The sequence below is a fragment of the Sorangium sp. So ce117 genome, assembly GCF_051524395.1.
Lineage (GTDB): Bacteria > Myxococcota_A > Polyangia > Polyangiales > Polyangiaceae > Sorangium > Sorangium cellulosum_B.
Map to the genome: position 1 here is coordinate 6,898,761 of NZ_CP150309.1, position 230,686 is coordinate 7,129,446.

At 71.7% G+C, this 230,686-nt stretch carries 164 protein-coding genes (2 of these 164 only partly in view); 64 read left to right on the forward strand and 100 right to left on the reverse strand.

The features are described from left to right. Nucleotides 1-80, forward strand: partial view of a hypothetical protein gene (locus WMF46_RS25840; RefSeq protein ID WP_437979635.1) — the 3' end only. Its footprint begins 373 nt before the window's first position; the window shows 80 of its 453 coding nt (coding positions 374-453); its start codon lies beyond the left edge, outside the window; the stop codon is at nt 78-80. A gap of 135 nt (nt 81-215) precedes the next feature. Here the strand turns inward: WMF46_RS25840 and WMF46_RS25845 are convergent, their stop codons facing one another. Further along, the gene (locus WMF46_RS25845) at nt 216-611 is read right to left on the reverse strand and encodes a hypothetical protein (protein ID WP_437979636.1); all 396 of its coding nucleotides are present in this window, start codon (nt 609-611) and stop codon (nt 216-218) included. Between the two features lie 356 nt (nt 612-967). Continuing rightward, nucleotides 968-1,822, reverse strand: a complete 855-nt coding sequence (mazG, locus tag WMF46_RS25850) for a nucleoside triphosphate pyrophosphohydrolase (protein ID WP_437979637.1) — start codon at nt 1,820-1,822, stop codon at nt 968-970. A gap of 157 nt (nt 1,823-1,979) precedes the next feature. Between mazG and WMF46_RS25855 the strand changes: the two genes are divergently transcribed. Next, nucleotides 1,980-3,227 (forward strand): hypothetical protein, encoded by a 1,248-nt coding sequence (locus WMF46_RS25855; protein ID WP_437979638.1) that lies wholly within the window; start codon nt 1,980-1,982, stop codon nt 3,225-3,227. 314 nt (nt 3,228-3,541) lie between these two features. Here the strand turns inward: WMF46_RS25855 and WMF46_RS25860 are convergent, their stop codons facing one another. The 3 genes from WMF46_RS25860 to WMF46_RS25870 all read right to left on the reverse strand — a co-directional run bounded on the left by WMF46_RS25860 (nt 3,542) and on the right by WMF46_RS25870 (nt 8,055). Next, nucleotides 3,542-4,462, reverse strand: a complete 921-nt coding sequence (locus tag WMF46_RS25860; RefSeq protein ID WP_437979639.1) for a transposase — start codon at nt 4,460-4,462, stop codon at nt 3,542-3,544. Nucleotides 4,463-4,763: 301 nt separating this feature from the next. After that, entirely contained in the window at nt 4,764-5,942 is a 1,179-nt protein-coding gene (locus tag WMF46_RS25865) for a cytochrome P450 (protein WP_437979640.1), read from the reverse strand. An 814-nt stretch (nt 5,943-6,756) separates the two neighbouring features. Next, nucleotides 6,757-8,055 carry a flavin-dependent oxidoreductase gene (locus WMF46_RS25870; RefSeq protein ID WP_437979641.1) on the reverse strand — a complete coding sequence of 433 codons (1,299 nt, stop codon included), beginning with the start codon at nt 8,053-8,055 and terminating at the stop codon, nt 6,757-6,759. 101 nt (nt 8,056-8,156) lie between these two features. Between WMF46_RS25870 and WMF46_RS25875 the strand changes: the two genes are divergently transcribed. Beyond that, complete coding sequence (locus WMF46_RS25875; RefSeq protein ID WP_437979642.1) at nt 8,157-9,779, forward strand: ferritin-like domain-containing protein; 1,623 nt, start codon at nt 8,157-8,159, stop codon at nt 9,777-9,779. On the opposite strand, the gene WMF46_RS25880 is transcribed toward WMF46_RS25875, so the two are convergent. After that, nucleotides 9,740-11,200, reverse strand: a complete 1,461-nt coding sequence (locus WMF46_RS25880) for a hypothetical protein (RefSeq protein ID WP_437979643.1) — start codon at nt 11,198-11,200, stop codon at nt 9,740-9,742. The genes WMF46_RS25875 and WMF46_RS25880 overlap by 40 nt on opposite strands. Before the next feature lie 5 nt (nt 11,201-11,205). Further along, nucleotides 11,206-11,892, reverse strand: a complete 687-nt coding sequence (locus WMF46_RS25885) for a hypothetical protein (RefSeq protein ID WP_437979644.1) — start codon at nt 11,890-11,892, stop codon at nt 11,206-11,208. 481 nt (nt 11,893-12,373) lie between these two features. Between WMF46_RS25885 and WMF46_RS25890 the strand changes: the two genes are divergently transcribed. Further along, complete coding sequence (locus tag WMF46_RS25890; RefSeq protein ID WP_437979645.1) at nt 12,374-13,417, forward strand: hypothetical protein; 1,044 nt, start codon at nt 12,374-12,376, stop codon at nt 13,415-13,417. Between the two features lie 81 nt (nt 13,418-13,498). On the opposite strand, the gene WMF46_RS25895 is transcribed toward WMF46_RS25890, so the two are convergent. Beyond that, nucleotides 13,499-13,987 (reverse strand): FHA domain-containing protein, encoded by a 489-nt coding sequence (locus tag WMF46_RS25895; RefSeq protein WP_437707369.1) that lies wholly within the window; start codon nt 13,985-13,987, stop codon nt 13,499-13,501. 397 nt (nt 13,988-14,384) lie between these two features. Between WMF46_RS25895 and WMF46_RS25900 the strand changes: the two genes are divergently transcribed. Then, on the forward strand, nt 14,385-15,005 hold the full coding sequence (locus WMF46_RS25900; RefSeq protein ID WP_437979646.1) for an RNA polymerase sigma factor: 621 nt from the start codon (nt 14,385-14,387) through the stop codon (nt 15,003-15,005). A 7-nt stretch (nt 15,006-15,012) separates the two neighbouring features. On the opposite strand, the gene WMF46_RS25905 is transcribed toward WMF46_RS25900, so the two are convergent. From WMF46_RS25905 to WMF46_RS25965, 13 genes are all read right to left on the reverse strand, one after another. After that, entirely contained in the window at nt 15,013-16,239 is a 1,227-nt protein-coding gene (locus WMF46_RS25905; RefSeq protein WP_437979647.1) for an RCC1 domain-containing protein, read from the reverse strand. A gap of 53 nt (nt 16,240-16,292) precedes the next feature. Further along, nucleotides 16,293-17,333, reverse strand: a complete 1,041-nt coding sequence (locus WMF46_RS25910; RefSeq protein ID WP_437979648.1) for a hypothetical protein — start codon at nt 17,331-17,333, stop codon at nt 16,293-16,295. Then, nucleotides 17,333-18,406, reverse strand: a complete 1,074-nt coding sequence (locus WMF46_RS25915) for a FecR domain-containing protein (protein WP_437979649.1) — start codon at nt 18,404-18,406, stop codon at nt 17,333-17,335. Before WMF46_RS25915 ends, WMF46_RS25910 begins: the two co-directional genes overlap by 1 nt. Before the next feature lie 104 nt (nt 18,407-18,510). After that, on the reverse strand, nt 18,511-19,782 hold the full coding sequence (locus WMF46_RS25920) for a pectate lyase family protein (RefSeq protein WP_437979650.1): 1,272 nt from the start codon (nt 19,780-19,782) through the stop codon (nt 18,511-18,513). 359 nt (nt 19,783-20,141) lie between these two features. Then, a complete protein-coding gene (locus tag WMF46_RS25925; protein WP_437541047.1) occupies nt 20,142-20,789 on the reverse strand; it encodes a hypothetical protein in 648 nt (215 codons plus the stop codon). Between the two features lie 104 nt (nt 20,790-20,893). After that, complete coding sequence (locus WMF46_RS25930; protein WP_437541049.1) at nt 20,894-21,601, reverse strand: SDR family NAD(P)-dependent oxidoreductase; 708 nt, start codon at nt 21,599-21,601, stop codon at nt 20,894-20,896. A gap of 107 nt (nt 21,602-21,708) precedes the next feature. Continuing rightward, nucleotides 21,709-22,857 (reverse strand): PAS domain-containing protein, encoded by a 1,149-nt coding sequence (locus WMF46_RS25935; protein ID WP_437979651.1) that lies wholly within the window; start codon nt 22,855-22,857, stop codon nt 21,709-21,711. Nucleotides 22,858-22,944: 87 nt separating this feature from the next. Next, nucleotides 22,945-23,670 (reverse strand): zf-TFIIB domain-containing protein, encoded by a 726-nt coding sequence (locus WMF46_RS25940; protein WP_437979652.1) that lies wholly within the window; start codon nt 23,668-23,670, stop codon nt 22,945-22,947. Between the two features lie 103 nt (nt 23,671-23,773). Continuing rightward, nucleotides 23,774-24,262 (reverse strand): hypothetical protein, encoded by a 489-nt coding sequence (locus tag WMF46_RS25945; protein WP_437902235.1) that lies wholly within the window; start codon nt 24,260-24,262, stop codon nt 23,774-23,776. 327 nt (nt 24,263-24,589) lie between these two features. Further along, nucleotides 24,590-25,792: an ABC transporter permease gene (locus WMF46_RS25950; protein ID WP_437979653.1), complete on the reverse strand. Its 1,203-nt coding sequence runs from the start codon at nt 25,790-25,792 to the stop codon at nt 24,590-24,592. Then, entirely contained in the window at nt 25,786-26,517 is a 732-nt protein-coding gene (locus tag WMF46_RS25955; protein ID WP_437979654.1) for an ABC transporter ATP-binding protein, read from the reverse strand. The genes WMF46_RS25950 and WMF46_RS25955 overlap by 7 nt, the downstream gene beginning before the upstream one ends. A gap of 1 nt (nt 26,518) precedes the next feature. Next, the gene (locus WMF46_RS25960) at nt 26,519-27,775 is read right to left on the reverse strand and encodes an efflux RND transporter periplasmic adaptor subunit (protein WP_437979655.1); all 1,257 of its coding nucleotides are present in this window, start codon (nt 27,773-27,775) and stop codon (nt 26,519-26,521) included. Beyond that, complete coding sequence (locus WMF46_RS25965; protein ID WP_437979656.1) at nt 27,772-29,289, reverse strand: TolC family protein; 1,518 nt, start codon at nt 29,287-29,289, stop codon at nt 27,772-27,774. Before WMF46_RS25965 ends, WMF46_RS25960 begins: the two co-directional genes overlap by 4 nt. A gap of 116 nt (nt 29,290-29,405) precedes the next feature. Between WMF46_RS25965 and WMF46_RS25970 the strand changes: the two genes are divergently transcribed. From WMF46_RS25970 to WMF46_RS25990, 5 genes are all read left to right on the forward strand, one after another. Next, nucleotides 29,406-30,188, forward strand: a complete 783-nt coding sequence (locus WMF46_RS25970; RefSeq protein WP_437979657.1) for a response regulator transcription factor — start codon at nt 29,406-29,408, stop codon at nt 30,186-30,188. 25 nt (nt 30,189-30,213) lie between these two features. Beyond that, a complete protein-coding gene (locus WMF46_RS25975; RefSeq protein WP_437979658.1) occupies nt 30,214-31,572 on the forward strand; it encodes an ATP-binding protein in 1,359 nt (452 codons plus the stop codon). 429 nt (nt 31,573-32,001) lie between these two features. Next, nucleotides 32,002-36,393 (forward strand): hypothetical protein, encoded by a 4,392-nt coding sequence (locus WMF46_RS25980; protein WP_437979659.1) that lies wholly within the window; start codon nt 32,002-32,004, stop codon nt 36,391-36,393. Nucleotides 36,394-36,568: 175 nt separating this feature from the next. Then, entirely contained in the window at nt 36,569-42,304 is a 5,736-nt protein-coding gene (locus WMF46_RS25985) for an RHS repeat-associated core domain-containing protein (protein WP_437979660.1), read from the forward strand. A 68-nt stretch (nt 42,305-42,372) separates the two neighbouring features. Next, entirely contained in the window at nt 42,373-42,654 is a 282-nt protein-coding gene (locus WMF46_RS25990) for a pyrimidine/purine nucleoside phosphorylase (protein WP_437979661.1), read from the forward strand. A 23-nt stretch (nt 42,655-42,677) separates the two neighbouring features. Here the strand turns inward: WMF46_RS25990 and WMF46_RS25995 are convergent, their stop codons facing one another. Continuing rightward, nucleotides 42,678-46,535: a serine/threonine-protein kinase gene (locus WMF46_RS25995; protein WP_437979662.1), complete on the reverse strand. Its 3,858-nt coding sequence runs from the start codon at nt 46,533-46,535 to the stop codon at nt 42,678-42,680. A gap of 588 nt (nt 46,536-47,123) precedes the next feature. On the opposite strand from WMF46_RS25995, the gene WMF46_RS26000 reads away from it, so the two are divergent. The 5 genes from WMF46_RS26000 to WMF46_RS26020 all read left to right on the forward strand — a co-directional run bounded on the left by WMF46_RS26000 (nt 47,124) and on the right by WMF46_RS26020 (nt 54,697). Then, nucleotides 47,124-48,014 carry a serine/threonine-protein kinase gene (locus WMF46_RS26000; RefSeq protein WP_437987936.1) on the forward strand — a complete coding sequence of 297 codons (891 nt, stop codon included), beginning with the start codon at nt 47,124-47,126 and terminating at the stop codon, nt 48,012-48,014. An 857-nt stretch (nt 48,015-48,871) separates the two neighbouring features. Continuing rightward, nucleotides 48,872-50,023 (forward strand): CgeB family protein, encoded by a 1,152-nt coding sequence (locus WMF46_RS26005; protein WP_437979663.1) that lies wholly within the window; start codon nt 48,872-48,874, stop codon nt 50,021-50,023. 65 nt (nt 50,024-50,088) lie between these two features. Beyond that, complete coding sequence (gene rlmN / locus WMF46_RS26010) at nt 50,089-51,252, forward strand: 23S rRNA (adenine(2503)-C(2))-methyltransferase RlmN (RefSeq protein ID WP_437979664.1); 1,164 nt, start codon at nt 50,089-50,091, stop codon at nt 51,250-51,252. A 92-nt stretch (nt 51,253-51,344) separates the two neighbouring features. After that, nucleotides 51,345-52,745 (forward strand): acetyl-CoA carboxylase biotin carboxylase subunit, encoded by a 1,401-nt coding sequence (locus WMF46_RS26015; protein WP_437541081.1) that lies wholly within the window; start codon nt 51,345-51,347, stop codon nt 52,743-52,745. 176 nt (nt 52,746-52,921) lie between these two features. Beyond that, entirely contained in the window at nt 52,922-54,697 is a 1,776-nt protein-coding gene (locus tag WMF46_RS26020) for a phospho-sugar mutase (RefSeq protein WP_437979665.1), read from the forward strand. 15 nt (nt 54,698-54,712) lie between these two features. Here WMF46_RS26020 and WMF46_RS26025 read toward each other — a convergent pair whose 3' ends face one another. Further along, nucleotides 54,713-55,489, reverse strand: a complete 777-nt coding sequence (locus WMF46_RS26025) for a chlorite dismutase family protein (RefSeq protein WP_437739244.1) — start codon at nt 55,487-55,489, stop codon at nt 54,713-54,715. 484 nt (nt 55,490-55,973) lie between these two features. Between WMF46_RS26025 and WMF46_RS26030 the strand changes: the two genes are divergently transcribed. Next, the gene (locus WMF46_RS26030; RefSeq protein ID WP_437541087.1) at nt 55,974-56,579 is read left to right on the forward strand and encodes a hypothetical protein; all 606 of its coding nucleotides are present in this window, start codon (nt 55,974-55,976) and stop codon (nt 56,577-56,579) included. A gap of 295 nt (nt 56,580-56,874) precedes the next feature. Then, nucleotides 56,875-57,621, forward strand: coding sequence for a TenA family transcriptional regulator (locus WMF46_RS26035; RefSeq protein ID WP_437979666.1), 747 nt, complete (start codon nt 56,875-56,877; stop codon nt 57,619-57,621). Between the two features lie 518 nt (nt 57,622-58,139). Here the strand turns inward: WMF46_RS26035 and WMF46_RS26040 are convergent. The 5 genes from WMF46_RS26040 to WMF46_RS26060 form a co-directional block, all read right to left on the reverse strand. Next, a complete protein-coding gene (locus WMF46_RS26040; protein ID WP_437902248.1) occupies nt 58,140-58,601 on the reverse strand; it encodes a response regulator transcription factor in 462 nt (153 codons plus the stop codon). 131 nt (nt 58,602-58,732) lie between these two features. After that, on the reverse strand, nt 58,733-60,343 hold the full coding sequence (aroB, locus tag WMF46_RS26045) for a 3-dehydroquinate synthase (protein ID WP_437979667.1): 1,611 nt from the start codon (nt 60,341-60,343) through the stop codon (nt 58,733-58,735). 5 nt (nt 60,344-60,348) lie between these two features. After that, nucleotides 60,349-61,533, reverse strand: a complete 1,185-nt coding sequence (gene aroC / locus WMF46_RS26050; RefSeq protein WP_012237475.1) for a chorismate synthase — start codon at nt 61,531-61,533, stop codon at nt 60,349-60,351. A gap of 52 nt (nt 61,534-61,585) precedes the next feature. Next, nucleotides 61,586-62,515 carry a glutamate racemase gene (gene murI, locus WMF46_RS26055; RefSeq protein ID WP_437979668.1) on the reverse strand — a complete coding sequence of 310 codons (930 nt, stop codon included), beginning with the start codon at nt 62,513-62,515 and terminating at the stop codon, nt 61,586-61,588. Further along, entirely contained in the window at nt 62,512-63,888 is a 1,377-nt protein-coding gene (locus tag WMF46_RS26060) for a homoserine dehydrogenase (protein WP_437979669.1), read from the reverse strand. The genes murI and WMF46_RS26060 overlap by 4 nt, the downstream gene beginning before the upstream one ends. A gap of 86 nt (nt 63,889-63,974) precedes the next feature. Here WMF46_RS26060 and WMF46_RS26065 point away from each other — a divergent pair, with 86 nt between their 5' ends. From WMF46_RS26065 to ribA, 4 genes are all read left to right on the forward strand, one after another. Then, the gene (locus WMF46_RS26065; protein ID WP_437979670.1) at nt 63,975-65,900 is read left to right on the forward strand and encodes a type VI secretion system contractile sheath domain-containing protein; all 1,926 of its coding nucleotides are present in this window, start codon (nt 63,975-63,977) and stop codon (nt 65,898-65,900) included. Nucleotides 65,901-66,482: 582 nt separating this feature from the next. Continuing rightward, entirely contained in the window at nt 66,483-67,928 is a 1,446-nt protein-coding gene (locus WMF46_RS26070) for an NAD(P)/FAD-dependent oxidoreductase (protein ID WP_437979671.1), read from the forward strand. A 394-nt stretch (nt 67,929-68,322) separates the two neighbouring features. Further along, nucleotides 68,323-69,807, forward strand: coding sequence for an IS4 family transposase (locus WMF46_RS26075; RefSeq protein ID WP_437979672.1), 1,485 nt, complete (start codon nt 68,323-68,325; stop codon nt 69,805-69,807). A gap of 13 nt (nt 69,808-69,820) precedes the next feature. Continuing rightward, nucleotides 69,821-70,492 (forward strand): GTP cyclohydrolase II, encoded by a 672-nt coding sequence (gene ribA, locus WMF46_RS26080; protein ID WP_437979673.1) that lies wholly within the window; start codon nt 69,821-69,823, stop codon nt 70,490-70,492. Nucleotides 70,493-70,600: 108 nt separating this feature from the next. Here the strand turns inward: ribA and WMF46_RS26085 are convergent, their stop codons facing one another. The 3 genes from WMF46_RS26085 to WMF46_RS26095 form a co-directional block, all read right to left on the reverse strand. Continuing rightward, the gene (locus WMF46_RS26085) at nt 70,601-71,110 is read right to left on the reverse strand and encodes a hypothetical protein (protein WP_437541105.1); all 510 of its coding nucleotides are present in this window, start codon (nt 71,108-71,110) and stop codon (nt 70,601-70,603) included. A gap of 287 nt (nt 71,111-71,397) precedes the next feature. Next, entirely contained in the window at nt 71,398-72,261 is an 864-nt protein-coding gene (locus WMF46_RS26090; protein ID WP_437979674.1) for a phosphatase PAP2 family protein, read from the reverse strand. A 52-nt stretch (nt 72,262-72,313) separates the two neighbouring features. Then, nucleotides 72,314-72,892 (reverse strand): TetR/AcrR family transcriptional regulator, encoded by a 579-nt coding sequence (locus WMF46_RS26095; protein WP_437979675.1) that lies wholly within the window; start codon nt 72,890-72,892, stop codon nt 72,314-72,316. 358 nt (nt 72,893-73,250) lie between these two features. On the opposite strand from WMF46_RS26095, the gene WMF46_RS26100 reads away from it, so the two are divergent. Next, entirely contained in the window at nt 73,251-74,471 is a 1,221-nt protein-coding gene (locus tag WMF46_RS26100) for an acyl-CoA dehydrogenase family protein (protein WP_437979676.1), read from the forward strand. Between the two features lie 11 nt (nt 74,472-74,482). Here the strand turns inward: WMF46_RS26100 and WMF46_RS26105 are convergent, their stop codons facing one another. The 4 genes from WMF46_RS26105 to WMF46_RS26120 form a co-directional block, all read right to left on the reverse strand. Continuing rightward, entirely contained in the window at nt 74,483-75,508 is a 1,026-nt protein-coding gene (locus WMF46_RS26105; protein WP_437979677.1) for a phosphotransferase enzyme family protein, read from the reverse strand. Next, nucleotides 75,481-75,969, reverse strand: coding sequence for a hypothetical protein (locus tag WMF46_RS26110; RefSeq protein ID WP_437979678.1), 489 nt, complete (start codon nt 75,967-75,969; stop codon nt 75,481-75,483). Before WMF46_RS26110 ends, WMF46_RS26105 begins: the two co-directional genes overlap by 28 nt. Nucleotides 75,970-76,078: 109 nt before the next feature. Beyond that, a complete protein-coding gene (locus WMF46_RS26115) occupies nt 76,079-76,750 on the reverse strand; it encodes a class I SAM-dependent methyltransferase (RefSeq protein WP_437979679.1) in 672 nt (223 codons plus the stop codon). 17 nt (nt 76,751-76,767) lie between these two features. Beyond that, on the reverse strand, nt 76,768-77,232 hold the full coding sequence (locus WMF46_RS26120; RefSeq protein WP_437707409.1) for a DUF1348 family protein: 465 nt from the start codon (nt 77,230-77,232) through the stop codon (nt 76,768-76,770). Nucleotides 77,233-77,519: 287 nt separating this feature from the next. On the opposite strand from WMF46_RS26120, the gene WMF46_RS26125 reads away from it, so the two are divergent. After that, on the forward strand, nt 77,520-77,912 hold the full coding sequence (locus WMF46_RS26125) for an MAPEG family protein (protein ID WP_437979680.1): 393 nt from the start codon (nt 77,520-77,522) through the stop codon (nt 77,910-77,912). A gap of 39 nt (nt 77,913-77,951) precedes the next feature. Here WMF46_RS26125 and WMF46_RS26130 read toward each other — a convergent pair whose 3' ends face one another. From WMF46_RS26130 to WMF46_RS26150, 5 genes are all read right to left on the reverse strand, one after another. Beyond that, complete coding sequence (locus tag WMF46_RS26130; RefSeq protein WP_437979681.1) at nt 77,952-79,028, reverse strand: MBL fold metallo-hydrolase; 1,077 nt, start codon at nt 79,026-79,028, stop codon at nt 77,952-77,954. Further along, the gene (locus tag WMF46_RS26135) at nt 79,025-79,600 is read right to left on the reverse strand and encodes a TetR/AcrR family transcriptional regulator (RefSeq protein WP_437979682.1); all 576 of its coding nucleotides are present in this window, start codon (nt 79,598-79,600) and stop codon (nt 79,025-79,027) included. Before WMF46_RS26135 ends, WMF46_RS26130 begins: the two co-directional genes overlap by 4 nt. A 162-nt stretch (nt 79,601-79,762) precedes the next feature. After that, nucleotides 79,763-80,860, reverse strand: a complete 1,098-nt coding sequence (locus WMF46_RS26140; RefSeq protein ID WP_437979683.1) for a tryptophan 7-halogenase — start codon at nt 80,858-80,860, stop codon at nt 79,763-79,765. Continuing rightward, nucleotides 80,857-83,748, reverse strand: coding sequence for a LodA/GoxA family CTQ-dependent oxidase (locus WMF46_RS26145; RefSeq protein WP_437987937.1), 2,892 nt, complete (start codon nt 83,746-83,748; stop codon nt 80,857-80,859). The genes WMF46_RS26140 and WMF46_RS26145 overlap by 4 nt, the downstream gene beginning before the upstream one ends. 540 nt (nt 83,749-84,288) lie before the next feature. Beyond that, nucleotides 84,289-85,833, reverse strand: a complete 1,545-nt coding sequence (locus WMF46_RS26150) for a dockerin (RefSeq protein WP_437979684.1) — start codon at nt 85,831-85,833, stop codon at nt 84,289-84,291. 317 nt (nt 85,834-86,150) lie between these two features. Between WMF46_RS26150 and WMF46_RS26155 the strand changes: the two genes are divergently transcribed. From WMF46_RS26155 to WMF46_RS26165, 3 genes are all read left to right on the forward strand, one after another. Continuing rightward, nucleotides 86,151-88,502 (forward strand): hypothetical protein, encoded by a 2,352-nt coding sequence (locus WMF46_RS26155; protein WP_437979685.1) that lies wholly within the window; start codon nt 86,151-86,153, stop codon nt 88,500-88,502. An 84-nt stretch (nt 88,503-88,586) separates the two neighbouring features. Continuing rightward, nucleotides 88,587-88,802, forward strand: coding sequence for a hypothetical protein (locus WMF46_RS26160; RefSeq protein ID WP_437979686.1), 216 nt, complete (start codon nt 88,587-88,589; stop codon nt 88,800-88,802). Between the two features lie 3 nt (nt 88,803-88,805). Further along, entirely contained in the window at nt 88,806-89,783 is a 978-nt protein-coding gene (locus tag WMF46_RS26165; RefSeq protein WP_437979687.1) for a hypothetical protein, read from the forward strand. A 17-nt stretch (nt 89,784-89,800) separates the two neighbouring features. On the opposite strand, the gene WMF46_RS26170 is transcribed toward WMF46_RS26165, so the two are convergent. The 3 genes from WMF46_RS26170 to WMF46_RS26180 form a co-directional block, all read right to left on the reverse strand. Then, the gene (locus tag WMF46_RS26170; RefSeq protein ID WP_437979688.1) at nt 89,801-90,682 is read right to left on the reverse strand and encodes an RHS repeat-associated core domain-containing protein; all 882 of its coding nucleotides are present in this window, start codon (nt 90,680-90,682) and stop codon (nt 89,801-89,803) included. Continuing rightward, nucleotides 90,663-91,190 (reverse strand): DUF4150 domain-containing protein, encoded by a 528-nt coding sequence (locus WMF46_RS26175; RefSeq protein ID WP_437979689.1) that lies wholly within the window; start codon nt 91,188-91,190, stop codon nt 90,663-90,665. The genes WMF46_RS26170 and WMF46_RS26175 overlap by 20 nt, the downstream gene beginning before the upstream one ends. A 98-nt stretch (nt 91,191-91,288) precedes the next feature. Continuing rightward, the gene (locus WMF46_RS26180) at nt 91,289-91,693 is read right to left on the reverse strand and encodes a VOC family protein (protein WP_437979690.1); all 405 of its coding nucleotides are present in this window, start codon (nt 91,691-91,693) and stop codon (nt 91,289-91,291) included. Nucleotides 91,694-91,847: 154 nt separating this feature from the next. Between WMF46_RS26180 and WMF46_RS26185 the strand changes: the two genes are divergently transcribed. From WMF46_RS26185 to WMF46_RS26195, 3 genes are all read left to right on the forward strand, one after another. Further along, nucleotides 91,848-92,489, forward strand: a complete 642-nt coding sequence (locus tag WMF46_RS26185; protein WP_437979691.1) for a DUF6968 family protein — start codon at nt 91,848-91,850, stop codon at nt 92,487-92,489. 420 nt (nt 92,490-92,909) lie between these two features. After that, nucleotides 92,910-93,341 carry a hypothetical protein gene (locus tag WMF46_RS26190; RefSeq protein ID WP_437979692.1) on the forward strand — a complete coding sequence of 144 codons (432 nt, stop codon included), beginning with the start codon at nt 92,910-92,912 and terminating at the stop codon, nt 93,339-93,341. 137 nt (nt 93,342-93,478) lie between these two features. Continuing rightward, nucleotides 93,479-93,655, forward strand: a complete 177-nt coding sequence (locus WMF46_RS26195; protein ID WP_437979693.1) for a hypothetical protein — start codon at nt 93,479-93,481, stop codon at nt 93,653-93,655. Between the two features lie 22 nt (nt 93,656-93,677). Here WMF46_RS26195 and WMF46_RS26200 read toward each other — a convergent pair whose 3' ends face one another. The 8 genes from WMF46_RS26200 to WMF46_RS26235 all read right to left on the reverse strand — a co-directional run bounded on the left by WMF46_RS26200 (nt 93,678) and on the right by WMF46_RS26235 (nt 101,300). Next, nucleotides 93,678-95,582, reverse strand: a complete 1,905-nt coding sequence (locus WMF46_RS26200) for a hypothetical protein (protein WP_437979694.1) — start codon at nt 95,580-95,582, stop codon at nt 93,678-93,680. Between the two features lie 303 nt (nt 95,583-95,885). Beyond that, the gene (locus tag WMF46_RS26205; protein ID WP_437979695.1) at nt 95,886-96,128 is read right to left on the reverse strand and encodes a hypothetical protein; all 243 of its coding nucleotides are present in this window, start codon (nt 96,126-96,128) and stop codon (nt 95,886-95,888) included. Then, on the reverse strand, nt 96,125-96,604 hold the full coding sequence (locus WMF46_RS26210) for a type II toxin-antitoxin system VapC family toxin (protein ID WP_437979696.1): 480 nt from the start codon (nt 96,602-96,604) through the stop codon (nt 96,125-96,127). The genes WMF46_RS26205 and WMF46_RS26210 overlap by 4 nt, the downstream gene beginning before the upstream one ends. 336 nt (nt 96,605-96,940) lie before the next feature. Continuing rightward, entirely contained in the window at nt 96,941-98,491 is a 1,551-nt protein-coding gene (locus tag WMF46_RS26215) for a sensor histidine kinase (protein WP_437979697.1), read from the reverse strand. A gap of 10 nt (nt 98,492-98,501) precedes the next feature. After that, complete coding sequence (locus tag WMF46_RS26220) at nt 98,502-99,197, reverse strand: response regulator (RefSeq protein ID WP_437979698.1); 696 nt, start codon at nt 99,195-99,197, stop codon at nt 98,502-98,504. After that, a complete protein-coding gene (locus WMF46_RS26225) occupies nt 99,194-99,898 on the reverse strand; it encodes a hypothetical protein (protein WP_437979699.1) in 705 nt (234 codons plus the stop codon). Before WMF46_RS26225 ends, WMF46_RS26220 begins: the two co-directional genes overlap by 4 nt. Next, nucleotides 99,895-100,659 carry a hypothetical protein gene (locus tag WMF46_RS26230; protein WP_437979700.1) on the reverse strand — a complete coding sequence of 255 codons (765 nt, stop codon included), beginning with the start codon at nt 100,657-100,659 and terminating at the stop codon, nt 99,895-99,897. The genes WMF46_RS26225 and WMF46_RS26230 overlap by 4 nt, the downstream gene beginning before the upstream one ends. Further along, nucleotides 100,656-101,300 carry a hypothetical protein gene (locus WMF46_RS26235; protein ID WP_437979701.1) on the reverse strand — a complete coding sequence of 215 codons (645 nt, stop codon included), beginning with the start codon at nt 101,298-101,300 and terminating at the stop codon, nt 100,656-100,658. Before WMF46_RS26235 ends, WMF46_RS26230 begins: the two co-directional genes overlap by 4 nt. A gap of 433 nt (nt 101,301-101,733) precedes the next feature. On the opposite strand from WMF46_RS26235, the gene WMF46_RS26240 reads away from it, so the two are divergent. The 3 genes from WMF46_RS26240 (at nt 101,734) to WMF46_RS26250 (ending at nt 106,840) form a co-directional block, all read left to right on the forward strand. Then, nucleotides 101,734-102,915 (forward strand): LLM class flavin-dependent oxidoreductase, encoded by a 1,182-nt coding sequence (locus WMF46_RS26240; protein WP_437979702.1) that lies wholly within the window; start codon nt 101,734-101,736, stop codon nt 102,913-102,915. Nucleotides 102,916-103,185: 270 nt separating this feature from the next. Beyond that, entirely contained in the window at nt 103,186-104,877 is a 1,692-nt protein-coding gene (leuA, locus tag WMF46_RS26245) for a 2-isopropylmalate synthase (RefSeq protein ID WP_437979703.1), read from the forward strand. Nucleotides 104,878-105,268: 391 nt separating this feature from the next. Then, entirely contained in the window at nt 105,269-106,840 is a 1,572-nt protein-coding gene (locus tag WMF46_RS26250) for a glycoside hydrolase family 43 protein (protein ID WP_437979704.1), read from the forward strand. Nucleotides 106,841-106,978: 138 nt separating this feature from the next. Here WMF46_RS26250 and WMF46_RS26255 read toward each other — a convergent pair whose 3' ends face one another. Further along, on the reverse strand, nt 106,979-107,650 hold the full coding sequence (locus tag WMF46_RS26255; protein ID WP_437979705.1) for a hypothetical protein: 672 nt from the start codon (nt 107,648-107,650) through the stop codon (nt 106,979-106,981). Beyond that, the gene (locus WMF46_RS26260) at nt 107,547-108,980 is read right to left on the reverse strand and encodes a TonB-dependent receptor plug domain-containing protein (RefSeq protein ID WP_437979706.1); all 1,434 of its coding nucleotides are present in this window, start codon (nt 108,978-108,980) and stop codon (nt 107,547-107,549) included. The genes WMF46_RS26255 and WMF46_RS26260 overlap by 104 nt, the downstream gene beginning before the upstream one ends. Before the next feature lie 376 nt (nt 108,981-109,356). Here WMF46_RS26260 and WMF46_RS26265 point away from each other — a divergent pair, with 376 nt between their 5' ends. Further along, nucleotides 109,357-110,103 (forward strand): RNA polymerase sigma factor, encoded by a 747-nt coding sequence (locus WMF46_RS26265; RefSeq protein ID WP_437979707.1) that lies wholly within the window; start codon nt 109,357-109,359, stop codon nt 110,101-110,103. After that, entirely contained in the window at nt 110,100-111,143 is a 1,044-nt protein-coding gene (locus WMF46_RS26270; protein ID WP_437979708.1) for a hypothetical protein, read from the forward strand. Before WMF46_RS26265 ends, WMF46_RS26270 begins: the two co-directional genes overlap by 4 nt. Before the next feature lie 457 nt (nt 111,144-111,600). On the opposite strand, the gene WMF46_RS26275 is transcribed toward WMF46_RS26270, so the two are convergent. The 3 genes from WMF46_RS26275 to WMF46_RS26285 all read right to left on the reverse strand — a co-directional run bounded on the left by WMF46_RS26275 (nt 111,601) and on the right by WMF46_RS26285 (nt 115,002). Further along, nucleotides 111,601-111,861, reverse strand: coding sequence for a hypothetical protein (locus tag WMF46_RS26275; protein ID WP_437979709.1), 261 nt, complete (start codon nt 111,859-111,861; stop codon nt 111,601-111,603). Nucleotides 111,862-112,281: 420 nt separating this feature from the next. After that, nucleotides 112,282-113,643 carry a hybrid sensor histidine kinase/response regulator gene (locus tag WMF46_RS26280; RefSeq protein WP_437979710.1) on the reverse strand — a complete coding sequence of 454 codons (1,362 nt, stop codon included), beginning with the start codon at nt 113,641-113,643 and terminating at the stop codon, nt 112,282-112,284. Nucleotides 113,644-113,727: 84 nt separating this feature from the next. Next, nucleotides 113,728-115,002 (reverse strand): hybrid sensor histidine kinase/response regulator, encoded by a 1,275-nt coding sequence (locus tag WMF46_RS26285; RefSeq protein ID WP_437979711.1) that lies wholly within the window; start codon nt 115,000-115,002, stop codon nt 113,728-113,730. Nucleotides 115,003-115,121: 119 nt separating this feature from the next. On the opposite strand from WMF46_RS26285, the gene WMF46_RS26290 reads away from it, so the two are divergent. After that, nucleotides 115,122-115,736 (forward strand): response regulator transcription factor, encoded by a 615-nt coding sequence (locus tag WMF46_RS26290; protein ID WP_437979712.1) that lies wholly within the window; start codon nt 115,122-115,124, stop codon nt 115,734-115,736. Between the two features lie 136 nt (nt 115,737-115,872). On the opposite strand, the gene WMF46_RS26295 is transcribed toward WMF46_RS26290, so the two are convergent. The 9 genes from WMF46_RS26295 to WMF46_RS26335 all read right to left on the reverse strand — a co-directional run bounded on the left by WMF46_RS26295 (nt 115,873) and on the right by WMF46_RS26335 (nt 140,245). Further along, nucleotides 115,873-117,861, reverse strand: a complete 1,989-nt coding sequence (locus WMF46_RS26295; protein ID WP_437979713.1) for a hypothetical protein — start codon at nt 117,859-117,861, stop codon at nt 115,873-115,875. A 33-nt stretch (nt 117,862-117,894) separates the two neighbouring features. Then, nucleotides 117,895-120,960, reverse strand: a complete 3,066-nt coding sequence (locus WMF46_RS26300; protein WP_437979714.1) for a DUF6603 domain-containing protein — start codon at nt 120,958-120,960, stop codon at nt 117,895-117,897. 29 nt (nt 120,961-120,989) lie between these two features. Beyond that, entirely contained in the window at nt 120,990-123,056 is a 2,067-nt protein-coding gene (locus WMF46_RS26305; RefSeq protein WP_437979715.1) for a phage tail protein, read from the reverse strand. A gap of 34 nt (nt 123,057-123,090) precedes the next feature. Then, nucleotides 123,091-124,794, reverse strand: coding sequence for a phage tail protein (locus WMF46_RS26310; protein ID WP_437979716.1), 1,704 nt, complete (start codon nt 124,792-124,794; stop codon nt 123,091-123,093). 35 nt (nt 124,795-124,829) lie between these two features. Next, complete coding sequence (locus tag WMF46_RS26315) at nt 124,830-128,798, reverse strand: hypothetical protein (RefSeq protein ID WP_437979717.1); 3,969 nt, start codon at nt 128,796-128,798, stop codon at nt 124,830-124,832. Nucleotides 128,799-129,673: 875 nt separating this feature from the next. Further along, the gene (locus WMF46_RS26320) at nt 129,674-131,152 is read right to left on the reverse strand and encodes a cytochrome P450 (protein WP_437979718.1); all 1,479 of its coding nucleotides are present in this window, start codon (nt 131,150-131,152) and stop codon (nt 129,674-129,676) included. A 94-nt stretch (nt 131,153-131,246) separates the two neighbouring features. Continuing rightward, nucleotides 131,247-132,764, reverse strand: a complete 1,518-nt coding sequence (locus WMF46_RS26325) for an SDR family oxidoreductase (RefSeq protein WP_437979719.1) — start codon at nt 132,762-132,764, stop codon at nt 131,247-131,249. Between the two features lie 30 nt (nt 132,765-132,794). After that, nucleotides 132,795-133,529: a 4'-phosphopantetheinyl transferase superfamily protein gene (locus WMF46_RS26330; protein WP_437979720.1), complete on the reverse strand. Its 735-nt coding sequence runs from the start codon at nt 133,527-133,529 to the stop codon at nt 132,795-132,797. Next, entirely contained in the window at nt 133,526-140,245 is a 6,720-nt protein-coding gene (locus WMF46_RS26335; protein WP_437979721.1) for an SDR family NAD(P)-dependent oxidoreductase, read from the reverse strand. Before WMF46_RS26335 ends, WMF46_RS26330 begins: the two co-directional genes overlap by 4 nt. 412 nt (nt 140,246-140,657) lie before the next feature. On the opposite strand from WMF46_RS26335, the gene WMF46_RS26340 reads away from it, so the two are divergent. The 3 genes from WMF46_RS26340 (at nt 140,658) to WMF46_RS26350 (ending at nt 143,572) form a co-directional block, all read left to right on the forward strand. Beyond that, the gene (locus tag WMF46_RS26340) at nt 140,658-141,197 is read left to right on the forward strand and encodes a MarR family winged helix-turn-helix transcriptional regulator (RefSeq protein ID WP_437979722.1); all 540 of its coding nucleotides are present in this window, start codon (nt 140,658-140,660) and stop codon (nt 141,195-141,197) included. Nucleotides 141,198-141,378: 181 nt separating this feature from the next. Next, complete coding sequence (locus WMF46_RS26345) at nt 141,379-141,996, forward strand: ECF-type sigma factor (RefSeq protein WP_437979723.1); 618 nt, start codon at nt 141,379-141,381, stop codon at nt 141,994-141,996. After that, entirely contained in the window at nt 141,980-143,572 is a 1,593-nt protein-coding gene (locus tag WMF46_RS26350) for a serine/threonine-protein kinase (protein WP_437979724.1), read from the forward strand. The genes WMF46_RS26345 and WMF46_RS26350 overlap by 17 nt, the downstream gene beginning before the upstream one ends. Before the next feature lie 89 nt (nt 143,573-143,661). Here the strand turns inward: WMF46_RS26350 and WMF46_RS26355 are convergent, their stop codons facing one another. The 7 genes from WMF46_RS26355 to WMF46_RS26385 form a co-directional block, all read right to left on the reverse strand. Next, nucleotides 143,662-144,822, reverse strand: a complete 1,161-nt coding sequence (locus tag WMF46_RS26355; protein WP_437979725.1) for a homogentisate 1,2-dioxygenase — start codon at nt 144,820-144,822, stop codon at nt 143,662-143,664. Next, complete coding sequence (locus WMF46_RS26360; protein WP_437979726.1) at nt 144,822-145,973, reverse strand: 4-hydroxyphenylpyruvate dioxygenase family protein; 1,152 nt, start codon at nt 145,971-145,973, stop codon at nt 144,822-144,824. Before WMF46_RS26360 ends, WMF46_RS26355 begins: the two co-directional genes overlap by 1 nt. Next, entirely contained in the window at nt 145,970-146,947 is a 978-nt protein-coding gene (locus WMF46_RS26365) for a fumarylacetoacetate hydrolase family protein (RefSeq protein ID WP_437979727.1), read from the reverse strand. The genes WMF46_RS26360 and WMF46_RS26365 overlap by 4 nt, the downstream gene beginning before the upstream one ends. Nucleotides 146,948-147,238: 291 nt before the next feature. Next, a complete protein-coding gene (locus tag WMF46_RS26370; protein WP_437979728.1) occupies nt 147,239-148,552 on the reverse strand; it encodes a hypothetical protein in 1,314 nt (437 codons plus the stop codon). 57 nt (nt 148,553-148,609) lie between these two features. Beyond that, nucleotides 148,610-149,056 (reverse strand): DUF3237 domain-containing protein, encoded by a 447-nt coding sequence (locus WMF46_RS26375; RefSeq protein WP_437979729.1) that lies wholly within the window; start codon nt 149,054-149,056, stop codon nt 148,610-148,612. Further along, complete coding sequence (locus tag WMF46_RS26380) at nt 149,053-150,279, reverse strand: flavin-dependent oxidoreductase (protein ID WP_437979730.1); 1,227 nt, start codon at nt 150,277-150,279, stop codon at nt 149,053-149,055. Before WMF46_RS26380 ends, WMF46_RS26375 begins: the two co-directional genes overlap by 4 nt. Nucleotides 150,280-150,495: 216 nt before the next feature. Then, nucleotides 150,496-151,695 (reverse strand): MFS transporter, encoded by a 1,200-nt coding sequence (locus WMF46_RS26385; protein ID WP_437979731.1) that lies wholly within the window; start codon nt 151,693-151,695, stop codon nt 150,496-150,498. 640 nt (nt 151,696-152,335) lie between these two features. Here WMF46_RS26385 and WMF46_RS26390 point away from each other — a divergent pair. Continuing rightward, nucleotides 152,336-153,937 (forward strand): PAS domain-containing protein, encoded by a 1,602-nt coding sequence (locus WMF46_RS26390; protein WP_437979732.1) that lies wholly within the window; start codon nt 152,336-152,338, stop codon nt 153,935-153,937. Nucleotides 153,938-154,007: 70 nt separating this feature from the next. Here WMF46_RS26390 and WMF46_RS26395 read toward each other — a convergent pair whose 3' ends face one another. After that, entirely contained in the window at nt 154,008-154,190 is a 183-nt protein-coding gene (locus WMF46_RS26395; RefSeq protein WP_437979733.1) for a hypothetical protein, read from the reverse strand. 232 nt (nt 154,191-154,422) lie between these two features. Then, nucleotides 154,423-154,896, reverse strand: coding sequence for an alcohol dehydrogenase catalytic domain-containing protein (locus WMF46_RS26400; RefSeq protein WP_437987938.1), 474 nt, complete (start codon nt 154,894-154,896; stop codon nt 154,423-154,425). 485 nt (nt 154,897-155,381) lie between these two features. Here WMF46_RS26400 and WMF46_RS26405 point away from each other — a divergent pair, with 485 nt between their 5' ends. The 3 genes from WMF46_RS26405 (at nt 155,382) to WMF46_RS26415 (ending at nt 159,481) form a co-directional block, all read left to right on the forward strand. After that, nucleotides 155,382-156,059: an RNA polymerase sigma factor gene (locus WMF46_RS26405; protein ID WP_437979734.1), complete on the forward strand. Its 678-nt coding sequence runs from the start codon at nt 155,382-155,384 to the stop codon at nt 156,057-156,059. 343 nt (nt 156,060-156,402) lie between these two features. Next, entirely contained in the window at nt 156,403-157,854 is a 1,452-nt protein-coding gene (locus tag WMF46_RS26410) for a DUF1592 domain-containing protein (protein WP_437979735.1), read from the forward strand. 64 nt (nt 157,855-157,918) lie between these two features. Then, on the forward strand, nt 157,919-159,481 hold the full coding sequence (locus tag WMF46_RS26415; protein ID WP_437979736.1) for a DUF1552 domain-containing protein: 1,563 nt from the start codon (nt 157,919-157,921) through the stop codon (nt 159,479-159,481). A 60-nt stretch (nt 159,482-159,541) separates the two neighbouring features. Here the strand turns inward: WMF46_RS26415 and WMF46_RS26420 are convergent, their stop codons facing one another. Next, nucleotides 159,542-160,330 (reverse strand): SDR family NAD(P)-dependent oxidoreductase, encoded by a 789-nt coding sequence (locus WMF46_RS26420; RefSeq protein WP_437979737.1) that lies wholly within the window; start codon nt 160,328-160,330, stop codon nt 159,542-159,544. Between the two features lie 341 nt (nt 160,331-160,671). Here WMF46_RS26420 and WMF46_RS26425 point away from each other — a divergent pair, with 341 nt between their 5' ends. Together WMF46_RS26425 and WMF46_RS26430 are read left to right on the forward strand one after the other, a co-directional pair. Next, nucleotides 160,672-161,622, forward strand: a complete 951-nt coding sequence (locus tag WMF46_RS26425; RefSeq protein WP_437979738.1) for an STAS domain-containing protein — start codon at nt 160,672-160,674, stop codon at nt 161,620-161,622. Between the two features lie 341 nt (nt 161,623-161,963). Continuing rightward, nucleotides 161,964-163,283, forward strand: coding sequence for a pectate lyase (locus WMF46_RS26430; RefSeq protein WP_437979739.1), 1,320 nt, complete (start codon nt 161,964-161,966; stop codon nt 163,281-163,283). A 36-nt stretch (nt 163,284-163,319) separates the two neighbouring features. On the opposite strand, the gene WMF46_RS26435 is transcribed toward WMF46_RS26430, so the two are convergent. The 3 genes from WMF46_RS26435 to WMF46_RS26445 are packed head-to-tail and all read right to left on the reverse strand — an operon-like array spanning nt 163,320 to nt 166,273. After that, nucleotides 163,320-164,339: a hypothetical protein gene (locus tag WMF46_RS26435; protein ID WP_437979740.1), complete on the reverse strand. Its 1,020-nt coding sequence runs from the start codon at nt 164,337-164,339 to the stop codon at nt 163,320-163,322. Between the two features lie 3 nt (nt 164,340-164,342). After that, entirely contained in the window at nt 164,343-165,641 is a 1,299-nt protein-coding gene (locus WMF46_RS26440; RefSeq protein ID WP_437979741.1) for a FecR domain-containing protein, read from the reverse strand. After that, nucleotides 165,638-166,273: an RNA polymerase sigma factor gene (locus tag WMF46_RS26445; protein WP_437902312.1), complete on the reverse strand. Its 636-nt coding sequence runs from the start codon at nt 166,271-166,273 to the stop codon at nt 165,638-165,640. Before WMF46_RS26445 ends, WMF46_RS26440 begins: the two co-directional genes overlap by 4 nt. A gap of 136 nt (nt 166,274-166,409) precedes the next feature. Between WMF46_RS26445 and WMF46_RS26450 the strand changes: the two genes are divergently transcribed. From WMF46_RS26450 to WMF46_RS26470, 5 genes are all read left to right on the forward strand, one after another. Then, nucleotides 166,410-168,143: a pectate lyase family protein gene (locus WMF46_RS26450; protein WP_437979742.1), complete on the forward strand. Its 1,734-nt coding sequence runs from the start codon at nt 166,410-166,412 to the stop codon at nt 168,141-168,143. A 242-nt stretch (nt 168,144-168,385) separates the two neighbouring features. Further along, a complete protein-coding gene (locus tag WMF46_RS26455; protein ID WP_437979743.1) occupies nt 168,386-169,360 on the forward strand; it encodes a GAF domain-containing protein in 975 nt (324 codons plus the stop codon). Next, nucleotides 169,357-169,554 carry a hypothetical protein gene (locus tag WMF46_RS26460; RefSeq protein ID WP_437541247.1) on the forward strand — a complete coding sequence of 66 codons (198 nt, stop codon included), beginning with the start codon at nt 169,357-169,359 and terminating at the stop codon, nt 169,552-169,554. The genes WMF46_RS26455 and WMF46_RS26460 overlap by 4 nt, the downstream gene beginning before the upstream one ends. A gap of 278 nt (nt 169,555-169,832) precedes the next feature. Continuing rightward, nucleotides 169,833-171,542, forward strand: coding sequence for a glycoside hydrolase family 5 protein (locus WMF46_RS26465; protein WP_437979744.1), 1,710 nt, complete (start codon nt 169,833-169,835; stop codon nt 171,540-171,542). Between the two features lie 655 nt (nt 171,543-172,197). Next, nucleotides 172,198-174,360 carry a cytochrome-c peroxidase gene (locus WMF46_RS26470; RefSeq protein ID WP_437979745.1) on the forward strand — a complete coding sequence of 721 codons (2,163 nt, stop codon included), beginning with the start codon at nt 172,198-172,200 and terminating at the stop codon, nt 174,358-174,360. 275 nt (nt 174,361-174,635) lie between these two features. Here the strand turns inward: WMF46_RS26470 and WMF46_RS26475 are convergent, their stop codons facing one another. After that, the gene (locus WMF46_RS26475; RefSeq protein ID WP_437979746.1) at nt 174,636-175,454 is read right to left on the reverse strand and encodes a TetR/AcrR family transcriptional regulator; all 819 of its coding nucleotides are present in this window, start codon (nt 175,452-175,454) and stop codon (nt 174,636-174,638) included. Between the two features lie 262 nt (nt 175,455-175,716). On the opposite strand from WMF46_RS26475, the gene WMF46_RS26480 reads away from it, so the two are divergent. Together WMF46_RS26480 and WMF46_RS26485 are read left to right on the forward strand one after the other, a co-directional pair. Further along, on the forward strand, nt 175,717-176,049 hold the full coding sequence (locus tag WMF46_RS26480; RefSeq protein ID WP_437979747.1) for a DUF1989 domain-containing protein: 333 nt from the start codon (nt 175,717-175,719) through the stop codon (nt 176,047-176,049). Then, nucleotides 176,025-176,216, forward strand: a complete 192-nt coding sequence (locus tag WMF46_RS26485) for a hypothetical protein (protein WP_437979748.1) — start codon at nt 176,025-176,027, stop codon at nt 176,214-176,216. The genes WMF46_RS26480 and WMF46_RS26485 overlap by 25 nt, the downstream gene beginning before the upstream one ends. 362 nt (nt 176,217-176,578) lie before the next feature. On the opposite strand, the gene WMF46_RS26490 is transcribed toward WMF46_RS26485, so the two are convergent. Together WMF46_RS26490 and ssuD are read right to left on the reverse strand one after the other, a co-directional pair. Beyond that, nucleotides 176,579-178,153, reverse strand: a complete 1,575-nt coding sequence (locus tag WMF46_RS26490) for a hypothetical protein (protein WP_437979749.1) — start codon at nt 178,151-178,153, stop codon at nt 176,579-176,581. A 504-nt stretch (nt 178,154-178,657) separates the two neighbouring features. Further along, the gene (ssuD, locus tag WMF46_RS26495; protein ID WP_437979750.1) at nt 178,658-179,797 is read right to left on the reverse strand and encodes an FMNH2-dependent alkanesulfonate monooxygenase; all 1,140 of its coding nucleotides are present in this window, start codon (nt 179,795-179,797) and stop codon (nt 178,658-178,660) included. Nucleotides 179,798-179,799: 2 nt separating this feature from the next. On the opposite strand from ssuD, the gene WMF46_RS26500 reads away from it, so the two are divergent. The 4 genes from WMF46_RS26500 (at nt 179,800) to WMF46_RS26515 (ending at nt 182,838) form a co-directional block, all read left to right on the forward strand. After that, the gene (locus tag WMF46_RS26500) at nt 179,800-180,072 is read left to right on the forward strand and encodes a hypothetical protein (RefSeq protein ID WP_437979751.1); all 273 of its coding nucleotides are present in this window, start codon (nt 179,800-179,802) and stop codon (nt 180,070-180,072) included. A gap of 69 nt (nt 180,073-180,141) precedes the next feature. Beyond that, nucleotides 180,142-181,185 carry a sulfonate ABC transporter substrate-binding protein gene (locus WMF46_RS26505; RefSeq protein WP_437979752.1) on the forward strand — a complete coding sequence of 348 codons (1,044 nt, stop codon included), beginning with the start codon at nt 180,142-180,144 and terminating at the stop codon, nt 181,183-181,185. Further along, nucleotides 181,182-181,994, forward strand: coding sequence for an ABC transporter permease subunit (locus WMF46_RS26510; RefSeq protein WP_437979753.1), 813 nt, complete (start codon nt 181,182-181,184; stop codon nt 181,992-181,994). The genes WMF46_RS26505 and WMF46_RS26510 overlap by 4 nt, the downstream gene beginning before the upstream one ends. A gap of 4 nt (nt 181,995-181,998) precedes the next feature. Beyond that, nucleotides 181,999-182,838 (forward strand): ABC transporter ATP-binding protein, encoded by an 840-nt coding sequence (locus WMF46_RS26515; protein WP_437979754.1) that lies wholly within the window; start codon nt 181,999-182,001, stop codon nt 182,836-182,838. An 84-nt stretch (nt 182,839-182,922) separates the two neighbouring features. On the opposite strand, the gene WMF46_RS26520 is transcribed toward WMF46_RS26515, so the two are convergent. Beyond that, nucleotides 182,923-183,615, reverse strand: a complete 693-nt coding sequence (locus tag WMF46_RS26520) for a hypothetical protein (RefSeq protein WP_437979755.1) — start codon at nt 183,613-183,615, stop codon at nt 182,923-182,925. Nucleotides 183,616-183,863: 248 nt separating this feature from the next. Here WMF46_RS26520 and WMF46_RS26525 point away from each other — a divergent pair, with 248 nt between their 5' ends. After that, nucleotides 183,864-185,864 carry a hypothetical protein gene (locus tag WMF46_RS26525; protein ID WP_437979756.1) on the forward strand — a complete coding sequence of 667 codons (2,001 nt, stop codon included), beginning with the start codon at nt 183,864-183,866 and terminating at the stop codon, nt 185,862-185,864. Nucleotides 185,865-186,050: 186 nt separating this feature from the next. On the opposite strand, the gene WMF46_RS26530 is transcribed toward WMF46_RS26525, so the two are convergent. Continuing rightward, a complete protein-coding gene (locus WMF46_RS26530; protein ID WP_437979757.1) occupies nt 186,051-187,310 on the reverse strand; it encodes a hypothetical protein in 1,260 nt (419 codons plus the stop codon). A 289-nt stretch (nt 187,311-187,599) separates the two neighbouring features. On the opposite strand from WMF46_RS26530, the gene WMF46_RS26535 reads away from it, so the two are divergent. Continuing rightward, on the forward strand, nt 187,600-189,009 hold the full coding sequence (locus WMF46_RS26535) for a DUF6688 family protein (protein WP_437979758.1): 1,410 nt from the start codon (nt 187,600-187,602) through the stop codon (nt 189,007-189,009). Between the two features lie 127 nt (nt 189,010-189,136). On the opposite strand, the gene WMF46_RS26540 is transcribed toward WMF46_RS26535, so the two are convergent. Beyond that, on the reverse strand, nt 189,137-190,057 hold the full coding sequence (locus tag WMF46_RS26540; protein ID WP_437987939.1) for a transposase: 921 nt from the start codon (nt 190,055-190,057) through the stop codon (nt 189,137-189,139). Nucleotides 190,058-190,495: 438 nt separating this feature from the next. Here WMF46_RS26540 and WMF46_RS26545 point away from each other — a divergent pair, with 438 nt between their 5' ends. Then, nucleotides 190,496-192,664: a DUF6055 domain-containing protein gene (locus WMF46_RS26545; RefSeq protein WP_437979759.1), complete on the forward strand. Its 2,169-nt coding sequence runs from the start codon at nt 190,496-190,498 to the stop codon at nt 192,662-192,664. A 7-nt stretch (nt 192,665-192,671) separates the two neighbouring features. Beyond that, on the forward strand, nt 192,672-193,376 hold the full coding sequence (locus WMF46_RS26550; protein ID WP_437979760.1) for a CTP synthase C-terminal region-related (seleno)protein: 705 nt from the start codon (nt 192,672-192,674) through the stop codon (nt 193,374-193,376). Between the two features lie 185 nt (nt 193,377-193,561). Here the strand turns inward: WMF46_RS26550 and WMF46_RS26555 are convergent, their stop codons facing one another. From WMF46_RS26555 to WMF46_RS26580, 6 genes are all read right to left on the reverse strand, one after another. Next, a complete protein-coding gene (locus WMF46_RS26555) occupies nt 193,562-195,268 on the reverse strand; it encodes a hypothetical protein (RefSeq protein WP_437979761.1) in 1,707 nt (568 codons plus the stop codon). Beyond that, nucleotides 195,265-195,657, reverse strand: coding sequence for a DUF4150 domain-containing protein (locus WMF46_RS26560; RefSeq protein ID WP_012237562.1), 393 nt, complete (start codon nt 195,655-195,657; stop codon nt 195,265-195,267). Before WMF46_RS26560 ends, WMF46_RS26555 begins: the two co-directional genes overlap by 4 nt. 52 nt (nt 195,658-195,709) lie before the next feature. Next, on the reverse strand, nt 195,710-196,435 hold the full coding sequence (locus WMF46_RS26565) for a DUF3540 domain-containing protein (protein ID WP_437979762.1): 726 nt from the start codon (nt 196,433-196,435) through the stop codon (nt 195,710-195,712). 179 nt (nt 196,436-196,614) lie between these two features. Beyond that, nucleotides 196,615-197,688, reverse strand: a complete 1,074-nt coding sequence (locus WMF46_RS26570) for a pentapeptide repeat-containing protein (RefSeq protein ID WP_437979763.1) — start codon at nt 197,686-197,688, stop codon at nt 196,615-196,617. Continuing rightward, the gene (locus WMF46_RS26575; RefSeq protein WP_437979764.1) at nt 197,685-200,357 is read right to left on the reverse strand and encodes a DUF2169 family type VI secretion system accessory protein; all 2,673 of its coding nucleotides are present in this window, start codon (nt 200,355-200,357) and stop codon (nt 197,685-197,687) included. The genes WMF46_RS26570 and WMF46_RS26575 overlap by 4 nt, the downstream gene beginning before the upstream one ends. A gap of 6 nt (nt 200,358-200,363) precedes the next feature. Beyond that, nucleotides 200,364-202,799, reverse strand: coding sequence for a type VI secretion system Vgr family protein (locus tag WMF46_RS26580; RefSeq protein ID WP_437979765.1), 2,436 nt, complete (start codon nt 202,797-202,799; stop codon nt 200,364-200,366). A 303-nt stretch (nt 202,800-203,102) separates the two neighbouring features. On the opposite strand from WMF46_RS26580, the gene WMF46_RS26585 reads away from it, so the two are divergent. Further along, nucleotides 203,103-204,248: a hypothetical protein gene (locus WMF46_RS26585; protein WP_437979766.1), complete on the forward strand. Its 1,146-nt coding sequence runs from the start codon at nt 203,103-203,105 to the stop codon at nt 204,246-204,248. A gap of 251 nt (nt 204,249-204,499) precedes the next feature. Here WMF46_RS26585 and WMF46_RS26590 read toward each other — a convergent pair whose 3' ends face one another. From WMF46_RS26590 to WMF46_RS26600, 3 genes are all read right to left on the reverse strand, one after another. Continuing rightward, nucleotides 204,500-205,261, reverse strand: coding sequence for a YbhB/YbcL family Raf kinase inhibitor-like protein (locus WMF46_RS26590; protein ID WP_437979767.1), 762 nt, complete (start codon nt 205,259-205,261; stop codon nt 204,500-204,502). Nucleotides 205,262-205,615: 354 nt separating this feature from the next. Next, nucleotides 205,616-206,281, reverse strand: a complete 666-nt coding sequence (locus tag WMF46_RS26595; protein ID WP_437987940.1) for a pectate lyase — start codon at nt 206,279-206,281, stop codon at nt 205,616-205,618. Nucleotides 206,282-207,227: 946 nt separating this feature from the next. Next, entirely contained in the window at nt 207,228-210,041 is a 2,814-nt protein-coding gene (locus WMF46_RS26600) for a DNRLRE domain-containing protein (RefSeq protein WP_437979768.1), read from the reverse strand. Between the two features lie 904 nt (nt 210,042-210,945). Between WMF46_RS26600 and WMF46_RS26605 the strand changes: the two genes are divergently transcribed. Both WMF46_RS26605 and WMF46_RS26610 read left to right on the forward strand, forming a co-directional pair. Next, nucleotides 210,946-212,853, forward strand: a complete 1,908-nt coding sequence (locus WMF46_RS26605) for a c-type cytochrome (RefSeq protein WP_437979769.1) — start codon at nt 210,946-210,948, stop codon at nt 212,851-212,853. A gap of 458 nt (nt 212,854-213,311) precedes the next feature. Beyond that, complete coding sequence (locus WMF46_RS26610) at nt 213,312-214,295, forward strand: hypothetical protein (RefSeq protein ID WP_437979770.1); 984 nt, start codon at nt 213,312-213,314, stop codon at nt 214,293-214,295. Here the strand turns inward: WMF46_RS26610 and cobT are convergent. From cobT to WMF46_RS26640, 6 genes are all read right to left on the reverse strand, one after another. Beyond that, nucleotides 214,247-216,094, reverse strand: coding sequence for a nicotinate-nucleotide--dimethylbenzimidazole phosphoribosyltransferase (cobT, locus tag WMF46_RS26615; protein WP_437979771.1), 1,848 nt, complete (start codon nt 216,092-216,094; stop codon nt 214,247-214,249). The two genes, WMF46_RS26610 and cobT, sit on opposite strands and share 49 nt — an antisense overlap. Before the next feature lie 186 nt (nt 216,095-216,280). Beyond that, nucleotides 216,281-217,924 (reverse strand): flavin-containing monooxygenase, encoded by a 1,644-nt coding sequence (locus WMF46_RS26620; RefSeq protein WP_437979772.1) that lies wholly within the window; start codon nt 217,922-217,924, stop codon nt 216,281-216,283. A gap of 64 nt (nt 217,925-217,988) precedes the next feature. Further along, nucleotides 217,989-219,212, reverse strand: a complete 1,224-nt coding sequence (locus tag WMF46_RS26625; protein WP_437979773.1) for an MFS transporter — start codon at nt 219,210-219,212, stop codon at nt 217,989-217,991. Next, nucleotides 219,209-219,754: a glycine-rich domain-containing protein gene (locus WMF46_RS26630; protein ID WP_437979774.1), complete on the reverse strand. Its 546-nt coding sequence runs from the start codon at nt 219,752-219,754 to the stop codon at nt 219,209-219,211. Before WMF46_RS26630 ends, WMF46_RS26625 begins: the two co-directional genes overlap by 4 nt. Continuing rightward, the gene (locus WMF46_RS26635) at nt 219,751-221,022 is read right to left on the reverse strand and encodes a hypothetical protein (protein WP_437979775.1); all 1,272 of its coding nucleotides are present in this window, start codon (nt 221,020-221,022) and stop codon (nt 219,751-219,753) included. Before WMF46_RS26635 ends, WMF46_RS26630 begins: the two co-directional genes overlap by 4 nt. Before the next feature lie 137 nt (nt 221,023-221,159). Then, on the reverse strand, nt 221,160-221,390 hold the full coding sequence (locus tag WMF46_RS26640; RefSeq protein WP_437979776.1) for a hypothetical protein: 231 nt from the start codon (nt 221,388-221,390) through the stop codon (nt 221,160-221,162). A 420-nt stretch (nt 221,391-221,810) separates the two neighbouring features. Between WMF46_RS26640 and WMF46_RS26645 the strand changes: the two genes are divergently transcribed. Beyond that, nucleotides 221,811-222,707, forward strand: a complete 897-nt coding sequence (locus tag WMF46_RS26645) for an SDR family oxidoreductase (RefSeq protein ID WP_437979777.1) — start codon at nt 221,811-221,813, stop codon at nt 222,705-222,707. Nucleotides 222,708-223,142: 435 nt separating this feature from the next. Further along, nucleotides 223,143-229,499 (forward strand): DUF4215 domain-containing protein, encoded by a 6,357-nt coding sequence (locus WMF46_RS26650; RefSeq protein ID WP_437979778.1) that lies wholly within the window; start codon nt 223,143-223,145, stop codon nt 229,497-229,499. A gap of 171 nt (nt 229,500-229,670) precedes the next feature. Here WMF46_RS26650 and WMF46_RS26655 read toward each other — a convergent pair whose 3' ends face one another. Then, a protein-coding gene (locus WMF46_RS26655; RefSeq protein WP_437979779.1) for a PEGA domain-containing protein crosses the window boundary here: on the reverse strand, nt 229,671-230,686 show its 3' portion. The gene runs 235 nt beyond the window's last position; the window shows 1,016 of its 1,251 coding nt (coding positions 236-1,251); the start codon falls outside the window, past its right edge; the stop codon is at nt 229,671-229,673.

The window sequence follows — 230,686 nt, forward strand, 5'->3', positions numbered from 1 at the left end:
AGCTCCCAAACGTCCTGCGGATGTGGCGAAAGGCGCGCCTCGTGGCTGCCGGTCCGGGTCTACGCGCGGATGAGCTCTGATCACCACGACGGCGCGTGACGCATCGTTGCGCATCACGCGATCCCGAGCCGATCGAGGATCGCGTTCACGAAGGTGAGCGGGCGCGGTGGACATTGCGCCATCAGGAGGTGAATCCCGGCGAATTATCGAAGCAGTCATCGGGGCTCCGAATGAGCGTGCGCACGAAGAGCGTCGAGGATGGTCCAGCCAAACGCCGGCTTCGGCAGCACCATGGGTGGCAAGGAGTGGCCGTCCGGTCCCAGCGCGGAGCGAAAGGACTGTGGTGTGCCCGTCACGAGGAGAATGAGGAGCATCGGTCGCGCGCTCCGCAGCGACGTGATGAACGTCACGATGTCGCCAGGATCGAAGTCGTCGGGAAACAGAACCAGGGCGGTCGCCGCGGGCGCCATCCTGGTCGCGTCGTTCAATGTCCTCTTGCCGTTCGACGCGACCCCGGCCTGGCTGAAGTAGGCATGAAGCGCGTCGATCGTCTCTGGATTGTCCGCGACGACGGCGACGTGGAGCAACCTGGCGGAAGAGCGGTTTGCCATGGCTGCCCGGGCGTCTAGCAAGCCGTGGGCCGCCTGGTGAAAGGCGCAAGAACCTTGAGGACGCGCCTATCGGGATGGAAGAGCTGACGACCCTTTCGGAGATCAGCGGCTCAAAACGACAGATTGACGCGACAAATGGGAAAGAATTACATGAATTTCGTCTTGATCAGACCGCATTTTGACGCGACGGCGCCTACTTGACCGCTCCGAAGGCCGGCCAGCGGAGGCAGCGTCGCGTCGGTCGCGACGCCGCCGGAGCGCAGCTCGCCCGAGGTTGGCCGCTCGCTGAGAGGCCGCGTACATGACGCCGGATGCTCCCCGGCGCGCATCTCGCCAAGACCGTGCGCGCGCCGCGGTCAGGTCTGTCGCTCCGCGCGCTTGGCCTCGTCCCAGTAGCCGTCGAGCTCCTCCAGCGTGAGCGTGTCGTGGGACGCCTTGACAGGCCAGCCCCCGTGCCGCTCCATGACCCGCCGTTCGACGTGATCGAAGCGCCGGGTGAACTTGTCGATCGTCCGACGCAGGGCCCCCTCTGCGTCGACGCCGGCGTGGCGCGCCAGGTTCCCGAGCGCGAAGAGCACGTCCCCGAGCTCCTCCTCGATCGCGGCGAAATCGCCGCTATCGAGGGCCCGATCGAGCTCCCCGAGCTCCTCGTCCACCTTCGCGCGCGAGCCCCGCGCGTCCGGCCAGTCGAAACCCACGCGCGCGACCTTCTCGCCTACGCGCTGCGCCCGGGTCAGCGCCGGCAGGCTGCGGGGAACGCCGCCGAGCACGCCGCGGTCCTTCCCCTGGCTCGCCCGCTCGTCCGCCTTGATGCGCTCCCAGTTCTGAAGCACCTCGTCGGCGTTCTCGGCGCTCTCGTCCGCGAACACGTGCGGGTGGCGCCGCACGAGCTTCTCGCAGATCGCAGCGATCACATCGTCCGGCCCGAACGCCCCCTCGGCACGGGCGAGCTCGGCCTGGAAGACGACCTGGAGCAAGAGATCGCCGAGCTCGGCGCACAGCTCCTTGCGGTCGCCGCCGTCGATGGCGTCGATGACCTCGCACGCCTCCTCGAGCACGTAGCGCCTGAGCGTCGCGAAGCTCTGCTCGCGATCCCAAGGACATCCGTCCGGTGCGAGGAGCCGCTGCATCAGCTCGACCATGCGCGGAAACGTACGACCGACCTGCTCGGGGAGCGGCGGTGCCTGCACGGGCTCGAAGGAACGAGGCATGCAGTGCTACTAGCGCAAACCGCCCCCGCTCCGGAAGCAGACGAAGAGGAAGAGGAGACGATGCAGGGCGCGCTATCGCAGAGCGTCATCCTGGCTTCCGAGGCCGTAGCATGAGAAAAGTACGGAGGGCATCGCGGCTCCGACGACGAGGACGACCATGAAGAGCGCAGGCTATGTGGTGCTGTTCGCGATCGCCGGCTGCTCGCAGGGGGTGTGTCGGAGCATCGGGAGCGCGCCGGGTGCGGCGCCGAACCCGGGAGCAGCGGCGGAGGAGCCCGTGACGGCGGCCCTGGTCAACAGCGGCGAGCAGGAGGTGCTGGACGAGGAGATCACCCCGCTGCGCAAGGGCGGGCGCCACCTCATCGCAGAGCCGCCGGACGACGCGGAGGAGGTGACGTACGCCGCATGGATCGCGGCGGCAGGGCTCGCCGCGCAGAACAGGCAGCCGCCGCCGGCCGCACCACCGGGGTTCGCGCTGCGGGCGGTCCGCGGGCGCGACCTGTGGGTGTTGTCCGAGGACGGCACGCGCCGCCGCGGGGCAGCCGCGGTCGTGCTGCGCGTAGGAGCGGCCGTGCCGCTGATCGTCGAGGCGCCGCACACGTTCTTCGATCAGGGAACGCTGCCCGTCGCGCTGGCCATCTTCGAGGCGCAACGGGCGCGCGCGCTGATCGTGAATACGTCGCACCGGTACGGCGGGGGTCCCAACCCACGCAACGCCAGCGCGGACGATGAAGAAGGCGGGCGCCCCAACCTGGGTGCCGCTGTCGGGGGCGGGCGCCCCAACCTGGGTGCCGCTGTCGGGGGCGGGCGCAACCCGGGTCACACCGCGGATGGTGACGAGAGCACGGAAGGCGCTGGTGGCGAGGACGGCGGTGATGAAGCCGTCGACGGCAACACCACGCAAGGCGGCGCCCAGGGCACCGGCGGCAGCGCTCGTGAAGATAACCGTGCTTCCCGAGAGCGGCTGATTGCGTCGCTCGCCTTCGCAGACGTCGCCCACGCCGAGCGTTCGTTCTTCCTGTCCGTGCACCGGGCGCTGCTCCAGAGCTTCCCCGGCACGCCCACCGTGCAGCTGCACGGCTTTCAAGACCGTTCGGCTCCGAATGCCGCCATTATCGCCAGCGCGGTGGGGCACGGCGCCGCGCTGGACCGGCTGCTCGCCCCTCTACGGGCGTTCATCAACGATGGAAAGGTCCTCGCCTACCCCACGGAGATCGATAGGTTGGGCGGTGCCACGAACGTGCAAGCACGCTGGTCGCGCCAGATGGGCGCACCGTTCTACCATGTTGAGATGTCCCGAACCCTGCGCGACAAGCTGATCGTGGATACGGATCTCCGGCGCCGCTTCGCGGAAGCCTTCTCGGGGCTCACAGTCGGAACAAGTCGGATGCGCGACCCAGGTTGACCGCGACAGTATTGTCCGCAACGGCTCGGCTCAACGGATGCCAAGCATGCGTTCTGCACGGCGAGCCGCTCCAGATCGTCCCAACAACTGGTAAACTATCGGCGTCCGCTGATCAAACGCAATCAGCGGCACCCGGGGCCGATCCATCCGCGATCGACACCGCATCCCCCGTTCGTAGGCGTGCGCGCAGCGCCCTATGACCACTTCGCCCGCCCGCGTCAGCTCCTCCAAACGGATGTTCCCACGAGACGGCAACGACCCGTCGGAGCCGCCCCTTCCTGTTCTGCGCCGCTGTGAAGCTCGCCACCCGATATCTACACGGTAAGCCCGAAATCGCTCGTGCTGGCGCCGTGGAACGTGCACATCCACCAGGTCCCCGCCGGAAATACCACACTGCGCACCCCGGCGCGCCACCGTTCGAGCGCCGCGCGGTACGACGCGCGAAACGCCCGCACAGCGGCGCCAGCGATTCGTCGTGCGTCCCCCTGCTCGCGGCCGACTGCAAAGGTCGGATTGCGTTCACCCAGCGCCTCAAAGCTCGTTACGCGCTCGTACGGAGAGATCTTGGTGACTCGCTCAGCACCAAGAAAACGACGCCCCTGCTGCTGCAGCGCCGAATGGGCCTGCGCCTCTTGTACGTTGAGTTCGACGGCGACCTCGTGGCGAAAGTCATCGACGCTGTCCTGCTCTACCGCCGGCGGCAACGCGAGAGGTAACGTCACTTCCTCGGGCCACTGTGGATTTTCCGGGTCAAGATACGCCACGGGACGCGCCGCTCGCAGCACGCCGCAGCCGAGCTCTCCCACATCGACTTTCGCCCCCGGCCACTCACGCGCATGCCGGACGAGGCCAGCGGCTACAGGGTTTGCGAGTACATAGGCTATTTTCTCCACCACGGCAGCGCGCGTCAGGAGTCGCACGACGCTCGTGGCCTCGTGATCCCATACCGGTCCTTCCCACGCGCGAAGCACCTTGGTCCCGAGCGCCACAATACGATGAAAGAACTGCAAGAAGCGCGGCAGGACTCCATTCACGTCCGTCACGACCAGGTGCAGATGCGTCGACATCGCGCAGAACGCGTGAACCTCGATCCCGAAGCGCGGGGCCGAGACCGCGAGGGCGTAGACCAGGAGCTGGGTGATGGCTGCGTCGGGGCGAAAGAGCAGGTGCCGACGCAAGACGCGACGGGTGATCATATAGGTAGCGCCGGGCGCGATCTCGCGGGGGTGGCTCATGGCCCGTCCACATCAACAAACGCTGTGCCAGAGATCGCAGTCAATCATTTCAAGAAATTGCCGTGCCCCGAAGGTGGCGGCTCCCACGCCAGGGGTGGCGGCCGCCATGCCACTCGGATCGCCCGACCCGGGTAGAGTCGGTAAAGTCCACAACGTGGGTCGGGTCGCCGCCGCCGTCCCGCCTCGCAACCTGGGTCGGATCGCGGGGTCGGATCGCGCCAGAGTCGGGCCGCCGCCAACCTGGGTCGGGTCGTGTGCGTGTGGGGTCGTGGCGGGTCGCGAAGGTCGCGGGTCGCGAAAATTACACGAGAAGCGCCGGAATCTGGTCAGGTCCGAACGCGGCCGCGCCGCGCGGCACCGTTGAGAACGTCGGTTGCACGGTCGGATCGGCCCGCAGCGCCGGAAAGCGATCGAGCAGGAGCGACACGCCGATCCTCGCCTCCATCCGCGCAAGCGGCGCCCCGACACAGTAGTGCGGACCGCCGCCGAAGTTCAGCATCCCCACGGGTCGTCGATGGATGTCGAAGGTCTCCGGTCGCGGGTAGATCTCCTCGTCGTAATGGCGAGCGATCAGCGACAGGTAGAGGATCGTCCCCGCAGCCAGCGTCTCGCCGCCGATCGTCGCCTCACGCTCGACGAACCGCACGATGCCCGCCGCGCTGTTGCACCAGCGGGTCGACTCCTCGATGGCTTGCGGCAGGAGCGAAGGTTGCTGACGCAGCTGGTTCATCGCGTCGGGGTGGGCGAGCAGCGCCACGAGCAGGTTGGCCAGCATCCAGCTGGTCGTCTCGTAGCTGGCGAGGATCAACGTGAGCACGACCCCCTCGCACGCATCCACTCCGCCCAGGCCCTCCGCGACGATCGCCCGCGCGATCTCGCCGAGCAGCGTATCGCTCGGGTGCGCCACCTCGCGCTCGGCGATCTCCCGGAGCTGCGCTTCCATCGCGGCGTGGGCGCTCCGCCCTTCGGCCACGACGACGGGATCCTGCGGCATCACGACGCTGCGGATCATCTTGCGAATCAGCACGTCATTCTCGGCGATCCGCTCCTCCGGGAGCCCGAAGAGGGCGCTCGTCACGCCCATGGGCATCGACATCGCAAAATCATCAAAAAGATCCGCCCGCTCCTTCCGCACGAGCCGTTCCACGACCCTGCGCGCCACCGGGGTCACGGTCGCCTCCTCGTAGCGGGAGATCACGCGTGGGGAGAGGACCGCGTTGAAGAGCCGCCGCATGCGCGTGTGCGACTCACCGTTAAGCGTCACGAGCGTCCCTTTCATGATCCCGGTGTCGTAGGCCCGGGTGCTGAAGGTCTCGCTGTCGCGCAGCACCGCGGCCACATCGGCCCCGCGGAGTACGACCGGCACGCCGAGTCCCTCGTCGAAATAGACGGAGTGCTCCCTCGCCGCAGCGGCGAGATGGATCCCGAACGCCGAAGGGTCTTTCGAGGTGAAAGAAAATAGATTCTTACGAGGCAGCATACATAAAACCTAGTATTCCATATCGAAACGCGGATCAAGCCGCTTTGCCATGACTTCGGCTGGAACGTAGGTGTGGAAGAGCGGTTATTGCGGACGCTTCTCCCACGTCGGCTTCGCGTGCGGGCCCTGTAGGTGCTCCCCGCCTGGTCTTGGTCACGACGACGACGCCCGACGCCCGCACCGTGGTTGTGTCGCTGTCGCTGTCGCTGTTGTCGCTGCCGGCGATCTGCGGCGATCGACGCCGATGACGGTCGACCTTCGCACGCCATAGACCGGCGCCTTCATGGCGCTCGATCAGACGGTGACACGCCACGGACGCGCCGAGATCCGTCCATGGTGGTTCGTAGAATCCCTGACGACGAAAAGCTGCTCAACTCGGGAGTTTTGCTCGACCCGGGTTGAGGGCGGCGCGGGAGTTCTGCTCGACCCGGGTTGAGGGCGGCGGCTCGACCCGGGTTGAGGGCGGCGGCGGATATCGCGGACGGAGGCGCCGACGAAGCGGCCAGCAGGCGCGAGCACATCCGCCATGGACGGTCGCCAGGCCCCATGAACCGAGCCAGAGACTCATCGTGCCCCGCACCGGCGCCGATGGCAGGAGCGCAAAACAACAGAGCGCCCATTCGACGGTGGGGGAAACCGTCACGGGCGCTCTGCTTGCGTCTCTTGCAGGAGGTGAGCCAAGGACGTCCTTCCTGATTTCAGATGCTTTCCCTACAGCGACAGGCGTGCACCTGTCGGTTATGGCGTCGTAGCTTGCAGCGCTGCCAGCGGAGCGTGGCGGCCTTCGGCCACCGGGTCGCCGGAACCGCGCCGATCAGCTGGAGCCGTTCCGCTCTCCCGGCGCCTCCCGTCCCCCGCCGACGCCCCACGACGGCCGGGCGTTGAGCTCCTCAACGTCGGTTCCAATCATCTCCGTGTAGCTGCGACCCATCTCCTCGAGCTCGTCGCTGCTCAGCACGTCCTCGATCCGGGCGAAGCCCGCCGGCGCTCGCTGCTCCACCATCGAGAGGACCCGGTCGGCGCCCATCGCTCGGTTCGCGAGGACGAGGGAGCTCGTCGGCGGACGGCGCGCTGCTTCATAGGCGGCGAGCGCCTCTTCAGGGGTGCTCGTCTGGGCGAGGTGCCAGGCCAGCACGCGAGCATCGAGGATCGCCTGGGAGGCCCCGTTGGAACCGACAGGGTACATGGGATGTGCAGCGTCACCGAGCAGGGTGACCCGGCCAGCGCCCCACCACGGCAGCGGATCGCGATCGATCATGGGATACTCGAAGATGACGGGCGCCGCGGCGATGAGCGCCGGAATGTCGAGCCAGGAGAAGCGCCACGCCGCGAAGTGGGGCAGCACGTCCTCCAGGCGTCCTTGCCGGTTCCAGCTCCCCGGCGCGACCGCCGCCCCCTCGTGCAGGCGCACCTCCGCCACCCAGTTGATCGCGGCCCGGCCGCGGAGCTCCGCGCGGTGGGAGATGGGATAAGCGACGAACTTGGCGGCCAGGTTGCTGCCGGCCATGATCATGCTGCGCCCCCCCAGGAACGGCTCGCCCTCGGTCACGCCGCGCCACATGTGAATGCCGTTCCACCTGGGCGGCCCCTCCGCCGGGTGGAGCTGCGCGCGAACCACGGAGTGGATGCCGTCGGCCCCGACAAGCACGTCCGCAGGGACCACGTCGCGCTCACCGGTCCGCCGATCCCGCACCGTGACCTGCACCTCGGACGTCGTCTGCTCGAACCCCTCCACCGCCAGCCCGACGCGCACGCTGGAGGCCCCCAGGCGCCGCTGCACCGCCGCGAGCAACATCAACTGGAGCTCACCACGGTGGATCGACACCTGTGGCCAGCGATACCCGGCGGAGATACCCCGCGGATGGCCCCAGATCCGACCCCCGAACCGATCGTGGTGCACGAGCTCGGCGGTCGGGATCCCTGTCGCCACCAGCGCATCTTCGAGGCCAAGCTCCGTCAGCTCTCGCACGGCGTGAGGGAGGAGGTTGATGCCGACACCGAGCGGCCTGATCTCTCGCGCGGCCTCCACGACACACGCATCGATGCCGGCCGCGTGCAGGCTCAGGGCCGCCGTCAGCCCGCCGATCCCCCCGCCCGCGATCAACGCCCGCATCACGCGACGCTCGCACGGCGCGCCGGACGCGGCAACGAGGCTCGTGGCGCCCGCGACCGCGGCGCCGAATCCAGGTAAGATCCTGGAACGAGGGACATACCATGCGATTGCTCGTCTCGATGGACTCTTGGGGTGCGAGGTTGCTCTCGGTGCTGGCGATCGCGCCTGCGCTGAGCTGCGGTGGAAACATCACGTCCGGTGAAGGCTCGGGCGGCGGCACAGGCGAAGGCGCCTCCAGCAGCACAGGCGAAGGCACCTCCAGCAGCACAGGTGAAGGCACCTCCAGCAGCACAGGTGAAGGCACCTCCAGCAGCACAGGTGAAGGCACCTCCAGCAGCACAGGAGGCCTGCCGCCCGAAGAGTTTCCGTTCGCTTGCGACGATCCGGAGCCCATCGTCGTCGCGGACCAGGACACCGGGTACGTGCGCTGCGCCGACGGCTGGATCCACCGCGCGGAGGTCGTCACCTGTCCCAGCCCGCTCCCGCGCGCCAAGGCCTGCGCGGACCCGAGCGGCGCGACGGGGAACTGCAAATCTGACGCCGACTGCACCGAGCAGCCCCACGGCTACTGCGACGTCATGACCGGAGGCGAGGTGGCGCCGGGGTGCTTCTGCCAGTACGGGTGCACGACCGACGCCGACTGCGGCGAGGGGCAGATCTGCCTGTGCGGCGATCCGGTCGGGCAGTGCGTGCCCTCGCGGTGCACCAGCGACCAGGACTGTGGAAAGCTGCTCTGCTCCAGCTATGTCCTGCACCCCGGATGCGGCGGGACCGCCTTCGCGTGCCAGACGCCCGCCGACGAGTGCGCCAGCGACCAGGACTGCTCAGGGGACGAGCAATGCTCGCTCGAGGCCCTGCGGCACACCTGCACGGCGGAGATCTGCGCGATCGGCCGGCCGTTCCTCGTGGAAGGCGTCGTGCGCACCGCGCAGCCCGCCGCGCGCGACGACTGGCGGACCGCCGCTCCGGACGCGGCGCCTCGCCTGGCAGAGCTGTCCGTCGACCAACGGGCGGCCCTCGCCGAGCACTGGACCCGCGCCGCCCTGCTCGAGCACGCGTCGATCGCCGCGTTCGCGCGCTTCGCGCTGCAGCTCCTGTCGCTCAGCGCGCCGCCGGAGCTCGTCGGTGCCGCGCAGGCGGCCATGGGCGACGAGGCCGACCACGCGCGCACGTGCTTCGAGCTGGCCAGCGCGTTCGCCGGCCGCGGCGTCGGCCCAGGGCCGCTCGCCATCGACGGCGCCCTCGGCGGCGAAGGCGCCCGCGAGATCCTCGTGACGACCCTCCGCGAGGGGTGCATCGGCGAGACCATCGCCGCGATCGAGGCGGCAGAGGCCGCCCTCCACGCGACCGATCCCGCGGTACGGCGCGCGCTCGAGAAGATCGCCGAGGACGAGACGCGGCACGCCGAGCTCGCCTTCCGGTTCGCGGCCTGGGCCCTCGACCGCGATCCTTCCCTCGCGAGCGCCGTCATCGACGAGCTCGCCGCGGCCTCCTCGGAGCTCCCCTCCCCGAGCGAGCCCAGCCACGGCGGCCCGCTGCTCGGCTTCGGTGTGCTCTCCCCGCAGCACCGGCGCGCGATCCGGGAGCGCGCGCTCGCTCAGGTCATCGCGCCCTGCGCGCGGGCGCTGCTCTCGCGCGGCGGCGGCAGCATCGAGCGCAGCCGCCCGCGCCCGGCGGACGGCCGTCAGCGCGAGGAGACCGACAGCTTGGCGACGAACAGCTGACCGTCCTCGGCCTCGACAGGGCAGTTCAGGAGCGCGAAGTCGGCGCCGGACGTGCCTGCGAGGAACACGTCCGTTCCGGAGACGGCGAGCGCCAGGATCCGCTGGAGCGCAGGGCCGCCGAGCGCGCCCAGCCACTCGACCTCGCCGTCCGTGGCCCGGAGCCGCGCGAGGAAGGCGTCCCCCTCGCCCGCCTCCCCGCCGATCTCGACGTCATCGATTTTCAGCTGCTGATCGAAACGCCCCGCCACGACGATCTTTCCGAGCTCGTCGACGCCGACGACCTGCGCCGATTGAGCCCCGCTGCCCCCGAGCTGCTTGGCCCACGTGGCGGCGCCGCTCCGGTCGAGGTGCGCGGCGAAGCCGTCCTCTCCGGTGGAGATGCTCTCTCCGGCGAGATCGATCTGCCCCTCGAAAGAGCCCGTCAAGACGACGCCCGCCTCGAGCATCGCCACGGCGCTGGTGCGCTGATCGCCGCGGAGAGCGGAGTAGTGTCGATACCAGACGTCCGCCCCCTCGGCGCTCCATCCATCGCAGATCCACGACGCCGGAAACGACGCCAGGAGCGCGTCGATCCCGTCCGAGGCCGCGCCGCCGGGCGGCAGCGCGCTCTCGGAGCCGGGGAAGCCCACGTTCACCCGGCCCTCGAAATCGGCGATCACGAAGGCGTCGCCGGAGGCCACACGGAGATCGCGAGGCCAGAAACGCGCGCCCTCACGGCCCGCAAAGACGCCGCTGCACGGATTCAGGAGGGTCTGTGCATCGTAGCTGGAGAATCCGATGTCCAGCCCGCCCTGGAGCGACGTCAGGACGAAGACGCGGTCGCCCTCCGCCGCGACCGCCTTCGCCTCGTCAAGACCGCTGGACCCGTGCGTCACGCACGCCGCGACCCCGCCGGGATCGCTCTTGTCGAGCCGCGCCACGAACGCGTCGCCGGCGCCCTCGGGCAGCCCGCAGTCCGCGCCGAACGACAGGCTGCCCGTGAAGTCGCCCGCCACGTAGACGCTGCCGCCGTCCAGCGCGATCGCGGTCGCCTGATGGACGTGCGTCGCGGTGTCGTTCTCCGCGTTCCCGAAGCGCCCGCTCCACACGTGGTTCCCGTCCGGCTCGAGGTGCGCCACGAAGACGTCCTTGCCGGCGCCGCCCGCCGTGAGCGGGGCGCCGCCGGCAACGGTCAGGTCCCCCTTGAAGCCGCCCGCCAGCCACAGGGTGCCGTCCTTGTCGGCCGCGATCCCGCCGAGCGTGGTCTCGGCGTCACCGAAAGACATCACCCACTGGCACGTATAGCCGGGCTCGCTGAACGAGCCGCCGCCGACGCCCTGCTCGTCGATGAGCTGAATGCCCACGATCTCCGCGCAGCCCGCGCTGCTCGCCGCGACGAGAGAGCTCGCCAGCCACAGCCGAGCGCGCCTTTCGAGCCTCATCGTCATCAGAACGCCCCGACGACGGAGCCACCGACGACGCCCGGCGCGAGCTGGACGCGGGCGGTCGCGCGCGGCCCGTCCGAGGGCAGCGTCAGCCAGAGGACGGCCGTGCCGGCGAGCGCCACGCTCGCGGCGATGAAGGAGAAATCGGACACTGTCGCATACGACATCGCCTTGCTGGCCAGATCGGGCACCGGCTGTGCGCAGTCCCGGTAACGCCTCGGATTCGCGCACGCCGTCTTCGCCGCGTCGTCGACCTTGTCCCACGTGGAGATCGCCAGGCCACCGAAGGTGCTTCCGAGCGCGATGCCCGCCAGCGTGAGCCCGCCCGTCACCCACATCAGGCTCCGGTGGATCGGATCCGGCCTTACGCCGTAAGGAGTCGGCCTGCGCGGCTCGATGTCGCCGGTGGAAGGCGCGGGATCCTGCGCTGCCGCGCTGGGCGCGACAGCCTTCACGGGGACCTCGACGACCTCTCCCGGCCGCGTCACCTCGACGTCGCGCGCGAGGGCGTACCTCGCGGGCGCAGCCGCGATGACCTTGCGCTTCCCCGGCTCGACAGGGCGCGCCGCGCCGGCGCCTTTCGCGGCCACGCCGTCGAGCGTCACCGCGAGCCCCGGGAGCGCCTTCACCTCATCGGCGCTCGGCTCGGCCTGGGCCGCGCCCGCCTGCGCCCAGGCGGCCAGCGTCACGAGGAGACCGAGCGCGGGCCGACCAAGCCCCCTTCGCCCCGCGCGCCCCACACCCTTTGCGGAGCGCCGGGAGCCTCTGCTGATCGCTTCAGGCATCGAGTCCCCTGGAAGGTCGGCGAGCGACACCTGCTTCAGGTCCCCGCGCTGGACCACGACGACCGATAACAGGGCACCGCGACGAGCGCCAGACGAAAGACCCCCGCGCCAGCCGCCACGCCGCGCGCCTTGCGTGCGCCTTCGCGCGCCTTCGCGCGCCTTCGCGCCCGTTACGCGCCCCTTGCACCGTTTGCGCCGTGTTCCCGCTTCGACGCACGCGGCCTTTGCGCTAGCGTTCCGCTCTCGGTTCCTCTCGTTCCTCGCGGTTCCTCTGGTTCCTCGCGGTTCCTCTCGTTCCTCTCGGTTCCTCTCGGTTCCGGTCTCGCCCCTCGCTCCCAGGTCGTCGAGCGTACCGGCTGGAGCGCCCTCGCGAACAGGTGCCCTGATGTCCTCCGTGCCAGCCCCCAAGAAGAAGCGGTCCAAGAAGAGCGCGCGCTCGCTGCCTCGCAGGGACGAGGAGTGGATCGGCGGCTTCTTCTCCCTGCGCGCGTTCGTGCACGAGGGCGACGACGCGTACCGCCCCGAGGCGGTCGTCTGGATGACCGAGCGCGGCTTCGTCCTGAGCTGCGCCGCGCTGCGCCCCGGCGACGTCCTGACGGGCGCGGTCGACAGCTTCGAGGCCGCCGCCAACGGTCCCCTGGAAGGCAAGCCGCGGCTGCCCAAGCGCGTGCGCGTGGCCTCGCCGGCGCTCGCGGAGGCCCTGCGGGCGCGGCTCGGCCCGGAGGTCGAGGTCCGCGTCGCGCCCACGCCGGAGATCGACGTCGTGGCCGAGGACCTGGAGGCCCACCTCGGCGCGCGGGACGGCCACCTGACGCCGAGCTTCCTCGGGGGCGGCATCGAGGCGCCGGCGATGGCCTCGTTCTTCCGCGCGGCGGCCGCGCTCTACCGCGCTACGCCCTGGAAGGCGGTGCCCAGCGACGCCGACATCATGGCGCTGTCGATCCCGTCGCTCGGCGCGCGCGATCTCGCGCTGTGCGTCGTCGGGCAGGCTGGCCAGAGCCACGGCGTGCTCCTGTTCGAGAGCGCGCGCGGGTTCGAGCTCTACCTGGCCGAGACCGCCAAGCTCCCGGACGCGCCGCCCGCGTCGCTGCCGGCGAGCTTCTTCTCGCTGAGCTTCGATCGCGCGAGCGACCTGCACCCCGCGCTGCGCGCCGAGGTCGCAGAGCAGCGCTGGGAGCTGGCCGACCCGGACGCCTACCCCACGCTCGCGATGGTCGACGAGGACCTCATCGGCCGCAAGCCGACGCCGAAGGAGCTCACGGCCTCCGAGGCGCTCGCGCTCGGCCTTGTCGAGCTGATGAAGCGGCGCAAGGAGATCACGAAGGCGTTCCGCGACGGCGCCCCCCCGGTGGAGGCGAGCTACGTCGTGGAGACGCACGCGGGCCCGGTGGAGGTGCTCTTCCGCGCGCCCCACCCGGAGCGGAGCTGATCCCGGCGGCGGCGCCGGCGAATCCGTCATCAGGGCTCGGGCGATCCGACGGGCGAGCGCAGCAGCGGGGAGGCCCCGCCCTCAGCGAGCGACGAGCCGGTAGAGATCGGCGTTCACGATGAACTCGCAGAGGACGTTGCCGAGCTGGAGCATGTCGCCGCTGCGGAGAGGCACGCCGTCCCCGGACGGCGCCATGAGCCGGTCGTTCAGGAAGGTCCCGTTGGTGCTCTTTCTCGCGTGGAGCATCGGGGTGTCCGCGACCAGCACCGAGATGTGGGCGTGGACCTTGGAGACGGACGCGTCGCGGAGCACGATATCGCTGTTCAGCGCCCGCCCGATGAGGATGCGATCCTGCCAGGGGCTCTCGGGGCGCTTCGCCACCGGCAGGAGCTCGCAGCCGTGCGACGTGGCGATCATCCCCGACGAGATCCGGTGACGGGACGAGGTCGGCTGGCCGCTCATGCCAGGCGCGGTCCCGGCGACGAGGGTCTTGAACGACGGAGGAGGCTGGTCATCGGGGCCGAGCTCCCGGAGCAGCCAGGCGTGCGGGTACTTCCGATCGAACGCCATCCGTGAAATCGCCCGGCTCTGAGCACAAAGCGCCGCGAAGGTCAACATGACGAGATCTTCCCCCAGGTTCCGGGCCGTTCGAGAGAGCCGAGCTCCCCGAGCGGCGCATCGCCCAATTCAGCGGGGCCCGATAGGCCCTTATACATCAGGAGACGACGGAATCACTGGACGCCACGAGACACCGTCGAGACGACCTCCGGCGCTGAACGGACTACATCGTCGGCGCTCGCCACACTCGGCTCCCGCGCGGGCAGCTCCGCCGTGCGGCGCGCCGCTCCCCATGCCGACGTGACCTCCCGGAGCCCCCCCGGATCGGGAAGCGTCAGGCGGCGCACCTCGCCCCTCCCCTGAGCTCACAGTTCGTCCGGCGACGATCCCCTATTGTATATCGTCCCTCGTGAGCCAGAGTCCGCCCAGCGCACGCGGGAGCCCGCCGGCACCGCCCGCGCCCGGGCCCAAGGCGGGCCCCTCCGACGCGGAGCTCGTCCTGGCCGCGCGCGCGGGGGAGCGCTGGGCGCAGGAGGCGCTCTTCCTGCGGCACGTGCCGTACGTCTCGGGGATCCTCTGGCGCCTGATCCCGAACCGCGCGGACCTCGACGACGTGGTGCAGGACGTGTTCTTCACGGCGTTCGTCTCCCTCCACAAGCTCGAGAACCCGCAGGCATTCGCCTCGTGGATCGCCTCGATGGCGGTGCGGCTCACGCACAAGCAGCTGCGGCGCCAGCGCATCGCCGAGCGGCTCGGGCTCGCGCGCCGCGGGGAGGTGTCGTTCGACGACGTCGTCGGCGCGGACTGCCCGCAGGACGTCGCCGTCGAGGTGCGGCAGCTCTACGCGCAGGTCGAGGCGCTCCCGGTCGCCGAGCGGGTCGCGCTCCTGCTCCGGCGCGTCGAGGGCATGTCGCTGGAAGAGGTCGCCGAGGCGACGGGCGCGTCGCTCGCGACCGTCAAGCGGCGCATCGCGGCCGCCGAAGAGCGCCTCTCGGCGCAGGCCGAGCGCCCGCGCAAGCCGGGCGCGTGACGACAGCTCACGGCGCGCCCGCGACCGGCGTGAAGACGAGGCGCCGATCGAGGTCCCCGGCGCCGAGCTGGCCGCGATCGTTGAGCCCGGCGCACAGGACCGCGCCGTCGCGCTTCCGCGCGCAGGTGTGGTGCCGCCCGGCCGCGACCGACGCCCAGTCGGAGGCGTCGCTGACGCGCACCGGCGTCGTGTGATCGCTCATGTCGCCCAGGCCGAGCTGGCCCTCCAGGTTGTAGCCCCAGCAGTAGAGCTCGCCGTTCGCGCGCACGCCGCACGTGTGAAAGGTGTCGATCGAGAAGCTCACCCAGTCGTCGAGCGCGCCGACGCGCGCCGGCGCCCGGAGGATCTCCTCGTGCCCGACGCCCGCCTCGCCGAACGAGTTCTCGCCCCAGCAGTACAGCGCGCCCTCGTGGCCTCCGCGGCCTGCGTCGCGCAGCCCGCAGGCCCCGTTCTGGCCGGTGCGGACGTCGATCCAGTCCGCGGCGTCGCCGACGCGGCGCGGATCGCGCAGCTGCTGCTCGGCGTCGTCGCCGAGGCCGAGCTCGCCCCGGGTGTTGCGCCCCCAGCAGTAGAGGTGGCCCGGCGCGCGGATACCGCAGCTGTGGCCCTGGCCGCCGTCGACGAGCGTCCAGTCGTTCGCCGACCCGACGCGCGTGGGCAGGTCGCGGTCGACGCCATCCTCCGGGAAGGGATCGTCGAGGCCGAGCTGGCCCTCCTCGTTGTCGCCCCAGCACCAGAGCGCCGCATCGACGTCCACCCCGCACGTGTGCAGGTACGTGCTCCCGAGCTGCGCCATCGGCGCCGCGCTGCTGACCAACGCCGGCGTGACCTCGGAGGCGGCGGACCCGATCCCGAGCTGCCCCTCGCCGTTCGCGCCCCAGCACCACAGGCTGCCGTCGAGCCGCCTCGCGCAGCTGTGCAGCTCGCCGATGGCGCTCTCGGCCCAGCCGTCGCCCTCGACCGCGGCCGGGGTGGTCCGGTCCTCCGTGTCGCCGACGCCGAGCTGCCCCTCGTCGTTGGCCCCCCAGCAGGAGAGCCGCCCGCCCTGGATGACGCACGTGTGGTACGGGCCCGCGGCGAGGCCGTCGACGCGCCAGACGGTGTCCTGGGCAGCGCCGCCCGCGCCGGCACCCCCTGCACCGGCGCCGCCCGCACCCGCTGTTCCGGCGCCACCTGCGCCGGCTCCGCCCGGCCCCGCCTCGAGGACGACGCCGCTCTGGGTGCACGCCCCCACGGCGACGGCGGCGGCGATCGCGCGCCACGCCAGCGGCCGCGTCGAGCGCCGTGTCAGAACACCACCCCCGCGCCCAGCGCGGCGAGCACGCCTGGGCCGCCCATGCTCGTGACGACCGCGTCGCCCGCGAGCGCCTCCACCATCATGAAGGGCGCGAGCGCGCCGACGCTCGCGCCGAAGCGCACGGGCCGCACGTCGACGTCCGCGGTCACGCCGAGCGCGCCGAACGCGGTCGGCCCTCCGAAGCGCGACGCCGACGCGCCCTCCTCGGCGCGCCCCTCGAACAGCACGTAGCCCGCCTCGACGGCCGCCTCGACGCCGAGCCGGGCGCGCCCCGTCCGCGCGACGTACGCCGACAGCGAGGCGCCGCCGCCCGCGGCGTGCCCGAGCACCGTCCCGAGCGCGGCGGACGCGGGCAGCGCCTCGCGCGCGTACACGAACACCGAGCCAGCAAGCCAGGGCAGCACGTCCCGCCGGAGGAGGAGCGCGCCCCCGAGCTGCACCTGGCCGCCGCCGTACGCGGCCACGGTCGCGCGCACGCCGATCTCGGTCGCGCGCCGATCCGCTCCGCCGCCCGCGCCCGGCGCCTCGCGGACCCCGCCCGCGGGCGCCCGCGCCGGCGCTGGCGGCGGCGCGGCGCTCGCCATCGCGGCCCGCCGCCTCAGCGTGGGCTCGACCCAGCTCGCCCGGAGGAGCTCGTCGGCGGCGATCGCGAGCGCGAGCGCGCGGCCGTCGTCCTTCAGCCCCGACACGTCCACCGCGCGCTCGAGGCGCTTCCGGGTCATGGCGTCGTCGATGTGGACCGCGGCGACGCCTTCCGGCGAGATGCGGATGGTCACGCGCGCGATCGCCCGCTCGCGCCCCGCCCCGCGCGCGTCGGGCGAGGCGCCCGCCTCGAGCCGCGCGCAGAGGTCGGTGCGGGCGAGCTCGGCGGCCAGGTCCACGAAGATCGCGCGCTCGAGCTCCGGCGTCGCGCCCTCGACGAGCACGGCGATCGGCGGCGCATCGCCGCCGCACGCGTCTCCCTCAGCGCGCGCGACCCCGGCGGTGGCGGCGAGGAGGGCCGGGAGCACGAGCCCGCGCCCCGCCGCCATCACCGCGGCGCGCAGGCGACCTTCACCGCGGCGACGTGGACGCCGCTCGGGTAGGTCGTGAGGTAGCGACGTCGGGCCTCTTCGCACGCGGCTCGTTTCCCCTGGCCATCGTAGAGCCGTACGAGGCGGGCGAGCGCATCTTCGTGGACCGACGAGCCTGCCGCCGACGAGGCGGCGGTCTTGAGCGCGTCCTCGGCGTTCGTGCCCTGGCCTCGCTCCATCTCGATGCGGCCGAGCTCGAGCGCCGCGATCTGCGCGCGCGCGTCGCCGGGGTGCCTCGCAACGAGCTGCCGGTACAGCGTCGCGGCGCGCGCGAGATCCCCTGCCCGCCGCGCCTGGTTGGCCGCCTCGAAGAGCCTCTGCGCGGCGTCGACGCTCGGCGCGGAGGGCGCGGCCGCTGCGTTCCCCAGCGCCGGCGGCGCGGCAGGGGCGCCCGTGGCGAGCGGCTGGGCGGGCGGGGGCTGGGCAGGCACCGCATCCGCGGGCGGCTCCACCTTCGCGGGCTCGGGCCTCGCCGACCACGACTCGCCCGCGTGCAGCCGCTTCACGTCGTCGGGCCGCGCGGGGTGACGGACCTCGACGATCCCCTTCGTCACCGAGACGGTGACCTCCTCCGTCGCCCCGTCGACGGCCACGCGGAACTCGGTGCCGACGACACGGACCTCCACGCCACGCGCCACGACGGTGAACGACCGCGCGGCGTCGGGGACGACCTCGAAGCGGGCCGCGCCCGAGCGCAGCGCGGTCGCGACGTGGCGCGGCTCGTCGCGCTGCACCTCGAGCTCCGCGCCCTGGTCGAGCGAGATCGTCGAGCCGTCCGACAGGGACAGCACCGAGCCCGTCGCCGCGACCGCGGCCGGCGGCGCGCTGGACGAGCCGCCGCGCGCCCCCACCCACAGCGCGGCCGCCCCCAGGGCGAGCGCTCCTGCGAGCGAGCCGGCCCAGAGCCACCGGCGGCCAGGGTGAGCGCCCCGGGCCTCGAGCCGCTCCTCGATGCGCTGCCACTGGCGCGCCACGCTCCCCTGGGTGAGGGGCGGTCGCACCCAGGCGCGGAGGGGCGGCTCGGGGTTCATCCTCACTATGTACCCCGACGGGCCGGGAATGGCTCAGCCGGCGGACGCGAGCTCGGGCGCGCTCCCACGTGGAGCCGCCGGGACGAGGAGCGCGGCGGCGGCGCTCAGGGCAGGTTCGCCAGCGGGTCCGTCTTGCCGACGCCCGCGTGCTCCAGGACGAGCGCCTTGACGGCGGCCGCGCGGTCGAGCGGGTACTCGTACGGCGCGGTCCAGGAGCAGTCTTGACCCGACTCCTGCGTCCCGGTGGTCTGCTCGAACACGTTGTCGATGCGGTGCGTACCGCCGGCCGGGCTGTCCAGGGTGGTGATGGGGTTCTGCACCTTGTAAAAGTGATTGCCCTCCACCCTCAGGCAGGCGCCGACCCGCGAGTTCACCCCCGACGTGGAGACGTCCTCGAAGTAGTTGTTGAAGACGTGCCCGTTGCCGCCGCGATAGCTCGGGATGCGGGAGTTCACGTTGCGGAAGCGGTTGTGATGGAAGGTGATGCGGCGGTCGCTGTTGTCCTTGTCCGACGAGCCGACCAGCATGCCCTTCCAGTGGTCGTGCAGGTAGCTCCACGAGATCGTGATGTTCGAGGACTCGTGGGTCGCGTCGATGAGGCCATCGTACTTGTCCTTGTCGGAGTTCACGGCGGGAGACTCGGCCCAGAGCTCGCAGTGGTCGATCCAGACGTTGTGGCTCTCGTCCATGTGGATGCCGTCGCCGTTGCCGCTGCTGGCCAGCACGTGGTGGATCTTCAGGTTGCGGACGATGATGTTGGAGGCTCTCCTCAGATTGAGCCCGATCCCCTCCAGCTCTCCGCTCGACCCGACCCCCACGAGGGTCTTGTCGGAGGTGACGTCCACGTCGTCGCCGCTGCCGCTGATCTTGCCGGTGATCTGGATGATCAAGGCGCCGTTCCTCGCGGCCTCCCTCCTCAGGGCGTCGAGCGAGCTCACCGAGACGACCTGTCCGCCCTTGCCGCCGGTTGTGCCGTCGCCGGTCGTGGCGTAGCCGTAGAGCCTGAAGTCGACAGCGCCGGGGTCGCCGCCGCCGGCGCCGCTGCCCGAGCCGCCCGCGCCGCTGCTGGAGCCGCCGGCGCCTTCGTCCGAGCCGCCCGCGCCGCTGCCGGAGCCGCCGGTGCCTTCGTCCGAGCCGCCCTCGCCGCTGCCGGAGCCCCCGGTCCCGCCGCTGGAGCTGCCAGTGCCGCTGCCCGCGCCGGTCCCACCGGTCCCGGCGGCGCCGACGCTCGCCGTGGAGCCTGCGCTCCCGCTGCTCGTCGGCTGCCCCGCGTCGTCTTCCGGCTCTGACGTCTCCGAGCCGCACCCGACCACCGAAACGCCGAGGATGCCGAGCGCGATCAGCGCAGCCCAAGCGACTCGAGATTCGCACTTCATGAGCAAGTCACCTTTCCGTGATGAGCCAAGGCCAAGCAGCTCGCGCGACGCGGGCGGAGACGCCGGACAGCACACAAGCCGTTCGCTGGAGCTTCACAGCAACGCACATGCCATCAAGTTCAGGACGGACCAGCCCTGTCTGGATCGCTCCGTTCCACCGCATTTCCCGCAGGGATCTCTGCAGCGCCGCTCCTCTCCCCCGGAGCTCCCGGGCAGGCGCCGCGACCGAGGCTGTCAACCACCGGTTGACACGGTGGACACGTGCAACACCGCGTCATCCGCCCTGGCGCTGTACGATGCCCGCGATATCGAGCGCCGCGGCCTGGTCCCGTGCTCGGCTCCGCGGCGCCTCCCGGGGATCAGGGGCCGATTCGAACGAGCTCGACCCAGTCGAGCCTCGCCGCGTCCTCGCGGCACCCGAACGAGACGATGTGCATCCCGGGATCGAGCGCGAACTTGAGCAGCAGCCCTGTCGCGTCCTTCGAGTCGTGAACGTAATCCTCGTGGAACTCGGTCCCGTTGAAGTCGTACCTGGTTCCGAGCTCCGGCTCATGGTCCACGCGGACCAGGAACGAGTTGTCCGTGCTCTCGTCGGGCCCCGTGGCGACCCTGGCCCTGATCTGGAACGTGCCGGCCTCGCCGACCTCGAACGAGCAGTCGACCCGATCGCTCTCGCAATTCGCCTCCTCGGGGACCGCCACGTACGTCCCGCCGCTCGCCAGCGGGTCGTCCACGCGCTCGAAGCGGCCGGAGAGCTCGCAGTCCTCGGCCTCGATCCTGATCCTGAACGAGCTGCTCCCCCCTCCCGCGGCCGCCGGCGAGGCGTCCCACGCGGCGGACAACCCCTCCAGCGAGCACGCGCAGGCCAGCACCGGCAGGAGCGCCCCCCAGCGCCCCCATCGCGCTGCACGCGCGACGGCCGCCGTCGCGAGCGCCGTGGGAGCCTCCCCCGCGCCGCAGCCCGCGCGAGGTCCCGTGTCCGCCCCAGGTCCCGAGCTCTCGTTCATCTCCCACGACGCTAGCAAGGCGCGCACCGGCGGCGCGGCACAACTTGTCGAGCCGGCGCGATTCACGCGGGGCGCGCGGTCGTCAGGAGCACGCCCCGCGCGTGTCAGCGCGCGGCGGGACGCGCGTAGTCCTGCGCGCGGAAGAGCACCCCGTGGACCTCGCCGTCGACAAGCGCCGGGACGAGCGCCCCAGGCAGCACCGACTCGACGTCGTTCGGCGCCTTCGGCCCGCCGAGATCGGTCCGCAGCCACCCCGGGTCGAGGAGGTTCATCAGCACGCCCGTGCCGCGGAGCGAAGGCGCCATGTCGCGCACGAACTTGTCGAGCGCGGCCTTCGACGCCGCATAGGCCATCAGCTCGGGCTGATCCTGGATCCCGGAGGTCACCTGCACGATTCGCCCGAAGCGCCGCTCCAGCATCGTCGGCAGCAGCCGGTACGTGATCCGTATCGGGCTGATGACGTTCACCTCGAAGCTGAGCCGGTAATCGTCCGCCGGCGTCTGCAGGTGCGAGGCGCGGAACGGCGTCATGATGGCGGCGTTGTTGAACAGGAGGTCGATCCCGCCCGACGCCGCGATGGCGTCGTCCAGCATGCGGTCGACCGCCGCCTGATCCGACAGCTCGCCCGAGACGGCGCTCACCCGGATCCCCTTGCCGGCGAGCTCCCCTTCGAGCTCGCGCGTGTGCGCCGCGTCGCGGCTGTGCAGGACGACGTTGCAGCCGAGGTCCGCGAGGCCGCGCGCGATCCGCTTTCCGATACCCCGGCTCGCGCCGGTGACAAGCGCCCACTTTCCGTTAATTTCAAGCGTCATGGCGGCCTCTTATGGCAGAGGCCGTCCGGCCTGGCAGCTCGAAAGCGCTGCGGCGGGCGCCGGCGCCGCGGGGACGCCGCTCCGGGCGGCGCCACGCGCGCCGGCGCCTACGCCCGGCGCCGCGCCGCAGCGCGCTTCCGGCTGACCTCCAGGCCGCGGCCGAGGCTGCGCAGAACGAGCAGCTCCTCGCCGAGGTCGACGTCGACGAGCGCGCGCGCGACCTCCGGGCGGACGCCGGTGAGGATCGGCCTGGAGCCGAGCAGCTGGATCGCGTGCGCCAGCCGCTCCAGGGCCGCGGCGCCGTCCGGATCGAGCGCCTCCGCGCCGGTGACGTCGAGGACCACGTGGGACGCCCGCTGCGCCACGATCGCCGGGAGGAGCCGCTCTCCGAGCTCGCCGCCGCGCTCCGCGTCGAGGCGCCCGATGAGCGGCACCGCGAGCGTGCCCCGGCCGACGTCGAGGATCGGCGCGGAGAGGTTGAGGATCTGCCGCCGTTGCTCCTCGACGAGGGCGAGCGAGCGGTTCAGTCGGTCGATGAGCCGGCCCTGCTCCTCGACCTGCCCCTCGGCGCGCCGCTGCGCCGTGACGTCGAGCTGCTGCACGAGCACCGCGCGCGCGCCGGTCACGGGATCGGTCGTGGGGCGCGCCTCCACCTGGTGCCACCGCTCGCCGTCGGTCGTGACGACCCGCACTTCCCCTGCCCACGCCGCCTCGACGTCGATCGCGCCGCGGACCGCCGCGCTCACGCCCTCGTCCGGGAACGCTGCGTCGATCGTCGGCGCGTCGCCGAGGGCGCGCAGGGCCGCGGGGTTGTGGAAGAGCACCGTCCCCTCCCGGTCGACGAGGCTGACCAGCACCGACGAGTGGCGGACCGCCTCCACGCCGCGCACCATCGAGGCGCCGACGCTGGCGGCCTGGGGGAGCGCCTGGAACAGGATCGCGAGCCGCCCGTCATCGAGGTCGATCGGCTGCCCGTGGAGCGTCACGGTCGCGGGCGTCCCGCGCGGGTAGAGCGTCCAGTCCTCCAGGACCGTCCCCCCTTCCGCGAGGACGCGGAGGTAGCCGTCGAGCCGCGCGCGGACGGCCGGCGACAGGTCCGAGAGGTCGCGGGAGAGCAGCTCGGCGCGATCCGTCGCGTGCCAGAACTGGATGGCCTTCGCGTTCACCCAGGGGAACCGGTGCCGGCCGTGGTCGTAGACCCAGGTCGGCAGCACGGACAGATCGAGCGCCGACAGGCGCTGGTCGAGGGACGTCATGTCGTGGCGGCACGTCATACGACGCCCCCGTCCGTCCTGCACGCCCCTTAACGTCTCTTCACGGGCGCGGCCGGCGTGCGCGGACGCTCAGCGGGTGATCTGCCATAAGAGCTCGAGCAGCTCCTGCACGGCGGCCCGCCGGCCGTTCCAGCGGGATTCCCAGGACGAGGCAGCCACGACGGCGCTCGCCCGACGCGCCGCCTCCCTGGCGATCTCGGCCTCCCGGCGCGACCGCGCCTCATCGTCGATCTGCTGCTGCCGCGCCCTCGCGGTGCCGCCCGACGCGGCGAAGGCGAGGAGCTGCGGGAGCTCGCCCCGGTCGAACCAGGTGCCGTGTTCCCTGCAGATATCGACGATGATGCCGCTCTTGCCGGCGAAGTTCTTGCGGTTCATCGGCTGGCCGCACGCCGGGCACCGGACGTAGCGCACGCGGACGTCGACGTGCTCCGGCCGCCGCGGCGGCCTCGGCGCGCTCGTCCCATAGCTCTCGCGGCGCTCCAGGAGGTCCCGCAAGAGCGCGTTGTCGACGAGCTGGCCGCCGCACCGGCCGCAGTCGCGCAGGAGGCCCGCCGCGGCGCGGAACGCCGCGAATGGCACGCCGCAATCGGAGCAGAGGAGCGCGTCGGGCTCGGGGATGGGCTCCAGGCCGAGCTCGTGCCCGCACCCGTCGCAGCGCTCCGCGTCGGGGAGGTTCAGCAAGTAGCAGCCGCCGCAGCGCACGGTGGCGAGCGGCCCCTGACACCCGGGGTAACAGCGCCCCTCGGCGTTGATCAGGAGGCCGCATCGGGGGCATGTGCTGCGATCGGCGCGCACCCTGGGAGTCTAGACGCCCAGCGCGCTCACGAGAAGCGCCGCGACAGGCGCCCTCGCTCCTGGCGCCGGCGCCGCCTTCAAAGCGCCGGACGGATGATCGGGCTCAGCGCTGCCTGGCGGGGCGCATCCAGGGATGGGGATGGGAGCTCCGGGGGCGGCTGTGCGGCGGCGCGCTGGACCGGCGCACCTGCTTTCCGAGCTCCTCGAGCAGAACTCCCACGGCGGTGTCATCGTCCTGAAGCACGACGACATGGTCGTTGTTCTCCTCACGCAGGAGCCGGTTCACCTGGAGGGCGCCGACCGCCGTCCGCACGACGATGGCGACGCAGGCGAACTCGCTGACGAGCATGCTGCGCGTGCGCATCGTCGCGGCCTCGAACGCCGGATCGTTGTTCATCGGAGCCCGGCGGAGGTCGAGCAGGTGGCCGAGACACCAGCGATCCAGCGACTCGTAGACCTTGAGCGCTTCGGAGTGGACCCGGATGAAATCGTCGGGAGACGGATAGGGGACCTCGGAGCGGGTGCTGCGGACGATCGACATCTCCTGATCGAGGGTGACCGTCAGGTGGTCGTTCTGCAGCAGGACATCCATCCCACCACAGGATAGCGAGCCGGCGGCGCGCCGGCACTGAAAAGCATTGGCGAGCTCAGCGCTGCGCCGGCAAATGCTGCGATATCGGCCAGAACGGACCGCCGCACCGAGGCGTGGGTTCGGGTGTGCGTGAAGCGATGCGCGGCCCAGAACCAGCGGCGCCTGCATTCCCTCGCGATGGGCGCGGGCGGCGGGAACGAGCCTCCTTCAGGCCAGCGAGTTCGGTTCTCGGGACGACTACCGGCGGTCATGTGGTTTGGTCATGTTGGTTGATCGTCCAGCACGCCCTGGACTCGCCCCTTCAACCCGTCCCGCCCACAGCCCGGCTCACTCGAACCGAAGCGCCTCCACCGGATCGAGCCTCGACGCGCGCCTCGCCGGCCCCACGCCGAACGTGATCCCGATGAGGATCGATACCCCGAGCGCCAGCCCGACCGCGTACGTCGGCACGATGGTGGCCCACTCCCCGAACCGCGACAGCAGCACCGCCGCCCCGTACCCGAGGCCCACCCCGGCCACGCCGCCCGCGAGCGACACAACGACCGCCTCGACAAGGAACTGCCGCAGGATGTCCCCGCGCCGCGCCCCCACCGCCATCCGCACGCCGATCTCGCGCGTCCGCTCCCGCACCGAGACCAGCATGATGTTCATGATCCCTATTCCACCCACGATGAGCGACACCGCCGCCACGCTGCCGAGCAGCATCGTGAAGGTGCCCGTGATCTGCCCCATCGTCGCCAGCATCTCGGCCTGCGACCGCACCTCGAAATCGCTCGGCTGATCCGCGCGCAGCCGGTGGCGCAGGCGCAGCAGCTGCTCGAGCTGCGCGATCACCATGTCGGACCGATCCTCGCTCGCCAGCTGCAGCGAGATCGTCGACAGGTGATCCTGCCCGAACAGCACCGACCGGTGCGTCGACAGCGGCACGAACACCCCGTCGTCCGGCGACCCCATGCCCGACCCCTTCTCCGCCAGCACCCCGACCACCCGGAACGCGTTCCCGTTGATCTGGAGCCGCGTCCCGAGCGGCGAGGCCCCCGGATAGAGCTGCCGCGCAACATTTGCCCCGAGCACGACAACGCGCGCCCGCTGCTGCTCGTCCAGGTCGGAGAACGAGACGCCGGTCGCCACCGAGAGAGAGCGGACCTCGAGGTACGCCGGCGTGATCCCCGTCACGGACGCGTTCAGGTTGCTCGCCATGTACCGCAGCTGCGCGCTACCGCTCCGCTCCGGCGCGACCGCCGCCACGCCGTCGAGCCCCTTGAGCGCCTCGGCGTCGCCCTCGGTCAGCGTCTTCACCGTACCCGACCGGACCCCGCTCGCCGACGCGGACCCCGGGCGCACCATCAGCAGGTTCGCGCCGAGCGACCGGATCCGCCCCTCGACGCTGCTGCGCGCGCCCTCCCCGATCCCGAGCACCGCCACGACCGCCGCGGTACCGATGATCATGCCGAGCATCGTCAGCAGCGTCCGCAGGCGGTTCGAGGCGAGCGAGCGCCACGCGCTCTTCGCCGTCTCCTTGATCAGCATGCCGCCTCCATCTCGCCCGCGTGGAACGCCGACACCACGTCGGCCGAAGGCCCGTCGGCCACGATGTGCCCGTCCCTCATGTGGATGGCGCGCGAGAGCGACCGCGCCACGCCGAGGTCGTGGGTCACCATGATCAGCGTCGTCCCGTCCGCGTTCAGCGACAGGAGCAGCTCCAGCACGTCGCGCCCCGTCTTGCTGTCGAGCGCGCCCGTCGGCTCGTCGCACAGCAGGATCGACGGCCGCGTCACGATCGCCCGCGCGATCGCCACGCGCTGTCGCTGCCCGCCGGAGAGCTCCGTCGGCAGGTGCCGCGCGCGCGCCGCGAGCCCCACGCGATCGAGCGCGCCCTCCGCGAGCGCGCGGCTGTTCTTCACCGCCCCGTAGAGCAGCGGCAGCTCGACGTTCTCCGCCGCCGTCATCCGCGGCAGCAGGTTGAAGCTCTGGAACACGAACCCGATGTGGCGATTCCTGAGCGCCGCGAGCTCGTCGTCGTCGAGCTCCGCCACGTTGCGCCCCCCGAGCCGGTACGTGCCCTCCGTCGGCCTATCCAGGCACCCGAGGATGTTCAGCAGGCTCGACTTCCCGCAGCCGGAGGGCCCGATGATCGCCACCGACTCGCCCCGGCGCACCTCGAAGCCGATCCGGTCGACCGCCCGCACCGCGAGATCCTCGCGATCGGCGTGGTACACCTTCGAAAGCCCACTCACGAGGACCGGGACGTCCATCTCAGCGCCCTCCTCGGCCGGCGCCGGCGCCCATCCCCATGCCCATCCCCCGCATCGGGTTCTGGCCGCCGCCCTGCCGCTGCCCCTGCCCCTGCGGCCCCGCCGCGCTCGCGGCGGGAGCGCTCGCGAGCACGTCGTCGCCCTCGCTCAGCCCCGCGGTCACGACCATCTGCGAGCCGTCCGTCGCCCCGGTCTGGATCGGCCGCTCCTCGCCGTTCGCGAGCCGCACGAACCGCCGCTTGCCCTGCGACTGCACGGCCAGGAGCGGCACGAGCAGCACGTCCTTCTGCTCCGCGGTCACGATCTCCACGTCCGCGCTCATCCCCGACCGGAGCAGCGACGCCTCCTTGTCGTTGACGACGATCTCGACGTCGAACGTCACGACGCTCGACACCTCCTTGCCGAGCGGGCTCACCCGGTCGACAACGCCCTGGAACACCCGGTCCCCGTAGGCGTCGACGCGGATGTCGACCCGCTGCCCCGGCGCGACGCGCCCGATCTGCGCCTCGTCGATCGCGCCGACGATGCGCAGGTTCGACAGATCGGCGAGCGTCATCACGGCGCTGCCGCCGCTCACGTTGGTGAGCGCCGACGAGACGAGCGTCCCCTTCTCCACGGCCACGTCGAGCACCGTCCCGGCGATCGGGGCGTAGATCTGCGTCTCCTTCAGCCGCGTCTCGGCGTCCTGCACCGCCAGCTCGGCCGCCTTGAGCTGCGCCTGGGTCGAGCTCAGCTGCGCCCGCCGCAGCGTGATGTTGGCGCCCGCGACCTTCGTCGAGTGCGCCGCCGTGCGGGCCGCGTCGGTCGGCCCGAGGCCCATCTCGGCGCTCTTCTCGGCGACCTCCTGGCTCGTCTGGCTGTTCTTGCGCTCGAGCTCGGCGACCGCGACCGACGCGTTCGCCGCGGCGAGATCGGCCTTCACGCGGTCGCGCGCCACGCGCGCCGCGGCGAGATCGCGCTCCGCGTCCATCGGGTCCAGGCGCACGAGGAGCTGCCCCGCCTCGACCGTATCGCCCTCCTTCACGAGCACCTCGATGACCTGCCCCGGGGCGCGCGACTTCACCTCGACCTGGACGTCGGGCTCGATCTTCCCGGACGCGGCGGCGGTCTCGGTCAGGCTCCCGCGGCGGATCTCGACGGTGGGGCCGGCGGGGGTCTTCTCGGGCTGCTTGTACCAGGCGTACCCGCCGATCGCGAAGCTCGCCACGGCCAACGCGGCCACGCCGGACATCAGGTAACGCTTCTTGTTCCTGTTCATGACGACCTCCTGGGCAGCACCGACGCGAAGCGGACGAGCAGCGCGCCCGTCTCGTGATCGAGCTGGAGGCGCGACGTCAGCTCCGTCACCGCGGCCCGCAGCCTGCGGAGCTCCGCCTCTCTGCGCGTCTGCTCCGCCTGCACCACGTCGGCCGACGTCGCGGTCCCGAGCGAGAGCCGCTGGCGCTCGGCCTCGGCCAGCTCACCCGCCATGCGCGCCGTCTCGGTGGCCAGCGCGACCTGCTCGGCCGCGGCCTCGAGGCTCGCGCGCAGCGAGCTCACGTCGGCCGCGAGCGCCTCGGCGCGCGCCTGGTACCGCGCCTCCGCGGCCGCGAGCTGCGTGCGCGCGCGGGCCGCGTCCGCGGACGCCCGCCCGCCGCCGAGCGGCAGCTCGACCTCGATCCCGCCCAGCACCCCGAACGCGGGCCGGCCGCCCGGCAGCGAGAGCCCCGGCAGGCCGTCGCGCACCCACTGCCCGTCCATCGAGGCCGTCGCGAACAGGTCGAGGCGGATCTGGTCCGCGTCCTCCGCCGCGCCCACCCGCGCGCGCTGCGCGTCGAGGTCGGCGCGCAGCGCCGCGAGCTCCAGCGACCGCTCGCTCGCCGCGCGCACGAGCGCGTCGGCCGGCGGCAGGGCCCCGGGCGACGGCGGCGCGCCGGTCGGGGCGAGCGACGCCGCGCTCGCCGGGGCCATGCCGAGCGCGCGTCCGAGCGCGATGGCCCGCGCCGCGCGCGTCGCCCGCGCCTGCGACAGCGCGTCCGCGATCGACGCGGCCGAGGTCGAGAAGCGCAGGACGTCCACCTTCGTGCCGGTGCCGAGGGTCTCGGCGCGCGCCTTCGCGTCCGCTCGCAGCCGCTCTGCGGCCGCGAGCGCCTGCTCCTGCACGAGGATCGCCTGCTCCGCGTACCAGAGCTCCCAGTACGCCCCGAGCACGTCGAGCGCGGTCTGGCTCGCGGCGAGCTCGCGCTCCTGCTCCGCGGCGACGGCCGACGCCTGCGCCTGCGCGTACGGCGCGAGGACCGCGTCGGTCCCGGCCCCCCGCAGGAGCGGCTGCCGCGCCGAGACGTACGCCTGCGCGCCGTAGTTCGGCCCCGGGGTCCCGTCCGCGGGCGAGCGCGCCGACGCGCCCACCTCGAGGCTCGTCCCGACGTCGGTCGTGTACCGCAGCGCCGCGTTCGACGCGACGGACGTGCCGCCAGAGCGCTGGAGCGCGCCGGATCCATTGCCCGGCGCGCCTCCGTTGGCGTCGGCGACCCTGCCGTAGGACTCCTGGTACTGTCCGGTCACCGAGGCCGAGAGCGTGGGCCTGCGGGCGCCCTCCTCGGCGGCGACGGCCTGCCGCGCCGCGGTGGCCTCGAGCAGCGCCGCGCGGAGGGACGGGTTCTGGGAGGCCGCGCGGCGGACCGCCTCCTCGGCGGTGAGCGTCTCGGCGCGCGCCGCGACGCTCAGCGAGCACATGGCGGCGAGGGCGAGAGCCGCCAGCCACGGCAAGGGAACGGAGCGAGTGAACGTCATGCACCGCAAGCTAAAGGGCAATGTCTCAAGAGGTGTCCTGGTCGTGTAAAGATTCGTCAAGACGCCTCTTGACCAGGCCTTACACGGCGGTGCGACAGCCGCGCTACAGTCGCGACATGACGGATCCGCCCCAGATCCTGGTCATCGACGACGACGCCGAGCTCTGCGAGCTCCTGGCGGAGCTGCTCGGTCAGGAAGGTTACGCGGTGGAGAGCGCGCGCGACGCGATCTCCGGCCTCGCGCGCGCGCAGGAGGAGAGGGAGAAGCCGTTCACGCTCGTGGTGCTCGACGTGATGCTGCCCGGGCTCAACGGGTTCGAGGTCCTCACGCGGCTGCGGCAGAGCTCGCGCGTCCCTGTCCTGATGCTCACCGCGCGGGGCGAGGACGTCGACCGCATCGTCGGCCTCGAGATGGGCGCCGACGACTACCTGCCGAAGCCGTTCAACCCGCGCGAGCTGGTCGCCCGCGTGCGGGCGCTCCACCGGCGCGCCTCTCACGCCGGCGCGGCGGCCGGGCCGGGCGCGGCGGCCGGGCCGGGCGCGGCGGCCGGGCCGGGCGCGGCGGCCGGTCCTTCCGCCGCGGAGGCGCAGGGCGCGCTGACGGTCGACGATCTCGAGGTGCTCCCCGCCGCGCGGCGCGTCCGTGTCCGCGGCGAGGAGATCCGGCTCACCACGGCCGAGTTCGACCTGCTCGAGGTCCTGGCGCGGCAGGCGGGGACGGTGGTGTCGCGCGAGGATCTCGCGCGGCGCGTCCTCGGACGCCGGCTCGCGGCGTACGACCGAGGCATCGACATGCACGTCTCGAACCTCCGCCGCAAGCTCGGGCCTGGGCCGGGCGGCGGCGAGCGCATCAAGACGGTCCGCAACGCGGGCTACATCCTCGCGCGGGAGCGCGCGTGAAGCGCTTTCTCCCCGGAGGGCGGCCGTGAAGAGCCTCTTTTTGCGCCTCCTCGTCTCGCTGTGGCTCGCCATGGCGCTGCTCGTCGGCCTGCTCGCGGTGATCCACGGCTGGGCGTTCTCCGCCGAGCCGAGCGGGCTGCGCCGCCGCCTGAACACGCGCAGCGTCGAGCTCCGGGCCGAGGGCGCGCTCGCCTGCGCGCGGGACGGGCTCCCCGGGTGCGAGCAGCGCCTCGCGCCGCTCGATCCGCGGGATCAGCGCGTCGCGGTCTACCGGGCCGGCGCGCTCGTGATGGGCGAGCCCATCGACGGCGCGCCGCTCGCCGAGGACAGGGCGAGGCGCTCGGCCGACGGCATCGCCATCGAGGTCGGCGAGGAGCGGGAGCTCGTCGCGGTCGTCCTGCGCCGCGACCCTGCCCTCGCCGCGGTCGCGGCCGGCCCTGTCCGGTCGCCGTGGATGTTCTTCATCGTGCCGGAGACGTTGCCCCAGCGGCTCCTCGCGATCGTCGCCGTCACCGGGCTCGTCGCGGTGCTCCTCGCGCGGTACCTGTCCCGTCCGATCCGCATCCTGCGCGGCGCCACGCAGCGGATGGCCGCGGGGGATCTCTCGGTGCGCGTCGCGCAGAAGCTCGCGGGCGCGGACGGCGAGACGCTGGCGCTCGGGCGCGACATGGACCGGATGGCCGAGCGCATCGACGAGCTCCTGGAGACGCAGCGCCGGCTCCTGCGCGACGTCTCTCACGAGCTCCGGTCGCCGCTCGCGCGGCTCAACATCGCGCTCGAGCTCGTCCGCCGGCGCTCGCCGCCGGACGTGGAGCCGGCGTTCGACCGGATCGAGCGGGAGACCGAGCGGCTCAACGGGATGATCGGCGAGCTGCTCACGCTGAGCCGCCTGGAGTCGGGCCGGGGCATGGAGCGCACCGAGCGGGTCGATCTCGCGGCGCTCCTGGAGCAGCTGGTCGAGGACGCCGCGTTCGAGGCCGAGCAGCGGGGTTGCTCGGTCGAGCTCGGGGCGCGCGACGCGTGCTCGCTGGACGGGAACGAGGAGCTCCTCCGGCGCGCCATCGAGAACGTCGTCCGCAACGCGGTGCGCTTCACCGAGCCGGGCACCGCGGTCCGCGTCGATCTCGAGTGCTCCGGCGGGACGGCCGAGGTGCGCGTCCGCGATCGCGGCCCGGGCGTCCCGGAGGGCACACTCGGGGACATCTGGAAGCCGTTCTACCGGGTCGACGACCACAGGGCGCGCGGCGCGGGCGGCACGGGGATCGGGCTGGCCATCACGCAGCGGGCGGTGCGGATCCACGGCGGCGAGGTCGAGGCGAGGAACGCGGACGGCGGCGGGCTCGAGGTCGCGCTGCGGCTGCCGGTCGGCGCGGGAGGCGCATGACGCGCCGGCTGCGTTATCGGGCGCGACTCGCCGCTTCGCGCCCGATGCGGGTCACGCCCTGGCCGTTCGAGTGAGCGCGCTGTTCCCCGGCAGGAACAGGTGTCTCCTCCAGAGAGACAGGGCGCTCGATAGCCTCCCCGCAGGCCGTCGAGCGAAGATCGCTCCTTCGAGCCGCGCCTTCGCTCCTTTGCGCCAGGTCTGCGCAATCTGTCGGGCCGCGCCTTCGCTCCTTTGCGCGAGGTCTGCGCAACAGCCGTCGCCGGCTCGGCCGGCCCCGGCCAACAGCGCTCCGAGCTCGCGCGCCGCGCGGCGACTCGTCCCACGAAAGCGCGGCGCGGCCGAGACAGCCATCGATGGCTTGGGGATTGCAGCGTGGCGCACATCATGCACTTGCGCCTGCAACCGCGACTGCGACCCAGACCGAGCAGGGTGATCGCCACCTCGCCCCCACCCCGCCTGCGCCGGACAATCCTCCTGGCGCTGGCCTTCACGACACTCCTCTTCAGCAACGCCGCCTGGGCGCAGGCCCCATGGGCGAGCCCGGAGTGCGCCGACGCCGGCCTCGAGTCGCCCGCGGGCACGTGTGATGGCCCGTGGCGCTACAGCTGGCGGCGCCTCTGCCAGGATCCGGCGATCTGCGGCTACTCGGGCGTCTGCGCGAATTACAACAGCTGCACGACCTACGGCGCCGGGATCAACGAGTCGAACATCGTCGAGCGCCCGAGCACCCAATACACCTCGACCTGCCAGACGACGTACGGAGGTCCCAATGACGGTCTGACGACCTGCCCCCCGGACACGACGACGATCTGCAGCAACCTCGCCACGAACCGAAAGAACGCGATCAGGAGCTCCGTCGTACCGACGACCGGCCCCAATTACAGCACGTGGCTCTCACGGCTCGACGTGCAGCCGCGGACCGTCATCCTCAGCGACAGGACCACCCAGAGCGGAGGCTTTCCGCTGGAGAGGATACGGACGATCACCTACAGGTGCGAGCTCAACATCACGAGCTTCCCGCAGCCCAACACCGGGCCAGCCCCCGAATGCGGCTGTCATGACTACAGGCCCAACGAGTGCGCCTGCGAGACGGGCACCACGCTGACCACGCCTTCACCCAACGCGCTGGCGCCGACCGCGCCGAGCGGCCCCGGCCAGACGTTCCCTCCGAGCTCGGCGCCGGTCTGCCTCACCTGCGATGACCCCGACTTCGTCGCCGACAGCGACGCTCGCGCGATGGCCGCCTGCCTCGTCGACAAGATGGCGGGCGCGCCCGCCCACGTGGCACAGGCTCAAGCCGCCCGGCTCAAGCTGGTCCTCGAGCTCGCCGCCCACCGGCTCAGCGCGTCGGAGCGCGCTCCGATCGAGCTCCTCTACAGCTCCTTCGCGGGCGCGCCCGCGTGCCAGCTCCCGCTCGCGATCGATCCGGCGTGCGCCGCGTCGGCCGTGAGCCCGAGCGGCGTGAACATCGCCAGCCAGCTCCAGCTGTGCGCCGACCTCGACGCCGCCCACGTCCCCGTGGAGGCCGTTCGCGCCGAGCTCCCCCATTGCCTCGACGTGCTCGCCGAGCTGCCCGAGCTGCCCGAGAGCGCCTGCCGCGGGACGTTGCTCGCCCTCGGCGCGGAGATCGTCGCGACCCTGATCGAGCGCACGACATCGACGTACAGCGCGGCGGGCGGGCTGGAGGACGATCTGCTCGAGAGCCTCCGCCACCTCGACGCCTGGTACAACGCCGTCGCCCCGATCGGGGATCCCGGCTGGGTGCGCGCGCAGAGCGGCGCCCTCGCCGGCCGCATCTGGGAGCGAGCCCACGAGGCGGCCGAGCCCTTGCCCGCGAACGCCGGCAGCGACGCCGCCGCGGCCGCGCTCCTCGCCGACGTCGCCGCCTCGGGCCTCGCCGTCGACTGGGCGATGCTCCGCGCCGCGTTCCACCCCTCGAAGCCGATCGCCTCGCCGCCGCTCCTGTTCATCGTCGGCGACGCGCTGCGCGGCACGCTCGATCGCCTCCAGCAGGTGAGCCCGATCCACGACGTCGCCTGCAGGTTCGCCGGGTGCGCGCCCACAGCGCCGGGCGGCGCGCCGCTCGCGACGCCGGCCTCCGAGGCGTGGCGCGCCCTCGCCGCCATCGACGACGCGGGGGCGCTCGCCGACGTGCTCGGCCACGCCGGCGCGCTCGGCAGCCAGCAGCCCGCGCTCGTCGCCGCCCTCGCGGCCCTGGTCCAGCAGCACGCGGCGCTCGCCGAGGCCTGGAGCAGGGCCGGCGGCTCGTCCCTGGCCGCGCTCGCCGACCCGAACGCCGAGGTGCCGATCGAGGCCGAGGGCCTGGCCGCGCTCGTGCGCGCCGCGCGCGGCGCCGCCACGAGCTACGCCGCCACCGGCCTGATCGCCGCGTCGCCCGCGCGCCTCAGCTCGGCCGTGCTCAAGCGCGAGCAGCTCGTCGGGTACATCGACTACGGCGTCAGCGCGGTCGACGGCGCGGCCGACGACTTCGCCGCCGCCCGGCTCGCCACGACGAACGACCTGCTCGCGCAGACGCGCGCGGCGGGCGAGACCCGGAGCGTCCTCGACCGCGTGGCGTCGCAGGTGCACGAGGCCCGCGCGCTCCTCGGCCGGCTCGACGGCCTGCGCTCCCGCGAGGCGTCAGAGCACGCCGCGATCGGCGACTTCATGAGCGCGTTCGAGGCCGTGATCGCGTCGGGCGCCTTCGACGCCGACGCCGCCTACCAGGTCGACACGCTGCCGCCCGTCGAGATCAGCCCGGACGACGCGCGCTTCCCCGTCGGCGGCGAGCTCGACCTGCCCTCGATGCACGCGGCCGTGGTGACCCTCTTGCCGGGCGAGATCCTCGACGTCGACATGCCCGACCGGACGTGGACGCCCACGTGCGCGCTCGACCTCTCCCAGATCGCCTCGCCCACCGGCGCCGCCGCGGACATCGACGTGCTCGGCGCCGTCGCCGGCCCCGAGGGCTACTACATCACGTGGTCGAACACGCGCTACGAGGCTGACGGCGTGAACCAGAGCCACACGCAGATCGAATCGAGCCTGGAGATGTTCGAGCGGTGCACCGGCTTCAGCGCCTCCTGGCCGCCGAGCATCCCGGAGCTGCCCAGCTCGCCCCTCGTGGCCTCGTACACCGAGCGGCGCTGCACAAGCGAGAGCTGGGGTACGACCGATTCGTACGGGACCTCGCACACGCTCGGCACCGACGCGCGCATGAGCGCCAGCTTCAACGGCGGGCTGCGGCTGCCCATCGTGCCGGTGCCCGCGGCGCCGGTCGGGAGCCTCCTTGCCGTGCTGACCCTGCACGACCAGCCGGACGTCATCCTCGACGTGCGCGTCGTCAACCCGCGCGACGCGATCCAGGCGCCGGCGGTCGACCCGGCCATGGAGACGGAGATCGACGTCCACTTCCTCGTCAACGACGTCACGGGCGGCTGCGCGCGCCCCACCGCCGACTCCCTCCTGCTGAGCATGCGGGTGATCACGCCCATCGGGCTCGTCGCGCGCTCGCTGGGCGCAGGGATGGCCAAGACGATCGACGCGATCGAGGCGCAGGCCTCGGACATCCTCGCCCAGGGCGGCATGACGAGCCAGGACGCGGGCGCGCTGCGCGCGGACGCGTGGTCCCGGCTCACCCTCCTGCTCGCCGCGCAGGGCAACGGCCTGCAAGGCCTGCCGGTCGAGCTGAAGAACCTCTACGAAGCGTGGATCGAGAAGGAGATCGCGAGCCTCGGCCGGCGCGGCGAGATCCACCGCGTCCAGCACGACATCGCGCGCATCGGCCTCGACCTGCTCGCGCTCGAGCACGAGCTGAGCAACACGGAGGCCGAGTCGCGCCTCTTGCGCCTCATCCCGCGCTGGCGCCTGCGCGACCTCGCCGGCGTAGAGCTGCGCCCCGCGATCGAGTCGCTCCGGGAGATCCTCTCGGACTACGCGGCGCCGATCTTCCAGCTGCGCGATCCCGCGGGCCTCGGCGGCCTCCGCGCCTCCGCGGCCGGGCAGCTCGCGGCGCTGCTCGGCGTGAGCTTCGCCGCCCCGCTCGACGAGGTCGCGGACGATCTGCGCCGCTTCGCTGTCCGCGCCCGCAACAGCCTGGTGGCGGCGCAGTTCGAGCTGCCGAGCGACGCGCGCCGGACGGTCGTGGTGGCGTTTCCGCGCGATCCCGAGGCGTGCGAGGGCCTGTGCGACGAGTTCCGGAGCGCCTCGGAGCAGGCGTCGGAGCGGGCGTGGCGCGGCATCGAGCAGGACGGCCACGTCGCCGAGCTCGCGGTGCAGGCCGCTGACCTCTACGCGTTCTCGGGCGGCAACGCGCGCCTGTCGTGCCACGACGTCGCGCCGGTCGTGCGCCGGGCGTCGGTCTACATGCTGAACCCCGTGAACACGTCGATCGACTTCACGGCGCTCGGCCGCGAGCTGCCCGCCGTCGCAGGCGCGGGCGCCGCGCGCTTCTCGTTCCCGCGCGTCGGCGGCGTCCTCGAGCTCACGGCCGACACCGAGGCGGGCGTCCCGCTCAGCCTGCCTGTCATCAACGGGCCAGGCGGCGACGTGCTCAGCGACTTCGGGGCCAGCAACGAGCTCGGCGCGGGCGCGGGCATCTCGCCGTTCACGACCTTCTCGGTCGACTTCACGAGCTTCTACACCGATCCCCCGGCGACCTTCATCGACCAGACGCTCGCGGTGCTGCTGGTGCTCGAGGTCGAGCGCCGCGTGAACACCGGCCTCAGCTTCGTGCCCGCCGTCTGCCAGAACAGCGTGAACCTCGCCGGAGGCGGCCTGATCGAAGAGCTGCCGCCACAGCTGCCGCCGGAAGAGCTCTAGACACGAGCGCAGAGGGGGCGCGGGCGCGAGCGGACCGCGCGGTGGCTGGGTCGCCCAGGGCGACCCCCTCGCGCGAGCTGCGCCCGCGCCCCCCTCGACCGGTCCTCCTTTGCGCCCGTCTCCGGCGGGGACGCATTGCTCGTTAACACCCTTTCCATCTCACCTTCAGGAGCCCATGATGAACTGGTTACGTCATGCTTTGCCTGCGACAGCCGGCCTCGCCGCCGCTCTCGGGGCCCACGAGGACGCGGCCGCGGGGCCGTTCAAGGACCAGCTGGTGCAGCCGCCCAGCATCGCACAGCCCGAGCGCGGCTCGATCGCCGGCAGCCTCTCGCGGCTGGCGTTCGGACCGTCGGCGCTCGCGCGAGGCGCGTATTCGCTGCCGTTGCCGATCGACGCGCCGGCGGAGAGAGGCGGCCTCCTCGCCTCGGTCGTGCCCTCGTATTCCGCCGAGGGCGGGGTCGGCGAGTGGGGCGTCGGCTGGCAGACCGACCTGACCATCCGGCGGCACCGGGTCGTCGGCGAGATCGATTTCACGGCGGGCGACTCCTTCACGAGCCCGTGGGGCCGGCTGGTCGAGGGCGACGACGGCGCCTACTACCCGGCCGGCCTGCGCAGCATGGTGCGCCTCCGCCTCAGCGACGAGGGGTGGGTGGCGACGACCTCGGACGGCACGCGTCATCGCTTCGACGCCGCGGACGCCAGCGTCACGCCGGACGGCACCTACTCCTGGAACCTGAGCCGCGTGGAGACCCTCTTCGGCGACTCGACGACCTTGACCTGGACTCACAACGATACGGGGCGGGCGTTCCTCTCCGAGGTCCGCTGGGGCGGCCGCTTCGACGGGAACCAGTACCGGATGACGTTCACCTACGAGCCGCTGTCCACGCCGTTCGCCACCTTCGTCTCGGGCGCGAAGACGCTGCTCGATCGGCGCGTCACCCGCGTCGCGGTGTCGGCCTGGAACGGCGCGTACCTCGAGCGCTATCGCCACGACCTGACGTATCAGACCTCGCCGACCGGCCCGGCGTTCTACCTGGCGAGCGTGACCAAGCGCTACGCCTCGGGCGCGACCGAGCCGCCCGTCACCTACCGCTACGACTTCTCGACCGACCAGCTGGCGAACGCGACGTTCCAGCCGGCCCCAGCGCTCGACGGGTACCTCGCCACGTACGGCTCAGGCGCCATTCAGCCCGACAAGGCGGCCATGACCGACCTCGAGCGCAATGGCCTCACCGACATGGAGGTGCACCTCGACCAGACGCTCGTTCGGCAGACCGAGACAGGCTATGTCTTCGAGGCGCTGCCCGCCCCCACGGGCGCCGAGAACCCGCTCTGCCGGCCGGCCCCGTCGGCGACGAACAAACCGCGCTTCCTGGCGCGCATGCACGGCGACGCCACCGAGCCCAACGTGGTCGTGACGGCCGCGAGCTCGACGGGGGCGCAGACGCGCGTGATCGTCTGCGATCGCGCCGGCTTCACGCAGCTCGATCAGTGGATCACGGGCTCCTGGGCCACCGGGCCGAACACCCGCCTCGCCGACCTCGATCTCGACCAGCGGCCGGACATCGTGCGGGTCTCGTACGGCAGCGCGCAGGTGCTGCGGAACACCTCGAGCTCGCCCGCTCAGGCGTCGTTCGCGCCGGGCGCGACCTCATCGCTCTTGCCGAGGGTGACGCCCACGGCGAGCTGGGTCCTCGACGTCAACGGCGACGGGCGGCCCGACCTCATGGTGCGCCACAGCGGCGGCGTGGCGGTCTGGCGCGGCGTCGGCTCCGGCCGCTTCGAGCAGACCGGGACCTCGTACCTGTTCACCACGGCGTCTGGACTGCCTCTCTCGGGGCTCTCCACCTACGAGTTCAGCCACGGCGACTTCAACAACGACGGCCTGTCCGACCTCATCCTGACCAAGGGCCAGACGGTCCTCCTCTTCACGAACCGCGGCAGCTCCTTCGTCGAGACCCCGGTGTCCGCCTTCGCGTCGATCCCCTGGTCCGTCTCCTTTCCTGTGGTCGTCGATCTGTCGGGCTCGGGCAACGAGCAGATCGTCATGGCGAACGGCGCGCACGCCGAGGTGCTGCAGCTGTCGCGGCCGTCCACCGGCCTCTTGCTCTCGTCCGACGACGGCAAGGGCACCGTCGTCCACTTCGGCTACGGCCGGGTGCGCCCGGCGCCCGGGGTGAACCAGCTCTATTCGATCCTCACGTCGATGCGCGTCGAGTCCTCGGGCTACGACCCTGTCACGTACACCTACGAGTATGGCTCGCCCGTATGGCACACGGCGGGCAAGTACCTTGTCGGGTTCGAAGAGGCGCGCAAGGCGTCTCCCTACCTGCACGAGACGGTCGCTTTCCATAACGACAACGACATCGCGGGCGTCGTCACTGGCACGCGCGACGAGGACGACCGCATCCCCGGCCTCGTGCGCTTCTCGGAGCGAGGCCTGGAGCCGGCCGCCTTCCACGGCGTCCCGTGGCTCCGGGTGCTGTGGGAGGAGCGCGGATGGCAGGCGGAGGACGGCAGCGCAGCGGTGACGACGCGCACCGACTTCCGCGAGTACCACGACGGGATCTGCCCGACCGTGGTCGAGACCACGGGGCCGGACGGCATCGGCCGGCAGGAGACGACGTTGATGGAGGTGGCCGAGCTCGATCCCGAGCTCGTCTGCCTCACCGGCTCGCAGCGCGTCATCGGCACACACGACGACGCGACCCTCGACTACGACTACCGCGTCGACATCGAGCGGGACGACTTCGGCCGTGTCACCCGCGCCTCGCAGGCCGGGCCGACAGGCCCGGTCGTGCTTCAGGAGGTGGCCTACGACGACGACCATCGGGTCGCGTCCATCGGCTCGCCGGGCGCCGGCACCTCGCTCTACACCTACGATCCCGTGACCGGGCAGCTCAGCACGGTGACGTCGCCCGACGGCGTGGTGGAGAGCGTGGTTGGCCGCGATCCGATCACCGACGCGCTCGTCCACTCGCGGATCACCCGCGGCGGCGCCGCCTGGAACAACTTCGCCGACTATGACGGACTGGAGCGCCTGCGCGCCACCTGGGACGACCTCTCCGGCGCCACGCCCGCCCGTCCGCTCAACCAGATCGACTATGTCTGGGCGACGGCCACGGCGCCGGGTCAGATCCTCGAGCGCCACCTCGTCGACGCCGCGACCGGCGCGGCCACCGAGATGGCGGACCTCCTCGCCGCGGACGGCGCGGTGCTGGCCAAGGCCGCGCTGCAGCCCGGCGGCTACAGCCTGTCTCGAGTGACGCAGGTGAGCCGCTCGTCCGCGGAGGTGCGGGAGTTCGCGCGCGATCCCATGCCCTCGCTGGGCGGCTTGACGCACGCGTCCTTGCTCGCAGGCGCGACGCTGCTCGGCGTGTCCACGAAGACGGGCGCCGGCAGCGACCTCTCGTCGTGGTCGACGGTGCAGAGCGGCGTCATCGGCGAGAACGAGGTGCTCCGCGAGATCGTGGGCGACGAGCTGGTGGTGACCGCGATCGAGAACGGCGCCTACGCGACGAGGACCGGCGCGGGGGCCGACGGCCGGCCGCGCTGGTTCGCAGACCAGAGCGGGGCGGTGACCTCCTACGCCCACGACGCCATGGGCCGGCTCCGCCGGGTCTACACGGCGGCCGGCGTCCACAGCCTCGACTTCGACGCGTACGGCCGCCCCTCGGTCGTCCAGCGCGAGGACGTGCAGCGCGTCGAGTGGTCGTACGCCGCGGAGACAGGGCGGATGACCGAGCGGCGCGAGCTGTCGACGGCCGGCGTGCTCGACCGGAGGACGAGGTACGAGCACGACGCGATCGGGCGCATCACCCGCACCGTCGAGACGAAGTCGTCGAGCGGCGAGACCCGCACGGTCGAGACGGGCTGGGATGGCGCGCTGCCTGGCGGCCTCACCCTCCCTGGCCAGCTCGGCTTCGCGACCACGGTGACGACCGGCGAGATCACGAAGGTCACGACGCGCCGAGCGGACGGAAAGGTCTCGGCGACACGCTGGGATCTCGACGGGTGGCGCAAGCTCGATCAGGACATCTCGCTCTACGCGAACGGCGCGACGAAGAGCGTGACGCTCCGCGTGTCGGACCGCAACGACGCGCCCCTCCTCGTGACGACGAGGGCGTACGACTACGACGCTTACGGCCGACTGGCCAGCTGCCGGCTGGACGGCGCGCTCCTTTTCACGATGACGTACGACGGCGAGGGCCGGCCCGAGACAGTGTACTTCGAGGACGGCGCGCTCGACCTGAGCTACGACCCCATGACGCGGGCGCGGCGAGGTTATGAGATGAGCGGGAGCGTCTCCGGCGCGGTGAGCTGGGAGAAGAACGCGCGTGGCCTGATGGCGGCGGAGATCTTCGAGCTCGGCGACGACACGTTGCGCCGCGGCTATCAGTACGACGCGCGCGGCTTCCTCGTCGGCTCGTCCGACGGCGCAGGCTCGGCGAGCTACAGCTACGACGCGTCCGGGATGATCGCGTCGGCGAGCGACGAGCTCGGCGACCGGCCCATCGCGCGCAGCGCCGCGGCCATCACGGCGGGCGGCGAGAGCTACCAGGTCGACGCCATGGGCCGCGTGACCGCGCACGACGACCTCACGGTCGAGTATGGTCCGAGCGGCGACGTCGAGCGTGCCTATCGCGGCGCCGACGAGCTCCGCTTCGCGTACGACGAGGCAGGGCAGCGGGTGCTCAAGTACAGGAACGGCGTGCCCGTGGCGGGGTACGTGGCGGGCGCCTACCTCAGCGAGGACGGGCTCGTCGAGCCGGTGAACGTCGCGGGCATCACGGTCGGCGTGATCGAGAACGGCGTGTTCGAGCGCTTGCCGTTCGACCCGCGCGGCACGAGCATCTCCGACGAGGCCGGCGCGCTCTCGCTCGCCTCGGCCTACGGGGCGCGGATCGAGTACGGCCCCCTCGCCGAGGCGATCGACTATGTGCAGAAGGGCTATGACCGCGATCTCGGCCTCGTGCGCATGGGCGTCCGCGACTACGACCCGCTCCTCGGGCAGTTCTGGACGCCGGATCCCCTGTTCTTGACCAGCATCGACAAGTGCGTCGCGTCGCCGGCCGAGTGCAACCTCTACGGCTACGCCAAGAACAACCCGGTCAGCTACGTCGATCCGACGGGCACCGACGCGGACAACCGGAGGACGCCTCCGGAGCTCGAGGGAGGGGACGACAAGCGCGTGACGGAGATGAGGGCCAATACCGGGCTCCGCTACGAGAACAGCCACGCGCTCGCGGCGGGCGACAGGGTGATCTCCGGCATCGATTACGCCGTCACGCTCGATAGCATCAAGCAGCGCTGGGACGCCACGAACGGGGAGATCTACTACCGCGACTGGGGTCTCTGGACGAGCAGCAGGTGGCTCGAGGGCAGCATCCCGCAGCGGGATTTGAGCGAGATCGACAAGCAGCTCCGGACGTTTCCGACCGGCGTCGGCGACTGGACGTTCACGACCTCGAACGGCTACGAGGTGCGCATCATGGTCATCACGCCGATCGCCGGCACGCTGAGCGAGGCATCGATGACGTCCGGAACGTCGGAGAAGATCACGCTCGGCATGACGTTCAAGGAGTATACCGAGACCGCGACGAAGAGCGGCGCCAACCTCGGCCTCTCGGCCGGAGACTCCAAGTCCGCGAGCGCGAATTTCGGGACCTCCTACGAGGAGGCGACGAAATCCGGCACCGAGCGCACCAGCCAATCGACCAGCGAGACGGGACGGAGCGCCAACGTCACGTACAAGTTCAGCCATCAGGCGGAGTCGGCGAAGATCCTGGTCGGCGTATGGAAGAGCGGCAAGCAAGGCGTCTGGACCACGCTGGCGACGAGCCACGAGGGCTCAGACAACCACCTCATCCAGCACGCCTACGTGCCGATCCCGGGCGGGAAGCCGTAGCTCGCCGGGCGGACCTCTCCCGTCCGTCCGGGCTGGTCTCTCGCGGCGGGACGCGGTAGGAGGGCGCCATGCTCAAGCACAACAGCTACTTCAACGGCAACGTCCAGAGCGTCGGCTTCGAGCGCCACGGGCGCCGGCAGACGGTGGGTGTCATCGACACCGGCGAGTTCCACTTCTCGACCGACGCGCCGGAGCGGATGACGGTCGTCGCCGGCGAGCTCGCGATCCGCATCGACGGCTCCACGGAGTGGCGCGCCTATCCGGCAGGGACGTCGTTCGAGGTGGCAGGCAAGAGCGGCTTCGACGTCAGGGCCACCCAGCCCACCGGCTACCTCTGCGAGTTCCTCTGAGCGCGCCGGCGGCGTAGAGCGGCCTAGGCGTCCAGCCAGCGCCGCTCTAGCTCCAGCGTGGCCACGTTGTCCGGCACATTGCCGAGGAACTTCGCGCGCCACACCGGATCGCCGATCTTCCGCGCCCGCTCGAGCAGGCGCTCCCGCGCCGAGGCGATCGCCATCATCGCCTCCCGCCCGTGGCCGCAGGCCGAGAGCGCCTCGGCGTGCGCGAGGCGCACAAGCGACTCGCCCACCTCGGCCCCCATCGACTCCAGCAGGCAGAGCGCCTCGGTCGTCGCCGCGAGCGCGTCCACCGCCTGCCCCGCGTCGAGCAGCGCCCGCCCGAGCACCGCGTACGCGAAGGCCCGCAAGGGCGGCGCGCCGTACAGGATCGCGACCGCGGCGCGCGCCTCGCGCTCGGCCCCCCCGAGCTCGCCCGCCTGGAGCACGATCCTCGCGAGGCATGCCCGCCCGGCGCCCTCCCCGCGCGCATCGCCGAGGCGCTGGGACGTCGCGATCGCCTCCTCCGCCGTCCGCCGCGCTTCCTCGACGAGGCCCTGCTGCGCGAGCACCGGACCGAGGTTGAGGAGCGCGCCGAGCCGGACGTCCGACAGGCCCATCCGCTCCGCGTCCGCGAGCGACGCGCGCAGCGCCGCGTCGGCGCCCTCGAAATCGCCGAGCTCCGCGTAGCAGGAGCCCAGGTTGTTCCTCGCCCAGCAGGCGTTGCGGCGGTCGCCCGCGTGCTCGAACGCCGCGAGCGCCGCCTCGAAGCCCGCGAGGCACGCGCCGGGATCGCCGACCGCCATCGCCCGGTACGCGCGCGCCTCGTGGAGCCGCGCCAGCACCTCGACCTCCTGCTCGGTCTCCTCGGCGTCCTGCTCGATCCCGTCGAGCAGCTCGTCCGCGAGCTGGTACCGCCCTCCGAACACGAGCCGCCCGGCGCCCGCGCACAGGCACACGCTGCGCGCGGGGCGCGCCGACCGCCGCGCCTCGGTGCCCTGCGCCAGGCGCAGCAGGCCCTCGACCTGGTCGTGGTTGCCGCGCTTCGAGGCCGCGAGGATCACCTGCGTGAGCGCCGAGAACCACGGCGCCGACCCGGGCGCGAGCCGCTCCAGGGCCTCGGTCCCCCGCCGCTCCGCCAGCGCGAACTCGCCCCGCCAGAGGTGCGCCTCCGCCTGGCAGAGCCGCAGCGCCCCGGCCGTCGCCTTCGAGGCGCCGCGCGCGATGCCGCGCTCGACGCGCTCGATCGCCGCGCCCAGGTCGCTCCCCAGCAGCGCCTGCTCGGCCGCGCGCAGGGTCGCCGCCGCGGCCCGCGCCGGCTCGCCGCCGCGCTCGAAATGCTCGGCCAGGGCCATCGGATCCGCCACGCCCGTCCGCTCGAGCCACTCGCCGGCGAGCCGGTGGCCGAGGCGGCGATCGTGATCGGTCAGCATCCCGTACGCCGCCTCGCGCACGAGCGCGTGCCTGAACCGGTACTCGGCCGCCTCCGGCGCGCCTTCCACGGAACGCCGGACGATGAGCTCCCGCACCTCGAGCTCGGCGAGCAGCGGCTCGACCTCCGCCCGGCCGACCAGCGCGGCGACCCCGCTCCGCGAGAAGGTCTCGCCGAAGATCGCCCCGGCCCGCAGCGCCCGCCGCGCGCCCACGTCGAGCGCGTCGAGCTCCGCCTGCACCATCGCCAGCACCGTCTCCGGCAGGTCCACGCCCTTGCCCGCCGCCGCCGCGCGGATCTGCTCCTCGAGGTAGAAGGCGTTGCCGTCCGCGCGCTCGACAAGCGTCGCCACGAGCGCCGGACTCTCGCGCTCGCCGAGCACCTGGCGCACGAGCCGCTCGCTCGACCGGCGCGAGATCCCCGCGAGGCGGAGCTTGTGCCCGCGCCGCTCGTCCCACAGCTTCGGGAAGAGCTCGTGCACCTCGGGCCGGCCGAGCGCCATGACCATGAACGGCCGGTCCTTCAGGTTCCGGAGCGCGGCGTCGACCATCGTGACCGTGGGCAGGTCGCCCCAGTGCAGGTCCTCGAGCACGAGGAGGACCGGCTGCACCGCGCACTCGGCGCGCAGGAAGTCCTCCCAGGCGAGGCGCAGCTGATCGCCCATGAGCATCGGGTTGCGCCGCGCCGCCCGGAGCTGCACGTCGTCGTCCGGGAACGGCGCGCCGACGAGCTCGCCGAGGAACGTCGCGACCCGCCCGGCGTCGAGCGCCGCGTGCCGCTCGACCCGCGCGCGCACCTTGCGCCGCCGCTCCTCGACGGGATCGGCGTCCGTGAGGCCGATCGCCCGGCGGAGCGCGTGCGCGAGCAGGCCGAAGGCCGACCCGGCGCTCATCGGATCCACCTGGCCGAGCCACACCTCGACCGGCTCGCCGTCCTCCCGGATCGCGCGGACGAGCTCGTGGCGGAGCCGCGACTTGCCGATGCCCGCCGGCCCCGTGACGAGCACGACGCTCGGGGTCGACTCCTCGATGCAGCGGGCGAGCTCGTCCCGGATCAGCGCGAGCTCCCGCTCGCGCCCGACGCACGACGTCGCCTTGCCGAGCACGTGGGGCGGCGCCTCTGGCTCCTCGCGCGCGCCGTGGAGCCAGGGGCGGCCCCCGTCGGACGTGATCTCGAACCGCGCGCCCAGCAGGCCCGCCGTCACCTCGTCGATGCGGATCGCCGGCGCGCGGGACGTCGCTCGGCCCTCGGGGAGCAGCTGGACCACGCGGTCGATGAGGTCGCCGATCGGCATGCGCGAGGCGATCTCCGCCCTGCCCGTGACGACCGCGACCGGCGCGCCGCCGAGGAGCGCCTGGACGGCGAGCGCGCAGCGGGCGGCCCGGGCCGCGAGGTCGGTCGTCGCGCCGGCGCCGGACAGCACGACGAGCGGCAGCCGCGCGTCGACGAGCTCGAGCTGGCCCTTGTAGCGCGCCGCCGTGGTCGAGAGCGCCTGCGCGCGCGCCTGCTCGTCGACCTCGGGGAGCGACGGTTCGGCGGCGGAGAGGCCGTCGCGCGCGAGGACGAGGCACATCACCTTGCGCTCGCCGGTCGTGAGCTCCGGCGGGCGGACGGACATCGAGGGCGGGCGGACGGAGATCGCCGCGGGATCCATGAGCCCGGCGAGCTCGATCGCGACCGCGTTGCCGTCGCTCGGCCGCCCCTCGGGCGACTTCGACAGCATCCGCTGGACCAGGGCGTCGAGCGCCTCGGGCACGTCGTCGCGGATCCACCGGAGCGACGGCGGCTCCTCGATCAGCACCTTGACGAGCACGGCGAGCCCGCGCGCGCCGCGGAACGGGGCGCGCCCCGAGATGCACTTGTAGAGCAGGCAGCCGAGCGCGAAGACGTCGGCGCGCGCGTCGACGTGCGCCTCGCCGCGGGCCTGCTCCGGCGCCATGTAGCCCGGGGTGCCGAGGATGGCGCCGGGCATGGTGAGCTGCTGGTCGATGCCGGACATCCGGACGACGCCGAAATCGATGAGCGTGATGCGGTCGATGGTGCCGCCGACGAGGAGCAGGTTGCTCGGCTTGAGATCGCGGTGGACGACGCCGAGCCGGTGCACGGAGCCGAGGGTGGTCGCGACGCGCCGGGCGAGCTTGAGGCTCTCCTCCAGGGTGAACGCCTGCCGGGCAAGGCGCTGGGAGAGGGTCTCGCCGGTGAGCCACTCCATGGCGAGGTAGGGGTGGCCGTGCTCCGTGCGGCCGTGCGAGATGTACCGCACCACCCCCGGCACCCGCAGCGTGGCGAGCGCCTGCGCCTCGCGCGCGAGGCGGTTCGAGTCCTGGGAAGCGGCGTTCTGGAGGACCTTGAGGGCGATGGTCTCGCCGGTCTTGAGGTCGCGCGAGCGGAAGACGTGGCCCATGCCGCCGGCGCCCGCGAGCTCCATGATCTCGAACCGGCCGTCGATGACGTCTCCCGCTCGCATTGCCTGCCGTCGCTCCGGATCGTCCGCCCTGTGTGGGAGCTACGCGAAGTTCACCTGAATGGCCAGCGGTTCGGGGTGACGGGCGTGTCCCCGGATGCGGGCGCCGAGAGGCGCCGCCGCTGTCATGCAATCACCACCGATTGCCGCGCTCCGGTGCGCATCGTCACCAGAGAGCGCGGCGAGGGGCAACTCTGCAGCGTCGAAGCGCCGGCGGCCCCGCTGAGACCGGCGCGGCCGTGGTGGCCCAGACGCTGGCCGCTCCCGCCGCCGCGACGCGCGTTGGCCGGCCACCCGCGCTCCGGCTCCCCGGACCGCATTCGCCCTGTTGTCCCGCGGGCCGCGCCCCATTTTCCCCGTCCCATGCCCCCGCGGCTTTTTCGTCCAGGCGACCTCGGGTGCGACGGGCGGCCGATGTGAAGCGGCGCGCCCCGGAAAACAAGGCGCGGGGGCCCTTCGTCGTGTGACGCTGCGCGCGGCGCTTCCTCTGTCGCGTCTGCGTGATAAATGAGCTTGTCTGGGGAGAGGGGGGAGGCGACCGGAACGCGCTGGACCCCCTTTGTCAAGCGAAGGAGGCCGCTCTTGTCAATCGTGCCCGGAACCGTTCTGCTCCAGCGCTACCGCGTGGTACGTCATCTCCGCCGCGAAGGCCTCGGTGAGGTGTTCAGCGCCGAGGACGCGAGCGCCGGCCGGCGCGTCGCGGTCAAGGTGCTCGGGGAGCCCCCGGTACGCCAGGAGCCGGGAGGCGTGCTCAACACGCCAGAGCGTATGCCCCAGCAGGAGGCCGAGGCGCGCTTCCGGCGAGAGGCGGTGGCGTGCGAGCGGCTGCGGGGCCCGCACACACTGCCCTCGCTCGACGGCGGCAAGGACCCGGCGCACGGTCCTCTCCTCGTCTTCGAGCTGCGCGAGGGGGAGCTCCTCAGCGAGCGCATCTCCCAGCAGGGGCCGCTCCCGTTCAGCGCCGTTCACGCGCTGGGCGGGCAGCTCTGGGCGGCGATCGCCGAGCTGCACGAGATTGGCATCATCCACCGCGACATCAGCTCCGCGAACGTGCTCCTCGACCAGGGTCCTGACGGCGAGCGGCTGACGCTCCTGGATCTCGGCTCGTGCAAGCTCCCTCCCGGGCTCTCCGACGCGGCGCCGACGTTACCGAGCCGGTGTCTCGGCGATTTCAGGTTCGCGCCGCCCGAGCAGCTCACGAAGGGGAAGACGGTGGATCACCGGGCCGACCTCTATGCGGCCATGACGGTGATCTTTCACGCGCTCACCGGCGAGCTCCCGTACGCCGCGCGCAATCTGATGATGCTCGCCGATCTCAAGACGAGGACGCCTCCGCGCCGCCTGGGCAGCCTGATGCCTCCGCCGGTCGACCGGGAGATCGAGGTGTTCGTGAACAGGGGGCTGGCGCACAGCCCGGACCGCCGCTTCGCGAGCATCGCCGAGGTGATCCAGGGCTGGCAGGCGCTGAGCCCCGCCGCCTGAACGTCTCGACGGCTCTCGCGCGGCCCCAGCGCCGCTGAAGGCTGGACACCCGGCCTGCCGATTCCACCGCAGCGTCCCCGCGCCGACAGGAAGGCACCCGGACAGCGCCGCGCGCTTGCTGCCTTCCTGCTCCCCCGCCCGATTTCTCCGCGGGGCCAGGCGCCCCTGCCCGGCCGAGGCCGCCGGTTCGCCGGCGAGCTCAGCTGGACGGCGGAATCCCCTGCCGCCGGCCGCGCCCCCAGGCCCCGTCGCTCCGCGGCGTACGCGTCCGACAGCGCGCGCCGGCCTGGGCGGCGCCTCGCCAGCGCTGCCCCGGCGTTCCGGAGCAGGGCTCCCCCGTCGACGCTCCGTTCGACCAGCAGCCGTCACAGACCATTGCGACAACGTCCCTCTTTTTCTCACCATCATCGCTTCCGAACAGCGTTTACCGCACAGGCCGGTTCCTCTGCGATGCGAGGACGGTTGCCGTCGGGTGCTTTACCCGAACGAGCCGCGTTATCCCGGAGCAAGCGGCGATTTCGCGCGCTTCGTCGTCACGGGAAAAGGGCGGACCTTGCCGCCTGGCGTCTGACGAGGAATACGCACCTTCGATCAAGAAACTGCATCTCACAGCATTGCAGAGGGTGAGCACGCATGTTAATCCCGGGTGCGCTCGTCGCCGCGCCCTCTCGCGCGGCGCCAGGGCAACTGGATCGGCGTGCCGCTCGTTTTGCGCGCGTTACGCATGTTGCGCACGTCGCGCAGGTGTCCGCGAGGCGTCTTTCGCCTCTCCGGGGCCGCCGCGGTGTACCTCGGGACCGGCGCACTCCGGGCCGGCACGCCGTCTGGGATCTCTCAACCCTTGCCGCCACCACGCTATGACGACAACTACCTACCGCTATGTCTTCCTGGGGCTCTCCATCACGTCTTCGTGGGGCAACGGCCACGCCACGACGTACAGAGCGCTCCTCCGGGCGCTCGCGTCGCGCGGCCACCGGATGCTCTTTCTGGAGCGGAACCTCCCCATCTACGATCAGCACCGCGACCTGCCCAACCCGCCTTACGGCACGACCGAGCAGTACTCGAGCATTACCGAGCTCCGCGATAGATTCTCACGCGCCGTGCGCGAAGCCGATCTCGTGATCGTCGGCTCCTTTGTACCGGAAGGGGCGACGGTCGGGGCATGGATCACGGAAGAGGCCCGCGGAAAGGCCGCGTTCTACGATCTGGACACCCCCGTCACGCTGGGCCGGCTGGCACACGGGGATCACGCGTACCTGACGCCGGCGCTGATCCCGCGGTATGATCTCTATCTGTCGGCGACGGGGGGCCCGACGCTGGAGCGGCTGGAGCGCAGCCACGGCGCGGTGCGCGCGCGGGCGCTCTACTGCTCGGCGGACACGGACGTGTACCATCCCCAGCCGGCGCCGATGCGCTGGGATCTCGGCTACCTCGGGACCTACAGCGACGACCGGCAGGCGGCCGTCGAGCGGCTCCTCCTCGAGCCGGCGCGGCGCATGCGCCGGGGGCGCTTCGCCGTGGCGGGCGCGCAGTACCCGGCGTCGCTCGCGTGGCCGGAGAACGTCTCCCGGACGGAGCACCTCCCGCCGGACGAGCACCGCATCTTCTACAACTCGCAGCGCTTCACGCTGAACCTGACCCGCCGTGCGATGGTGGAGTCCGGATGGTCGCCGAGCGCGCGCCTGTTCGAGGCGGCCGCGTGCGGGACCCCTGTCCTGAGCGACACCTGGCCGGGAATCGAGACGTTCTTCCAGCCCGGCGAGGAGATCCTGCTCGTGCGCTCGCCGGAGGACGTGCTCCGGAAGCTCAGGGAGATGAAGGAGGACAAGCGCCTCACGGTGGGCCAGCGGGCGAGGCAGCGCGTCTTTGCCGAGCACACAGCGATGCACCGGGCCGAGGCGTTCGAGCGCTACACCCGCGAGGTGCTCGAGGCCGCCAGCCGGACGCGCGCGCGCCGCGAGCGCGACGGGCAGCTCACGACGTCACAGGTGGAGAGCCAGAGCGGCTGACGCTTTGGCCTGGCCGCCCGCCTGCTCCCCTTGCCGCTGGGGGCGGCGCGCAGTAGGCCAGGCAGGTGCGCTCCACGCCGCTCCACCCCGTCGCCCGGCTGCCTGAAGAGTGGTCGGCCTCGCTGGCTGCCCGCGGAGAGCGGTCGTTCACGGCGAAGCAGGTATTCCAGTGGATACATCGCCGCGGCGTCCTCGATCCGGCCGCGATGACGAACCTCCCGGCGCGGCTGCGCGAGCACCTCGCCGCGGAGGGGCTGGGCGAGGTGCTGGCGCCCGAGCGGGTTCATCGCTCCGAGGACGGCACGCGCAAGCTGCTCCTGCGCCTCCGCGACGGCGCGACCATCGAGTCCGTCCTGCTCCCGTCGGTGTCGGGCCCCGGCTCGCAGGCGCAGCTCGACGCCGACGCGGCGGCGGCTGACGACGAGGACGACGATGCGGCCGCGGAGGCGGGCGCCGCGCCGCGCGTCCGCGTCACCCAGTGCATCTCGACGCAGGTCGGCTGCGCCATGGGGTGCGGCTTCTGCGCGAGCGGCGTGGCGGGGCTCAAGCGCCACCTCGGGGCCGAGGAGATCGCGGGCCAGGTGCTCCTCGGGCGGGCGATGCTCGAGGAGGGCGAGGAGCTCCGCAACGTCGTGTACATGGGCATGGGCGAGCCGCTCCACAACTACGAAGCGACCGCTCGCTCGCTGCGCCTGCTCACGCACCCGGAAGGGATCAACCTCTCGACGCGGCGGGTCACCGTGTCCACGTCGGGCCTCGTGCCCGAGATCGCGCGGCTCGGAGCGGATTTTGGCGGGCAGATCGCGCTGGCGATCTCGCTGCACGCCGCGGACGACGAGACGCGCTCGGCGCTGATGCCCATCAACCGCAAGCACCCGCTCGACGAGCTGCTCGCGGCGCTGCGCGCTTACCCGCTGCCGCGGCGCCGGCGCATCACCATCGAATACACGCTCGTCGCCGGGCAGAACGACGATCCCGCCGAGGCGCGGCGGCTGGCGAAGCTCCTGCGCGGGCTCCCCGTGAAGATCAACCTCATCCCGATGAACCCGATCGAGGCCTCCTCGCTGGGTCCGCCGGCCCAGGAGCGCGTGGCGGCGTTCCAGGAGGTGCTCACCCAGGCGGGATACTCCTGCTTCGTTCGCCGCCGGCGCGGCGATGACGTCTCGGCGGCCTGCGGCCAGCTCGTGCTGCTCGGGGCCAAGCCGAAGGTGCGGCGGGCGCTCGGCTGAGCACGCCCGCTCGCCTCCCGGGAGCGCGCGGGCGAGCGCCGCCTGCAGCGGGCGTCTTGACGCGCCGCCGCGCGGGGGCGTAGCTGTCGGCCGTGTTGAAGAAGATCCTCGTCGCCAACCGTGGAGAGATCGCCTGCCGCGTCCTCCGGACCTGCAAACGGCTCGGGATCGCGACGGTCGCCGTGTACTCCGACGCGGACGCGAGCGCGCCTCACGTCGCGATGGCCGACGAGGCGGTGCGCATCGGGCCGCCGCCGGTCCGGGACAGCTACTTGGTCATCCATGCGATCGTCGAGGCGGCCCGCGCGACGGGCGCCGACGGCATCCACCCGGGGTACGGGCTGCTCAGCGAGAACCAGGCCTTCGCCGAGGCCGTCATCGAGGCCGGCGTCACGTTCATCGGCCCGCCGCCCGCGGTGCTCCACGCCTTCGGCGACAAGATCCTCGCGCGGGATCACGCGCGCGGGGCCGGCGTGTTCCCGCCGCCGGGCACGGGCGGTCCGGTCGACCCCGCCGACGTCGAGGCCGCCCAGCGCGCCGCCGAGAGCATCGGCTTTCCGCTGCTCGTCAAGGCCGCGGGCGGCGGCGGCGGCATCGGCATGCAGGTCGTCACCGATCCAGGCAAGCTGTCGCGCGCCCTCACCGCGTGCTCCGACCGCGGCCGCGCGGCGTTCGGGGACCCGCGCGTGTACATGGAGCGGTACATCGAGCGCCCGCGCCACATCGAGGTGCAGGTGCTCTGCGACGGGCAGGGCGGCGCCGTCGCGCTCGGCGAGCGCGAGTGCAGCGCGCAGCGCCGGCACCAGAAGATCGTCGAGGAGACCCCGTCGCCGGCCGCGTTCTTCCAGGGAGCGGCGGGCGAGCTCCGCCGGAAGGAGCTCCACGACAGCGCTCTCCGGGTCGTGACGGCCGCCGGGTACGTCGGCGCGGGTACCGTCGAGTTCGTCGCGGCGGAGAGCGGCGAGCTCTTCTTCCTGGAGGTCAACGCGCGGCTCCAGGTCGAGCACTGCGTCACGGAGATGTGCACCGGGCTCGACCTTGTCGAGCACCAGATCCGCATCGCGTCGGGCGAGCCGCTCGCGCCGGAGGTCCGGGGCCACACCTGCCGCGGCCACGCCGTCGAGGCGCGCCTCTACGCGGAGGATCCGGCGAAGAAGTTCGCCCCCCAGCCCGGCCGCATCACCGCGCTCCGCTGGCCGGCCGCCGGCGACGACCTGCGGATCGAGACCGGCGTCGCCGAGGGGCTCGAGGTGACGCCGTTCTACGACCCGCTGCTCGCCAAGATCGTCGCCCACGGCCCGACCCGCGACGAGGCGATCGCTCGCCTCGACCGGGCGCTCGCCGAGACGACGATCGAGCTCACCGGTCCGGCCGGGCCCGCCGCGACCAACCTCGCGTTCCTCCGCCAGATCCTGCAGGACGGTGATTTCCGCGGCGGGCAGTACGACACGCGCTTCGCCGAGGCGCTCGCCGCCGGCAAGAAGGCCGGATGACGCTCGGCCGAGCGGGCTGAGCGGGCTGAACGGTCCGAGCTGGCCGGGAGCCGCCGGCTACCTACGTCGGCTCCGGGCCGGCGGGCCGGCGCGCGGCGGTCGCCGCCCGCGCCGCCGCCGCGCTGAATCGCGCGCTCGTGGTGCAAACCACGGCCGGCATGAACTAAATATCAGGCGTGAGCCACGACTTCGTCCTCGAGCCCGCCGAACGCTGGCTTTCCCACGACCCCGATCCGGAGACCCAGAGCGAGCTGCGCCGGCTCATCGACGCGGCCAGGGCGGGCGAGGACGGCGTCCGCGCCGAGCTCGCCGAGCGCTTCGCCGGCCCGCTGGAGTTCGGCACCGCGGGCATCCGCGGCGTCCTCGGCGCCGGCGAGAGCCGGATGAACCGCGCCGTCATCCTCCGCACGACCGCGGGGCTCGCCCGTCACCTCCTCGAAGCGATCGGCGACAAGGCGCGGAGCGCGGGCGTCGTCATCGGCTACGACGGCCGCCGGATGAGCCGAGAGTTCGCGGAGGACACCGCCTGCGCCCTCGCCGCCGCCGGCATCCCGAGCCACCTCTCGCCCGTCCCCTGCCCCACGCCCGTCGCGGCGTTCGCGGTCGGCCACCTCGGCGCGGCCGCGGGCGTGATGGTGACGGCGAGCCACAACCCGCCCGAGTACAACGGCTTCAAGGTGTACTGGGACAACGGCGCGCAGATCATCCCACCCCACGACACCAGCATCGCGACGGCGATCGACGCCTCGCCGCCGGCGGATGAGGTCCCCCGCATGCCCCTCGACGAGGCGAGGAGGCTCGGGCTGGTGCGCGACTTCCCCGAGGAGCTGGAGCGGAGCTACCTCGGCGCGATCCGCGGCCTCGCGGTGCGGAGCGACGGGGATCGCGACCTCCGCATCGTGTACACGCCGCTTCACGGCGTCGGCAATCGCCTGGTCCGCCAGACGCTCGGCGAGGCCGGCTTCACGCGCGTGGCGAGCGTGCCCGAGCAGGCCGAGCCGGACGGCGCGTTCCCCACGGTCGCGTTCCCGAACCCCGAGGAGAAGGGCGCCATGGACCTGGCGTTCGCCCTCGCGAAGCGGGAGGGCGCCGACCTCGTCCTCGCCAACGATCCTGACGTCGACCGGCTCGCCGTGGCGGTGAGGCGCCCTGACGGCGAGTACGTGCAGCTCACGGGCAACCAGGTCGGCGTGCTCCTCGGCCATTACCTGCTCACCGAGGGGCGCGCGCAGGGCGCGGACGAGCGCCGGCTCGTGCTGGCCTCCTGCGTCTCGACCCCGATGCTCGGCGTCATCGCCGCGGCGCTCGGGGTTCACTACGAGGAGACCCTGACCGGGTTCAAGTGGATCGCCAACCGGGCGATGGATATCGAGCGCTCGACCGGGGCCCGCTTCGTGTTCGGCTTCGAGGAGGCGCTCGGCTACACCGTCGGCCCGGTCGTGCGCGACAAGGACGGCATCAGCGCCGCGGCGCTGGTCGCCGAGCTCGCGGCGGTGCGCAAGGCCGAGGGCAGGACCCTGCTCGACGAGCTCCAGGCGATCACCCGCAAGTACGGCCTCTACATGAGCGGGCAGCGCTCTTACACCCTGCGCGGCGTCGACGGCCTCGAGAAGATCGCGGCGATCATGGACGCGCTGAGGAAGAGGCCGCCGGCCGCGATCGGCGGCGTCCCCGTGGTGGCGTGGCGCGATTTCGAGGCGCGCACGCGCACCACGAGCGACGGCCTCGTCGAGCCGCTCGTGCTGCCTCCGAGCAACGTGCTCGTGTACGAGCTCGACGACGGGAGCCGGCTCATCGCCCGCCCGAGCGGGACGGAGCCGAAGATCAAGTTCTACTTCGACGTGCGCGAGGAGGTCGCCGCGGACGAGCCGCTGGGCGACGCCGAGGCCCGCGCGGCGGTGCGGCTCGACGCCCTGGCCCTGGCGTTCTCGGGCCTCGCCGGCATCGGCTGAGGGGGAGCGGCCCCGTCAGCCGCCCGGGCTGCGGAAGGCGGCGCGGCCCACGAAGAACGGGCCCATCTGGCTGATGAACTCCGAGGTCTGGCGGGTCTTCCGCATCGTCTGCACGATGTGGGAGAGCGGGTGGAGCTCCTTGCCGACGAGCCCGATCACGAACTCGTTGTCGCGGGCGTCGAGGCCGTGGCACGCGAGGCGGATGTCGTGGGCGAGGTCCTGGGCACCGTAGGCCCTGCCGATGGTGCCGTGCTCGCGCAGGATGCTCCCTTGCTCGCGCCCCTCGAGCTTGGAGAACGCGCCGCTGCGGCGGAGCGGATACCACACCGCCCACGGCCAGGCGGGGTTCAAGACGGTCTCCGCCGGGCGCCGGAGCAGCCAGAAGTCGAGATCCTGCTCGTAGCCGGTCGAGTACGTGCGCCCCAGCATGGTGAAATCGGGGCGTAGCTCCAGGGCCCGGAGCTCGCTGCGGTTGAGCGCCGGGCGGACGGTCTGGACGAAGACGGCAGGGTCCTCCGCCCACGTGAGCACGGCGATCCCGCGCGGATCGTTGATGTCCTCGTAGACGACCGCGCCGACGCGCTGCGACGCGAGCGCCTGGCCGGCTGCGCGGGTCAGCTCCGCCGGATCGGCGTCGCCGGGGCAACGGAACACGAGCAGCTGCATGAACAGCCGGCCGTCGATGACCTGCGGCCGGCCGTCGCGCGGCGCCCCCCGCTCGGCGACGTCGATGTGCGGCAGCTCGGGCTCCGCGTGGCCGGCGGCGGGCCGGCCCGTGGTGGGTTCGCTCATGGGCGTAGGGGTACCGAGGTTCGCGGAGGACGGCAACTGCCAGGCGCAGCACCTCCGCGGGCGACGCGCAGCCCCCGCCGCGAGCGCCCGTCGCCGCTGCGAGCCCCCGTCACCGCGACGAGCGCCCGTCGACGGCCACGACGACCGACGAGCGCCGCACGAAATCACGTAATGCGCATCACACCATTGCGCGCGCTGACGTCTGCGGCGGTCGCCGGGGGTCTGGCGTCTCGGGTCGAAAGGAGAGCTGGACAACCGGCGTGATCTTGCGCAGGGCCACGTCGGCTCGTGTCGTACGGCTGCTCCCACGTAATCATCTCTTGCCATCGAGCCCGACTCACGCTCCCCTGCAAGGTACAACCACGACTCCTGGAGTTGCCCCGACGATGTGCTCCCGGGCAGGGTTTCCCGCCCGAGGGTACGTGCGCCGCGCCCTCGATCGGGCTCAGCTTCGCCGGGGCCTTCCCGCCGTAGGTTCGCCGCGATGAAGACGCACGAGACGAAGACCAAGACCTCGATCCCCGCCGGTAGATGCAAAGGAACGTTGCTGGTCAACCTCCGGTCGTTCGTCACGACGACCCGCGACGCCGGTTCATGGGAGCGCCTGGTGACCTCGCTGCCCAAGTCAGACCGGGACGTACTCTCTCAGCCGCTGCTCGCGAGCAGCTGGTATCCGATCGGCGTCTGGAACCGCGCCTTGCGAACGCACGCGCGCACTGCGAGCGACCAAACCGCTGAGCTCAAGCGGTTTGCCCGCTACGTCGCGGATCGCGACCTCAATACGGTGTTGAAGTTCGCGCTCTCGATCGCCATGCCCGACACGATCGTCGCCCGGACTGGAATGTTCTGGTCGCGCTACTTCGACGCCGGGAAGGTCTTCCCGCGCATGGTGAAGCCGCGGGAGTGGGTGCTGACCATCACAGGCCCGACCGGGGACGACGAGGGGCCCTCCGCGATGAACTGCGGAGAAGGCGTCTGCGGCTGGGTCGAGCAGGCGCTCCTCCTGTGCGGTGCATCCACCCCCAAAGTAACCCACCAGCGGTGCCGGTTCCGCGGCGCGACGGAGTGCCTCTCCGAGGTCGTATGGTGAGCGACCTGAGCGAGATCGGCGCTCTTGTCGTTGCGGCGGCGCCCTCGTTTGTCTATTGACTTGCTCCTTCACCTTGATCCAGACTGGATGCAGGCAGGACACATGTACACGAAGCCTCCCATGGTGAGGTCCTCGCGCTGCCCCTCTCGTCCTTCGTGCTCGGGGTCAGCATCGTGCCTGCTTTGCGGATTGTCTCCTGACGGCCGCTGACCGGTCAGCCTGCGGGGGTTCGGTGGGGTAGAGGCCGGCGGGCAGCCACGAGGCGGATTGACCCAGCAACCCAACAGGTAATTTCATGCTGTCACCTCGCTCGCAGCGGCATAAGGAAGTCAAGGACAGCCTACAGGCGACGCCGCACCCGGTCTGGGTCGAGGACATGCTCGAATCTCTGGCCGACCAGTGGAAGGCCGCGGTCTACACGCCGCCGATCGCGCAGACGATGACGGCGCCGGTCGATCAGGAGATGTGGAAGGGGCTCCTCCGGGAGTTCTTCTGCGTGGTCGAGGCGTTCCCGAAGTACATGGGGCTCAGCCTCGCCAAGACGACCTATGGCCAGACGCCGCGCGACTCCCTGGTGCGAGACTGGCTCATCGGCAACATCCGGGTCGAGGCGCTGCACGTGCGCTGGTACCTCGACTGGGCGGCGTGGCACGGGCACAGCACCTCGGACATCACGAGCCACCGCCCGAGCCCGGAGATCGCGTCGCTCTTCGAGTGGCTCTGGTCGGTGTCCTACCGCGGCTCTCTCGCGGAGGCGGTCGGCGCGGTGAACTATGCGATCGAGGGGGTCATCGGCGAGTGTTCTCGCGTGGTGCTGCCGAGCTTTACGAAGCTCTATGGCGAGGGGAGCAAGTCGCTGACGTGGCTCGCCGCGCATGCGAACTACGATGATGCCCACCCGCGCGAGGCGCTCGAGATCGTGAAGCTCGCGACCACCTCCGCCGAGGAGATCCGCCGGGTGCATTCGAGCATCTCCCGCTCGCTCGAGCTGTTCGAGAAGGCGTTCAGGGCCTGCAGCGTCCCGCACCGCAGCGGCAGCTGACGCGGGCACCTCCTGCCAGCTCCGCGCAAGACCGGCGCCGAGCCCCAGCGGAGATACGGGCTCTCCGAACAAACCTCAAAGAACACAAGGCGAGCGCCCCGCGGTGCCGGCGCGTGACGGCGTCAGAAACCGCCGCGATTCCTGCCCTGCGGCACTACGCAGCACGCGAGAAACCTCGGAGATGCCAAGATCGCCAGTCGGCCTTCTCCCCTTCTCTTAACCTCTTCGCCATTCGACTCATTGACCAGCGCGTCCCCCACCGCGAACCGCCAGCCAGTCCCTCCCCCCGCTGCGGTTTCCCCCCTGCTGCGGTTGCCCCCCCGCTGCGGTTTCCCCCCCTGCTGCGGTTTCCCCCCGCTGCGGTTTCCCCCCCGCCCCGCTGTCCGCCGGGGCAGAGCGGCGGTCTCTCGCACAGGAGACGGGCCCAGATCGGCGTTTTCGGCGCGCAAGCGCACTCCTGTGCGCTGAGCACCGAAAACGCCGAGGTGGGCCCGTATCCGAAGCGAGTGACCGCCGCTCTAGCGGCCGTAGACGGCTTTGCGGACCTTTTTCTTGAGATCGTCGAGCACGAAGGGCTTCGTGATGTAATGGCGTGCGCCCGCCTGGATGCCGGCGATGACGTCCATCGGATCCGACTTGGCGGTCAGGAAGATGATGGGCACCCGGCGCATCGGCTCGTGCTCGCGGAGCCGCTTCGTCATGCTCACGCCGTCGAGCTTCGGCATCATGATGTCCACGATCACCAGATCGGGCAGCGGCTCTTGCTGGGCCAGCGCGAGCCCATCGACCCCGTTCGTCGCGACCACGGTGTCGAACTCGTCGCCGAGGAACCGGGCGATCATCGCCGCCGTGTCCTGCTCGTCTTCCACCACCAGGATTCTCTTCTTCGTCGCGGTCACCATCGGCGCCGGGAAAGATAGCGCGGAGCGGACGATGCGGGCGGTGTGCCGGAATTTTTTTCCGAAGAACGTTGGCAACACATCGATTTTATTCACTGACAGCGCAAGCGCCGTCTGCGCCGGAGGCGCTCAGCGAGGAGGGCGTGCGGCGCCGACGCAGGGGTTTCGCCCGGAGCAGGGCTGTCTCAGGCGCACCGCTCGGCGTCCGAGGATCAGGTCGCGCCGGCGGCCGCGCGCTCGAGGAGCGAGGCGAGGCGCTCGAGCGGCATCGGCTCCACGAACGTGCTGCCGATGTCCCGCATCAGCACCGTCCGGACCGACGAGCCCCGGCGCTTCTTGTCGAGCGACAGGAAGCGCAGCGCGGCGGAGACAGGCTCGTCCTCGATCCGGGTGGGCAGACCGAGCCGCGCGAGCAGGCGGGTCGTCCGGTCGGCCGCCGCGCGGTCGGTGACGCCGAGCGCGCAGCCGACGCGGAATATGGCCACCATTCCGAGCGCCACCGCCTCGCCGTGCGCCAGCCGGACGAACCCCCCCTCGGCCTCGAGGGCGTGCCCCAGCGTGTGGCCGAGGTTCAGGAGGGCGCGGTCGCCCGACTCGCGCTCATCGCGGGCGACGATGGCCGCCTTCACGGCGATCGAGCGGCGGATGATCTCGGCGAGCAGGCCGGGGTCGCGCGCGAGGACGCGGTCGGCCTCGCGCTCGAGCAGCGTGAGCAGCTCCGGATCGCCGATGCAGGCCGATTTCACCACCTCCGCGAGCCCGCTCCGGTAAGCGCGGTCGGTCTCGGTGGCGAGCGCCGCCGGGCTCGCCACGACCGCGGACGGCTGGTGGAACGTCCCGACGGCGTTCTTCGCGGGCCCGAGGTCGACCCCGGTCTTGCCGCCGACCGAGGCGTCGACCATCGAGAGGAGCGTGGTCGGCGCCGCGACCCAGCGGACGCCCCGCAGCAGCGTGGACGCGGCGAAGCCGCCGATGTCGGTCACCACACCCCCGCCCTGCGCGAGCACCACCGCGCCGCGGTCGGCGCCGCCGTCGATCATCGCCGTCAGCGCCGCCTCGACGGCCGCGAGCCGCTTGTGCTCCTCGCCGGGCTTGAGCACCGTGACGGCCGCGGCCGGCGTCCCCTGCGCCGCGAGCGCGGCGAGCAGCGGCGCGCCCCAGAGGCGGCTCACGTTCTCGTCCGTGACGACGAAGACGGACGTCGGCGCCAGCGCGGCGATGGCGTCCGCCGTGGACGCCGCCCCGTCGGAGGCGATGCGCACCGCGTAGCTCTTGTCGCCGAGCGGCACGAAGAGCGGGCGATCCGCGTAGGCGCGGAGGACCCGCGCCGCGACGTCCGCGGGGGAGACGCCATCGGTCACGACGCGCGCGTGGGCCTCGGCATAGACGGGGGCGCGCGCGGCCAGGAGCTCCCGGATGCGCGCCTCGCGATCCGGCGCGCCGTCGAGGAGCGGGCGGTTGCCGTTCGGCGTGCGCGCGGCAATCGTGCGCGAGGTGGCGGTGAGCGCGACGACGCAGCCGCGCTCGAGCGCCTCGGCGCGGAGCGCGGGATCGACCAGGGCGCCGCCGCCGAGGGCGATGATGCGCGGGCCGCGCGCCGCCAGGAGCCGGCGCAGGGTCGCCGCCTCCAGCGCGCGGAAGCCAGCCTCGCCGCGCTTCGCGAAGAGCGACGGGACGCTCTCGCCGGCCTCCTCGACGATGGCGTCGTCGAGATCGAGGAACGGGAGCCCCGTGCGCGCGGCGGCGATGCGGCCCACGGTGGACTTGCCTGCCCCCATGAAGCCGGTGAGCAGGAGCGGAGGTGCGTCGGGAAGGAATTCCATGGCCTTCAGTAAGAGCGGACCTGCTGGAGGTAGCTGTCGACGTTGCGCGAGAGCTCCGTGAGGCTGTCGCCGCCGAATTTCTCGAGCAGGGCGGCGGCGAGCGTGATCGCCACCATCGCCTCGCCGACGACCGAGGCGGCCGCGACGGCGCAGACGTCGCTGCGCTCGAAGGCGGCGTCGAACTGCTCCTTGGTGCGCACGTCGACCGACGGGAGCGCGCGCTTGAGCGTCGCGATCGGCTTCATGGCGGCGCGGCAGATGAGCGGCATGCCGTTCGTGATGCCGCCTTCGAGGCCGCCGGCGCGGTTCGACGGGCGGGTGAACGCGTGCGCCCCCTGATCGTAGGCGATGGGGTCGTGCACCTCGGAGCCCGAGATGCGCGCGGCCTCGAAGCCGATGCCGATCTCGACGCCCTTGATCGCCTGGATGCTCATCAGCGCCTGCGCGAGCCGTCCGTCGAGCTTGCGGTCCCACTGCACGTGGCTCCCGAGCCCGGGCGGCAGGCCCGTGGCGATCACCTCGAAGACGCCGCCGAGCGTGTCGCCCCGGTGCGCGGCCTCGCGGATGGCGTCGCGCATCGCCTGCGCGGCAACCGCGTCGACGCACGCGAGATCCGAGGCGCGGGCGCGCTCCCGGAGCTCGGTGAGCGGGAGCTCACCCCCGCCCGAGGCGGCGGAGGTCGGCGACGCCACCGGGCCGATCGACAGGACATGGGCGAAGACCTCGACGCCGACGGACCGGAGGAGCTTGCGGCAAACGCCGCCCACCGCGACCCGCGCCGCGGTCTCGCGCGCGCTCGCCCGCTCGAGCACGTCGCGCAGGTCCCGCCGGGCGTACTTCAGGCCGCCGGCCAGATCCGCGTGGCCAGGGCGCGGGCGGGTCAGCGCCTCGGGCGGCTCGGGGAACGGCTCGGGGCCCATCCGCCCGGCCCAGCTCGCGTGATCGCGGTTCTCGATCACCATGGCGATGGGGCCGCCGAGCGTCTCGCCGCCGCGCACGCCGGCGACGAGGCGGACGCGATCGGTCTCGATCTTCATCCGCCCGCCGCGCCCATAGCCGCGCTGGCGACGCGCCAGATCCTCGTCGATGTCCTCCGCGAGCAGCGGCATGCCCGCCGGAATACCCTCGACGGTCGCCACGAGCTCCGGCCCGTGCGACTCGCCGGCCGAAAGCCACCTGAGCTGCGTCATCGTGTGGAAAACCTCCTCCGCGCCCGGAGCCCCGGGCGAAGCTTGCTGCGTATTACAGGTCGATCTGCTCCACGTCGACGCCTTGGGCGGAAAATGGGGAAGAATGGCCAGCGGCGTCTTCGCCAACCTGGGTCGGAGAGCGGACAGCGGCGCCAGCCTGGGTCGAGGAGCGGACGGCTCCGTCCGCGACGACCGGCTCCCCGAGGAACCTGGCCGCCACGGTGGCGAAGCTCTTCGGTAGATCCGTGACGAGGAGCGAGAGGCCGCCCGGCGTGCTCCGGGAGGTCGCGAGCCCCCGCTCCGCGAGGAACGAGGCCACTTCCTCGGCGGTCGCCGAGGCGCTGTCCACGATCGGGAGGGGGCCGCCGGCGAGCGACGCCGTCTCGGCCTCGATCGCGGCGCGGAGGAGCGGGAAGTGCGTGCACCCGAGCACGATCGAGCGGGCGCCCGCGCCGATGAGCGGCTCCAGGTACCGCCGCGCGACGAGCCGCGGGACATCGCCCTCGATCCATCCCTCCTCCGCCAGCGAGACGAGCAGCGGGGCCGCCTGGCCGGCGACCTCGGTGCGGGTGCTGAGCGACGCCACGGCGCGGGGATAGGCGCCGGACGCGATGGTCCCGGCCGTCCCGAGCACGCCGATCGTCGCGCCGCGCGACGCGGCGACGGCGGCGCGGGCGCCGGGCAGGATGACCCCGAGGACGGGCAGATCCAGCTCGACCCGGAGCATGTCGATCGCGACGGCGCTCACCGTGTTGCACGCGACCACGATCGCCTTGACGCCGCGGCCGATGAGCACGCGCGCGCAGCCGAGCGCGTAGCGGACCACCGTCTCCGGCGACCGCGTGCCGTACGGGACCCGCGCCGTGTCGCCGAGGTAGACGATGTCCTCCGCCGGGCAGCGCCTGCGCAGCGCGCGCACGACCGTGAGGCCGCCGAGGCCCGAGTCGAACACGCCGAGCGGCGCGTCGCTGTGGGACGTCACGGCTCCTCGATGCGGAACAGGTGCACCGGCTCGCGGAGGAACTGCTCGCGCGCGATCGCGTCGAGCGCGTTCCGCACGAGCCCCTCCCGCGCGTCGTGCGTGATGAGCACGACGTCCACCGCGGGCTGACGAGCGGCCGCCCCGCCCGCGGGCGTCGCGCCCGAGCCCGTCGGCCCCTGCTGCACGATCTGCTCGATGCTGACGCCCGCGTCGCCGAGCGCGCCGGCGAGGCGCCCCATGACGCCGGGCCGGTCCTCGACCGCGAAGCGCAGGTAGTACCGGGAGACGATCTCGCTGAGCGGGCGCACCGCGCGGGGCTTGATCGACATGCCTCGGCCCTGCATGCCCGCGACGCCCGACGCGATCGAGCGCGCGACGTCGAGGATGTCGGAGACGACGCTGACCGCGGTCGGCAGGTCGCCGGCGCCGCGGCCGTAGACGAGCGACGGGCCGACGGCGCGCCCCTCGAGCAGCACGGCGTTGAGCACGCCGGACACGTTGGCGAGCACGCTCTGCTTCGGGATCAGCGTGGGGTGCACGCGCAGCTCGATGGAATCGCCTAGATCGCGGCCGATCGCCAGGTGCTTGATGGTGTAGCCGAACCGATCGGCGTAGCGGTGATCGGCCTCCTCGATGCTCCGGATCCCGGAGGTGTGCACGTCGGCGCTGTCGACCTGCGCCCCGAAGGCGAGCATCGCCAGGACGATCAGCTTGTGCGCGGCGTCATGGCCGTCGACGTCGAGCGACGGGTCGGCCTCGGCGTAGCCGAGCGCCTGCGCCTCGCGCAGCGCGGCGTCGAACGACGCGCCCGTGTCGCGCATGCGCGTGAGGATGTAGTTGCAGGTCCCGTTCAGGATCGCGGTGACGCGCTCGACCCAGTCGCTCGCGAACGCGTCCCGGAGCGTCCGGATGATCGGGATGCCGCCGCCGACCGCCCCCTCGAACGCGAGGTCGACCTGGCGCGCCGAGGCCCGCGCGAGGAGCGCGGGGCCGTGGGCGGCGAGCAGCAGCTTGTTCGCGGTGACCACGCCCTTACCGCGGTCGATGGCGCGCTCGATCAGCGCGCGCGCGGGCGTCTCGCCGCCCATCACCTCGACGACGACGTCGATCGAGGGGTCGTCGACGACCTCCTCGGGGTTCGTGGTGAGCAGGCCGCGATCCAGGGCGCCGACGCGCTCCTTCTCGAGGTCGCGCACGACCACGCGCTTCACGACGAGGGGGACGCCCGCGCGCTCCGCCAGGTAGCCGGAGTTCTCGGCCAGGAGGCGCAGGACGCCGCCGCCGACCGTCCCGCAGCCGAGGAGCCCGATCTGGATCGGGGCGCCCCCGCGGAGGCGCCTGCGATCGCTGGCGGCGTGAGGTTCAGGGTTCAAGTTCAAGGGCGGACCGCCTTCCGTCTTCATGCGCGCGGAGCTTAGCGCTTCTCGCGCCGATAGGTGACGCCTATGCTGCGCTGGCCATGACGGAAAAGGGCGTTCTGGGCGACGAGTTCAGGTTCCACGTGGGCGAGGACGAGGGCGCCGTGGAGCGGGGGCCGCTGCTCCCGCTGCGCGTGCTCGTCGTCGCCGATCTCACCCCGCGCGATCCGCACAACGCCGGCGCGAGCCCGCCCGCGGGCGCGATCCGCGTCGACGCGAGCCGCTTCGATAACCTCTTCACGATGCTCCGGCCACGGCTCGCGATCGAGGTGCCGAGCGTGCTCGCGGCGGGCCGGGCGGTGCGCGTCGACCTCGCGCCCGCCGGGCTGAAGAGCTTCCGGCCCGACGCGCTGTGCGCCGAGGTGCCGCTGCTGCGCTCGCTGCTCGACGGCCGCCGGGTCCTGGATCGGCTGCGCGACGGCTCGGCCACGCTCGACCAGGCGCGCGCCGAGCTCGATCGGCTCTGGGGCGGCTCCCCGCTGGTGCGCGACATCCTCGGCCTCCTCCCGGAGCGCCGGGACGCCTCGCCCGGCCGCTCCGCGCCCGCCGCGGAGCGGCCCGCGGCGCAGGCGCCCGCGCCCGGCTCGGACGTGGACGCGCTGCTCTCGATGGTCGACCTCGGCGGGAGCGAGGGCGCCGAGGCGGCGCCCCCACCCGGGGCGCCGGACAGCTTCGATCAGAAGCCGGCGGAGGCAGGGCGGTTCTCGGAGCTCATCGCGACCGTGGCGGCGAGCGCCCGCCCGCGCGCGGGCCAGCCCGCTCGGCCGGCGGAGGCGATCGCGCAGATCGAGCGCGCGATCGGCGCGCAGCTCGGCGCGATCCTGCAGCACCCCGAGGTGCGGCGCCTCGAGGAGGCGTGGCGCGGGCTGAGCCTGCTCGTGGAGCGCGCGAAGGCGGCGGAGGGCGTCCGGTTCGACGTCGTCAGCGCGCGCCCGGACGAGGCGGCCGGCGCGCTCGCGCGGGTGCTCGTGCAGACGGCGAGCTCCGAGCCGCCGGCGTCGGTCGCCATCGTGGACGTCGCGATCGACGGCAGCGCCGCGTCGCTCGCGCGGCTCGAGGAGATCGCGCGCGTCGCCGAGGCGCACGCGCTCCCCGCCGTCGTGAACGGCGACGCACGCCTGCTCGGGGTCGACGATCTCGGCGGCGTCGAGCGGCTCGACAACAAGGCCGCGCTGTTCCGGGCGCCGCACCGCGCGCCGTGGCGCTCCGCGGCAGCGCGGCATGGCGCGCGGTGGGTCGCGATCGCGATGAACCGCGTGCTCGGCCGGCTGCCGTACGACCGGTCGACCTCCCGGATCCGGGAAGCGACGATCGCCGAGCAGCCCGGCGATGAGGGCGGCCGCGTCTGGATCTCGCCGGCGTACGTCGTCGGCGCGCTGATCGCGGGGAGCTTCCGCGAGACGGCGTGGCCCTGCCGCGTCACGGGCGCGAAGGGCGGCGGCACGCTCGGGGACCTGCCGGTGCACGAGGTCAAGGGCGCGTACGAGGGCGACGAGGGCGTCGCGATCCCGACCGAGGCGTTCGTGTCCACGGACACCCAGCGCGAGCTCTCGAAGAGCGGCGTGCTCCTGCTCGCGTCGGCCCCGAACAGCGACGCGGTGTACGTCCTCGCCGCGCCGACGGCCTACGTCCCGCCGGAGAAGCTCACGTACGACAGCCCGACGGCCGAGCCGGACGAGCGCCTCGAGCGCGTCTCGCTCGTCGATCAGCTCTTCGTCGCGCGCGTCGTCCAGTTCCTGCGCGCGCTCTGCTCGAAGCTGCCCCCGGACAGCGACCCGGCGGAGGTCCAGCCGGTCGTCGAGGGTGCCCTCTGGGCGCTGTTCGAGAGCGCGCCGCCCGCCAGCATCGAGCTCACCGTCAAGGCGGGCCGCGGCGAGGGCGGCGCGCAGATCGCGGTCACGGTGCGCCCGCGCCGCTTCCTCGGCGTCGGGCTCGACGAGGTGTCGCTCGAGATGCCGCTCGGCTGAGCGCCCCGGATTGACGCCGCCCGGCGCGCGGGGGAGGATCGCCGGCATGCGGCTCCGCGTAGCGATCCTCCTCGCTGTCCTGAGCACCCTCGTGACCACGTGCCAGCGGCCTGCGGCGCCGCAAGCGCCGACGTCCGACTGCGGCTGCCGCAAGAAGTAGCCCGGCGCCCATCGCGGGACGACGGGTCACGTCGCGCGGTTCCGGGCGCGCGGCATTGCAAAGCACGTCGAGCGTCTCTCACGAAGACGCGAGGACCGGATCGTGAGCGGTGCTTTTTCTCACACCCGCCGCGGAGCGGCCACCTGCCAGCGGGGCGCGGCGCCTCGATACCGCCTCTCCGCGCCTGTCGCGCCGGAGGTCCATCTTTGATGGCGACGAAGAGCGCGGGAGTGATCGTCGCTTTCATCTCGACGGAGCGCGTGGAGTTGCGTAGTTGCGCAGCTGCTCAGTCGGGCCTCGGCGGGTCGCGCGCGATGTGCGCAGCGCGCGCAACGCGGGTTGAGCGCCTCATCACGAAGCGAGCATTGCGCCGGCCTTGCAGTCCTCAGGGGCGGCCCGAGGATTGCAATACTGGCGGCTTCATGAAGCCCTGCACCCAGGAGGACATCCGCTCCAATCGCCCGTTCGCCGGCCGCAGGGCGGTGGTGATCGGTGGGAGCATCGCGGGCCTGGTCGCAGCCCGCGTGCTCGCCGACCATTTTGGCGAGGTGGCCGTCGTCGAGCGTGACGCCATCCCGGATGACCTCCGCGAGGCCCGCAAGGGGGTACCCCAGGCTCGCCAGCTCCACGGGCTGCTCGCCCAGGGAGAGCGGATCCTGAACGACCTGTTCCCCGGCTTCACCGGGGATTTGCTCCAGGACGGAGCCATCGCGTACGACTTCGGGCTCGGCCTGGCGTGGCACCACCACGGCGCCTGGAAGCCGCGCTTCGAGACGGGGGTGCGGACCGTGTGCATGACCCGTCCGCTGCTCGAGGCGCACGTGCGCCGCCGCGCGTTCGCGCTGCCCCGGGTGCGGCGCCTGGACCAGCGCGAGGTGGTGGAGCTCTCGGCGTCTCGCGATCGCTCCCGGATCACGGGCGTCGTGCTCCGGCAACGCGACGAGGGCGGCCAGATCGAGCGGCTGCCGGCGGAGCTCGTGGTGGACGCCAGCGGGCGCGGCTCGCGCGCGCCGGCGTGGCTCGAGGCGCTCGGCTACCGGCGGCCCGACGAGTCGACAATCCAGGTCCGGGTGGGGTACGCCAGCCGGCAGTACCGGCCGCGGGATCCGGCAGAGCTCCCGTGGAAGTCGCTGTACGTCCTCGGCTCGCCGTCCGACAGCCGGCGGTTCGGCTGCATCGCGCCGATCGAGGGCGGGCGCTGGATCGTGGTGCTGGCGGGCCTGTTCGGCGATCACCCGCCCGCCGATCCCGAGGGCTTCCTGGAGTTCGCCCGGGGCCTGCCCAACGACGCGCTCTACCGGGCGCTGCTCGGGGCCGAGCCGGTGACGGACGTCGCGGTCTCCAAGTTCCCGGCGCACCTCCGGCGGCACTACGAGCGGATGGCGCGGATGCCCGAGGGGCTCGCCGTGCTGGGCGACGCGCTCGCCAGCTTCAACCCCGTTTACGGCCAGGGGATGACGTCGGCCTGCCTCCAGGCGCTGGCGCTCGACGCCGCGCTCAAGGAGCAGCGCCGCCGCGCGGGGCGCGGCGCGATCGCGGGCCTGACCCGCCGCTACCACGCGGCCGCGGCGAGGGCGGTCGACCTGCCGTGGCGGATGTCCACGGGGGAAGACCTCGCTTACCCCGAGACCAGGGGCCGGCGGCCGTTCCTCCAGCCGATCATGCGCTGGTACACCGGGATGCTGCACCGGGCCGCGCAGGTCGATCGCGAGGTCTACGTGCGCTTCGTGCGCGCGTTGCACATGCTCGACGGGCCGGAGGCGCTCCTGGATCCTCGCTTGATCCTGCGCGTGCTTCGCGCGGGGCGGTCAGGGTCGCTGCCGGAGGTGGCCGCGGCCGGCGCGACCCACCGAGGGCAGCCCGAGTGACGCCTGGATAGCTGAGCCCGCTGCCTCGCTCCTGTCGCGTGATGACGGCGACGGCTCCGCGCCGCGCGAGGCCCGTGTCGGCGGGACGAACGCGCCGTGGTGCCGTGTCGACAGGCATCCTCCGGCGGGGGGCCGCCCCGCGCGGCTGCAGAGCGTTGCCTGGCCGTCGTGTTCTGGTAAGACGTGCGCGCCTTTACCCACGACGGATCGGCTCGCGAGGCGGCTCCTCGCGGAGGCAGGACATGACCGACTCGATGAATGCGCTCCTGGAGCTCGTCGCCCGCGATCGAGCGCACGACTGCGATGGGGTTGGCCACGTGAACGTCTGCGTGCGGGTCTGAGGATCCCGCACATTTTTTGATCCGTTTCGGACGCGCCAAGCGTCTGAAATGTCATGGGAAATCCCGATGTGCCGGAAACGACGCCTTCGATCGTTCGCGAGTTCGAGACGGTGCAGCTGGGCGATGCGCGCCTGCATCAGCGGGTCCGGGCTGTGGTGGCGCGGCTGAGCGTCGCGCCGGGCGAGAGCTTCCCGGACTCGCTGAAGACAGAGGCAGAGCTGGAGGGCTTCTACCGGCTCCTTGGCAACAAGCGCGTGTCGTATGGTGCGCTGGTGCAAGCCCACAGCGAGCAGACCCTCGAGCGCATGGCCGGTCACGACACGGTTCGCGCGGTGCATGACACCACCGCGGTCGCCTTCGACGGCGACGGAGCACGCAAAGGGCTCGGTCCGCTCAACGGCAAGGACACGCAGGGCTTTTTGGCGCACGCGACGCTCGCCGTGGCCACCGACGCGATCAACCAGCCGCTCGGATTGCTGGGCCTTGCCTGCTGGGCCCGCAAAGCCTCCGCCCTCTCCAAGAGCCCACGCAAGAAGAACAGGACGGGCAGCGACTATGCGCGCGTGACCGACAAGGAGTCGACGCGCTGGCTGCGGCAGGTAGAGGCGGCCGAGCAGGCCGTGGGCGACCGCACGTCGCTGCTGCACGTCATGGACCGCGAGGCCGACGCCTACCCGCTTCTGTGCGCCATGGTCGAGCAGGGCCACCGCTTCGTCGTGCGCATGGCGCGCGATCGGAACGTGTCGGAGCTGGCCGAGGACGAAGAGGAATCGCTCGACGACAGCGCTCCGCTGCGGCTGAGCGAGGCGCTGGTCGAGCTGCCGATCCGGCTCAGTCGCGAGGTTGTGCTCACCCAACGCCGCGCCGGACCGGTACCTGCGAGCAAGCGCGCGCACCCCGCGCGCTCGGAGCGGAGCGCCACGCTGGGCGTCGGCGCTCGGCGCGTGGCGCTGCGCCGTCCCTACTACCTGCCCGAGCTGGCCGAAGAGCTCGCGGTCAACGTCGTGTTGGTGCAGGAGATCGACACGCCAGCGGGCGAAGAGCCGGTCGCGTGGGTGCTGGCGACCAACGAGCCCGTCGACACGCCCGACCAGATCGCAGCGATCGTCGACCATTACCGGGCACGGTGGCTCATCGAGGAGTTCTTCAAGGCGCTCAAGACCGGCTGCGCCCTCGAGACGCGCCAGCTCGAGAGCTTCCGGAGCCTGACGAACGCGATGGCGCTGTTCGCCCCGATCGCGTGGCAGATGCTGCTGCTGCGCTCTCTGTCACGCCTTGAGCCCAACGCGCCCGCGGAACGAGCCCTGAACCCCACGCAGCTGAAGCTGCTGCACCAGCACCAGCCCAAGAAGCTGCCGGCTCAGGGGGCGACGGTAGTCGATGCGCTCTACGCCGTTGCCGGTCTTGGTGGACACCTCAAGCGCAACGGTCCCCCCGGCTGGCTGACGCTCGCACGCGGAATGCAAACCTTGCTCATGCTGGAGACGGGCTGGAACGCCGCCCTCGCCAACACAGCGAAAATTAAGGGGGAAATGTGATCAATCCTCAGGCGTGCGGGTGGTCGGCGTCGCCGAGCTGCCGACGCGCGCCGGCCACTTCCGCATCGTGGCGTTCTGGAACAACCGAGACGCCAAGGAGCACATCGCGATGGTGCACGGCGACGTCATCGGCGCCTCGAACGTACCGACGCGGCTGCACTCCGAGTGCGTGACAGGCGACGTCATGGGCTCGCTGCGCTGCGACTGCCGCGATCAGCTCCTCGAAGGGTTGAAGAAGATCCAGAGCATGGATCGGGGCATCCTGCTCTATCTGCGCCAGGAGGGACGAGGGATCGGGCTCATTAACAAGATCCGGGCCTACGCGCTGCAGGACCAGGGGCTCGACACGGTCGAGGCCAACCTGGCGCTCGGTTTCAGGGACGATGAGCGCGACTACGCCGTCGCGGCGCACATGCTGCGCAGCCTGAACGTGAGATCGATCGAGCTCATCACGAACAACCCCAACAAGGTCCAGCAGCTGACGCAATACGGAGTCTCCGTGGCCGGGCGCATCCCGCACGTGATACCGCCAAACGATCACAACCGCTTCTACCTGGAGACCAAGGCGAAGCGGTCGGGGCATTTCATCGACACGTGGGGCAAGCCGCACTTGGTCGAGCAGAGCGATCCGGTCGTGGTCGACGGGATGGCCCCCCCGGAATCCGAGCCGGCGCCCGCGGGCTGAGGCCCCCGCGGGCGCGGGGGCCCAGGCTCAGCGGCCATTGCGGTCGCGAGCCTCCATCGATGCCCGTCCGGCGCTACGGCGGCGCCGTGCGGCGGTGTCGAGATCGCCTCATGGCGCAGCGCCGGTCAGGCGGCGAACCCGGTCCGCGTGGGGGCTCGCCGGGAAATGCGAGAGGAAATCCCCGGCGCGGGCGCGCGCCTGGTCGGCGCGCCCGCTGCGCAAGAGCGCGTCGATCGCGACGATCTCCCGGTCGGCCGCGAGGCGCCCCTCCGGGAACTCGGCCCGGTGCTCGTCGAGCAGGGCGAGCGGCGCCTCCGGCGATCGCGCGAGCACCGCCCTGATCTCCGCGAGCCGCCCGGCCTCCCGGAGCAGCTCGTCGCGCTCCAGGAGCGCGGCCGCCGTCGCGGCGGGCCGAAGCGTGGGCTCGCCCTGACCGGCGCTCCCCTGGGATAGCTCCCGGCCGACGCCGGGCGCGGACCGAGGCTGCAGCTCGGCGCCGGGCGCCGGCACGGGCGCCCCGAGCGCTTGATCGCTGCAACCTGCAAGGAGGGCGAAGAGCGGGGCGGCGAGGCCTCCCGCGATCCACCGGGTGTGTGACGCATGGTGAACGACATGCATGTCGTCGACTCCTTCATGAGGCCGAGCTGGCGGCACCCCGCCGAGACGGGCCCGCGAAAACGCGCGTGCCCATTGCGGGACCGCAGCTCGCCGTCGCCATGGCCGCCAGGGCGGCACGGCGTATTCGACGTAATGAGCTAGCGCTCCAGCAACGACGGCCCGAGCACCAGCATTCCTAGCTGACAGGCGTATTGTAAAAATGAACACCCGGTTTGTCAACACTGCTTACTTACGCCATCCGAAAGCAGCGCTGCCGCTTGCCGATGGCTGAAATCGCGCTATCCGGCTCAGAAGGCGCCGGCGATGCCCACGCCCGCGCCGCCGCCCACTGGCGCGAGCGAGAGGCGAAAACTCCGGGTGCCAGAGCTGGCAACGCCCGGGCGCGGGGCATGAAACAAAGCCGGGATCAGCACGCCGGAGGCGGCGCCGAATACGGCGCCCGTGAGCACATCGGTGAAATAATGGCGATCGCCGGCGATGCGCAGGTAGCCGGAGAGCGCGGCGATCGCCATTCCGTTCGCCCATACCCACGGCGCCGCGCGATAGCCGCGCATCGACGCCACGGTGCCGCTCGCGGCGGCGAGAGAGAAGACGGCCGTGGAGTGGCCGGAGAAGAACGAGAGATCGTCGTCGTGCGGGAGCGGACCCGAGGTGCCCTCGCCCGCGCGGAGCACATCCGGGTTGTCGTGATGGGCATACGGCCGCTGGCGGCCGGCGATGTACTTGGTGATCTGGTTCATGTTCATCGCCACCACCATCGCTTCGGTGACGATCACGAGATCCGCGGCGATGTTGTCGGAGCGGCCGTCGTACCACGCGGCGAGCGCCGTGAGGCCCAGCGCTGCGGCGGGCGCGACGCCGAGGACCGTCACGTTGCTGAGATCATGAGCGGTGTTGGGGTTGCCTCTCCAGACCAGCGCGTCCCGGACCGACGTGTCGAGGGCGTTGGCCGTGCACCAGCGGCACGATTCGGGGGCGAGGCCCTTCTTCGCGAGCTCGGACGCGATCCATGCGGCGCCGCCGACGACGGTGATGGGCAGATCGATCTCGGGCCGGTACGTGAGCTCGGGGGACGGGTCGGCGGCAGCGGCCGGCGAGCACGAGACGGCGACGAGGAAGGCGGATAGCGCGAGCGCGGCGGTAGCACGCATGAGGGGCGCAAGCGTAACCGGGGCGGAGGGGCACGGAAATCCGTCGCGGGCGTCAGGCGCGCGACGGCCCCGGCGTGGCGAGGAGCAGGCCGTCGAGCAGGCGCGCGTGGGCGTCGTCGACCAGGTTCCGGAGCGCCGCCGGCCCGGCCTTGGAGAGGGCCCCCGACGCCGCGAGGGTCGCGAGGCCGTGGTGCATCGCCCAGATCGGGACCGCGAGCGCCCACGGATCGCCGGGCGGGAACGCGCCGGCGCGCTGCGCCTCCTCGATGAACCCGAGGAGCACCCCCAGGTTCTGCGAGGTGGCCGCCGCGACCCGCGGGTCGTCCACGTCCACCTCGCCGGAGTACATCACGTGGAAGGGCGCGGGGTGCTCCAGCGCGAAGGCGACGTAGGCGAAGCCGGCGGCCAGGAAGCGCGCCCGCAGGTCGCCCCCGGCGCCCTCGAGGGCGGCCGAGATCCGCGCGCCGAGCGCCGTGCTCGCCTGGACGGCGAGCTCGGTCATCAGGGCGCGCTTGTCCGCGAAGTGCCGGTAAGGCGCGGCGTGCGAGACGCCGATGCGCCGCGCGACCTCGCGCAGCGTGAAGCTCGCGTTCCCTTGCTCCTCGATCAGCGAGAGCGCCTCCTCCAGCACGGCCCGCCGGAGGTCGCCGTGGTGGTAGGGCCGGTCGATGGGGCGCGACGCGGGAGCGGGCGAAGGGCGCGCAGGAGCGGACGAAGGACGCGACGCGGGAGCAGGTGAGGTGCGCGCGCGCGGACGGCGGCGCCTTGCGGGGGAAGCCACAGCGCAGGCGCACGATACCACGAAGGCCGCGGTCCACCGAGCCGCGGGGCCCGGGATCGCGGATGCAGGGCCGCGAGCTCAGGAGCTGCGGGCGGCCGCGAAGAAAATGTAGGCAGTGGAAACTTTCCCGATGTTGTCAGTGTCATCATCGGGCGCGCGGGCGGCCGGTGGCCGGCGCGCTGCACCTGATCCAGGAAAGGAGCCCCGTATGTCCGAGCCCCGTCGATCCCCCGAGCGCGAACGCCTCCTTGCCGCCGTGGAGCGCGTCCGCGGCGTCGCCACCGCCCACGCCGAGGCGTCCGAGCGGCTGCGCACGCTCGCGCCCGCGGTCATCGACGCCCTGCAATCGAGCGGCCTGCTCGCGATGGCCGCGCCGCGCGCGCTCGGCGGCGTCGAGAGCGACCCGCTGACGCAGGTCGAGGTCTTCGAGGCGATGGCGCGCGCGGACACGTCGGCGGGGTGGTCGCTGATGATCAGCGCGCTGCTCGCCGCCCTCGCCGGGGGCACCCTGCCGGACGAGGGGGCCCGCCAGGTGTTCGCAGGGCCATTCCCGACGTTCGCAGGGCTCCAGATCCCGACCGGCCTCGCGCGACGCGTCTCCGGGGGGTACGTGCTCGAGGGCCGCTGGGCCTTCGGCAGCGGCGTGCGGCACGCGTCATGGGTGTTCACCTGCGCCATCGTGGCCCCGGAGGGCGGGGCCCCTCCGGCGGGGCCGCCCGAGATGATCAGCCTCGCGGTCCCGCGCGAGCAGGTGGTGATCGAGGACACGTGGGACGTGGCCGGCCTGCGCGGCACGGGGAGCGACCACTACCGGATCGAGGGCGCGCTCGTGCCCGAGGCGCGGACGTGCCCCTTCCCCGCGGCGCCTCAGCGGCGCGGCGGCGCGCTTCATTCGCTGCCGTTGCTTGCCCTGCTCGCGGCCGGTCACGTCGGCTTCGCGCTCGGCGTCGGGCGGCGCGCGCTCGACGAGATCGCCGCGGTCGCCCCGCGCCGCGTGAAGGCCTGGCCGCAGCTCGCGCTGGGCAGCCACGCGGCCTTCCACATGGACCTCGGGCGCGCGGAGGCAAAGCTCGCGGCGGCGCGGGCCTATGCGTTCGACGTGCTCGGGCGGATGTGGGACCAGGCGCGCGCTGGAGAGGCGCTCTCGATCGAGGACTGGGCGGCGATCCGGCTCGTCCAGACGTATGTGACCGACGTCGCCGCGGAGGTCACGGGCTTCGCCTACCGGGCCGGCGGCGGGGGCGCGCTCTATGCGGCGAGCCCGCTGCAGCGGTGCTTCCGGGACATCCACGCGGCGACGCAGCACATCGCCGCGACCGACGACGCCTACGAGTTCGCGGGGCGCGCGCGGCTCGGGATCGCCGAGCTGCACCCGATGCTCGCGCCCCGGCCGCCCTCGGGTGGCGGGTTAGCTCGACAGGGCGGCTGAGCGACGCGCCCTCAACCAGGCTCCGGCCACGCCGGCTGATCGCCGAGGATGCGCGGCTTGTGGCGCTCCAGATAGGCGCGACACCAGGCGTCCGGCGCCTCGCGCCGGCTGACCCGGCGGATCGCCGTGTAGAGCACGAGCTCGCGCAGCTTCATGAACCGGTCCATCTCCGCCAGCCATCGCGCGGAGAGCGCGTTCTCCCGGGCGTAGCCGTCCAGGAACCTGTCGCGGAACATCCGGAGGAGCTCGGGCGGCCGCCCGGGGCCGAGCGGGTCGATCGCGACATAGAAGAGGACGATCCCGAGATCGCTCGCGAACCACTCGTAGGCGCAATCGTCGAAATCGATCAGCGTGAGCGCGCCGCCGTCCTTGAGCACGTTCCCGAAATGGGCGTCCGTGTGCACAAGGCCGAAGGCGTCGCGATCCGCCGGCAAGGCCCGGAGCTCCGCGATGAGCCGCTCTAGCCGGCCGCCGATCGGGTCGCGCTCGTCCTCCGGCAAGAGCTCCCGCGCGCTGGTGAAGTCGCCGTCCTCATGCCACGCATGACGCCGCCTCGCCGACGGCGGAACATACACCTTGGTCGCGGCGTGAAGTCGCCCCAGGAGCCGCCCCCAGGCGGTCGCCACGTCCGGCGTCAGATCGTCGGCACAGAGCGGAGCCCCGGGGGCCTTCGCGTACGCGCGCACGCAGACGGCCCGGCCTGGCCCGCCGAGCAACGCTGCGTAGCTCCCGTCAGCGGCCCGGATCGCCGGGGCGGCGCGGACGCCATTCGCTGTCAGGTACTCCAGCCATTCACACTCCGCCTCGACCGCGTCCAGGGACCTGCGCCCGGGATCCCCGAGCTTCAGGACGAAGGTACCGTCGCGCCGCCGCGCCTCGAACACCTGGCTCTCGAAGCCGCCGATATGCCGGCAGGTCGCCGGATCGAGCCCGTAGAGCGCAAGAGCGCGATCGAGGAGCGCGGGATCTACGGGAGTCGTATCGTCCGCTCCAGAGGGCAGCCCTGCGCTCAGGGCTGGCTGCCTTCCGGCGGGCACGCGACCCTCTGGGGCGGCGGCGGGTTGCACATGACGACGACGGGAGGGCCTCCGTCGCGAGAGGCCTGAGGCGGCGGGCAGGTGTTCGGCAAAAACTGCCTGCACGTGCCGTCCGGGCCCCAGACCACCTTCGCTCCCCGCGCGGGCTGCGGAAGCGGCTCCTCCTCGCCCTGCGCCGACGTCGTCCCGGCGCCGTGGGATGCACCGGACGCGGCCGGCGCCGACGTCGTCCCGGCCTCCTGCGACGGCTCCGGAGCCGCCGCGTCCTGCGTCTCCGTCGTCCCGGCGTCGCTGGGCGCGACCGCATCCCCCACGCCCGACGAATACGTCGGCGAGAGATCCAGGCGCGGCGGGTTATCGGACGGCGGCTGAGCCGTGCCACAAGCCGCAGCGCCACCGGCCACCGTGACGACGAACGAGGACGCGAGCACGCGGCGGCGCCTGCGTGACGAGAGCTTCATGGAGACCATCATAGACCGATGGCCCAATCCACGTCACCCGAACGGCGATCCAGAACGCAACGATGGGTTCTACCGCGGAGCGCAGATTTGTGTGCTACGGACTCAGCCGCTAGCCAGGCGAGTGAGCCGTGCGCCTGAGCTGCACGGACAGGAGCCGCGGCGGGTCGCTCCTGACGGCCTCCGCGTCGCGCCACTCGCCCAGGTGAACGAGCTCGAACCCGGCCCCCAGGCCGCCGTTCACGTACTGTGACACGTCATGCAGGAACGCGGTCACTCGCTCGGGCTGGCCCGTCTCCGGGTTGACGAAATTGGCCTGGCCCCCGCGCATCTGTCGCACGGGGTGCAGCTCGCACAGGAAGAGCTCCCCTCCCGCGCGCAAGGCGCGGGCAGCCTCGGCGAAGACCGCGTCGATGTCCTCGATATGCTCCAGCACGAGCATGGCAATCACGACGTCGGACGAGCCCTCCGCGAGGGGCCAGGAAGCGCGGATGTCGTGCTGCACGAACCGGACGCGGGGAGAAGACACGCGGGCCCTCGCGCGACGCAACATCCCCTCGGAGAAATCCAGCGCGAGGACGCTCCTCGCGTGCTCGTCGAGCCACTGCGTGTTGCGCCCGGTGCCGCAGCCGATCTCGAGAACGTCCCTGCCGGCCAGCGCCAGGCCGCGTTGCCGGAGGACCTCGGCCGCCAGCTCGCGGGTCCGGTTGAAATCGTCATCGTACGTCGCGGCCCAGCGATCGTAGGCCGTGGCGATCTCGGGCTTGTCTGAAGAGCTGGACATGAGCTCGCTCGGCATCGCTACAAGCTGAGCTCGCTCAGCCCCGGATGCTCGTCGGGTCGCCGCCCGAGCGGCCAGTGGAACTTCCGCTCCTCCGCCGCGATCCGCACGTCATTGATGCTCGCCTCGCGCCGCCGCATCAGCCCCTGCGCATCGAACTCCCACTGCTCGTTGCCATGGGACCGGTACCAGTTGCCGCTGTCGTCGTGCCATTCATAGGCGAAGCGCACCGCGATCCGGTCCCCGGTGAACGCCCAGACCTCCTTGATCAGGCGGTAGTCCAGCTCCCGCTGCCATTTGCGTTGCAGAAACGCCTCGATCGCCGCTCGCCCCTGGAAGAACTCCGCCCGGTTCCGCCAGCGGCTATCGACCGTGTATGCCTGAGCCACGCGCGCGGGATCCCGGCTGTTCCAGGCGTCCTCCGCCAGCCGCGCTTTCCGGGCGGCGGTCTCGGCGGTGAAGGGCGGCAGCGGCGGGCGCGACACGACAGGATCTTCGCTCAAGGTGCACCTGAACGAACCTTCCTCGAATCTCCCATCCCCGGCAACCCCTTTTCACGCGAAGCTCCCCAGGGCCGTACCGCGGACCGGCCGCTCCCGTCCTGCCATCGGCGCGCGTCCGTCGCTCGCGCGCGCCGCCCCGCGGGACCGCCCTGCCCGCTCCGGCGCAGGCGCCGTGGGAGCGGCCACGACGCTTGGCGCTCGCGCCGGCGGCGGGAGCTCGTTAGAGTCGCTCCGCGCTTCGAGGAGCCTGTGCGCTCGAGAGGGATCCAATGACCATTCCGTTGACGTGCGTCTTCATCTCACTTCTCTTGATCTACGTGGCCCGCCTGTTCGTCGCCAAGGCGCAGTCACAGCAGCCCGAGGGCCTGGACAACCGCAACCCGCGCGACCAGCAGGCCAAGCTCACCGGCGTCGGGCGCCGCGCCCTCGCCGCCCACCAGAACGGCTTCGAGGCGTTTGCGCCCTTCGCCGCCGCCGTCTTCACGGCCCACCTCGCGGGCGCCGACGCTCGCTGGAGCGCCATCCTCGCCGTCACCCACGTCGCCGCGCGCGTTCTCTATCTTGTCATGTACATCGGCGACAAGGCCTCTGCCCGGACCGCTGTCTGGATCATCGGCTTCGCCGCCACCGTGGGCCTCTTCCTCCTGAAGTGGCTGGTCTGAACGCCGAAGGGCCGGCGCGGCGGGGGCGCCGTGGCAGGCTCAGCGCGGCAGGGGCATCCACGCGCCGTCCGTCGGGACGTGGACCTGCGCGGGCAGGTTCTTCGAGGCGGCGCGCTGGGTGAACGCCGTCACGGGCTCGCGGTAATGGGCGAACGTTGTGTGGTGGATGGGGATCACGTGGCGGGCGCGGAGCAGCGCGGCGGCGGCGACCGCCTCCTCCGCGTCCATCGTGCGGAGGCCGCGCGCGCCGTCGACGCCGACCGCGCCGAGGTGCGGGAGCCAGAGATCGATGGGCGCGAAGCGGGCCGCCACGGCGCGCATCGGCTCGGTGAAGACCGAATCGCCGGTCCAGTACATCGAATAGGGCGCCGCGCCCTCCCAGCGGAGCACATAGCCGTTGCCCTTGCCGAGCGTCGCGTCGAGCGCCTCATCGTGGGAGTGGTTCGCCGGGACGGCGAGGATCCGCAGGCGGCCGGCGCGGGTCGGGAGCACGGCCTCGTTGTCCCAATCGAGCGGCGTCAGCTTCGTGAATCCGGCGGCGCGCGCCGCGCCGACCGCGTCGGGAGGGAGGATGAAGGTGACGTCCTTCGGGAGCGTCTCCTTCGCGACGGCGTCGAAATGGTCAGCATGGTTGTGGCTGAGGAGGATGACGTCGAGGTGCCCGAGCGGCTCCGCCGGAGGATCGGTATAGCGGGCGACCGGCGCGTTCTCGACGCCGGTCGACGGGTGCTTGGGGAGCGCGAACGCCGCCGGGCCGCGCGGGCCAAGGACGGGATCGGTGAGCAGCCGGAGGCCGTCGCGCTCGAGGATCGCCGTCGGGCCGCCGCGCCACTGGAGGCGCCCGCTCGAGGCCTCGGCCGCGGCGGCTTCGCCGGCCGGCGGCGCGGTCGCGGCGGCCGCGCCGGCCGGCGGCGCGCTGGCTCCGCCGCGGTCCGGCGAAGCACAGGCCGTCAGGGAGAGCGCGAGCAGCGCGGCGACCACCGGGCCCACGGGCGCCCGTGGTCTGCGCGGGCGACCCGTCGAGGGTGCGCCTGCGCCGGGCTCGGCCCCGGCGGGCTGCGGGAGCTGCTCGGCACGTCCATTCCACCTGCTCGGGACACCCGTGATGCGGTTCATCGTCGTCGCCTTCCTGGCCGCGCTGTTGCAATGAGGTTCTCGGCGAGGGACCGCGCGCGCGCGGCGGCGCCCGGTCCCCCCTCGCGGACGGCGGTCACGATCGCGCCGTCGATCAGCAGCAGGATCTGCGGCGCCAGCGCGCTGGCCGAGGGCACGCCGGCCTCGCGCAAGAGCCGCTCGAAATAGTCGATGAGCCGCTGCTTGTGGCGCTGCGCGGCCTCGTGCGCCGGGTGGCTCCGGCTCGCGACCTCGACCATCGTGTTGAGGAACGCGCAGCCGCGAAAGTCGTCCGCGGCGAACAGCTCGGCGAGCGCGTCGAAGACCGCGAGCGGCCGGTCCCGCGGATCGTCCGCGACCGCCTCGACTCGCCCGGCCAGCCACTCGCGAAAGCGCACGTCGCGCGCGTCCAGCACCGCCACGAGCAGGTCGTCCTTCGTCGGAAAGTGGCGGTAGAAGGTGGCCTTGGCGACGTCCGCCTCGGCGATCAAACGATCGACGCCGACGGCGCGATACCCCTCGGCGTAGAAGAGGCGCTCCGCGACCTCGAGGATATGGCGCCTGGCGTCCCGCACGCCGCTGTTCTAGACAGACAGGTCTGTCTTGTCAAGGGCTGCCGGCGCGCGGCCCGCCGAGAAGGCCGGCGACGCGCGCCCGAGGAGCTGCCCTGAGGCGCCGCCGGAAGGCACCACAATACCCGCGATCCGCGTAATCCAGCCGATCATTGCCTGCCCGGCTCAAGCCGTCACACGGCCATGCTCGCGCCAGAACGGCGCCTCGGGCCAGCGCTCCTCGTCAGCATAGTGCGCGATCAGGCGCTGGCGATAGAGCCGGCGCATTTCCAGGAGACGCGCAGCGTAGGCCCGCAGCGGTCCGAGCTCCCCGCGCATCGCCGCGGGGATCGCACGCGCCACTTCCATACCGCCATGCAGCGCCGCGAGGATGCCCTGCGCGGCAGCCGGATCGAAGCTGAGCGCCGCATCGCCGCAAGCCACCCAGCCGGGTCCGTAGACCGGCTCCAGCCAAGCGCCGCAGGCGTCATGGCCGCTCAGCGGCGTGTCGAACACCGCGCCGGGGAAAGCGGCCGCCACATGGCGCGTATCGGCCAGCGCTGCGCGCCATTCCTCGGGCCGCGCCAGCAGCCGCGCCGCCTCCTGGGGCCGGGAATGCAGCATGAAGACCGGCGCACCATCGGGCAGCAGCGCCGCGTACCACCAGCCCTGCGGCACGGTCTCCACGAGCGTGCGGTTCAGGCGATAGGCCGGATCCGGACGGGCGCGGCCGACCACCGCGACGAGCGCCTCGTCGCGCCGCCTCGTCGCGCCGAGCCGGCGCGCCAGCGACGCGGCTCGCCCGCTGGCGTCGACCAGGAAGGACACGCGCCATTCGGCGCCGTCTCGGCTCCAGAACCGCCAGCGCCCATCGTCCCGCGCTACCCGCGCCAGATTCAGCGGCAATGCCCGAGCGCCGGCAGCCAGCGCGGCGGACACAAGCTCGGCTTCGAAGGCGGCACGATCGAGCCGAAAGCCAGGTCCATCTGGCTCGCTCAGGAAATCGCGGTAAATCGGCTCAGGCCAACCCCAGACCGAGATGTTGCCGCCGATCGGCGTGTGCCGCCCGCTGTCGCCGGGCAGCGGCAGACCGCATGCGCGCAGCAGACGCACCGCCGCGCCGGGCAGGGCCTCGCCGGGCTTGGCCGGGGCGGCGCCGTCAACAAGCCTCGAGTCGCAGAGCAGCACCGACAGGCCGGCGCGGGCGAGCAGACAGGCCGCCACCGCGCCGGCCGGGCCGGCGCCGGCCACCGCCACGTCGCAGGTGGCGGCCGATCCGCTCATCGGCGGAAGCGGATCCGGACGGCGGCGAAGGCGTTCATATGTTCCTCGTCCTCCCAGCCCGCCCGCTGTGCCGGGCTGAGCGGCCCCGCCGGCGCCCCCTCGGCCTTCTCGCGCAGCACCCGCGCGCGTTGTTCGGAGATGCTCTCCACATAGATCACCGGCGGGAAATCCGGATCGTCGGGGACGCCCGGCCGCGCCTCCACCACGCCCATGTCGGCGAAATGCGCCACCATCTGCATCATCGCCGCCACCGGATCGCGCGCCGTTCCGCGGGTCCAGAAGGCGCGGTAGTTGAAAGCGGCGAGGCGCTCCTCTCGGCTCCTCGTGGTGTCCACCACCACCTTGTATTCCTCCTCGGTCAGCACCTGATTCGGTACCCGGGCCGGCCAGAAGGAGGGGATGTAGGGGTCGAAGCCCGGCGGATACCCCGAGCGGCAGAAGGTGGTGTCGCCCTGCCAGGGAAGCGCCATCCAGCGGCTGATGGTGCCGGCAGTCTGGTCGTAGAGCGGACCGCCCGGAGCCATCGCGCTCTCCGGCGTCAGCTCGCTGCCGACATCGAGCGGCACCGTCCCCTCGGGCCCCAGGCGGAACCGGAAAGGCGCCTCGTACATGCTGGTATGGCGCAGCGGCCACGTCATCTCGCAGCCCGGATGAAACGCATCGGCGAGGCAGAAGTGCAACGCCGCCTTGTCGAGCATCGCCGGCTGCTCGGCGAGCGGCACGTCATCGATGCTCTGCGGCGGCACCGCGTCGCGGTGCCAGTCGGCGATGAAGTCCCCGTCCACCCAGCGCTGCAGGTGCACCTGCTGCACCCAGGGTAGATCCAGCAAGTTGCGCGGCGAATTCTCGGTGGAGGAGCCGTAGGCGTCACCATACAGATAGGGCCACATGCGCGGCTGGTAGTCCGAGGTCTCGTGGGGTCGAAACGAGTTCATGATGACACGCCGCAGCTCGCTCCATGTGTCGTTCGGACCGGCGGCGCCCGCCTTCGAAGGCGCCTGCGCGAGCTTGTCGACAAAAGCGAGATCTTCGAAATCCATCGGCCCCCCCTTGCCGAACATCGCAGCGAAGCCCTTGTTCACCCATTGCAGGCTCGACAGCCGCCGCAGGAACGGCAAGACATCTCTGGCGAACGACGTGGTCTGCGGCATCGACATCCAGCCGCAGGCGATGTAGCAATCCACGAGCATGTCGTGCATGGTTCGCCAGCCGACCACGTTGGTGCCGTAGTTCGGCGGCGCACAGACCACCCAGGCATGCTGCACCGGCACGGCGCGGCCGCTGATCGACACCGTTGCGGTCACCGGACCGTCGGAGATGTCATCGTACCATTGATCGGCGTTGTTGAAGCTCTTCTTGTCGGCCGGCACGTAGACCGGTGCGTTGGTGGGCGAGCCGGACTTGCCATGCCCGCCCAGCACGAGAAGGCGTCCGCTGTCGTCGGTCCGGATCTCGCCCAGCGGCACGTTCACGCCCATGAACTGGCCGGTATCGAAGCTGTGCTCGCTGCCGCCCGACACCGATTTTCCGCTGATGCTCCGCGGCCCAGGATCGATCGCCAGCGCGGCGCGGTCTGCCCCTTTCACCGTCGGGTTACGCAGGGGCACGCTGGTGCCGGCGGCGTCCGGGATATCGAGCGCCATGTCGAATTGGTACCATTGCGCCTTGCGGTTGGCCAGACGCACGGTCCACTCGATAGCTGCGTCGTCAGCCGTGAGCTCCCTCACGACCTCACCAGCGGCGTTGTAGCCGTAGATGCGGAACTGCGCCGCCTCGCGCTTCAGCGCGCCGGCGGCGTCGCGGTGAAAGCCCGGTGCGAAGGGGTAAGGCTCGGTCACCTGGGGACCGATATAGTACTCGCTCAGGCTGTCGCCGACGCGGCAGATGCCGATCGCGGGATGGATCGCGGCGCGCACGATCACGCTGTCCTTGGCCGGCGGCCAGTCGCCGCTCGGCTTCGGTCGGTCCGGCTCGCCGGTGGGCACGCCGTTGGCGTCGCGCCGCACCTGCGCGGAAGCCGCATAGACGTCGCGTCGCGCCTCGGCGATGGACCCCTGCGGGCGGTGCTCCTCCGTGACGCGCCAGATATTCCACGACAGGTTCTCGCCATACTCCGGTTGGCTTCGCACCGTGATGTCCTGTTGCTCCAGGATCAGATCGGCGAGGTGCACCGGCGGGCTGGCCTCCTCGGGCCAGGGGATCATTGCGTCGTCGAGCGGTTGGGTGTCTGGATTCGTGCGGAGCTGCGCGCAGAATTTGAACGTCACCGGCCCGGCCTTCAGCCGCGCCTCGAGATCGGCGGCCAGATACGTGGGATCGGCCGGCGGGGTGTCCGGCGCGGGCACATCGATCGTGGGCTCCAGCTTGTACTTCACATGGTCGTTCGGGCCGAAGGAGAAAGGCAGGCCGCTCCAGTACGACGTGCCGAGCACGCTGCCCACCGGCTTGGCCATCTCATCGAGGATCTTCTCCGTCTCGGGATGGTCCTTGAGATAGCTGTCGTAATCGTGGTTCACCACGCCGGCGCGGGTGAACTCGCACATGTCCTTGGCGGTGGCGACAAAGAACACGCTCATGTTCTGCAGGATGAAGTCGAACGTTGTGTCGTCCGGCTCGCCGAATATCTTCGCGCCCGGCACGCCGAACAGCTTGATGGCGATGCCCAGCGTGGTCTTGTAATCGTTGTCGGTGGGCAGCGCGTCGGAGGAGAAGCGCAGCCACGCCTTGTATTCGCGACCGGCGAACAGGCCAACACGGTATGTCTCGGGCAGATCCTGTTTGATGCGGAAGGTGGCGCGCACCACGCCATGCGGCTTCAAGAAGACCGGCCGCAGAGCCGGGCATTGTCCGGCCTTGATACGGCCCGTCTGTACCATGTCGACGAACATTTGTACGAGCGAGCCGACCGGATCGGCGGCGCAATCGATGGTGGGCGCGGCGACGACCTTCGAGCTGCTGGACGCGGAGTCGACTGCTTCGAGGCGGAGGCGGTGGGTCATGCCTGGCTCCTTGGTGATGAAAGTGATGCAGGAGACAGTACCGCGATCTCGACGTCAAGCTGCTGGACGGCGAGCTCGGGGCGTCCCCTTTCTCCACCATTGCTGCGCGCATGACACGGCTGCTCCTTCGCACAGTCGCCGGGCCGGCCAGGACCAGGACACGCCGTGCTCCAGCAGCGGATAGCTGTGGATACGATCGGCGTCCGAGCAGGCCCCCATGACGCGCCGGCAGCCCCGCTCGAATGCGATCGACAGCGACGCTCGGACGAGGAGAGGTTGAACCGCCGAGGCATCGAGAGAAGAGGAGGACTCTATTGCTTCTTCTTCCGGCGTCCTCGGCGCCTCAGATCTGGCCCTGTGCGTCGAGTACCCGGCGCGGCCGAGCGCCGGTGCGCGGCGGACAACCCCCCTCACACCGGCGCCGCACCGTCAGGGGACGTTCATCTCGAACGCCACGCTGTAGTTCGGCTGGGCCTTGCCCGTCGTCGAGCCGACGAACGGATCGGAGTCGCGCAGCTGGCCCCAGCGGATCGTGCCGCCCGTCATCGATGTCCCGTCGGTCGTCATCGCATAGCCGACCATCACGCCGGACGCGGGGAGGTTCCGCGCGGTGATCTGCACCGAATCGCCGGAGATCTCCACGCCGCTGATCGGGATCCGGGAGTTGCCGCTCCAGAGCTCGAAGCCGCGGCCCTGCGCCCACTCCGTGAACGCGGTCTGGTGGGGAGACGGCAGCGCGCTGTCCCAGGCGAGCGGCGGCACAGGGACATGGAAGTGCACGGTGACGACATTGCCGCTGCGCTCGACGCGCGTCGGCTGGAGCGGCTGCCAGTCCTTCCCGAGGACGACCTTCTCGAAGTAGATCTGGCCGAATTTCTCGCCGAGCTGCTGGTAGCCGTTCGCGTTCAGGTGGATGTGATCGTTCGCATACGGATACTGGTACTTCGGACCCGAGCAGACGATATCGCCCGGGTGATCCACGCCCACGCGCCACTGCGCCTGCGTCGACGTCGACCGCGTGCCGGCGTCGGTGTGCACCGAGTTCTGCTGGGACACGAGCAGGGGAATGCTCCGCGACTGGCCGGTGATCCGGAGGAGATCCTGGTTGTAGTCGGACCAGAGCTTGACCAGTTCATCCCCGTAGGTCGCGCTGCCGGCGTCGGCCTCGCCGTGCGTGATCACGATGGCGCCGACGCCGTACGTCTTGCCGGCACCCCTGGCGAGGCGCGCGATGGCCTCGGCCTCGAACAGCGTCGCCGCGTAGGCGCGGCCCATCGACGTGTCGCCCGTGGCCGTCTGGGTGGCGCCCTTCCGGAGGACGCTCATCGGCTGCCCGCTCTCCCCGACGACGGTGTGCACCGTGACGTGGTCGCCGCCGGCGGCTGCCTCCGCGAGGGACGAGATCTGGTCGGCCATGGCCGTGTGCGGCGTCTCGCCATAGATGTTCTTCGGGTAAGCGCTGGGGTAGGTCGTCGCGAACCCGCGGATCGGCTCGACGAGCGGCACCAGGGAGAGGGCCGTGCTCGCCGCGTCGAAGGGGGGCACGCTCGCGTTCCCGAGGGACAGCTTGAGGTTGTGAAAGCGCTGCGTCGTGGTGCGGGGCGGCGTGCCCTCCGCGCCGACCGAGAGGCTCTGTCCCGTGCCGACGATGCCGCTCCAGTCCCAGAGCGGCGCCGGCGGCGGGCCGCCGCCCCCTTCTCCAGCGCCGCCAGCGCCGCCGGTGCCTGCCGCGCCGCCGCCCCCTTCGCCGGCGCCGCCGGTGCCCGCCGCGCCGCCGGAGCCGCTCGCGCTGCCCGTCGCGCCCTGACCGCCGGCGCCGCCGGAGCCGCTCGCGCTGCTCGTCGCGCCCTGACCGCCGGCGCCCTGACCGCCGGCGCCAGAAGACGACCCGTCCGACGAGTCGCATCCGAGCGCCGCGAGGAGGAGAGCGAGAGTGCCTGACGAACCGAGGCTCAAGAACGAAGATTGTCGCATGTTGGCTCCTTGCCGCTGCACGAGCGGGCCGGGTGTTCGCGCGGCCCGGAGCGTCGATCGTCAGGCCGCGTGGTGGAAACCAGGACCGGCCATAGCACGGAGGCGCAGAAAAACTGAACCGATTCAGTTGATGGGGACCTCAACCTCGGTCGAGAGCTCCGCCTGGGCGTCGAGCTCGGGGGGCAACCTCGGTCGGGTCTCACGGGCCCCATCACGCCGGAACCTCGAAACGTCGACCAGGGTCGGTCTCACCCGGGCCCCTCCATCGGCTCGCCGCCCGCGTACCCATCGCCGAGCACGTGCTACGGTCGGTCCCGATGCAGGCCAATGCAGCGTTGCACGACGCCCTCGCGGAGTTCTTCGCGCTCTTTTCATCGAATTTCCTCCAAGGAACGCGCGAAGTCCCCCCGTTCACTGCGAGGCTCGCCGGGGCGTCGATCGAAGTGGCCCTCCAGGCAGGCGAGGGCGGGACGACCCTCATCCGCCAGCGGGGCTCCGCCCTCTACCTCCTCGCCGGGCGGCTCTGGGCGGAGGCCCGCGCGAGCGAGGGGCACGGCCGCTGCTGCCTGCTGCCGACGCTCACCCCTTATCCCCTCAGCTTCTCGACGCAATGGAACAACTGGCAGAACCTCCAGCAGGCGGCGCTGCCCGCGGTGGGCCGGATCGCCCTCGGGCTCGATGACGATGCGCACGAAGAGGCGGTCCTCCTCCTCCGGCACGTCCTCGACGTCGACTCCGGCTATTGGCTCGAGCTCGAGCGCGCCGTGCCGAACGGGCTCCGGAAGGAGGTGCTCGCGAAGCTGCCGGAGATCGAGCAGCGGACCAGCTCGACCTCCTCGCTCGGCGGCCACCTGAAGGCGCTCGCGCCTCACGCCGGGAGCAGCGATCCTCGCGAGCGGCTCTTCGTGGCCAAGCACTATCGAGCCACCACGAAGCACCTCTCGAACGACAATCACCTCACGTTCATGAAGAACATCCAGCCCGCGCTCGAGGCGTGGCTGAAGGAGGGGGACGGCGCCGTCTTCGAGACGGCGGTGGGGATCGCCGAGATGCTCGGGTACAAGCTGTTCCAGCGCAGCGCCCACGCCGAGGCCGAGCCGTGGCTGTCGGCGGCGCTCGACGCGGGAATCGCCAGCGCAGAGCTGCTCCGCGCCCGCTGGGAGTGCCGGCTCTACCGGGGCGACGAGCGCGCCGCCGCGGAGGACTGGCGCGCGGCCGAGCCGATCGACGACCCGGCGCAAGGACTCTCGCTCGGCTTCTTTCATCGGGGCGACCGGCAGGATCGAAAGGCGATGGGGCTCTCGCGGGTGGCGCGATCCCTCGAGAAGCTCGCGGGCGGGGAAGACCCCTGCCGCGACCGCCCGAAGACCAAGAAAGCCAAGGCCATCTCCGAGACAGAGCGTTCGTCGCTCCTCGCGAGGGCGCGCGAGCTCGCCGAGGAGGCGGTCGCCCTCATCGACGAGCGCGCTCGAGGTGACGAGGCGCGCGCCCGCGCGGGCCAAGGGGTCACGGATCGCGGCTTCGAGGCGCGCATCTTCGCCGCGCGGGCCTTGGTCCGCGAGGGTTCCGGAGATACCGCCGGCGCGCTCGACGATTATCGCCGGGCGCGGACGCTCGCTACCGCTGCCGGGCTGTCCTGGCAAGGCGACCTCCATGGGGAGGACATCCGGCGCCTCGAGCATGCAGGCAAGGAGAATGGCGGCGCGATCCCGGAGCACTTCGACCCCGAGTGGTTCCTCGCAAGCGAGCGTGGCGACGACGAACGCAGCCGAGCGGCCGCCGTCTGGTGCGCACAGCCCTGGCGCGTGGTCCCCGACGCACGCGAGCGCGGCACGTCGATCCCGATCGCCTTCGCCCTGGTCAAGGCCATCGTCGATCACTCGGCGGCCCTGTGGAAGCTCGGCGAGGACGACGGCGTGAAGCTGCCCGATCGGCTCGATCTGGCGCAACGGGCCCGACCGCTCCTCGATCGATTCGCCGACCGGCGCGACGCCGACCGTCTGCAGAGCGTCCTCGACGACGCGCACGAGATCGCATTCGATATCTTGCCCCGCCATGAAAAGGCCGAGCGCGCGGCCTTCTTCGCTTTCCTGCGAGCGCTCGGCGGCGCCGAGGCGATCGACGAGGCGATCGACGAGGAGCATGTCCTCTCCGCGCTCGGCGACGACGCGTGGAGCCGCTTGAGGCGGCGTCTCGAGGCCAAGCTCGACGAGCTCGACCCGCTGCGCGACGTCTTCGACGCGACGGTCCACACCGGCGCGCCGGTGGAGGCGGTGGTCGCGGCGCTCGCCGCTTACCAGCAGCTCTTCCGGAACGATTGGGCATCTTTCTCCACGCCGCGGCCGGCCTGGGTGAAGCTCGCCAGACCGCTCGAGCGGGCGGACGGCGCGAAGCTCGCCCCGGCGCTGATCGAGCTCATCCGCCACGAGCAATCCGTGCCAGGTCATTATGGCCTGGCGCGCCTGCCGGCGAAGTCCCTCTGGCCTCTGTTTTACGCGTGGCACCCCTCGACCGAGGTATTCCTGCTCGAGGTGCTCGCGGGGAAGCTCGACAATGGAAAGAGCCTCTCCGCGACGCAACGCAAGACGCGCCACGAATGCCTCTCCTGGTTTGCCGGCGAGAAAAAGCTCGCCAAGCTCGGCGCGGCGCTGGCGAAGCGGCGCCGGTAGCGTCCCGATGCGAGGGACGAGAGGACCGAAGCGGCGATTTCCCTCCTTCCGAAGTCGCATCGCCCCCTCCCTGCTGAGCGCGACTTGGACGACGGCGCAACACTCGCCGCGGCCAATGCGCTGGAGCACATCACCGGCGCAGGGATGTGCAAGGACGCTGCGGTGGAGGACGGGGAGATCTTCGTCTCCGATCCTCCCGCGCCCGACGTCGGCGAGGCGCGCGAGCCCAAGCTCGCGCCGCTGGTCAGCGATCCCAGGTGCCGATTTCCTCCTGATCGACGTACAGTGCACGGCGAGTAGATCATGACCGCCCCCCTGGTGACGCCGACGCTCGAGCACGCGCTGCCGATCGACCGTGACGTTGTCCACTGTGCGACGTTCGCGCTCGCGTGGGCGGAGCTCCAGCGGCAGCTCGGATCCGAGGACGTGCTGGTCGAGCCCACGGAGCTCTCGCGGGCGCTGGGCCGCGCAGCTGCCGTCGCCGCCGGCGCCGTGGATTCAGCGGAGTCATTCGCCTGCGCAGGAGAGGGTGATGCGGCGATCGCTGCGATCCGTGCCGAGCTGGCTCGCCGGTTCGGCGATGCGCAGACGCGGCTATTGCCGCAGAGCGTGCCGGCGCACGCTCTCGTGGCGTTCGCCTTGCTGCGGACCAGGGTTGCATTCGAGCGGCCCTTTGTCCGCGATCGCTCAGCGGGGCTCTCGTTCCTGGGGGGCCGCGTGCAGTGCTTCGGCCACTGGGGCGGCGCCGGAGCGAGCGCCTATGCGGGCGCCGCGACCGTACACCGTTACGAGTCGCCGGGCGATTTCGTCATCGAGCTCCGCGGCCGCGGCGGCGCGTCGGTCGTCGTCGCTCGCCGTGAAGGCTGGTCGACGCTCGCGGAGGCAACGCACGACGCCCTCGGCGCGGTCGATCGTGGGCCTGGCCGGTGGGCTCGTCTGTGGGGGCAGACCTCGCTGCAGGACGATGACATCTTCCAGGTCCCGGTCGTGTCGCTGCGCGTCGATGCGTCCTTCGACGAGCTCGTCGGCAAGCCCATCGTGCCGGGGGATCGCGTCCTCGTCGCCGCGTTTCAGACGCTGGAGCTCGACGTCGACGAGCACGGAGCGCGGCTCGTGTCCGAGGCGCTCGCGCTCGGCATGAAGAGCCGCCGCCGCCGTGGGCGCGAGCTCGTGTGCGACGGACCGTTCTTGCTCGCGCTGCGGCGCGCCGGCGCGCCAGCGCCGTACTTCGCCGCGTGGCTGCAGTCGGGCGCGGCGTTCGTTCCCGTGGAGCCTGGGTGAGCGGGTGAGCGCGGCTCCTAGAAGGGCCGCGGATCCACCGTGGTCCATGAGCCCTTGATCACCTTCTCGTGGACAGGGGGGCCGGGTTTGGTGATCGTCGCGCCATACGAGGGGACGATCTTCCCTATGATCGCGTCGGAGCCGAGGTAGGCGCCGACACGGCTGTCCGCCTTGGCGCCCGAGGTCGGCGCGAGCGTCGTGTCGGCCACCCCCTGCGCCATGCTCGGCCCGAAGAGCGGCTTGGTGGCGCCGTTGCAGGAGGCGACGTCGACCTTGGCGCCGGGCGCCGCGCCGTTGAATCCAGCGGCGTTGAGCTGTTTGCCGAGCTCCCTGCCCCCGACGCTCTTCTTCTTGCCGTTCCACTCGATCGAGCCTGGATCGCCGTGGGAAACCACGATCACGTGATCCTCACCGGCGAGGTTCGCGCTCGGCAGCTGGTGTCCCTGGATCACCGTCGCTCCGGGATACTGCTTCTGGTACATGGCCACCGAGTCGTTGATGACCTTGTCGTTGCTCCCCTGGATGATGACGACGAGCCCGAGCGGGTCGAGGTGGAAGGTCGCGTTCGGCAGGAACCCGATGTCCTGAAACGAGGCCGGAAAACCGAGCGGGTCTGGCGTGAGATAGACGCCGAGGTCAGGGTCGTAGTACCGGAACCTGTTGTAATGCAGGCCCGTCCGCGGATCGGCGCGGTGCCCAGCGAAGCGCAGCGCGCCGATCGCGCCGCTCGAGCGCGCGACGCGGCCCCACGCTGACAGGTCGACGTCGGCGAGCTCGCCGCTCGGCGCCGCGTAGAGCCAGGGCGTCGCGGTCAGGTCCGTGGCAATGAGGCGCCACTCTCCCTCCACGGTGCGCTCGGCGAGCGGCGTGAAGCCGTCGTCATCGAAGACACGCCTCACGGAGCGCAGATGACTCGAATCGACCTCCTCGACGAGCGCCTCGTCGTCCCAGAGGAAGAACGTGCTCCGGCCGTCGTCGCCGAGCTCCGCGAGTCGTCGCGCCCGCGCCGACGGTGATCGACTTGTTCATCTGCCCCATGCTGCCGGTGATGCCGGCCATGCCGAGCTCGATGATGACGTTCGGCGCCCCGAGCCACGGGAAGCAGGGCCCTCCGGTGTTGAGGCTGACAACCTCCTTGAGCGTGCCGGGCTCGTTGCCGTGGCATGCCTTCATGCAGCCGCCCACGGTGAGGATCTTCGCGCCTTCGATCTTGGTGCGCATGCACGGATCGATGATCCCCTCGGCCACGGTGCCCATCGTGGGATAGGGGATCGATAAGGGGCTCGGGGCGGCGGGGGTGAGGCATACGCTCACCGCCATGCCGGTCATCTGGTGACCGGATTTCTCGGTGATGGTGTCCATGTGGAGCGCGGTGACCTTGCCCATGGTGGTGAGATGGTCGCACATGGAAGACATGCGAGGGAAGCCGCCGTGCTGGGCAGCGATGGCCGCGCAGGCGGGTCAGGGCATGACGTGAGGCGCCTTGCGGCGCGTCCGGCAGCACCTCAACCTGGGTCGGTGCCTCCTGCGCCGGCGCGCACCGCGGGGAGCGGGCGGCGCCGACAGCTCACCTCGATGAGGATGTCGCCGGGCGCCTTGAAATAGAACATCACGCCGCGGCCGTTCTCGCTCACGGGGCCGCTGTCGATGCCCGCCGCGACGATCGCCGCGTGCTTGTCGTACACGGTGGCCAGGTCGCCCACGATGAAGCCGATGTGGAAGCCCTCCGGATAAGGGCCGTCCGCCTCGCGCCGGCGCTGGAGGACGAGCGTGAAGTCGCCGGGCCCCGTGAGGATGGCGATCGCCGGCGAGTGCCGGTTGCCGTGGACCTCGAACTGGAAGTGCCGCTCGAAGAACGCGGCCGTTTCGAGGACGTCGGGGACCTGGAGATCGATGTGATTGAGCTGCATGGGAGCCTCCACGGAGGACGCACGTGCGTCCACGTGCCGTGGGACCTCACTCCGTTGTGGAGGGGACATGGGCTCCCGTCATGGGAGTGGCCGGGGCTCGCCTGAACCGGCCTACCTCTTTCGGCGAGCAAGAAGATAGCGAAGCGATCGCGACATGGCAACGTCCGGCGAGACATCGACGCGCCGGCGTGGCGGTCGAGGAGGGCGCCGCGCGCGCTCGGCGAGGCGACGGGGTGGGCGAGCCAGCTCGGCGCGCGATCGTTGCCGCGCGGGCGGCGCCGAGATCGGGAACCTCAACCCCGGTGAGCGGCAGCGGCGGTGCCTCAACCTGGGTCGGGCATCAACGACGGGTTTTAGCTATCCTGCGTGGGTGGCTCGACGAAAATACAAGGTCATAGCCGTTCGTCGGTATGGCGTCGAAGGTGAACCAGATCGCGAGATCGTTCTGAAGATCGGCGAACCAATACAACCGGCCTCGCCCAGCGGCTCGTGGACGTGCCCTGTCTTTCTTGATGGGCTGGAGCCGGACATCCAGTATGCCGAAGGGGTCGACGCTGTCCAGGCAATCCAAAGTGCCATGCGATACGCGCGACACGCGCTAGACAACTGCGGGCTGCCGATCACATGGCTGGGTCAGGAGCCCGGAGACATCGGGCTGCCGCTTCCTATAGATGGTCCGTTTGGGCTCTGGTTTCAGCGCAGACTAGAAAAGCTCGTAGATGATGAAACGGAGCGCGTGGGCGAGATCGTGGCCGCGGTTGTCAAGGAGCGCGCACGGAGGAAGCGCGGGCCTTGAGGCTCGCTCGGTCTGGTGCTCCCCCGCTTCCGCGGACACCCCCGACGGCACCAGGAGGTAGGGATGGAACGGAGAAAGCGGAGGGCCGTCACGCCCAAGTTCAAGGCGGAGGCGGTACGGCCGGCGACCGGAGCATCGGACGTGGCGTCCAACTATCTCGCAACCCTGAAGAGGCAGTTCCAATGAACCGCATCGACGAGCCCCGTGTCGTATTCTATCTTCGACATCAGGCGCTTATCGAGAAGTGGGCCGTCCGTCGCCCAGCTCGCGCACACGTTTCTGTGCTCGTGCGCAGATGATGTCGCCGGGCTCGCCCCGCAGCTTTCTCCCGACGTCGGCGTTCACATGGATCTGCAAGGAGACTGGCCGAAGGTCCTCGTGTTTTCACGACAATGGTTCAGAACAAGCGAGGGTGAATCCGTGCCGAAGGTCGGGATCGGTCTGGAGTGGAACAAGAAGAGCCGGCTTAATTTCGCGACCTCTCCTGACTGCGCGTACACGGGGGTGCGGGTGAATATCGCTCTCGCCGACGGCAAGGGGCTGTCGAGGAGGCTCCGGGATGGGTTTGCAGCGACCGGACTCATCAAGTCGCACAAGCTCGTCACCAGCCCTTGGTGGCCCGCCTACCGCTACGAGGTAGCAACGGGGGAGTACTGGGACGACCTCGGGCACTACCGGGCACAGCTCATCGAGTCAGTGCGGTTCTTCTGGAGGGTGTTCGAGCCGCGGATCCCGGACGTACTGACGGGCCAAGCGCAGGTTCCCCTGGACCATGCGGTAGAGGTGTCACGCGACCAGGAGCGAAGCTGCCCGAGGCTGAAGCCATACCGGCTCGCCAGCCGAACCTGGTGAAGCTCGCGATGCCCGATGCGCTAGCTCAGGGCGGCGACGCCGGCTTGGTTCGCTGCTCCGGACGACTGGAAACTGGGCAGGTCGACCCGAAGCAGGGTGCCCGCAGCTTGCCAGCCCCCGCATGCTAGGCTCCGAGCATGCCCGAGCCTCTGGACCTTCCCGCCGAGGAGCGGGACGACAGCCCCTACGACGAGAACGGCGTGGACCGCTCCCTCGTCCGCTGGATGCTCAGCCTGTCCCCTACGGAGCGGCTGGCGCACGTGCAGAGCTCGATCGATCTGATCATGAGCGTGCGTAAACCACCCCCGCCCTGACCTGACCTCCGGCTCGGGGGCATCAAGCAGCGGACTCGTGTTGAAGGCCGACGAGCATGCGCGCGAAGTCGCAGAGCGCCGAGGCGCCACCGAGCCGCAGGATGAGCTGGAGGACGGCCTCCGCGTGGAGGTAGTGCTCCGACGGCAAGTAGGCGAACAGGGCCGGATCGCTGATGTCGATGGTCCGTTGCCACGCGTCGGCGCGCGCGCGCACCGACCAGATCGCCCGGAGCGCGGCATCGGGCAGGCTCGCCAGGGTGTCGCAGAGCACGCCGTCCTCCACGTCCACCAGCGCCAGGATCGCTCGCACAGCGGCTTCGATCTCCGACGCGCTGGCCACGCGCTCGGCCTCGGACAGCGACACCGCCACGCGAGCCCAGCCGCGGAGCCGCTCGTCGGGCGACAGTTCCCCTCCTCCCCCTCCGCCGTCCGCCGGGGCGTCGCTCGGACACGCCGCAGGGTCGCCCGCGCCCGCGCCCGCGCCCGGAGCCGCCTCGACCTGCGCTTCGAGCATCGCGCGCACCTCGCGCGGCAACGTCTTCTGCATCCAGGACGTCCACTCGAAGAACTCCGCCCCTTCCTCCAGCGCCCAGCGCAATCCCGGCTCCCACCGGGACGCGGGCAGCATGGCCCACACCGGGTCGGGAATGGCCATCAGCCGATCGCCCGCCTGCGTCCTGCCGATGTGGCCTTCCGCAACCGCGTCGAGCACCCTCCCTGCGAGCGGCGCGGCGCGCTCCGCCGGCACCAGCGGCAACACCGCTGCGATCGCCTCGACACGATCCTCTTCGTCGAGGTTGTCGCCCCCTTCCACCGCGGCCAGCGTCTCTTCGATGAGCGCCGCGCGCTGGTCGCCCTCGGCGAGCGTCGCAGCGGTGAAGATCCCCCTCAGCCGCACACGCCCGGCGCGCGCACGCACCACGTCGAGGTAGAGTGAGAGGAGAACGCCGCGCGGCGCGCCGTCGGTGAGCTGCGCGGCGCGCTCGAGTGTGTAAAGAATCTCCACGCTGACCGGCCGCTCGTAGCGCGCGAGCGCGGCCCGCAGGTGCTCCCGTTGCTCCTCGGGGGAGAACAGCTCGGCGAATCCGGGGGAGTCGTAGAGCTCCTCGCCGCTCTGCAGCAACGCCCGCGCGAGCCGGGCGCGCCGCTCGCCCTGGAGCGTGCGCGCGAGCTCCATCACAAGCGCAAGCTCGTCGCCAGCCGCGTGGTGCTCGGCGAAGTCCAGCACTCTGCCGAAGCCTCGGTCCGTGACGATCGCCGCTGCGTGCTTCGGGCCGAACAGCAGTCGCCCAAGCCGCGACTCCGCCGCTTCGATAGGTGGTGTCGCCCCACGCTCTTCGGCCGCCATCGCCGCTTGCGCCATGCGCCCGCCCAACGCCGCGCGCAGCCGTACGATCTCGCCGCGTGCCCGCTCGCGATCTCGATCCGGCACGAGCGGCAGGAGATCGCACCACGCGAGGAGCGCCACGACTGGCTTCGCCCCGGGGATCCACGTCTCGAACTCCGGCAGGGCGCGCGCGATCTCCGCCGCAGAAAGATACGATGCGCACGATCGCAGCGCCTCCCCGCGGCGCGCGCTCAGCGCGCGGATCGCATCGAGCGCGGCGTCGTGCTGTCCGGCACGCGCGAGCCGCACAGCGACCGCGGCAACCGCCCCCTCGTCGACGAACCATCCCGATCCATCGCCGATCTGAGGCCGCCCGATGAGCGCGAGCACGGCGCCGAGCGAGGCGTCGGGAAATACCCCGAGGTGGTGGAGGACGAACGTGTGACGGCTTCCGAAGTCCACGCACCGGAGCCGCTCGATCGCTTCCTCCGCGCCCCACAGCCCGAACTCCAGCGCCCTCGCGCGCAGGCTGAAGGGGATCGCCCTCTCAGCCCAGGACGCCCGCTCCGCGATCTCCCTCGCGCGGAGCTGCTGCAGCATTGCCTCCGCGCGCGCCGGCTCCGAATCGGCCTCGTCGAACGATCTGTCCGCGAGGCGCCACTCTCGGGGGCAGGCGCACGACGTTGCGCCCGCTCTGGACATCTCAAGCCTTGAAGGCGCGCGCGCTCCTCTCGATGTCATAGTCGAATTCCTTCGCCATGGCTCCGCGAGCTGCGCGAACCTCGTCGACTATCGGATCGGGCTGTCGTATCGCGCCATTCCTCGACGAACTCCAGGGGACATGGACGACCGGCGGCTCACAGCACGTGTGCGTACTATCGGTTATGCCGTGCGATTCAGCGCTCAGCGATCGCGCGTGACATCGTCCGCCGCAGTACCCTGCTCAGCGGGCTCTTCCGGCGAGTCCGGCAAGGCGGAATCCTGCAAATCAGGCGTCCGTCGGGCGACAACTGGAACAGTGGGTGTTCCGCGGGTCGCTCCCTGGCGCCGAAACGCCTCGAAGATGGCGTCAATGTCATATGCGTGCTCCTTGGCGATAGCATCGCGGATCGCACGTACCTCGTCCACAATCGGGTCAGGTGTCATGGTTTTTCCTCGAAGGCGAGCTCCTCCGGCGTACAGATGATGGGCGGCCGAAATCCACTTTCGCGACACACGGCTTCGATATGCCGACGCATCATCGCGTTGGCGAGATGGGTGCAGTTCCATGTCAGCAGGAAGTTCACGTCGTGAACCGCAGCGATCGCCACATGCGCAGCGTCGATGGCCGCCTTCCGCGGCATCGCCGCTGCCTCAAGGAGCCTTCGTGCGACGGCCTGCGCCTCGGTGCTCGCCGAAAGGACCGGCAGCCCCTCCGCGGCGGCGAGGCGGCGCGCTGCCGCCGTGGGATCGCCTCTGCTGGCCTCCGCGACAACGGCCTCGGAGACGATTAGCTCGAAGCGGTTCCGTCCCGCCCACCACTCGATCGTAATCTGCTGGTGCGCGGCTTGAACCAGATCGCGGCTGGGACGCGCGGTGAGATAGCTCAGGATCGAGGTTTCGATGTAGACGCGGGGTTTCACCGTACCTTGCCTCTCGCCGCGGGGCCGAGGTGCGATCCTAGCAGCCACGCGCGAGCTACGCCGCAGCATCGTGGCTGCGCCTGCGGGCAGCAACGCACGGTGCCCGTGCGGCAGGGGCCGAGCGACCACTGGGTATCCGAGCGCCCGCCACCCGTCGCACGGATGAAGATCACCACGTCCGGTAAGCCAGGGGTCCGCTCCAACGCTTTCCGTCTTTTCCGAAGAAAACAAGATGGCGGGGTAGCTCGTGTCATGGGGCGGAGACACCCCACGCCGCGCTCCGTTCGCCTCGAAAAGAGCACGGAGAGCGCTGCCCGCAGCCTCCCCGCCCCCTGCTCACTGCCGCACCGGCAGCTCCACCACGAAGCTCGCCCCCTCCCCCGGCGCGCTCTCCACGGTCACCGCCCCGCCGTGCGCCTCGACGACGCTCTTCACGATCGCCAGCCCCAGCCCCGTTCCGTCGCGGCCCTCGTCGGTCGTGAAGAACCTGTCGAAGATCCTCGGCAGGTGCTGCGGAGGCACCCCCGGCCCCCGGTCGCGCACCGAGATCCTCGCCGTCCTCTCCCCTTCCCTCCCCTCCCCGCCCTCCACGGTCACCACCACCGGCTCCCCCGGCGGCGAGAACTTCACCGCGTTGTCGACGAGGTTCAAGAGCGCCGTCTCCAGGTCGGTCTGCCGCGCCCGGAGCAGCCGTGTCCGCATCTCGTACCGCAGCTCCACCGGCTGCCCAGGGCTCGCGCGCCGATCCACCACGCGCGCCACGAGCGCCTCCAGATCGAGCACCGTCATGGCCTCGCTCGAGGCCTCGATCCGGCTCAGCTCCAGCAGCCTCGACACGAGCCGGTCGAGCCGCGCCACGTCGAGCTCGATGTTCCGCAGGAAGCGCCGCCGCGCCTCGAGATCGTCCGCCGCCCCCTCGTCGAGCAGCTCGGCGGCGCCCCGGATCGACGTCAGCGGCGACTTGAACTCGTGCGCCACATCGGCCGCGAAATCCGAGATGTACCGCAGCCGCGCCCCCAGCCGCTCGTTCATCGCGGCGAACGACGCGCCGAGCTCGCGGATCTCGCCGGTCCCCGACACGGGCACCACGACGTCGCGCTCGCCGGCCGCGATGCGCTTCGCCGCGCGCGACAGCTTGCCGAGCGGCCTCGAGATCGACCACGCGAGCGCCAGCGTGACGAGGCCCGTGAACAGGCTCGCGACCACGAGGACCCGGATGAGCCCCGAGCGGATCCGGTGCAGCTCGACAAGCACCGGCTGCGTCGAACGGACAACGTACACCGCGCCGAGCACCTCGCCGCTCCGCCGGATCGGCTCGGCCAGGAACAGGAAGACCGCCAGCTCCTGCTGCCGGACACGCGTCCGCGCCGCGCGGCGCCCGGCGAGCGCCTCGCGCACCTCCGGACGATCCGGGACCTCGGACCAGCGCTCGCGCGCGCCCTTTCCGATCGGCTGCACGTTGTCGGCGAGCTCCCGGAAGTCCGCCGAGCTCGGGCGATGGCCGCGCGTCGGCATGAGCGCGGGGACCGCCGGCTCGGGCCCCTCGGGCGGGCCGTTCTCGTGCGAGTCGGCGACGACCGCGCCCGCCCTGTCGAGGATCCGGACGCGAGTGCGCGTGAGCCTCGCGGCCTGGGTCAAGATGTCGCCGTGCTCGGGCGCGTCGAGCTCGAACCCTCGATCGAGATCCGACGCGAGCATCGCGGCGACAAGGACCGCCTGGTTCGCCATGTCGCGCTCCAGCGAGCCGAGCAGCTGCCGCTCGTAGAGGCGCGCGAACTCGAGCCCCGCCACCGGCACGAGCAGCACCACCAGGTTCACGACAAGCAGCCGGACGCGGATCCGGCCGAGCTCCCAGCGCAGGCGCTCGATCATCGTGGGGCCAGGCATCGCGGCCCGGCTACGCCCCCTGCAGCTTGTAGCCGACGCCGTGGACGGTCGCGATCGGATCGCCGCCAACCACGCGGAACTTCGCACGAATCCGGCGAACGTGCGTGTCGATGGTGCGCTCCGTGATCAGGTTGTCGTAGCGGTAGGCGCGCTGCATGAGCTGCCCGCGCGAGAGCACCACCCCGGGCCGCTCCAGCAGCGCGCCGAGCACGCCGAGCTCCGTCGCCGTGAGCGACACCGGCTGGCCGAGGTACCGCGCCTCGTGACGCTCGGTGTCGACCTCGATCGGGCCGTGGCGGAGGACCGCGGCGCGCGCCTCCGCCGGCACGGGCGGCGGTGGCGCCTCGGTCCGCCGGAGCAGCGCGCGCACCCGCGCCACGAGCTCGCGCGGCGAGAACGGCTTCGTGAGGTAGTCGTCGCCGCCGAGCTCCAGGCCGACGATCCGGTCGACCTCGTCGGCGCGCGCCGACAGGAACAGGATCGGCGTCCTGCTCCCGGCGCGCAGCCGCCGGCACACCTCGAGGCCGTCGAGCTCGGGGAGCATCACGTCCAGCACCACGAGGTCCACCGTGCTCGCCCCCGCCGCCTCGACGGCGGCGCGCCCGTCGGCCACCGCCGTCACGGCGTACCCCTCCTTTTGCAGGGCGTAGAGCAGCACCTCGCGGATGCGCGCCTCATCGTCGACGACCAGGATGTGCTTGCTCACGTCGCGATCGGCTCCTCTGTTCCGGCGCCGTGCGCGTCGATCGCCGCGCCGAGGCCCTCCACGCGCGCCCAGACCTCGGACACGATACCACCGACGCCCTCGACCGAGGATCCGGCGAAGCGCGCCAGCACGAGCTGCGTGCGCAGCGCCTGGACGAGATCCGCGAGCTCCTCGAGGGCGCGGGCGTCGCGGTCGCGCATCGCCCGCAGGCGCCGGATGTTCTCGAGGTGGAGGTGCGCCGTCGCCAGCGACCGCGCGCCCGCGCCGCCACCGCCCCGCTCGATCTCCGCGACGCGCGCCGCGGCGGCGCCCTCGTCGAAGCCGCTCTGGCGCAGCAGCGCGTCGAGCTCCGCGTGGCGGGCGGCGGCGCGCGCCACCTCGGCCTCGATCCGCGAGGCCGCCTCGCGCGACAGGAGCGCCTCGAACGAGGTGCCGGCGCAGGCGCTGACCCCCTCGCGCAGCGCGCCCAGGACGCGCGCAGCGGCCTCGCCCCCGGCGCCGCTAGGGCGCCCACCGCTTTCTCCGCGGCCCGCCGTGAGCGCAACGGGCGCCCAGATCGGCCAGAGCGGCACGCAGAGGGCCGCGGACAGGGCGGCGCGGCGGCGCGCGCCGTGGCCGTCAGGACGCGCGCCGCGGTAGACCGCCACGGCGCACGCGAGCCCCGCGATCAGGTACAGGACCGCCAGGTCGCGCAGGCTCATCGCTCGCTCCCCGTCAGGCCGTCGCGCGCGTCGCCGTCCTCGTTTTCGTACGGGTAGGGGTAGCCGTGCGGGTAGTCGTCCGGATCGGGCGGATGCCCGTCGTCGTCATAGATCCCGCGCGCAGATCGGAAGCTCCGGAAGAGCGCGTCGGAGAAGCTCCCCTCGCTCGCGCGCAGGAAGGGGACCGCCTTCTCGCTCGGCCGCCCGAGGTAGGGCCGGAGGATCCACGCGGCTTGACCGCCGACGGCGAAGAAGACGGCCATGAAGGCGACCGCAGTGAGCCAGCGGCCCCGGCCCGCGCCGATGCCCCGCACGAGCACGCCGACCGCCGCGAGGCCCGCGACGGCGTAGGCGAGCCAGGCGGCGACCGAGGACGCGTGGTAGCCGAGCCCCACGTCGATGGCCAGCCAGAGCACGGGCGCGAACGCGAGCAGCACGAGCGACGAGCGGGCCGCCGACGCGAGGGCGAGCGCGATGACGGACCGCATGGGCCACGGGCGGCCGAGCACGGCCGAGAACGCGTGGAGCGCCGGGGCCGAGAGCGCGAGCGTGATCAGCATCGCCAGCGGCACCTTGATGGCCGCATAGACGATCTGCTCCCTGCCGCGGAAGCTGCCGACCACGCCGCCGAACACGGCCGAGCCGAGGGCGATGGCGCCGAGCGACGCGAGCGCGATGGCGCGGATGTCCCTGTCTTCACGGCAGCTCGCGGCCACCTCGGCGGGCGCCCGGAGGAGACGGCTCACGACGGAGGCGCTCACGAGGCCCCCCCCTTCAGCATCGGGAGCGTCTCCAGCCACACGCGCAGCGCGAGCACCGCGGCGAACACCGCGAACCCGACGAGCGCCGCGGTCGCCCCGGAGAGCCTGACGAGACCGCCGTCGCGCCGGAGCGCCGCGCCGAGATCGCGCAGCAGGACGCCGACGCCGACCACGCCGCCCACCGCGAGGCCGAGCAGCCCCATGAGGGCCGCTGTCACGTTCGACCCGCCCGTCACGACGAAGAGCGCCGCGGCGGGCGCGAGGCCGCCGAGCACGAGGCCCGTAGAGGCGGCGGCGCGCGCCGTCGCCGACAGCGCGCGGGACGGGTCGAGCGGCGCGTCGAAGAGGGTCAGCACGATCGTGAGCGCCGGCACGCCGACGCAGGCGACGGCGACCATGGCCGCAGGGACGCCGGCGGCGTGGTGGGCGAACGACACGCCGCCCTGCCGCGCGCCGAGCGAGAGCCCGTACAGCGAGGCGAGGCCGACGCCGACGCCGAACCTGGACAGGTCGCCGCGGAGGTCCGAGGCCGGCCGCTCCGCGAGGAGGGCGGCCGTCCAGCTGCGGTGTCCGGCGCCCGCCGTCGGCTCCGCGGCGGGGCCGGACACGGGGGCCGCGGGAGCGTCGTCTCGACGCTCCACGGGCTCTCTTGCGCCGGCGTCCGTGCCGGCTTCGGGCGATGACGTTACAGGGAAACAGGAAGCTTGCGCCTGCACGAGGACCTCCATGGGGGTGAGCGCTGCGCGGCCAGGTCACGGCCGCCGCAGACCTCCATGGGCGTACCCCCCGGGTGAGGCGCACCCGCGCGCCGGACGAGGAACAAACGCGGAGAGGTTGTGGCGAAGACGTGGCGATCGCCCGCGCCCTCCGGAGCGCCCCGGGACCGGGATCGCCGGCACCCAAGCAGCCCTCCACGGGAGGTCTCCCGCCAAGGTCCACACGCACATCACAGCCCCTGAGCGCCCGCCCGCGGTCACCCATCGACATGTACATAGGTGTGCGTCAAACCACACATTGCCGATTTGTACGCGACGGATCGATGCTTGGCGCGCGGCACTCGCGAGGGAGGAAGTAATGAAGATCGACCTGTTCACAGAGATGCAGAGTCCCCGTCCGTGGTCGGAGGACCACGAGCACAGGGTCATCATGAACACCCTCGAGCAGGCGAAGCTCGCCGATCGACTCGGGTACGGCTGCTGGTGGCAGGTCGAGCACCATACGGCCGAGGAGTTCAGCTACTCGTCGGCGCCGGAGGTGATGCTCGCGGCGATCTCGCAGCACACGACGTCGATACGGCTCGGGCACTCCTCGGTGCTGTCGCCGTTCCGGTTCAACCATCCCATCCGCGTCGCCGAGCGCGCGGCGATGCTCGATCACCTGAGCGGCGGGCGCCTTGAGCTCGGCCTGGCCCGCTCGACCATCCCCGAGTGGCGCACGTTCAACATCCCTCCGGACCGGACGCGCGACCAGATGCAGCAGGCGTTCGAGATGATCCCGAAGATGTGGACGCAGGAGCGGTTCTCCTGGAAGAGCGAGGACGCCGAGATCAACAACGTCCCCATCATCCCGAAGCCGTACCAGAAGCCCCACCCGCCCCTCTGGCAGGCCTGCTCGAGCCTGGCCTCGTTCGAGCAGGCCGGGCGCAACGGCGTCGGCGCGCTCGGCGTCACGCTGTGGGCGCCGCCCGACCAGGTGAAGGAGTGGATCGGCATCTACCGCGAGGCCATCCGCCGGTGTGAGCGGCCCGTCGGCGCGTTCATCAACAACCAGGTCGGGTTCTTCACGTTCGCTCACTGCGCCGAGACGGACCAGCAGGCCATGGAGAACGGCGCCGCCTCCGCGGCCGCGTGGTACACGAACGGGTCCTTCACGTTCTTCGAGGCGAAGGAGCACTTCCTGCGGACCCACGCCGAGGAGCAGGCGCTGGCCAAGGACCCGGCGGGCGGCGGCCTCGTGGGCCAGCTGCTGCGCGACCGCGCGGGGAAGACGCCGGCCGAGACCAAGGCCAACTCCGTCCTCGCCCGCATCATGCAGAACGAAGACGTCCCGAACGAGGAGGTGTTCGACGCCCTGAAGGAGCAGAACTCGCTCATCGTCGGCAGCCCGGAGACGTGCCGGCAGAAGATCAAATTCTACCAGGACCTCGGCATCGATCGCCTGCTGTCCTTCCAGCAGGTCGGGCGCCTGTCGCACGAGCAGGTCATGGGCAGCATCCGGCAAATCGGCAAGCTCATCCCCGAGTTCGACAAGCCCTGAAGTCGGGCGCGCGGGCCCCCGAGGCTCGCCTCGCGCTCCGGCGCTGGACAGGCGCGCGAACGTTCGCTAGATTGCCCCCCCGATGTCCGTCCCTCGCGCGCGCTCCCTACGCCCCTGCCTAGGCCTACGGCCCGGGGGCCTTTGCGCGCGCTGCTGATCGACGTCGCTCCTCGCAGTACGGCCCCCTCGGTTCTCTTGGTCCCGATGGGGGTCCTCGCCTCGTCGTCGTGTCGTGACGACTCCCATCGCTAGCTTTCAGGGAGTCCTGTCATGTCCACGATGCCTGTCCACAAGTACAAGCCCTTTCAGCCCATCCATCTGCCCGATCGCCGCTGGCCCAGCCGCGTGATCGAGAGGGCGCCGCGCTGGTGCAGCGTGGACCTGCGCGACGGCAACCAGGCCCTCGTAGAGCCCATGGGCCTCGAGCGGAAGCTCCGCATGTGGCACGAGCTCCTGCGCATGGGGTTCAAGGAGATCGAGGTGGGCTTCCCCAGCGCATCGCAGCCCGACTTCGACTTCGTGCGCTGGATCATCGACCAGGGGCTCATCCCGGACGACGTGACGATCCAGGTGCTCACCCAGGCGCGCGCCGAGCTGATCGAGCGCACCTTCGAGGCCATCCGCGGGGCGCGCCGCGCCATCGTCCACCTCTACAACTCCACCTCCACGCTCCAGCGGCGCGTGGTGTTCGGCCTGGATCGCGCGGGCATCACCGAGATCGCCGTGCGCGGGGCCCGGCTCGTGAAGGAGCTCGCGGCGCGGTCGCCCGGGACCGAGGTCGCGCTGGAGTACTCCCCCGAGAGCTTCACGGGCACCGAGCTCGATTTCGCGAAGGAGATCTGCGAGGCCGTGATGGACGTCTGGGAGCCCACCCCATCACGGAAGATCATCCTGAACCTGCCCGCCACCGTCGAGATGTCGACGCCCAACGTGTACGCGGATCAGATCGAGTGGATGCACAGGAACCTGAAGCAGCGCGACAGCATCGTGCTGAGCGTGCACCCGCACAACGACCGCGGCACCGCCGTGGCCGCGGCGGAGCTCGCCGTGATGGCGGGCGCCGATCGCGTCGAGGGCACGCTGCTCGGGAACGGCGAGCGCACGGGCAACGTCGACGTCGTGACGCTGGCGCTCAACCTGATGTCCCAGGGCGTGGATCCCGAGCTCGAGATCCATGACGTCCAGTCGATCAAGGAGACGGTCGAGCACTGCAACCGCCTGCCGGTCCACCCGCGCCACCCGTACGTCGGCGAGCTCGTGTACACGGCCTTCTCCGGGTCGCACCAGGACGCGATCAAGAAGGGGTTCAAGGCGCTGCGCGAGGGCGGGAGCCCGCTCTGGGAGGTGCCGTACCTGCCCATCGATCCGCAGGACGTCGGCCGCAGCTACGAGGCGGTGATCCGCGTGAACAGCCAGTCGGGCAAGGGCGGCGTGGCCTACGTGCTCGAGCACGACCACGGCTACGCGCTGCCGAGGGGGCTCGCCGTCGAGGTGAGCCAGGCCGTACAGCGCAGGGCGGAGCGGACCGAGGGCGAGGTGCAGAAGGCCGAGATCCTGGCGATCTTCGAGCGGGAGTACGTGAACCGCGCAGGGACGCTCCGCGTCACCCGGCACAGGCGCGTCGGCCAGGGCGCGGACGAACGACACGAGTTCCACGTGCAGATCCGAGGCGTCGCCCACGTGCTGAGCGCCGCCGGCGGCAGCCCCGTCGAGGCGCTCGCGAGCGCGCTCTCGCGCCACACGGGGATCGCGATCGCGGTGGACGAGCACGCGGCGCACGCGCTCCCGAGGAGCGCCGGCGACGAGACGGCGGCTTATGTGGCCATCTCGGTCGGGCGCAAGCGCAGCTTCGGGGCGGGGACGGACGGGGACGCCGACATGGCGTCGCTCGCCGCCGTGGCGTCCGCGTGGAACCGCGCGCGGCCGGCGGATGCGGCGCAGCTCACGGCGGCAGCGGAGTGAGCGGGCGCGGGCGCGCGCTCGCTCACCCCCGCCAGAGGCGCCCGCACAGCGAGACGAAGCGCCTGGACGCGCGCGCGCGCGGTGCTACCCTCGCGCGCCGACGGCGGAGCTCCTCCGGCAGGTCCGGCTGCGCGGCCACAGACGGCAGATGCGGGAACCAGCAGGGGCGACGTTGCAGACGCCACGTTCCCCTATGATGCCTTCTCCCCCACGCCGCATCCCGAGCTCGCGCCGCGTCCCGAGCTGCCGCGGACACGCACCTCCGCGCCTCACTCCAGCGCGCGAGCGGTGGGGCCTGGGCAGGGTGCGCCTGCGACGCCGGGCGTATCCGTCGAGATCTGGAAGCAGGACTGGCTGCCCTGGAACACAACGAGACAATCAAGGTGAGTGAATGAGCAAGGTGGAAAATCCGGCACTGAGAGGGTTCAACCCCGATCCGTCGATCGTTCGCGTGGGGGACGATTACTACATCGCGACCTCGACGTTCGAGTGGTTCCCGGGCGTCCAGATCTCCCATTCGAAAGATCTCGTCAACTGGCGGGTGGTCGCGCGGCCGCTGGAGCGGTACTCGCAGCTGGACATGCGCGGCAACCCCAACTCCGGCGGGATCTGGGCGCCGTGCCTGACCTACGCGGACGGCTTGTTTCACCTCATCTACACGAATTCGCGACGCTGGGCGGGGGCGTTCAAGGACGTCCACAACTACCTGGTCACCGCGCCTTCCATCACCGGTCCGTGGTCGGAGCCCATCTACCTGAACAGCTCGGGGTTCGATCCTTCGCTGTTCCACGACGACGACGGCCGCAAGTGGCTCGTGAACATGGTGTGGGATCACCGGCCGGGCAACAACCCGTTCGGCGGGATCTTGCTCCAGGAGTACAGCCCGAAGGAGAAGAAGCTGGTCGGTCCGGTGGAGAACATCTTCCGAGGCACGGCGCTCGGGCTCGTGGAGGGGCCGCACATCTACAAGCGAGATGGCTACTACTACCTGCTCACCGCGGAGGGTGGCACGTTCATCACGCACGCCGCGACGGTGGCCCGCTCTCGCTCGATTCACGGCCCTTACGAGGTCATGCCCAACAATCCGCTCATCTCCAGCGCGTCCCACCCCGAGCTGCTGCTCCAGAGCGCCGGTCACGGTAGCTTCGTGGAGAACAAGGACGGCTCGTGGGCGTTCGCGCACCTGTGCCGTCGCCCGCTGAAGAATGGCCGGTCGACGCTGGGACGCGAGACGGCGCTCCAGGGGATCACCTGGGTCGAGGGGTGGCCGCGGCTGACTTCGGGCGGGCAGGTTCCGCTGGACGTTTACGAAGGGCCCAAGCTGGCTCGCCACGAATGGCCCAAGACACCCGAGCGCGACGACTTCGACAAGCCCGCGCTGAGCATCGAGTGGCAGTCGCCGCGCGTGCTGCCGGCGGACGTGAGCAGCCTCGCCGCCCGGCCCGGGTACCTGCGCCTGATCGGGCGCGAGAGCATCACCTCGAACTTCGAGCAGAGCCTCGTCGCGCGGCGCCAGCAGGCCAAACACGTGCAAGCGACGACGTGCATGCAGTTCGCCCCTCAGCACTTCCAGCAAATGGCGGGCCTCGTTGCGTTCTACAGCACGGACTCGTTCTACTATCTCTACGTCTCACGGGCGGACCACGCCGCGAAGGCCCTTTCGATCATGAAGTGCGAGCGCGGGAACCTGACGTTCCCGGTCGAGAAGGAGTACGTGCTGGACGGGGTGGAGAACATCTTCCTGCGGCTCGAGATCAAGGACGAGCGGATATCGTTCTTCTACTCGCGGGATGGCGTCACCTACCACACGGTGGGGTGGGAGCACGACGCGTCGATCCTGTCGGACGAGCACGCGATCCCCTGCGGGTTCACGGGCAATTTCGTCGGGATGGCGTGCCAGGACCTGGCCGGCACACGCCTGCACGCGGACTTCGACTGGTTCGACTACCGCGAGATCGGGTGACGTCCACGCAGGAGACAGCCTAAGGACTCCCTTCAATTCTTCGGAGAATTCACAGGGAGGCGAGGAGACGGGGAGGGAAATTTCAAATACTCCCTGACTCCCCGCCTCCCTGTTCAATTTCTCCGCTGAAAAGGGCTGCTAATAGGCCTGCTCCGGCGCGCGCTCCTTGCCACGGAGGTGGATCTGGAGCGTCAGCATCCACGCAGTCGGCGCCGCGACGAGCACGTGCGGCGACGGCTGCGGGGGCGCGCTGTCCTTCACGAAGCTCGAGGCGTAGACGTACTGCGCGTCGTAATACTGCAGGCCCAGGAGGTTCGTGCCGTTCATGGCGAGCTCCATGCCGCGCCAGCCGACCGCCGCGACGGCATCGAGGCTGATAGCGTCCTTGCCGTCCCGCCCGCCCGGGAGGGAGCGACCCGCCATGCCCTCGACGCCGGCGCCCACGCGGACCGTCACCTCCTTGCCGGAGAGCCGGCCGACGACCCCCGAGGCGAACACGTCGTCGCGCAGGACGAACGCCGGCGCATAGGGAACCGGGTCGCCCTCCGCGAAGCGCGCATCGGAGCCGGTGAAGCGAGCATGGGTGTACGTCCCGCTCAGGTGCGCGCCGAACGGGCCGGAGCGCGCGCTCATCACGACCTGCGCGCCGGCGCGCACCGACGGCGGGGCCTCGACGTGCTGCCGGGACGCCGCGTCGAACACGCGGTCATTGCCGAGCCACGAGCCGAACCCCACGGCCGAGCCCTGGAAGGTCTTGCCCTCCTTGAGCCGGACGCCCGCCTCGACGCTGCGCACCCTGGTGAACGGCACGCGCTCGCCCTCGTCGAGGTCGCGCGCCTGCGGGGAACGGAACCCCTCGCCGTAGCTCGCCACGAGGTGCACACCGCCGCTGACCGCGATGTCGGCCATGGCCTTGCTCGACACGACGAAGCCCTGCGCGGTGCGCTCTAGCCCGGAGCGAGAGATCGGCATACGCGGCCACGTTCGTGGCGTCGATCGTCGCGTCGACGAGCGCGGCGTTCTTCGTGCCGTCCTCGAACAGGCGCGTGTCGGTCTGATCGACCGTGTCCACGCGCGCGTAGGCGCCCATCTCGATGGAATCGCGCTTCGAGGTGATCTCGACGCCATGGCGGTAAAGCACCGTGAGGCCGAAGGTCGAGGCGTCGTTCACCATCTCGCTGTCGTCGCTCCGGACGATCGGCTCGCCGGCGAGCTGGTCGAGCGCGTACCCGGTGAGGTTCTGGTGAAACGTCGTCTTGGTCTTGCCCGCGAAGCCGCCGATGCCCATCGTGCCCTCGCCGAGGCTCCACAGGACATCGGAGCCGACGAGCGCCTGCGATGTCCTGTCGCGGCCGAGCGGCCGCTGCGCCGCGTAGGGGGCGGCGCCCCGCTCCACGGGGCCCTGCGGCAGGTAGCCGGGAAAGTCGAAGCGCGCCGAGCCAATGGCCACCGTCGCGCGGAACTGGACCTGGTTGCTGCCCCCGCCGAGCTGCCCGACGAAGGAGCTGCGCTCGCCGCCGCGCACGCCGCCCGGCCCGTCCGTGGCGTCGGTCTCGAAGGCCGCGAACGTGTCCATCATCTCGTCGTGCTCGGGCGCAAACGCGATGAGGATACGCCTCGTCCCGAACGAGCCGACTCCCCCCTTCAACCAGAAGCCCGGCGCCTCCAGGCCGAGATCCATGCGGAGCGAGCCGGCGACGCCGAAATCGCCTTGCCTGGGATCGTGAGGGCCGCTGGCGATCCGGACGGAACGGACCACCTCCGGCATGATGAGGCGCATGTCGGCATATCCAGGAGCACGGATGTGCGAGACCTGGTTCATCGGGATGTTGCCGGCGAAGATCTCGACGTCTTGACCCGAGGTGCCGTCGAAGCCGCGCAGCGACAGGTGCGGCGCGCGACCGGGCAGGCCGCGATCGCTCATGAAGACGCCCGGGAGGACCCGCAGCACGTCGGCGCCCGAGCCGTGCGGCGCCGCGGCGAGGACCTGCGCGTCCGCCTCGACGTCGGAGGCGCTCCGGGCAGGCGACTTCGCCCGCACCCTCACCTCGAGGGGCTCGTCCTTGGGGGCGCAGGCGTCGATCTCGGCCTGGGTCGCCGCCTCGCGGACGCACCGCTCGTAGCTGTCGGCGCGGGCCAACGACGGCCACAGCGAGGCACAGAGGAGCGGGACGGCGACGGCCAGCGCTCCTGTCGGCCCGAGCCGCCGTGATGGCCATCCCCTCGAGCCCCGTCCCCGGCGGTGCCTCATGAGGCGATGATACAGACAACGAGGCCGGAACTTGGGTGGGAAGCGTGGGAAGCGTGGGAAGCGTGGGAAGCGTGGGATGCGTGGGAGGCGCGCGTCATGACCTTGCGACCTCGTGCCTCGCCCGACGTCGCCCCGGGAGCGTCCCGCGCCGGCGAAGCGTCCGATGATCCATTGGATTTCGAGCTCGGCGAACGGCCCGCGCGGCCCGCGCGGCGCAGACGTGGCTCGATTGACGGGCGTATCGAGCGCGTCTATCCGTGCGCTGATGGCCCCGAGCTCTCCCTTGCCCGCGCAGCCGCGGACGATCGCCGAGGACGCGCGGCGGGGATCCCCAGGCGCCGCTCCGGCGGGCCCGGAGGCCGCGCTCATCGCGCGGGCGGTGGCGGGAGAGCCGGCCGCGGTGAGGGCGCTCGTCGACCTGCTGACACCCACCATCCAGGAGCGGGTGATGCGGCCGCTGCTCCGCCGCCGGCGGGCCGCCGGGCACCGCGACGTCAGGCAGGAGGTCGAGGACCTGACCCAGAGCGTGTTCCTCGCGCTCTTCGCGGACGGCGGGCGCACGCTGCGCCAGTGGGACGCCGGCCGGGGGCTGCCGCTCGCGAGCTTCGTGGGGCTCGTGGCCGAGCGCGAGGCGTGCTCGATCCTGCGCAGCCGCCGCAGGAACCCCTGGACCGAGCAGCCCACCGAAGACGACGCGCTCGAGCGCGTGGACGGCGCCTCCGTGTCGCCGGAGCCCGCGGCGATCTCGCGGGAGCTGCTCGCGGCGATCGCGCGAACGCTCCGCGATCGGCTGAGCGAGCGCGGGATGGAGCTCTTCTACCTGCTGCTCGTCGACGAGCGATCCACCGAGGAAGCGTGCGCCATCACCGGCATGACGGCGGACGCCGTGTATGCGTGGCGGAGCCGCATCGCCCGGCTCGTCCGGCAGATCGCCGCGGAGCTCGCGGCCGAGGCAGAGCCAAGAGGGCACGGCGCCTCGCCGAGCGCGGCCAGCCCGGGAGGGGGACGATGAACGACGACGATCTGCTGAAGGCGCTGGCGCGCGCCGCGCGCGGGCAGGACCGGGCGAGCGATCCGCGCTGGTCCGCAAGGGCGCTGGGGACGCTCGAGGCCGGCGAGCGCGACGCGCTGGAGGCCGAGGCGCAGCGCTCCCCGGAGGACCGCGAGGCGTGGGAGGCGTCACGCCCGCTGGACGGCGAGGCGCGGGCGAGGATCGCAGACCGGATCCTGGCCGGGCTACAGGCGAGCGCCGGCGAGCGAGGCGCGGAGGCGGGAGGCGCCGCCGCGGAGGCGGCCGAGGCGGCAGGCGCTGCCGCGGCGGCCGTGGAGGTGGCAGGCGCCGCCGCGGCGGCAGGCGCGGAGGCGGCAGGCCCGCCACCTCCGGGACAGCGCGCGGCGGCGGCGCGCGGCGGCCAGGTGCTCCCGCTCGCGCGAAAGCCGGGCCGATCGCCCTGGCGGACCGCGGCGACGGCCCTGGCGGCGGCCGCCGCGGCGGTCCTCGTCGTGCGGCTCTCGCTGGAGGGCGACAGGCACCATCCGCGCGGCCTGCTCGACGATCCGGGCGCGGTGGCCATGCTCCCGGTGCCCGCCTACGCCATGACGCTCGCCGGCGGCGAGGTCCGCGAGCGCTCCGCCTCCAGCGGCGCCGGCGCGACCGCGCGGCTCGGGCCCGGATCGAGGCTCGAGATCACCCTGCGGCCCACAACCCGGGTCGACGGCCCCGTCGCGGTGCGCGCCTTCCTGATCCAGGGCGAAACCGCGCGCCCCTGGGACGTGCACGCCGACCTCTCGGAGCAGGGCGCTGCGCGCATCGAAGGCGACACCGAGACGCTCTTCCCCGGAGTGCCCGAGGGCGAGTGGGAGATCGCGATCGCGATCGGACGGCCGGCGGCGCTGCCAGACAGCGCGGCCGGACTGGCGGACGCGCGGCCGTCCGAAGAAGAAAAAGATAATAAATTCCGAATCTTACGACTCAACGTGCTCCTCCTGCCGCGCGCAGCGCCGCCTCCCCTCCCCACCGCCCGACCCGCCGCGCCCTCCAAGGACCCGTGACGCGCTGGCGAGCGCTCCGGCCCGCGCTGGGCGCAGCGATCCTCGGCGCGGCGGCGCTGGCGCCGGGATGCGACGCGCGCCGCCCGACGGGGACCGCGGCCCCGGCGACCTCCGAGGCGTCCGCGGCCCTGGCGACCGCCGCGGCGCCCGCGCCGCCCCTCGAGGTGGAGTTCGCCGGCTGCAGCGCCGTGCACGCTGGACCCGCCTGCGCGCTGCCAGACGACCGGACCCTCCGCATCTGGGTGAAGGCCCCCGCGGACGCCCGCGTCGCGATCGCCGTCGACGCGGCCGTCGCGGCGGACACCCCGCTCTCCGCGCTCGATGGGGCACGCGTCCAGGGAGGCGTGCTGGCGCGCGTCCCCGTCCCAGAGGGCGCCCGCGCCCTCTCGGTGACCGCCGAGCGGGGCGGCGGGCGCGCGTCGTTCCGCCTGGAGCTCCGCCCGGCCGTCGACGCGCCTCAGCTGAAGGAAGCCGAGGCGCTGCGCCGGCGCGGCGACCTCGACGCGGCGTCCTCGGCGCTCGACGCGCTGGCGTCCGGCGCGGACCCCGCCGTCCAGGCCCTGGCGATCGGCAAGCGCGCGCGCGTGGACCTCGCGCGCGGCAGGATCCCGGAGGCGATCGCGGGCTTCGAGGCGTCGATCCGGGCGCACCGGGCGGCGGGGCGGATCTCCGAGGAGTTCCTCGACCGCTTCGCGCTCTCGTACGCGCTCCTCTTCAACGGGCGCAGGTTCGCGGAGGCGCGGGCGGCGCTCGACGCGCTCGGGCCGCTCGAGGCGAGCCACCCCGAGGGGCGCGCGGTGAAGCCGTACTACGCGGCGCTGCTCTCGTCCGAGGCCGGCGACCTGCGCGCGGCGCTCCGGCAGCTGGACGCGTCGGCGGCGGGCGCGGAGCGCCTCGGCCTGAGCGACCACCGGCTGCACGTGCACCAGGAGCGCGCCGACGTGCTCCAGACCCTGGGCCGACCGCTGGAGGCGTGTAAATGCGGCAACTTGCAGCAGTGCACCGGGGCGCTGCCTCGCCACGGCTCCGCAGCCGGAGGCGGCGCTCCCCGCGGCAGGCGGCCACGGATGAGACAAGCTGCCTCAGCGCATCCGCGGGGTGCTCCATGCAGCCCCGCGTCGGGCGCGACGCGCCGGGATCACCCGGCGGGGCGCTCCCCCTCGTCCCACGCCGGCAGCGCGCAGCGGAGCGTCGCCCCCTCGCCGGGGCCGCGCTCCGCCCACAGCCGGCCGCCGTGCGCCTCGACGATCGAGCGGCCGATCGCCAGGCCCACGCCGAGGCCCCGGGCCTTCGTCGTGAACCACGGCTCGAAGATCCGCTCGAGATCCTCGGGCGGGACGCCCTCGCCGGAGTCCGCCACCGACAGCTCGACGCGGCCTTCGCCGTTCACCCGCGTCCGGACCACCACGCTGCGCGCCTCGGGCGGGCGGCAGGAGACCGCATCGAACGCGTTGACGAGCAGGTTGCAGAGCACCTGCTGGAGCTGCACGCCGTCGCCCCGGACGCGCGGCAGGCCCGGCGCGAGCTCGAGCCGCACGATCGCGCCCGCGCGGAGCGCGGCGCCGGCCAGGAGCCGGAGCACCTCGCGGACGAGCGCGTTCAGATCCAGCGCGGCCGCGCCGAGCTCGCCCTCGCCGAGGCTCGCGCGCATCTGCTGGATGATCTTCGCGGCGCGGCGGTCGTCCGCCACGATGTCGTCGAGCGCGGCGCGCACCTCGACGACGTCCGGCGGGGTCCGCGCGAGCAGCCGCTGCGCCGCCTGCGCGTTGCTCAGGATCGCGGCGAGCGGCTGGTTCAGCTCGTGCGCGATCGACGCCGCGAGCGCGCGCATCGCCGACACCCGGTTCAGGTGCGCGAGCTCCTCCTGCGCCTTCTGGGCCTCGATCTCGGCCGCCCGCCTCAGCTCGAACCTGCGCTCGAGGCGGTGGATCTCCGCCCGGAGCGCCTCCGTCCGCCGCGCCACCTCGAGCTCCAGCGAGGCCCGGGCGCGCGCGAGCTCCTCGTGCATCTCCGACAGCGCCCTCGCCGCCGCGCGCGCGGCGAGCTGCGCCCGCACGCGGGCCACGAGCTCCTCGCGGACGAACGGCTTGGTCACGCAATCGATCGCGCCGAGATCGAGCCCACGCGCCCGGCCCGCCGCGTCGGCGAGCGCGGTCATGAGCAGGACCGGGATCTCGTGCGTCGCCGGGTCCTCCTTCAGGCGGCGACAGACCTCGAAGCCGTCCAGCCCCGGCGTAGCGGCGTCGAGCAGGACCAGGTCGGGCTCCTCGCAGCGGATCTGCCGGAGCGCCGTCTCCCCGTCGCTGGCCTCCGCGAGGTCGAACGGCTGGCCGGCCAGGGCTCCCGAGAGCAGCTCGAGGCTCCCGGGATCGCCGTCCACGAGCAGGGCGAGCGGGGGGCGGGCCCGCGCCAGCCTCGAACCCGACCGCAGCAGGTCGCCGGGCGCCTCACCGGCGTCGATCCTCTCAGCGGCCCGAGCGTGGTGGGGTGGCAAGGCCATGGGGGAAAACCGAGCAGAGCCCCGCACTCTGACACGCGGACCGCAGGTCGGGCCATGGGACCAAGCTCCCATGGCGGGATGAAATCACCCGGCGGTGCGCGCGCCCCCCGTCCAGGCCGGCAGCGCGCAGCGGAACGTCGCCCCCTCACCGGGGCTGCGCTCGGCCCACAGCCGGCCCCCGTGGGCCTCGACGATCGAGCGGCTGATGGCGAGCCCCACGCCGAGCCCCTGCGCCTTCGACGTGAAGAACGGCTCGAAGATCCGTTCGAGATCCCCGGGCGGGATGCCCTCGCCGGAGTCCGCCACCGACAGCTCGACGCCGCCCTCGCCGGCCGGCAGGGTGCGCACCACGGCGAGGCGCACCTCCGGCGGACGGCGGGAGACCGCATCGAGCGCGTTGGTGAGGAGGTTGACGAGCACCTGCTGGAGCTGCACGCCATCGCCCCGGACCGGCGGCAGGCCCGGCGCGAGCTCGAGCCGCACGGTCGTCCCCGCGAGGAGCGCGGCGCTGGCCATGAGCCGGGCCACCTCGCGGACGAGCTCGTTGAGATCTTGCGCGGCCACGCTGAGCTCGCCCTTGCGGAGCATCGCGCGCAGCCGCTGGATGACCTTCCCCGCGCGGCGATCGTCCGCCACGATGTCGTCGAGCGCGGCGCGCGCCTCCGGGATGTCGGGCGGGGTGTGCGAGAGCAGACGCAGCGCGGCCTGCGCGTTGCTCAGGATGGCGACGAGCGGCTGGTTCAGCTCGTGCGCGATCGAGGCCGCGAGCTCGCTCATCGCCGACACCCGGTTCAGGTGCGCGAGCTCGTCCTGCGCCCTCTGCACCCTGATCTCGGCGGCCCGGTTCAGCTCGAGCTCGCGCTCGAGGCGCTCGTTGGCCGCGCGGAGCTGCTCCGTCCGCCGCGCCACCTCGACCTCCAGCGTGACCTGGGCGCGCGCGAGCTCGTCGTTCTTCGCCGCGAGCGCCCTCGCCGCCGCGCGGCCGGCGAGCTGCGTCCGCACGCGGGCCAGGAGCTCCTCCCGCACGAACGGCTTGGCCAGGTAGTCGACCGCGCCGAGCTCGAGCCCGCGCACCCGGCTCGCCGTGTCGGCGAGCACGGTCATGAACACGATGGGGACCTCGCGCGTCGCCGGCTCCGCCTTCAGACGGCGGCATACCTCGAAGCCGTCCATCCCCGGCATCACGGCGTCGAGCAGGACCAGATCGGGCGGCTCGCGCCGGATCTGGCGGAGCGCCATCTCCCCGTCGATCGCCACGGCGACGGTGAGCGCCTGGCCCGCGAGGGCCTCCGAGAGCAGCTTGAGGCTGCCGGGATCGTCATCGACCAGCAAGACGAGTGCGGGGCGGTCCGGCGCCATCGGGGCAGCAGATGGCAGCGCGCCGTCCGGTGCGTCAAGTGCTTCGCTGCCGCTCGCTGCCGCCATGGTCGCCCGACGTTGACGCCCTCGCTGCTCGGGCGTGGAATGCAGGCGCAGCGATGGCGGAGAGCGCGTGCACGGTGTTTGTGGTGGACGACGACCCGTCGGTGCTGCGCGCCCTGGAGCGCCTGCTGCGTGCGGCGGGGTACGCGGTGGAGGCGTACGCATCGCCCGGCGAGTTCCGGGACCGCGCGCCCTCGGAGCGGCCGGGCTGCGTGGTGATCGACCTGCGCATGCCCGGCCTCAACGGGCTCGAGCTGCAGGAGGAGCTCGCGCGCCGGGGGTGCCCCTTGCCGGTGGTGTTCCTGACCGGGCACGGCGACGTGCCGAGCTCGGTGCGGGCGATGAAGACCGGCGCGGTCGACTTCCTCACGAAGCCGTGCGACGACGCGGACCTGCTCGCGGCGGTGGAGCGCGCCATCGCGCGCGACGCGGCGGCGCGCGCCGCCCGGGGCGAGCAGCAGGCGCTGCGGACGCGCTTCGAGGCGCTGACCCCGCGCGAGCGCGAGGTGTGCCTGCGGGTGGCGCAGGGGCTCCTAAACAAGCAGATCGCCGAGAAGCTCGGCGCGGCGGAGAAGACGATCAAGGTGCACCGCGGCCGGATGATGGAGAAGCTCGGCGTGGAGTCGGTGGCGGAGCTCGTGCGGCTCGTGGATCGGCTCCAGGGGCCCTGAAGCGAGGGCCGCGCCGAGCCCGAGCGCGACGAGCAGGCGCACGCGCGGGGAGGAGGACGGATGGGTCACGCGGGCCACATTCTAGACGAGGAGGTGTCCTCGTCGCGGTGACCCGCCGAATCCCGCGACCCGCGCCTCAGCTGCTGGCCACGAACCGCACCCGCTCCACCCCCTCGATCATCTGCAGCGCGAACTGCGCCCCCGTGGAGGGCAGCTCCGACCGCCCCGGCGCCAGCAACGCCTTCATCCGCGTCGCCAGCTCCGCGACGTCGACCACCGCCTTGTCCGCGTGGCGCCACGGGACCGTGACGGTCTCCGGCCGGCTGGCCCCCGACGCGTCCCGCGGGTTCTTCGTGTACTCCTCGCCCTCGGCCTCGTTCGCGTCGAGCCCGTAGTGCAGCGCCTCCGGCGCCTGGAACACGTCCAGCGTCTTCACCTCCCCCGCGAAGAGCGCGAGCAGCGTGTCCTCGGCGAGCCGATCGAACCGCAGCGGCGTCAGCGCCTGGGACGTCGGGGGGATGCTCATGTCCGGCAGCCGCTCCGCGTAGCCCTCCACGAGCAGGCTCGGCCAGCCCGAGACCACGCTCGAGCGCATCAAGAGCCCGGTCACCCGGGGCCCCTCCGACCTGCTCGCGCGCAGCGTGCGCGCGTGCTCCACGTCCGCGTTCGTCACCCGGCCCACGCTGCGCGCTCCGTCGAGCAGGCACGCCACCCAGGCCGGGTCCACGCTGAAGAAGCGCAGCCCCTCGACGGGCAGCAAGCGCTCGTCCGGCACCAGGTTGCTGAAGGGGAGCCCGACCAGGAGCTCCAGGTCCGCGAGCCACTCGGCCACGACCTCCGGCATCTCCACCGCCTCCAACCGCGCTCGCCGCAGCGGCAGGCGCCGCGCCGCCCGCTGCCGCATCGCGTGCCGCTGTTGCGCGCTCTCCCGCGTCCAGCGCAGCAGCTCCAGCGCCACGCGCGTGTTCGCCAGCGTCCGCAGCCGCCCTAGCTCCCACGCGGCCGCGTAGGACACGTCGAACATGCCCGTCTCCGGGTCGTAGCGCACGAGCTCGTCCGCGCAGTCCGCTGGCAGCGTGACCTGCTCCGCGCTCACCCCGGGGACGAAGGGGCCGCGGTAGAACGACACGGTCTTGCTCGCCCGGCGCATCCGGTGCGGCAGCGGCACGTAGCCCTGCTCGAGGTACGCCGCCGCCGGGCTCGCGGGCGGGAGCGCCTCGGGCACCGGCGCCCGCAGCTCGGCCGGCTGCCGGTCGAGCCCCTTGAGCAGCGCGCTGAAGCTCTGCTCCGGGTCCACGCTGTCGAACTTCCAGCTCGCGAGGCTCACGAGCCGGATCCAGTCGTTCGGCTGGGCGTTCTGGGCGTCGAAGGCCCCGTTCGGGTAGCGCTTCTCCAGCGAGACCAGGTGCACGGTGCTCGTGCCGTTCGGCTCGGGCAGCCGATTGCAGATCACCGTCGCGTCCAGGTCCCCCTCGGGCGTCTCGTCGGCCGCCATGCGCTGGTGGGCGTGCGCGAGCAGCGCGAGCTCCTCCGCCGTCGGCAGGAGCGGCGCGAGCGTCTTCCACTGCACGTCGATCACCGTCACCTCGTCCGACGCCTGCTGCCCCTCCTCCAGCCGTATGCGGTCGGTGGGGAAGCGCGCCGTCGCCGCCGGCGTCTGCACGAGCTCGCCCAGCGTGATGGTCTGCACCCGCGGCTTCTCCACGCCCTCGTCGGCGAAGTCCGACGCGCGCAGCAGGAGCAGCGCCATCCACGAGCGGTCCTCGTCGACGAGGCCCGGCAGGCGCTCCCAGGGGAGCGTGCTGCGGCCCAGCGTGACGTGGGGGAGCACGTTCGCGTGCTCCCCCACGCTGCCGGGCGGAGGGAACATCGCGACGACGTCCTCCGGCCCGAGCGGGCCGAAGCGCTCCCCCAGGACCGCGAAGCTGAGGTGCTTCGGGTAGGTCTGCTGCGGGATCTTCGGGCTCTGCACGATCTGCTGGATCTCGATCTTGTACGTCCCGCTCTCCAGCGCCGGCTGGTGGAACTGCCGGAACTCGATCCTCCCGTCCTCGCTCGGCGTCCGGAGCGACCCACGGACGCGCAGCCCCGACCCTCGCAACGCGCGCAAATTGACAGACGGCATGGCTCTCCCTCGTCGACCTGTGGTGGGCGCCGCCTACGCGGCGGCGCTCGTGTCCTTCACCTGCGGGACGCGCACGAACGTGCCCGCGACGTCCGCGCCCAGCACGACGTCCGCGGCCGGGTCGAAGCCCAGCGCCGCGAGCAGCGCGTCCCTCTCCGCGTGGCCGGCGATCGAGCGCTGGATCGCCTCGCGCCGCTCGTCGGGCTCCCCCGCGGCCGCGCGGAACGCGGGTAGCGCCGCGAAGGCGTGGTCGCCGCCAGCGCTCTCCGGCTCGAAGAGCAAGGGCTTCACGGGCACGGCGTCGGTGACGTCGCCCCTCGGCGGCTGCGCGGGCTCGATGCGCAGGCCGCTCAGCGTGCCTTCGACGAACTTGGTCCCGTTGACGTCGGGGAAGCGCAGCCGGTCGCCGCTCATCCGCGGCTCCCCCCACATCGCCGCGGGCGCCCTCCGCTTGAGGGCGGAGAACTTGAACTTGTCGGGCTTCACGCCCGCGTTGTCGTACCAGATGGACACGCGGAGCTCGCTCTGGAGGTCGCCCGCCGTCACGCCCATGGGCGCCACGCCGAACGCGCCGTTCCCCGTCGCCGGCTCGTCCTCCGCCGGGTGGAAGGCCTCCTTGATCGGGATCACCGAGTCGGTCGTGAGCGCGACGTCCTTCGGGTTGACCACCCACAGCGCCTCGCCCGTGACCGTCTTGACCTGCCGCGTCAGGCCCTCGGCCACCGCGATGCTGCAGACCTCCTCGCGCGCGGGCAGCAGCGACGCGCGGAACTCGTCCCAGCCGATGGGCGTCGGCCCGAACGCGTCCCGGTTGCCGAACCGGACCGTCACCGAGAACAGCAAGACCTTGAGCTTGGCGTAGCCGCCGAGGTCCGGACCCCAGACGTGCAGCTCGGCGCCCAGGCTGGCCGAGAGGCTGCCCAGCCCGAACTTGAAGTGCTGGCGCAGGTACACGTCGTAGCAGTACGGCTTCCAGCAGATGAGGAAGTCGGCGCCCAGGCGGAAGGACGCCCAGGCGGGGCCGGCCTCGAAGTCGGCCGCGAAGCTGCCGCCCGCCATCACCGCGTGGGCGCACAGCGTCATGTAGGCCTCGCCCCGGAGCGACAGCGTGCTCCCCAGCCGCAGGTCGAAGCCGACGCGCGGCACCGTGGGGTAGTGCTTCGGGACCTTGAACGACGGGTGGTAGCCGCCGATCGACAGCACGAAGTCGCCGGCGTGCTCGCCCGCGAACCAGGTGGCGAAGGCGAACCCGCCCGTCAGCCGGCACGACGGCGACAGCAGGTACGACGCGTCCGTGAGCTGCCCCTGCACGAGGAGGGTCCCCTCGGACGGGGCGAAGCGCGCTTGCAGCGCCGTCTCCATCACGACGAGCGGCTCCGGGACCCCGAACGGCACCTCCAGCCGGGTCAGGCCGAGGAGGCCCAGCTCGAAGCGGTCGCCGAGCTCCACCGTCAGCAGCGCGAACCCCTCGAGCATCTTGAACGAGGTGAACTTGACCCCGATCGCCAGGAAGCCCGCGTCCGGCGCGATCGTGATGTACCGAGAGAGCTCGCGGAGCTGGCCCGCGGCGACCACGCCGGGGTCCTCGGTGTCATCGTCGCCGGAGCCGTCCATCGCCTGGGCCACCAGCGGGAAGCGCGCGACGTCCTCCAGCCGCGGCTCCTCGAGCGAGCGCCCGTAGCCGAAGCCGGCCGAAAGGCCGGTCACGAAGAAGAACGGCGGGCCGCCGAGCGGGTACTTGAGCGTCGCGTACAGGAACAGCGACGGCCGGTCCTCGACGTAGGCATAGGCGCCGATCGCCGCGAGGCCGATCGACGCGGGCGGCTTGCCGCCGCTGGCCTTGAGGCGGAGCTCCAGCGCGGCCATGCCGGCGTACTCCTCGAAGCCGTCGCGCTCGCTGCGCAGGAACGCGCCGCCGACGCGCAGCGCGTCGTTCTCGTAGGCGAGGCCGAAGCCGTCGAGGCGGAGCTCCGGGTCGCCCCCGGGCAGCGGCAGGCGCACCGAGACCCCGTTCAGCAGGAGGCGGAGGGGGCCCACCGAGATGACGATCTCCGGGACGAGCTCCGCGGCCCCGTCGCTGTACGTCAGGCCGAGCCGCGCGAAGTGCACCGGTCCCACGGCGCGCTGCACGTCGATCCAGGCGCCGTTCTGGCCCACGGTGACGAGGGCGTCGTCCGGCGCGCTCCGCGGCGCCCGCCCGGCCGACCGCCCCGCCGCCGCGAGGAACGGGTTCGACGACCCGGAGCGCGGCCGGAGCGGCGTGTACCACGTCTGCCGGACGTCCCCGAACGCGGCGTACCCGACGAGGTGCGCCCCGCGCGTGAGGTCCTGCGCGCTGGAGCTCGACGGCCGGATGAGGAACGGCGAGCTCAGCTCCTCCAGCACCCCGTTCAGCGCCTTGAGCTCCTTGTGCGTGAAGTCGTGCGTCGTCGCGAGCAGCTCGAGCGTGAAGTCGGCCTGCGCCTTCCCGTCCTCGAAATACAGGCCCACGAGCGGCAGCTGCCCGAGGTTCACGCCGGCGTGGAAGCCCACGCCCACGAGGATCCTGCTCCCCAGGCCGCTGCCGGCGCGCCCCGAGAGGACCGCGACGACGTTGCCCCCGAGGGGGATCGCGAGCTCCTCCGGGATCAGCGCGGCGAGCCCCGGCGCGACGCCGCCGAACAGCGCGTGCAGGGGGATGGCCGGCTCGCCGGTGACGTTGAGCTGGGCGACGTACATGTCGCCCATCTTGCTCGTGAACTGCCCCTCGAACGCGAGCCGGACGGCGTCCGAGACCGGGACATCGATCTTGCCCCCGTACTCGGCGGGGCGCTTCCCCCCGGTGTTCTTGTCCGGCTTGATCGCGATGTTCATCCCGAGGATCAGGTGCTGGGCCTCGCCCTCGTTGTCCTCGGAGACCTTGATGCCGATCGCGAAGGCGATCTCGTACTGGTTCTTCTGGTGGTTGGCGTAGAACGTCGCGCTCTGGAGCGGGAGCTGCTCGTCGAGGGTGCCCAGGAAGCCAGGGAAGAAGTCCACCTGGAACTGGGCGTGCAGCGCCTCGCGCAGCGTCCGGATGCTGGCGAGATCGTCCTCGCCGATCACGATGTCAAGGGCCATGGCCTGCCTCCTGGGTCCGCTGGCTGGGGTCAGTATTTGATGATGTAGTTGACGACCAGGTACGGCGGCATGTTGTTGTGGGCCCGCCCTCCGCCGGCGCTGGCGAGCGTGATGTTCGTCGTTGCGCTCTCCGTTGGGCTCCACCCGTCACGGTCGCCTTCATCGCCATCTGAATGCCTGTTGTCGTCACCGCTCCCGTGGTAAACAGGGCTGCGATGAGAATGCCCTGGATCTGTGAGTGTGTGGTTATGATTCGGCATCTCGTCGATGGCCAGGATATGCTCCTTCTCGCCCCCGCTCGCTGCCAGCGCGAAGCCTGAACCGACCCCGACCGGGACTCGAGTGCTCAGGTCGGGGACATTGAAGCTCGACCCGGAGCTTCCATATTTGGTGCCGATGGCGGCAAACAGCTCAGCGTACTCCGTGCTCGACACCGACCTCCCATCACACACTATCCATCCCTCGGGGGCCGCGCTGCCGCCGTAGGCGACGATGGTGCCCACCGGGACCAGGAAGCCGGTCTTGTCCTTGGCCCTCCCCTCGGGGGTGAGGCGCAGCGCGTCGACGCGCTGGCTCCCTTTCTGGGTGCGAAGGACGAGCCCGATGTCGCGCGTCGAGCTGTCGTCGCATGCCTGAAGATAGGCCAGGTTGCTCGTGGCGCGCTCGCGCAGCTGGACGTCCCCGGGGAGCTCGACCCTGGCCTGGGATCCGGTGCGGGCGTCGGCCCACAAGACGGGCTCGTCGCTGACGCCGCCGGTGCCGTGGATGGTCAGCTTGCCGGGCGCCGTCGTGCCGACGCCGAGGCGCAGCTTGCCATTGCTGAGCAGCTCCATCAGAGGCTCCTCCGCCTCTTGCTTGAAGAACTGCGCGACCTGGTCTTCCCCGTTCTTATCCGTATCGGACCGGAGCACGAGCGGACCCGTGTTCTGGAGCTCGCCGCTGTCCAGCCGCAGGTCTCCGTTGCGCACGTAGAGCCTGGCGTCCGGCGCGTTCCCCCCGATCCCGATGCGGTCGCGCTCGTCACCCCGGCCGAAGACGAGCGGCGCCTTCTCGATCGGGCAGAGGATCTCCCCGTCCCAGTAGCCGGGCACGGCGCTGTAGCGGAGCTCGAGGTCCGCCGTCCCGCTCGGGTGCAGCGTCGCGAGGTTGCTCAGCGTCAGCGTGAGCGACGCCTGCGGCGCGAGCTCCACGGCGCTCGCGGGGGTGAGCACCCACTCCAGCAGGTCGCCGTCGGCGTTCTCCGTGGGACCCGAGGCCGTCCAGCCGGCGAGCGCGACCGACACGCCGTTCACCTGCTCCTTGGTGCCGAGCGCCCACGGCTGCGCCGACGGGGTCCCCACGGGCAGCGCCACCACGAGGCGGGATGTCCGCTCCTGCTGGTCGGCGTCGTAGACGAAGCGGAGCTTCTGCTGGCTCCTCGGCGAGGCGCTGTTCACGAGGCGCAGCGTCAGCGTGTTCGTCTGGTTGTCCACGTTGAGCACCCGGCTCGGCCCGTCGAAGCGTACCCGCAGCGGGATATCCGGCCTCCCCCGCCTGTCGCGCACCCCGAGGCGGAGCGTCTCTTCGCGGAGGTAGTCCCCGCCCTGCCCGGGACCGCGCAGGTTGAGGGGGAACACATTGGCAGCGGCGAAGCTCTCCACCACGTCGACCTTCGGCCAGGAGAGGCCCAGGACCACCTCGGCGCCGGCGTCGGGCGTCGCGGACACGCCCTGGAGCAGCACCACCAGCCCGTCTCCCGGCGCGATCTGGACGTCCGGGCTGCGCCAGGCCAGGTACAGGTCCGTCGTGCCGTCCTGGCGGTCGACGCGCTTGACGTCCCAGTCCGCCCCCTCCACGCGCGTCTCCCGCGAGGCCAGCGCGCCCGCCGGGAAACGCAGCCGGAAATGGTGCGCGCCTCCCCCCTCGCCCGCGGACGGCCGCTGGCGCAGGAGGATCGTCACGTCGGTCAGGATGTTGAGAATGTCGAGCTGGAGCGCCTGGCCGGAGCCAAGCTTCTCGATGAGCAGCACGTTCTCCAGGCGCTCGCCGCGGGCGTTGAACAGCTCGTAGCTGACCTTGAACCCGAACGGCATCTTCTTTTCAGTCTGTGGCGTCATCGTCGTTCCCTCTTGCTTGGGTTGCCGGCTGGGGTCAGGCCTTGATGATGTGGTGGAGGGGCTGGTTCGACTGCGCCGGAGCGCTGGTGCTCAGGTCGGGGACACGGAACTTGCCCTCTCCGGCGTCGCCATAGGTGGTGCCGAGGAGGTCAGACAGCTCCTGGTGGTCCTTGCTGCTATGCTCGCCCCCGTCGCACATCAGCCATCCCTCGGGGGCGGGAGGCGCGCTGCCGGCGTAGGCGACGACGGTGCCCACCGGGACCACGAAGCCGGTACCGTCCTTGAACCTGCCACGCAGGAGGCGCAACGTCCCGTCGCCGAGCAGCTCCATCAGGGGAACCGGGTCGTTCTGCTTGAGGAAGCGGGCCACGGTATTGTCCCCCTCCATGTCGGAACGGAACGAGAGCGGGTAAGCGCTCTGGAACTCCGCCCAGGGCCGCCACAAGCGCAACTTTCCGGAGAAAAACAGCGTCATCAGCCACGCATCGTCTTTGTTGGTGAACTGCGCGACGGCGTTGTCCTCGAGGGTCTTCTCAAAGGACCGGAACTTGAACGCCTGGGCATGCTGGATCTCACCGATATCGATCATCATGTCACCCCTGTGCAGGTGGAGCGCAGCGGATGGCTCGGCATGTCCGATCCCGACGTTCGTGGAGGTGCCGACCCGACCGAAGCGGAGCGGCGACTTCTCGATCGGGCAGAGGATCTCCCCGTCCCAGTAGCCGGGAACGGCGCTGTAGCGGAGCTCGAGGTACGCCGTCCCGCTCGGGTGAGTCGTCGCCATGTCGCTCAGCGTCAGCGTGAGGGACTCCCGCGGCGCGATCGCCACGTCCTTCGTGGGGGTGAGCTCCCACTCGAGCAGGTCGCCGTCCGCGTTCAGCGTGGGCCCGGAGACCGTCCAGTCGGCGAGCGTGATCTTTGTACGTTCTAGAAAAGACTCGAAACCAAGCGCCCATGGCTGCGCCTCGGCGGTCCCCACGGGCAGCGCCACGACCAGGCGGGAGCTCTTCGCGGGATCGCTCGGGTCGCCGTGGAAGCGGAGGATCTCCTGGCTTTGCGGCGAAGCGCTGTTGACCAGACGAAGGGTCAGCGTGGTGTTCGGGGTCGTGGCGACGTTGATCACCTGATTGGACCCCTCGAAGCGCGCCCGAAGCGGGATGTCCGGCCTCCCCCGCCGGTCGCGCACGCCAAGGGCGAGCTGCTCGGCCAGGGAGCAGTCCGAGCCCGCGCTGCCCTCGGGCGGGACGAGGTGGAAGACGTTGGGATCGTCCGGGCCCTCCGGCACGACGAGCGCCGGCCAGGAGAGGTCCACGATCACCTCGGCGGCGGCCTCGGGGCTCGCGTACAGCCCCTGGACCAGCAGCATCAGCCGGTCTCCCGGCCCGATCCGGACGTCCGGGCTGCGCCAGGCCAGGTACACGTCCGTCGAGCCGTCCTCGCGGTCGACGCGCCGGATGTCCCAGTCCGCTCCCACCACGCGCGTCTCCCGCGCGGCCAGCGCGCCCGCCGCGAAGCGCAGCCGGAAGTGGTGCGCGCCCAGCACCTCGCCCGCGGACGGCCGCTGGCGCAGGACGAGCGCCTCCTCGGTCAGGAGGTTGGCGATGTCGAGCCGGAGCGTGTGGCCGGCGCCCGGGTTCTCGAGGAGCAGCGTGTTCCGTAGCCGCTCGCCGCGCGCGTTGAACAGCTCGTAGCTGACCTCGAACCCGAATGGCATCTTCTTGTCGGTCTCTTCCGTCATGATGTCTTCCCTCTCCTCCAAAGGTCGCGCGCCCCTCACTCGCTCACCGTGGGCCGCAGCATCAGCCACCCCTCGCGGAGCTCCTGCGGCGCGGCGAACGCGGCGCGGGCGTTCGGCGGCGCGAGCTCGCTCGTCTCGGCCCAGTCGCCGCCCGCCTCCTGCGTCACCCACGACCACACGTGCCCCGGCTGCCGCGGCACCTCCAGCCGGAGCGCCCCCTGGTCCGTGAGCAGCGGCGCCGTCAGGAAGCTGACCTCCATCGCGTCGAGCGCCTCGCGGTAGTGCGCCGGCGACAGGCGGAGCTGCGAGCTCGGCAGCACGCCCGTGGTCGCGTGCACCTGGCCCCCCGGGTCGAGCAGCATCGTCACGCGCTGCTCCGGCCCGCTGGGCGTCCGCTCGACGTGCAGCGATCCGTCGGCGTAGGTGCGGACCTTGTCGTGCCCGATCGCGCGGAGCTGCGGCGAGTAGAACACCCCCTCCGCGTACGACCCGTCGTCCTGCTCGAGGAAGTAGCCCACGAGGCCGTCGTCGAGCTGCGCGAACTCGCCGAGGCGCACGGGGATCTTCACCTGCTCCAGCCCGCGGGTCGTGGTCGTGCCCTCGCCCGCCACGTCGGCCACCGCGCTCGGATCGAAGGCCGGCGGGCCCTGGAGCTCCAGGGCGAACGCGGCCCGCACCACCGCCACGGGCCGCGCCACGAGCAGCGCCCGGCCCGGGTTCGCGGCGGACGCCTCGGGATCGATGGTGTCGAGCGCCGTCCGCTGCGCCGAGAGGAAGAGGCGTAAGAACTCCGGGCCCTGAGCGCGCACGTGCTTGACCACCCGATCGAGGTGAGCGTTCGGGAGCTGGAAGTCGCCGCGCGCGTCCATCCGCACCCGGCCGCCGCTCTCCGGCGCGGTGCGCCACGTGCCGCCGCGGTCGACGGCGCCGAGCGCGCGGCCCTCCTTGTCGTAGACGGCGAGCGCGCCGTCGAGCGTGTTCACCAGCAGGAAGCCGCAGACTGGGTTGGTCTCCGGGTGCTCGCTCGTGCGCTGGCGCGCGCCCTCCAGCGGCTCCGCCGGCAGCCACTCGAAGCGCAGGCGCGCCGGCTGCGCCAGCCGGGGCGTGAGCAGGACGTGGTAGAGGAGCCCGCCAAGCGGCGTCTGGTCGGTCGTGGTGATGACCTTCGCGTCGCCGGACGACTCGAGGTCGACCACGTCCTTCGCCTGCCCGAACGTGTCCACCAGCGTCAGGCCGGTGATCGTCATGGCCCCGGCGCGCAGCGGGTTGAAGCGGTCGAACGCGAGCGGCCGGCGCTGGATGCTGCGGCCCATCGCGTCGCGCGCCGCGTCCGTGTAGAAGAGATCCTCCGAGTCGTCGCGGGCCGTGGGCAGCGCGACCGCGAGCTGCATCGTCGGCTCGCGGAGGAGCAGCACCTTGTTGAAGTTGCCGAGCGACTGGGCCAGGCACGGCGCCCGCTCCAGCGCCTCGTAGGCCCACAGCGCGGTGAACACGGGGTCCTCGATCCCCGGCGCCGGCGTCGCCTGCCCGAGGTACCACGCCTTGATCTCGGCGAAGTGCTGCTCGAGGTAGCCCTCGCCTCGCTCGTCGTCGGGGACGCCGTGCTCCTCGTAGTAGTCCTGGACCACGCCGTGATCGAGGTAGTGGACCAGGCGCTCGCGCACCTCCAGGCCCGCCGACGGCGTCAGCAGGCTGACGCCCGTGTAGCCGCTGACCATCGACGAGAAGCTGTCCTCCTGCCCCGGCAGGAGGGCGTGGTCGACCGCCTGCGTGTCGAGCTTGTAATGCGCGCGCACGAGCTCGGGGTCGTAGTCCCCGTTGGCGTCGCGGCCGCAGGAGGCGACGTGGAAGGACCAGTGCATCAGGAACGGGTTCCACGGCGGCTCCGCCCAGACGCCCCCCTCGTCCGCGCCGAGCCCCGCGAGGTAGGCCTGCAGGGCCGCGACGGTGGCGTCCGGCAGCGCCGCGAGGTCGAGCGCCGCGTCCACCCGGTCGCACGGGAGCAGGTCGTCGGCGGCGCTGCCCTTCCAGATCGCGCCCGCCGCCGCTTCGCCCGTGACGAGCAGGACCGGGTCCGCCGGCTCGAAGTAGGGCGCCGCCGGCAGCGCGCGCACGGCGAACGGCGCGGCCGCCCCCGCCTCGGTCGCGTTGTACGCCAGCACGGCCGATCGAAGCGCCTCGAGCGCCGCCGCGAGCCGCCCCGCGATCGACGACGCCGACGGCGGGATCTCCAGCAGAAGCCCCTCGGCGTCCGCGCGCACGGGGTAGACGACCCCGCGGTCGCGGATCTCCCACGCCTCGTCCCGCTGCAGCACCCTGACCGTGTGATCGGCGGACAGCTTGAACGCTTCGTCGATGCAGTTGGGGAACTCGACGGGCCAGACCCAGTAATCGTCGCCCGACTCGTCCAGATCGAAGGGGGCACCCGCGTTGAGGCTCGCAACGTAGTCGGCGTAGTAGCTGCTCAGGCGGGAGACGATCCTGTGAGCCACGGGCGCCACGCGGGCGCGGAAGGCGCCGGTCGCCTCGTCTTGCTCGAGCGCCAGCTGCCCCAGGGAGGTGCGCCGGCGCCGCACGGGCACGACGTAGCCCTCGAAGAAGTTGACGCCCACGACCTTGCGCGCGTTCACGAGGGCGTGCCAGCGGACGTACATCCGCTGGCGCAGGTGCTCGAGCTCCTCGAGCGCGCGCTGGTGCTCGTCCTGGAGCGTGTTCAGCGCCTCGATCAGGCCCGCCCACGCGGCCGGCTGCGTCCGCGCCGCGCGCGCCGGCGCCCGGCGCAGCCGCGCGAACAGGTCCCCCGCGCCCTCGGTCTCCGGCAGCACCGCCCACCGGACGCCGGCCGCGTGCGAGGCGAACCCCCGCTCGTGGCGCGCCTCGTAGAGGATCGCGTCGAGGTCGAGCCGGTGCCCCTCCAGCCGATCCGCGAGCTGCAGCGCCTCGAGCTGGTCCTCGACGAGGCGGCGCTTCTCGAGGGCCTCCTCGTTGGTCTCGGGCGCGTGGAGGTAGGCGAGGTAGGCGGCCAGCGCCTCCGTCTCGGTCTGCCCCACGGCGAGCGCGGGCGGGGGCAGGTCGCGGACGACATCCCGCGCCGCCCGCGCGCCCGGCGCGAACGTGAGCCGCGCGTGGAAGAGCGTCGCCTGCGGCAGCGCCTCGCCCGGCGGGGCCGCCGCGAGCGTCCACTCGAGCTTCTCCTCGAGCAGCGCCTTCAGCTTCGCCGGCGTGTCGGCCGCGGCGAGCAGCGGGGCCAGGCAGTCGCGCTGCGGGTCGCCGTACCAGCCGATGACGTCGTAGCGCAGCCCCGCTGGCGGCGTGCGCGTGGGGAAGTCCTCGTCCCGGAACCCGAACACGGTGCGGCAGTTCGGGTAGAACGACGCGAACGTCGCCCGCACCGGATCGAGGACCGCGACCTCCGTCTCGGGCCCGACGGCCGTGAGCGCCGCGAGGTGCTCGTGCTTCGGATCCGCGTGCGTTGTGCGCCACTCCGCGAGCGGCAGGGCGCGCCCGAGGAAGCGGTAGCGGTAGCCTTCTCCCGGCGCCGGATCGGGCACGGTCATCACGTTGACCGGCGCCTCGCCCTCGCTCTCGATGTCGTCGCCCCAGCCCTCCGGGTACAGGTAATCGCTCTCCACCACCCACTGCTGCTCCGGCTTCCCCCCGCCGCTGCGCAGGACGAGCCAGCGGTTCGGCACCTCGGGGAACCGCGTCCCCTGCGCCTCGTGCTCCCCACGGGCCAGGGCGTCCGGCAGGAGCCAGTGCAGGTGGATGCCGGGCAGGAGCGGCAGATCCCGCGAGAACGGCGGCACGAGGATGTGCTCGCTCAGGTTGGGGTTGTCGTCGTAGTCGACCCCTCCGGCCCTGAACGGCAGCTGGCGGTAGTCCGCCATGGCCTGGACCACACGCCTCCTGTCCCTGGCGGCGTCGTCGTCGCCGTCGTCCAGGCACATGGCCTGTAGCCGGAGAGGAACCCGGAGAAAGCGCTGCGCGTTGCTCGTTGCCGTCATGTCTGCCCCGCTCCGCGATCCGTCGATCGGGGTTGTTGGTGAAGCGTCGTCTGGTGGGCCCCGCCCTCGCCCCGAACGCAGGGCGGCGACCGGCGAGGCGCGCTGTCCGCGCATCGCCGAGGCGCGTTGTACGTAGCCGCGAGCGCCGGGCCGCTTCTATGGGACCTTGGTCCCATGGCGGCCGGCGCGGACGCTCGCTAGTGGACTGTTCGATAAGTCTTTCAACATAGTCGCGGCGGGTCTGCTAGACCTCGCATATGCGAAGGCGCCCGCCGCGCGTGATCGATCTGTCCCCGGACGATGCCGTCTACCTTGAGCAGCTCGTCCGCGATGGACGCACCGAGCAGCGGGTCGCTCGGCGAGCCCGGATCCTACTGGCCATGGCGGATCCAGCGACCGTCGTGCAAGATTTGGCAGACCGTCTCGAGGTGGAGCGGACCACGATCTGGCATCTCTGTCGGCGGTACGAGGCGTCGGGGGTGCACGTCGTCCACGACGCTCTCCGGGAGGGCCGACCGCGGCTCTTTCGTCCCCCTACAGCGCGTTGGCATTGAGAAGCTTGCCTGCTGCGACCCTTCGGGGCTCGGGCTGCACATGACCCACTGGACAAGTGGGTTGCGCGTTACGAAGCGCGCGGCGCTGCTGGGCTCACAGAGCATCGTCCGGTGGCACACTCATGCCCCCATCGGACGCCTGCAGAGGTGCTCGATAAGCTGATCGAGCTCCGCAAGCAGCACCCGACATTGGCACAGAGCGCAGCGCGGGTCGCCTTCGCGTTTGTCAGGGATTGCATATACCGCTGCAAGGCGGCCGCGGAGCGTGTTGCCCGCCGAGGAGCGTCGTCAGGCCCCAAGCCCTGTCAGCCGGAGCGCGCGTCAAGCCCTGACGCTGTAGGGGCAGCCGCTGGCTCTCATGGCGGCCGCCGCGGGCTCCGTCACCACAGGCTCCGCCACCGCGGGCTCCTCCCGCCCCGGCGCCGGGCGCGTCACGCTCGACGGCTCCCGCCGCTTCAGGATCATGCGCATCCCGTTCACCGGCTGCAGCGAGATGAAGCCGCGGCAACCCGGGTCGAAGCCGGGGACCAGCCGGAGCCGATAACGCTGCAGCGCCATCGCGACCATGATCTTGCCCTCGAGCTGCCCCATGAACTCGCCCAGGCAGATCCGCTGGCCGGCGCCGAAGGGGATGAAGGCGAGTTTGTCGTCCGCGCTCCGGCGGTGGTTCGCGAAGCGCTCGGGCTTGAACTCCAGCGGATCGCTCCAGAACTCCGGGTGCCGGTGCGTGACCCACGGGACGATGGCCACCGTCGACCCGGCGGCGACCTGGTAGCCGCCGAGGACGTCATCCTCCAGCGGGCTGCGGAGGATGAACGGCACGGAGGGCAGGAGCCGGAGGCACTCGTTGAAGACCATGGTGAGGTAAGGCATCGACTCGATGTCCCTGGCCGTCGGACACCGGCCGCCGAGGACGCGATCGATCTCGTCGGTGAGGCGGGCGCACACCTCGGGGTGCTGCGCGATCTGGTACAGCGCCCACGAGGCGGTGACGCTCGAGGTCTCGTGCCCGACCATCAGGATGGTCTTGATCTCGTCCCGCAGCTGCGCGCGGTCCATCTTCGCGCCGGTCTCGGGGTCGACGGAGTTCATGAGGCGAACGAGCACGTTGTCCTCGCCGCCCGCGCCGCGCTGGTAGCCGTCGATGATGCCGTCGATCACGGTGTGCACGCGGTCCATGGCCCGGCGGAAGCGCAGGTGGCTGGGCAGCGGCCAGGACAGGGGCGGGTTGACAAGCGAGTACATCCGCTTGAGCGCGATCGACAGCGCATATTTGAACGCCTCGCGGACGGTGTCCGTGTGGGCCTCCAGCGCGGCGCCGAAGAACGCCTCGCCCGCGATACCGAACGTCACGTCCATCATGTCGTCGTTGATGTCCCGCTCGAACTCGCCCGGCTGGGCGTCCCAGCGCCGCAGCGCCGCCTCCATGTGGTCGACGATGATGGGGACGAACTTGAGCGTGTTGGCGTGGTTGAACTGGGGCTGCACGTGCCTGCGCTGGCGCCGCCAGAGCTCGCCCTCGCTGTTCACGAGGCCCCAGCCCAGCACGGGCGCGAGCTCGTGGTAGCGCTTCCCCTTGGGGTAGTTCCGGGCGTTCGTGCGAAGGACGTGCGCGATGTCGTTCGGGTGAAACGCCATGACGAAGTCCTCGGCCCCGGGCGCCCGCAAGCGCACGACGTCGCCATGACGCGCGAAGAGGTCCTCGTAATGACGCATGTCACCGGTCCTGAAATTCGCCAGGTACCGCAGGCTGGCGAGCGGGCCAGGGCCCGGGGGCTGCCGATCGAGCGTGGCACTCATGATTCCTCCTTCTTCGCGAGCTCCAAGGAAGCTGACGTGAGCTGCTCCGCGCGGATCCGCGCCGAGCGCACCCCGGCGCCGCCCATCGCCGCGGTCAGATGCACAGCGAGCCTCCGCCGTCGACGGTGAGGGTCGCGCCGTTGATCCTCCGCGCCCCGTCCGAGAGCAGCAGCAGGACGGCCTCGGCGACGTCGTCCTCGGTGCAGAGCCGGCCGCCCGGCGTGCGCGACTCCCAGTACGGGAGGATCCGCTCGTGATCCGGGTAGTTGCTCGTCACGTGGCCGTAGATCGGCCCGGCGGAGACGCAGTTGACCTGCACGTTGCGCGGGGCGAGCTCGACGGCGAGCGCGCGCGTGAGCGACTCCACCGCGGCCTTCACGGCGCCCATGGCGCCGAAGTGCTCGAGGTACCTCGACGAGCCGTTCGACGAGAGCGCGACGATCCGCCCGCCGCGGTGGCGCTCCATCAGGCGCGCCGCGCGCAGGGCGCACAGGTGGTAACCGATGACGTTCGTGCGGAAGGCCAGCTCCCAGTGCTCCGGGGTCGTCTGCTCGAGGGGGCCGAAGCGGCCGTTCGACGCGTTGCTGACGAAGTGGTGCAGCTCGCCGACGTCGCGCGCGATCGCGTCGAAGAGCCTGTCGATGTGCGCGGGGTTGGCGACCGAGCCCCAGACGTGCACGGCGTCGCCGCCGGCGCCGCGGATCTCGTCGGCGACCGCCTCGCCGTCGTCCCGCGAGTGGAAGCTGTTGACGACGACCCGCGCGCCGGCGCGCCCGAGCTTCGCGGCGATGGCGCGGCCCAGCCCGCGGCTCGATCCGGTCACGAGGACCGTCTTGCCCGCGAGCGCCACCCCGGGGGCAGGGAGCGCCCGCTGCGCCGCGGGGGCCGCAGGGGCGCGCGCCGCGGTGACCTGCGCGGGCGGCGCGGACTCGACGAGGCGCGCGAGATCGCCGACCGTGCGGGCCTCGTCGAGCGCCACCTCGAGCGCGCCCGGCTGGGCGCCGCGCTGCCAGAGGAGCGCGCGGAGCTCGTCGCGGCGGCGGAGGTCGACCCCGAGGTCCTCCTCGAGGCGCGCGTCGGGGACGAGCAGATCGACCGGGTGGCGGGTCGCGTCCGCGAGCGCCTGGACCACGACATGGAGCGCCTCGCCCGCGTGGCCATTGGCGTGCCTTCCGGCTTCCACATGACCATTGGCGTGCTTCGCCGCCTCCACATGACCATTGGCGTGCTTCGCCGCCTCCACATGGCCATTGGCGCGCCCTCCAGCCTCCACGTGGCCATTGGCGTGCGCTCCGGCCTCGACATGGCCATTGGCGTGGTTTCCGGTCTCCACGTGACCATCGGCGTGCTCTCCGGCCTCCGCGCTGGCCGCAATCGTTCGCGACAGGAACTCGCTGACGCGGGCCACCGTGCGCAGCTCGTCGGGCGCCGCCTTGAGGGCGTTCGGGAGACCGAAATCGGCGCGCAGCGTCGCGAGGATCTCGCCGCGCTTCACGGAGTCGATGCCGAGGTCCTGCTCCAGATCGGCGTCGGCGACGACGACCGCGTCGGGGTAGCGCGTCATGCGCACGAAGACGGAGCGAACATGGTCGAGAAGATCATGAGATTGCATCGTCGAAACCTCGTGTTTGGTGAGTGCCATTCATCCGAGAGCCGCGCCCTTCGGGACCGGGACGGCCGCGACGAGCGCGAACGCACCGGTCAGTACGGCCCGGCCGAAGAACTGCCCGCCCCGCGCGCCCAGCGCGAAGGAGCGGACCGAGGGCTGCGCGAGGCGCGCGCCCCCCGGCGGGAACGCGACGTCGATGTCCTGGAACGAGAACCGCGCCGGCAGCGCGAGCGCCCCCGTCTTGTAGAGCGCCTCCTTGGCGCTCCAGAGCAACGTCTCGAGGGCGGCGCGCGGGGCGCCCGCCGCGGCGCCCCGCGCGAGGCCCTCGCGCTCGCGCGGGGTGAAGTGCTCGTCGGCGAAGCTCGCCGCGCGCGCCTCGACCCGCTCCACGTCGACGCCGACCGCGCGCGCCGTGGTGACCGCGGCCGCGGCGAGCTCGCCCGCGTGCGAGAGCGACAGCGCGAACGCGCCGTCCTCGAAGCCCGGGCGACGGCCGGACGGCCCCGTCACCGCACAGGCGAGGTAGGCGGCGCGCGGGTGCGCCTCGAGCGAGGCCGCGTCCAGCGCGACCAGCGGCGCGCCGCGGCCGGCGGCGAGCTCGAGGCGCAGCCACTTCGCCGCGACGCGCGCGCACGCGGACTGCGCCCGCCGGGCCGCGACGCGCTGCGCGGCGCACGCGCGGCGCTCGCCGGCCGTCAGGTAGGGCTCGAGGCGCGCCGCGGCCTCGGCGTCCGCACGCGCGACCGCGATGGCGAGCGGCGGCGTCACGGCGCCCCCAGCGTCAGCGTCGCCTGCGCCGCCGGGCGGGCGTCCGCGGCCACGTGCCCCACGACGCGCCCCTCGAGCCCCTCGACCTCCAGGAGCACGCCGCCCGAGGGGTCGAGCGCCTGCGCCCACGCGCCGAGGACGCGGTCGCCCGCCGCCGTCGGGACGGTGGCGACGAGCCGGACGGGGACGCCCGCGTCGCGGAGCGCGAGGTCGTTGGCCGCCGTCCCGAAGCGGATCCGGTCGACGCCGCCCGCGGCGCACACCGGGAACGCGCCCGCCTCGTCGCGGCGCAGGGTGCCCAGCGACAGGAGCGCGTCGAGCAGGAGGAACGGCGTGGCGGCCCCGCGCTGCCCTGCGAGGGCGCCGTCGGTCGTAAGGCGGAACCGGGCCTCCTTGAGCGCGGCCCCGAGCACGAAGGTGCCGAGGTGATCGAACCAGCCCGCGTGCCGGACCGGCGAGCCAGGGCTCGCGTACGGGTCGCGGACCAGGGGCCCGTCGACCCGCCCGGTGTGCCGCGGAGCGAGGCCGCCGCGGTCGACGTGGATCGGACCGAGCTCGACCACGCAGGTCGCGAAGACAACGCCGGCGCGGAGGATCACGCCCGACCGGTGGACGAAGTCGCCGCGCACCTCGACGGCGCACGCGACGCGGCCGCCGGCGAGCCGCTCGCGGCGGGTCGTCACCGCGCGCACGGCGCGCGGCGCGTCGTCGGCGAGGCGCAGGAACTCGAGGAAGCGCACGTCGCGCACCTCGCGGACGAGCGCCCCGCCGCCCGAGGTCGCGAGCGCGTGCCGGACGGCCAGGTCGACGAGGAAGGCCCCGGCCGCGACGGCGCTCGAGCGCGCCCGGTGGTCGGAGAGCCACGGATCGACGCGTGGATCGAGCGTCCACGCGCTCGCGGACACGCCGTCCGCCGCGACCACCGCATCCGACGCGTCCTCCGCGACGATGCGCGGAGCGAAGCGCTCGATCTCGCCGTCGCCGAGCAGGACCTGGGCCGCGCCGGCGGGCGGCTCGGCGACGAGGTCGAGGAAGATCTGCCTCCCCTCCTCCGGCTCGACGCCCCGGAGCCCGCGCGCCGCGCCGAGCGCGCTGTACTCGGACCCGGCGGTCATGCCGACGCCGTTCCAGCCGAGCCACGCGATGCTCGACCACGGGCCCGCGCCCGCCTCGGCGGCGAAGTACGCCGCGGCGCGGTTCATCGCCTCGTTCGCCGCCCCGTAGTCCGGCTGCCCGTCGTTGCCGAGCACGCTGAACGCCGACGTGACGAGGTGGACGTGCGGGCGCGCGTCGGGCAGGTGGCGCGCGAGGGCGCGGCGGAGGTGGGCGAGGCCGGCGAGCTTCGTGTCGACGATCCGCTCGAACAGATCGAGCGGCTTCGACGTGAGCCGGCTCGACACCTGGATGCCGGCGCCGTGCACGACCAGATCGACCCGGCCGTACGCCGCCGCGACCGCCGCGACGGCGCGGTCGACGTCCTCGCCGCGCGTCACGTCGACGGCGTGGTAGTCGACGACGCGGCGACCGGCGCCCCCGGCGCGCAGCTGGGCGAGGACCCGGTGCACCTCGCGCGCCGCGCGGAGGCGCGCGTAGCGGTCGCGCAGGACGCCCATCCGCAGGCCCGGGCTCTCGCGCAGGGCCTCGGCGTAGAAGTCCCGCTCGTACGCGTCGAACGCCGCGTCGGACATCGCGAGCGCGCGGGCCGGAGCGTCCTCCAGCCGCGAGCGGCCGAGGAGCACGGCGCGGCAGCCGAAGCGGTCGAGCAGGCCCTCGACGAGCTCCGCCGTGATGCCGCGCGCGCCGCCCGTGACGAGCACGACCGAATCGGCGCCGAGCTGCGGCACGGCGCGCGCGCGCGGCCTCGCGGAGGCGCGGGCGAGCTGCACGGCGTGCCGCGCGCCGCCGAGATCGACCACCTCCTCGGGCACGGCGGGCGGGGCGTGGCGCCACTCCTCGGAGAGCGCGCCGAGCGCGGCCACGGCGTCGCGCGCGTCGGTGTGCACGACGCGCACGTCGCCGCCCGGGAGCTCGCGCGCCAGGGATTTCACGAAGCCGCCGACCGCGCCGCTCACGGGCGCGAGCCGCCCGTGGAGGTCCACGGCGGAGGCGACGACGGCGGCGAAGGCCACCTCGCCGCGCGCGATGGCGCCGTAATAGCGGCGCGCCGCGCCGAACAGCGCGCGCAGCGCCGGCCTGTACGAGCCCGGCGCGCCGTCGACGAACGCGAGCGCGTCCGTGGCGCGGGTGAGCACGACGACCGCATCGACGTCATCGGGGGCCAGTGCCGCGAACGACGCGCCGAGCCGCGCCTCGTCACGGGCGTCGAGCGAGGGCGCACCGCCGGACGCCTCGGCCCTAGGCGCCGCGAGGTCGCGCGGGGTCCCGGGCTCCGCCGCGCCGGGCGCCTCCTCGACGGCGAGCGCGAGGACGCGCGCGCGCTCCTCATCGGAGCGGGCGGCGCACCGCACCTCCGCGGCGAGCGCCGCGTCGGTGCAGACGTAGAGGACGCGGGACGGGACGCGCGCCGCCGGCCCCGTCGCCGGCGCGGGGGCGATCTCGGGGACGAAGCCGTGGATCGGCGTGCCCGTCGCGAAGCCCGAGGCCTCTCGCGCCGGCGCGACCGTCGCGGCCTCGGGGGGCGTGACCTGGACGGCACGGGGATCGGACGGCCAGCGCACCAGCGCGGCGCCGTACGCGCGCGCGCCGCGGATCGCCGCGTGGAGCTCGACAGCGCCCTCGGCCCCACGCAGCCGCGCGCTCGATCCGCCGACCGCGAGCTCGCGGGCCGAGGGGCCCCGCCCCGCCGCGCCGGCGGCGCCCTCCGCCGCGCCGGCGACGAGGTGCAGGCGAGCGAGCACCGGCCAGGCGTGGCGCGCGGCGGTGTCCTCGGTGCACAGCGCGACGAGCAGCGCCGCCTCGCCGACCGGCCGCGGGTCACGGGTAGCGGACGCGCCCCGCGCGACGTCGTCGCTGAAGGCGTTGACGGCCCCCGCGAGCACGACGTCGCAGTCCTCGTCGAGCACGAGATCGGCGGCGACGAGCGCGTCGAGCAGCGAGGTCGCCGAGGTGTCGACGACGAAGTTCGGCCCGCGCAGGCCGAAGACGTTGGCGACGCGCCCGGAGATGACGTTGGGCATGTTGCCCGGCTGCGTGTACGGCCCCGTGGCGGGCGATCCCCCGCGGAGCGCGTCGGCCGTCGCGGAGGCCAGCGCTGGGCTGACGCCGCGCGCCCGGAGCGCCCGCGCCACGCGGTCGGCGAAGATGCGCTCGTTCGCGCGCGCGCCGCGGCGCGTCTTGCCCTCGTGGCCGACGACGACGCCGATGCGCTCGCAGAGCTCGCGCGCGGGCAGCGCCGCGAGCGCCGCCTCCGCGGCCATCGCCGCGAGCAGCTGCGTCGGGTCCATCGCCTCGAGGGCGTCCGGGAGGACCGGCGCGCGGGCCGGCAGCCGGAGCGCGCCCTCGTCGAACACGAGGACGTCCGACGGCGCGCCCGCGGGCGCGCCGCCTGTGGCTGGGAACACGGACCCGAGACCGACGACGCACAGGGCGCGGGCGCCGTCGCGCGGGCGCGCGCGCGGGGGGTGGCGCTCGGGGCGGTGCTCCTCGACGACGAGGTGGGCGTTGGTGCCGCCGAAGCCGAAGCTGTCGAGCGCGGCGCGCAGGGGGGCTCCGCCCTCGGCGATCCAGGGGGTGGCCACCGTCGGGATGGCGAACGGCGAGCGCGCCAGATCGATGCGCGCGCTCGGCGCCTGGAACCCGTGCTGCGGGAAGAGCGTGCGCTCGCGGATCGCGAGAACGACCTTGATGAGCGACGCGACGCCCGCGGTCCAGCCCGTGTGGCCGAGCAGCGACTTGACGCTGCCCAGGGCGATGCGCGGGGCGCCCGCGTCGCCGGCGTCGCTCGCGAACACCTCGGCGAGCGCCTGGAACTCGGTGGCGTCGCCGACGGGCGTCGCCGTGGCGTGCGCCTCGACGTACTGGACGCTCCGCGCCTCGACGCCGGCCCGCGCGTGGGCGCGCCGCATCGCCAGGGCCTGCCCGCGGCGCTGCGGCACCGTGACGGACGGGCTCGGGCCGTCGCTCGACAGGCCGCTGCCCAGGAGCACGGCGTCGACGCGATCGCCCCGCGATCGGGCGTCGTCGAGCCGCTCGAGCACGACGACGGCAGCGCCCTCGCCGAACACGACGCCGTCGGCGGACGCGTCGAAGGGGCGGCTGCCGGTCGCGGAGAGCCCGCCGAACTGCGAGAACTGGCACGCGTTCGTCGGGCCGGGCTGGTAGGCGCCGCCGGCGATCACGACGTCGGCGAGGCCGCGGCGGAGCATCGCGGCGCCCAGGTGCACCGCGTGCATCGACGACGCGCAGGCCGCGTCGACGAGGACGGTGCGCGCGCCCTCCCCCACCACGTCGCGCACGACGCGCGCGAGCGGCTCGAGGTGGCCGCGGCACGCCGCGCGCCGCCCGGCGTCGAGCCCGAGCTCGGCCGCCAGCGCGTCCGCCACGGCGGCGCGGGCCGCCTCGTCCGCGGCGGCGCCGTCGAGCGCGCGCTCGACGCCGAGCAGCAGCGTGGCCTCGTCGTGCTCGATCGAGCCGTCGGCCGTGGATCCGAGGAGGCATACGATCCGCAGGGGCGCGCCGCCGCGGAGCGCGGCCGCGTGCGATCGGGCCTCGGCGAGCGCGCACGCCAGCATGCGGGCCGTCTTGGGCAGCCGCTCGAGCGCGCGCGTGTCGTAACCGGTCTGCTCGGCGTACGGGCCGAGGGCGTCGACCGTGCCGACCAGCAGGCTGTAGGTCTTGTCGGCGGCGCGGCCGCGGTTCAGGAAGTCGGTCGCGAGCTCCGGGTGTCGCTCGCCGGTGTCGGCGATCCCGCATGTGCCCGCGAGCAGCTGCGCGAGGTAGGCGTCGACGCCGCCGGCCCCCGGCAGCACCGCGCCCATGCCCACGATCGCGATCGGCGTCGCACCCGCAGCGGAGGCGGCGGCGGGGCTCGCGGAGCTCGCGGCGGCGGGGCTCGCGGAGCTCGCGGCGGCGGGGCTCGCGGAGCTCGCGGCAGCGGCGGGGCTCGCGGCCTCGCGCGGGCGGCGGCCGTCCGGCTCCTCCTCCGGGCGCGGCGCGACCGCCGTGAGCGCGCGCCCCGCGGCGCGCAGCGCGTCGATCACGCGCCGGTGCTCGGCCACGACGTCTTCTCCGGCGCGGAACGCCGAGATCACGCGCAGATCGGGCCCGGGCGGCGCGCTCCGCCGCGTGAGCGCGGTCAGGGCGCCGCCGCCGCCGCACTCGACGAAGGTGCGGACCCCCGCCGCGTGGAGGTCGCGCACGGCCGCCTCGAAGTCGAGCGGCGTCACGAGGTGCATCGGGAGCAGGCGCGCGGGCGCGAGCGGGCCGTCGCCGTAGTGGACGCGATCGATCGGCGAGTACGTGGCCAGCGCGGGCCGCGCCGCGCCGGCGCGCGCGAGGGCGCTCGCGAACGGACCGACCGCCGGCGCGAGCAGCGGCGAGTGGAAGGCGTAGCGGCTCGCGAGCACCGTCGCGCGAACGCCGGCGCCGGTGAGCCGCCGCTCGAGCGCCGCGATGCCGTCCGCCGTGCCCGACGCGACCGCCTGATCGGCCGCGTTCACCACCGCGACGAACACGTCGTCCCGGCCGAGCGCATGCACCTCGTCGCGCAGGCGCTCCGCGCCGGTGTGGGCGGCGAGCATGCGGCCGGGCGGCGCGCCGCGGAGGGCGAGCACCCGGCGGCACACGACCTCGGCGGCCGTCGCGAGGGGAAACGCGCCGCCCGCGGCCAGCGCGGCGATCTCCCCGAGGCTGTGCCCCGCCACGACGTCCGGCTCGAGCCCGGCGGACCGAAGCAGCGCGACGGCGACGTGGTCCTGGACGAGGATCCCGAGCTGATCGAGATCGACGCACGCCTCGAGGGCGGCCCGCGCCTCCGCCTCGCCGGCGGCCACGAGCGCCGCGAGCGAGGCGCCGAGCAGCTCGCGCGCCGCGGGCTCCGCCGCGGCCACGGCCTCGCGCGCGGCGTCAAAGCGCGCGTAGAGCGCTCGCAGGAGCCGGAGATCGAACGAGCCCTGGCCCGGCAGGAGCAGCGCGATCTTGCCGGCGACGCCGCCGCCCTCCCGTGCGGCCTCCCCGCCCGCCGCGGCCTCCGCGCCCCACCGCGCCCTGTGCGGGCGCGCCTCGTGGAGCGGCCCCCGCGCGACCTCGGCGGCGTGCCGGAGCAGGCGCTCGGGGAAGAGCTCGCGCAGCGCGGAGCCGCCGCGCAGGCAGAGCTCGACGAAGCGCTGGTGCGGAACGCGCTCATCGAGGGCCCCGACGTGCGCCGTCACCGACCTGGGCAGCGGCGCGAGCTCGTCGCTCGCCGAGGCGACGGCGACGATGCGCTGGTAGCCGCACGCCACGGGCTCGCCGTCGAAGCGGACCGTGCGGAAGTAGCCGTACGCGCTCGAGCGCGTCACGGCGCCGAGGGTCATGAAGATCGCGACACGCTCGCCCACGCGCACCGGCGCGAGGTTCCGGCTGTATCCCTCGGTGGTGAGCAGCCGGATCGCGGCGCGATCCTCCTCGTGCGGGAGCGTGCCGTCCGCGGCCTCGGCGAAGTAGAGCGTCTCGCGCGCGATGCACTGGAAGCGGAAGTTCGTGAGGTAGTGATGGCTGCCATAAGCCATGCTGTCCTCGAACTTCACGCAGTACGGAACGACGAAGAACTCGCCCATAGATCCTCTCCACGCAGCCCGCCCGCGGCCGGCGCCAGCGCACGCCTGGCACCGCGTGCCAGCCGCTGTTTCGTGCGCTCCTCACCGTTGCGCCGCTCGGGCTGTTCGAATAAGTGTACCTACACGTAAATGCTCGGAGCGCGCCGCGGGCCCATGGCCCCCGGCCGCGCGCGTGATGCCGCGATGCTCGCCTCGACGCCGCAATGGCCCTGGCGACGGATGACCGATCGATCGAGGGATCGGCCAGCGCGCGCCGGGGCCGCCAGGACCGCCGACGCCGAGCAGGCGTCGTGCGGACGAGGCGGATCCACGTCGTCGAGGACGAGATAGGTGTAGCTACACCTGAACGGATGTCAAGCCGCGATCCTGGCCGTGATTTGACGGACCGGGTCGAAACGGTGTAGATACACTGGTGACCGATTTTGCCCGCGCCGCCCAGATCATCGCGAGCCAGTGCGCCCTCGTGCGCGTCCGCCGCGCGTCGCGCGCGCTGACGCGGCTCTACGACGACAGCCTGCGCGCGGCTGGGCTCCAGTCGACGCAGCTCACGATGCTCGCCGCGGTCGCGACGTGCGGCGACGAGGGCGTGCAGCTCAGCGCGCTCGCGGACGGGCTCGTCATGGATCGCACGACGCTCACGAGGAACCTCGTGCCGCTCGAGAAGGCGGGCCTGCTCCGCGTGGCGCGGGCGCCCGGCGACGCGCGCGTCCGCATCATCTCCCTGACGCGCCAGGGAGAGCGCGCGATCGAGGCGGCGTTCCCGCTGTGGGAGCGGACGCAGAAGCACGTCCGCGAGCAGCTCGGCGAGAGCAGGGCCGACGCGCTCCGCGAGGAGCTCGGCCGCGTCGTGGCCCTGGCGACGCGGCCCGAGAAGGCGGCGGAACCCGAGCGGACGAAGCAGAGGGCGCCGACGCAGCAGAAGGCGCGCTCGGGCAAGCGCAAGGCGACGTGAGATCGCCGCCGCGCGGGGCCGCGCCCGGCGGCGGGCGGGCCTCGTCCTCGGCCGATCGGGCGGCTGAGCGGCGCGCGGCGGGTCAGCGCGCGGCCCGTCGTTGGCGTGGGCGTGGAGCGCGCGGTCGGGCTCGTCGGCGCGGCCACTTGGTGTACGCTCCGGCCTGATCGAGGCGCACCCCATGAACGCGAGCGACCGACGCGCCCCCGGACCGAGCGCCGGTGAGGCCATCACGGGCCTCCTGCACGCCGCCCAGGAGGGCCAGAGGGACGCCGCGGACGCCCTCCTCCGCGCCGTCTATGCCGAGCTCAAGACGATCGCCCTGGCCCGCGTCCGCCACCTCCGCGCCGGGCAGACCCTCGGCCCCACCGCGCTCGTCCACGAGGCGTACGAGAAGCTCTTCCGGGAGGGCGAGGCCCGCTTCCAGAGCCGCGCCCATTTCTTCGGCGCCGCCTCCCAGGCGATGCGCGATCTCCTCGTCGATTACGCGCGCCACAAGGCCGCCCGGAAGCGGGGCGGCGATCAGGTGCGCGCCCCCGAGGAGGACATGCACGAGCTGCCCGTCGCGCTCGATCTCCCCGTCGAGGACCTCCTCGCCCTCGACGATGCCCTGCGCAAGATGAGCCAGGAGCACCCGCGCAAGGCCGAGATCGTGATGCTGCGCTACTTCGCGGGCCTGACCGAGGACGAGATCGCCGAGCTCTCGGGCGTGACGACGCGCACGGTCGAGCGCGACTGGCGCTTCGCGAAGGCGTGGCTCTACCGGGCGCTCCACGGCGGAGATGAGCCCGCCCCTTGATCCGCGCGAGGTAGAGGCGCTCTTCGAGGCGGCGCTCGATGAGCGCCACGAGCACCGCCGGGCGTTCCTGGAGGCGCGGTGCGCGGGCCGCCCGGAGCTCCTCCGGGAGGTGTGGAGCCTGCTCCGGAGCGACGGTGAGCAGCCGGACGGGTTCCTGAAGGGCGCCGCCGTCGCCCTCCCCGGCCGCGACGAATCGCTGAGCCCCGGCACGCGCATCGGGCGGTTCACGGTGCTCGCCAAGGCCGGCCAGGGCGGGATGGGCGTCGTCTATGCGGCCTACGACGCGGAGCTCGACCGACGCGTCGCCCTCAAGCTCATCGCGCCGGGGAGGTTCGATCCAGAGGACCGGGCCCGCCTCGTGCGCGAGGCGCAGGTGATGGCCAGGCTCTCGCACCCCAACGTCGTCCCCATCTACGAGATCGGCGAGCACGAGCGGGGCGTGTTCGTGGCGATGGAGTTCGTCGACGGCCGGACGCTGCGCGACCTGCGCGGCGAGCAGCCCCGCGCGTGGGAGGCCGCGCTCGCCGCGGGGATCCAGGCGGGCCGCGGCCTCGCGGCGGCGCACCAGGAGGGGCTCGTCCACCGCGACGTCAAGCCGGACAACATCCTGATCGGCAAGGACGGCCGGGCGCGCATCGCCGATTTCGGGCTCGCGCGCCTCCACGTCGAGGAGGAGCGGCCCCTCTCCAGCGGGGGCCCCGGAGCCGAGATCGCCGGGGAGGACGCGCTCCGCGCGCCGCTCACGGCCGGGAGCACGTTCATGGGGACGCCGGCGTACATGGCCCCCGAGCAGGCCGAGCGGAGGCCGGCGACGGCGAGGAGCGATCAGTGGAGCTTCTGCGCGACGCTCTACGAGGCGCTCTACGGGGAGCCGCCGTTCGAGGGCGAGGACGTCCGGGCGCGGCTCGACGGGGCGCGGCGCGATCTCCTGAGGCCGGCGCCGGCCGGCTCGAAGGTGCCCGCGCGGGTCCGCGGCGCGCTCGCGCGCGGGCTCCGCGCGCGGCCCGAGGAGCGGTGGCCGAGGCTCGACGATCTGCTGGGCGTCCTCGCCGACGAGCTGGCGAGGAGCTCCGAGTTCGATCTCACGGTCTCCAGGCGCGAGCGCATCCGCTTCGGCCTCCTGATCGGCGCCCTCGGCGTCGTGATGGCGACGGTGGGTATCGGCCGCGTCGTGCCGGTGGTCCGCCCCGTGGACCTCTTCGCCATGGGCTGCGTCACGACGCTCGCGGGGCTCACGCTGCTCCGGGTCTTCCGCCGCCCTCTCTCGAAGAGCGCGGTGAACCGGCGGATCGGCCACGTGGTGAAGGTGCTGCTCGTCGCGATGCTCCTCCACCGGGCGCTCGCCGTGATCACGGACGAGCCCGTGGAGCGCGCGCTCGCGACGAACCTGCTGCTCTTCGCGGCCGTCCACGCGACCGCCGCGCCGAGCCTGCCGAGGGCGAGCTGGCTAGCCGCCGCGCTCTGCGCGACGTGCGCGACGGCCGCCGCGGTCTTCCCGGAGCACGCCGCCGCGATCTACGTCACGGGCGTGCTGGGCTCGCTGACGATCGCCATCGTGGTGTGGCACCTCGAGTAGCGCACTGTCGCCTGTCCCTGGTCGATTCACGGCCTCCGGCGAGCGCTGGAATCCAGCGAGACGATCGTCGGCCGAGCGCCTGACCCCGATCACGGACCCGCGATGAAGCTGTCCTGGTAGCCCGGGTCCTCCACCGCGAGCGCGGCGGCGGTGGCCGAGAGCGGGCGGATCGTGTCGAGCATGACCGCGAGCTCGCTCGTCTCGCGGGCCCCGAGGCTCGCCTCGTACGCGCCTGGGTGCGGCCCGTGCGGGACGCCGGCCGGATGGTGCGAGATGCTGCCGGGGCCGACGCCGCGGCGCGAGGTGAAGTTGCCGCGGCAGTAGAACAGGAACTCGTCGCAATCGACCGACGCGTGGGGGTACGGGCAGGGGATCGCCTCCGGGTGGAAGTCGGTCGGGCGCGGCACGAAGCTGCAGACGAGGGCGCCGCGCGCGGCGAACGTCCCGTGCCAGTCCGGAGGCAGGTGCACGAGCCCGACGCGCGCCTGGAAGCGCTGGATCGGGAACGCGAACGGGTACACCGCCCCGTCCCAGCCGACGACGTCGAGCGGCGAGCGCTCGAGGGTGAAGCCGTGGAAGGCGCCGCCGCGCTTCACGACGAGCGCGCGGATGCCCTCGTCGAGGGGGCCGACGAACGTGGGCCGCCGGAAATCACGGTGCGAGTACGGCGCGTCCATCCGCAGCTGGCCGACCTCGTTGCGCCACTTGCGCGGGAGGTGGATGTCCGCGCCCTCGATCCAGAGCCACCGCTGGGGCGCGGCGTCCGGGAGGAAGCGGTAGAAGAGCCCCTTCGGGATGACGACGTAGTCGTCCTGCTCGAAGCGGAGATCGCCGAGCATCGTGCGCAGCACGCCGCCCCCGTGGAAGACGAAGAACAGCTCGTCGGCGTCCGCGTTCGCGAAGTACACCGGATCGGCCGCGTCCGGCTGGGCGAGCCCGATCACCACGTCGTCGTTGAAGAGCAGCGGCACGCGGCAGTCGACGGCGGGCCCGCCCCGCCGCGGCAGATCCTGCGACCGGTAGTGCCGCTTCGCCAGCGGGCGCGCCGGCGCGGCGACCGGCAGCGCGAAGCCGTGCGCGGCCTCCGCGAGCCGGTGCTCGTGCGGCCGGCGCTCGTGGTAGGCGATCGTGTAGGGGCCGTCGAAGCCCGCCCGCGTCAGGCACTCCTCGTAGCGGAGCTCCCCCGCCTCGCTCCGCAGGGCGATGTGGTGCTTGGGCGGGACGATCCCGGCGACGACGCGATCGAGCATCAGCCGTGCCCCGCCTTCTGCTGCCGCTCGATGCTCTCGAACAGCGCCCGGAAATTGCCGGCGCCGAAGCCGCGGTCCCCCTTGCGCTGGATGAGCTCGAAGAAGAACGGCCCGGCGTCCGGATCGCGGTGCGTGCCCGACGACTCCTTAAGGAAGATCTGGAGGAGGTACGACCTCGCGCCGTCGCCGTCGACGAGCACCTCGAGCTCGCGCAGCGCCGCCACGTCCTCGTCGATCTGCCCGATGCCGAGCCGCTGCAGGCGCTCGGGCAGCATGTCGTAATAGGCGGCCGGGGTCGGCATGAACTCCACGCCCCGGTCGCGCATCGCGCGCACGGCGGCGAGGATGTCCTCCACGGCGAGCGCCACGTGCTGCACGCCGTCGCCGCGGTGCTCCTCGTTGAAGACGTTGATCTGCGAGCTCTTGAAGTGCGGCCGGTAAGGCTCGTTGTTCGCGAACTTCACGCCCGAGGCCGGGTCCCACATCACGGCCGAGCGCAGGCCCGAGCCGTGATCGGCGTCCTTCGTGACGTCGTTCGTGTGGAACGCGATCTGCCAGAACGGCTCGAGCCCCAGCACGTGCTCCATCCAGAGCAGGGCGGGCGCCATCGTCTGGAAGTTCGAGGTGACGTGATCGAACCGGGTGATCCCGAAGCGGTTCTCGCCGCCGCGCGGCGCGTCGTAGGCCACGCAGCCGGGGAACAGCGCCCGGTAGCCGCGCCGCTCCACGAAGCGGAAGGTGGTGTCGCCGAACGGCGTCGTGATCGAGAACGAGGCGAACGCGCCGCCCTCGTCCGTCGCCCGGTGGATCTCGTCGATCGGCGTGCCCCCGCGGCCGTCGAGCAGGCGGAAGGCGCGGTCGATGTCCTCCACCTCGAAGATGACCGTGCCCACCCCGTCGGGGTGCTTGCGCAGGTAGCGCCACGCCCGCCCGCCCTCGCCGATCGGCTGCGAGCAGACGACGACGCACTCGCCGGCCTGGAAGACGACCGAGCGCTGCGCCGCCGCCGCCGTGAGCTCCGGCGAGCTCGCGGCGATCTCCTGGAAATCGAGCTTCTCCGTGTAGAACCTGCGGCTCCGCTCCAGGTCGCGCACGTAGTAGTGCAGCGCCTCCACCCGCTTGATGCCGATCGACTCCACCTTGGCGCTCATCCGGATACCACCCGCTGCGCGATGCGCCCGAACAGGCTCTCTCCCGCGCGATTCAGCATCTCGATCATGATCGTGTCTCCTGGCTTCATGAAAGGCGTCGTGGCCGCCCCGTCCGAGAGGATCTCGAGCATGCGCTTCTCGGCCAGGCACGACACGCCGCGCGCCGGATCCCGGTTCGAGACGGTGCCGCTGCCGAGGATCGTCCCCGCCGTGAAGCCGCGGGTCCGGGCGATGTGCTCGATGAGCTCGAAGAACGAGAAGTGCATCTCCGGGCCGGCCTCGGGATCACCGATGAGCGCGCCGTTGTAGGTCGAGCGGAGCCGCAGGTGGACGCGCCCGTCGCGGAGCGCGTCCCCGAGCTCGTCGGGCGTGATCGCGAACGGCGAGAACGCTGTGGCGGGCTTGGAGCAGAAGAACCCGAACCCCTTCGCGAGCTCGGCGGGCACGAGGTTGCGCAGCGTCACGTCGTTGGCCAGCAGGAAGAGGCGGATGTGCCGGTGGGCCTCTTCGCGGCGCGTGCCCTGCGGGGTGTCGCCGAGGACGGCGCAGACCTCGGCCTCGAAATCGAGGCCCCAGGCCTCGTCGCGCAGGACGATGTCGTCGGTCGGGCCGAGGAGGACGCCGGAGCCGCCCTGGTACACAAGCGGATCGGTCGTCAGCGTCTCGGGGGGCTCGGCGCCGCGCGCCTTGCGCACGAGCACGATGTGGTGGATGTACGCCGAGCCGTCGACCCACTCGTACGCGCGGGGCAGCGGCGCGGCGAGATCTTCCACGGCGAGCGGGGTCACCGCCGCGTCGCCTCGCTCGATATCGTCGGCGATGCGGCGGAGCGCGGGCTCGGCGCGCTCCCAGTCGTCGAGCGCGGCCTGGAGCGTGGGGAAGGCCTCGCCTGCAGGCGCGTAGGCGAGGCCGTCGCGACGGACGACGACGAGCGTGCCATCGCGGCCGGGGCCGCGGAGAGAGGCGAGCTTCATGCGCGTGCGAGCTCCCCGTGGCGCCCCGGCAGTCGCTTCGTCTCGGCCGGACGAGCAGGAACCCCGTCGCGCCTGCCAGGGCTCGTCCTCGTTTGCGCGCTGTGCACCGAGTAACCGGTTGAACGGATCCGCATGAACACCGGATTGGATGGTTTCACGACGCCCGACGATCTCGCGCGGCGCGCCATGGAGGTGATTGCAACGATTTCGTACCCGATCCCTCCGGCTCGCGGCATAGGCATACGCGCCTATGCCGTGGATCGTGGGCGCGACCCCCCATCGTCCCGGGGATCACTTCTGCAGCTGGACACCGAGGAAGAGCGCGTTGCCCTTCGCCCCCGACAGATCGCTTCTTTGATAGCCGAGCGCGACGCGCGCGGCGTGCCCCTCGATGATGTAGCCCATCTGGGCATCGATGAGCAGATAGGAGTCGGCGTTCTTCGGCTTCGCCTGTTGCAGCCGGACCAGAGGCTGCAACTTCCCGACCCCGACGTTGCTCGGCGTGAGGTAGCTCGCGAGCGCAAAATAGGAATAGTCGAACCTCTCGAAGTCGCCGAAGTACTTGTAGAATGCGCCCTCGAGCGTGATGGTGCCCGCCGCGCCGAGGTTCTTCTCGAACAGCAGGTCGGCGTTGACCTCGCCGTAGGTGTCCTTGCGCGGGATGCCTGGGGGCTCGCCCGCCGCAGGGGGCGGCAGCGATTCGACCGAACCTTCCTTCTGCACCTCACCCGCCACGCCGAGCGCGAGGATGCTCTTCTCCCCGAGGTACGTGGCCTTCTGGTAATAGGCTGGCTCCGGGTCGAGCACGCTCAGGTTGAGCCTCGCCGTGTAAAGCGGGCTCACCGAAGAGTCATGCAGGTTGAAGGCCCCCACGTAATACTTGAACAGGCCGCCCGCCGCCTTGCCCCAAGCGGTCACCCCATCGTTGCGGCCGAAAGGCCCCTGCCTCGGCCCGATCGGCGGCGCATAGGGCTCGAAGAACCCGGGATAGTTCCACGGCCCCATCGACCACGGCCCGGAGAAGGCGGAGCGATCCGACGGCACGATCATTCGACCGATCCAGACGTTCAGCAGATCATGAAACTGGAACTTGGCGATGACGTCACGGATGGTCACGCTGCCCGTGATGTTGCCCCCGGTCGGGGTCGGCCCGAACTGAGCGACGACCGCGCCCTGCAGGCCGATGAATCGGTTGATTTCGCCTGAAAACGACAGATCCAGCTCTCCGTCCCCGAGCAGCCGGTCCATCTTCTCGCGCGCGCCGGGGTTCTGTAGGCGACCTCCGACGCGGGCCCAGGCCGCGACGCTGACCGGCTTCTTCCATGGCTCCTTCTCCGCCGGCGGCGCCGTCGCAGCTGCACCAGGCCCGGCAGCGCTCTCGGGCGCCGGCGCGCCGGCATGGGCTTCCGCAGGCGGCGCTGGCGCCGCGCTCGCGTCTGCAGCGGGGGCCGCGATCGTCGGAGTTTCGCCCGCGGGCGCCGGCGGCGCCTCGGGCGGCGGTTGTGCCCGTGCCGAGCGATGGAAGGAAGTGATGCCGAGGATGACGGCCAAGAACCCTGCGCCGACATCGCCCCGGCGTCTCGCCGCTCTCGTCTGTGTGCTCATGCGTTCTCCGTGTCAGGCCATCCGAGGCCTTGAAGCTCTCAGCCGCGCTCGCGCCCCCTAGCCAATCTCGTACACCGTGAGCCGCACCCGGTCGGCGAGCCGCTCGCCCACGGACAGGGCGAGCACGGCGTTCAGCCGCAGGAGCCCCGACGCCGAGGTGCGCATGCGGATGGCGGTGCGGAAGTAGTAGAGCCCGGGGTCCACGGCCTCGCCGCGCCCGAGCGCCGCCAGCACCTCCGGCGGCCCGGCGCGGACGCCTTCGGAGAGGATCTCCACTGTCCCATGGCCGGCGATGTCGAGGATGTAGTGGGCGGAGATGTCCATCCGCCCGTCGGCCCAGATCGTCTGCCAGTCGCCGCCCGGCAGCACCCGCCCCTCGAGGCCGCCGGCCACCGTGCCGCCGACAATCGGGATGAAGCGCCGGCCGGGCGAGCTCGGATTGATGGTGACCGGCGGGTCCACCGCCACCTCGAGCGTCATCAACGGGATGAGGGGAGGGCTCACGCGCGGGGCTCCGAGGCGCGCTTCAGCCCGGTCAGCACCTTGTAGCGGGCGGCGATGGCCTCGAGCTCGCCGGGGGCGAAGACGTCCTCGATACGGTCGAATCCGTCGGGCGCGCGGTCCTGGGCCATCTGCATGCACTGCTCCGGACCGTTGCCGCGATTGGCCGCGACGATGGCGGCGGTGGCGGGCAGGCGCTGCGCCTCGTACGCGGCCAGCGCTTCCACGGGATCGGCGTGGGCGGCGAGCGCGCGGACCAGGGCGCGGGCGTCCAGGATGGCCTGGCTCGCCCCGTTGGAGCCGATGGGATACATCGGATGGGCGGCGTCCCCCAGCAGCGTCATGCGCCCATGGCTCCAGCGCGGCAGCGGATCGCGGTCGACCAGCGGGAACTCGTAGATCGCCTCGGCGTTCCGGATCAGGCCGGGCACATCCAGCCAGTCGAAGCGCCAGGCCTCGAACCTGGGCAGGAAGTCGGCGGGATCGCCCCGCCGGTTCCAGTCCTCCCGTCGCAGGCTCTCGGCGACGGTGAGCTCGGCGATCCAGTTGATCGTCTGGCGGCCGTCCGGCCCCGGTGGGGAGATGGGATAAGCGACGAACTTCTGGTCCTGATGCCCGGCCATGATCATGCTGGCGCCGGTGAGGAAGGGCGCCGCCAGGCTGGTCGCCCGCCACAGGATGCGACCGCCGTAGACCGGCGGCCCCTCGTCCGGATAGAGGCCGGCGCGCGCCGCCGAATGGATGCCGTCGGCGCAGATCAGGAGATCGGCTGGAACCGTCCTGACCACGCCCTCGCGGTCGACGAAGCGCGCCGCGATGCGGCCATCGGCCTCTTCGTGGGCCAGGAGGCGCCGGTCGCAGATCACCCGGTCTGTGCCCAGCCGCTCGACGGCGGCGTCGAACAGCACGCCTTGCAGGGCGCCGCGGTGCAGGGAGATCTGCGGCGCGGCGTGACCCGCGAAGCGGCCGCGCGGCTCGCCCCAGATGCGCTGGCCGAAGCGGTTGAAATAGACAAGCTCGCGGGTCGCCACCCCGTGGGCCATCAAGGCCTCGACGAGGCCCAGCTCGTCCAGCACCTCGGCGGCGTGGGGCAGGAGGTTGATGCCGACCCCGAGCGGCAGGATGGTGGGCACGGCCTCGAAGACCGTCACCTCATGACCCGAGGCGTGTAACGCCAGAGCTGCGGCCAGGCCGCCGATCCCGGCGCCCGCGACGATTACCTGCATGAGTCCTCCCGCAGACATGCGGCTCGACGCCGCACCTCGTTGAAGCCGCCGCCGAGCGGGCGAAGCGCGCGACGAACAGCGCCGCCAGCGCCTGCAGCAGCCAGTCCTCTCGAACGATCCAGCGGGCGGCGACCCCCGGGACAGCGCAGGCCGAAGGCCCCGCCGCCCGGATGGCGCCCGGCGCGGTGCCGGGCGCGGATCGCCTCCGCCCTTTGCTCAATCAGCGGCATGACGTCCACGAATGGTCATCACCGCCGCGGCCACGCCGGCCGACAGGACCACTGGCACCATGGCCATGGCCACGCCGGCGGGGCCCCAGCCCTGCCCCAGCAGGTGGCCCGCCACCAGCGGCCCGCCGATGGAACCCAGCCGGCCGGCGGCGATGGAGGCCCCTGTGGCCAGCCCGCGCGCCCGCGCCGGGTAGTAGAGCGGGATGACGCCATAGAGCGAATATTGCGCGCCCAGCAGGAAGAAACCGGCCAGGCCTGCCAGCACCAGCACCGGAAGCAGGCTGTTGGCCCCCGCCAGCCCGAACAGCGACAGGGCCAGGGCGGGATAGGCCGCGATGATCGGGAGGCGCGGCCCGAGCCGGTCCACCAGCATGCCGATGACCCAGCAGCCGATGACGCTCCCGACATTGAAGGCGAAGGCGGCGCCAGCACCCCCGACTCCGCCCAGGCCCTTGGCGGCGACCAGCGACGGCAGCCAGTTCAGCAGCAGATACAGCACCAGCAGCGTCAGGCCGAAGGTGAACCAGGCCAGCAGCGTGACCAGCAGCCGGCCATCGCCGAACAGCGCCTCCCCCCCGCCCGGCCGCTGGGCGCCGCTGGCCGCTGCGGTGCGGCTGTCGGGCATCAGCCGCGCCATGACCGGCAGCAGCAGCAGCGGCAGCACGCCGCCGGCCACGAAGATGCTCTGCCAGCCGAACCGCGCCAGGAAGCCGGCCGCGAACAGCGCCGCCAGCGCGCCGCCGGCCGGCATACCGCTGAACATCAACGTGGTGGTGCGGGTCCGCCGGTCGGCCGGCGCGATCTCCAGGGCGATGGCCACCAGGGTGGGCATCGCCGCCCCCAGCCCTGTCCCGGCCAGGAGCCGGTAGAGGCCCAGCGACACCGGCCCTCCCGCCACCACGGTGGCCAGCGTGAACAGGCCGAAAACGCCGACGGCCAGCATCAGCAGCGGCTTCCGGCCCATGCGGTCGGCCATCCAGCCGCCGGCCAGCGCGCCGCAGACCAGCCCGACCATGCCGGCCCCGAACACGACGCCCGCCTGCCCTGGCGTCAGGCCGAGGGCGGGGATCAGCAGGGGTGCAGCCACGCCGACGGCCTGGATGTCGAACCCTTCCAGCAGCGCGATCAAGAAGCACAGCGACAGCGTGACGGCGCCGCGCGGCGCGTGAGGGGGCGATGCGCCCATGGGGAAACCTCCCGTTTCGTTCCCGTTGCCCGGGATGGTTGCAGCCGGCGGCAGCCGAACCGATGCGGTGTTTGAACGTAGCTGGTGGAGCGTGACGGACCCGGTGATGCAACGACTTCGTACCCGAGCCCTCCGGCTCGAGGCATAGGCATACCCGCCTATGCCTCGAGGCGAGCCGTTCTCAGGCGACAGGATTTTTGCTGCCGCGATGGGGGTCGGGGCGGAGGCGGGCGCGGAGGCTGCCGGATCGCTGACACGCCCCCTCGTCGAGAGCGCAGAGCGGTGCTCTCTGGATCCACTCTCGCTCTCGCGCCGACTCGCGGCCAACGTCCCATTGCGGCCGACAGCCCTCCTGGTGAGGACAACAGCACGAGTGACCTGACGAGCTCAGCGACGAGGAAAGGAATGGAGGGATGAATCACACAGTGTGTGGGTGCATGGGCGGGCAATGCCAGGATGGCAACCCGGTGCGCCGCGGCGCGCGGTGGTCCAGGAGGCGCGGCGCCGGCAGCGGCCGTCTTCCGGCGGTTCACGGGACCGCGCCCGGGCTGAGCTCGACCAGCGGCTCCGCTGCCTGTCGATGCGTCATGAGGTCACCGAGGCTGACACCCTGAGGAGCTCTTGCTCTACGCTCCTCCCGATGCCTAGCGACGCTCCTGCTGATCTCTGCTCGCTCGCCTTCACCTGCAGCGTCGACCCGCTGCTCTTGCTCGATGGAAGCGGTCGGATCCTGGCGCTGAACCCCGCCGCCGAGCGCCTCTCCTCCACGCCCGGGGCGACGGCCCTGGGAAGGCCCGTCGATGAGGTCCTGCGGCCCGATGCGCCCCTCGGCGCGCTGCTCGAGCAGGTGCTCCGCGATCGCGCCCCGCGCGCCCTGCCGCCCGACTTCACCCTCCACCTCGCGAACGAGCGCGCCGTCCTCGCCGAAGGCAGCCTCAGCCCGCTCGTCGACCCTGCGGGCGCGTGCGCCGCCGTGCTCCTCGCGCTGCGCGACGTGACCGAGCAACGCCGGGCCGAGCGGGCGGCGTGCGATCAAGGAGCGCGCCTGCGCGCGGCCGTCGAGGCGCTCGACGTCGGCTTCGTCATCTACGATACCGAGGAGCGGCTCCGCTTCTTCAACACGGCTTACAAATCGCTCTACCCCGAATGTGCCGCCGCCATTCAGCTGGGCAATACGTTCGAAGAGGTCGTCCGCGAGGGCTGCCGGAAGGGGATCCACCTCCACAGCGGCCTCGGCGAAGAGGAGTGGGTCGCCGCTCGCCTCGCGGAGCATCGCCGCCCCGGGGACGTCTTCGTGCGGCGGTTCGGGGACCGCTGGATCACCCTCAAGAGCGGGCGCCTCCCCGACGGCAGCTTCGTCGGCCTGCGGATCGACACCACCTCGCTCAAGGAGGCAGAGCTCGCCCTCGAGCGCGAGCGGCAGTTCATCCGCCTCGTGCTCGACACCATCCCGATCGTCGTCACGGTCAAGGATCGGGACGGCAAGATGAAGCTCGTCAGCAGGAGCTACGCCGAGCTGTACAACACCACGGTGGAGGGCGCGGTTGGAAAGACCGTTGACGATCTGCCGCGCTCCAACGCCGAGCTCTCCGTCATCGGCGAGATGGACCGGGAGGTGCTCGCGCGCATGCAGCCGGTCTCGCGGGTTCACCCCGTCACGCGCCCGAACAGCAAGACGCGGTGGATGTCCGTCGTCAAGGTGCCTCTCGTCGAGCAGGACGGCACGGCGCACATCCTCGCCATTGGAACGGACATCACGGCGCAGCGGGAGCACGAGGAGCACATGACCGCCACCATCGCCGAGCTCGAGCGGCAGAAGCACGCCATCGCCGGTCAGCTCGCGGTCATCCAGCGCCAGCAGGCGCTCATCCGCGCGCTGTCCACGCCCATCCTCCAGGTCGCCGAGGGCGTGCTCGCCGTGCCCCTCATCGGCGCGCTCGACGACGCCCGCGCGGCCGACGTCACCGGCAAGCTCCTCGACGAGGTCGTGCGCACAGGCGCTCGCTTCGCCATCATCGACGTCACCGGCATCGAGAGCGTCGACGCCGCGACGGCCGATCACCTCGTCCGTATCGTCCGCGCGATCCGCCTGCTCGGCGCGAGCGGCGTCCTCACCGGCATCGGGCCCGCCGTCGCCCAATCCATGTGTGGCATCGGGGTCGACCTCTCGGGCGTCACCACACACGGCAACCTCCGCGCCGGCATCGAGGTCTGCCTCCGCGCGCTGTCAGGTCGGCGCTGAGCGATGCCGGCGTCTCCCGTCCTCCGCCTGGGCGACGTGGAAAGGAGCGTGTCTGCGGCCGCCGCGTCCTCTACTGCAAGAAGATGGTGATCGAGCCGCTATAGGCGCTCGTGCCGCTCGGGAACTTGCCGGAGGTGTTGCGCGGTTGATCGCGGCAGTTCGAGTAGCTCCCATCGCCTTGCGGCTTGTCGCACGCGTCGCGGCAGCTGCCGACGGCCGTGACGACGCAGTCGTCCAGCGATGACCCGCACACCCGCTGGATCGAGGTCTGGTCGGGTGATAGGCAAGAATACCCCCCTTGTCCATCTTATTTCCAGATGAGCCCCCATGGAACCGACTCGCTGGACGAACTACGTATCCGGGCAGAATTGGAATCTGTACCACGGTGCGGCTGAGTCACGCATCGCGAACGGTCCACCGAGCCGTCCCAGACAGCGTGGGACTCCTCCTGCCCCTGAACGGCGCGACGCTCGGCGAGCGCTGGTTCACGGCGGCACGAGCACCGCTGCCCCGGACATGCGGCCGTTCCGCAGATCGTCGAGCGCCTCGTTGGCCGCAGCCAGCGGATAGACGTTCACCTCCGTCCGCACCGGCACCCGCGGCGCGAGCGCGAGGAACTCCTCGCCGTCGCGGCGCGTCAGGTTCGCCACCGACCGCAGCACGAGGTTCTCCCGTCCTGCGCGGCAATACACGCACACACCGCAGGTCCAGCCGAGCCAGGGCACGCCGACGCGTGCGCCCCTCGCGAACCGCGGCCCGTTGCCGGGCGCTCGCGCCTCCTCGAGGACCTCGCCCACGATCTGGTGCCCGGGCACGAGCGGCAGCCTGGCGTCCGGCAGCTCGCCGTCGACCACGTGCAGATCGGTGCGGCACACGGCGCAGGCGCGCACGCGGAGCAGCACCCCTCTCGCGGATGGTCTCGAGCATGTCCAGCCTGGCTGCCTCGTTTCGATAGCAATGCACGCCGAGCCTCGCCCCTCGGACCGGCAGCGGCGCTCCGGAGGAGCCCCGCCAGCCGTGCCCTCCCTCGCGATCGAGGATACCCGCGGTCCCGCCGATAGCAGTTGACACTGCGCGTGTGAGCGTTCACAATCTGCGCCAGCGGGTATCCTTTCGCTTCCCCGCTGAAGGGGTCGCCACGCGCGCCGAGACCTCGATGTCCCGATCGACGTCGGCATCGATTCGCTCGGTCGTCGCGGAAGCGAGTGACGGTGAGCTCAACCAAATTGTCCGCGGCTGGAATCGCAGTCCTGGCCAGTGGCAACCTTTGTACAGCAGCGATTACAGCTGCGGTTCATGTGTTGATATAGCATCGCTTTGTCGGAAATATCTCCCTCTCGCCGCCCCTGACGCGCGGCGCTGTCATGTTGAAGTCCGGGCCCGCTGAGAGGGCCATCCATGCCGCACTCTCGAGAGGTTGATCCAGGGACGGGGGAGATGTTCCATGCGGATTGCAACTCCTCTCGAAGGGAGCTCCGATGCTACCGGCGGCGAGGTGCAGCCCGTGACCGCGCGCGCGGCGGTCGCTCCGTCGACGCCTCCGCCCGCCGACGCGGTCTCCGCGGCCGGCGTGCAGGCCACGCCGCTCGACTTCGCCGAGGTGTACGAGGAGCTCTTTCCCTTGGTCTTTCGGACCGTGCGCCGCCTCGTCGCGGACGTCTCCGCGCACGAGGACGTTTGTCAGGAGGTGTTCGCCGTCGTGCACCGGCGGCTCCCGGAGTTCCGGGGACGCTCGTCGCTGAAGACGTGGGTTTTCGGGATCGTGGTCAACGTCGTGCAGGCGCACCGGAGGTCGCAGCGCCGCCAGAGCCCGGCCCACCGCGGGACAGGAGAGATCGTGGATCCCGAGCAGCTCGCGGGGCCGAGCGACCTCAGCCCCTACGAGGTCATGAAGAGGGCGGAGGCCGCGCGCGTGGTGCACGACCTCCTGGCGTCGCTCGACGAGGAGAAGCGCGTGGTGCTCCTCCTCGCCGAGCTAGAAGAGCTTCCGGCGTCGGAGATCGCGGAGGGGATCGGGGTGAACATCAACACCGTGTATGCGCGGCTGAGGGCCGCTCGACAGGCGTTCTCCGACGCGGTGCATCGCCACCACGCCAAGATTCGAGGAGGCCGCCATGGATGAGCCGGGGCTGGCGAGCAGGCGCTCGCCCGGCGCCGCTCGCCGCCAACCCTGGATTCATACGACCCACCGCGATCTTCACCGCCATGCCCGCACCAGGTCGATTTGATCACAAAAAACGTGCGGTCCGGTCACAAGACAGAACTGCCGATTCCACACGCAGGAGCCGACGATGACATTCAGACTGGACCGAGTGTTCGCGAGTCCATGGATCGCTGCCGGGGGATGCCTCCTGAGCATCTCGTGCACCGGCGCCCTCGGGGACGATGACTCTTCGGAGGAGACTCCGGAGCAGACCCCGGACCAGGGTGCCGCCATCGCTGTAGACAGGATGCCTCTCCACCACATGACAGCGTCGGAGTACAACTCCACCGTCGCCCACCTCCTGGGAACGAGCCTGCGGCCCGCGGACGGATTCCCGGCCTTCGGCGCGAAGGGCTTCGACGCAAACGTAAATGCGCTCTCGAACCTCTCGCAGGTCCTGGTCCAGGGGTATTACGACGCCGCCAGGACGCTCGCCGAGGACGCGTTCTCGGACGAGGCGCAGCGCGCCAAGATCCTCGTGTGCGACCCGGCAGAGGGCGCGGACGACGCGTGCGCGCGCCAGATCATCGAGCGCTTCGGGCTGCGCGCCTTCCGGCGCCCGCTCGAGGCGGCGGAGGTCGACCGGTACGCGGCGCAGTACGACGACGCGCGGACCACCCTCGAGATGTCCCCCGTCGAGGCGGTGCAGCACGTCGTCCGGACCGTGCTCACGTCGCCGCATTTCATCCTCCGGATCGAGCTGGGCCCCGACTCGGCGAGATCGCCGGGCGCCCTCAACGGCTACGAGGTCGCGTCGCGCCTCTCGTACCTGCTCTGGAGCTCGCTCCCGGACGACGAGCTCTTCGACGCGGCGGAGGACGATCAGCTGGCCACCGCGGGCGAGCTCGAGCAGCAGGTGGACCGCATGCTGGCCGACCCGAAGAGCGCCGCCTTCTTCCAGAACTTCTACGGGCAGTGGCTCGGGACCCGCACGCTCCCCAGCCACAACGCCGACACGAGCCAGTTCCCGAACTGGGACGATGAGCTGAAGGGCGCGATGCTCGACCAGGTCAACGAGTACTTCGCCGGCTTCACGACCGGCGGGCGGCCGTGGTCCGAGTTCCTCACGGCGCCCCACCCGGAGAGCCGGCTGATCGAGCCGCTCTATGCGAACGACCCCGAGGGCGTGCGCGAGGGGTTCCTGACGCTCCCAGCGTTCCTTACGCTGTCGTCCCGCGCCGACCGGACCTCTCCCACGTCCCGCGCGAAGACGATCCTCGAGCAGCTCTTCTGCGCGCCCATGGTGCCGCCCGCCAACGTGGATATCCCGGAGCTCGGCGCCGCGGACGGGGAGGAGGGCGGCGTCACCAACGTGCGCAAGGAGCTCGAGAAGCACCGCGCGTCGCCCGACTGCGCGGGCTGCCACGACGTGCTCGACCCGATCGGGCTGAGCCTGGAGAACTTCGACCCGATCGGCGCCTACCGGACCCAGTACCCGAACGGCGACCCGATCGACGCGACGGGGGTGTACGAGGGCGCGGCGTTCGAGGACATCTCCGGCCTCGTGCCGGCGCTCGTGGAGGCCGCCCGGTCGGGGGCCTGCCCCTCCGAGCAGCTCTTCAGCTATGCCCTGCGCCGGCGCCCGAGCGCCGGGGACAGGACCAGGATCAAGGAGATCGCCGCGCGCTGGGGCAGCGGCACGATCGGGGATCTGGCGAAGCAGGTGGTGACCAGCGAGGCGTTCCGCCTTCGAGCGAAGGACAAGGCGCGGTGAGGCCGCACGCGTTGTTTCTGCACAAGACGAAGCACGAAGGAGCGATGCGCACATGAAACGCTTGATGACACGCAGAAATCTGTTGCGCGGCGCGGGCGTCTGCCTGGCGCTGCCGTTCCTCGAGAGCCTCGCGCCGCGCAGCGCGCGCGGCGGGGAGCCCGGCACCCCGAAGCGCTTCGTGCTCTGCACCTTCCCGAACGGGGCGCCCCATCACTGGTGGGAGACGGCGCCGGCGTTCGGAAAGACGCTGAAGGGCGCCGATTTCAAGCTGCCGAGGGTGCTCGAGCACTTCGCGCCGGTGAAGTCGAAGATGCTCATGATCAGCCGCCTCGGCAACTACACGTGGAGCACGGAGAAGCACCCCTACATCGAGCCTTCCCACTCGCGCCTCGGCGCGGCGCTCTCGACCTGCGTGGACGCCGATCAGCTGGGGAGGGACGCGCGCCAGGACCTCGGCGAGTGGGTGGGTAACGGCGTCTCGGTCGACCAGCTCATCGTCCAGAAGGCAGGCGCGGAGCAGGCGACCCGCATCTCGTCGCTGCAGACGGGGCTCGGCGTCAAGCCCGGCTTCTTCGACCAGCGCAGCTACGCCTACAACCAGGTCCTCTCCTGGAAGAGCCCGCGCGAGCCGCTGAAGCGCTCGGTCAACCCGAAGGCGGTGTTCGACGCGCTCGTCGGCGCGGGCGCGACGGGGTCCATGCCAGGGCAGAGCGACGAGGAGGCGAGGATCGAGGCGGAGCGCCGCGCGGCGATGGAGAAGAGCGTCATCGACGGCGTGCTTGCGGACGCGAACTCGCTCATGAACCGGGTCGGCTCCGACGATCGCAAGATCGTCCAGCAATACCTGGACTCGCTGCGCGAGATCGAGAAGAACGCGACCCGCGTCCAGTCGACGATGACCCCGCAGACGGGCCTCGGCTGCAGCCCGATCAGCCAGCCCGGCGTGGTCCCCGAGCCGCCGGGCCAGGCGGAGGGGCTCAACGAGAACGACAACACGGGAGCCGGCCCGTACAAGCACGAAGATCACGCGAAGGTCATGATCGACCTCATCGTCATGGCCATTCAATGCGACGTGACGCGCGTGATCACCCACATGCACGACGACATGCGCTCCGAGTTCGAGTATCGGTGCATCCCGGAGGACGTCCGCGCCAAGGTGGGACTCGCGTACAGGAGAGAGGCCAGCCTGCACTACCACTCCTCCCAGCACGCCGCCGGCAACCTGGACCGCGCGACCCAGAACGGCCAGTACAAGATCCTCGCGCAGAGCAACCTCGACTACGCGGCGATCAACTGCTGGCTCAACCAGAAGAGCGCGCAGCTCGCGCAGCGGCTCGACGCGATCCCCGAGGGCGACGGCACGGTGCTCGATCACTGCGTCATGGTGCACATGAGCGAGATGCGCTCGCACGACCACGACGGGTACGACCTGCCCATCGTGCTCCTCGGCGGCGACGGCGTCTTCTTGAACGACGCGCACGTCGCCTACGACGCCCTCGGCAACGATCGCCAGCTCCGCGATCTGTGGTTCACCATCATGAACCAGTACTACGGCCTGGGCGTCTCGTCGTTCGGCGAGGATCGCCGGGGCGTGCAGAACGCGCTCCTCGAGGAGATCCTGCGGTAGCGCGGTGACCGGCGCGAGCGGGCTCTCCGGGGCTCTCGGGACAGACCGCCGCGCTCGCTCCTACGGCCCATAACCAGGCAGCAGCTGAGCCCGCGCCGACGCAGCGACCCGCGCCTCGAGGAAGGCCGGAAAGAGCCCGGCGAGCCGCAAGAGAAGCCGATAGACGGGGCTCCCCGCGAATTGCCGGGGCGCCCGATCGACGGCGCGGAGCAGCTCCTTCGCCGTATACTCGACAGGCAAGCTCACCACGCCGTCGAAGCGGGTGCCGCGGCCGCACGCCGTGTCGGTGTGGGGCGCCACGAACACGACGACCTTGACGCCGAAGCGGCCCACCTCGCCTCGGAGCGCATGCGACCACGCGCCGAGCGCCGCCTTCGTCGCCGAATAATTGGCCGCCGTCGGCGAAGCGATGACCCCGAGCAACGACGAGACGTTCACGATGACGCCCGAGCGGCGCGCCAGCATCGACGGCAGCAGCGCGCGCGTCACCCGCGCCGGACCCCAGTAATTGAGGTCCATCTCGGCGCGTCGCGTGCTCATGTCCTGCGCCATGAAATCCGTCTGGTCGCAGGAACCTGCGTTGTTGATCACGACGTCGCACGGCCCCGCCTCGAGGAGCCGCGCGATCCCGCGCTCGACGCTCCCGTCGTCCGTGACATCCATCGGGACGACCTCGGCCCGCCCGCCCGCGCCAGCGATCTCGCGGGCGAGCGACCTCAACGCGTGCTCGTCGCGCGCGGCGAGCACCACCGTGTGTCCCTGCTTGCCGAGCGCGAGCGCGGCCGCACGTCCGATGCCGCGCGACGCGCCGGTGACCAGGATTCGTTTGGAAGTGCTCAGTGTGCCCATGGTGTCCCTACCATCCTCTCCAAGGTGGACCGGGCCGTCCGGTCACCAAACACCGTACGGCGGGCAGGACTTGCGCCGCATCTCCAGGGCTGCGGATGAGTTCTCCTGGCTTGCTGTGGGCTCATCGCGGAGACTCAGCAAGGACGACGACGGTGTTGTGTAGGCAAGCCGACGACCGCGACGAGGACGTCCTGCCTGGCTTTCCAGTAGATCGAGGACCATTCTCTCGCTTATAGTTCATCGCGCCTCGGGGACACGGCGGCTCGCAGGAACACGTCTTGTGATGCTGTGCGCCGCGCAGGGGCGAGCGTGCGAGAACAAGCCAGCATGAGGGGAGCGCCATGAGCATGGATGGCCGACTCGATCCGAGCGACGCCTCGGCGCTGCGGGAGCGCGTCGTCCGCCTGGAGCAGGAGCTGGCCCAGCGCGAGCGCGAGCTGGCCGAGCACAGGCGGGAGATCCAGGCGCTGCACGAGCGCGTGGCGCAGCTCCTCACGATCGAGGCGGCGCAGAAGCGGCTCGCCGCCGTGGCGGAGAACAGCTCGGATTTCATCGGCATCGCCTCGATGGACGGCGTCGCCCAGTACCTCAACGAGGCGGGGATGCAGCTCGTCGGCCTCGAGGCGAGCGAGCTGCCGCACGTGACGATTGGCAGCTTCTTCTTCCCCGACGACCTCCCTTACATCGAGCAGCACATCATGCCCGCGACGATGGAGCACGGCCGCTGGGTCGGGGAGTTCAGGTTCCGGCACTTCAAGACCGGGGCTGCGGTTCCGGTCCTTTACAACTCCTTCCTGATCAGGGACCCGGAGACAGGCGAGCCCATGGCGCTGGCCACCGTGACGGCGGACCTCACCGAGCGCAAGCGCGCCGAGGAAGAGCGCGTCCGCCTGAAGGACGAGGTGATCCGGGTCCAGGCCGCTACCCTCCGCGAGCTGTCGACCCCCCTGCTCCGCATCAGCGATCGAGCCGTCATCATGCCGCTCATCGGCGCGATGGACTCGAGCCGCGCCGCGGCGGTCCTCGAGCGGCTGCTCCAGGGCGTCAGCGCCGAGCAGTCCAAGGTGGTGATCCTCGACATCACGGGCGTATCGAACGTGGACTCACAGGTCGCCGACGCGCTCCTCCGGACGGCGAAGGCCGTACGCCTGCTCGGCGCGCAGATGGTCCTCACCGGCATCCGGCCGGAGGTCGCGCAGATCCTCGTGGCGCTCGGCGTCGATCTCGGCAGCATCGTCACGATGGGCTCGCTCCAGAGCGGCATCGCGTTTGCGATGAGCCAGCCGCGCTGAGCTCGGCGCGCCCGCCTCCGCTGAGCCCGGTGGCAACACGGCCAGGACCCTCGCGGCGTCGCGTGCGACCCAGCACGCCATCCCGCGCCGCGGGTGACGAATTCTGAAAGGTGAGCAGGGGCTGGATCAACTCCGGGCGCATGAAGACCTGGGCGCCATGCCCGCCAGGCCGGGCGAGCATCTCTTGGCTGTCACTTTTTGCTCTGGGCGCGGCCGCGTGGGCCTGTTCCGGGACACCGCACGACGGCTCCGGGAGCGGCGGAGCTCCCTCGACGGAGCCTGCTGGCGCGGGCGGAGCGACGCCGGGCGGAGAGGCATCGGGCAGCGACGCCGCCTCCGGGGTGACGACGGGAGCTGGAGGGGCCGGCGGCGCGCCGAGCCCGGGCGCGGGCGGCGGCGCACCGAGCGCGGGTGTGGGCGGCGGCGCCGGGACGGGCGGGTCGGGCGCCGTCGAGCTCGGGGCCTTCCCCGGCGCAGAGGGATTCGGGCGGATGGCCACCGGCGCGCGCGGCGGCGACGTCTACCATGTCACCAACCTGAACGATGCGGGGCCCGGCTCCCTGCGGGATGCCATCAGCCAGCCGAATCGCACTGTGGTCTTCGACGTCGGCGGCGTCATCAAGCTCGACTCCCGCCTGGTGTTCAAGAATAACCAGACGATCGCCGGGCAAACCGCGCCGGGCGGCGGCATCACCCTCTACGGGAACGGCACGTCCTTCTCCGGGGCGTCGAACACGATCGTTCGCTACGTGCGGTTTCGCATGGGCAAGATCGGCGACTCGGGCAAGGACACCATCACCATGGCCAACGGGCATGACGTGATCTGGGACCATTGCTCGCTGAGCTGGGGGCGCGACGGCACCTTCGATCTGAACCGGGAGAGCGGGGCGGAGCTCTACAACATCACGCTTCAAGATTCGATCGTCGCACAGGGGCTCCAGACGCACAGCACGGGCGGCATCGTCAACACGACCGGCACGTCGATCATCCGGTCCTTGTACATCGACAACAATTCCCGTAACCCCAAGGCCCGCGGGACGCTGCAATTCGTCAACAACGTCGTCTACAACTGGGTCACCTCGGGGTACATCCTGGGCGACACGAGCGGGCGCTCGGACGGGATGATGGTCGGCAACACCCTGATCCCCGGCCCGGAGACGAACGGCGGCACCCTGGATAGCCCCACGCCAGAGTACCACCTCTATGCCGTCGACAACTGGTACGACAGCAACAAGGACGGTGTCCTGAACGGCCGCCTGCTCGGCCAGGGGGACTTCGGCTCGGTGACCTGGGAGGCGGCGCCGAGCGTCGAGGTTCCCGACGTGCCCGCGATGAGCGCGAAGGACGCCTTCGACCACGTGATGAAGCACGCCGGGGCGTCTCTCTGGCGTGACCCGGTCGACGACTTCTTGATGGAAGAGCTCGCGTCCCTCGGCTCCAAGGGCGCCACGATCAGCGACGAGAAGAGCCTCGGCCTCCCCAACACCGTTGGAGACATCCCGGGGGGCTCTGCGCCCGCGGACACGGATCAGGACGGCATGCCCGATGCGTGGGAGGTCTCCGCCTCGCTCGATCCTCATGACCCGGAGGATCGCAATGGCGACCGCAACGGCGACGGCTGGACGAACCTCGAGGAGTACATCAACTCCCTCGTCCCGTGACGCCTCGAGGACGCGCGCGCGCCTCGCCATGCTCCCTCAGAACGAGACCCCCAGGCTGAGCGTGCCCAGGGCTTGAGCGATGAGCGGAGCGGTGCGCTCCTCATCGACGGCGATGATGGGGCGCGGCAGGAGCGTGAGACAGGTGAGCTCGAGGCCGAGGCCCACGCTCGGATGAAAGAAGTACTGGACGCTCAGCCCCGCGTCCGCGGCGAAGCTGAAGAACTCCTGGCTGCGCCCCACGAGCGGCGGCTCGACATGGCCGGTGGCCTGGAGGTGGTAGGCGCCGACGCCAAGGAGCGGCCCCCATTCCCAGTGAAGACCGGCAGCCGTTTGCCCGAGGTTCCAGCTGGCCCGGAGGAGCGCGAGCTCCTGGCGCACCTGGGCGGCGCCGCCTGCTGCACGGAACTCGGCGCCAAAGAGGGGACCGCCGAGGAGCAGGCCGAGACGGAAGCGCTCGTCGAGGCGGGTGTGCGCCCCGATCTGCGCGCCGACGCCGCCGCCCACCGGAGGCGTGAAGAGGACGAGCCCGCCCGTGCGCACGTGGAAGCGGGGCGGCTCCCGGGAGAAGCGCAGCACCTCGGGGGCGGGCGGCTGGGCCTCGACGCCGAGCACATCCCGCGCGGGAGCCTGGCCCGGGCCCAGCTCGAGGAGGCTTGCGCGCAGCAGATCGACGGCGCGCACGGCGAGGAGCATCGGGCCATCGCTGGAGGGATCGATGAGGAGCTTTCGCGTGGTCGTCTTGCCGGTCACGCGATCCACGATGCACACCTCGGCGGCCGTGCCGCTTCCGTCGCGCCGCAGCGCAACGGCCGCAAAGGCCTCGCTCTCCTGCGCCTCTCGCTCGAGCTCCTCGGCCCCGGGCGATCGCGCGGCGCTCCCGAGCACGATGACCTCGAAGGACTGCAGCTCCAGCTCGGCGGAGAGCCGCCCGAAGGCCTCGAAGAGCGTGGCGTCGCGCGGATCCGGTCGGACGACGAGCACGCGCTGCGCCCACGCCAGTCGCGGGCAGACGAGCAGCAGGAGCAGGACGAGGAGCGTTCGCGCCCGCCGGACCATGGATCAGGGCTGAGCGGCGAGCTGTCGAGCCGTCTTGGCGTGGACCCCGCTCGGATAGAGGCGCAGGTACTCTTGCGCCACCACGCGCGCGGCGGCCGGTCCTTCGAGGCTCTGGACCGTGCGCATCTTTCCCGCGAGCGCTTCGGCGGCAAAGGCGCCGCCCGGCGCCTCGCGAAGGGCCGTCTCGTACCAGGTCCTGGCGCGCGCGGCGGCGCCGCGGCTCTCGTGAAGGCGCCCGAGCAAGAAGGCCGCGCGGCTCCCCGCGGTCGAGGCGTAGCGCGCGCGGAGGGCGAGCAGGGCCTGCTCGGCGAGCTCGCTCTGCCCCACGTAGCGAGCGGCGTCGGCCAGGGCGTTCAGATCGGCGGCATCACAGGAGGTGAGACAGCTCTGCGTGCCCCGCGCCGCGGCCTCCTGGACGACGCGCCGGAACTCGCCCTGGGAAACGAGCTTGCTCCAGGGCGGTCTGGCGCTCGGCGGGGCGACCAGGGGCGCCGGGGTTTCAGCGGAGCTCGGCGCCGGGGGAGCAGCGGGCTCCGGCGGCGGTGCAGCGACCTCGGCGAGCTGTCCCTGCGCCGCGGGAGGCGCGGGCTCGGGGCCTTGCGCCGCCGTGTCGGGGGCCTGAGTCGCCGTGTCGGGGGCCTGAGCCGTCGTGTCGCTGACGTGCAGGGTCCTCGCCTGAGCGTCCCCCACGAAGCGCTGCCCCGCGCGCACGCTCACGGCGCCGGAGCCGGAGTAGCCCTCCACCTCGACCGCCCCCTCGCGCAGGATCACCTCGAGCCGCTCGCGGTCAGCGTCCCAGAGGAGCTCGAAGCGCGTGCCCACCACACGGACCACGAAGGGACCCGCGACGAAGCGCCACTCGCTGTGCCCGGTGTGCGTGACCTCGGCTTCGACCCGGCCGCGTTCGACCGAGATGCGGGCGCCGCGCTCGTTCCTGGTCTCGTCGATACGGAGCCGCGCCCCCGCCGCGGCCCGGATCCGCGTCTGATCGGAGAAGGTGATGGCGGCCGGGTGATCGACGGGTACGCGCACGTAGCCGCTCTCGTTCACCGCGCCCTCGACGACGTAATCGAGACCTCGCTCCGTTCGCCAGAAGAAGAAAACGGCCATCAGCACGCTCGCGGCGAGGGCGAGCGGAGCCACCCAGCGGACGACCACCCGCGCCTTGCTCGAGCGCGCCTGCGCCTCGTCGACGCGGCGCAGGAAGGCGGCGCGCGCCTCGCGGCGCTCCGGCTCGCTCAGCTGAGCGGCTCTCTGCAGGAGGGCCGCGACGGGATCGAGCTGTCGTTCGGGTTCGCTCATGGCCAAAGTCCTTCACACCGGGACAGGAACTCCTGGAGGGCTGGCTCGCGCGCCTTGAGCAAGAACGCGCGCGCGCTCTCGAGCTCACGGCGCACCGTCGACTCGGACACGCCGAGCGCCGCGGCCGTCTCGAGCATCTCGAGGCCTTGCACGTGGCGCAGCACGAAGGCCATGCGCCGGCGCGTGCTCAGCCTGTCGAGCACACGGTGGAGGGCGCTCAGCACCTCGCGATGCTCGAAGTCGACGCGCTCGAGGGCGCGCTCGGGGAGCTCTCCGCTCGGGGAAAGACCCACCCAGCGGCGTATCTTGCGCTTCCTGATCTCGAGCGCTGCCTGCCGCGCCGCCATGGACGCAAGATAGCCACGGAGGGCCCCCCCGTCCTGGATGCGTGCGGCCCCCTGCATCAGGCCCAGGAAGACCTCCTGGACCAGATCTTCAAGGCTCGTATCGGGACCGAGGGCGCCATACAGCACACCTCGCACGAGACCCGAGTACCTGTCCCAGATGACGGCGAGGGCCTCCCGCTCTCCAGCGGCGGCGCCAGCGACCAAGCTCGCGTCCGACCGCCTGTCGGCGGGGAAGCGGGCCAAGGTGGGTCCGGGCGGCGGGGCGGAGCGCGTGGGTTGAGCCACTCTCTCCTAGTTACTTGGGGGCATCCCGAGCCTCCAGAAAAATTCGCCCGCCGCCAGGACGCTGGATCGGAGCAGGCGACTCGGAGCATTTCGGTTGCGCTCTCGGGCGTCGCCCCGCAGCTTTGCCCTGTTCGCCATGCGCCTCTCCTGCCGCACCCGGCTCCTCCGAGTCGCCGCGCTCTCGGCCCTGGCCTGGGGGCTCTCCTGTGAGGATCAGCTCCTCCAGACGGCCACCCGACCTCCGGGGAACGCGGGTGTCGGCGGCAGCTCTCCTACCCTCTCGGAGCTCGACTGCGACGGCGAGCCGCCCGCAGCGGAGCTCCCTCCGGGGGCCGCCTTCGGAGAGGGAGAGGAGCTCGCGAGTTCGCCGCTCGTCAGCGCGAGCTACGGGGCGCTCGAGGGCCCCGGTCTCTCGATCACGGCGCGCGATACCTTCCGCGTCCACGTCAACGGGGATCTCATCGCCGCGAGCGAGTCGGCGCGCGCTCCGATCTTCGTGCCCCTCTCCTTGCTGCCGGGAGAGAACGTGATCGCCGTGAGCGTTCACGCCGCAGCGGGGACCCCCGCGGCGCTCGTCCACCTCGACGAGCTCGAGCGCAGCCATGGGAGCGGCAGCGACTGGAAGCTGAGCACCGCGCCGGAAGGAGACTGGACCGCGCCCGGCTACGACGACAGCGGCTGGACGGCGGCGCGCGAGCTGGGGAGCGCTGGAGATCTGCCGGGCTGCGATCCCGAGGCGGCCTTCCCCGCGAGCACGGAGGCTCGCTGGATCGGGCCCGCGCCGGGGACGCGGGGGCCTATCGCCCTCCGCAAGGTGATACGGGTCGAGGCGATCGGCTTTGGCGAGGGCACCACGGGGGGCGCGGGGGCGACGCCCGTGCTTGTCTCGAGCTGGACCGAGCTCGAGACGCTCGCCCGCTCGGACGAGCCGGCCGTGATCTTGCTCGCCGAAGGCCTCCACGACTTCCGCCGCACAGGCTCGGAGGTCCAGGACATCGAGGTCTGTCCCAGCACCTGCTCGGGGGAGCCCGAGAAGACGTTCTATGAGGTCCTCACCGGGGATGCGACCTGCGAGCGTCCGCTCGTCGGGGCGACGCGGAACCATCGCGTCCTCCAGTTCGGTTCCAACAAGACCCTCGTCGGGCTCGGGCGCGGCGCGGCGCTGCCGGGCGTGAACATGGATCTCAACCAGAGCGAGAACGTGATCATCCGCAACCTCGCCCTCTACGATCTGAACTCGAACGTGCACGAAGCGGGCGATGCGTTCACGCTGACGCAAGCCTCCAGGGTCTGGATCGATCACACGACCGTCCAGCGGATCAGCGACGCATTCGCCGACGTCCACGCGGGCACGAGCGGGGTCACCTTCTCCTACGGCCACTTCGACGGCAGCAACGAGGCCGAGTGCGGCGGCCGCGAGCGCTGGGCCTGCACGATCACCGACGCCGAGGTGACGATGCACCACTGTCGCTTCGATGAAGTGAGGACGCGCGCCCCCCTCGCCACCGGATCCCGAGCGCGCGCCCACCTCTTCAACAATGTGTTCTCGAACATCTCGGACTGGGCGGTCGGCGCCGCCTGTGAGGGGCAGGTGCTGCTCGAGGCGAGCGTGTTCGAGAACGCCGACGCGGCGACGCGGCGCTCGGACTGCAGCGACGCGACGGGCCGGGGGCTCCTCCTCGCCGCCCCTGGCTCGAACCTCTACCGCGACGAGAGCAGCGTTCACCTGGGCGGAGACGGGGAGCCAGCGGATGACGTCTTCACGCCCCCCTACGACTACGCGCCCGAGCGGGCGAGCGACGCGTTGCTTCAGGTGATCTCTCGCGCCGGCGCCGGAGGGCCCTGGGCGCTGCCGCTCGCACGCGAGTAGTCGGCGTGCAGGCGGGAGAAAAACCCGACAGAGGATCGAGCGTGATCTGCGCCAGGCCAGGACAGCGAAGCCGCCGGCCCGCAGGTGGACACCGGTGGGGTCGTGTCTCCTGGAGCGCGGAGCCGATGAAGGGCCCGCGGGGGCAGCTCGAGGCGCCGGGTTGCGGTAAGGTCGTGGGCCGGGCGCAGGCACGGCGGCGCTCGCGGTTGAGCCCGCCCTGTCGCCCCGGCAAGAACACCCCCATGGCCGATTTGAACGATCCCGCGCGCCTCGCCGAGCTGCACCACGTGCTGCTGCGCGACGACGCGGACGCCATCCTGGACGCCTGCGTCGAGCGGGCGGCCGAGCTCGCCCGGGCGCCGATGGCGCTCGTGAGCCTGGTGGTCCGACACATCCAGCTGTTCCGCGCGCACCGCGGCCTGCCGCCCGACCTGGGCGTCAGCTGCGCGACCTCACGGAGCAGCTCGTTCTGCCAGCTCGTCGTGCGCCACGAGGCGCCGCTCGTGGTCGAGGACGCCGTGCACGACGAGCGCGTGCCCAAGGAGCTGGTGGAGCGTTATGGCATCCGCGCGTACGCGGGTGTGCCGGTGCGGGTGCGCCGGCATGTGGTCGGTTCGCTCTGCGTGATCGACCTCGTCCCGCGCACCTTCGAGCCGGGCGTCGTCGAGGGCCTCCATCGGCTCGCCGCCGAGGCCGGCGCGCGGCTCGAGGCGCTGGAGAGCGACACGCCGCCGCCGAGCCGCACCGCGAGGGAGCGCCTCGCCCGGTTCGGGCAGACCGCGCGTGCGCTGGAGCGCGCGCTCATGGCCATCGCTCCGGTGCTCGCCGAGGCGCAGCGCGCGGCGGCGACGCTGCCGGAGGCGCCGCAGCTCGCGCCGAGCCCGGACGATCTTCGCGCGGCGGTCGACTGCTACCGGGACATGTTCGCGATCGCGGCCGAGCTGGCCGACGAGGCCATGGCCCTCTCGCGCTCCGCTCCGGCCGAGGCGGCGTCCGAGCTCGCCCAGGCGACGCGGTCCCTCACGCGGGACATGGTCGAGATAAGCCCGCTCGTCCGGCTCGCCGAGAGCGTGCTCGGGGGTACGCTCGACGAGGGCGCCGCCGCGAGGGCAGCGCACGTCGTGCGGGACGCGTTCGCGGCGCACGAGACCGCGATCACCGCGGTGCACCGGATCATCACCACCGTCGAGCGCGCGCGGACAGCGGAGGCGCTGTGAAAGGCCGAGCGTACCAGCTGCTCCGCTCCTGTCTCGGCGACAAGGACCCTCCGAACGCGCGCGACGCGTTCATCTATGCGCGGGTCATCATGCGCGCGCGCGTCGTGCCCGAGGAGATCACGCCGGCGCTCGACGACCCCGCCGTCGAGCGCCGACTGGAGAGCGCGCTGCAAGACATCGTCCGCCGCGCGTAGGGAGGTGCCCTCGGCCCCTCGCGCCGTCAGGCTCCGAGAGAGACGCCCACGGGTGGAGTGAAGGGTGATCCCGCGCGGGATCGCGCGGATCGCGAATCGCGCGGGTCGCGCGGATCGCACGTGCTGGCGTGCGGGGCTCGGCCGCTCTCCCACTTTCACCTTCACCCGTCGCGCCGGGCCTGCTATGCAGTGGGTTGCCTTCTTTGCCGATGTCCTTGCTTGAGGCCCGCGATAGAGGCCGGGTGCGCCGTGCGAGGCGCCTTCCTTGGAGAATTACGATGAGCCATGACTTGACCCCTGGACTGTTCGCCGGGCCGAAGTGGACGCGCGGCCTTCTGCAGCTCGCCTTACCGGCCATGGTGCTGCTCGCGTGCGGAAGCCCGTCGGAAGACTCGGCATCAGGGGGCGGCGACGCATCGACCGTGGCCTCGGCGTCGATCTCCTCGAGCGGCGGTGTCGACACGACGGCGTCGGCCTCCTCGGGCGGCAATGGCGGCTCGAGCGGCAATGGTGGTTCGGGCGGCAATGGCGGCTCGAATGGCAACGGCGGGTCAGGCGGCAATGGTGGCTCGGGCGGCAACGGCGGCTCGGGTGGCAACGGCGGCTCGGGCGGCAATGGCGGCTCGGGCGGCAACGGCGGCTCGGGCGGCATCGGCGGCTCAGGCGGCATCGGCGGTGACGATGCCTCGACGGTGGCCTCGTCGTCGGCGTCCTCGGGCGGCACGAGCGGCGCTGGCGGCACAGGAGGCGACGACGCGTCGACCGTCGCCTCCTCGTCGGCGTCCTCGGGCGGGGCCGCCACGTCGACGTCGACCGTCGCCTCCTCGTCGGCCTCCTCGAGCAGCGCCGGCGGCACGGGCGGCGGCGATGCCTCGACATCGACGGTGGCCTCCTCGTCGGCCTCCTCGGGCGGCGGCGGCGCGGGCGGCGGCGATGCCTCGACGTCGGCCGTAGCGTCCTCGTCGGCCTCCTCGGGCGGCGGCGGCGGCATGGGTGGCGGCGATGCCTCGACGTCGAGCGTGACCACCACCTCGAGCGGCACGAGCTCGACCACCTCGACCGGCACGGGCCCCCTCGCGAGGACGCCGGTGGAGCGGCACGGCCGCCTGAAGGTGATGGGCAACCGCGTCGTCGACGAGCACGGCGAAGAGCTCCAGCTCAAGGGCATGAGCATGTTCTGGAGCGTCTGGGAGGGCGAGAAGTTCTACAACGCGTCCGCCGTCAACACGCTCGTGAACGACTGGGATGCGACCGTCGTCCGCGCCGCGATGACCGCCAACACATCGGGGCTCGGCTACGTCAACAACCCGGACGCGGAGAAGCGGAAGGTCAAGGCGATCGTCGACGCCGCCATCGCCAGAGGCATCTACGTGCTCATCGACTGGCACGATCACGACGCGGTCCAGCCCCGGAACAAGGAGGCCGCAAAGCGCTTCTTCCGGGAGATGGCGACGGAGTACGGCGATGAGCCCGCCGTGATCTTCGAGGTGTTCAACGAGCCCGACACCGAGACCTGGGCGCAGGTGAAGGCGTATGCCGAGGAGGTGATCCGGGAGATCCGCGGCGCCGGCTCCGACAACCTCGTGATCGTCGGGTCGCCGAACTGGTCGCAGGACGTGGACGTCGCCGCCAACAACCCGATCACGAGCTACGGCAACATCGCCTACACGCTCCACTTCTATGCGGCGACGCACAAGGATGGGCTGCGCGCCAAGGCGACGACCGCGATGGCCAGGGGCCTCGCGCTGTTCGTCACCGAGTGGGGCACCTGCGCTAGCACCGGGAACGGCGCGCTGGATCTCGTCGAGGCGCAGCGGTGGCTCGACTTCATGGCCAGCAACAGCATCAGCTGGCTCAACTGGTCCATCGTCGACAAGGACGAGTCCTGCGCCGCGCTCAGGCCCGGCGCGAGCGCCGGCGGCCCGTGGTCGAATGGCCAGCTGACCGAGTCGGGGCGGTGGGTGAAGCAGAAGATCCAGGCGCCTTGACGCGGGGAGCCCGCCGAGGGGCGCCGTCGAGGCCGGGGGCGCTCCGCCCGGGTCGGTCGCGCGGCGCCACGTCGCCTCGGGCGCGGACAGCGAAGCTCCCGCGGCGCGCTTTCCGTTCCTTCGAGGGCTCCTCGAAGACCAGAGTCTAGCTCTCTCGCCTTCGCCTCGTTCACCAGGCGATCCGCGCTCGATCGGCTCACTCCCGCGCTTCCTCATCGACGACATTGCCCGAACTCGGTGGATGAGTCAGGGTTTCGGCGACGCACACGGCCGCGCCTGCTCGGCGCGGTGACGGCGCGATGAAGGGATATGTCCTGTCCCTTCATCCCACTTCGTCCGGTCCTCGACAGAGGTCGTCTTCTCCCTCGAATCCCCCGCGCGAGCCGATGCGCTCGCGACACTGGGGAGACGCCCGGCCGAGACGAGACAGGACGAGACGTCGATGCGCGCCCTGGACACGCGCTGTCTTTCTGAAGTTCCGATGGCTTGAAGAGACTCGAACGATGCCGGGCGGAACCCCGTCGAGCGTCGGCGCTCGCGACATCCGCTCATCGCAGGACGGACGAACATGCCGGCGACCCGCGGAGTCCCGCGAGGACGCTGGCTCGCGCCGCCTGTCATTCACTCGCGCAGCAGCGAAGGAGGCTTCCTCGTGATGGTTAGAGCTCGTTCCAAAGACCCGCGCACGGGCGAGATCGGGGCGTGGATCCTCGTCGTCCTGATGGGTCTATCGTCAACCGGATGCTGGCCCGAGGGACGCGAGCCTCCGTGCTCGGGATGCGGGAGGCCCGGACCGTCTTCGTCGCTCGGGGACGGCGGGGCCTCGTCGCTCGGGAACGGCGGGTCCTCGTCGCTCGAGGGCGGCGGGTCCTCGTCGCTCGGGAACGGCGGGTCCTCGTCGCCGGTCACGCCCGAGAGCGGTGACCCGCCGTCGGATCCGCCGGACGACGGCGCGACGCCCGCGCCAGCCACTCCGCCGCCATCCCTCGGCTCGCTCCGGGGCGTCGCCGTCCCGGAGCCGCGCGACCTGTCCCGGTACGTCAAGAGCAGGGAGACGGCCGTGGCCCTCGGAAAGGCGCTGTTCTGGGACATGCAGGTCGGCAGCGACGGCGTGGCGTGCGCGACGTGCCACTTCCACGCCGGCGTCGACCACCGCAAGAGAAACCAGATCAACCCGGGTATCAACAACCAGGATCCCGAGCGGCGCACGCGGTTCGAAGCCACGCGGTCGGACGGGAAGGGCGGACCGAACTACGCGCTCGTGGCGAGCGACTGGACTTTCCGCCGCGACTTCCCCGCGGATGCCGACGATGTCATCTCTTCACAGGGGGTGTTCCACGCTCGATTCAACGGCATCGTGCCCGAGAGCGAGAAGGACGACTGCACGCTGCTGCCGGACGTCTTCCAGGTGCAAGGGGTGAACGTGCGGCGCGTCGAGCCGCGGCAGACGCCCACCGTCATCAACGCGGTGTTCAACTTCCGCAACTTCTGGGACGGACGCGCAAGCAACCATTTCAACGGAGTGAACCCGTTCGGCAGGCGAGATCCGGACGCCGCCGTCCACGCCGTGCGCGACGGCGTCCTGGTCCGCGAGAGGGTCGACCTGGAGAACTCGAGCCTCGCGTCTCAGGCCGTGGGCCCGCCGATCAACCCCTTCGAGATGTCGTGTGAGGGGAGGACGTACGCTGACGTCGCCGCGAAGCTCTTGCCGCGCAGGCCGCTCGCTGGCCAGCTCGTGGACCCCACGGACAGCATCCTCGGCGAGCTGCGCGATTCGAGCGGAAAAGGGCTCGCTCCGTCCTATGGAGAGCTCGTCGAAGAGGCCTTCGTGGACGCGTACTGGCGGTCGGATCAGCGCGTCGGCGCTCGGCCGCTCGTCGAAGCGAACTTCTCGCTCTTCTTTGGCCTCGCCATCCAGCTCTACGAGGCCACGCTCGTGTCCGACAACAGCCGGTTCGATCGCTTCGCCGACGGGGACAGCGCTGCCCTGAGCGACGAGGAGCGCGCGGGGCTCGCGATCTTCCAGGGCAAGGGCAGGTGCATCAACTGCCACCATGGCCCCGAGTTCACCAGCGCCGCCACCCGCCTGCAGCGCGAGGAGCAGGTGGGCGGTTTGATCTCGCGGATGCCGGTCGGGGACGGCGGCGCCGCGCTCTACGACAGGGGCTACTACAACATTGGCGTTCGGCCGACCGAGGAGGACATCGGCGCCGGAGGGGTCGACCCCTTCGGTCATCCGTTCTCGTTCGCCCGGCAAGGGAAGCTGCTCGCCGCGGGCGAAGGCGCCCCGGACGTATTCGGCATCGACCCGGCATCGTTCGAGGTCGAGCCAGGGGTGCCGATCGCGTCGGGCGAGCGCGATGCGGTCGACGGCACCTTCAAGGTCCCGACGCTCCGGAACATCGAGCTGACGGGCCCCTATTTTCACAACGGAGGCGCGCTGACGCTGCGGCAAGTCGTCGAATTTTACAACCGTGGCGGCGGCCGGCGAGAACGGGAGGGCGGCGACACCACCGGGTTTGGGTCCAACGGGACGAACCTCGCTCCGAACATTCAGCCGCTCGGGCTGACGGAAGAGGAGAAGAAGGCGCTCGTGGCGTTCCTGGCGACGCTCACCGACGAGCGGGTCCGGTTCGAGGAGGCGCCGTTCGATCACCCGCAGCTGTTCGTCGTCGACGGTCACTTCTGGAATGAATGGACCGTGGTGGATGACGGCACGGGGCGTGCCCGCGAGAAGATCAAGGAGGTCGCGGCGGTCGGCGCCGCAGGGCGCAAGCCGAAGGACCTCCCTGGGCTTGCGCCTTTCAACCCGCTCTGAGCGCCCCGGCGATCCCAACCTGGGTCGGGCAATCTCAACCTGGGTCGGGTCGCCTCAACCTCGGTCGGGTCCCCTCAACCTCGGTCGGGTCGGGTCGCCCGGTGATCCCAACCTGGGTCGGGTCCCCCAACCTCGGTCGGGTCGGGTCCCCTGCATCCCAACCTGGGTCGGGTCCCCCAGGGTCGGGTCCCCCAACCTCGGTCGGGTCGGGTCCCCTGCATCCCAACCTGGGTCGGCGATCCCAACCTGGGTCGGATCGCCTCGGTCGGATCGCCTCAACCTCGGTCGGCTCCCCCTGCCTTCCTCCGGAGCGCCGCCAGCCTCGACGGCCGCACCAGCAGCCCGCCCACCGTCTGATCCGCCACGAGCTCCGCGATCTGCTCCGGCCCGTAGCCCAGCGCCGCGGGATCGCTGGCCGCGAGCGGATGCACGCGCCCTCCTCCCTCGGGACGGCACCAGTTCTGCACGCTCTCGTCCTGCGCCAGCACCGTCAGCGCGCACAGGTAGGCGTCCACCTCGCGGAACCTCCCCTCCCCCATCCCGCGCCCCACCATCGCGGCCACTGCCTCGGTCAGCGCGCGCCGCTCGGCCCAGTACGTCGCGAACGCCGCCGGATCCCGCTCGCTGAACCGGTGGATCTCCGTGATCTCCAGCGGAAACCCGCACACCGTCTGCACGTCGAAGCGCACGAAGCGCCATAGCTGCACGTCCGCCGTCTCGCCGCTCGCCTCGAGGCTCCGCGCGTACGACAGCGGCAGCCGGTTCACCTGCTGCAGGATCTCCGCGACGATCAGCTCTTTGCGCCGGAACCAGTAATACAGCGACGACTGCCGGAGCCCCGCCGCCTGCGCGACCTCCAGCATCGACACCTCGGCCACCCCCCGCTCGGCGAACAGCCGGCCCGCCACCTGCAGAATCTGCTCCCGCGGCGCGAGATCGCTCCGCTGCGGCGCCTTGCGCGGCCGGCCCATGCGGCGCGGGCTCCCCTCGGCCTTCTGCTCGCCTCCGGCGTTCCGCCCCCCTTCCGCCGGCTGCCTTCCTTCGGCGCTGTGCCTGCCGTCGATCTTCGGAGGAGGAGCCATCTCTGTCTTCATCGTCATCGTCCGAGGTGGCCATCACGCAGCCGCGCGATCGCCGTCGCGCCCTCATGCCGCCTCGCCCTCCCGCGCGTCAATCGGCTCCGCGCTCGCCCCCCTGCGCCATCCGCTCTTCATCCACCACCCACACGGGAGAAAATTCACCACTTCCGGGAAAAAGCGCTCGCGCTCTGCATTTTACCCTCACGAAACAGGCTGGAAACCCTGGCCCCGGACAGTCGGTCCGTATTTTCGATTGCCTATCGAAATGAGGCGGGCAATGCCTGAAACGGCCACAACGTACGCCGCGCGCGAGCACGCGCGCGCCCAGGAAGGCAGCGTCGTCGGGACGCAACCCACTGTGCCGAGCACGTCGATCGGCGATCCGCCGGCGGGCGTCGAAGCGCGCGACGTCCTCTGGGAGGAGCCCCTCGGCGCCGGCGGTTACGCGGCGCGCACGCTCCCCGTCGGCAGCCGGCTCCGGCTCGTCGACCTCGAGGGCGACACCTGCGTCGCCCTCGTGCTCCACCGCGCGGACCGCCCCATCGAGCGGCTCTGCGCGGCCGCCCCGCCGCCGACGACAACCCCGTGCGCAACGCCACGCTCCTCGTGAACCTCTCGTACCTGGTCGTGACGGCCGGGATGCTCCTCCGCCGGCTGCGCGGGTGGCCGGGCCTCGCCGGGGCGCCGGCCGGGGTGTTCGCCGCGACGCAGCGGCCGGCAGGAGAGCGGGTTGCCATCGGCCAGCCCGGAGAGCGCTCGGCCTCGCTGACCTCCTGAGGCAGGTTGTTCCCGCTCAGGCGCCGCGGGCTCGGAGAGCTCCATCTCATGCCCCGTGGACGCTGCCAGTTCCCCCGGCGGGTGAGACCGCGCGCCACCAGCGCGCCGCTGACCCCCCAGGCGAGGGCCAGGGTGACCAGGATCAGCAGCGCGAGGCGGACGAAGCGACGCACGATGACGCCCTTGATAGACCCTCCCGCCCGCGAAGACGAGGAGGGGAGCCGGGCGCCCCGTTCACGACAGCGCGACGCCCATCAGTTCTCGAATCGGACCTTGTCCATGTAGTAAGGACCGCTGTTGAGGGTCACGGTGAGCGTGAGCTGCTGGGCGGCCGCGGCGGTTCGGGCTGAGGGCGCCCGCGATCAGGGAGCGGGCGTGACGCTGAGCGCGCCCGCGGCGCTGAGGGACGCCTTGTAGCTCCCGGACGCAGGATAGGTGATGCGGAACCCTGCGAGGTTGGGCGAGAGGGTCTTCGTCTGGCCCGACGCCTGCGTGCCGCCGGCCGGCACCCAGTACTGGGTGCACGGATCCCACTGCCCGGCGGTGTGCGTCTGGACGAGCGTGCAGACGTCTCCACCATTCTGGGTCGCGATGCTCTGGCTGACCTGGTACGTGAGCACGAGGGCGCCGTTGTCCTCCGTGAGCTTGGTCGCTGCGTTCATCGAGGTCGTGTCGGTCGCGCCGCACTTCAGGTACCAGTGGCTGGGCGCGTCGGCGCAGGCGGGGATCGGCGCGGCCGCCGTGCCGAGGGTCACCTTGACCGTCGCCTCGGACGTCGAGACCCCGAGCAACGAGATGGCCAGGTTCGCGTCGCGATCGACGAACGTATGACCCCAGGGGAGCGCCTCGCGCGAGACGTTCGCGGGATAATTACCTACGTTGATCGGCACGGAGGGCGTCATGTTGACGATGCGCGTCGGGGTCCCCTCCAGCGTGCCCCGGTGCACGAGGATTCCGCTCGCGACCGGCGAGCCCGCCGTGAACCGCTGGGAGTCGAAGAGGCCGAGCGGCTGGCGATACTCAACCTGGTACGTCTCGTCCCCGCCGGGGATGGGGACGACGAGCCGCTGCACGCCGTCCGAAGCCAGCTCGATCGGCTCGACGCTGACGATGGAGGTCCCGCTCGCGCTCACGGTCGCGGTGTTCTCCGGCTCGAACCAGCCGAGCCGCGCCTTCTCTGGAGCATTGTAGTGCAGGAACTGCCCCCCCATCGTGCTGAACGAGTCACCGTATTCCTGCCAGCAACTCGTGTTCCCTGGGTTGAGCTGGCCGCTGTTTGCGCACTTGGGCAGATTGGGCTGCGCGCAGCTCGTGCTCATCGACACCCAGTTCCCGGCAGCGTCGGCGCAATTCAGCAGGTCGGCGTGGTTCAGGCCCAGGTTGTGTCCCAGCTCGTGTGCCATGGTGCCAGAGTTCTCGGCATGGTAAAAATACGTATTGGAGTACAGGGCTCCAGCTCCGTCGCCACACCCCGCCGGCACCTCGGAGAGAAAGAACATCGTGTGCTGGTAATTGGCCTCCACGTAGCCCCCCGCCTGCGCGGCCATCGCCCTGCCCAGCTCCACGTAGTTGGCGTGCTGGGCGCAGACCGGGGTCCCCACGTCGAGCTCGTACCAGCCGAAAAAGTCCCCGTCGGTGTTGTTATGACCGGTCAGGTGCATCTTTCCGTAGGAGGCTTCACGGAAGAAATTGTCGGTCGAATCCGCGTTGCCAAAGAGGCGGTCATACACCTGTTCGATGGTGTAATCCGGACTCGCTCCGTTCTTGAATTGGATGAAGATCGCCGCGACCTTGCGGCCACCGATGACGGCGGGCTGCTGGACGGCGGAGATCGACTCGTCCTCGTCCGCCTCACCCTCCGTCGCAGTGGCGCAGGCGGAGAGCGCGAGGCAGAGAATGAGAAACCCGCTGCGATGGGTGAACGAAACGTTGCGCATTGTACCTCTGTGGTGTCGAAAAAAGCGCGTGACAGCGCCGGACGCGAGCGTGCATGGAGTCACGGACTCCAGACCTCGAACCCACGCGCAGGCTCGGAGCTCACGACGTGACGATCGGCCGAGCCGCCTTCGAGGGAGTCCTCGAAAGGCGGCGGGTCCGGAGGAAGGTCCAGACGCTTCGGGGCCGTCAAGCCCCAGCCGCGGGACCTGCGTGGACCGGGTTCATCGAACCCTCTTCTGCTCACTGGATGCGGCCAGCCCCGGTCGCCCTTCACGAAATCGTGACGGCCCCGCCGATTCCCGGACGAAGCCACCGCACAGGGGCGCCGCGGTCCCGTCCCGAACCGCCAGGCCGCGCAACGCGTTCATCGAGAGCCCGGACCCGGCCCTCCTCGATGCCTTTGCGTCGTGCGTCGAGAGGGCGACCTAGATCTGCTGCGGCGCGCCCTCGACGACGCCGACCCCGAGGAGCTCGAGTGACGTCTCGGGGCGGGGCCTTCCGCCTCAGCTCTGCGATCGGTGCGGGACGATGTCGTTGGCGATGATCTCGCCGAACGGCCCCGTGAGGTTCGGGCGGACGCCTGCAGCCCTCCGCTCGACGGGGAGCCGCGGGAAGAGCAGCTCGGCGACCCGATAGGCCTCTTCGAGGTGCGGGTACCCCGACAGGATGAACGTCTCGATCCCGAGCTCCGCGTACTCCTTCATGCGGCGCGCGACCGTTTCCGCGTCACCCACGAGCGCCGTTCCGGCGCCGCCGCGCACGAGGCCGACGCCGGCCCAGAGGTTCGGGCTCACCTCGAGGGCGTCGCGCCGCCCCTTGTGCAGCGCCGCCATGCGCCGTTGCCCCTCGGAGTCGAGGCGCCCGAAGGCCTGCTGCGCCGCGGCGATGGTGCTGTCGTCGAGGTGCCGGATCAGGTCGTTCGCGGCGGCCCACGCCGCCTCCGCCGTCTCGCGGACGATGACGTGCAGGCGGATCCCGAAGCGCACCGTGCGCTGCTCCGCCGCCGCGCGGCGGCGCACGTCCGCGATCTTCTCGGCCACGGCGGCCGGCGGCTCTCCCCAGGTCAGATAAACGTCGACGTGGCGCGCCGCGAGCGCGTGCGCCGCGGGCGACGACCCCCCGAAGTAGAGCGGCGGGTGCGGCGCCTGGAGCGGCGGAAAGAGGATCTTCGCGCCCTTCACGCGCAGGTGCTGCCCCGTGAAGTCGACCGTCTCGCCGGCCATGACGCGCCGCCAGATGCCGAGGAACTCGTCGGTGACCACGTAGCGCTCGTCGTGCTTCAGGAAGACGCCATCCCCCTCGGACTCCGCCGGATCGCCGCCGGTCACGACGTTGACGAGCAGGCGACCGTCCGACAGGCGATCGACCGTGGACGCCATGCGGGCGGCCCACGTGGGCGAGACGACGCCCGGCCGCACGGCGACGAGGAAGCGAAGCCGCTGCGTCAGCGGGATCATGGCCGACGCGACCGCCCAGGCGTCCTCGCACGATCGCCCGGTGGGGACCAGCACGCCGTGATAGCCGAGGTCGTCGGCGGCCTGCGCGATCTGACGAAGATAAGGGAGCGTGACGGGGCGCGCGCCCTCGGCGGTGCCAAGGTAGCGGCCGTCCCCGTGCGTCGGAAGAAACCAGAAGACGTTCATCGATGGAGAAGCTCCTCGCCCGTGAGTCGCCGGGTCAGGCGCGCGAGAGCACGATCCGCACCGCGCGCCGCCGCGCGCTGGAGCCCGCGGCGCCAAGGAACCTCGCCGGACAGCCCGCCGCGACGCCGCTGCTGCCCCAGCAACATCAACTGCTGATCGACTGCTGCTGGAACAGCAGTCGACCGCTCCTCCATGGGTGCTCCCCGGCGGAGCGCCACGCCTCGACCTGGCACAGCGGCTGCTGGACCGAGGTTTACGCCACGCATCCGCCATAGATGAAATTTTACATCATAATACCATCCTTACGCGCTGACGTGGGTTGTAGAGGAGGCGAAAGAGCCCTCATGATCAGGTACATCTCGTTCACGACGGTCCGCTCCGCGCTGCTGGGCTGCGCAGCTCTCTCGAGCTTGTTGCTGCTCGGGTGCGGCCGCGACGGCGGCGAGGCGGGCGCCACGGGCGAGAAGGCGGCGAACGCCGGGCAGGCGGCCGAGGACACGCGGGCGGCGGTGGTGGTGCGGCTGGGGTACCAGAAGATCGGCACGCCGTTTCTCCTCAAGGAGCGCGCGGAGGCCCTGACGAAGGCGCTCGAGGCGAGGAACGCCCGCGCCGAGTGGGTCGAGTTTCAGGCCGGTCCTCCGCTGCTCGAGGCGATGCGCGCGGGCGCCGTGGACGTCGGCCACGTCGGCGAGACGCCGCCGGTGTTCGCGCAGGCGGGCGGCGTGCCCTTCGTCTATGCCGCCACCGACGCGCCGGCGCCCAGGGCCGAGGCCATCCTCGTCAAGAAGGACTCTCCGATCCGCACGCTCGCGGCCTTGAAAGGCAAGCGCGTCGCCCTCAACCGCGGCTCCAACGTGCATTACCTGCTGGTTCGGGCCCTCGAGAGCGCCGGGCTGACGCTGGACGACATCCAGGTCGTCTTCCTGGCGCCCGCCGACGCGCGGACCGCGTTCGAGGGTGGCAATGTCGATGCCTGGGTGATCTGGGATCCTTTCCTGGCAGCGGCCGAGCTCGCCGGGGCCCGTGTCCTCCAGGACGGCGAGGGGCTCGTCGACAACCGCCTCTTCTATGTCGTCCGGCGAGAGTTCGCGGAAGAGCAGCCGGCGATCTTGCAGATCGTGTTCGACGAGTACCGCGCGCTGAGCGCCTGGGAGGACGGGCACCGCGAGGAAGCCTCGCAGATCCTCGCGAGATCTTCGGGGATCTCGTACGAGGCGTTCCTGCGGTCCGAGCACCGGCGCGCGTTCCAGATCCTGCCGATCACGCCGGAGATCGTGCAAAGGCAGCAAGCCATCGCCGATACGTTCCACAAGCTCGCGATCATCCCGCGCGACATCCGCGTCGAGGAGGCGCTCCTGCCGGGCGCCGCGATCGGAGGCGCGCGATGACGGCCGGCGAAGGGCCGATTCGAGGCGGCGCGGTGCGCGGGCTCGGCGTGCGCATCGCGCCCTGGCTGGCCCCGCTGGCCCTCGTGATCCTCTGGGAGGTCCTGTCGCGGCTGCAGATCATCCCCAAAAGCCTGCTGCCGTCGCCCGTCGAGGTGCTCGTGGCCGCCTCGAACGCCACGAGGAGCGGCGATCTGCCCGCGCACCTCGGCGTGAGCGCGCTGCGGGCGGTGGGCGGGCTCGTCGTCGGCGCGGCCGTCGGGCTCGCGCTCGGCCTCGGCACGGGGCTCTCGCGCCCGCTGCAGCTGGTCATCGACGGGCCGCTTCAGATGCTCCGGGCGATCCCGGCGCTGGCGCTCGTGCCGCTCGTGATCCTGTGGTTCGGGCTCGGCGAGACCGCGAAGCTCTTCATCGTCGCGATCACGGTGCTGTTCCCCGTCTACCTGAACACGTTCCACGGGGTGCGCAGCGTGGATCCGCAGCTCATCGAGATGGCGCAGGTCTATGACGTGCGGGGGTTCGCGCTCTACCGCGAGGTCATCTTCCCGGGCGCGCTCCCCTCGATCCTCGTGGGTCTGCGCTTCGCGCTCGGGCTCTCGTGGCTCGTGCTCATCGTCGCGGAGACGCTCGGCGCGAGCCAGGGCCTCGGCTATGTCGCGATGAACGCCCGCGAGTTCATGCAGATGGATCTCCTGGTGCTCACGATCGTGCTCTGGGCCATCCTCGGCAAGCTGGCCGACTCGCTGGCGCGGTGGCTGGAGCGCCGACTCCTGCCGTGGCAGCCGCCGCTGCAGCGGCTCGAGGCGAGGTGAACGAATGAGCGGTTCGGGCGATCAGACCGCCGGCGCGCGCGTCGTGCTGGAGCAGGTCGACAAGCGGTACGGCGACCGGCTCGCGCTCTCGGGCATCGAGCTCGACATCCGCCCTGGCGAATTCGTGACGATCGTCGGGCGGAGCGGCTCGGGCAAGAGCACGCTGCTGCGCGTCCTGTGCGGCCTCGAGCAGCCGACGCGCGGCGCGGCGCGCGTCCTGGCCTCGAGGGAGGTCGCGGCGCGCGAGGCGGTGCGCGTGGTCTTCCAGGAGCCCCGGCTGCTGCCCTGGCGCACGGTGCTGGAGAACACGTGCATCGGCGGGCCGAGAGGGCGCGACGCGCGCGCGCGCGACGTGCTCGACCGGGTCGGGCTCGGAGATCGGCTGAACGACTACCCGGGCGTGCTCTCGGGAGGTCAGCGGCAGCGGGTCGCCCTCGCGCGCGCGCTCGTCCACGACCCGAAGGTGCTGCTGCTCGACGAGCCGTTCGGCGCGCTCGACGCCCTGACGCGGATCGGGGCGCAACGCCTCGTCGAGTCGCTGTGGGCGCAGCGCCGCTTCACGGCCATCCTGGTGACGCACGACGTGGAGGAGGCGGTCCTGCTCGGAGATCGCGTGCTGGTGTTCGACGAGGGGCGCATCGTGGAGAGCGTCGCGGTCGATCTGCCGCGCCCCCGGGCCAGGGAGTTTCCGGAGGTCGGCCGCCTGGCCGGTGTGCTCCTCGACGCGATCTTCAGGAGATCCCCGGAAGAAGGAGGGCTGTCACGGCGCGCCTCGCGCGAGGACGTTTCCAGGCATCCAGCGACCCTCTTGGCCCCCAGCGGCCTCGAGGTTGCTCGCCATTGACTGGATCCCTCGCGCAGGCGCCACAGGCCCCGAAGGAGCGTTCGCACCTTCGAGCTATTTCCGGACGTCGGGCGATCGTGCAGCCTAATAGGCCTTCGGCCGGTTTCCCTTGGCCGTCCGGCGCACAAGCTTCATCCGCTCGATTCCCCGGGGCTCGAACACGAGCGTCTCGGTCCAAGCCCAGGACTTGCCGCCGGGCCCGGTCGTGCCGGCAGCCTCGTAGTCGACGGTCGTGCGCGTGCCGACGGTGGAGAACGTGAGCTCGACGAGGACCTCCTGTTGATATGCTGTATCCGGCTTCTGCGAACACCTGCTCGGCACGTCTTCCTGGAACCAGCGGCGCAGAAAATCCCGGTGTTTGTCCTCGCACTGATAGCCAAAGCCCAGGGCCGAGGTATACGGGCAGTCCAGGTGACCTCTCGCGTCGTCGGTCGGCAGCTCGCCCCACTCGCAGTGGCTCACGAGCTCGGCCGAAACATACCCGACGGCCGCGCGCTCGGTCTCCGAGAGGCACGCGACCACGTCCTTGGCGACGACCGGCGTGCAGCACCCCTCCGTCCAGTACAGCTTCGTGGGTCGGTCGTGCGGGGTGCACGACGGCGCATCGACGGTGGCGCTCGGTGGGGGCGCCGACGGCGGCGTCGCGGAGGGTTGCGGGGTGGAGATCGACGATTGGATGGGGAGCGATGTCTGGGCGGGCGCTCCGGACGAGCGCTCTCGCGTGCACGCCGCGACGCACGCTGCCGTGACCAGGATGGCAAAGCGCCTTCGCTCCACGGCGGTCCGTGGGGCCCACGCGCCCGTCACGTCGCCTGCGCGCCGAACGTCGGTGAGCCGTGGCGAGGAGCGGGCGCCGCCTGCGGCTCGTCCGGCGCACAGGCTCGCGGGGCTCGGCGTTCGCGGTGTGCGCACGGGTCCAGCTCAGCAGATGGCCGAGGCGATGGCCAGCGGGGCGCATGGCGACCGCCCGCCTGGTGATCCCCGTCGGGGGGCCTGGTAAGGGTGGCCCAGGAGACCCTCCCTGCATGATGGCTTCGCGGCTCGCGCTCCTCCCCCTCCCGCTCCTCGTCGCTTCGTGTGGTCCCGCCGCCGGGTCGACCCCCGCGGCGCTCGCGCCGGCCTGGGTCGCCATCCCCCCGGCCCCGCTGGAAGCGCCCGCGCGCGCCGCGAGCGCGCCGGCCGTGGATCCCTCGGCCCCGCTGGCGTTGCCGAGCGCCGCCATCCCGCCGGCAACCTGGGTCGAGCCGCCCCTCGGAGAGCAGGAGCGGACGAGGGCCGGTCGGGACCCGTTCCGCGAGCACACCGAGATCGCCCTCGGGGAGCACTTGGCGATCTTCGCCGCGAAGGGAAGCGGCGCCGATCCCGCGGGCGGAGCCTTCGCGGTCGACGAGAAGCTCGGCGTCGTCGGCCCGCTGAAGCTGCCCGCACGCTTCACCTGGGTTGGCGTCGCCGGCCCGCAAATCGACGCGCTCTATGCGGCCACGCCGGAGGGCGCGCTCCACCGCGCCGCCAGCGTCCGCGATGCGCTGAGGGCGGACGGCTTCGAGTCGCGCGGCAGCGTGCCTGGCGCGACGGCCTGGGACGCCGCCGGCGCCCTCATCGCGGCCGCGGCCGGAGAGCGCGTCAGCGTCTCCGCCGACGAGGGCCGCAGCTTCACCTCGGCCGTCGTCGCGCCCGGCAAGGCGGTGCGCGCGGTGCTCGTGCGACCCGACGGCGTGCTCGCGGCCGTGGTCCAGGCGCCGGCGCGCGGCCAGCAGCCGGCGGCGCCTGACACGTTCCTCTCGCTGGATCGCGGGCAGACCTGGAAGCGATCTGCGTTCCAGCCGCGCTCGATCGAGCGCGCAGGATCCTGGATCTGGAACGGCAATGCGAGCTGCCCCGCCGTGCTGAGCCGCGACGGCCAAGCGTGGGCCAGGACCGCTGCTGCGTCCTTATACACCACGTCCTTATATGCCCGACCCACGTTGGGCATCGCGCTGCACCTCTCCCCCGCGATCCGCGCCATCGAGGCCGGCTCGTTCCGCTCATCCGTCGCCCCACCGGCGCCCGAGCCGCCCCGGCGCGGCGACACCGCGGTCGGGCGGGAGCCGCGGTGCAAAAGCGACGACGGGGGCGTCGTGGGCGGTATCGGACTCATGGGCGCGGCTGGCGTCTCGTGCGGAGGCGCGCTCTGCCTGCTCGAAAGCGCCACGCCGCGGCCACAGCCGACACGCACACAAATCGCGACGTTCGGCGACGGGATCTGCGAACCGACGAGCGCGCGACCGCCCGGCAGCGCCTGCGCCGCGCACCTCACGCGGCCACCGACGTTCGCGGTCGTCGACCACATCGCGAGCACCGTGACGCCCGTCGCGGCGCCCGACGGGTGCCCGCAGCCGGTCGCGCTGCACAACGCGGCCGGCATCGGCGTGCTGATCTGCCGCGGAAGCAGCGGGGGCGCGACCCTCTTCATGCGGGGCGCGCAAGGTGCATGGCACGCGGAGGGGAGCCAGGCGACCCCGGCCGAGACGCTCAAGTGGATCGCCGCGGCGCCGGATGGCACGCTGCTCCTGCTCGAGCCGGCGCCGCCCGCAAGCGCCCGCCAGCGCGAGCCGCTGCAGGCGCTCGTGCGAAGCCCGCTGCCGCTCGGCACACCGCAGGCGTGGCGCCGGATCACGGCGCCGGACGGCGTCGCGGCGCTTCCCGCTCCCGGCGGCGCGGCGCTCCTCGCGAGCTCGCCCGCGGCCTCGGCCGGCAGCCGCCTCGATGTGACGCTGGATCGCCCAGGGCAGCCGGCGCTCCCCCTGGCGCGCGACGTGGAGGTCTCCCAGGACCTGACGCTGATGGAGATGCGGGACGGGCAGGTGCGGTTCCGCGTGCGTCCAAATCCTGCGCCGGACGTCCAAGGAAGGGTGGGGCCCCCGCCCCCCGAGCCGCGGGCTCCGCGCTGGCACGTGCTGACCCACGGCGGCGAGTTCGTGCTGGAGACGCCCTCCGGGCCGAAGCCTCCGACCGAGGGGCGCCGGCTCGGCCCCGCGGGTCGCTAGCGCCGCCTCCGCGCGGTCCCTCGCGTCGGCGATGGCGCGGGGCTCCGCGGGGCTCAACCACGTCGCGGGCGATGGCACGGGGCTCAACCACGTCGCGGGCAATGGCGCGGGGCTCAACCACGTCGCGGGCGATGACGTCGCGGGCGATGGCGATAGCCGTAGAAGCCCCCGCCGCCGTCGCCTGGGTCAGCGGTCCCGGAGAAGCCGGACCATCCGCCGACGAAGCTCCTCGCTGCTCTCGCGCCTCGCAGCCTCGTTCAGCAGCTCGATCGCCGGCCCGCGCAGGACGGCGGCGTGCTCGAGCCCTTCGATCGCCAACCTCCGGGCGCTCTCACACGACAGGGACAGCGCCGCGCTCCACACCGCGCCGTCGTAGAGACAGCCGCGCAGGCCGCTCAGGAGCGGCCTTACGGCGGCCGCATCGTCCCTCGCGATCGCACCCCTGAGCCTCGCCGTCAGCCGCATCCTCGCCTGGTCCGAGCGCGTGGCCCCGCACGCGGCGATGGCCAGCGCCGCGATCTCCTCGTCGGGATCGGAGGTGAGAGGCCACACGGCATGGAAGAAGGGGGTTCCGCCGGTCGCCACGGCCCCGAGGGCGCGGAGCAGGGCCTTTTTCCGGGCCAGGGACGCGGTCTGGAGGCGCGGGAGCAGGCGCGCCTGATCCACGGTGAACTCCCGTCCAAGCCCGTCGAGGAACGCAGCGCAGTCCTCGTCGGGCATGCCGTCGAGCTCCTCGATCCGCGCCGCGGGAACCGACGGAGGTCTGGCCTCCTCCCCGGACTCGAACGCTTCCCTGGCCCCGTCGAGCGCCTCGGCGAGCGCCCTCTGGACCGAATCCTTGTCCCAGGCCTCGGCCGCCCGCGCTTCCAGCTTCAACGCGGCCAGCAACGCCTCGCCGGCGCGCCGGTGCTGCCCCGGATTCCTGACGACGAGGGCCGCCATCACGGGGGCGCGCCGCCACGGATCTGGAGCGGCGAGGGCACGCTGGAGCGCCGACTCGGCCTCGGGAATGCGGTACTCGCGGAGGACGAGCGACGCGGCGTGGAGATCCCGCAGCGACGTCGACCGCTCGATGAACCGCTCGATCGAGGCGATGACCTGGGGGTCGCTGGGTTCGTAGCCCGAAATGACGTGCTGGAGCACCGGCAAGATGTCGCTATCCAGGCCGTCCGGGTCCTGCGCGGCCAGGAGCGACACGAGGAGCGGAGCATCGCCCGGACGACCGGCTACCCACAGGACGAGGAGCGCGCTCCTGTGATTCCTGCTGTGTTGCCCGGGCGGGCCCCTGAGCGCCTTGATCGCCTGGACGCGCATCGCCCCGGCGATCTCGTGCAGGGGGTTGTCTCTTCCCCACCGGGTCTCGGCCTGGCGTCGCTGGAAGTACTCGAAGATACGGTTGATCGCCTCGCGGGAGCCGGACCTGAGCACGACGCGCGCGAGCCTCATCTGCTCCTCGTCGCTCATGGCCGACGTAAGGAGATCCTCGGCGCTCGCGTGCGCCCGCCGCCGGAGCGGCCGCCTTTCGGGCGAGGTTGGGGGGCGCGGACGGCGCTTTCGGTCCGGGCTCATGCCAGATCCCATGGATCCTATCAGCATCCGTTCGACGCGACAGGGGTTCCCTGCGCGAGCAGCCAGCACGGCTCACGCTCCGACGTGCGACGCGGCCCGTGAAGGACGCGCGCTGCACCTCGCAGGATGGATCTCCTGGGACTGGAGCCGTTAGCATGGTGGACGCATGCCGCAGCAGCCACCGACCGAGCCACAGCAGTCACCGACCGAGCCACAGCAGTCACCGACCGAGCCGCAGCAGTCACCGACCGAGCCGCAGCAGCCACCGACCGGACCGCAGCAGCCACCGACCGGACCGCAGCAGCCACCGACCGGACCGCAGCAGCCACCGACCGGACCGCAGCAGCCACCGACCGAGCGGCCCTTCTCGCTGACAGACGGTGCCCTCGCCGCGTTGGTGGCCACCGGCTACGGCGTTCCCGCGCTCGCGGCGCTGCTCTTCGGCGTGGGGCAGCTCGTCCGACTCGATGCCGCGATCTTCGCCGCCGGAGCGCTCGGGCTGGCCTGTTGGATCGGCCTGACCGTATGGACATACCGCGCGATACGGCGCCGGGGGCGCGACCCCTTCCAGGTGGCGGCCGAGGTGCTCACGCTGCTCCTCCTGCCCGTCTGGGGCCTGGCGTACAGCCATGATGCCCCCGGGACGTGCACTGTCTCGGCATGCGACGCCGGCACCACGGCGTTCCGGCCGCTCGCCGAGCCGGAAGTCCACGGCCTGATCGCGCTGCACGCCCTCACCGCGCTCGCCTATGTCGTGTCACGGCGCCGGAAAGAAGCGCTGCCTGGCCCTGCAGAGCTCGTCGTCCATGCAGCGCTGCTCGTCGGAATTGCGCTCCACGTCCTGCTGGTGGTGCACTTCGGCCCCTGGGTCGCGGCCGGCCTGCTCGTGCCGCCGCTGCTCCTGCCGTGCGTCGCGCCGGTGTTCACTGTCGTCTTCTATTCCGCCGAGCTGCGCGCTCGCCTCTTGAGGCGGGGCGTCGAGGCCAGCGCGCCCGCTCCGTTGGCCGCTGCCGACCCCGCCTATCGCACGGGGCCGCCGCAAGTCCCGCTCCCGCCGCCGCCCGCGATTCACCGACCCACGTTGTGGCGCGCCCTCGCGGCTTCCCCGTTGCTGCTCGGGGTTCACGCCGTCCTGCACGCGGCCTGGCTGGACCATCCGGCAGCCGCCCTCCAGGTCTTCACCCGCACATGCGGGTACACGCTGTCGCAGCTCCCAATCGTGAAGCTGCCCGGCGATTGCCACTACTTGTGCACCGTCGCTGCGCGCGGCCACGCCTGGCTTGTGCGCCCGATCCGGCTCGGACGGCGGGGCGGCACGCCGATCCTCGTCAATCGGCAGCTCGCCATCGCCAACGCCTTCGAGGATCTGCTGCACGAGCGCTGGCCGCGCTTCGGCCGCGCGGCGCGCCAGCTCTACGACCGGATGGGGCTGCCCGTGAGCCGATACATCGGCGCCGCTTGGGCTGCGGATCTCGTCTATCTCGCGATGAAGCCGCTGGAGTGGGCGTTCTACCTAACGCTCCTGCTGCTCGACCCGCGCGCCCCCGAAGAGCGAATCCACCGTATGTACAGGTGAGAGCGGCCCAGCGGCCCGCCGCACCCGACCGACCCAGGTTGAGCCATCATCAGGTTGCGCCCCCGACCGACCCAGGTTGAGCCATCATCGCGCTTTGCGCATCGCTGAGAACGGCGCCACGCGGTATCTACACCACGAGTCTGAGGTCCGTCACGCTGGCGCCGTGGAACGTGCGCATCCACCAGGTTCCCGCCGGGAACACCACACCGCGTACCCCGGCGCGCCACCGTTCAAGCGCCGCGCGGTACGACGCACGAAACGCCCGCACCGCAGCACCAGCGATTCGCCGTGCATCACCCTGCTCGCGGCCAACCGCGAAGGTCGGATTGCGTTCGCCCAGCGCCTCGAAGCTCGTGACGCGCTCGTACGGGGAGATCTTGCTGACTCGCTCAGCACCAAGAAAGCGACGCCCTTGCCGCTGCAGCGCCGCATGGGCCTGCGCCTCCTGTTCCTTGAGCGCGGCGGCGACCAAGTGCCGGAAGTCATCGATGCCGTCCTGCTCGACCGCCGGTGGCAGCGCGAGAGGCAGCATCACTTCCTCGGGCCACTGTGGATTTTCCGGGTCAAGGTACGCCACAGGACGCGCCGCACGCAGCACGCCGCAGCCGAGCTCTCTCACATCGACTTTCGCCCCCGGCCACTCACACGCATGCCGGACGAGGCCAGCGGCCACAGGGTTCGCGAGCACGTAGGCGATCTTCTCCACGACCGCAGCGCGCGTCAGGAGGCGCACAACGCTCGTGGCTTCGTGGTCCCATACCGGTCCTTCCCACGCGCGAAGCACCTTGGTCCCGAGCGCCACAATGCGATGAAAGAACTGCAAGAAGCGCGGCAGGACGCCATTCACGTCCGTCACGACCAGGTGTAGATGCGTTGACATCGCGCAGAACGCGTGCACCTCGATTCCGAAGCGACCAGCCGAGACCGCGAGGGCGTAGACCAAGAGCTGGGTGATCGCTGCGTCGGGACGCAAGAGCAGGTGCCGACGCAAGACGCGACGGGTGATCATATAGGTAGCGCCGGGCGAGATCTCGCGGGGGTGGCTCATGGCCCGTCCGTATAGACAAACGCTGTGCCAGAGATTGCAGTCAATAACTTCAAGCACTTGCCACGCCCCACAGGTGGCGATCACTGCGCCAGAGGTGGCGGCCGCCATGCCGTCTTCCACCTCGGATGTTATATTCACCACCTCCAGACATCGCAGCCCATCCCCTTCCACCAACCTCTCCCCCCAACCCAACCTAGGTTAATATTTGGGAGCAAATCTAGGTCGGGTCTTGGAACGACCTGCGTCGAGTCTCCGACCTGGGTCGGGTCTTCGGGCCCAATCTGGATCAGGTCTCAACCTGGGTCGGTCTGTGGTCCAACCTGGGTCAGGTCTCAACCTGGGTCAGGTCTGGTTGGGTCAGGTCTCAACCTGGGTCAGGTCTGGGTCCCGGCTTTGTTTTATTTTGCATGGCGAGCGCGCTCCGAACGAGAATACAGCATGCTCGACCCAGCTTATGACTCGTTCGCGACGCACAAACACGCAGCCCGTGAGAGCTTTACTTACACATTCCGCACCCCCGCGGGCGTTCGTCGCACGACTCGCACATTGTTCCAGCAGCCTCTCGTGAACGGCTCCGCGCTCGTTGTCGCCGCGCTCCTCGCGGCGTGCGGTCAGGCTTCGGAGGAACCTGCTCCGGGATCAGGGTCCGGCGGCGGCACGACGGCGACCTCAGGCGCAGTCGGCACCGGCAGCACCGGCAGCGCCGGGGGCATCGGCGCCACCGGCAGCACCAGCAGCGCCGACGGCACCGCCGAATCGACGGCAGAGGCGGCTGGAACCGGCGGCTCGACCGGGGCTGCAGGCGGCAACCCCGGTGCCTGCGAGCAGGGCACGACGAGCACGGCGTGGGCGACGAGCTGCCAGACCACGGGGGCCAGCTGCACGGCAGGCACCTGGAGGGCGCCGCGCGACGGCGGCGAGACGCGCGCGCCGCTGCGCCACGAGTCGGCGCACTTCGCCTTCTACTGGCCCGAGGGGACGGACATCGACCTGAGCCAGGCGGAGGAGGCGGCGGACACGCTCGAGAGCATCTGGAGCGCGTACTTCGGCAGCCCCATCTTCTTCCCCGAGCCGTACTGCAAATCAGCGGACAAGTGGAAGGCCGCCGTCCATTTCGACAACAGCTTCCCGCTCTGGGGCGGCGGGTGGAGCCGCAACGGCGTCAACTATATGGGGATGTGGATCGGCCCCGACGCCGCCCGCGACCCGTGGGGGCTCGCCCATGAGTTCATGCACGGCGTGCAGTCGACGACGCAGGCGTTCCCCGATTGCGGCGGCGACGGCTGCTGGATCTTCGAGAGCCACGCGAACTGGATGCCGCATCAGATATGGCGGGACAACGTGCACTGCTCGGACATGCTGCCGAACATGCCGCACCTCTACTACGGCAACACCCGGAACCGCTATTGCAACTGGCAGTTCTTCGAGTTCCTGAAGGACAAGCACTGCTACAGCGCCGTCAACGACATGTGGGCCCACGAGGCGCCGCACGGCCAAGGGGACCCATGGCAGAAGCTCATGCTGAGCCGTGGCTGGGACATCGAGCGGCTCAACGACGAGTTCGGCGAGTGGGCGATGCACAACATCACCTGGGACTACAAGGACCCTCCGCCCACGGACGGAGGCGATCCCTCCGGCGTGTATCGACGAAAATACGGCTCGATCGAGGCCGACATGACGTCGAACGGCCGCACCGATCGCCGGCTTCGTCTCACGCGCCTCGAGGCGCTCGACGCGGACTGGGCTCAGAATCGCCGCTTCGTCTCGCCGTATCACTGGGCACCGCAGCGCTGGGGTTACAACGTCGTGCGCCTGCACCCGAAATCGGACGCGACCAGCGTGCGCGTCGTGTTCCGGGGCGTGACGCAGGCTGGCGCCGACTCCGGCTGGCGCTGGGGCCTCGTCGCGACGGACCCGGAGCTGACCACATCGCGCTACAGCCCGCTGCAGCGCGGGAGCGACGGCGAGATGGACTTCTGCGTCAGCCCCGGCGAGCACGTCTACCTGGTCGTGGTCGCGACGCCGACCGAATACCAGAAGCTGGTCTGGACGAAGCCCTCGGACGGGCCAGCGTACCCGTCGATCTATCGCTATCCGTACATGGTGGAGCTCGACGGAGCGTGGCCCGCCGGCTTTCAGGACGGTCAGCTCGATGCGTGTCCGCGGGGCACGACGAGGCACGCGAACGGCGGCGGCTGCGCGCCCGCGGGCACGCCGTCGAGCGTCTACGTCGGTCCTTACGCGACCATCCTCGGCGGAGAGGTGAGCGGCGACGTCCGCGTCGAGGATCATGCGACCATCGTCAACGGCGTGATCTCCGGCGGCCGTGTCGGCGCGCTCAGCCTGGTCGGGCAACGCGGCTCGGGCATCCAGGCGCGCGGGTTCAACGTGAGCGGCTCGGCGAACGTGCAGACCACCTTCTACCCGCTCGGCTGGTTCGGCGATGGCCAGTCCGTCTCCGGAACAGCAAAGCTGCTCGGGGATGTCGAGTTCGTCGCCACATCGAAATCGAGCAACACGTTCTACGGGTTCGTCCCCGCCGACTGGGCGGGCGTCTCGACGGTCACCGAGGTGACGGCCGCGCCGCCGTACACCTGGCGGCGCTGAGGCTACGATGCAGACGATGCTTCATGTTGGGCTCATCGGTGACCACGACGACGCCGTGACGGCCCACCGGGCCATCCCGGTGGCGCTGCGGCTGGCGGGAGAGGCGCTATCCGTGCCGCTCTCCTTTGAATGGGTGCCGACCGAGGAGGTGACCGACGCCTCGCGGGTGGCTCGTTACGACGCCCTGTGGTGCGTTCCGGCGAGCCCGTACCGGAGCATGGATGGCGCGCTGCGCGCGATCCGCTTCGCCCGCGAGCAGCGGCGCCCGTTCCTCGGCACCTGCGGGGGCTTCCAGCACGCGGTCGTCGAGTACGCGCGCCATGTGCTGGGCTGGTCGGACGCCGAGCACGCGGAGACCGCGCCGGAGGCGCAGCGCGCGGTGATCGCGCCGCTTGCGTGCTCGCTGGTGGAGGCCACCGGCACGATTCGCTTCAACGCCGGAACCCGCATCGCGCGGGCGTATGGCCGCCCTGAGGCCACGGAAGGATATCGGTGCCGCTACGGCCTGAACCCGGAGTTCCAGGCCGCGCTGGTCTCGGGCCCGCTGCGCATCGGCGCCGAGGACGACGCCGGCGACGTGCGCGCCGTGGAGCTCGACGGCCATCCGTTCTTCGTCGCCACGCTGTTCCAGCCGGAGCGCGCCGCGCTCGCCGGTCGGCTGCCGCCGCTCGTGGCCGAGCTCATCCGAGCCTGCTCGAGCGCCGCCGGCTGAACGCCGGCGCCGGCACACCGTTCAACGGAGGAAGGATCCGACAGAGCGTCAACGACGCCGAGCTCTGGATCTCTTCCTGGCGTCCGGCGCCTTGTGGTTTCGAACCTCGGCCGGCTTCCGCGTTCCGGTGCGTCTGCTGCTTCACGAGGTGTTCCTGCGAGGCGCTGCGCGTGCGGCGCCGTCGTTCAGCGCGATTGCAGGAAGTACCTGCGCGCGGCCTCGCAGAGCTCGGGCCAGCGCTGGGCAAGGGCGGGATCTGCTGCGAAGCGGCCTGCCCAGAAGGCGTCGAGCGAGGCGCGCGCCGCGGGGGTCGGAACCCCGTAGCGTGCGTTCGTGCTCTCCACGTAGGCGGGGTACAGCTCGCACGCGACGACGAGCCCGGCGTACTGGTTGAGCGTGAGCGAGGGTGGCGGGCGCGCGCTGAGCGGGTCGCTCACGCTCCCGGGGGCCGGCGTGGAGGCGGGCGGGACACTCGGCGTGGCGGCCGGCAGCGCGCCCGACGCGGAGACCGGCGGCACGCTCGGCGCGGCGACCAGCGCCGCGCTCGGCGTGGCGACTGGCGGCACGCTCGACGCGGCGACCGGCAGCGGGCTCGCCGTGGCAGCCGCCTGCGCACTCGACGCAGCGACCGGCAACGGGCTCGCCGTGGCAGCCGCCTGCGCGCTCGGCGTGGCCGCAACGGAATGACGCTCGTCGTGGAGCGGCACCGCCGCGGAGTGGTGCGCGGGCGCCGGACCAGGCTCGCGCACCGGCTGTCCATCGGGGCTGGCGACGGGCTGAAACGGCAGCGCCGAGTCGAAACGAGCGACGGACGGCCGAGGGCGCTCTTCGGAGGCCACCGGGATGAAGGGCAGCGCGGAGTCGATGACCCGCGGCGTATCGGGGAGCGTCTTGCTCAGAGGCTTCGACTCCGCGCCGCTCACCGGCGGGTCCGTCCGAGGAACCGACGCAGGCGCGGGAACAGGCACGATCGCGGGCTGGGTGACGGATTGGGGTGCAGGTGTGGACGCAGGCGCCGGAGGGGGCTCGGGCGCGGCCACAGATGCGGGCGCGGCCACAGATGCGGGCGCGGCCACAGATGCGGGCGCGGCCACAGATGCGGGCGCGGCCACAGGTGCGGGCGCGGCCACCGGTACTGCCATCGGTGCCAGCGCGGGTACTGCGATCGGCGCGGGCACACCGAGCGGCGCCGGCCCAGGCACCGCCGTTGACCCCAGCACCGCCATCGGCGCGGGCATCAGCGCCGCCGGCGCCGGCATCGGCGCCGCCGCCGGCACGAAGGGCAGCCCCCCGCCCAGGCGAGACAGCGGCCCCTGCGCCTCGACCAGCGCCGGCGCGCTCGTCGTCGCGGTGACCTCCTCCGCGTCATACTTCGCCGCGGTCGGCGGCACGAAGGGCAGCCCCCCGCCCAGGCGAGACAGCGGCCCCTGCGCCTCGACCAGCGCCGGCGCGCCCGTCGTCGCGGCGGCCTCCTCCGCCGCGCGCTTCGCCGCCGCCTCGTCCTCCGCGCGCTGCGCCGCGGCCCGCTTCGCCTCCGCCAGCCGCTCGTCGAGCGCCCCGTGCGCGTCCTTCAGCACGACAAGCGCCTCGGCGCTCTCGCCCTCCGGACCGAGGACGCGGCCGATCGCCAGGAGCATCTCTCGCGCGGCGCGCAGCGCCGCCTCGTCCGCCGCGCGGCCGGGCAGGTGCCGCCTGGCGAACGCCGTGAGCTCGTCGTCCTCGCATCGAGCGAGATCCGCGAGCCGGGCCGCCACGCGGCGCCGATCCGGATCGACGCTGCTGCCCGTCGGCCTGCGCATCGCCGCGTCGAGCTTCGCGAGCGCCTCGGCCAGCGTGCTCTTCTCCGGCGCCGTCCCTGAATCCGTGGCGGACCCCTTGCTCGCGACCCTCACGGCGCGAGCACGAGGACGGTGGTGACGCTCGGTACGATGGCCATGCCCGGCGCGTTCGTGCTGTTCTGGATCGAGATGCTCGTCAGGCGCGTCATGGGCGCGCAGCCGACGATCACCGTGAAGGCCGCGGTCACGTTGCGCGACGGGCCCATCACCATCCCGGACGCGACGCCGAGCGCGACGCCCGGGTTGTCCCCCATCGTGAGCGGCGCGACCGTCAGCATGTTGTGCGCCGGCGCGCAGGTGACGAGCACGTTCGGCACGAAGAGCACGCTCATCGGATGGAGCGAGATGTTCGGGTATGGAATCGGCACCGGAGCCGGCGTCGGGGTCAGGCACACGTCCGGGAACGCCAGGCACATCCCCCCTGCGGTCGTCTTCGCGAGCATCGCTTCACCCCTCGTCGTTGCTGGCGCCCGCGGCCTCGCGCGGCGCGCCCCTTCAGCCGATCTTGACCTGCTCGCCGTCGAGCTTCGCGAGCGTCCGCGCGGCGACGATCGTGTTCTCCCCACGCACCGCCGCGAGGCCCTCCGCGCGGAGATCGTAGACGCCCGCGCGCACCTGCTCGAGCGCCTCGACGAAGCGGAACGCCTGCTTCGCGCGCTGGACGAGCCGGTCGGCGCGCGCCTCCATGCGCTCGGCGACGACGACGGCCTTCTGGAAGTGCGCCTCGAGCGACCGGCCGACGAGCCCGATCTCCTCGATCGCCACCGCCGCCGCCTGCGCGCGGACCTGGAGCTTGCCCGCGAACAGCCCGACCTCCCTGGCGGCGGCGATCTCGATCTGGTCGCCGGCGCCGAGCCCGAGCCGCCCCGTCGCCTGCACCTTCATATCGCCCTCGGCGACGATCCGCGTCGTCGCGCCCGCCTCGCCCTCCAGCACCGCGAGGACGAAGACCTGCTCGCCCTCCACCGCGCAGAGCACCCGATCCCCCGCGTCCGGCGCGACGAGGCAGCTCTTCGCGCGCCGCGCCGCGACAGGCCCGCCGCCGAGCTCGACAACGAGCCCCGACGCCGTGCCCCGGACGACGCCCGTCTCCAGCGACGGCACGCGTCGCGGCGAGGGCGAGCGCTCGATCGCCGGCAGATCCACCGCGGCCAGGAGGTCGTCCTGCGCGCTGTCGTCGTGTGCCACCGTCAGGGGCTCGCGGGCCGCCATGCTCTGCATCTCGGGTCTCCTCGGCCTGGATCCGCCCGGTCAGGACGTGCGCGCCGCAACGCTAGTTTCAACGATTTCACGGCGAAAATCAATGGATTTCGTGGAACGCGGCCTCGCCCCAGGTCTCCCTCGTGTCTCGTGGTTCCGCACGGTTTCGTGGTTCCGCACGGCGCGCGCAGCAGGCACGGTCACGCGCGCTGCCCATCGCGCTCGCCGCCGCGGCGCGGCTTCCAGTCCTCGATCGCGGCGAGCTTCTCGTCGTCGCCGAGCCAGCCCGCGCCCGCCGGCACCTTCGCCCCGTCGCGGCGAGCGCGGTGCAGCTTGGTGCGGAACATCGCTGCCTGCGTGAAGTCCGCGCCCGAGAGGTCGCAGTGCGAGAGGTCCGCGTACGCGAGCTTCGCGCCGACGAAGCGCGCGCCGGCGCACGACGCGAAGGCGAGGTACGCCTCGACGAGCTCCGCCCCCGAGAAGTCGGCCTCCGCGAGCGCGGCCCGCTCGAAGATGGAGTTCTGCAGCTTCGCCCGAGGAAACCGCGCCTTCGACGCGCTCGCCTCGACGAAGAGCGCCTGCGTCAGGACCGCATCGGAGAAATCGCAGTCGGACACGTCGACCCCGGTGAAGTTGCACTGCGTCGCGTCGCAGCCCGCGAAGCTCGAGCCAGCGACGCTGCCGCGCATGAACTGCGTGCGGAACAGCTTTGTTCCCTGGAACGCCCGCGCGCCCAGCGCCGCCTCGACCAGCGTCGTGAGCGTCAGGTTCGCGCCGTCGAGCAGCGCGGTGCGCAGGTCGAGCTTGTACAACGTCGCCTTCTCGAGGTTCGCGCGAGAGAAGTTCGCGCCGCCGGCCTTGACCTCGACGAGGTTCGCCCGGTCGAGGTTCGCCCCCTCGAACGAGGCGCGCTCCAGCGAGCACGTCGTCCAGGTCGCGATGGGCGCCTCGGCGCCCGACAGCGCCGCGCCCTCGAAGCTCGACTCGACGAAGCTCGCGCCGATGAGCCTCGCCCCCGAGAGCGTCGCCCCGTCGAGGCGGCTCCGGAAGAACGTCGTCAGGTGCAGGTCCACGCCCGTCGCGTCCACGCCCGACAGATCGCACTCGGAGAACGTCGACTCCTTGACGAGCGCGCCCCGCATCACGCGCGGCATGCGGACCCGGTCGAACACCGCGCCCGAGAGATCCGCGCCCGTCAGGTCGAGCCCCGAGATGTCCACGGCCTGGATCGGGTCCCCGTGGCGGACCTTGTCGAGCACCTCGTCGCGGTTCATGTCGCGCCTCCAGGAGCCGGCGCCGCCTGCCGGTCGAACCGGGTGAACTCGACGCTCGCCTCGGCGAACGTCGTGCGGTTGTCGCCGCGCGCGCGGCTGAAATCGGCCCGGCAGAGCTGCGCGCCCGTGAAGTCGGCCCCCGCCAGGCGCGATTTCGAGAGGATCGCCTCCGTCAGGTTGCACCCGCGGAGCGACGCGCGGTCGAGGTTCGTCCGGATCAAGAGGGCGTTCTTCATGACGGCGCGGTCGAAGGTCGCGCCCGTCGCGTCCGCCTCGGAGAGATCGGTCATCGTCATCTGGGCTCGATCGAAGCGCGCGCCGCGCAGGTCCGTCGTCCGGAAGCAGGTCTTGTCGAGCACGGCGTCGCGGAAGTCGGCCTCCGGCAGGCCGCTCTTGTGGACGGCGACCCCCTCGGAGAAGCGCGCCCCCGCGAAGCGCGCCTTCGCCCCGGTGCAGCTCATCAGCGACGTCTTGTGCAGCCGAGCGCCCGAGAAGTCCGTGCCGTCGAGCGAGCACTCGAGCAGCATCGCCCGCTCGAGGTTCGCCCCGGAGAGGTTCGCCCCGGCGAAGCTCGTCTGGAGGAACGAGCAGAGCGAGAGATCCGCGCCCGAGAGATCCACGCCGCCCCAGCTCACCTGGAAGGCGTCGGCGCGCTCGAGCTTCGCCCGCTTCAGGCTCGCCCCGGCGAGCCTCGCGCCCATCAGGACGGCCTCGGTCAGATCGGCGTCGTCGAACACCGCGCCCTCGAGGTTCGCCTTGCCCAGGTTCGCGCCCCGGAGCCGCGCGCCCGTGAGGTTCGCGCCAGAGAGGTCGGCCTTCGCGAGCACCGCGCCCTCGAGCACCGCGCCCGAGAGGTCGCAGCCGCGCAGGTCGGCCCCCTCGAGGAACGCGCGCGCGAAGCGCATCCCCCGCAGGTCGACCCCGCGGAAGTCCACGCCGGTCAGGTCGCGCTCGTCGAGCGGCTCGCCCGCCTCGCGCGCCGCGTCGACGACGACGCGCGCCATCTCCGAGGCCTCGGCGGTCATCGGCAGGGCCGCGGACCTCAGGTGCGCCGAGCCGCGGTAGCCCTCGCGCGCCGCCTGCTCGAGGCGGAGCAGCTGCTCGGGGAAGCCTGGATCCGCGAGCATCGCCTCCAGCTCGAGGTTCGGCACGCCGCCGAGGCGCCCCGCCTCGGCCAGCTCCGCGTACTGCTGGAGCTGCGCCTTGGCCGAGAAGCGCGGCGGGCCGCCCGGCGGCTCCTCCCCGGTCTGGCCGCGCCGGAGCGCCTCCTCGGACACGTCCATCTCCGCGGCCTGCGCCTTCAAGCGCTCCTCGGCCTCCTTCTTCAGCCGCTCGGCCCTCTCCTTCTCCTCCTCCATCTTCCGCGACGCCGCGTCGAGGTACGTCACCAGCGCGTCGAGATCGTCGACCGGCGGAGGCGCTTCCTCCTCCGGCAGCGGCGCGTCCAGGCCGAATCGCGCCGGGTCGATGCCGTCCGCGAGCAGCTCCTCGCGGCGGCGCTCGCGCTCCCGCTCCGCGCCGCGCCGCAGGTTCTGCATGGCGAGGTTCTCGCTCTTGAGCCACTGCACCATCTCGAGGCCGGCGACGTTCGCGGCGACGCCCGACTCGCGGGGCGGCATGAGATCGCTGTCGCTGAGGGACGCGATCGAGCCCCGGTCCTTGTCGATCCGCCGGGCGAGCGCCTCGCGGTAGTGCTCGATCGGCCGGGGGCGGCCGATCTCCTCGCAGGCGACGACGAGGTCGACGATCTCCCCGGCGTCGTCGTCGGCCACGGGCATCGAGCCGTGGAAGATCACGACGCCGAGGTTGGCCGAGGGGAAGAGCCACACCGTGTCGCAGCGGACGGGCAGCTCCAGGAACGCCTCCCCGCTCGCGTCGCGGCGGGTGACGAGCACGCGCGCGGCGAGGCCGGGGAGCGCGCCCTCGATGCGCGGGCGCGTCGGGTGCATGTTCTCCACGAGGAACGCCTCGTCGCCGCGGAGCGGCTCGGCGATCCATTGATCGCTCGGCGCGACGTTGAAAAAGGCGGGATCGACGTCGGGCGGCAGGCCGGGCGCCCACTTCTCGACGTAGTCGGCGCCGTACGTCCCCGCGCGGGCGCGGCGCTGGGCGAACGTCACGTCCATCGCGAGGAAGGACGCCGGGCCTGGCCGGTCGCCGGGCGAGCGGATCAGCGCGCCGTAGTGCTCCACGTTCGGCAGCGGCCGGACGCGCTGCCCGCCGCGCTCGATCTCCTCGATCCCCTTCCCGTAGGGGTTCGCCGCGTCCTTCGGCCCGCCGAGCGCGCGCGCCCAGTCGATGGGCATCTCCGAGAACGGCTCCGGCTCCGTGAAGCCGTGGCCGCTCCAGTACCGGTCGCCCAGCACGGCCAGGCGCTTGTCGACGGAGCCGAGCCGCGCGCGGACGAACGACGCGCCGACGCGGCGGCCCTCCGGGGCGTAGCACCGGCCCGCGACGAGCAGCTCGCCGCGCGCCTTCGTGATGCCGTCGTCGAGCGGGAGGCTCCCGAGCGCCGCCGTCGCGGCCTGCCAGAACGACATCTCATCGACGAGCGCGCGCGGCGCGTCGAGGGGGAACGCCATCATGGCGCCCACGTGGAACCTGAGGCGCCGCGCGACCTCGACGACGCGCGTGAGCGCCGGGACCTTGAGGGGTTTGACGACTCGCATCCGCGCTCAGATCTTCGTGAAAGCGGAGTTGTACGCCAGGACCCCCGCGAGGATCATGGCGATCGCCTGTTGCCTCATGTAGGCGCCGAACTGATCCATCCTGGCGCCGACGGCCTTCTTGTCCATCGCGGCGAAGTCGAGCTTGATCAACGACGTCTCGACCTTGAGCCCGTAGGCCTGCTGGGCGATCGCAGCGTGGTCCGTCTTGATGATGCCGCTCGCGCCCTTGTAGACGAAGAGCTCGTGCTTGCTCGGCGTGAGGTCGAACGTCAGCCCGAGCACCTCCCACTTCAGGTTGGTGGCCGTGATCTTCGCGTTGGGCGCCTTGATCAGGAAGTTCGTGTCGGACTTCAGGTCGACGTCCCCGCCGAAGTGTCCCTTCCAGGTGGTGGCGACCTCCGTCTTCCAGCTCTTGTAGTCGTCGAAGTTCTCGGCCGTGACCTTGTGCATCCACGGCCCGGTCACCGTCGACGAGCCCTCCGGCTCGATCGTCTGCTCGAACTTGCCGTGGACGTCATGCTTCATCCCGCCGCTCGTGATGGTCAGCGTCATCCCGTCGGTGATGGTCTGCTTCATGCCGCCGGCTTCGACCGTGTCCTCGCGGCCCGTCTTGATCGTGGTCTTGCGCGTCGCGTAGTAGGTCTCCGTCGCCGCGGCGGTGACCTGGAGCGTGTACGTCCCGCCGATGCCCGCCCAGAGGTTGCAGACCACCATGCTGAACTTGTTGCCGCTGACGTTCTCCCAGGAGTCGCCGCCGATCCATGAGCCGCCGTCTCCCGAGGTCGTCTCGAGGTAGCTGAACGTGACGTCGACGAGGCTGCTGCCGGCGATGGCCGGGTCGGCGTTCTCGGGGGACAGGAACGTGCCGGTCTGCGTGTCGCCGTCGCCCGTGTAGACCGCCCCGTGGTTGGCGCTCGGCGTCCCCATGTAGATGCCGGTGCGGTTGTTCGGCGTGCTGAGGAAGATGAACTCCTTGCCCTGCTCGTCCTCGAGCACGAGCTGGTTGCCGCTCCCGGTCCGGATGATGTTCTGGCTGAGGTTGCGCTCCGCGACGACGCTCGGCCGGTGCGCGTTGGGCACGACGCCGGCGATGAAGGGCCGGTCCGGGTCGCCGCCGAGGAAGGCGATCATCACCTCGGTGCCCTTGCGCAGCGGGAAATGGAAGCCCTCGGTCGTCCCGCCGTGCGGCTGCATCATGCGCACCCGCGTCGAGATGCGCGCGTCGGGCAGGCCGCTCGTGTCGAACTCGAAGCGCACGAGGTAGCGGCCGTCGGTGTCGATCTGCGCGTACTGGCTGTCGGCGGCGCCGCAGACGATCGCGTTCTCGAACCCGTAGATGCGCGGCCACGGCGTCGCCTGCGGCGCGCGGAACTGCGCGTCGGCCGGGATCGCGAGCAGCTTGATCGCGTAGATGTCCTTGGCCGAGAGCCCCGTCAGCCGCGCGACCTCGGGCGTGATCCCGGCGATCGACGCGCTGTGCTGCACCTCGAGCGCGAGCCACTGGTCGACGACGTCGGCGGGCTGATCGTCCAGCGAGAACCGGTACCCGGCCCGCGGCCCGAGCGCGTCGCCGCTCCCGCGCAGGGTGACCTCGCGGCAGCCGATCGACTGCGCGCGCACCTGCGCGAGGCGCTCGGCGTCGCTCTGCACGAAGACGCGGAAGCCGTACTCGCGGATCGCCCCCACCCCGTTCGCGGTGATGCTGCTCTCGCCCTTCACCGACGCGGACGGGTTCGAGTAGTTGTAGTCGGCGATGGTGACCGTCTTCGGCAGCCACTGCACGGTCTGCTCGATCTGGTGCAGGCCCGCCGGCGCGGTCACGTCGTCGCCGAAGAGCGGGACGTAGCGCACGACCCCGCCGCCCGGGAATTCGTCGTGCAGCCCGCGATCGTCGACGATGACGAGCACCTCGCCGGGCCCGTCCTCCGGGTGCTCGAAGAAGTAGTAGAGGCCCTCGCGCTCGAGCCACCGGTGAAAGAACGCGAGGTGCGTCTCGCGGTACTGCGCGACGAACTCCTCGACCGGGTAGTCGCCGTCGTTGATCGAGAACCGGAATTCGCCGCCCGCGAGCCCGCCGTTCTGGAGCGTCGCGGAGAGGAACTCCTTGACGGGCTGGTTCGTGAAGACGTGGCTGCGCCAGAAGTGGCGCAAAAACCAGAGCTTCGGCACGAGCAGCGCCTGGTACAGCGCCCGCTCCGCGTTCTGGTGCAAGAGGCGAACGCTCGCGATGACGCCGTGCACGACGAGCGGGTCCTTCCCGTCGCCGCGGCTCGCGCGCACCGTCGCCCGCTCGCCCACCGCCTTGCGCACGTCGGTGCTCGTCGGGACCGAGAAGAAGAGCTCGAACTCGTACGGCTGCGAGACGTGCTCGGTGCCGCGGAAACCGATGAAAGCAACGCTGGCGAGTGCCGAGCACGAGAGCGAGAAACCGTCTGGGCGCATGGAGAGCCTCATCATCCCGGGCCTGGTGTTGAGGGCGGAATCTCCGTGCGTCGCGTCGCGGTGTCAACGTCTGCATGCGCCACCAGAGTGCTGTGGAACAGCGGATCCGATGGTGGGACGAGCGCGCACCTGTGCGACGTTCACCGAGCAGCGCGGACTCGACGGCGCGCGCTTGACGACGATCGCCCCCCCCGTGTCAGGCTCGTGGAAGGGAGGCTGCGTGGCAGACATCGTTCCTCCGGAAGGCAGGCGCGCGCCGGGTTTTTCGCACGGGCGCGCCGGTTTGCGCTCTCATGGCCGGCCATGGAACCCCGGATCTGGCTGCTCGTGAGCCGGTACCACCTCGACGCCGGGCTGTCGTCGCTCCTGGTGGACGGCGTCGCGACGGCCGGCTTGCTCGTCCTCGCGGCGCTCGCGCTCCGGCTCTCGCGCCGGCAGCGCCGCGCCGCCGCGCAGGCCGAGGCCTCGTTCATGCCCGGCGCCGCGCTCGCGCCCGGCGAGGCCGTCGTCATGGGCACCGTCGAGCGGGAGCAAGGCGCGGACGTGGCGGTGCGCGTCGAGATCGAGGAGGAAGGGTCCGAGTCCGAGACCTCCGGGGTCTGGACCTACCAGTGGGCCGAGACCGGCCGCAAGGTCCGAGTCCACCCCTTCTATCTTCGCCACGCGTCCGGCGCGCGCATCCGGGTCGAGCCGGGCGAGGACGTGCAGCTCGTCGACGCGCTCGACGGCACGATCCGGGTCGATCTCACCCGGCGCGTCCGCGTGGCCGAGCTCATTCCAGGCGAGAGGGTCTTCGCGACCGGCGAGCTCCGGCGCGCGCCCGATCCCGAGGCGCAGGCCCAGGGGTACCGCGAGCAGGCGCAGGGGTACCTGCTCGCGCCCCCCCGCGGGGGGCGCATGCTCCTCTCGTCCGAGCCGCTCGGCGAGCGGTTCACGCGCAGGGCGGCGTTCCACGAGCGGTGGGCCATCGCCGCGGCCGTCGCGTCGCTCGTGTTCAACATGGCGTTCGCCGCCTTCCACGCGCGCCGCTGGCTGGGCGAGACGGCGGACGTCCGCGTGACGCAGCTCCAGGAGCGCGAGGACGGCGACCACACCCGGTTCGAGGTCACGATGCGGGGCGGAGGCGGCGCCGCCTTCTCCGACGAGGTGTCCCACGGCGCGTTCGCCCGCCTCCGCGAGGGCGAGACGGTGAAGGCGCGTTATGTCCCCTCGTGGAGCTCAGCCAGCGCGATCGGCCCCGACGTGACGGCCCACTCGGTGGCCTACGCCGCCTTGCCGCTCCTCGGCGTCCTCGCGCTCGCGTATCTCGCTCGCGCGCACGCCACACGGCCCTGGTACGAGAAGAAGCTGTTCGAACAGGGGAGCGGCAAGCTCGCGGAGACCCTGCCTTCCCCGCAGCAGGCCCCGAAGCGTCCGGAGGGCCGCCGCCGGGATCCCGCCTCTGGATGACGGACGGCTCGAGTCGGCAGGCGCTGCGCGTCCGCCGACGGTCACCGAGGCATCGCACCTGCGACCCCGGGGTCAAGCTGTAGAGCTGACAAATCCCCTCATCTTATTGGCATTCTGGGGAAGAGAAGCTTGAACAGGGAGGCGAGGAGACAGGGAGATTCATGAATTCTACTCCCCGCCTCCCCGCCTCCCTGTGAATCTTCTCGAAACGCTCGAGAGGATGCTTCAGGACCGAGAAAGCAGCGACCGCTTCAGCGGGTCGAGAAGGCGTTGGACGTGCCGGTGAGCTTCGCGCTGCCCAGGTTCTTCTCCTCGAGCTTTTTCTCCGCGTCCCTCACTGCAGCCGTGCCGCTGCCCGCGATCGTGATCGACTCCTCGGCGAGCGCGTAGATCGTGAACTCGTAGGTGTCGGTCTTCGCGCCGGTGCTGGAGCCGTAATTGGGGCAAGGCCCGAGGTAGTTCGAGTTCTGCTGGGCGCCGAGCTTCGTCGCGTCCGCCTGCTTGAACCCCTCGGGCAACGAGGTGGTGGTGGCAGGAATGTTGTACAGAACCCAGTGATAGCCGTTGGGCTGCGACGGCGTCGCGTGCGCCAGGGTGACATCGATGAAGGTGATGGCGTAGCTCTTCGTGCCCGCGGGCCCCGGGGTCCAGTGGAGCTCCGGCATGACGCTGTTCTGGAAGCCGGCGGTCTGGCAGGTGTACTTGTCGGCGAACTTGGCGCCTTCCGCGTGATTGGTGCTCGCGAGCCCGAACTCCTCGGAGGGCGCGCCGCCGCTCCCTCCGGAGCCGCCCTCTCCGCTCCCGCCTACTCCCGTCGCGCCACCCTCTCCGCTGCCCCCTGCCCCCGACGTCGTGGTGGTCGAGGCGTCGCCGCCGCTCGAGCTCGAGCTGTTGGCGCTGCTGCTGGTGCTGCTGCTGCTGGCGCTCGGTGAGCCGGAGCTCGCCGCGGTCCCGCCGCCGTCCCCCGACACATCGGAATCGCTGCCGGAGCAGTTCAGGATGGCGAATGGCATGGCCGCGAAGGCGAGGTATCGAGCGCTACGTGTGAGCCTATCCGTGATGGTACGCATTGGCGCATGATGCCACACCGGCGTTCCTATCGCGATGACAGTCGCTTCTCCCCTTGCGACAAAGATCCGCAATTTAGCGGTACATTTCCCGGAACAGTGAGTGATCGAAGAATGTGAACGTTGACATGAGCGCGCCTGACGCGACACATCGCTCCAGGTCTCTCGCCAGCCTCTCGCCAGCTCGCCAGAGAGGAAGAGGCGGAGCGGAGGGCCCTTGACCCTTGACACCGCGCAAGAGCGAGCAGGAGCGCCCGCGAGGACGCTCCTGCCCTGGCGGAAATGTGCAGAACCGCCGGGTCAGTATTGCGTGTTGTTGGACGTCGTGATCTTCGAGGAGCTCACGCCCATGAAGAGCTCCTTGCCGATGCCGCTGTAGCGGGTGTTCGTCATCGTCACGCTGCTGCTGCCGCTGTCCGTCCTGAAGATGGACTCCTTCATCTTCGAGATGTCGCACCGGTCGATGAAGACGTCGACCTTGAAGTCGGTCCCCCCGTTCTGCCGGATGAACTTGCCGGCGTTCTGCGCCGTGAAGTTCGACACCTTGAACGTGCTGGCCGCGTTGATCTGGAACACCTTGTCGTCGCCGTTCTTCGCGGAGCCGCCGTTCAGCACCACGGTGCCGGACTTCTTGACCGTCAGGGCGTCTTCGCCGATGTCCTCCCAGACGATGTTCTCGAGCGTGACGTTGCCGTACGTGTGAATGCCGTCGGCCGCCGGCGCGCCGAGGACCACGTTCTTCAGCTTCGCGCCGTCCTCGAGCTTGAACACCGGCTTCTGGTCCTCGGCCTGGCTGCCGTCCCCGAGCGTGTTCTTGTCGGCGATGTACCGCTTGCCGCCGCCGTCGAACGTCTCGCCCGCCTTCACGATGATCGTCGAGCTGACGACGCCGCCGTTCCCCGCCGTCGTGGTGCCGCCGCCCGAGCTGCCGCCGCCCGAGCTCCCGCCAGAGTCGCCGCCGCCCACCGGCACGAGCTCGATGTAGTCGACCTTCATGTCGTACCCCGACGACGAGGAGTTCTTGCCCTTGCACGTGAGCGCGAACTCGACATTGCCCGAGAGCGATTTCTCTCCGAGCGTCGCGGTCGTCCAGCTGTCGCCGGTGGAGGAGCCATAAGCGTCGAAGGACTTCACGGACGATCCCTTCACGGCGAGCTCGTACTTGCCGTACACGTTCCGCGTGGCGTAACGAAGGACGATCTTGTACGTGCCGGACGCGACCGACGCGGAGAACTTGAAGGTGTCCCCGCTCTGGTTGGCGCGGAGCTTCACGTTGTCCGCGTTGTCTTCGATCCTGTCGCCCGACGAGATGGACCAGCTCTGGTTCTCGGCCTCGATCCTGATGGCGCTGAGCGCGTCGCTCGCCGAGTCCACGTCCACATCCAGGTCGGCGCCGTCCGCCGCGAGGCAGCCGGCGAGGCCGAACGACAACAGGGCACCGAAAGCATAGGTCAATTTCAAGCTCATGAGTTCATCCCTCAATCGTTAACGTTGCGCGCGACCGACGACCCCCACCCTTCACCCCCTCTGCGCACCCCTCCCCCCACGGGTCGTCATGTCCTCGCGATGTCCACGTGATGTCTTGTCCTGTCTTCACGTGGAGAGCAATGCGCAGGCCACGGCGCGCCATCACCGCCGGCCGCACATCAGGGCACCATGATTGCATTTTTCCGCCGAAGGACGGCGTTTCACCCGCTCCGGCGAACAGGCACGCTCACCGCTGTCATGGGCCGCTGTCAACGACGTCAACCGGCGGTTGACACTTGCGCCCGCAGGCGGCTCGACGGCGCGAGCCTGCCCTCCGGGCGCTCTTGCGGCGCTCAGCGCTGACTAGGGATGGATCGGAGATCGTGGACGCGCGGGAGGCGACGAGGCCGGCCGGCGATGCCCGATGGGGCGTCGCCGTGCGCGGTCACTCTGCGTAGCAGACCTCGAGGCGCGGGCGGCGCGACGCCGTGGTGTCTTCGCTGGCCCGCCACTGCGTCGCCCCCGCCACGTCCTCTTCCATCACGAACCCGTAATTCGGGAGGACGCCGCTCACCCAGTCCTGCACCAGGTCGGTGAGGTTGGCGGTCCGCTCGCCGGTGCCGTTGACGGTGACGATCGACGCGAAGCTGAGCGGCTCCCAGCTCTGGTTGTAGCTGTTCCAGCTCACGGTCGTCTCGCCCCAGGGCGCGAGGGCCTCGTGGAGACGAACGGTGGTGACCGACGACTTGTACACCTGATTCATCGTCAAGGTGGCCGAGTAGACCGGCGCGCCCGCGGGGATGAACGAGAGGTCGAACCAGACCAGCGCAGCACGGAAGCCTCCGGTGCCGGCTCCGCCCGTATAGATCGACGGGTACGACCCATCCTTGTAGGTCGGCGAGGCCGACCAGAGCGTCGCGTCCCAGACCGTGCCGAAGACGCCGCGCTGCACGGTCCTGCACACGGGCGTGCCTCCGGAGCCAGCGCCGCCGGCCCCGCCCGCGCCGCCGCTGCCCACGCTCATCGAGCTGCTCATCATGACGCTGCCTGTGCTCGTGCTCGAGGCGCTCGAGCTGCTGCTCGTGCTGGATACGCTCGTGCTGCTGCTGCTCGTGCTGGATACGCTCGTGCTCGAGGCGCTCGAGCTGGACGAGCTCGAGCTGCTGGACGAGCTCGAGCTGCTGCTGCTCCCGCTGCCGGGTGGCGCATAGGTGAGCGTCAGCTCCATGTCGAAGGACAGATCGGTCGAATTGGGGGCCGATTGCTTGACCATCACGGCGAGGATGTTGCTTCCGACCACGAAAGAGCTCGGGGAGAGCGTCACCGTGGTGAGCTCGTCGTCGCGCGACTCCGCGGACGCATAGTCACCGTAGGCCGTGTTGGTCACGCGCTTCGATGCCACCTGGGCGCCGTTGAGCCAGACGACGACGCCGTCGTCGTGGATGAGCTTCATGGTCGCCTGCGCGACCGGCCCGTCGATCGGGATGATCTTGCGGAAGTAGGCGGTGGGATACGACGGCGTGGCCCGGTAGAGGGCCGTGCTCTCCCCGCCGTCGCCGTAGCCGAGCTGCCCCCAGCCCCCCTTCCACGAGGAGTCGTCGAACGTGAGGTTCCGCCAGGCCGTACCCCGGTCGACGCCCAGGTCGTCGTAAACCCAGTAGTCGCCGAAGTAGACCGCCGTGCGGGGGAGGCTCTGGATCGTGAAGCCGGCGTTGCTCTCGTCGGAGAGCAGCGGGTGCTCGGCGTCGGAGACGCGCACGAGCGCCGTCGTCGTGTCGGTGGAGGGAACCACCCAGTTGTAGCGGCCCGTGTTGGCGGCGCTGCTCGTGATCGTGGTCCAGGTCGCGCCGTTGTCGGTCGTGTACTCGATCCGAACGGTGGGGATGTTCCCCACGGTCGCCCAGCGGATCGGGAAGACGCCGCCCGGCGGCAGGCGCTCCCCGCCGTCGGGCGCCGCGACGTCGAGGGCCGTTCCCTTCACGATCGCGAAGCGATCGCTGATCACGCCGTCGTAGCGAACGTTGGACACCGTGAGCCGGTTGTCCTCGACGTCGAGGAGGCACGAGCCGCTCTGCGCCTCGTTGAAGTACATGAGCGGGTGGCCTCCCGAGCCGCCCACGTACGTGCCGTGGCCGGCGACGACATGGACCGCCCCTTCGTGGCTCCCCTTGCCAGGGAGCTTCACGTAGGGGCCGTCGCCGAGCGGCTTGCCATCGTGCCCGTCGACGATGTGCCCGTCCGCCGTGGTCGGCGTATCGTAGGCGCCGTCCACGAGGAACGAGCGCTCGTAGTTGTGCGAATGGCCCGCGAGCACGAGGTCGACCCCGCCCGCGTCGAGGATGGGCGCGAGGTACTCCCGGTGCTCGATGATCAACCAGTCCTCGTCCGAGTCGTGGGTGCCCTTCGTGTACATCGGAAAGTGCATGTACGCGATGATCCAGTCCTGCTCCGTCGCGGCGAGATCGGCGGCGAGCCAGGCCGCCATCGCGCCGCTCGAGTAACGCGAGGAGCCATAGCCGTCGAGCACGACGAAATGGACGTTCGCATAGTCGTACGAGTAGTAAGCCTCCGTACCGGAGGGGACGCCGCCGGCCTCCCCGGCGGCGGGGAGCACGTACGCGGTGTAGTAAGGACCGGTCTGCGTCGCCGAGTCGGAGCTCAGGCCCTCGTGGTTGCCGAACGTCGGCCACACGACCGTGTTGCGAAGGATCGCCGCGTATTGATTGAAGAAGCCGTTGGTGAACTCCTCGGTGGTGCCGAAGTTGTACGCCATGTCCCCCATGTGCAGGAACAGGTTGGGGCGGTACGCGCCGACGGTGTTCAGCATCGCGTCTCGCGTCGCCCAGGGCGCCGTGCCGCCGTAGCCGGTGTCGCCGATGATCCACGCCCGGAACTTCTTCGGCGTGGACACGGGCGGCGCCGTCTCGAAGTAGAAGGAGGAGGAGCCGCCAGCCAGCACCGCGCTCGATGTACCGACGCTGTAGTAGTAGCGGGTGTTCGGCGTGAGCCCGCTGATGAGCACCTCGTGCTGGGTCGCGAGCGCGCCGAGGTCCACCGTCTGCGTCAGATTCGCAGGATCGGTCCCGTAGCGCACGCGGCTGTTCGTGCCCACGTCGGTCGTCCACACCACGTAGACCGAGTTGGGCGTCAACGACTGCAGATAGGGCTGCCTCATCACCGACTGAGCGGCCGCCTCGCCGGCCCACGCCATCGTCACTGCCACCGACGCTGCGGCCAGATGTCCGGGGTTCAATTTCATTGCTTCACCCTCCGAGCTTCCTGATTCATCCCGCCTTGCCTCCAACAAACGCTCGCCATGCGGCGAGCCGGGCGCCTTCCCGGCACGGTCACGTCAGCGATCGCATCGCGCCGGATACCGTTCGCGATCAGCGCATCGGACGTGAACGCGCTGCTACCATCTTACCGAAATAACACATGAGAGATCATCTTAAATCGGAGAGCCTCGCGCCGGCGGCAGACCACTCCGGTGTCTGTCTCTGAGCCGCCTCTGAGCCGCCTCTGAGCCGCCTCTGAGCCGCGCCGGAGGGCAGCGATTGCCGGGGCACGCTCAAGGCACAACAGAATTCCGTCGCCACTGTCGAGCGAGCGCGCCAACACTGGCCAACACTGGCCAACACTGGCCAACACTGAATACGTGCCCGGCGCCGACGGTCGGCGGCGCTCGTCGTCCCAGCGCTCCGTCACGTCCGTCACGTCCGTCACGTCCGCCGCGTCCGCTTGCTATGCGCGGACGCTCGTACGGAGGATGGACGCCGGGGCCTTCGCCCGTAGCCGCCTCGCGCGACAGCCGTAGGTCAGTCTTGCAAAACCTTTCTGCTCCCTGGCCAGCCGGTGCGGCGCCCCTGAGCGCCACGCTGCGGGATCATCATGAGGACCTCAAAGCATTGTCGTCGAGCAGCGGGTCGCTGCACGATCGAGGGAAGCTAGCATGAACTCTTTTTCGATTGTATGAGGGATACGTGTCATCGCGATTTCTGGTTGTTCTCCGCCTACGCCTACCCGCGCGACCTGGGCGCATGATCGCGACGGGGGTGTGCGCTGGACCGCCGGCGCGGGCCGGCTCCACCGCGGGCCTTCCGCGGCTTCCGCGGCTCCCGCGACTCCCGCGTATCCCGCGAGCAACGACGGCCGGGCGCACCGCCATGGCGGCGGTCGGCGCGGCCGCCATGGCCGCCGTCCTGCTCCTGGGCGAGCGCCCTGCGCTGGCGGATCCGGGGGAGCCGGCCGAGGTCGAGGCGCGCCGCCTCGTCCATGTGCTCGGCTATGTCGCCATGGACTATGGCGGGAGCGTCGCGAACGGCGCTGTCACCAGCGTCATCGAGTATGACGAGCAGCTGGCGCTGCTCGGCGAGGCGATCCAGGTCGCCACCCGCATCCAGCCGTCCGCGCTCGAGAGCGGGGCGGGCGACCTCGCGCAGGGCATCGTCGGCGTGCGCGAGCTCGTCGAGGCGAAGGTCGCCGCGGATCGAGTCGCCATCGCGGCCAGGGGCGCGCGCGACCGGGTCGCGTCCGCCTTCCGGCTGGCAGAGGCGCCGCTCTCGCGGCCCGACGCGGCGCGCGGCGCGGCCCTCTACCAGGAGAACTGCGCCACCTGCCACGGCCCGACGGGGCACGCCGATACCCGGCGCGCGGCGAGCCTGGTCCCGCACCCGGCGAACTTCCACGACGCGATCATCGCCGAGCAGCTCGCGCCCATCGGTGTCGAGTCCGCGGTTCGATTCGGCGTCAGCGGCACGGCCATGGTGCCGTTCACCTTTCTCTCCGCCCGCGACCGCTGGGACCTCGCCTTCCACGTCGCCGGACTCCACCACCCCGAGCCCGGCGAGAGCCCGAGGCCGCTCGATCTGCCGGACTACTCCATGGTCGAGCTCGCGGTCCGCTCCGACGCGGACCTGCGCGCCGAGCTCTCCGCGCGCGGGATCCCCGCCGAGCGGCACGCGGCGCTCCTCGCGGAGCTCCGGCGGCGCGTGGCCTATGGCGGCGAGGCCGCGTCACACCCCCTCTCCATCGCGCGCGCCGCGCTCGACAGGGGGCGCGTTGCGCTGCGCGAGGGCAGGCTCGTCGACGCGCGCGAGGCGCTCAGCACAGCCCAGCTCGACGGCATCGACGTGGCCGAGGCGAGCGTCCGCACCGTGAACGAGGCGCTCGCGAACGACCTCGGCGACGGCGCCTTCGCCCTTCGAGCGGCGCTCGCGGCAGGCGCGACGACAGACACGCTCGACGCGGGCATGGCCACGCTCCTGCGCGACGCGACCTACGCCGAGGTCGCGCTCGCGCGGTCCGGGGGCGCGCCAGGTCGGCTCGTGGCCCAGCTCTCGAGCCGCTTGGCGCTGCGCGAGCTCGCCCCGGCGGCGCTGTTCCTCGCCGCGCTCTCCGCCGTCGCTTCGTCGCGGAGCCGGCGTGTCGTCCACGTCGCGTCGGGCGCGGCGCTGCTGCTCGCGCTCGCCGCCTGGGTCGCGGCGGCGCTCGGGCACATGGCCGGCTTCTGGCGAACGCTCACGACAGGCGCGACGATCTCGCTCGCGCTCGCGGCGCTCGCGGCGCTCGCCGGCGCGGCGGCGCTCGCCCGGCGGCGCGGCGCGCGGCAGGTGAGCTCGCAGGATCCATGGCATGGCGGCCTGTCGCGAGGCGGCCGAGCGGCCGTGTTCGCGGCCGCGCTGCTGGCCGGCTTCGGCGCGGCGTTCTCGGCGCTCAACGCCGCGCTCGGGGTGTCGCTCCCCGTCGCGCCGCCCGCCGTGGCCGGGGTGTCGATCACGGTCGCGCTGCTCGCGGCCGGCGCGGCGCTGGTCACCCGCGCGAGCCGGGCGGCCGCGCGCCGCTGGGCGAGCCCCCCCGCCTGGCTCGCCTGTCTGCTGTGTGTCCCGCTCGCCGGCCGCGCTGTGGCGGCCTTCCAGCTCTGCGGGTTGTTGCCGCTCCACCGGCTGCCGCTCCCTCGATTCACCGCGCTCGGCATCTACCCTGCGGTCGAGACATGCCTCGTCCAGGCAGCGCTGCTCGGGCTCGCGCTCGCCGGCGCGGCCCGTGGCCGCCGCGCCGAAGGCGCGTATTGACGGACCCCACGCTACGATCGGTAACACCCGGTGACGCCGCGCCACGCTCGGGAACGCGGTCAGTTCATCGACTTCGCTCGAACACGCCGCGCCGTGCGTCCGCGCCACTTCGGCACTTGCGGTATTGTAATGCGCGGTCGAGGAAGAGCGCTCCCGCACCTCCGTGACACGGTTGACGCCACAGGGCTGTCGCCTCGGAGCTCGCGAGAGCTACCGAGTCGCCAACAGGCGATGGCGGAGGCTTCCTCACGCCGACAGTTCATGTAGGGAACGGTCGCCCCGCGCACGCGCAGCCGAGCTGCCTTGATTCGACAGGCTGAGCAGCGCTGGGCCGGCGAGGGGCCGAAAACCGTTGTCTCGAGCCCGCGCCGCGGCGGCTCGCGTCGCGACCGACGCGCTTCCATTCTGGGACGCAGCGTCCTATCGTGATTGGCTGAAGCTTCTCGGAGATCCCTTCCATGACCATGAACAGCAAGCTGGCTTTTGCGCGGTGGACCAGCGGGTGCCTCATTGCGGTGCTCGGGGTTGGATGTGCCCAGATCTTCGGCTTCGATAAGTTGTACGAGGTCGCGCAGGGCAACACCGGAGGCGGGGGCGCTGGCGGCGAAGGCGGCGAAGGCGGGAACACGGGAGGCGGGGGCGCCGGCGGCGAGGGCGGTACGACCAGCAGCACCAGCGGCACGAGCGCGGGAGGCGGGGGCGCTGGCGGCGAAGGCGGCGCCGGCGGGGACGCGGGAGGTGGCGGAGAGGGGGCAGGATGCCCGGAGCCGCCGATGGGCGACCCCACCCTGGAACTGTCGATGATCGACGACATGGAAGATGACAACGACACCATCATCAAAGTGGTGGATGAAACGAACCCCCGGCAAGGGGCCTGGTACGTGGGGAACGATGGCGAGGGTACGCAAACGCCCGACGTGGGTGAGCCGTTCACTATGAGCATCCTCGAGCCGCCGCGCGGCGACAGCACGTTGGCAGTGCACGTCGAGGGCGATGACCTGTTTTCGAAGTGGGGTGCCCTGTTCGGCTTCCAATTGAACAGCGCTTCGGCGTCCAATCAGGGCCTCTACGACGCCTCCGGGTACAGCGGCATCACCTTCTTTGCCTATGCGGATGGCCCCGCCTCGACGAAGGTGACCGTTGACGTCGCCGACGTGCAGACCTGGAGCAAGGGCGGCATCTGCACCACCGAAGGGGGCGGGTGCGACGACCATTTCACCAGGGTCGTCACGCTGAAGAATTGCTGGACTCAGTTCAAGGTGCCCTTCTCCGCCCTCGCGCAGTCCAGCTGGGGCCAGCAGTTCGAGGCGATCGACCTGACGAAGATCTGGGCCATCCAGTTTCGCTTCTCGGCGAGCCGTGCATTCAGCGTGTGGATCGACGACGTGGCGTTCTACAAGGAGCCGGCGCCGGAGACGGAGCCCGAAGCGACGACCCCGTGAGCGCCGGAGCCGCCCGCGGGCTCGCGACGAGGGTCGAGCCCGCTCAGCGTCGAGACGCAGGTGCCGACGAGGTGCAGCCCGAGCACGGCGCCGATCCCCTCGCCCACCCCTAGGGCCAGGTCGAAGAGCGGATCGAGACCGAGCTCGGTGAGCGCGAGGGCCGCCGCCGGCTCGGCCGAGCGGTGCGCGGCGAGGAGCCATGGGCGGAGCGCCGGGGCCATCCTGACGGCGCAGAGGGCCGCGGCGCACGCCGTCAGCCCGTCGACGACGACGCCCATGCGCAGCCGCGCGGCCTCGAGCGCGAAGCCGGCCATCGCGGCGATCTCCAGCCCGCCGACCTTCGCCAGCACATCGAGAGGGTCGGTGGGATCGGGCACGTGAAGCGCGAGCGCGTCGGCGACGACGCTGGCCTCGCGCGCGACGCCCTCCGCGTCGAGGCCGGCGCCCGGTCCCGCGAGGCTCGCCGGCGGCGCGCCCGTGAGGGCGCACAGGACGGCTGTCGCCGCGGTCGTGTTGCCGACGCCGATGTCGCCGGCGCCCGCTAGCGTGACGCCCTCCGCAGCGAGCGCGCGGGCGGTCTCGGCCCCCGCCTCCATCGCGCATGTCGCCTCGTCGCGCGTCATCGCCGGCTCGCGCCGCAGGTTGCCGGTGCCACGCCGCACCCCCCGCGGCGCCAGCGGGACGACAGGCGCGCAGGGCAGCGCCGAGAGATCGCCCGCCAGGCCGACGTCGACCGCGACGAGCCGCACGCCGTGGCGCGCCGCCAGCGCCGAGACCGCCGCGCCCCCGGCCATCACGTTCGCGAGCCTCGCCGTCGTCGCCGACGAGGGGTGAGCGCTCACGCCCTCCGCGACGACGCCGTGGTCCGCGCAGAACACGGCCAGCCCCGGCGCCGGCGGCGAGCGCGGGAGCTCGCCACGCACGCCGGCCCACCACGCCGCGAGCTGCCCGAGCCGCCCCAGGCTGCCCGCCGGCAGGCCGAGCGTAGCCTGGTGCGCACGGGAGGCCTCCATGGCGGCGGCGTCGAGCGGTGGGATCGCCGTCGTGCGGAGCGATGAGCGCGGCGGCTCGCTCGAGCGGCCCGCCGCGGGCGTGCTGGCGCCGTCGCGGTCTTGCCAGATGCCATGTTCGTGGACGACCTCATCGACCGCGCGCCGCTCTCGCCAGCCGCTCTCTTCCAGCATCGGTCGCCGCCGGAACGCGACGGGGTGGCCGAGGCAGAGATACGCAATCGGCTCCACGCCCGCCGGGAGGCGCAGCTCGGCGCGGAGGACGGCGGGCTCCACGATGCTGACCCAGCCGACGCCGACGCCCTCGGCGCGCGCGGCGAGCCAGAGGTTCTGCACCGCGCAGCACGCGCTCGCGCGCACCGCCTGGGGCTGGACGATGGTGCCCAGGATCGCCTCTCCGCGCGGCCTCAGATCGACAGCGACGCACACGTTGAGCGACGCATCGAGGATCCCCTCGAGGCGATAGGAGAGGTACTGCTCGCGCCGGCCCTCCGGAAAACGGGCAGCCTCCGCCTGACGGCAGCGAAGGAAGCTCTCGCGGATCCGCGCGCGCTGCGCCTCGTCACGCACCACGACGAAGCCCCAGGGCTGGGAGAATCCCACGCTGGGCGCCAGGTGGGCGGCCTCGAGGATGCGCCGCAGGACAGCCCGGTCGAGCGCGCGCCCCGGCTCGAAATGCCGCACATCCCGCCGCAGGGCGATGACGTCATAGACCGCCTGCCGCGCTCCCTCGTCGAAGGCGGCGACGGCCTCCGGGACCAGGTACGACGGTTCGTGTGTGGCGTTCACGGCGGTCAGCTACCACAGTTGCCAGGCGATGGGCAGCCGGCGGCCGTGCGCTGCAGAGGGCCCCCTCGCGCGTCTTCCTTCGAGCCGGCGAGCCGCGCCGATGGGGCTCTTGGCGAGCGGGGACCGCCGTGCTCGGCCTCCGCGCCGATCGCGCCCACCACGAGGGGCCACCCCGGTTGGACGCGTCTACCCTGCCCTCGACAGGGAAAACCCCTCGTAGCCCTGAGCCGCGACCGCCTCGCACCGCTTTCTGTAGGCGCCGACGCCCCCGGCATAGGGCATGAGGACGCGCGGCTTGCCAGGGATGTTCGCCCCGACGTACCAGGAGCTGGCCAGCGGATACAGCGTGCCGCCGGCCACCTCGTTGGCGTGCGCGACCCACCCCTCCTCCGCCTCGGCGGTGGCCTCGATGCACGCGAAGCCTCGCTCTCGCAGGTACGCGATGCAGTCCGCGATCCATTCCACGTGCTGCTCGATGGAGACGATCGCATTGCTGAACACGGACGGGCTCCCGGGCCCGGTGATCGTGAACAGGTTCGGGAAGCCGGCGATGGCGACGCCGAGGTACGTGCGCGGGCCGTCGGCCCACCTCGCCGCGAGCGGCTCGCCGCCCCTCCCGCGGAGCTCGATCCTGGTCAAGGCGCCCGTCATGGCATCGAAGCCCGTGGCGAACACGAGGCTGTCGAGCGTGTACTCCGCGCTCCGCGTCCGGAGCCCCGTCTTCGTGATCTCCTCGATGGGTGACGCCTTGACGTCGACCAGCGTGACGTTCTCCCGGTTGAAGGTCTCGTAATAGCCTGTGTCGACGCAGAGCCGCCGGGTCCCCAGCGGATACCCCCTCGGCGACAGCGCCTCGGCGACGGCAGGGTCGCTGACCGTCGCGCGGATCCGGGATCGGACGAACTCGGCGGCGGTCTCGTTGGCTTCCCGGGACCGCATCACGTCCGAGAACGTGGCGAGGAAGCCGGTGCCGCCCTGCTCCCAGCGAGCCTGATACGCGCGCTCCCGCTCCTCGGGCGGCACCTCCAGCGCGGAGCGCGGGTCGACGTCCATGATGACCCCGGCGCGCGTCTCGCGGGCCCTCTGCCGGTGCTCCGCGTAGTTCGCCTTCATCCACGATTCGTGGGCCGCCTCCAGGGGCGCGTTGCGCGCTGGCACGCTGAAGCACGGGGTCCGCTGGAAGACGAAGAGGCGCGCCGCCTGCTCGGCGATGGCGGGGATGACCTGGACGCCGGACGAGCCCGTGCCGAGGACGCCGACGCGCTTGCCGGTGAAGTCGACGCCGCCGTGCGGCCAGTGGCTTGTATGGTATCGCTCGCCACGGAATGCCTCGATCCCCTCGATGTCGGGCACCTTCGCGGCGGACAGGCAGCCTGTCGCCATGATCAAGAACCCGGCGGACACGCTGGCGCCGTCGTCGGTCCGGATCACCCACCGATCCGTCGCCTCGTCGAAGGTGGCCGCGGTCACCCGCGTCCGGAGCCGGATGTGCGCGCGGAGCTCGAACCTGTCCGCGACGTGCTCGAGATAACGCAGGATCTCCGGTTGCGTGGCGTATCGCTCGGTCCACGTCCATTCCTGCTGGAGCTCGGGAGAGAACGAATAGGAGTAGTCCATGCTCGCGATGTCGCAGCGCGCGCCGGGGTAGCGGTTCCAGTACCAGGTGCCGCCCACCCCGCCGCCCGCCTCGTAGACGCGGACCGAGAGGCCGAGCCGGCGCAGGCGGTAGAGCATGTACAGACCCGCGAACCCGGCGCCGACGACGACGGCATCGACGCGGCCCAGAGGCGCGGGGCTGTCTCCTGAACGATTCGGCTGCACGTCAGACATGATGTTCGCCTCCCTCTCCGGACATGGGTGCGCGGGAGGCCGATCGAGGCCCCGCGCGATCGCTTCAGAGTCGCGCGCCGCCCTGCGCCGGCGCCGGGCGTGGGGCGCGGTGGACGCGAAGGGCGAGCGCCATCAAGCTCAGGACCAGCACCACCCCGAGGTGCACGAGGCCGCCCCACCCCAGCGCCGACAGGAGCGCACCGGACGCGAGCGACGCCGCGCCGCTGGCGGCGAACACGCACAGATCATTGACGCCCTGCGCCCGGAAACGCTCGGGGCCGGGCCGGCTGCGCGCGACGAGGGTCGTCGCGGTCACGAACACATAACACCACCCGACCCCGACCAGCGAGAGCCCGACCAGGTGCCCTTCGAACCCTGGAGCCAGGCTGATCACGAACCCCGCCAGCAGGAAAAGCAGCCCGAGCCCCTGGAGCGCCGCGATCGACATCCGCTTCAGGAGGGCGCCGACCGAGAGCGAAGGCAGGTACATGCTCAGGAGGTGCACCTCGATCACCCAGCCCGCCTGCCGGATCGAGCGCTGCTCGACGCCGCACATCTGCAGCGGCGTCGGCACCATGATGAGGCTCATCACGAGGAATGCGCCGGCGCCCATCGCCACCATGGGCCAGTACAGCGCGCGAGCCCCCGCGTCGTGCGCGCCGGGGGACTCCGCGACCCGCGCTTCCTGCGGCCGGTACGACACGAACGCGAGCGCCGCGACGACCTGGAGCGCCGAGAGGACGAGCAGGGCAGAGGGCAGCTCGCTCGACGTCCGTCCTTCCAGCAGGCCGAAGAGCGAGATGCCAGGGACGATGCCGAGCGCGCTGGCGAGCTGGATCATCGTCAAGAGGCGCGGCGCCCGGTGGCTCGCCTGCCCTTCGAGGATCGCGAAACGATATTGCTGCACGAAGGCGCCATGCAGGCCGACGCCGGAGACCGCCGCGCAGAACAGCGGGAGATCGGAGCGGTCCACCGCGCGCGCCGCGAGCGCGAGGCAGCCGGCGGACAGGAGCGCCGCGGCGATGAAGCAGGGCTTGCGCCCGAAGCGGCGCATCAGCTGGCTGGCCGGCCAGGTGCCCAGGGCCGAGGACAGCACGAGCACGGCCACCGGGACCGTCGCGAGCCGCATGTCCCGCGCGAGCCGCTCACCCACCACGCTGCCGACGAACTGGACCGACACCACGGAAGCGATCCCCAGGACCTGGCAAAGCAGCAGGACCAGCGTGTTGACGGACGTGGCGGGCGCGGGCGCGGGCACGGGCGCAGTGACGACAGCCTGACGGCTCAACGGTCGCGCTCCACGCCTGGCAGGGCGGCCCCGTTCCCCGCGTCGAGCGCGGCGATCGCCTCGAGAGAGAGGCCCAGGCGCTCGTGGAGGAAGCGCACCATCGTCCAGTGAGGCAGCGCGCCCTCGTCGAAGGGGCCGAACTCGTCGCGGTAGAGCGGCAGCCAGCGCAGCGCCTCCTCGATCGCCTGCTCCCGGCTGACCTGCCCCTCCTGATAGTCCTCGTAGGGCAGGCTGCGGTGATGAATGAAGAAGCGCCCCGGGAGGCGCTCCTCGCACAGCTCGCTGTACTCCCGCGTCTGCAAGATCAGGTAATGCCAGACCTCGTCGATCGCCTGCTCCACCGGCAGGAACAGCCCGGCCAGCGGCTCCGGATAGCGCGATATCAGGTAGAGGTACCGCAGGCATTCGAGCACCTGACGCTCGACATAGGCGGGCTCCTCGCCGGTGGTCCGCACGAAATGGCGCACCACGCCGGAGAAGAACGCGCCGTCGAGCCGCGCCTTCAGCGCGGCGGCCGTCACCCTGGGTCGTTCCGTCGTCACGAGCCACCTCGCTCCGCGGCATCGCCGCCCTGCACCAGCCATGCGTACTTCCCGGACTTGCCGATCGCGAGTTGGGCGCGGTGCTCGAGGACGCAGTCGAGGCCGGCGCCCTCCCAGATCCGCTCTCGCAGCGCGCGCGCCGCGGCCGGGCCGACGGGCGCGTCGTCGAAGGTGGTATAGAGCAATCGGCCCCGCCGCCGCCCCTCCGTGTGGAGCTGATAGACGAAGACGGACGGCGCGGAGACGGCGATCCAGTCATCGAGATCGGCCTGCGAGATCGGGCCCCGCTTCTCGGCCCAGAGGAGCTCCCGCTCGCGCCCGCAGAACCGGCGGATCCGCAGCGGATCGGGGGAGCCGTCGACCGTCTCGGCGCAGTCGCCCGAGCGATAGCGGATGAGCGGCATGCAGGGGTTGCGCACGCTCGAGACGATGAGGCTGTAGATCGCGCTGCCCTCCTCGACAGGGATCAGCTCCAGGTGCATCTGGTCCAGGTAAGGCCAGTAGCGGCCGTGACGATCGCTGTAATACAGATATCCGAGCTCGGTGCTGCCGAACAGGTCGACGATCGGGCACTCGACGTGCTCCGCCAGGAACCGCCGCACGTTCCTCGGCGTGAGCTCGTAGGCGTGAACGATGCTGGCCGGCCTCGGAAAGCGCTCCCACGCTCCGATGTCCATGGCCTTCTTCACCAGGTGAGCGAGGTGGTAGCCATCGCAGTCGAGGTGGTAAAGGCCTCGCGGATGCGCGTCTCGGACGGCGCTCATCTCGCCGAGCATGCGCTCGACGTCGCCGCGATCCCAGAGCGCCGGGTCGAGCCGCAGGTTGATATAGAGCGTCCGCTCGTCGAGCCGGCGATCCTCGAGGCTGGGGAGCGCCGGCGCCTCGGCGCCGCGCCGCCTCGCGGCGAGCCGCGCCACGTGCTCGGTCGCCAGCACCGTGGTGATCGAGACGCGCTGGCAGCCCTCATGCCACGTGACCGCGATGTCGGGGTGCTCGCTCCACAGGCGGTAGTACGACTTCAGAAGGAAGAAAGGCGGGCGGATGATCTGCATCCGCGCGTGGTTGGTCCCGGTCGAGAGCACGAGCTCCGCCTCGCCGACCTTCAGCGCCTCGGCGAGCCTCGGGGTCATCCAGTTGTCCGGAAAGCCTCTTGCGATCTCCGGCTTGTCCAGGATCGGGAAAGAGCCCTCCTCGATCGACTGTCGGTAGATAGGGATGTCCCTGACCTGATCGATCATCGCCGCGAGCGTCGGTCCGTGGGCGTCCATCGGTCGACTCCAGGAAAGAGGTTGAACAGCCATCGAGAAGCGCGGCCCCCATCGGTCCGGGCGCGCGCGAGCGAGGCAGAAGACCACGGCAAGATGAACATGGTCCTGCCGCCTCGCTCGCGGCCCCGGCGGCTCCGTCAGCTGATGCAGCCGGCCTTCTTCGAGATACAGCCGGCCTTCTTCGAGATGCAGCCCGCCTTCTTCGAGATGCAGCCCGCCTTCCGCGAGATGCAGCCCGCCTTCTTCGAGATACAGCCCTCCTTCCGCGAGATGCAGCCGGCGTCGAGGGTCGGCGCGCCGGACGTGTTGGCCGCGATCCACTGCTTCCAGAGACGATCCTGGGCGATCTTCCGAATCAGGTGTTCCATTCGAACCTCCGATGATGTGATGGTGGACGATGCAACCACGGCGCACACGTCCGCGACCCGCGCGGGGCAGCGGTCGTGTGCTCGACGGTCCGGCAGACACGATTTGTGGGCAGCCCGACCGTCTGGCTGACTATACGGTTCAACCCAAAGGGGTCAAGGCAGGCAATCCATGGGTGGATCGCGCCGCCCGGCCATCCGCCGAGTCGGCCGCTCCAGGACCGATGGAACTATCTCGGCGCGCACGCGCGAGCCTGCGATTCGATCGCTGCAATTCGCATTGAAATCGATCCTGTCGCGACGATACCCAGATGAGGGCGTGGCAAATTGTCCCGCGCACCCCGACGATCGCCGTTCTCCGGTTCCACGGGGGGATCCGGCGCGATACGCTCCTTGCTCCCCCTTTCGAAAGCGAGCGAGAGAATGACCCGAGAGCTCCGTTCCCTCATCACAGGATCCAGCAGCGGCTTCGGCCGCGCGACCGCCGTCACCCTCGCCCGCGCGGGACACCGCGTCTTCGCCGGGATGCGCGCGATCGCGTCGAAGAACGCGGGGCCGGCGTCCGAGCTCGCGGAGCTCGCCGCGCGCGAGGGGCTCGCGCTCCGCGTGATCGAGCTCGACGTGACGAGCGACGCCTCGGTCGACGCGGGCGTGACGCGCGCGCTCGACGAGGCCGGCGGCGTCGACGTGGTGATCAACAACGCGGGCGTCCTGTCGCAGGGGCCGATCGAGGCGTTCACCGTGGCGCAGGCCGAGGCGATGTTCCAGGTGAACTACCTCGGCGCCGTGCGCGTCAACCGCGCCGTGCTGCCCGCGATGCGGCGGCAGAAGAGCGGCCTCCTCGTCCACGTGAGCAGCGCCGTCGGGCGGGTCGCGACGCCGCTCTTCGGCCATTACAGCGCGAGCAAGTTCGCGCTGGAGGCGATGGCCGAGTGCGCAAGTTACGAGCTCGCGCCGCTCGGGATCGACGTCGCCATCGTCGAGCCGGGCGCGTTCCCGACGACCGGCGTGATGACCAACGCGATGCAGGCCGACGAGGCCCGAGCGGCGGAGTATGGCGCCCTGTTCGCGCTCGCCGCGGAGCTGTGGAAGCCGGTGATCGAGACGATGAAGCGCCAGGGTCCGCCGGACCCGCAGCAGGTCGCGGACGCGATCCTGAAGCTCACGGAGCTGCCGGCCGGGGAGCGGCCGCTGCGCACCGTGCTCGACCCGCTGGGCAACGGCGCCGCGGAGGAGATCAACCGAAGGACCGAGGACGTGCAGCGGGCGTACATCGAGTGGATGGGCCTCGGCGGCGTGCTCAGGCGAGCCGGCGGATAGCGCGCAGCAGCGGGGATCCGCGGGGCGCGGAGATCTCCGCGCCCTCTTGGGACACAAACCATCTCCGGGCTCCCGTCACAGGGCGAATGTCAAGACCGAACCGGGCTGCCAGCCTGGCTCGCGCGCCTGTGCACCCGCAGCTGAAATGAAACACCGTGTCCATCCGTCGCTGCGTCGCGCAACGCGCGTCAATCGTCAGCGGTGCTCCGCAGACTCCGCTGCGAACGGGCGCTCCTGCGGGTGTGGCTGAGTGGCGCAGGATGAGGTGATTTTCGTCTAGGGGTGCGAAGGGCGGCCGGGCTACCCTGGAGACGGGTCGTCGGCCTTTCTGCCCGAGCGCAGCCGCTCGTGTTCGTCCTGGTCCTGCCCGAGCGCAGCCGCTCGTGTTCGTCGAGGTGTGTCGTGAGGTTGAGAACGTCTTATCTGGCTTTGGCCGTGGGATTGCTGCAGATACTCGCCGCCTGTGGAGGGGGAGCGCCCTCCACCACGGGCGATCCTGGCGTGGGCGGCGCGGGGAGCGTGACCTCCAGCGGCTCCGGCGACGGCGGCGGTGGCAGTGACTTCGGCTCGGGCGTCGCCTCCGGCGGCGGCGGAAGCGGCGGCGGGCCCGATCCCTGCGCCGTCGACGACCCGCCCCCCGAGTGCCTCTTGCCCCAGGAGCCCGCCTGCGGCGACGGCGAGATCAACCAGGGCAGCGAGGCGTGCGACGACGGCAACAGCCTGCCCGGCGATTGCTGTTCCGGTCTGTGCGAGATCGAGCCTTACTGTGCATGTCCGCCCGGCGAGCCGTGCGTGCTGACCATCGCCTGCGGCGATGGCATTGTCGATCCGGGCGAGTTCTGCGACGACGGCAACACCGCGGACGGCGACGGCTGCAGCGCAGACTGCATCTTCGTCGATCCCTCGTACGTCTGTCCGAGACCGGGCGAGCCGTGCAAGCTGCTCTACGACTGCGGCGATGGCCGCGTGAACGGCTCCGAGGAGTGCGACGACCTCAACGAGACGCCCGGCGACGGCTGCGGCGCGGACTGCAAGCGGGAGGCGGGCTTCGTGTGCCCGAAGCCCGGGCAGCGGTGCGAGCGCCTGCCGGTCTGCGGCAACGGGGTCAAGGAGGCCGGCGAGCTCTGCGACGACGGCAACGCCGCGAGCGGCGACGGCTGTTCGAGCCTCTGCCGACAGGAGTCCTTCTACGTCTGCACGACGCCGGGGCAGCCCTGCGAGCTCCTGATCCGGTGCGGCGACGGCGCGGTGGATCCGGGCGAGATCTGCGACGACGGCAACGCCCAAGGCGGCGACGGCTGCAGCGCCGACTGCAAGACGCTGGATCCGCTTTACGCGTGCTCCGAGCCGGGGAAGCCCTGCATCCTCCTCTATCGCTGCGGCGACGGGCGCGTGAACAACGGCGAGCAGTGCGAGGACGGCGACGACCCGCCCGCCTCCGGCGACGGCTGCAGCGCGACCTGCATGCGCGAGTCCGGCTTCGTGTGCTCGAAGCCCGGGCAGCCGTGCGAGCTCCTGCCGGTCTGCGGCAACGGCGCCCTGGAGAGCGGCGAGCAGTGCGACGACGGCAACACAGCGAGCGGCGACGGCTGCTCGAGCCTGTGCCGTCAGGAGTCCTTCTACACCTGCCCGACCCCGGGCCGGCCCTGCACCCTCCTCTACTGGTGCGGCGACGGCGCGATCAACCCGGGCGAGGTCTGCGACGACGGCAATACGGTGGGCGGCGACGGCTGCAGCGCCGACTGCAGCGCGGTGGACCCGATCTACACGTGCCCCAGGCCGGGTCAGCCCTGCACCCGCCTCTACTGGTGCGGTGACGGCCGCGTGAACGACGGCGAGCAGTGCGAGGACGGGAACACCCGGAGCGGCGACGGCTGCAGCGCGACCTGCATGCGCGAGGAGGGGTATCAGTGCAGCCGCCCCGGTCAGCCGTGCACCCGGCCGCCGGCCTGCGGCAACGGCCTCAAGGAGACCGGCGAGCAGTGCGATGACGGCAACACGGCGAGCGGCGACGGCTGCTCGAGCCTGTGCCGGCAGGAGGCCTTCTACAACTGCAGGACCCCGGGGCAGCCCTGCGAGTTCTTGATCCGGTGCGGCGACGGCGTGCTCAGCCCGGGCGAGGTCTGCGACGACGGCAACACCGTGGGCGGCGACGGCTGCAGCGCCGACTGCAGCGGGGTGGACCCGATCTACACGTGCACCACGCCGGGTCAGCCCTGCACCCTCAACTACTGGTGCGGCGACGGCCGCGTGAACGACGGCGAGCAGTGCGAGGACGGCGACTCCCCGCCTGCGTCCGGCGACGGCTGCAGCGCGGACTGCATGCGCGAGCCGGGGTATCAGTGCAACCTGCCGGGCCAGCCGTGCACGCGGCTGCCGGCCTGCGGCAACGGCCTCAAGGAGACCGGCGAGCAATGCGATGACGGCAACGCCGCGGGCGGCGACGGCTGCTCGAGCCTGTGCCGGCAGGAGTCCTTCTACAGCTGCCCGACCCCGGGCCAGCCCTGCGTGCTCCTGTTCCGGTGCGGCGATGGCGCCGTGAACCCCGGCGAGCTCTGCGACGACGGCAACACCGCGGGCGGCGACGGCTGCAGCGCGGATTGCAAGACGGTGGACCCGGCGTACGTGTGCCCCGAGCCGGGCAGGGCCTGCGTCCTCGTCTTCCAGTGCGGCGATGGCCGGGTGAACAACGGCGAGGAGTGCGACGACGGCGGCAAACCGCCCGCGTCGGGCGACGGCTGCACGGCGGATTGCCGGCTCGAGCAGGGCTGGATCTGCAAGCCCGGCCAGCCCTGCACCGTGAGGACCTATTGCGGCGACGGCACGGTGCAGCTCGGCGAGCAGTGCGACGACGGCGGCGGGGAAAACCCTGTCGGCGGCGACGGCTGCACCGCGCAGTGCAGGATCGAGGTCGGCTGGACGTGCCCGCCGGGCGGCGGGCGCTGCACCCCGCCGCCGCCGCCCGTGTGCGGCGACGGCAAGATCGGCGGCACCGAGGTGTGCGACGACGGGAAGCAGCCCCCGGCGAGCGGCGACGGCTGCAGCGCCGATTGCCAGACGATCGAGGACGGGTGGGATTGCTCGCGCGTCGGGTTCCCCTGCAAGACCGTCTGCGGAGACGGGTTCAAGAACGGCGCCGAGCAGTGCGACGACGGCAATCCCTTCTCGGACGACGGCTGCGACGAGACCTGCCGGATCGAGCCGGGGAGCGTCTGCGACGACGGAGAGCCCCAGGACTGCACGGGCTTCTCCGTCTGCGGCAACGCCATCCGCGAGGGCACCGAGGCCTGCGACGACGGCAACGGCAACTGGCGCGACGGCTGCACGCCGGACTGCAAGGGCGAGCCGAACTGCAGCGGCGGCGCGTGCATCTCGAAGTGCGGCGACGGCATGCTCCTGCCCGGCGACGCCACCGAGGCGTGCGACGACGGCAACACCGTGAGCGGCGACGGATGCTCCGCGACGTGCACGATCGAGCCGGGCTACACCTGCACCGCTCAGCCCAGCGAGATGCGGCTGCCGATGGTCCTCCGCGACTTCATCGGCTGGTGCCCGGCCGACTACAACCGCAACGTCAGCAACACCGCGTGCGACGCCAACCTGACGGACAACCTCGTCGGCCACTTCGATTTCGAGATCACCCCCAGCGGCAATCAGATCGACAGGATCGTCCAGCCGACGCTCGACACCGCCGGCAAGCCCGTGAGCAGGTTCGGCCCCGGCTTCGTCACGCCGAGCGACGCGAACGGCTGGACCACGGGGCAGGACAACTTCCAGTGGTGGTACCGGGACAACCCGACGTACAACAGGACGCTCGTCACCAGCATCGAGCTGACCGCGCAGGCCGGCAGGTACGTGTACCAGCGGAACCCGTTCTGGCCGGTGGACATCGACCCGCCGGGCGCCGATCCCGTGCTCGACAACCTGGTCTCCGCCGGGCTGGAGCGGGCGCAGCAGAGCAACCCCTCGCACAACTACTACTTCACGAGCGAGGTCCGGTACTGGTTCCAGTTCACGCCGAACGGCGCCGCGGCCGATCCGGTGCTCACCTTCTTCGGTGACGACGACGTCTGGGTGTTCATCAAGAACACGCTGACCGCGGACATCGGCAGCATTCACGCGCAGCTCCAGGAGAGCGTGACCATCCTGGACAACGGCGACGCCCGCGTGACCCCCTGCCCCGCCAACTCCGGCTGCACGGACCGCGGCGCCAACTACGAGGTCGACCTGAACCTCGAGCCGGGCAAGGTCTACGAGATCGCGGTGTTCCAGGCCGAGCGCCACGTCACCGGGTCGAACTACCAGCTCACGCTGTCGGGCTTCAGCGCCGGCACGTCGGTGTGCACGCCGCAGTGCGGGGTCGACCCGCCGGTCGTGACGCCGGGCGAGGAGTGCGACGACGGCAGCAGGAACGGGACGGGCTACGGCCAGTGCAACAACTGCCAGCTCGGTCCGTACTGCGGCGACGGCCAGAGGAACGGCATGGAGACCTGCGACAACGGGGTCAACAACAGCACGTACGCCAACGCCTCGAACGCCTGCGCGCCCGGGTGCGTGGCCCCGCCCCGGTGCGGCGACGGCGCGGTCAACGCGCCGTACGAGGCGTGCGACCTCGGCTCCGGCAACACGGCGAACGGCTACGGCGGCTGCACGCGCGAGTGCCAGATCGGGCCGTACTGCGGCGACGGCAGGAGGAACGGCACCGAGGGGTGCGATGACGGCGTCAACGACGGCTTCTACGGCACCTGCAACCCGAACTGCACGCCGGCGGCGATGTGCGGCGACAACCGCGTCGACGCCGACTGGGGCGAGGAGTGCGACAGCGCGACCGACCCGAACTGCGTGAGCTGCCAGCGCGGCGAGCACTGCGGCGACGGGGCCACGCAGCGGGACCTCGGCGAGGAGTGCGACGACGGCGTCAACGACGGCGGGTACGGCCAGTGCGGGCTCTCGTGCCTCTACGGGCCGCGCTGCGGCGACGGCATCGTCCAGCCCGAGGAAGAGCGCTGCGATCTCGGCAGCGGCCAGAACACCGGCGGGTACGGCGGGTGCACCGCGACCTGCAACTACGGTCCGTACTGCGGCGACGGCATCAGGAACGGCGCCGAGTCGTGCGACGACGGCAAGAACGACGGCGCTTACGGCACCTGCAACGCGAACTGCACGGCGGCCCCGAGGTGCGGCGACAACCGCGTCGACGCCGAGTGGGGCGAGGAGTGCGACAACGCGGCCGACCCGAACTGCCTGAACTGCCAGCTCCCCCCGCAATGCGGCAACGGGATCACGCAGCCGGCCCTCGGCGAGGAATGCGACGACGGCGTCAACGACGGCGGGTACGGCCAGTGCGGCCCCGCGTGCCTCTACGGGCCGCGCTGCGGCGACGGCATCGTCCAGCCCGACGAAGAGCGCTGCGACCTCGGCAGCGCGCAGAACACCGGCGGGTACGGCGGGTGCACCGCCTCCTGCAACTACGGTCCGTACTGCGGTGATGGCATCAGGAACGGCGCCGAGGGGTGCGACGACGGCGTGAACGACGGCGCTTACGGCACCTGCAACCCGAGCTGCACGCCGGCGCCGAGGTGCGGTGACAACCGCGTCGACGCCGAGTGGGGCGAGGAGTGCGACAACGCGGCTGACCCGAGCTGCGTGAGCTGCCGGCTCCCCGCGCAGTGCGGCAACGGGGTCACGCAGCCGGCCCTCGGCGAGGAGTGCGACGACGGCGTCAACGACGGCGGGTACGGCCAGTGCGGCCCCGCGTGCCTCCACGGGCCGCGCTGCGGCGACGGCATCGTCCAGCCCACCGAGGAGGACTGCGATCTCGGCAGCGGGCAGAACACCGGCGGGTACGGCGGGTGCACCGCGACCTGCGACTACGGGCCGTACTGCGGCGACGGCATCAGGAACGGCGCCGAGGCGTGCGACGACGGTGTGAACGACGGCACCTACGGCACCTGCGCTCCGGCCTGCACGCCGGCGCCGAGGTGCGGCGACAACCGCGTCGACGCCGACTGGGGCGAGGAGTGCGACAGCGCGACCGACCCGAACTGCGTGAGCTGCCGGCTCGGCGCGCACTGCGGCGACGGGGTGATCCAGCCGCAGTTCGGCGAGGAGTGCGACGACGGGATCAACGACGGCGAGTACGGCAAGTGCGGGCCCTCGTGCATCTTCGGGCCGCGCTGCGGTGACGGCATCGTCCAGCCCGCGGAGGAGGACTGCGATCTCGGCGAGGGCGAGAACAGCGGCGAATACAACGGGTGCGATGCCCTCTGCCAGTACGGGCCGTACTGCGGCGACGGCCGCGTCAACGGCGCCGAGACCTGCGACGACGGCGTGAACGACGGCTTCTACGGGAGCTGCATGCCCGACTGCAGCCCGGCGGCGAAGTGCGGTGACCGCCGCGTGGACGAGGAGTGGGGCGAGCAGTGCGATCCCCCGAACGAGGCCACGGGCTGCAGCAACAACTGCCGCCTCGGCGGGCAGTGCGGCGACGGCGTCGTCCAGCCCGGCGAGCAGTGCGACGACGGCAAGAACGACGGCGGCTACGGCCAGTGCGGCCCGCGCTGCCAGCTCGGCCCGCGCTGCGGCGACGGCATCCGCAACGGCCCGGAGCAGTGCGACGACGGCGACGGCAAGAACACCGGCGGCTACGGCAAGTGCGCGCCGGGCTGCGTCTACGGCCCGTACTGCGGCGACGGCAAGGTGCACAGCGCCTACGAGGCGTGCGACGACGGCAACCGCACGGGCGGCGACGGCTGCAGCCTGACCTGCCAGTTCGACGGGTTCCCCAACTGATCGAGCGAAGGCGGGCGCGCGGGGCGAAGGCGTCGTTGGACGCCTCCCCCGCGGGCCCGCGACGCCGGCGCCGCACGGCGCGTGGCTCGGGTCGACCTCCTCCCAGATACCGCCGCTAGCTCGCGATGGCCGCCCTCGGCGGCCCGGGGCGCTGCGGCGCCTTCACCAGATTCACCAGAACCGGCCGACGAGCCCCGCCCCGCCGAGCCCCGGCCCGAGGATCGGCGCGGCCGAGAGCTCGAGCATCGGGCCGCCCGTGCGCGCGGGCGCGGGGTCCGTGCGCGCGGGCAGCGGCGGCGGGTTCGGCGTGTCGAACGCGTAGAACACGAAGCCGCCGAGGGCGAACGCCGCGGCCGTGCCGAACAGGCCGACGGTCGCGTTCGCGAGCTCGTCGCGCGTGTCGAGGTGAGCCCGGTAGTCGCCCAGCTCCTTCTCCGAGATCCCCTGCGCCGCGCGCTTCTCGGCGATCTCGCGCGCCTGGTCCTCTTCCTCGAGGCCCGAGGCCAGCGTCAGCACGCCGACGCCGGCGGACAGGACCCCCATCGCGACGAGGCCATAGGACATCTTCCGCTGGAAGGAGCTCGTGAGGCCCACCTCGATGACGAGGCGCTCGCCGCGGCGGAGCGACAGCTCGCGAGAGAACGGCCCGTGGCCGTTCTTCGTGGCGACGAAGAACCGCTTGCCCGGGGCGACCTGGAGGAGCGGCAGCGGCGTCGTGCCGACGAAGCGCCCGTCCAGCGTCACCTGCGCGCCGACGGGGCCCTTCACCTGGAGGAGCGCCGGCCGCTCGCGCAGCTCCCGGTCGATCCCGAGGATGTCCCCCTCGATCGCGACCACCTCGCGCTCTTCGTCGACGTGGCCGTCGGCCGTGATCTTGATCCGGTGCTTGCCCGGCTGCACCTCCGCCATCAGCGGCACGTCGGCCAGCGCGCCGCCGTCGATGGACACGCGGGCCCCCGCGGTCGGCGAGGTGACGTTGATGCGGGTCCGCGGCCTGACGTCGGGCGGCGCCGCCTCCGGCGCGACGGGCGACGACGGAGCGCTCGCCTCGAGGCGCGCGGCGATCACCCCGAGCTCGCTCAGGGCCTCGGTCGCGTCCGCGCGGCGCCCGCCCTGCGGGACCTGCTCCAGATAGCGCCGGTAGTTCGCGATGGCGGCCCGCAGCGCCTCGGGGCTCTGCTCGACCA

What these genes read in the sequence shown, in the direction of transcription:
- WMF46_RS25845 (WP_437979636.1), bottom strand. Translation starts at nt 611, where the DNA reads ATGGCAAACCGCTCTTCCGCCAGGTTGCTCCACGTCGCCGTCGTCGCG.
- mazG (WP_437979637.1), bottom strand. Translation starts at nt 1,822, where the DNA reads ATGCCTCGTTCCTTCGAGCCCGTGCAGGCACCGCCGCTCCCCGAGCAG.
- WMF46_RS25855 (WP_437979638.1), top strand. Translation starts at nt 1,980, where the DNA reads ATGAAGAGCGCAGGCTATGTGGTGCTGTTCGCGATCGCCGGCTGCTCG.
- WMF46_RS25860 (WP_437979639.1), bottom strand. Translation starts at nt 4,462, where the DNA reads ATGAGCCACCCCCGCGAGATCGCGCCCGGCGCTACCTATATGATCACC.
- WMF46_RS25865 (WP_437979640.1), bottom strand. Translation starts at nt 5,942, where the DNA reads ATGCTGCCTCGTAAGAATCTATTTTCTTTCACCTCGAAAGACCCTTCG.
- WMF46_RS25870 (WP_437979641.1), bottom strand. Translation starts at nt 8,055, where the DNA reads ATGCGGGCGTTGATCGCGGGCGGGGGGATCGGCGGGCTGACGGCGGCC.
- WMF46_RS25875 (WP_437979642.1), top strand. Translation starts at nt 8,157, where the DNA reads ATGCGATTGCTCGTCTCGATGGACTCTTGGGGTGCGAGGTTGCTCTCG.
- WMF46_RS25880 (WP_437979643.1), bottom strand. Translation starts at nt 11,200, where the DNA reads ATGAGGCTCGAAAGGCGCGCTCGGCTGTGGCTGGCGAGCTCTCTCGTC.
- WMF46_RS25890 (WP_437979645.1), top strand. Translation starts at nt 12,374, where the DNA reads ATGTCCTCCGTGCCAGCCCCCAAGAAGAAGCGGTCCAAGAAGAGCGCG.
- WMF46_RS25895 (WP_437707369.1), bottom strand. Translation starts at nt 13,987, where the DNA reads ATGGCGTTCGATCGGAAGTACCCGCACGCCTGGCTGCTCCGGGAGCTC.
- WMF46_RS25910 (WP_437979648.1), bottom strand. Translation starts at nt 17,333, where the DNA reads ATGGCGGCGGGGCGCGGGCTCGTGCTCCCGGCCCTCCTCGCCGCCACC.
- WMF46_RS25915 (WP_437979649.1), bottom strand. Translation starts at nt 18,406, where the DNA reads ATGAACCCCGAGCCGCCCCTCCGCGCCTGGGTGCGACCGCCCCTCACC.
- WMF46_RS25920 (WP_437979650.1), bottom strand. Translation starts at nt 19,782, where the DNA reads ATGAAGTGCGAATCTCGAGTCGCTTGGGCTGCGCTGATCGCGCTCGGC.
- WMF46_RS25925 (WP_437541047.1), bottom strand. Translation starts at nt 20,789, where the DNA reads ATGAACGAGAGCTCGGGACCTGGGGCGGACACGGGACCTCGCGCGGGC.
- WMF46_RS25930 (WP_437541049.1), bottom strand. Translation starts at nt 21,601, where the DNA reads ATGACGCTTGAAATTAACGGAAAGTGGGCGCTTGTCACCGGCGCGAGC.
- WMF46_RS25935 (WP_437979651.1), bottom strand. Translation starts at nt 22,857, where the DNA reads ATGACGTCCCTCGACCAGCGCCTGTCGGCGCTCGATCTGTCCGTGCTG.
- WMF46_RS25945 (WP_437902235.1), bottom strand. Translation starts at nt 24,262, where the DNA reads ATGGATGTCCTGCTGCAGAACGACCACCTGACGGTCACCCTCGATCAG.
- WMF46_RS25950 (WP_437979653.1), bottom strand. Translation starts at nt 25,792, where the DNA reads ATGCTGATCAAGGAGACGGCGAAGAGCGCGTGGCGCTCGCTCGCCTCG.
- WMF46_RS25955 (WP_437979654.1), bottom strand. Translation starts at nt 26,517, where the DNA reads ATGGACGTCCCGGTCCTCGTGAGTGGGCTTTCGAAGGTGTACCACGCC.
- WMF46_RS25960 (WP_437979655.1), bottom strand. Translation starts at nt 27,775, where the DNA reads ATGAACAGGAACAAGAAGCGTTACCTGATGTCCGGCGTGGCCGCGTTG.
- WMF46_RS25965 (WP_437979656.1), bottom strand. Translation starts at nt 29,289, where the DNA reads ATGACGTTCACTCGCTCCGTTCCCTTGCCGTGGCTGGCGGCTCTCGCC.
- WMF46_RS25970 (WP_437979657.1), top strand. Translation starts at nt 29,406, where the DNA reads ATGACGGATCCGCCCCAGATCCTGGTCATCGACGACGACGCCGAGCTC.
- WMF46_RS25985 (WP_437979660.1), top strand. Translation starts at nt 36,569, where the DNA reads ATGATGAACTGGTTACGTCATGCTTTGCCTGCGACAGCCGGCCTCGCC.
- WMF46_RS25990 (WP_437979661.1), top strand. Translation starts at nt 42,373, where the DNA reads ATGCTCAAGCACAACAGCTACTTCAACGGCAACGTCCAGAGCGTCGGC.
- WMF46_RS25995 (WP_437979662.1), bottom strand. Translation starts at nt 46,535, where the DNA reads ATGCGAGCGGGAGACGTCATCGACGGCCGGTTCGAGATCATGGAGCTC.
- WMF46_RS26005 (WP_437979663.1), top strand. Translation starts at nt 48,872, where the DNA reads ATGACGACAACTACCTACCGCTATGTCTTCCTGGGGCTCTCCATCACG.
- WMF46_RS26025 (WP_437739244.1), bottom strand. Translation starts at nt 55,489, where the DNA reads ATGAGCGAACCCACCACGGGCCGGCCCGCCGCCGGCCACGCGGAGCCC.
- WMF46_RS26030 (WP_437541087.1), top strand. Translation starts at nt 55,974, where the DNA reads ATGAAGACGCACGAGACGAAGACCAAGACCTCGATCCCCGCCGGTAGA.
- WMF46_RS26035 (WP_437979666.1), top strand. Translation starts at nt 56,875, where the DNA reads ATGCTGTCACCTCGCTCGCAGCGGCATAAGGAAGTCAAGGACAGCCTA.
- aroB (WP_437979667.1), bottom strand. Translation starts at nt 60,343, where the DNA reads ATGGAATTCCTTCCCGACGCACCTCCGCTCCTGCTCACCGGCTTCATG.
- aroC (WP_012237475.1), bottom strand. Translation starts at nt 61,533, where the DNA reads ATGACGCAGCTCAGGTGGCTTTCGGCCGGCGAGTCGCACGGGCCGGAG.
- WMF46_RS26065 (WP_437979670.1), top strand. Translation starts at nt 63,975, where the DNA reads ATGACGGAAAAGGGCGTTCTGGGCGACGAGTTCAGGTTCCACGTGGGC.
- WMF46_RS26070 (WP_437979671.1), top strand. Translation starts at nt 66,483, where the DNA reads ATGAAGCCCTGCACCCAGGAGGACATCCGCTCCAATCGCCCGTTCGCC.
- WMF46_RS26075 (WP_437979672.1), top strand. Translation starts at nt 68,323, where the DNA reads ATGGGAAATCCCGATGTGCCGGAAACGACGCCTTCGATCGTTCGCGAG.
- WMF46_RS26085 (WP_437541105.1), bottom strand. Translation starts at nt 71,110, where the DNA reads ATGCATGTCGTTCACCATGCGTCACACACCCGGTGGATCGCGGGAGGC.
- WMF46_RS26090 (WP_437979674.1), bottom strand. Translation starts at nt 72,261, where the DNA reads ATGCGTGCTACCGCCGCGCTCGCGCTATCCGCCTTCCTCGTCGCCGTC.
- WMF46_RS26100 (WP_437979676.1), top strand. Translation starts at nt 73,251, where the DNA reads ATGTCCGAGCCCCGTCGATCCCCCGAGCGCGAACGCCTCCTTGCCGCC.
- WMF46_RS26110 (WP_437979678.1), bottom strand. Translation starts at nt 75,969, where the DNA reads ATGAAGCTCTCGTCACGCAGGCGCCGCCGCGTGCTCGCGTCCTCGTTC.
- WMF46_RS26115 (WP_437979679.1), bottom strand. Translation starts at nt 76,750, where the DNA reads ATGTCCAGCTCTTCAGACAAGCCCGAGATCGCCACGGCCTACGATCGC.
- WMF46_RS26125 (WP_437979680.1), top strand. Translation starts at nt 77,520, where the DNA reads ATGACCATTCCGTTGACGTGCGTCTTCATCTCACTTCTCTTGATCTAC.
- WMF46_RS26130 (WP_437979681.1), bottom strand. Translation starts at nt 79,028, where the DNA reads ATGAACCGCATCACGGGTGTCCCGAGCAGGTGGAATGGACGTGCCGAG.
- WMF46_RS26140 (WP_437979683.1), bottom strand. Translation starts at nt 80,860, where the DNA reads ATGAGCGGATCGGCCGCCACCTGCGACGTGGCGGTGGCCGGCGCCGGC.
- WMF46_RS26145 (WP_437987937.1), bottom strand. Translation starts at nt 83,748, where the DNA reads ATGTTCGTCGACATGGTACAGACGGGCCGTATCAAGGCCGGACAATGC.
- WMF46_RS26150 (WP_437979684.1), bottom strand. Translation starts at nt 85,833, where the DNA reads ATGCGACAATCTTCGTTCTTGAGCCTCGGTTCGTCAGGCACTCTCGCT.
- WMF46_RS26155 (WP_437979685.1), top strand. Translation starts at nt 86,151, where the DNA reads ATGCAGGCCAATGCAGCGTTGCACGACGCCCTCGCGGAGTTCTTCGCG.
- WMF46_RS26165 (WP_437979687.1), top strand. Translation starts at nt 88,806, where the DNA reads ATGACCGCCCCCCTGGTGACGCCGACGCTCGAGCACGCGCTGCCGATC.
- WMF46_RS26175 (WP_437979689.1), bottom strand. Translation starts at nt 91,190, where the DNA reads ATGTGCGACCATCTCACCACCATGGGCAAGGTCACCGCGCTCCACATG.
- WMF46_RS26180 (WP_437979690.1), bottom strand. Translation starts at nt 91,693, where the DNA reads ATGCAGCTCAATCACATCGATCTCCAGGTCCCCGACGTCCTCGAAACG.
- WMF46_RS26185 (WP_437979691.1), top strand. Translation starts at nt 91,848, where the DNA reads ATGGCAACGTCCGGCGAGACATCGACGCGCCGGCGTGGCGGTCGAGGA.
- WMF46_RS26195 (WP_437979693.1), top strand. Translation starts at nt 93,479, where the DNA reads ATGCCCGAGCCTCTGGACCTTCCCGCCGAGGAGCGGGACGACAGCCCC.
- WMF46_RS26200 (WP_437979694.1), bottom strand. Translation starts at nt 95,582, where the DNA reads ATGCTGCAGCAGCTCCGCGCGAGGGAGATCGCGGAGCGGGCGTCCTGG.
- WMF46_RS26205 (WP_437979695.1), bottom strand. Translation starts at nt 96,128, where the DNA reads ATGACACCTGACCCGATTGTGGACGAGGTACGTGCGATCCGCGATGCT.
- WMF46_RS26215 (WP_437979697.1), bottom strand. Translation starts at nt 98,491, where the DNA reads ATGCCTGGCCCCACGATGATCGAGCGCCTGCGCTGGGAGCTCGGCCGG.
- WMF46_RS26225 (WP_437979699.1), bottom strand. Translation starts at nt 99,898, where the DNA reads ATGAGCCTGCGCGACCTGGCGGTCCTGTACCTGATCGCGGGGCTCGCG.
- WMF46_RS26240 (WP_437979702.1), top strand. Translation starts at nt 101,734, where the DNA reads ATGAAGATCGACCTGTTCACAGAGATGCAGAGTCCCCGTCCGTGGTCG.
- leuA (WP_437979703.1), top strand. Translation starts at nt 103,186, where the DNA reads ATGTCCACGATGCCTGTCCACAAGTACAAGCCCTTTCAGCCCATCCAT.
- WMF46_RS26250 (WP_437979704.1), top strand. Translation starts at nt 105,269, where the DNA reads ATGAGCAAGGTGGAAAATCCGGCACTGAGAGGGTTCAACCCCGATCCG.
- WMF46_RS26265 (WP_437979707.1), top strand. Translation starts at nt 109,357, where the DNA reads ATGGCCCCGAGCTCTCCCTTGCCCGCGCAGCCGCGGACGATCGCCGAG.
- WMF46_RS26270 (WP_437979708.1), top strand. Translation starts at nt 110,100, where the DNA reads ATGAACGACGACGATCTGCTGAAGGCGCTGGCGCGCGCCGCGCGCGGG.
- WMF46_RS26280 (WP_437979710.1), bottom strand. Translation starts at nt 113,643, where the DNA reads ATGGCCTTGCCACCCCACCACGCTCGGGCCGCTGAGAGGATCGACGCC.
- WMF46_RS26285 (WP_437979711.1), bottom strand. Translation starts at nt 115,002, where the DNA reads ATGGCGCCGGACCGCCCCGCACTCGTCTTGCTGGTCGATGACGATCCC.
- WMF46_RS26290 (WP_437979712.1), top strand. Translation starts at nt 115,122, where the DNA reads ATGGCGGAGAGCGCGTGCACGGTGTTTGTGGTGGACGACGACCCGTCG.
- WMF46_RS26295 (WP_437979713.1), bottom strand. Translation starts at nt 117,861, where the DNA reads ATGCCGTCTGTCAATTTGCGCGCGTTGCGAGGGTCGGGGCTGCGCGTC.
- WMF46_RS26300 (WP_437979714.1), bottom strand. Translation starts at nt 120,960, where the DNA reads ATGGCCCTTGACATCGTGATCGGCGAGGACGATCTCGCCAGCATCCGG.
- WMF46_RS26305 (WP_437979715.1), bottom strand. Translation starts at nt 123,056, where the DNA reads ATGACGCCACAGACTGAAAAGAAGATGCCGTTCGGGTTCAAGGTCAGC.
- WMF46_RS26310 (WP_437979716.1), bottom strand. Translation starts at nt 124,794, where the DNA reads ATGACGGAAGAGACCGACAAGAAGATGCCATTCGGGTTCGAGGTCAGC.
- WMF46_RS26315 (WP_437979717.1), bottom strand. Translation starts at nt 128,798, where the DNA reads ATGACGGCAACGAGCAACGCGCAGCGCTTTCTCCGGGTTCCTCTCCGG.
- WMF46_RS26320 (WP_437979718.1), bottom strand. Translation starts at nt 131,152, where the DNA reads ATGAGTGCCACGCTCGATCGGCAGCCCCCGGGCCCTGGCCCGCTCGCC.
- WMF46_RS26325 (WP_437979719.1), bottom strand. Translation starts at nt 132,764, where the DNA reads ATGCAATCTCATGATCTTCTCGACCATGTTCGCTCCGTCTTCGTGCGC.
- WMF46_RS26335 (WP_437979721.1), bottom strand. Translation starts at nt 140,245, where the DNA reads ATGGGCGAGTTCTTCGTCGTTCCGTACTGCGTGAAGTTCGAGGACAGC.
- WMF46_RS26345 (WP_437979723.1), top strand. Translation starts at nt 141,379, where the DNA reads ATGAACGCGAGCGACCGACGCGCCCCCGGACCGAGCGCCGGTGAGGCC.
- WMF46_RS26350 (WP_437979724.1), top strand. Translation starts at nt 141,980, where the DNA reads ATGAGCCCGCCCCTTGATCCGCGCGAGGTAGAGGCGCTCTTCGAGGCG.
- WMF46_RS26355 (WP_437979725.1), bottom strand. Translation starts at nt 144,822, where the DNA reads ATGCTCGATCGCGTCGTCGCCGGGATCGTCCCGCCCAAGCACCACATC.
- WMF46_RS26360 (WP_437979726.1), bottom strand. Translation starts at nt 145,973, where the DNA reads ATGAGCGCCAAGGTGGAGTCGATCGGCATCAAGCGGGTGGAGGCGCTG.
- WMF46_RS26365 (WP_437979727.1), bottom strand. Translation starts at nt 146,947, where the DNA reads ATGAAGCTCGCCTCTCTCCGCGGCCCCGGCCGCGATGGCACGCTCGTC.
- WMF46_RS26370 (WP_437979728.1), bottom strand. Translation starts at nt 148,552, where the DNA reads ATGAGCACACAGACGAGAGCGGCGAGACGCCGGGGCGATGTCGGCGCA.
- WMF46_RS26380 (WP_437979730.1), bottom strand. Translation starts at nt 150,279, where the DNA reads ATGCAGGTAATCGTCGCGGGCGCCGGGATCGGCGGCCTGGCCGCAGCT.
- WMF46_RS26385 (WP_437979731.1), bottom strand. Translation starts at nt 151,695, where the DNA reads ATGGGCGCATCGCCCCCTCACGCGCCGCGCGGCGCCGTCACGCTGTCG.
- WMF46_RS26390 (WP_437979732.1), top strand. Translation starts at nt 152,336, where the DNA reads ATGCCTAGCGACGCTCCTGCTGATCTCTGCTCGCTCGCCTTCACCTGC.
- WMF46_RS26405 (WP_437979734.1), top strand. Translation starts at nt 155,382, where the DNA reads ATGCGGATTGCAACTCCTCTCGAAGGGAGCTCCGATGCTACCGGCGGC.
- WMF46_RS26410 (WP_437979735.1), top strand. Translation starts at nt 156,403, where the DNA reads ATGACAGCGTCGGAGTACAACTCCACCGTCGCCCACCTCCTGGGAACG.
- WMF46_RS26415 (WP_437979736.1), top strand. Translation starts at nt 157,919, where the DNA reads ATGACACGCAGAAATCTGTTGCGCGGCGCGGGCGTCTGCCTGGCGCTG.
- WMF46_RS26420 (WP_437979737.1), bottom strand. Translation starts at nt 160,330, where the DNA reads ATGGGCACACTGAGCACTTCCAAACGAATCCTGGTCACCGGCGCGTCG.
- WMF46_RS26425 (WP_437979738.1), top strand. Translation starts at nt 160,672, where the DNA reads ATGAGCATGGATGGCCGACTCGATCCGAGCGACGCCTCGGCGCTGCGG.
- WMF46_RS26435 (WP_437979740.1), bottom strand. Translation starts at nt 164,339, where the DNA reads ATGGTCCGGCGGGCGCGAACGCTCCTCGTCCTGCTCCTGCTGCTCGTC.
- WMF46_RS26440 (WP_437979741.1), bottom strand. Translation starts at nt 165,641, where the DNA reads ATGAGCGAACCCGAACGACAGCTCGATCCCGTCGCGGCCCTCCTGCAG.
- WMF46_RS26450 (WP_437979742.1), top strand. Translation starts at nt 166,410, where the DNA reads ATGCGCCTCTCCTGCCGCACCCGGCTCCTCCGAGTCGCCGCGCTCTCG.
- WMF46_RS26455 (WP_437979743.1), top strand. Translation starts at nt 168,386, where the DNA reads ATGGCCGATTTGAACGATCCCGCGCGCCTCGCCGAGCTGCACCACGTG.
- WMF46_RS26465 (WP_437979744.1), top strand. Translation starts at nt 169,833, where the DNA reads ATGAGCCATGACTTGACCCCTGGACTGTTCGCCGGGCCGAAGTGGACG.
- WMF46_RS26470 (WP_437979745.1), top strand. Translation starts at nt 172,198, where the DNA reads ATGGTTAGAGCTCGTTCCAAAGACCCGCGCACGGGCGAGATCGGGGCG.
- WMF46_RS26475 (WP_437979746.1), bottom strand. Translation starts at nt 175,454, where the DNA reads ATGAAGACAGAGATGGCTCCTCCTCCGAAGATCGACGGCAGGCACAGC.
- WMF46_RS26480 (WP_437979747.1), top strand. Translation starts at nt 175,717, where the DNA reads ATGCCTGAAACGGCCACAACGTACGCCGCGCGCGAGCACGCGCGCGCC.
- WMF46_RS26490 (WP_437979749.1), bottom strand. Translation starts at nt 178,153, where the DNA reads ATGCGCAACGTTTCGTTCACCCATCGCAGCGGGTTTCTCATTCTCTGC.
- ssuD (WP_437979750.1), bottom strand. Translation starts at nt 179,797, where the DNA reads ATGAACGTCTTCTGGTTTCTTCCGACGCACGGGGACGGCCGCTACCTT.
- WMF46_RS26500 (WP_437979751.1), top strand. Translation starts at nt 179,800, where the DNA reads ATGGAGAAGCTCCTCGCCCGTGAGTCGCCGGGTCAGGCGCGCGAGAGC.
- WMF46_RS26505 (WP_437979752.1), top strand. Translation starts at nt 180,142, where the DNA reads ATGATCAGGTACATCTCGTTCACGACGGTCCGCTCCGCGCTGCTGGGC.
- WMF46_RS26510 (WP_437979753.1), top strand. Translation starts at nt 181,182, where the DNA reads ATGACGGCCGGCGAAGGGCCGATTCGAGGCGGCGCGGTGCGCGGGCTC.
- WMF46_RS26515 (WP_437979754.1), top strand. Translation starts at nt 181,999, where the DNA reads ATGAGCGGTTCGGGCGATCAGACCGCCGGCGCGCGCGTCGTGCTGGAG.
- WMF46_RS26525 (WP_437979756.1), top strand. Translation starts at nt 183,864, where the DNA reads ATGATGGCTTCGCGGCTCGCGCTCCTCCCCCTCCCGCTCCTCGTCGCT.
- WMF46_RS26530 (WP_437979757.1), bottom strand. Translation starts at nt 187,310, where the DNA reads ATGAGGCTCGCGCGCGTCGTGCTCAGGTCCGGCTCCCGCGAGGCGATC.
- WMF46_RS26535 (WP_437979758.1), top strand. Translation starts at nt 187,600, where the DNA reads ATGCCGCAGCAGCCACCGACCGAGCCACAGCAGTCACCGACCGAGCCA.
- WMF46_RS26540 (WP_437987939.1), bottom strand. Translation starts at nt 190,057, where the DNA reads ATGAGCCACCCCCGCGAGATCTCGCCCGGCGCTACCTATATGATCACC.
- WMF46_RS26545 (WP_437979759.1), top strand. Translation starts at nt 190,496, where the DNA reads ATGCTCGACCCAGCTTATGACTCGTTCGCGACGCACAAACACGCAGCC.
- WMF46_RS26550 (WP_437979760.1), top strand. Translation starts at nt 192,672, where the DNA reads ATGCAGACGATGCTTCATGTTGGGCTCATCGGTGACCACGACGACGCC.
- WMF46_RS26560 (WP_012237562.1), bottom strand. Translation starts at nt 195,657, where the DNA reads ATGCTCGCGAAGACGACCGCAGGGGGGATGTGCCTGGCGTTCCCGGAC.
- WMF46_RS26565 (WP_437979762.1), bottom strand. Translation starts at nt 196,435, where the DNA reads ATGCAGAGCATGGCGGCCCGCGAGCCCCTGACGGTGGCACACGACGAC.
- WMF46_RS26570 (WP_437979763.1), bottom strand. Translation starts at nt 197,688, where the DNA reads ATGAACCGCGACGAGGTGCTCGACAAGGTCCGCCACGGGGACCCGATC.
- WMF46_RS26575 (WP_437979764.1), bottom strand. Translation starts at nt 200,357, where the DNA reads ATGCGAGTCGTCAAACCCCTCAAGGTCCCGGCGCTCACGCGCGTCGTC.
- WMF46_RS26580 (WP_437979765.1), bottom strand. Translation starts at nt 202,799, where the DNA reads ATGCGCCCAGACGGTTTCTCGCTCTCGTGCTCGGCACTCGCCAGCGTT.
- WMF46_RS26585 (WP_437979766.1), top strand. Translation starts at nt 203,103, where the DNA reads ATGGAACCCCGGATCTGGCTGCTCGTGAGCCGGTACCACCTCGACGCC.
- WMF46_RS26590 (WP_437979767.1), bottom strand. Translation starts at nt 205,261, where the DNA reads ATGCCATTCGCCATCCTGAACTGCTCCGGCAGCGATTCCGATGTGTCG.
- WMF46_RS26600 (WP_437979768.1), bottom strand. Translation starts at nt 210,041, where the DNA reads ATGAAATTGAACCCCGGACATCTGGCCGCAGCGTCGGTGGCAGTGACG.
- WMF46_RS26605 (WP_437979769.1), top strand. Translation starts at nt 210,946, where the DNA reads ATGGCGGCGGTCGGCGCGGCCGCCATGGCCGCCGTCCTGCTCCTGGGC.
- WMF46_RS26610 (WP_437979770.1), top strand. Translation starts at nt 213,312, where the DNA reads ATGACCATGAACAGCAAGCTGGCTTTTGCGCGGTGGACCAGCGGGTGC.
- WMF46_RS26620 (WP_437979772.1), bottom strand. Translation starts at nt 217,924, where the DNA reads ATGTCTGACGTGCAGCCGAATCGTTCAGGAGACAGCCCCGCGCCTCTG.
- WMF46_RS26635 (WP_437979775.1), bottom strand. Translation starts at nt 221,022, where the DNA reads ATGGACGCCCACGGACCGACGCTCGCGGCGATGATCGATCAGGTCAGG.
- WMF46_RS26640 (WP_437979776.1), bottom strand. Translation starts at nt 221,390, where the DNA reads ATGGAACACCTGATTCGGAAGATCGCCCAGGATCGTCTCTGGAAGCAG.
- WMF46_RS26645 (WP_437979777.1), top strand. Translation starts at nt 221,811, where the DNA reads ATGACCCGAGAGCTCCGTTCCCTCATCACAGGATCCAGCAGCGGCTTC.